This window comes from Flavobacterium degerlachei (assembly GCF_900106645.1).
Taxonomy (GTDB): domain Bacteria; phylum Bacteroidota; class Bacteroidia; order Flavobacteriales; family Flavobacteriaceae; genus Flavobacterium; species Flavobacterium degerlachei.
On record NZ_FNMV01000006.1, the window covers coordinates 1 to 230,686 of the forward strand.

The 230,686-nt window shown below is 34.4% G+C and carries 192 protein-coding genes, 2 tRNA genes and 2 riboswitches; of the genes, 82 read left to right on the forward strand and 112 right to left on the reverse strand.

All coding sequences use genetic code 11. From position 1 onward, the window contains the following. Window positions 1-554 precede the first annotated feature (554 nt). Entirely contained in the window at window positions 555-1,790 is a 1,236-nt protein-coding gene (locus BLV91_RS07170) for an ABC transporter permease (protein ID WP_091431263.1), read from the reverse strand. An 87-nt stretch (window positions 1,791-1,877) separates the two neighbouring features. Here BLV91_RS07170 and BLV91_RS07175 point away from each other — a divergent pair, with 87 nt between their 5' ends. After that, window positions 1,878-3,137: an exo-beta-N-acetylmuramidase NamZ family protein gene (locus BLV91_RS07175; protein WP_245709627.1), complete on the forward strand. Its 1,260-nt coding sequence runs from the start codon at window positions 1,878-1,880 to the stop codon at window positions 3,135-3,137. Between the two features lie 39 nt (window positions 3,138-3,176). On the opposite strand, the gene BLV91_RS07180 is transcribed toward BLV91_RS07175, so the two are convergent. Then, window positions 3,177-3,671 (reverse strand): YkgJ family cysteine cluster protein, encoded by a 495-nt coding sequence (locus tag BLV91_RS07180; protein WP_091431265.1) that lies wholly within the window; start codon window positions 3,669-3,671, stop codon window positions 3,177-3,179. A gap of 73 nt (window positions 3,672-3,744) precedes the next feature. Here BLV91_RS07180 and BLV91_RS07185 point away from each other — a divergent pair, with 73 nt between their 5' ends. Together BLV91_RS07185 and BLV91_RS07190 are read left to right on the forward strand one after the other, a co-directional pair. After that, entirely contained in the window at window positions 3,745-4,452 is a 708-nt protein-coding gene (locus BLV91_RS07185; RefSeq protein ID WP_091431268.1) for a class I SAM-dependent methyltransferase, read from the forward strand. Between the two features lie 39 nt (window positions 4,453-4,491). Beyond that, a complete protein-coding gene (locus BLV91_RS07190) occupies window positions 4,492-5,034 on the forward strand; it encodes a YfiT family bacillithiol transferase (RefSeq protein WP_091431271.1) in 543 nt (180 codons plus the stop codon). A 79-nt stretch (window positions 5,035-5,113) separates the two neighbouring features. Here the strand turns inward: BLV91_RS07190 and BLV91_RS07195 are convergent, their stop codons facing one another. The 7 genes from BLV91_RS07195 to BLV91_RS07230 form a co-directional block, all read right to left on the reverse strand. Next, a complete protein-coding gene (locus BLV91_RS07195; RefSeq protein WP_091431273.1) occupies window positions 5,114-5,746 on the reverse strand; it encodes a 7-carboxy-7-deazaguanine synthase QueE in 633 nt (210 codons plus the stop codon). Between the two features lie 245 nt (window positions 5,747-5,991). After that, complete coding sequence (locus BLV91_RS07200) at window positions 5,992-7,662, reverse strand: tetratricopeptide repeat protein (protein ID WP_091431659.1); 1,671 nt, start codon at window positions 7,660-7,662, stop codon at window positions 5,992-5,994. Window positions 7,663-7,701: 39 nt separating this feature from the next. Then, complete coding sequence (locus BLV91_RS07205; RefSeq protein ID WP_091431275.1) at window positions 7,702-8,631, reverse strand: PstS family phosphate ABC transporter substrate-binding protein; 930 nt, start codon at window positions 8,629-8,631, stop codon at window positions 7,702-7,704. Between the two features lie 233 nt (window positions 8,632-8,864). Then, window positions 8,865-9,662 carry an energy transducer TonB gene (locus BLV91_RS07215; RefSeq protein ID WP_091431280.1) on the reverse strand — a complete coding sequence of 266 codons (798 nt, stop codon included), beginning with the start codon at window positions 9,660-9,662 and terminating at the stop codon, window positions 8,865-8,867. Between the two features lie 40 nt (window positions 9,663-9,702). After that, window positions 9,703-10,251 carry an ExbD/TolR family protein gene (locus BLV91_RS07220; protein ID WP_091431282.1) on the reverse strand — a complete coding sequence of 183 codons (549 nt, stop codon included), beginning with the start codon at window positions 10,249-10,251 and terminating at the stop codon, window positions 9,703-9,705. Window positions 10,252-10,269: 18 nt separating this feature from the next. Beyond that, on the reverse strand, window positions 10,270-10,881 hold the full coding sequence (locus BLV91_RS07225) for an ExbD/TolR family protein (RefSeq protein WP_091431284.1): 612 nt from the start codon (window positions 10,879-10,881) through the stop codon (window positions 10,270-10,272). Between the two features lie 36 nt (window positions 10,882-10,917). Then, the gene (locus BLV91_RS07230) at window positions 10,918-11,736 is read right to left on the reverse strand and encodes a MotA/TolQ/ExbB proton channel family protein (RefSeq protein ID WP_091431286.1); all 819 of its coding nucleotides are present in this window, start codon (window positions 11,734-11,736) and stop codon (window positions 10,918-10,920) included. A 387-nt stretch (window positions 11,737-12,123) separates the two neighbouring features. On the opposite strand from BLV91_RS07230, the gene BLV91_RS07235 reads away from it, so the two are divergent. Both BLV91_RS07235 and BLV91_RS07240 read left to right on the forward strand, forming a co-directional pair. After that, the gene (locus BLV91_RS07235; protein ID WP_091431288.1) at window positions 12,124-13,656 is read left to right on the forward strand and encodes a helicase HerA-like domain-containing protein; all 1,533 of its coding nucleotides are present in this window, start codon (window positions 12,124-12,126) and stop codon (window positions 13,654-13,656) included. A gap of 98 nt (window positions 13,657-13,754) precedes the next feature. Beyond that, window positions 13,755-14,117, forward strand: coding sequence for a cupin domain-containing protein (locus BLV91_RS07240; RefSeq protein WP_091431290.1), 363 nt, complete (start codon window positions 13,755-13,757; stop codon window positions 14,115-14,117). 100 nt (window positions 14,118-14,217) lie between these two features. Here the strand turns inward: BLV91_RS07240 and BLV91_RS07245 are convergent, their stop codons facing one another. Both BLV91_RS07245 and BLV91_RS07250 read right to left on the reverse strand, forming a co-directional pair. Then, window positions 14,218-15,555, reverse strand: a complete 1,338-nt coding sequence (locus tag BLV91_RS07245; protein ID WP_091431292.1) for an FAD-dependent oxidoreductase — start codon at window positions 15,553-15,555, stop codon at window positions 14,218-14,220. 60 nt (window positions 15,556-15,615) lie between these two features. Then, window positions 15,616-18,006 (reverse strand): penicillin acylase family protein, encoded by a 2,391-nt coding sequence (locus tag BLV91_RS07250; RefSeq protein WP_091431293.1) that lies wholly within the window; start codon window positions 18,004-18,006, stop codon window positions 15,616-15,618. 157 nt (window positions 18,007-18,163) lie between these two features. On the opposite strand from BLV91_RS07250, the gene BLV91_RS07255 reads away from it, so the two are divergent. Then, window positions 18,164-18,802: a flavin reductase family protein gene (locus BLV91_RS07255; RefSeq protein WP_091431295.1), complete on the forward strand. Its 639-nt coding sequence runs from the start codon at window positions 18,164-18,166 to the stop codon at window positions 18,800-18,802. A gap of 96 nt (window positions 18,803-18,898) precedes the next feature. Here the strand turns inward: BLV91_RS07255 and BLV91_RS07260 are convergent, their stop codons facing one another. Both BLV91_RS07260 and kynU read right to left on the reverse strand, forming a co-directional pair. Continuing rightward, entirely contained in the window at window positions 18,899-19,312 is a 414-nt protein-coding gene (locus BLV91_RS07260) for a YMGG-like glycine zipper-containing protein (RefSeq protein WP_091431297.1), read from the reverse strand. Window positions 19,313-19,431: 119 nt separating this feature from the next. Further along, window positions 19,432-20,706, reverse strand: a complete 1,275-nt coding sequence (kynU, locus tag BLV91_RS07265) for a kynureninase (protein ID WP_091431298.1) — start codon at window positions 20,704-20,706, stop codon at window positions 19,432-19,434. Between the two features lie 169 nt (window positions 20,707-20,875). On the opposite strand from kynU, the gene BLV91_RS07270 reads away from it, so the two are divergent. Beyond that, window positions 20,876-21,610, forward strand: coding sequence for an SIMPL domain-containing protein (locus BLV91_RS07270; RefSeq protein WP_091431300.1), 735 nt, complete (start codon window positions 20,876-20,878; stop codon window positions 21,608-21,610). A gap of 217 nt (window positions 21,611-21,827) precedes the next feature. Here the strand turns inward: BLV91_RS07270 and queA are convergent, their stop codons facing one another. From queA to BLV91_RS07350, 16 genes are all read right to left on the reverse strand, one after another. Next, complete coding sequence (gene queA, locus BLV91_RS07275; RefSeq protein WP_091431302.1) at window positions 21,828-22,877, reverse strand: tRNA preQ1(34) S-adenosylmethionine ribosyltransferase-isomerase QueA; 1,050 nt, start codon at window positions 22,875-22,877, stop codon at window positions 21,828-21,830. Window positions 22,878-23,064: 187 nt separating this feature from the next. Then, window positions 23,065-24,291, reverse strand: coding sequence for a 3-phosphoshikimate 1-carboxyvinyltransferase (gene aroA, locus BLV91_RS07280; protein WP_091431303.1), 1,227 nt, complete (start codon window positions 24,289-24,291; stop codon window positions 23,065-23,067). A gap of 81 nt (window positions 24,292-24,372) precedes the next feature. Further along, a complete protein-coding gene (locus BLV91_RS07285) occupies window positions 24,373-24,699 on the reverse strand; it encodes a nucleotide pyrophosphohydrolase (protein ID WP_091431305.1) in 327 nt (108 codons plus the stop codon). 208 nt (window positions 24,700-24,907) lie between these two features. Then, on the reverse strand, window positions 24,908-26,422 hold the full coding sequence (locus BLV91_RS07290; protein WP_091431306.1) for an ATP-binding protein: 1,515 nt from the start codon (window positions 26,420-26,422) through the stop codon (window positions 24,908-24,910). 82 nt (window positions 26,423-26,504) lie between these two features. Next, entirely contained in the window at window positions 26,505-26,894 is a 390-nt protein-coding gene (locus tag BLV91_RS07295; RefSeq protein ID WP_091431308.1) for a DUF7793 family protein, read from the reverse strand. Between the two features lie 3 nt (window positions 26,895-26,897). Beyond that, window positions 26,898-29,312, reverse strand: a complete 2,415-nt coding sequence (locus BLV91_RS07300) for an aminotransferase class I/II-fold pyridoxal phosphate-dependent enzyme (RefSeq protein ID WP_091431310.1) — start codon at window positions 29,310-29,312, stop codon at window positions 26,898-26,900. Window positions 29,313-29,567: 255 nt separating this feature from the next. Continuing rightward, window positions 29,568-31,592 carry a transglutaminase family protein gene (locus tag BLV91_RS07305; RefSeq protein ID WP_091431311.1) on the reverse strand — a complete coding sequence of 675 codons (2,025 nt, stop codon included), beginning with the start codon at window positions 31,590-31,592 and terminating at the stop codon, window positions 29,568-29,570. Between the two features lie 4 nt (window positions 31,593-31,596). Further along, window positions 31,597-33,507: a DUF3857 domain-containing protein gene (locus BLV91_RS07310; RefSeq protein WP_091431313.1), complete on the reverse strand. Its 1,911-nt coding sequence runs from the start codon at window positions 33,505-33,507 to the stop codon at window positions 31,597-31,599. Window positions 33,508-33,654: 147 nt separating this feature from the next. Beyond that, complete coding sequence (dtd, locus tag BLV91_RS07315; RefSeq protein ID WP_091431314.1) at window positions 33,655-34,107, reverse strand: D-aminoacyl-tRNA deacylase; 453 nt, start codon at window positions 34,105-34,107, stop codon at window positions 33,655-33,657. A 36-nt stretch (window positions 34,108-34,143) separates the two neighbouring features. Next, the gene (gene rsgA / locus BLV91_RS07320) at window positions 34,144-35,121 is read right to left on the reverse strand and encodes a ribosome small subunit-dependent GTPase A (protein ID WP_091431316.1); all 978 of its coding nucleotides are present in this window, start codon (window positions 35,119-35,121) and stop codon (window positions 34,144-34,146) included. Window positions 35,122-35,285: 164 nt separating this feature from the next. Then, entirely contained in the window at window positions 35,286-35,930 is a 645-nt protein-coding gene (locus tag BLV91_RS07325) for a hypothetical protein (protein ID WP_091431318.1), read from the reverse strand. 105 nt (window positions 35,931-36,035) lie between these two features. Next, window positions 36,036-37,118: a bifunctional 3-deoxy-7-phosphoheptulonate synthase/chorismate mutase type II gene (locus BLV91_RS07330; protein ID WP_091431321.1), complete on the reverse strand. Its 1,083-nt coding sequence runs from the start codon at window positions 37,116-37,118 to the stop codon at window positions 36,036-36,038. A 74-nt stretch (window positions 37,119-37,192) separates the two neighbouring features. Then, complete coding sequence (locus BLV91_RS07335) at window positions 37,193-38,050, reverse strand: prephenate dehydrogenase (protein ID WP_091431323.1); 858 nt, start codon at window positions 38,048-38,050, stop codon at window positions 37,193-37,195. After that, complete coding sequence (locus BLV91_RS07340) at window positions 38,051-39,199, reverse strand: pyridoxal phosphate-dependent aminotransferase (protein WP_091431325.1); 1,149 nt, start codon at window positions 39,197-39,199, stop codon at window positions 38,051-38,053. Beyond that, complete coding sequence (locus BLV91_RS07345; RefSeq protein WP_091431327.1) at window positions 39,196-40,023, reverse strand: prephenate dehydratase; 828 nt, start codon at window positions 40,021-40,023, stop codon at window positions 39,196-39,198. Before BLV91_RS07345 ends, BLV91_RS07340 begins: the two co-directional genes overlap by 4 nt. A 387-nt stretch (window positions 40,024-40,410) precedes the next feature. Further along, complete coding sequence (locus BLV91_RS07350; protein WP_091431329.1) at window positions 40,411-41,652, reverse strand: dicarboxylate/amino acid:cation symporter; 1,242 nt, start codon at window positions 41,650-41,652, stop codon at window positions 40,411-40,413. A gap of 162 nt (window positions 41,653-41,814) precedes the next feature. Between BLV91_RS07350 and gldA the strand changes: the two genes are divergently transcribed. Further along, entirely contained in the window at window positions 41,815-42,711 is an 897-nt protein-coding gene (gene gldA, locus BLV91_RS07355) for a gliding motility-associated ABC transporter ATP-binding subunit GldA (protein WP_091431331.1), read from the forward strand. Between the two features lie 55 nt (window positions 42,712-42,766). Here the strand turns inward: gldA and BLV91_RS07360 are convergent, their stop codons facing one another. The 12 genes from BLV91_RS07360 to BLV91_RS07415 all read right to left on the reverse strand — a co-directional run bounded on the left by BLV91_RS07360 (window position 42,767) and on the right by BLV91_RS07415 (window position 57,519). Next, complete coding sequence (locus BLV91_RS07360) at window positions 42,767-43,402, reverse strand: hypothetical protein (protein WP_091431333.1); 636 nt, start codon at window positions 43,400-43,402, stop codon at window positions 42,767-42,769. A 301-nt stretch (window positions 43,403-43,703) separates the two neighbouring features. Continuing rightward, window positions 43,704-44,660 carry a methylenetetrahydrofolate reductase [NAD(P)H] gene (gene metF, locus BLV91_RS07365; RefSeq protein WP_091431335.1) on the reverse strand — a complete coding sequence of 319 codons (957 nt, stop codon included), beginning with the start codon at window positions 44,658-44,660 and terminating at the stop codon, window positions 43,704-43,706. Between the two features lie 96 nt (window positions 44,661-44,756). After that, window positions 44,757-47,438, reverse strand: coding sequence for a methionine synthase (metH, locus tag BLV91_RS07370; RefSeq protein WP_091431336.1), 2,682 nt, complete (start codon window positions 47,436-47,438; stop codon window positions 44,757-44,759). A gap of 83 nt (window positions 47,439-47,521) precedes the next feature. Next, a complete protein-coding gene (locus BLV91_RS07375; protein WP_091431338.1) occupies window positions 47,522-48,523 on the reverse strand; it encodes a homocysteine S-methyltransferase family protein in 1,002 nt (333 codons plus the stop codon). A 245-nt stretch (window positions 48,524-48,768) separates the two neighbouring features. Beyond that, a riboswitch (SAM riboswitch) is annotated at window positions 48,769-48,889 on the reverse strand. Window positions 48,890-48,982: 93 nt separating this feature from the next. After that, window positions 48,983-50,035: an NAD(P)/FAD-dependent oxidoreductase gene (locus BLV91_RS07380; RefSeq protein WP_091431340.1), complete on the reverse strand. Its 1,053-nt coding sequence runs from the start codon at window positions 50,033-50,035 to the stop codon at window positions 48,983-48,985. A 147-nt stretch (window positions 50,036-50,182) separates the two neighbouring features. Further along, the gene (locus BLV91_RS07385) at window positions 50,183-50,773 is read right to left on the reverse strand and encodes a precorrin-2 dehydrogenase/sirohydrochlorin ferrochelatase family protein (protein WP_091431341.1); all 591 of its coding nucleotides are present in this window, start codon (window positions 50,771-50,773) and stop codon (window positions 50,183-50,185) included. Beyond that, on the reverse strand, window positions 50,760-51,554 hold the full coding sequence (gene cobA / locus BLV91_RS07390) for a uroporphyrinogen-III C-methyltransferase (protein ID WP_091431343.1): 795 nt from the start codon (window positions 51,552-51,554) through the stop codon (window positions 50,760-50,762). Before cobA ends, BLV91_RS07385 begins: the two co-directional genes overlap by 14 nt. After that, a complete protein-coding gene (locus tag BLV91_RS07395; protein WP_091431344.1) occupies window positions 51,544-53,637 on the reverse strand; it encodes a HEPN domain-containing protein in 2,094 nt (697 codons plus the stop codon). Before BLV91_RS07395 ends, cobA begins: the two co-directional genes overlap by 11 nt. Window positions 53,638-53,706: 69 nt before the next feature. After that, window positions 53,707-54,951, reverse strand: a complete 1,245-nt coding sequence (locus tag BLV91_RS07400; protein ID WP_091431346.1) for a sulfate adenylyltransferase subunit 1 — start codon at window positions 54,949-54,951, stop codon at window positions 53,707-53,709. Between the two features lie 119 nt (window positions 54,952-55,070). Continuing rightward, window positions 55,071-55,904 carry a DUF2490 domain-containing protein gene (locus BLV91_RS07405; RefSeq protein ID WP_245709628.1) on the reverse strand — a complete coding sequence of 278 codons (834 nt, stop codon included), beginning with the start codon at window positions 55,902-55,904 and terminating at the stop codon, window positions 55,071-55,073. Then, window positions 55,804-56,703: a sulfate adenylyltransferase subunit CysD gene (cysD, locus tag BLV91_RS07410; protein WP_091431349.1), complete on the reverse strand. Its 900-nt coding sequence runs from the start codon at window positions 56,701-56,703 to the stop codon at window positions 55,804-55,806. The genes BLV91_RS07405 and cysD overlap by 101 nt, the downstream gene beginning before the upstream one ends. A gap of 114 nt (window positions 56,704-56,817) precedes the next feature. Beyond that, window positions 56,818-57,519, reverse strand: a complete 702-nt coding sequence (locus BLV91_RS07415; protein ID WP_091431351.1) for a phosphoadenylyl-sulfate reductase — start codon at window positions 57,517-57,519, stop codon at window positions 56,818-56,820. A 327-nt stretch (window positions 57,520-57,846) separates the two neighbouring features. On the opposite strand from BLV91_RS07415, the gene BLV91_RS07420 reads away from it, so the two are divergent. Next, a complete protein-coding gene (locus tag BLV91_RS07420) occupies window positions 57,847-58,635 on the forward strand; it encodes a sulfite exporter TauE/SafE family protein (protein ID WP_091431353.1) in 789 nt (262 codons plus the stop codon). 78 nt (window positions 58,636-58,713) lie between these two features. Here the strand turns inward: BLV91_RS07420 and BLV91_RS07425 are convergent, their stop codons facing one another. The 6 genes from BLV91_RS07425 to BLV91_RS07450 form a co-directional block, all read right to left on the reverse strand. Continuing rightward, the gene (locus BLV91_RS07425; RefSeq protein ID WP_091431355.1) at window positions 58,714-59,124 is read right to left on the reverse strand and encodes an RrF2 family transcriptional regulator; all 411 of its coding nucleotides are present in this window, start codon (window positions 59,122-59,124) and stop codon (window positions 58,714-58,716) included. Between the two features lie 170 nt (window positions 59,125-59,294). Next, complete coding sequence (locus BLV91_RS07430) at window positions 59,295-60,467, reverse strand: trans-sulfuration enzyme family protein (RefSeq protein ID WP_091431357.1); 1,173 nt, start codon at window positions 60,465-60,467, stop codon at window positions 59,295-59,297. 105 nt (window positions 60,468-60,572) lie between these two features. Beyond that, window positions 60,573-61,007 carry an OsmC family protein gene (locus BLV91_RS07435; RefSeq protein ID WP_091431359.1) on the reverse strand — a complete coding sequence of 145 codons (435 nt, stop codon included), beginning with the start codon at window positions 61,005-61,007 and terminating at the stop codon, window positions 60,573-60,575. Between the two features lie 192 nt (window positions 61,008-61,199). Then, window positions 61,200-64,586, reverse strand: coding sequence for a bifunctional aspartate kinase/homoserine dehydrogenase I (gene thrA / locus BLV91_RS07440; RefSeq protein ID WP_091431361.1), 3,387 nt, complete (start codon window positions 64,584-64,586; stop codon window positions 61,200-61,202). Between the two features lie 80 nt (window positions 64,587-64,666). Further along, a riboswitch (SAM riboswitch) is annotated at window positions 64,667-64,775 on the reverse strand. 254 nt (window positions 64,776-65,029) lie between these two features. After that, window positions 65,030-65,227 carry a hypothetical protein gene (locus BLV91_RS07445; protein ID WP_091431363.1) on the reverse strand — a complete coding sequence of 66 codons (198 nt, stop codon included), beginning with the start codon at window positions 65,225-65,227 and terminating at the stop codon, window positions 65,030-65,032. Window positions 65,228-65,444: 217 nt separating this feature from the next. Beyond that, the gene (locus BLV91_RS07450) at window positions 65,445-65,747 is read right to left on the reverse strand and encodes a hypothetical protein (protein WP_091431365.1); all 303 of its coding nucleotides are present in this window, start codon (window positions 65,745-65,747) and stop codon (window positions 65,445-65,447) included. Between the two features lie 664 nt (window positions 65,748-66,411). On the opposite strand from BLV91_RS07450, the gene metK reads away from it, so the two are divergent. After that, on the forward strand, window positions 66,412-67,662 hold the full coding sequence (gene metK, locus BLV91_RS07455; protein WP_091431367.1) for a methionine adenosyltransferase: 1,251 nt from the start codon (window positions 66,412-66,414) through the stop codon (window positions 67,660-67,662). Window positions 67,663-67,803: 141 nt separating this feature from the next. Here metK and BLV91_RS07460 read toward each other — a convergent pair whose 3' ends face one another. Together BLV91_RS07460 and BLV91_RS07465 are read right to left on the reverse strand one after the other, a co-directional pair. Further along, entirely contained in the window at window positions 67,804-70,491 is a 2,688-nt protein-coding gene (locus tag BLV91_RS07460) for a TonB-dependent receptor (protein ID WP_091431370.1), read from the reverse strand. A gap of 51 nt (window positions 70,492-70,542) precedes the next feature. Next, window positions 70,543-71,433 (reverse strand): GLPGLI family protein, encoded by an 891-nt coding sequence (locus tag BLV91_RS07465; protein WP_091431372.1) that lies wholly within the window; start codon window positions 71,431-71,433, stop codon window positions 70,543-70,545. Window positions 71,434-71,765: 332 nt separating this feature from the next. Between BLV91_RS07465 and BLV91_RS07470 the strand changes: the two genes are divergently transcribed. Beyond that, the gene (locus tag BLV91_RS07470) at window positions 71,766-72,563 is read left to right on the forward strand and encodes a hypothetical protein (protein ID WP_091431375.1); all 798 of its coding nucleotides are present in this window, start codon (window positions 71,766-71,768) and stop codon (window positions 72,561-72,563) included. Continuing rightward, complete coding sequence (locus BLV91_RS07475; RefSeq protein ID WP_091431377.1) at window positions 72,563-73,177, forward strand: deoxynucleoside kinase; 615 nt, start codon at window positions 72,563-72,565, stop codon at window positions 73,175-73,177. The genes BLV91_RS07470 and BLV91_RS07475 overlap by 1 nt, the downstream gene beginning before the upstream one ends. Window positions 73,178-73,278: 101 nt before the next feature. Here the strand turns inward: BLV91_RS07475 and BLV91_RS07480 are convergent, their stop codons facing one another. From BLV91_RS07480 to BLV91_RS07500, 5 genes are all read right to left on the reverse strand, one after another. Beyond that, entirely contained in the window at window positions 73,279-75,762 is a 2,484-nt protein-coding gene (locus BLV91_RS07480; protein WP_091431379.1) for a sodium-translocating pyrophosphatase, read from the reverse strand. Between the two features lie 122 nt (window positions 75,763-75,884). Next, a complete protein-coding gene (locus tag BLV91_RS07485; RefSeq protein WP_091431381.1) occupies window positions 75,885-76,415 on the reverse strand; it encodes an inorganic diphosphatase in 531 nt (176 codons plus the stop codon). Window positions 76,416-76,524: 109 nt separating this feature from the next. Continuing rightward, entirely contained in the window at window positions 76,525-77,127 is a 603-nt protein-coding gene (locus tag BLV91_RS07490; protein ID WP_091431384.1) for a DNA-3-methyladenine glycosylase family protein, read from the reverse strand. A gap of 88 nt (window positions 77,128-77,215) precedes the next feature. Next, window positions 77,216-79,702 (reverse strand): DUF5686 and carboxypeptidase-like regulatory domain-containing protein, encoded by a 2,487-nt coding sequence (locus BLV91_RS07495; RefSeq protein WP_091431386.1) that lies wholly within the window; start codon window positions 79,700-79,702, stop codon window positions 77,216-77,218. Window positions 79,703-79,769: 67 nt separating this feature from the next. Then, window positions 79,770-80,747: a pyruvate dehydrogenase complex E1 component subunit beta gene (locus tag BLV91_RS07500; RefSeq protein WP_091431388.1), complete on the reverse strand. Its 978-nt coding sequence runs from the start codon at window positions 80,745-80,747 to the stop codon at window positions 79,770-79,772. Between the two features lie 266 nt (window positions 80,748-81,013). Between BLV91_RS07500 and BLV91_RS07505 the strand changes: the two genes are divergently transcribed. The 4 genes from BLV91_RS07505 to BLV91_RS07520 all read left to right on the forward strand — a co-directional run bounded on the left by BLV91_RS07505 (window position 81,014) and on the right by BLV91_RS07520 (window position 84,514). After that, window positions 81,014-81,760, forward strand: a complete 747-nt coding sequence (locus tag BLV91_RS07505; protein WP_091431391.1) for an electron transfer flavoprotein subunit beta/FixA family protein — start codon at window positions 81,014-81,016, stop codon at window positions 81,758-81,760. A gap of 84 nt (window positions 81,761-81,844) precedes the next feature. Further along, window positions 81,845-82,813: an electron transfer flavoprotein subunit alpha/FixB family protein gene (locus BLV91_RS07510; protein ID WP_091431393.1), complete on the forward strand. Its 969-nt coding sequence runs from the start codon at window positions 81,845-81,847 to the stop codon at window positions 82,811-82,813. Between the two features lie 164 nt (window positions 82,814-82,977). Continuing rightward, on the forward strand, window positions 82,978-83,607 hold the full coding sequence (locus BLV91_RS07515) for a bifunctional nuclease family protein (RefSeq protein ID WP_091431395.1): 630 nt from the start codon (window positions 82,978-82,980) through the stop codon (window positions 83,605-83,607). A gap of 82 nt (window positions 83,608-83,689) precedes the next feature. Next, window positions 83,690-84,514 (forward strand): thymidylate synthase, encoded by an 825-nt coding sequence (locus BLV91_RS07520; RefSeq protein ID WP_091431397.1) that lies wholly within the window; start codon window positions 83,690-83,692, stop codon window positions 84,512-84,514. Between the two features lie 19 nt (window positions 84,515-84,533). Here the strand turns inward: BLV91_RS07520 and BLV91_RS07525 are convergent, their stop codons facing one another. Further along, complete coding sequence (locus BLV91_RS07525; protein WP_091431399.1) at window positions 84,534-84,830, reverse strand: isoamylase early set domain-containing protein; 297 nt, start codon at window positions 84,828-84,830, stop codon at window positions 84,534-84,536. Window positions 84,831-85,067: 237 nt separating this feature from the next. Here BLV91_RS07525 and BLV91_RS07530 point away from each other — a divergent pair, with 237 nt between their 5' ends. Both BLV91_RS07530 and BLV91_RS07535 read left to right on the forward strand, forming a co-directional pair. Further along, window positions 85,068-85,415, forward strand: a complete 348-nt coding sequence (locus BLV91_RS07530) for a 2TM domain-containing protein (protein WP_091431401.1) — start codon at window positions 85,068-85,070, stop codon at window positions 85,413-85,415. Then, on the forward strand, window positions 85,412-85,894 hold the full coding sequence (locus tag BLV91_RS07535; protein ID WP_091431403.1) for a dihydrofolate reductase: 483 nt from the start codon (window positions 85,412-85,414) through the stop codon (window positions 85,892-85,894). The genes BLV91_RS07530 and BLV91_RS07535 overlap by 4 nt, the downstream gene beginning before the upstream one ends. A gap of 55 nt (window positions 85,895-85,949) precedes the next feature. On the opposite strand, the gene BLV91_RS07540 is transcribed toward BLV91_RS07535, so the two are convergent. After that, window positions 85,950-86,249 carry a hypothetical protein gene (locus BLV91_RS07540; protein ID WP_091431661.1) on the reverse strand — a complete coding sequence of 100 codons (300 nt, stop codon included), beginning with the start codon at window positions 86,247-86,249 and terminating at the stop codon, window positions 85,950-85,952. A gap of 242 nt (window positions 86,250-86,491) precedes the next feature. On the opposite strand from BLV91_RS07540, the gene ubiE reads away from it, so the two are divergent. Both ubiE and porT read left to right on the forward strand, forming a co-directional pair. Continuing rightward, complete coding sequence (gene ubiE / locus BLV91_RS07545) at window positions 86,492-87,223, forward strand: bifunctional demethylmenaquinone methyltransferase/2-methoxy-6-polyprenyl-1,4-benzoquinol methylase UbiE (RefSeq protein ID WP_091431405.1); 732 nt, start codon at window positions 86,492-86,494, stop codon at window positions 87,221-87,223. Window positions 87,224-87,243: 20 nt separating this feature from the next. Beyond that, entirely contained in the window at window positions 87,244-87,963 is a 720-nt protein-coding gene (gene porT / locus BLV91_RS07550; protein WP_175513971.1) for a type IX secretion/gliding motility protein PorT/SprT, read from the forward strand. A gap of 37 nt (window positions 87,964-88,000) precedes the next feature. Here porT and BLV91_RS07555 read toward each other — a convergent pair whose 3' ends face one another. Beyond that, window positions 88,001-88,726 (reverse strand): TrmH family RNA methyltransferase, encoded by a 726-nt coding sequence (locus BLV91_RS07555; RefSeq protein WP_091431410.1) that lies wholly within the window; start codon window positions 88,724-88,726, stop codon window positions 88,001-88,003. A gap of 37 nt (window positions 88,727-88,763) precedes the next feature. Here BLV91_RS07555 and tamL point away from each other — a divergent pair, with 37 nt between their 5' ends. The 3 genes from tamL to accD all read left to right on the forward strand — a co-directional run bounded on the left by tamL (window position 88,764) and on the right by accD (window position 93,396). Beyond that, window positions 88,764-91,328, forward strand: coding sequence for a translocation and assembly module lipoprotein TamL (tamL, locus tag BLV91_RS07560; RefSeq protein WP_091431412.1), 2,565 nt, complete (start codon window positions 88,764-88,766; stop codon window positions 91,326-91,328). Window positions 91,329-91,394: 66 nt separating this feature from the next. Continuing rightward, window positions 91,395-92,462 carry a class II fructose-bisphosphate aldolase gene (gene fbaA / locus BLV91_RS07565; protein ID WP_091431415.1) on the forward strand — a complete coding sequence of 356 codons (1,068 nt, stop codon included), beginning with the start codon at window positions 91,395-91,397 and terminating at the stop codon, window positions 92,460-92,462. A gap of 79 nt (window positions 92,463-92,541) precedes the next feature. Further along, the gene (gene accD, locus BLV91_RS07570) at window positions 92,542-93,396 is read left to right on the forward strand and encodes an acetyl-CoA carboxylase, carboxyltransferase subunit beta (protein ID WP_091431418.1); all 855 of its coding nucleotides are present in this window, start codon (window positions 92,542-92,544) and stop codon (window positions 93,394-93,396) included. Window positions 93,397-93,460: 64 nt separating this feature from the next. Here the strand turns inward: accD and BLV91_RS07575 are convergent, their stop codons facing one another. Further along, window positions 93,461-94,510 carry an NAD(P)-dependent alcohol dehydrogenase gene (locus tag BLV91_RS07575; RefSeq protein ID WP_091431422.1) on the reverse strand — a complete coding sequence of 350 codons (1,050 nt, stop codon included), beginning with the start codon at window positions 94,508-94,510 and terminating at the stop codon, window positions 93,461-93,463. 118 nt (window positions 94,511-94,628) lie between these two features. After that, window positions 94,629-95,879 carry an ABC transporter permease gene (locus BLV91_RS07580; RefSeq protein ID WP_091431424.1) on the reverse strand — a complete coding sequence of 417 codons (1,251 nt, stop codon included), beginning with the start codon at window positions 95,877-95,879 and terminating at the stop codon, window positions 94,629-94,631. A 165-nt stretch (window positions 95,880-96,044) separates the two neighbouring features. Between BLV91_RS07580 and purH the strand changes: the two genes are divergently transcribed. From purH to rodA, 6 genes are read left to right on the forward strand one after another with little or no spacing between them, the layout of a single operon-like run. Then, window positions 96,045-97,571: a bifunctional phosphoribosylaminoimidazolecarboxamide formyltransferase/IMP cyclohydrolase gene (gene purH, locus BLV91_RS07585; protein WP_091431662.1), complete on the forward strand. Its 1,527-nt coding sequence runs from the start codon at window positions 96,045-96,047 to the stop codon at window positions 97,569-97,571. Window positions 97,572-97,623: 52 nt separating this feature from the next. Then, window positions 97,624-98,652 carry a rod shape-determining protein gene (locus tag BLV91_RS07590; RefSeq protein ID WP_007137247.1) on the forward strand — a complete coding sequence of 343 codons (1,029 nt, stop codon included), beginning with the start codon at window positions 97,624-97,626 and terminating at the stop codon, window positions 98,650-98,652. A gap of 58 nt (window positions 98,653-98,710) precedes the next feature. Next, window positions 98,711-99,535 (forward strand): rod shape-determining protein MreC, encoded by an 825-nt coding sequence (gene mreC / locus BLV91_RS07595; RefSeq protein ID WP_091431427.1) that lies wholly within the window; start codon window positions 98,711-98,713, stop codon window positions 99,533-99,535. Continuing rightward, a complete protein-coding gene (locus BLV91_RS07600) occupies window positions 99,528-100,034 on the forward strand; it encodes a rod shape-determining protein MreD (protein ID WP_091431430.1) in 507 nt (168 codons plus the stop codon). The genes mreC and BLV91_RS07600 overlap by 8 nt, the downstream gene beginning before the upstream one ends. Then, on the forward strand, window positions 100,031-101,962 hold the full coding sequence (mrdA, locus tag BLV91_RS07605) for a penicillin-binding protein 2 (protein ID WP_091431432.1): 1,932 nt from the start codon (window positions 100,031-100,033) through the stop codon (window positions 101,960-101,962). Before BLV91_RS07600 ends, mrdA begins: the two co-directional genes overlap by 4 nt. Before the next feature lie 17 nt (window positions 101,963-101,979). Further along, window positions 101,980-103,215 carry a rod shape-determining protein RodA gene (gene rodA / locus BLV91_RS07610; RefSeq protein WP_091431433.1) on the forward strand — a complete coding sequence of 412 codons (1,236 nt, stop codon included), beginning with the start codon at window positions 101,980-101,982 and terminating at the stop codon, window positions 103,213-103,215. A gap of 23 nt (window positions 103,216-103,238) precedes the next feature. Here rodA and BLV91_RS07615 read toward each other — a convergent pair whose 3' ends face one another. From BLV91_RS07615 to BLV91_RS07625, 3 genes are read right to left on the reverse strand one after another with little or no spacing between them, the layout of a single operon-like run. Next, a complete protein-coding gene (locus tag BLV91_RS07615) occupies window positions 103,239-104,087 on the reverse strand; it encodes a DNA/RNA non-specific endonuclease (RefSeq protein ID WP_091431435.1) in 849 nt (282 codons plus the stop codon). 30 nt (window positions 104,088-104,117) lie between these two features. Further along, a complete protein-coding gene (locus BLV91_RS07620) occupies window positions 104,118-105,224 on the reverse strand; it encodes an ABC transporter permease (protein ID WP_091431436.1) in 1,107 nt (368 codons plus the stop codon). A 16-nt stretch (window positions 105,225-105,240) separates the two neighbouring features. Continuing rightward, the gene (locus tag BLV91_RS07625) at window positions 105,241-107,493 is read right to left on the reverse strand and encodes a carboxy terminal-processing peptidase (protein ID WP_091431438.1); all 2,253 of its coding nucleotides are present in this window, start codon (window positions 107,491-107,493) and stop codon (window positions 105,241-105,243) included. Window positions 107,494-107,697: 204 nt separating this feature from the next. Between BLV91_RS07625 and surE the strand changes: the two genes are divergently transcribed. The 5 genes from surE to BLV91_RS07650 all read left to right on the forward strand — a co-directional run bounded on the left by surE (window position 107,698) and on the right by BLV91_RS07650 (window position 112,575). Beyond that, window positions 107,698-108,477 carry a 5'/3'-nucleotidase SurE gene (gene surE / locus BLV91_RS07630; protein ID WP_091431440.1) on the forward strand — a complete coding sequence of 260 codons (780 nt, stop codon included), beginning with the start codon at window positions 107,698-107,700 and terminating at the stop codon, window positions 108,475-108,477. Further along, complete coding sequence (locus BLV91_RS07635; protein ID WP_091431442.1) at window positions 108,470-108,742, forward strand: hypothetical protein; 273 nt, start codon at window positions 108,470-108,472, stop codon at window positions 108,740-108,742. Before surE ends, BLV91_RS07635 begins: the two co-directional genes overlap by 8 nt. A gap of 84 nt (window positions 108,743-108,826) precedes the next feature. Next, a complete protein-coding gene (gene lpxB, locus BLV91_RS07640) occupies window positions 108,827-109,939 on the forward strand; it encodes a lipid-A-disaccharide synthase (RefSeq protein ID WP_091431444.1) in 1,113 nt (370 codons plus the stop codon). A 37-nt stretch (window positions 109,940-109,976) separates the two neighbouring features. Continuing rightward, window positions 109,977-110,495 (forward strand): C40 family peptidase, encoded by a 519-nt coding sequence (locus BLV91_RS07645; RefSeq protein ID WP_091431446.1) that lies wholly within the window; start codon window positions 109,977-109,979, stop codon window positions 110,493-110,495. Between the two features lie 43 nt (window positions 110,496-110,538). Then, entirely contained in the window at window positions 110,539-112,575 is a 2,037-nt protein-coding gene (locus tag BLV91_RS07650) for a ComEC/Rec2 family competence protein (protein WP_091431448.1), read from the forward strand. Between the two features lie 6 nt (window positions 112,576-112,581). Here BLV91_RS07650 and BLV91_RS07655 read toward each other — a convergent pair whose 3' ends face one another. The 5 genes from BLV91_RS07655 to BLV91_RS07675 are packed head-to-tail and all read right to left on the reverse strand — an operon-like array spanning window position 112,582 to window position 119,895. Further along, window positions 112,582-113,043, reverse strand: coding sequence for a thioredoxin family protein (locus BLV91_RS07655; protein ID WP_091431449.1), 462 nt, complete (start codon window positions 113,041-113,043; stop codon window positions 112,582-112,584). Window positions 113,044-113,088: 45 nt separating this feature from the next. Next, window positions 113,089-114,636 (reverse strand): peptide MFS transporter, encoded by a 1,548-nt coding sequence (locus BLV91_RS07660; RefSeq protein ID WP_091431451.1) that lies wholly within the window; start codon window positions 114,634-114,636, stop codon window positions 113,089-113,091. Window positions 114,637-114,663: 27 nt separating this feature from the next. After that, complete coding sequence (locus tag BLV91_RS07665) at window positions 114,664-116,178, reverse strand: peptide MFS transporter (protein WP_091431453.1); 1,515 nt, start codon at window positions 116,176-116,178, stop codon at window positions 114,664-114,666. 26 nt (window positions 116,179-116,204) lie between these two features. After that, window positions 116,205-117,719 (reverse strand): peptide MFS transporter, encoded by a 1,515-nt coding sequence (locus BLV91_RS07670; RefSeq protein WP_091431455.1) that lies wholly within the window; start codon window positions 117,717-117,719, stop codon window positions 116,205-116,207. A gap of 7 nt (window positions 117,720-117,726) precedes the next feature. Further along, window positions 117,727-119,895, reverse strand: a complete 2,169-nt coding sequence (locus BLV91_RS07675; protein WP_091431457.1) for a S9 family peptidase — start codon at window positions 119,893-119,895, stop codon at window positions 117,727-117,729. 180 nt (window positions 119,896-120,075) lie between these two features. Between BLV91_RS07675 and BLV91_RS07680 the strand changes: the two genes are divergently transcribed. Together BLV91_RS07680 and BLV91_RS07685 are read left to right on the forward strand one after the other, a co-directional pair. Beyond that, complete coding sequence (locus BLV91_RS07680; protein WP_091431460.1) at window positions 120,076-121,392, forward strand: hydroxymethylglutaryl-CoA reductase, degradative; 1,317 nt, start codon at window positions 120,076-120,078, stop codon at window positions 121,390-121,392. 142 nt (window positions 121,393-121,534) lie between these two features. After that, window positions 121,535-122,467, forward strand: coding sequence for a GYDIA family GHMP kinase (locus BLV91_RS07685; protein WP_091431463.1), 933 nt, complete (start codon window positions 121,535-121,537; stop codon window positions 122,465-122,467). A 78-nt stretch (window positions 122,468-122,545) separates the two neighbouring features. On the opposite strand, the gene BLV91_RS07690 is transcribed toward BLV91_RS07685, so the two are convergent. From BLV91_RS07690 to BLV91_RS07715, 6 genes are all read right to left on the reverse strand, one after another. Continuing rightward, window positions 122,546-124,645 (reverse strand): peptidylprolyl isomerase, encoded by a 2,100-nt coding sequence (locus BLV91_RS07690; RefSeq protein WP_091431466.1) that lies wholly within the window; start codon window positions 124,643-124,645, stop codon window positions 122,546-122,548. A gap of 107 nt (window positions 124,646-124,752) precedes the next feature. Beyond that, complete coding sequence (locus tag BLV91_RS07695) at window positions 124,753-126,012, reverse strand: hemolysin family protein (RefSeq protein ID WP_091431468.1); 1,260 nt, start codon at window positions 126,010-126,012, stop codon at window positions 124,753-124,755. A 3-nt stretch (window positions 126,013-126,015) separates the two neighbouring features. After that, window positions 126,016-126,210 (reverse strand): hypothetical protein, encoded by a 195-nt coding sequence (locus BLV91_RS07700; protein WP_091431471.1) that lies wholly within the window; start codon window positions 126,208-126,210, stop codon window positions 126,016-126,018. An 18-nt stretch (window positions 126,211-126,228) separates the two neighbouring features. After that, complete coding sequence (gene lptC / locus BLV91_RS07705; RefSeq protein ID WP_091431473.1) at window positions 126,229-126,783, reverse strand: LPS export ABC transporter periplasmic protein LptC; 555 nt, start codon at window positions 126,781-126,783, stop codon at window positions 126,229-126,231. 39 nt (window positions 126,784-126,822) lie between these two features. Then, window positions 126,823-128,073 carry a BamG family beta-barrel-assembly machinery protein gene (locus BLV91_RS07710; RefSeq protein WP_091431476.1) on the reverse strand — a complete coding sequence of 417 codons (1,251 nt, stop codon included), beginning with the start codon at window positions 128,071-128,073 and terminating at the stop codon, window positions 126,823-126,825. Continuing rightward, the gene (locus BLV91_RS07715; protein ID WP_091431478.1) at window positions 128,066-128,800 is read right to left on the reverse strand and encodes a type III pantothenate kinase; all 735 of its coding nucleotides are present in this window, start codon (window positions 128,798-128,800) and stop codon (window positions 128,066-128,068) included. The genes BLV91_RS07710 and BLV91_RS07715 overlap by 8 nt, the downstream gene beginning before the upstream one ends. A gap of 99 nt (window positions 128,801-128,899) precedes the next feature. Here BLV91_RS07715 and BLV91_RS07720 point away from each other — a divergent pair. Further along, window positions 128,900-128,972, forward strand: a tRNA-Phe gene (locus tag BLV91_RS07720). Between the two features lie 83 nt (window positions 128,973-129,055). On the opposite strand, the gene BLV91_RS07725 is transcribed toward BLV91_RS07720, so the two are convergent. From BLV91_RS07725 to BLV91_RS07775, 12 genes are all read right to left on the reverse strand, one after another. Further along, the gene (locus tag BLV91_RS07725; RefSeq protein WP_091431480.1) at window positions 129,056-129,715 is read right to left on the reverse strand and encodes a CoA transferase subunit B; all 660 of its coding nucleotides are present in this window, start codon (window positions 129,713-129,715) and stop codon (window positions 129,056-129,058) included. A gap of 3 nt (window positions 129,716-129,718) precedes the next feature. Further along, the gene (locus BLV91_RS07730) at window positions 129,719-130,420 is read right to left on the reverse strand and encodes a CoA transferase subunit A (protein WP_091431483.1); all 702 of its coding nucleotides are present in this window, start codon (window positions 130,418-130,420) and stop codon (window positions 129,719-129,721) included. Window positions 130,421-130,523: 103 nt separating this feature from the next. Further along, complete coding sequence (locus BLV91_RS07735; RefSeq protein WP_091431486.1) at window positions 130,524-131,294, reverse strand: 3-hydroxybutyrate dehydrogenase; 771 nt, start codon at window positions 131,292-131,294, stop codon at window positions 130,524-130,526. Next, window positions 131,287-132,069 (reverse strand): alpha/beta fold hydrolase, encoded by a 783-nt coding sequence (locus tag BLV91_RS07740; RefSeq protein ID WP_091431488.1) that lies wholly within the window; start codon window positions 132,067-132,069, stop codon window positions 131,287-131,289. The genes BLV91_RS07735 and BLV91_RS07740 overlap by 8 nt, the downstream gene beginning before the upstream one ends. Before the next feature lie 23 nt (window positions 132,070-132,092). Then, a complete protein-coding gene (locus tag BLV91_RS17120) occupies window positions 132,093-132,482 on the reverse strand; it encodes a hypothetical protein (RefSeq protein WP_394331836.1) in 390 nt (129 codons plus the stop codon). A 114-nt stretch (window positions 132,483-132,596) separates the two neighbouring features. Further along, complete coding sequence (locus BLV91_RS07745) at window positions 132,597-134,561, reverse strand: TonB-dependent receptor (RefSeq protein ID WP_217636960.1); 1,965 nt, start codon at window positions 134,559-134,561, stop codon at window positions 132,597-132,599. Window positions 134,562-134,696: 135 nt separating this feature from the next. Next, window positions 134,697-136,124 (reverse strand): hypothetical protein, encoded by a 1,428-nt coding sequence (locus BLV91_RS07750; RefSeq protein ID WP_091431490.1) that lies wholly within the window; start codon window positions 136,122-136,124, stop codon window positions 134,697-134,699. An 18-nt stretch (window positions 136,125-136,142) separates the two neighbouring features. After that, window positions 136,143-137,006 carry an alpha/beta fold hydrolase gene (locus BLV91_RS07755; protein ID WP_175513972.1) on the reverse strand — a complete coding sequence of 288 codons (864 nt, stop codon included), beginning with the start codon at window positions 137,004-137,006 and terminating at the stop codon, window positions 136,143-136,145. Window positions 137,007-137,071: 65 nt separating this feature from the next. Then, on the reverse strand, window positions 137,072-138,577 hold the full coding sequence (locus BLV91_RS07760) for a class I adenylate-forming enzyme family protein (protein ID WP_091431495.1): 1,506 nt from the start codon (window positions 138,575-138,577) through the stop codon (window positions 137,072-137,074). Next, the gene (locus BLV91_RS07765; protein WP_091431498.1) at window positions 138,574-140,061 is read right to left on the reverse strand and encodes a sodium:solute symporter family transporter; all 1,488 of its coding nucleotides are present in this window, start codon (window positions 140,059-140,061) and stop codon (window positions 138,574-138,576) included. The genes BLV91_RS07760 and BLV91_RS07765 overlap by 4 nt, the downstream gene beginning before the upstream one ends. Window positions 140,062-140,278: 217 nt before the next feature. Continuing rightward, window positions 140,279-140,887, reverse strand: coding sequence for a 3'-5' exonuclease (locus BLV91_RS07770; RefSeq protein WP_091431500.1), 609 nt, complete (start codon window positions 140,885-140,887; stop codon window positions 140,279-140,281). After that, complete coding sequence (locus BLV91_RS07775; protein WP_091431664.1) at window positions 140,888-142,807, reverse strand: DUF294 nucleotidyltransferase-like domain-containing protein; 1,920 nt, start codon at window positions 142,805-142,807, stop codon at window positions 140,888-140,890. 222 nt (window positions 142,808-143,029) lie between these two features. Here BLV91_RS07775 and BLV91_RS07780 point away from each other — a divergent pair, with 222 nt between their 5' ends. The 9 genes from BLV91_RS07780 (at window position 143,030) to acs (ending at window position 154,063) form a co-directional block, all read left to right on the forward strand. After that, window positions 143,030-143,449, forward strand: coding sequence for an IS1/IS1595 family N-terminal zinc-binding domain-containing protein (locus tag BLV91_RS07780; RefSeq protein ID WP_091431503.1), 420 nt, complete (start codon window positions 143,030-143,032; stop codon window positions 143,447-143,449). 106 nt (window positions 143,450-143,555) lie between these two features. Then, entirely contained in the window at window positions 143,556-144,794 is a 1,239-nt protein-coding gene (locus tag BLV91_RS07785; protein WP_091431505.1) for a hypothetical protein, read from the forward strand. A 28-nt stretch (window positions 144,795-144,822) separates the two neighbouring features. After that, window positions 144,823-145,083, forward strand: coding sequence for a DUF4212 domain-containing protein (locus tag BLV91_RS07790; RefSeq protein WP_091431507.1), 261 nt, complete (start codon window positions 144,823-144,825; stop codon window positions 145,081-145,083). 28 nt (window positions 145,084-145,111) lie between these two features. Next, a complete protein-coding gene (locus BLV91_RS07795) occupies window positions 145,112-146,863 on the forward strand; it encodes a sodium:solute symporter family protein (protein WP_091431510.1) in 1,752 nt (583 codons plus the stop codon). 86 nt (window positions 146,864-146,949) lie between these two features. After that, window positions 146,950-147,144, forward strand: coding sequence for a hypothetical protein (locus BLV91_RS07800; RefSeq protein WP_091431511.1), 195 nt, complete (start codon window positions 146,950-146,952; stop codon window positions 147,142-147,144). Beyond that, window positions 147,137-149,845, forward strand: coding sequence for a sensor histidine kinase (locus tag BLV91_RS07805; protein ID WP_091431513.1), 2,709 nt, complete (start codon window positions 147,137-147,139; stop codon window positions 149,843-149,845). The genes BLV91_RS07800 and BLV91_RS07805 overlap by 8 nt, the downstream gene beginning before the upstream one ends. Window positions 149,846-149,847: 2 nt before the next feature. Then, a complete protein-coding gene (locus tag BLV91_RS07810; RefSeq protein ID WP_091431515.1) occupies window positions 149,848-150,210 on the forward strand; it encodes a response regulator transcription factor in 363 nt (120 codons plus the stop codon). An 18-nt stretch (window positions 150,211-150,228) separates the two neighbouring features. After that, the gene (locus BLV91_RS07815; protein ID WP_091431517.1) at window positions 150,229-152,136 is read left to right on the forward strand and encodes an acetate--CoA ligase; all 1,908 of its coding nucleotides are present in this window, start codon (window positions 150,229-150,231) and stop codon (window positions 152,134-152,136) included. A gap of 19 nt (window positions 152,137-152,155) precedes the next feature. Then, window positions 152,156-154,063 (forward strand): acetate--CoA ligase, encoded by a 1,908-nt coding sequence (gene acs / locus BLV91_RS07820; RefSeq protein ID WP_091431519.1) that lies wholly within the window; start codon window positions 152,156-152,158, stop codon window positions 154,061-154,063. Window positions 154,064-154,175: 112 nt separating this feature from the next. Here the strand turns inward: acs and BLV91_RS07825 are convergent, their stop codons facing one another. The 4 genes from BLV91_RS07825 to BLV91_RS07840 form a co-directional block, all read right to left on the reverse strand. Next, complete coding sequence (locus BLV91_RS07825) at window positions 154,176-157,064, reverse strand: alpha-amylase family glycosyl hydrolase (protein ID WP_091431522.1); 2,889 nt, start codon at window positions 157,062-157,064, stop codon at window positions 154,176-154,178. Between the two features lie 73 nt (window positions 157,065-157,137). After that, window positions 157,138-158,229 (reverse strand): SusE domain-containing protein, encoded by a 1,092-nt coding sequence (locus BLV91_RS07830; protein WP_091431524.1) that lies wholly within the window; start codon window positions 158,227-158,229, stop codon window positions 157,138-157,140. 21 nt (window positions 158,230-158,250) lie between these two features. Continuing rightward, window positions 158,251-159,843 (reverse strand): RagB/SusD family nutrient uptake outer membrane protein, encoded by a 1,593-nt coding sequence (locus BLV91_RS07835; RefSeq protein ID WP_091431526.1) that lies wholly within the window; start codon window positions 159,841-159,843, stop codon window positions 158,251-158,253. A 17-nt stretch (window positions 159,844-159,860) separates the two neighbouring features. Beyond that, window positions 159,861-162,800 (reverse strand): SusC/RagA family TonB-linked outer membrane protein, encoded by a 2,940-nt coding sequence (locus BLV91_RS07840; protein WP_091431529.1) that lies wholly within the window; start codon window positions 162,798-162,800, stop codon window positions 159,861-159,863. 226 nt (window positions 162,801-163,026) lie between these two features. Between BLV91_RS07840 and BLV91_RS07845 the strand changes: the two genes are divergently transcribed. The 9 genes from BLV91_RS07845 (at window position 163,027) to BLV91_RS07885 (ending at window position 175,509) form a co-directional block, all read left to right on the forward strand. Beyond that, entirely contained in the window at window positions 163,027-164,052 is a 1,026-nt protein-coding gene (locus tag BLV91_RS07845; RefSeq protein WP_091431530.1) for a LacI family DNA-binding transcriptional regulator, read from the forward strand. Window positions 164,053-164,325: 273 nt separating this feature from the next. Then, the gene (locus BLV91_RS07850) at window positions 164,326-165,855 is read left to right on the forward strand and encodes an MFS transporter (protein ID WP_091431532.1); all 1,530 of its coding nucleotides are present in this window, start codon (window positions 164,326-164,328) and stop codon (window positions 165,853-165,855) included. Next, the gene (gene pgmB / locus BLV91_RS07855; protein ID WP_091431534.1) at window positions 165,848-166,504 is read left to right on the forward strand and encodes a beta-phosphoglucomutase; all 657 of its coding nucleotides are present in this window, start codon (window positions 165,848-165,850) and stop codon (window positions 166,502-166,504) included. The genes BLV91_RS07850 and pgmB overlap by 8 nt, the downstream gene beginning before the upstream one ends. 104 nt (window positions 166,505-166,608) lie before the next feature. Then, window positions 166,609-168,918, forward strand: coding sequence for a glycoside hydrolase family 65 protein (locus tag BLV91_RS07860; RefSeq protein ID WP_091431536.1), 2,310 nt, complete (start codon window positions 166,609-166,611; stop codon window positions 168,916-168,918). Between the two features lie 143 nt (window positions 168,919-169,061). Then, window positions 169,062-170,942: a glycoside hydrolase family 13 protein gene (locus BLV91_RS07865; protein ID WP_175513973.1), complete on the forward strand. Its 1,881-nt coding sequence runs from the start codon at window positions 169,062-169,064 to the stop codon at window positions 170,940-170,942. Between the two features lie 59 nt (window positions 170,943-171,001). Next, window positions 171,002-172,663, forward strand: a complete 1,662-nt coding sequence (locus BLV91_RS07870) for an alpha-amylase family glycosyl hydrolase (RefSeq protein ID WP_091431541.1) — start codon at window positions 171,002-171,004, stop codon at window positions 172,661-172,663. 83 nt (window positions 172,664-172,746) lie between these two features. Next, window positions 172,747-173,424 carry a glycerophosphodiester phosphodiesterase gene (locus BLV91_RS07875; RefSeq protein ID WP_091431543.1) on the forward strand — a complete coding sequence of 226 codons (678 nt, stop codon included), beginning with the start codon at window positions 172,747-172,749 and terminating at the stop codon, window positions 173,422-173,424. Between the two features lie 28 nt (window positions 173,425-173,452). Further along, window positions 173,453-174,661, forward strand: coding sequence for a BaiN/RdsA family NAD(P)/FAD-dependent oxidoreductase (locus BLV91_RS07880; protein ID WP_091431545.1), 1,209 nt, complete (start codon window positions 173,453-173,455; stop codon window positions 174,659-174,661). A gap of 104 nt (window positions 174,662-174,765) precedes the next feature. After that, complete coding sequence (locus BLV91_RS07885) at window positions 174,766-175,509, forward strand: carboxypeptidase-like regulatory domain-containing protein (RefSeq protein ID WP_091431547.1); 744 nt, start codon at window positions 174,766-174,768, stop codon at window positions 175,507-175,509. Window positions 175,510-175,549: 40 nt separating this feature from the next. On the opposite strand, the gene BLV91_RS07890 is transcribed toward BLV91_RS07885, so the two are convergent. Next, entirely contained in the window at window positions 175,550-176,026 is a 477-nt protein-coding gene (locus BLV91_RS07890; RefSeq protein WP_091431549.1) for a TspO/MBR family protein, read from the reverse strand. A 113-nt stretch (window positions 176,027-176,139) separates the two neighbouring features. On the opposite strand from BLV91_RS07890, the gene BLV91_RS07895 reads away from it, so the two are divergent. The 10 genes from BLV91_RS07895 (at window position 176,140) to chrA (ending at window position 188,007) form a co-directional block, all read left to right on the forward strand. Then, window positions 176,140-177,228 carry a diphosphomevalonate decarboxylase gene (locus tag BLV91_RS07895; RefSeq protein ID WP_091431551.1) on the forward strand — a complete coding sequence of 363 codons (1,089 nt, stop codon included), beginning with the start codon at window positions 176,140-176,142 and terminating at the stop codon, window positions 177,226-177,228. A gap of 21 nt (window positions 177,229-177,249) precedes the next feature. Further along, the gene (locus BLV91_RS07900) at window positions 177,250-177,600 is read left to right on the forward strand and encodes a four helix bundle protein (RefSeq protein ID WP_091431553.1); all 351 of its coding nucleotides are present in this window, start codon (window positions 177,250-177,252) and stop codon (window positions 177,598-177,600) included. A gap of 34 nt (window positions 177,601-177,634) precedes the next feature. Beyond that, entirely contained in the window at window positions 177,635-178,573 is a 939-nt protein-coding gene (locus BLV91_RS07905; protein ID WP_091431555.1) for a mevalonate kinase family protein, read from the forward strand. A 69-nt stretch (window positions 178,574-178,642) separates the two neighbouring features. Then, window positions 178,643-179,602, forward strand: coding sequence for a geranylgeranylglycerol-phosphate geranylgeranyltransferase (locus tag BLV91_RS07910; protein ID WP_091431557.1), 960 nt, complete (start codon window positions 178,643-178,645; stop codon window positions 179,600-179,602). Window positions 179,603-179,847: 245 nt separating this feature from the next. Continuing rightward, window positions 179,848-180,756 carry a pseudouridine synthase gene (locus BLV91_RS07915; protein ID WP_091431559.1) on the forward strand — a complete coding sequence of 303 codons (909 nt, stop codon included), beginning with the start codon at window positions 179,848-179,850 and terminating at the stop codon, window positions 180,754-180,756. 79 nt (window positions 180,757-180,835) lie between these two features. Further along, window positions 180,836-181,198: a nuclear transport factor 2 family protein gene (locus tag BLV91_RS07920; protein ID WP_091431561.1), complete on the forward strand. Its 363-nt coding sequence runs from the start codon at window positions 180,836-180,838 to the stop codon at window positions 181,196-181,198. 50 nt (window positions 181,199-181,248) lie between these two features. Continuing rightward, the gene (locus BLV91_RS07925) at window positions 181,249-183,006 is read left to right on the forward strand and encodes a DUF885 domain-containing protein (RefSeq protein ID WP_091431564.1); all 1,758 of its coding nucleotides are present in this window, start codon (window positions 181,249-181,251) and stop codon (window positions 183,004-183,006) included. Between the two features lie 282 nt (window positions 183,007-183,288). Then, window positions 183,289-185,547, forward strand: coding sequence for a glycoside hydrolase family 3 N-terminal domain-containing protein (locus BLV91_RS07930; RefSeq protein WP_091431566.1), 2,259 nt, complete (start codon window positions 183,289-183,291; stop codon window positions 185,545-185,547). A 374-nt stretch (window positions 185,548-185,921) separates the two neighbouring features. Beyond that, on the forward strand, window positions 185,922-186,785 hold the full coding sequence (locus tag BLV91_RS07935) for a c-type cytochrome (protein ID WP_091431568.1): 864 nt from the start codon (window positions 185,922-185,924) through the stop codon (window positions 186,783-186,785). A gap of 97 nt (window positions 186,786-186,882) precedes the next feature. Further along, entirely contained in the window at window positions 186,883-188,007 is a 1,125-nt protein-coding gene (chrA, locus tag BLV91_RS07940) for a chromate efflux transporter (RefSeq protein ID WP_091431571.1), read from the forward strand. Between the two features lie 98 nt (window positions 188,008-188,105). On the opposite strand, the gene BLV91_RS07945 is transcribed toward chrA, so the two are convergent. After that, window positions 188,106-188,190 (reverse strand) — tRNA-Leu (locus BLV91_RS07945). Window positions 188,191-188,302: 112 nt separating this feature from the next. Between BLV91_RS07945 and BLV91_RS07950 the strand changes: the two genes are divergently transcribed. The 4 genes from BLV91_RS07950 (at window position 188,303) to BLV91_RS07965 (ending at window position 192,221) form a co-directional block, all read left to right on the forward strand. Further along, window positions 188,303-189,691, forward strand: a complete 1,389-nt coding sequence (locus BLV91_RS07950) for a dipeptidase (RefSeq protein ID WP_091431574.1) — start codon at window positions 188,303-188,305, stop codon at window positions 189,689-189,691. A 251-nt stretch (window positions 189,692-189,942) separates the two neighbouring features. Beyond that, on the forward strand, window positions 189,943-190,368 hold the full coding sequence (locus BLV91_RS07955) for a toxin-antitoxin system YwqK family antitoxin (protein ID WP_091431577.1): 426 nt from the start codon (window positions 189,943-189,945) through the stop codon (window positions 190,366-190,368). Between the two features lie 18 nt (window positions 190,369-190,386). Further along, window positions 190,387-190,761, forward strand: coding sequence for a BlaI/MecI/CopY family transcriptional regulator (locus BLV91_RS07960; RefSeq protein WP_091431579.1), 375 nt, complete (start codon window positions 190,387-190,389; stop codon window positions 190,759-190,761). Beyond that, window positions 190,758-192,221, forward strand: coding sequence for a M56 family metallopeptidase (locus tag BLV91_RS07965; protein WP_091431581.1), 1,464 nt, complete (start codon window positions 190,758-190,760; stop codon window positions 192,219-192,221). Before BLV91_RS07960 ends, BLV91_RS07965 begins: the two co-directional genes overlap by 4 nt. Window positions 192,222-192,303: 82 nt before the next feature. Here BLV91_RS07965 and BLV91_RS07970 read toward each other — a convergent pair whose 3' ends face one another. Next, window positions 192,304-193,662 carry a saccharopine dehydrogenase family protein gene (locus BLV91_RS07970; RefSeq protein ID WP_091431666.1) on the reverse strand — a complete coding sequence of 453 codons (1,359 nt, stop codon included), beginning with the start codon at window positions 193,660-193,662 and terminating at the stop codon, window positions 192,304-192,306. Window positions 193,663-193,873: 211 nt separating this feature from the next. Here BLV91_RS07970 and BLV91_RS07975 point away from each other — a divergent pair, with 211 nt between their 5' ends. The 3 genes from BLV91_RS07975 to BLV91_RS07985 all read left to right on the forward strand — a co-directional run bounded on the left by BLV91_RS07975 (window position 193,874) and on the right by BLV91_RS07985 (window position 197,231). After that, the gene (locus BLV91_RS07975; RefSeq protein WP_091431583.1) at window positions 193,874-194,266 is read left to right on the forward strand and encodes a DUF423 domain-containing protein; all 393 of its coding nucleotides are present in this window, start codon (window positions 193,874-193,876) and stop codon (window positions 194,264-194,266) included. Window positions 194,267-194,340: 74 nt separating this feature from the next. Further along, a complete protein-coding gene (pckA, locus tag BLV91_RS07980; RefSeq protein WP_091431586.1) occupies window positions 194,341-195,942 on the forward strand; it encodes a phosphoenolpyruvate carboxykinase (ATP) in 1,602 nt (533 codons plus the stop codon). A gap of 188 nt (window positions 195,943-196,130) precedes the next feature. Then, window positions 196,131-197,231, forward strand: a complete 1,101-nt coding sequence (locus BLV91_RS07985) for a DUF4407 domain-containing protein (RefSeq protein ID WP_091431668.1) — start codon at window positions 196,131-196,133, stop codon at window positions 197,229-197,231. A gap of 63 nt (window positions 197,232-197,294) precedes the next feature. Here BLV91_RS07985 and BLV91_RS07990 read toward each other — a convergent pair whose 3' ends face one another. Further along, window positions 197,295-198,005, reverse strand: a complete 711-nt coding sequence (locus tag BLV91_RS07990) for a PH domain-containing protein (RefSeq protein WP_091431589.1) — start codon at window positions 198,003-198,005, stop codon at window positions 197,295-197,297. A 211-nt stretch (window positions 198,006-198,216) separates the two neighbouring features. Then, window positions 198,217-199,398 (reverse strand): glycosyltransferase, encoded by a 1,182-nt coding sequence (locus BLV91_RS07995; RefSeq protein WP_091431592.1) that lies wholly within the window; start codon window positions 199,396-199,398, stop codon window positions 198,217-198,219. A 147-nt stretch (window positions 199,399-199,545) separates the two neighbouring features. Between BLV91_RS07995 and BLV91_RS08000 the strand changes: the two genes are divergently transcribed. From BLV91_RS08000 to BLV91_RS08010, 3 genes are read left to right on the forward strand one after another with little or no spacing between them, the layout of a single operon-like run. Continuing rightward, window positions 199,546-202,638: a hypothetical protein gene (locus BLV91_RS08000; RefSeq protein WP_091431594.1), complete on the forward strand. Its 3,093-nt coding sequence runs from the start codon at window positions 199,546-199,548 to the stop codon at window positions 202,636-202,638. Beyond that, on the forward strand, window positions 202,635-203,870 hold the full coding sequence (locus BLV91_RS08005; protein ID WP_091431597.1) for a hypothetical protein: 1,236 nt from the start codon (window positions 202,635-202,637) through the stop codon (window positions 203,868-203,870). Before BLV91_RS08000 ends, BLV91_RS08005 begins: the two co-directional genes overlap by 4 nt. Then, complete coding sequence (locus tag BLV91_RS08010) at window positions 203,857-205,410, forward strand: glycoside hydrolase family 2 TIM barrel-domain containing protein (RefSeq protein WP_091431599.1); 1,554 nt, start codon at window positions 203,857-203,859, stop codon at window positions 205,408-205,410. The genes BLV91_RS08005 and BLV91_RS08010 overlap by 14 nt, the downstream gene beginning before the upstream one ends. A 2-nt stretch (window positions 205,411-205,412) precedes the next feature. On the opposite strand, the gene BLV91_RS08015 is transcribed toward BLV91_RS08010, so the two are convergent. Genes BLV91_RS08015 through BLV91_RS08025 form a run of 3 tightly spaced genes read right to left on the reverse strand, consistent with a single transcriptional unit; the run spans window position 205,413 to window position 208,221 of the window. Beyond that, window positions 205,413-206,591, reverse strand: coding sequence for a glycosyltransferase (locus BLV91_RS08015; protein WP_091431601.1), 1,179 nt, complete (start codon window positions 206,589-206,591; stop codon window positions 205,413-205,415). Window positions 206,592-206,647: 56 nt separating this feature from the next. Then, window positions 206,648-207,898 carry an MATE family efflux transporter gene (locus BLV91_RS08020; RefSeq protein WP_091431603.1) on the reverse strand — a complete coding sequence of 417 codons (1,251 nt, stop codon included), beginning with the start codon at window positions 207,896-207,898 and terminating at the stop codon, window positions 206,648-206,650. A 32-nt stretch (window positions 207,899-207,930) separates the two neighbouring features. After that, the gene (locus BLV91_RS08025) at window positions 207,931-208,221 is read right to left on the reverse strand and encodes an STAS domain-containing protein (protein ID WP_091431605.1); all 291 of its coding nucleotides are present in this window, start codon (window positions 208,219-208,221) and stop codon (window positions 207,931-207,933) included. A gap of 150 nt (window positions 208,222-208,371) precedes the next feature. Between BLV91_RS08025 and BLV91_RS08030 the strand changes: the two genes are divergently transcribed. Beyond that, complete coding sequence (locus BLV91_RS08030) at window positions 208,372-210,432, forward strand: tetratricopeptide repeat protein (protein WP_091431607.1); 2,061 nt, start codon at window positions 208,372-208,374, stop codon at window positions 210,430-210,432. Between the two features lie 169 nt (window positions 210,433-210,601). Here the strand turns inward: BLV91_RS08030 and BLV91_RS08035 are convergent, their stop codons facing one another. The 13 genes from BLV91_RS08035 to ruvC form a co-directional block, all read right to left on the reverse strand. After that, the gene (locus BLV91_RS08035; RefSeq protein WP_091431610.1) at window positions 210,602-210,958 is read right to left on the reverse strand and encodes a hypothetical protein; all 357 of its coding nucleotides are present in this window, start codon (window positions 210,956-210,958) and stop codon (window positions 210,602-210,604) included. 204 nt (window positions 210,959-211,162) lie between these two features. Beyond that, entirely contained in the window at window positions 211,163-211,870 is a 708-nt protein-coding gene (locus tag BLV91_RS08040) for a LytR/AlgR family response regulator transcription factor (RefSeq protein WP_091431612.1), read from the reverse strand. A 13-nt stretch (window positions 211,871-211,883) separates the two neighbouring features. Then, complete coding sequence (locus tag BLV91_RS08045) at window positions 211,884-212,201, reverse strand: histidine kinase (RefSeq protein ID WP_091431614.1); 318 nt, start codon at window positions 212,199-212,201, stop codon at window positions 211,884-211,886. Next, window positions 212,188-213,225: a sensor histidine kinase gene (locus BLV91_RS08050; protein ID WP_091431616.1), complete on the reverse strand. Its 1,038-nt coding sequence runs from the start codon at window positions 213,223-213,225 to the stop codon at window positions 212,188-212,190. Before BLV91_RS08050 ends, BLV91_RS08045 begins: the two co-directional genes overlap by 14 nt. Beyond that, window positions 213,225-214,358 (reverse strand): FIST signal transduction protein, encoded by a 1,134-nt coding sequence (locus BLV91_RS08055; protein WP_091431618.1) that lies wholly within the window; start codon window positions 214,356-214,358, stop codon window positions 213,225-213,227. Before BLV91_RS08055 ends, BLV91_RS08050 begins: the two co-directional genes overlap by 1 nt. A 3-nt stretch (window positions 214,359-214,361) precedes the next feature. After that, entirely contained in the window at window positions 214,362-216,659 is a 2,298-nt protein-coding gene (locus BLV91_RS08060; RefSeq protein ID WP_091431620.1) for a PAS domain S-box protein, read from the reverse strand. 9 nt (window positions 216,660-216,668) lie between these two features. Beyond that, on the reverse strand, window positions 216,669-217,211 hold the full coding sequence (locus tag BLV91_RS08065; protein WP_091431622.1) for a heme NO-binding domain-containing protein: 543 nt from the start codon (window positions 217,209-217,211) through the stop codon (window positions 216,669-216,671). Window positions 217,212-217,214: 3 nt separating this feature from the next. Next, window positions 217,215-217,628 carry a response regulator gene (locus tag BLV91_RS08070; protein WP_091431624.1) on the reverse strand — a complete coding sequence of 138 codons (414 nt, stop codon included), beginning with the start codon at window positions 217,626-217,628 and terminating at the stop codon, window positions 217,215-217,217. 120 nt (window positions 217,629-217,748) lie between these two features. After that, window positions 217,749-218,114: an MmcQ/YjbR family DNA-binding protein gene (locus BLV91_RS08075; protein ID WP_091431625.1), complete on the reverse strand. Its 366-nt coding sequence runs from the start codon at window positions 218,112-218,114 to the stop codon at window positions 217,749-217,751. 44 nt (window positions 218,115-218,158) lie between these two features. Next, window positions 218,159-218,923, reverse strand: coding sequence for a cyclase family protein (locus BLV91_RS08080; RefSeq protein ID WP_091431627.1), 765 nt, complete (start codon window positions 218,921-218,923; stop codon window positions 218,159-218,161). Between the two features lie 56 nt (window positions 218,924-218,979). Then, window positions 218,980-219,357, reverse strand: a complete 378-nt coding sequence (locus BLV91_RS08085; RefSeq protein WP_091431629.1) for a GxxExxY protein — start codon at window positions 219,355-219,357, stop codon at window positions 218,980-218,982. 56 nt (window positions 219,358-219,413) lie between these two features. Then, complete coding sequence (gene hemW / locus BLV91_RS08090; protein ID WP_091431631.1) at window positions 219,414-220,577, reverse strand: radical SAM family heme chaperone HemW; 1,164 nt, start codon at window positions 220,575-220,577, stop codon at window positions 219,414-219,416. A 64-nt stretch (window positions 220,578-220,641) separates the two neighbouring features. Next, the gene (gene ruvC, locus BLV91_RS08095; protein ID WP_074724169.1) at window positions 220,642-221,196 is read right to left on the reverse strand and encodes a crossover junction endodeoxyribonuclease RuvC; all 555 of its coding nucleotides are present in this window, start codon (window positions 221,194-221,196) and stop codon (window positions 220,642-220,644) included. A 272-nt stretch (window positions 221,197-221,468) separates the two neighbouring features. Here ruvC and BLV91_RS08100 point away from each other — a divergent pair, with 272 nt between their 5' ends. Next, on the forward strand, window positions 221,469-222,434 hold the full coding sequence (locus tag BLV91_RS08100; RefSeq protein ID WP_091431634.1) for a lysylphosphatidylglycerol synthase transmembrane domain-containing protein: 966 nt from the start codon (window positions 221,469-221,471) through the stop codon (window positions 222,432-222,434). A gap of 15 nt (window positions 222,435-222,449) precedes the next feature. Beyond that, the gene (locus BLV91_RS08105) at window positions 222,450-223,553 is read left to right on the forward strand and encodes a glycosyltransferase family 2 protein (protein WP_175513974.1); all 1,104 of its coding nucleotides are present in this window, start codon (window positions 222,450-222,452) and stop codon (window positions 223,551-223,553) included. Here BLV91_RS08105 and BLV91_RS08110 read toward each other — a convergent pair. Then, on the reverse strand, window positions 223,546-224,259 hold the full coding sequence (locus tag BLV91_RS08110) for a DUF4184 family protein (protein ID WP_091431638.1): 714 nt from the start codon (window positions 224,257-224,259) through the stop codon (window positions 223,546-223,548). The two genes, BLV91_RS08105 and BLV91_RS08110, sit on opposite strands and share 8 nt — an antisense overlap. 3 nt (window positions 224,260-224,262) lie before the next feature. Then, window positions 224,263-224,739, reverse strand: a complete 477-nt coding sequence (locus BLV91_RS08115; RefSeq protein ID WP_091431640.1) for a hypothetical protein — start codon at window positions 224,737-224,739, stop codon at window positions 224,263-224,265. Between the two features lie 172 nt (window positions 224,740-224,911). Here BLV91_RS08115 and BLV91_RS08120 point away from each other — a divergent pair, with 172 nt between their 5' ends. The 4 genes from BLV91_RS08120 to BLV91_RS08135 all read left to right on the forward strand — a co-directional run bounded on the left by BLV91_RS08120 (window position 224,912) and on the right by BLV91_RS08135 (window position 230,678). Then, window positions 224,912-225,412, forward strand: coding sequence for a DUF456 domain-containing protein (locus tag BLV91_RS08120; protein WP_091431671.1), 501 nt, complete (start codon window positions 224,912-224,914; stop codon window positions 225,410-225,412). A 165-nt stretch (window positions 225,413-225,577) separates the two neighbouring features. After that, the gene (locus BLV91_RS08125) at window positions 225,578-226,156 is read left to right on the forward strand and encodes an RNA polymerase sigma-70 factor (RefSeq protein WP_175513975.1); all 579 of its coding nucleotides are present in this window, start codon (window positions 225,578-225,580) and stop codon (window positions 226,154-226,156) included. A gap of 76 nt (window positions 226,157-226,232) precedes the next feature. Then, window positions 226,233-227,207 carry a FecR family protein gene (locus BLV91_RS08130; RefSeq protein WP_091431644.1) on the forward strand — a complete coding sequence of 325 codons (975 nt, stop codon included), beginning with the start codon at window positions 226,233-226,235 and terminating at the stop codon, window positions 227,205-227,207. Between the two features lie 96 nt (window positions 227,208-227,303). Next, on the forward strand, window positions 227,304-230,678 hold the full coding sequence (locus BLV91_RS08135; RefSeq protein WP_217636961.1) for a TonB-dependent receptor: 3,375 nt from the start codon (window positions 227,304-227,306) through the stop codon (window positions 230,676-230,678). The last annotated feature ends 8 nt before the right edge of the window (window positions 230,679-230,686 follow it).

Genomic DNA, 230,686 nt, shown 5'->3' on the forward strand with positions numbered 1-230,686 from the left:
TAAAGAACTTATTCGTTGTTGCGGGTGCAAAAGTACCACCTTTATTGACTAATTCAAGCTTTTTATTCGCCTTTTTTTGATGTTTTCTTAACTTTCGCTTTAAGCTACTGAAAACCCGTGATTTGAAAGGTGTTTTTTTCCTCCCCTACCAATAGCTATCAGGACTATCCTATAAAAACAAAGACTTTGTGGAAGTAGCTTGACTATAAACCCTGTATTAAATCAATAATTTCCTCACTCCAATCCCGAAGCGCCGGGAACGAATTCCCTAAAAACTCCCAGTTATTCAAGAATTCCCGAAGCCTTTATAGCAAATAACAAAGCTTCCTGCCTTTGAAAGACAGGAAGCTTTATGAATATTGCTGTAATTTTAAATTTACTACCATATAACAAGGACGCTTTCTTGTCAATTAAAAACAAAAACAACTTTTTGAAAGCGACTCCCTAGCCCTGATAGCAACGAAAATCCTTATATGCCGGCGTTCGGCATATAAGATTGTAGTGAATAGCAGGAAATAGCTCCTAATTTAAAAGACAGAACGGCAATTTAATCTTTAATCAAAACGAATGGCTTTGACGGGTGAGATTTTAGTTATTATATAGGAAGGGATTAACAACACTAGGAAACACACGCTAATCGTTAGAAGGTTCAGTAATCCTATATATCCCCAATTAAGATATACTGGCGCCTCATTTACATAGTAATTTTCAGGATTGAGCTGTATTATTCCAAAATGCTGCTGAATTAATAAGATAGATATCCCAATAAGGTTTCCCCAGAATAATCCGCGAAGAATCAGATAGGACGCATTGTACAGAAATATTTTACGAATACTCCAGTTGTTTGCGCCTAGCGCCTTTAATATCCCAATCATTTGGGTACGTTCAAGAATGAGTACCAGCAATGCCACCACCATGTTAATGGTTGCTACCAATATCATCACAATCAAAATGACTATAATATTGAAATCAAATAATTGAAGCCACTCAAATATATAACTGTATTTTTCTATTATGGTTTTAGTGTCAAGCGTTGAACCCGTTTGTTGATAAACCTGATCTCCCACTGGCTTTATATCGTCAAAATCATCAACGAAAACTTCGAAAGCCCCAACCTGATCGGGTTTCCATTTATTAATTCGTTGCATATGCCGGATATCTCCAATAATATACGTGGCATCAAATTCTTGAAAACCTGAATTAAAAATCCCCATGATTTTAAACCTTCGAATATTAGGCAACTTATTCTGCCCCTCTTTCATAAAGAAGGTGTTAAATGCATCTCCTACTTTCAGCTTTAATCTATTGGCGAGGAATTGAGAAATCAATACATCTTCATTTACTTTAGCTGAAAAATCAGGTAATTTCCCAGAAACAAGATAGTCCTCTATGTTTTTCCACTGATAATCAGCACCAACACCCTTGAAAACAATTCCCTCAAAAGCGGTCTCTGTTCTTATAATTCCAGCTTTGCTTGCAATGGCCTGAATATGACTTACTCCGTCAACCGATTTAAACTTGGGATAAAAATCCTGATTTTTCGAAATTGGGACTAAAGTAACTTCTGATTGGTTATTGTCATAATTGGAAATAATGATATGGCCATTAAATGCTGATATTTTTTCCCGTATCTTTTGTTGCAGCCCAATTCCTGTTGCTACCGAAACAATCATCATGATCATTCCTATGGCAATGGCTGAAATTGCAATTTTTATAATTGGTGCAGATATGCTACTTTTATAATCTTTAGCAGTTATTAGTCGTTTGGCTATGAAGTATTCTAAATTCAATTTTATTGAGTTTCTTATTTGGCTTCAAAAATACAGCTAAAACGCGAATTACACTAATTGACACTAATTTATTCTACACCAATAAATATGATTCTATTTATAAAAAAAATCTCGTTTAAAATCATTCCGTTGACTCTTTTATTAGCTTGTTCTAGCATAACAGACAGAAACAACGTATCAAAGAAGAACTGGGCTCAAGATACTATTGCAACTGCAGTTTACTCAAAAGAGGAATTAATAAAAAGCGAAAAAAACAACGCATTAACCACTAAAACTGGTGCAGATAATTTTGAAGCCTACTTACCTTTATTACAAGATAAAAAAATTGGAATTGTAACGAACCAATCGGGGCTCTTATCAAACGGCATTCATATTGTCGATTTTCTTGTAGAAAAAAATATCGCAGTTCAAAAAATATTTGCACCAGAACATGGTTTTCGAGGGACTGCTGACGCAGGCGAGCATGTAGTTGATGGGAAAGACAGCACAACAGGACTTCATATCATATCACTATATGGCGACAACAAAAAACCGAAGCAAGCACAATTAGCCGGAATCGACATTATGGTATTTGATCTGCAAGATGTAGGCGCCCGATTTTACACCTATATTTCCTCTTTGCATTATGTAATGGAAGCTTGCGCCGAAAATAACATCCCACTAATTATTCTTGACAGGCCTAATCCTAATGGAAACATTATGGACGGCCCCATTTTAGAAAAGGAATATTCGAGTTTTGTAGGCATGCACCCAATTCCTATTTTACACGGTATGACTATAGGCGAATATGGACAAATGATTAATGGAGAAAAATGGTTGAAAAATAATATTCAATGTAAGTTAACAATTATCCCTTGCACTAATTACAACCGAGAAATGACTTATAGCCTCCCTGTGAAACCATCACCGAATCTCCCGAATGATCAATCCATTAATCTATATGCAAGTTTATGCTTTTTTGAAGGAACCAATGTAAGTGTAGGCAGAGGAACGGAGAAACAATTTCAAATTTACGGATCTCCTTACTTACCAAAAAGCAACTTTAGTTTCACACCAAAACCAAACGTAGGAGCACAAAACCCAGTTTATAATGGGGTCGAATGTTTTGGTGAAGACTTGTCGGCTATTGCCAAAGTAAACCAATTGGAATTAAAATGGCTGATTAACGCTTTTAAAACCACCAACGACAAATCAAAATTCTTTAACGCGTTTTTCACAAAACTAGCAGGAACTAAAAAACTTCAAGCCCAACTGGAAAATGGACTCCCTGAAGAAGAAATAAGAAAAAGCTGGGAAAAAGGATTAACCTCGTTTAAAGAAATGAGAACAAGATACTTGATATACTGATTTGACTTCAACAGCCAAGAAGAAAGAAACAGCAACGTTCTACAACGGCAATTTCTTCTTCATTTCTTCAACTATATTATAAGCTGCAGGGCAGATTGCAAGATTTTTTAAAGTTAAATCTGTAATTTGATTAAACTTCTTTCTGTCTGTGTGAGGAAATTCTCTACATGCTTTTGGTCGCACATCATAAATCATACATTCATTCTCATCATCTAGAAAAGTACAAGGAACACTTTGCAGCACATAATCCTTATCTTCATCAATGCGCAAGTTTTGTTCGATAAACTGCTGTGGTTTTTGTTTCAAGTATTTTGATACGCGCTCGATGTCTGCTAATGTAAACAATGGTCCCGTTGTTTTACAACAATTAGCACATTTTAAACAGTCCGTCTTCTTAAATTCAGCGTCATGTAAATCCTGCATCACATAATCTAAATTCTTAGGCGTTTTCTTTTTAAGCTTATCGAAATACTTTTTGTTTTCTATATGCTTATCTTTGGCTTCTTTAGGAAGGTTGTTTAAAATGTGTTTCAAGTTTAAAATTTAAAGTTGGAACCACAAAAGTAACAAACTTGTAACCTGAAACCTGAAACTTTAAACAAAAAAGATGAAAGACCTTTTTGGCAAAGCCATCCTTGATTTTCAAACGAATAATTCTCCTGAAGACTTAATTACCGAAACTACAATTTCCGAAGAAGACGAAATGAGTGTAGCTTATCTATTCCGTTCCTATAGCGAAATGCCAAAAATGGAACAAAAAGCACTTCAACTTGCCAAAGGCAGAGTACTGGACGTAGGTTGTGGCGCAGGAAGCCACAGTTTGACTTTACAAAATGAAAGAAATTTAGAAGTAACGGCAATCGACATTTCTGCAAATGCAATTGCAGCTTGTACATTACGCGGAATAAATGACGCAAGAGTACAAGACGTTATGACCCTGGAAAACGAAAAATACGATACCATCTTATTATTGATGAATGGTGCAGGTATGTGTGGAAAACTAAAAAACATTCCAAAATTCCTTTTAAAACTAAAATCGCTACTGAATCCTGGGGGACAAATTTTAATGGATAGTTCTGACATCATCTATATGTTTGACGACGACGAAGATGGCGGAAAGTGGATTCCATCTGACAATGCCTATTATGGCGAAGTTGTTTTCAACATTGCTTACAAAGGCGAAAAAGAAAAACCTTTTGACTGGATGTATATTGATTACAACACCCTTCAGAACGCGGCGTTCGCCAATGACTTAAAATCAGAATTGATTTTAGAAGGCGAGCATTATGATTATTTGGCAAAGCTTTCGATTTAGAAGCAACCACAAAGACTTAAAAAAGTAAAGCAGCGATAAATGGAAAATCTAAATTTAGAAAAATTAAGCTATCCGATTGGAAAATTTACAGCTCCTAGAATTTATTCCAAAAATTACCTGTTAGAAAAAATAGCAGAAATAGCAGCTTTTCCAGAAATATTAAAAAAGGAAGTCGCACATTTAACAGCGTTACAACTTGACACATACTACCGTGAAGGTGGCTGGACGGTACGTCAACTAATTCATCATTGCGCAGAAAGCCATATGAATTGCTATATAAGAATAAAATGGACTTTAACAGAAAACAAACCAGTCATAAAACAATATGATGAAAATTTGTGGTCTGACCTAAACGATAGTCTAACAATGCCCATTGAACCCACTTTATCATTACTTGAGGGATTACACTTTAGACTGGCTTACATTATGAATAGTCTATCCGAAAAAGATTTAGAAAAAAGCTTCATTCATCCTGAAAACGGAAATGAATTTGCGCTTAAAGAAATAATTGGAACGTATGCTTGGCATGGAAACCATCATTTAGCACACATCACCGAATTAAAAAAAAGAAACAACTGGTAAAAAAAAATGCTTGATTGTATAATACTAAAAAAGCCAAACAACGACTATTGTTTGGCTTTTTTACGTATTAATATTCCGATTACGGTATATTTAGATATTTATGTGTTTGTAGTGATACTCTCCATTTTGGATTATTCATTACATAGTCCACTATTAGCGGCGTCATTTCTTCTTTCTTGCTCCATTCTGGCTGAAGAAATAGAATTGCGTCGTCGTTCACCAACTCAGCTTGCTCTTCTGCAAAAATAAAATCATGCTTATTAAAAATGATGACTTTCAGTTCATGCGCTTTGTCATAAACCGTTTTGGTAGGTAATTTATTTTTCTTTGGCGAAAGACAAATCCAATCCCATGTTCCGGTAAGATCATAGGCTCCAGAAGTTTCAATATGAACCTTACGCTGATTATCCTTAAGCATTTGTGTTAGCAGAGTCATATCCCACATTAATGGTTCTCCTCCTGTCACCACGACAGTTTCAGCATACTTACTTGCATTTGCTACAATTAAATCGACACTTGTAGGAGGATGCAAACTAGCATTCCAACTTTCTTTAACATCGCACCAATGACAACCTACATCACAGCCACCTATCCTTACAAAATAAGCCGCAGTTCCCGTATGAAACCCTTCACCTTGAATTGTATAAAACTCCTCCATTAAGGGAAGCATCGCCCCTTTATTCACTTCTAACTGTACTTCTTTTGATAGCATTATTGTAATTTAAAGCTGCAAATATAACCAATTTGAAAGTGAGTAATTAAATTATATGGAAATGCTTTCTAAAAAATACCTACAAAACTATCTGAATCCTACTTACTACTCTTCATATAGAAACAAAAAAAGAAGAGATAAAATCGACAAATCAACTAGAAACCAACTTGTAATTTTTTATAAGTAAACAAAAAAAAAACCGATAGCGTTAAAGCTATCGGTTTTAATCTATTAAATAAATTATATTATTTAAGCGTGTTCAAAGACTGTTTTGCGTATCCGTTTTCAGAATCTATTGCAAGTGTTTTATTAAAGAACTCAATAGCTTTTGCTTTATCTGTGTTAGCATAACCAGCAGCCATAGTGTTATAAGCTTCAATTAATTTAGTTTTCACTGCAGCTTTAGCCAATTCTTCTGCCCCTTTTTTAGTTACAATGTCAATATATTGTTGGTAATATTTAATCATCAACTCATCATTTCCAAGTAAACTATTAGTTCTTGCACGGTAAACATATACATCCTGAGTCGCTGGTGAAGCTTCAATTACATTTCCAAAAGCAATATCTGCTTTATTCAAAGCAATTGTATCTCTTACAGCACCGCTTTTTGTGTTATCAAAATACAAAGAGTTACCTAAATAGAAATTGTCAAGCAAATAGTTTTTAGATTCTTTGTAAGAAGTTGCAATTTCAAAGATAGCTGCTGCTTCTTTATACATTTTTTTCTCATAAAGATCTTTTCCAGCTTCGCTTAAGTCATTAGCGACAGCATTTTCCATGTCATATGCTTTCTTAACAAGAGCAATTCCTTTATTAAACAATACTGGTTCAGCAACTGTTGCGTCAGCACCCATTGTTGATTTTTTAATATTTGATAAACCAAGATATAAATAATCAAGAGACATCACATTATTAGATGCATTTGAAGTATAGTCTTGTAATGCTTTAATAGCAACATCCACATTATCATTAAAGTATGCAGAGTAACCTAAATAACGTAAAATCCTTGGATTTACATTGTCGATTTCCTTCATTTTATTAGCTTCAATTTCTAAAGCTTTATAATCATGAGCAACAATCAAGAAGTCAGCATGACGCATACGAGAAGCCAAAGAATAATCTGTTAGGCTCATGTATTTTTCATAATATGACAATGCTTGTTTCATGTATTCATCATTTTTAGATGGTACATTAACTGCCCAGTAGTAATAAGTTTCTGCAAGCTCACGGTAAAGTGGTCCGTAGTTAGGATTAGTTGCGATTACATCATTGAATGCTTTTACAGCTTCAGTATATGCTTTAGCTCCTTTAAGCAAAACCCCTAATTGCATTTTTGCTCTAATTAAAGAATTGTCCGCTTGAAATGCATTACGGTATGCTGAATATGCTTCATTTTGGTTTTTATCACCATAATAAGCATCTCCTAAAGCAAGCAACACAATAGGTTCTTGGTTGTATTTTTCATTAACTCTTTTTAAAGTACTGATAGCAGCTTTGTAATCTGGTTTTTCAGCATTCATATATGCTTTAGCAACATATACAAACTCTTCAAAATCTCTTCTACCCATTTCTTTAATAGCAACTTCAAATTTAGTTTTGGCAGCAGCTGAATTATTAGCGTTAAGATCTAATTGACCTAACCCAATATAATTAAAGTGCGCCTCATCCTTAGCCTTTACACCATTATCATAACTGATTTTTGCAGAATCCGCCACCTTTTGAGTAAGATAAACATTTCCTAAAAGGAAATAAGCAAGTCCTTTATCTGGATCTGATTTAATTATTGATTTTAACGTTGTTTTTGCATTTTGGAATTTTTCAGCGTCAATCTCTTTTTTTGCTTGATCGATATCTTGCGCATGACTTAACGTTACGGTAGCCAAAAAGGCAACACTTAAAATTTTAAATTTGTTCATTTTTAACATTTTTTTATTTATTCATATTCATATTAATTATCATTTTTTTTCTTCAATATTAATTGAATTTCTGATAATCATATTCCTTCCTGGCGTCCTAACTGGAAGTAAACCAGATTTTAAAATTATTCTTTGTCCTATATCCCCGGCAACAAATGAAGCGAACCCCATTCCTAATCCAGAGTATCCCTGACAGTTTATTATATACAAATCACGTGCCAAAGGATACTTTCCTTCTGCAATGTTATTTTGAGTAGGCGCAAAATACCCAATATTATTAAGACCTTTAACATTCAAAACGTTAATGTTTTTCATAAAATTTTTCATATTGGGCTTTGGTTGAGATAACCAATTGACTCCCAGCACACCAATCATTCCGTCATTTTCCGATACATATTTAATTACGTCTTCATTTGTTTTAAATGAAAAAACATCTTTTTCAGGCATTTCTTTGAGTCCTGCTAAATCATTAATATAACGTACTGTACTTGAATTAGGATTGTCAAAAACCAATCCTTTTACATTAGATTGTTCTTTACCTTGTAGAAACCTGATTACGTCCTCTAAATCAATTAAAGTATCTTTTCTGCTTTTGTTTGAAATAAACGCAATCGCATCCGTTCCTATCTTAGTGGTTTTAGGAAGAATCTTTTTTGACTGAAAAACTTTCGTCTCTTCATCACTCAGTGGTCTACTCAAAACAGCAATAGAACTGGTATCATTAAGCATAGCGTTGATCAATTCCCGTTCAGACTTTGCCACTAACGTAATTTTAGCATCGTACTTACTTTCAAAAATCTCTATCTGATCATCAATAATTGGTTTCAATGTTTCATCAACGAGAATCGTTGTTTTACCCTTAAGAATTGTCTCATTAGCCTTCTTAGGAGAATCACCTTCTTTGCAAGCTATAACCATTGCAAACACTAAAGCGACAGCTAAATACGGATATTTCACGAAGTTTTTCATAATTTACTCTTTGTTATCTTTAATAAAACGCGCTAACCTAATAAAAGCGTATATAATTAGTATCATTCCAAAACCAATCCTATATTCACGTTTCATGTCTAAAGGAAAGTTATCCATAAAGATAATAAATAATCCCAAAACAAAATAGACAACAAAAAACAAAACTCCTATAACGAGAAGAAATCGCTCTTTAAGCGATTTCTTCTGAATATTTCTATTTATATTTTCCAACATTAATCTGCAGTTTGAATAGTGATCGGAAGAGAATAAAGTACCCTTACCGGTTTTCCATTTTGAACTCCTGGATTCCATCTAGGACATCTTTCCAAAACTCTTATTGCTTCTTTTCCTGTTCCATAACCAATATCTCTAAGTACTTTGATATCTGTTAATGAACCATCTTTTTCAACAACAAAAGTAACGTAAACTTTACCTTTCAAACCTTCTTCTTCTGGTGCACGATAGTTTTTACCTACATAAGTGTAAAACTTATCCATTCCTCCTGGAAATTCAGGTTTCACTTCGATACCTGCCGTGTTGTAAATTTGATTGTCTTCTTCAACTATCTTAGTTGGTCCTGGCCCTACTGGCGCTACAGTTAATACTGCATCAGGATCTCCTTTGATTGTTTCAGCACCAATCTTTTTTTCCTTCATTTCGACAATCTTCGGTGGCTCTTCAGTCACTTCTTCTGCCTTAGCAACCACTGGCTTCACAAACTTAACCTGATCCACTTTTGGTGGTGGTGGTGGTGGTGGTGGCACATTTAATTTAGGCTCTTCTTTTTTCTTCGGTGGAAGTTTAATAGCAGTGATTTTAATATCCCTGTCTATATCTTCTTCGGCACCTTTAGGAAGTAAGTCTATGATAAGAGGAGCTGCCAGAGCAACACTAAAAAATATCGCTCCAAGAATAAGCGCTTTTATAGTAGTTTTTCTGTTTGACTTTCTTAATTCATAAGCTCCGTAAACTTTATTACGCCCTTCGAATACGATATCAAGCCATTGATTTTTTAATATGTCTAATTTCATTTTTCTTAATTATTAGGTTATTGGGGCATAAGAATAAAACTTACTTTCCTTCTAACAATTTTTGTTCCTCTGGTGTAAATTCAGGTACGATAGCATAGGTTTCAACTCCTGTAATTGCCATTTCATCAAGAATGTCAACTAAGTTTTTATACTTCGATTTCTTACTAGGTTTAATAATAACAATCATCCCTTTGTCTTTACTCCCTGTATATTCCACAACTGATACTTTTCGAGACAATAATTCTTTACGAATTCCGTCTTTACCAAAAGCCATGTCTTTTGGACCACCAATCGGCGTTGCTAACAACCCCATATAATAAACTAATTTATTATTTTCTCCTAACAAGACCGTCATTGTACGATTTTCATCTACTTTAATATCTTTGTTTTTAGAAGGATCATCATCTTTATCTGGCAACCCCAAACTCATCGATTGAGGTTTAGACAACGTCGTGGTAAGCATAAAGAATGTTATCAATAAGAAGGCCAAATCCACCATAGCAGTTAAATCTACTTTTGCGTTTGATTTTTTACTTCTTACTTTGCCACCTTTTCCGCCTCCGTCGTCGCCGGTATTTAATTCAGCCATTATAGTGTCTTTTTTTTATTAAAAATCTTTTCCTCTCAAACCAGTAACTAAACTAAAGCTATTGATTTTTTGCTCTTGTAAAATATCCATCACTTTTCTAATGGCTGGATACTCTTCTTTTCCGTCACCTTTAATAGCAACTTGCAATTCTTTATCGTTAACCTCTATATTAGCAATACGCGCATTATAGATCCATTCTTTTAACTGATTATCAAGCGAATCAATAGGAATACCAGGCTGCCCCGCTTTACTCCTATCAGCTGCTTTCATCTCAATTATTTGTTGAAGATTAAGAATCGGCACACCAAAATCATCCATCATTGAAAATGTCTGTTTATCAGCATCAGAAAAAGTCACACCGTATTTCTCTCCCATCAACTCTAAGGTTCTAGTACGAACTTCTCTTCCTTTCAAATCAAAGAATACTTTCCCTTGACCTACTGTTAAAGTAGCCAAATCAGATTCAGGCAATTTAGTCTGAACTTGTGAAGCAGGAAGATCTACAACTAGTGCTTCAGGTATTTTGGCTGTTGAAGTCATTACAAAGAAGGTAAGCAAAAGGAATGCGACATCGCACATAGCAGTCATGTCTGTAGACCCCGGATTTTTTTTTATTTTTATTTTAGCCATTCTTTATGTTTTTTATTTGATATAAATATCAAAATATTATTGCTTCAAACTTCCTCTGAATCTTCTGTAAGTATTCACAATTGAAACAGCAGCTTCGTCAATAGAATAAGTTAAGTCATCAATTTTTGAAGTAAAGAAATTGTAAGAAATAATCGCTACAGCTGAAGTTCCAATACCTGTTGCAGTATTAATAAGTGCTTCAGAAATACCATTTGCCAAAGCCGCTTGATCAGGAGTTCCTGCCGCTGCCAATGCACCAAATGCTTTAATCATACCCGATACAGTTCCTAACAATCCAACAAGAGTACCCAAAGAAACCAAAGACGAAATAATCGTCATATTCTTTTGTAACATAGGCATTTCAAGTGAAGTAGCTTCTTCTATTTCTTTGTGAATAGTCTCTGCTGCCTCTTCACTATTAAATCCTTCTTTCTTAACTGCTTGGTATTTCACTAGTGCAGATTTAATTGCATTTGCAACAGAACCTTGTTGTTTATCACAAGACACAATAGCTTCTTCGATTTGACCTTCTTTGATACTTGCTTGTATCTTAGTCATAAAAGTATCTAATTTAGTTTTTCCAGCTGCTTTAGATATAACGAAAAATCTTTCAATAGAAAAAACAAGAACCATTAATAACATTCCTAACAATACTGGTACAACTACACCTCCATGATATACTTGTCCTAAAAGATTCAAAGGATGTCCTGTTTCAATATTTCCACCTTCAAAATTCGAAGGGTTACCCATGATGAATTTCCAGATTAATACACCAACACCAATACATGCAACAATAATAAGCCCTGAAACCATTCCTCCTCCGTTTGAAGTGCTTTCTTTTTTAACGTTTGCCATTTTTTTTAATTTTAATAGTTTTAAATAATTTATTTTTAGTTATAATAAACTTGTAGTCCCGCAAATTTATATGAATAGTTCAAATAAAAAAACTTTTTTTAATTTTATTCAGAATTAATTTTATTCGGAATAAAATCAGATTTTACAATTATTTGTTTTTTCATCAGCATCGTTAAACAAATTTACTGTTTTTTAAAAAATAAACCATGTTTTTATGAATTAAAAAGATATTAATTCAAAATTTAGTCTGTTATAGTTAAAATTATTTTTTTTACTTATTAGCAACAAAATAGGAATAAACATGAGTTAAACACGAAAATACTTCCATTTAAATCAAAAATAATTTTAATTATAATATATTGCATCTCATTTTAATTGATTTACACCATGGGCAAGAAAGAAGATTTTATAGAACTAATCACTGAAGGATATACTTCAAAAGGAGAGAGTATAACCCTAGGCGGCGCAATCCTTGACGGTGAAGCCTTGGGAGATGCCCATGTAAAAATTCCATTAAAGACTTTAAATAGACATGGATTAATTGCAGGTGCAACAGGTACTGGAAAAACAAAAACTATCCAAGTTCTATCTGAGCAATTATCTCCTTTTGGAATTCCAGTATTAATGATGGACATCAAAGGTGATTTTAGCGGTATTGCAAAAGAAGGTGAAGAAAAGTCTTTTATAACAGATCGCCATGCCAAAATCAACCTTCCTTATCATACAGCAAAATTCCCAGTTGAACTATTAACCCTATCTGAACAGAATGGAGTACGGCTTCGTGCCACCGTTTCTGAATTTGGCCCGGTGTTATTTTCTCGGATTTTAGACCTTAATGACACACAAAGTGGTGTAGTATCAGTGATTTTTAAATACTGTGATGACAATAAGATGCCTTTATTAGACCTAAAGGATATCAAAAAGGTAATCAACTATATTACTGAGGAAGGCAAAGAGGAAATTACAAAAAGCTACGGAAGGATATCCACTTCGACTACAGGAATCATTCTAAGAAAAATTATTGAACTAGAACAGCAAGGAGCAGAACTGTTTTTTGGCGAAATGTCATTTGATATTGATGACTTAATGCGAATTGACGAGAACGGAAAAGGCTATATAAATATCCTTCGATTGACCGATATTCAAGATAAACCTAAGTTATTCTCTACTTTCATGCTAAGTATGCTAGCTGAAATCTACCAACAAATGCCCGAAAAAGGAGATTCAGACCAGCCAGAATTAGTCATATTTATTGACGAAGCACATTTAATCTTTAATGAAGCGAGTAAAGCCTTATTAGAACAAATTGAAACCATTGTAAAACTAATACGATCTAAAGGAGTTGGTATTTATTTTGTAACACAAAACCCAATGGACGTTCCAAGTGGCGTATTGGCGCAATTGGGATTAAAAATCCAACACGCATTGCGGGCTTTTACAGCAAAAGACAGAAAATCTATCAACCAAACTGCTGACAATTATCCTACTTCTGACTATTACAATACTAGTGAAGTCTTGACTAGCTTGGGAATTGGTGAGGCATTAGTTACCGCACTTAACGAAAAAGGAATCCCCACTCCTCTTGTAGCCACCATGATGCGTGCTCCAATGAGCCGAATGGATATTTTGACCGAAAGTGAAATACAAGAAATCAACAGCAAATCGAAGTTAGTAAAAAAATACAGTGAACTTATCGATCGTGAAAGCGCATACGAAATGCTCAATAAAAAAATCACAATTATCGAAGAGGAAGCTGCTCAAGAAGAAAAAGAGAAACAAGAAGAAAAAACAACTAAAACCATAACAACCCAATCAAAAAAAGACAATAGCGCAATGGGTAAATCAGTTATAAAAGTTTTAACTAGCGCCACTTTTATTAGAGGAGTCTTTGGGATTTTGTCGAAAATATTAAAAAAATAAAATTTAATGATAGAGATGGAGTTTCAAGTTTACTTTGAAATTACCCAAATAAGAACTCCAAGATTCATCTATTTTGCAAACAACATATATAACAAAAAATGAAAAAATATTTCATCCAAAATGCTCCTTTTATTGTCCCAACGACGGATGGCAAATTAATTGAAGAGCACCATGGATTGGCTTCGACCAAGAACCCAGACATTTCCATTGCTCACATGATCGCGCCTCCAAAATGGAGCGAACCCTATCAAACCCCTGAGTTTGACGAATACACTTATATTATAAAAGGAAAAAAGCAATTTATTATTGATGACGAGATTGTCATACTTGAAACTGGGCAATCTATTAAAATAGAGAAAAACACTCGGGTTCAATATTCAAACCCTTTTGATGAAGAATGCGAGTATATCGCGATTTGCCAGCCTGCATTTGATTTCACAAAAGTGCATCGCGAGGAATAATGTAGCCCCGATAGCAGTGAAAATCCTTTATTATCCTCTACCGTTTAGGTAGAGGATAAAAAAGATTGCAACGAATAGCGGGAATAGCTCCTAAAAAAAACTATTTCAGCAATTCGAGTATTTTATTTTCGATTAGTGCGCTGTCCCAGACATTCTCAATATTCTCTGTTTTTAAAACTTTCTCCATAATAGCATTTTGAAGATCACCGATACCCAAGGCTTCAGTATAAGGGCGGTCGCTAAAAGTCACTCTGCTATATAAAGGAATCCATTTATCAGGATGTTTATCTGAGAACCATTTCTCTATTTTCTTTTGCAAAAGGAATTTATCATCAGCCGTTTTAGAACTCATTTCCATAAAATTGCGGTACGAAAGTTCCGCTATAGCATCAGCATTTGGTTTGCGTGATTTTTGATATTCTGAAAAAATCAACTCCCAATTATCGCCATACTCTTCAATCATCTCATAAAGAACAGAAATATCCTCAAAACCAGCATTCATTCCTTGGCCGTAAAAAGGCACAATGGCATGACAGGCATCTCCAATCAAAGCTACCTTATCTTGATAAGTCCAAGGATAACATTTCATAGTCACCAAAGTACTTGTTGGGTTATTGAAAAAATCTTCGGCTAATTTTGGGATTACATCAATAGAATCCGGAAAGTTTTTTTCAAAAAAAGCTTCTACTTCCTTGCGGTCTTTTAATAAATCAAATGAGTTTTCGCCTTCAAAAGGCATAAATAAGGTACAAGTAAAACTACCATCCAGATTAGGCAGCGCAATCAACATATAGTCACCGCGAGGCCAAATATGAAAGGAATTCTTATCTAATTTATGTGTTCCGTCTGGGTTTGCAGGAATATTTAATTCTTTGTACCCCATATTCAAAAACTCTTGGGAGTAATTAAACATACTTTGACGTTGCATGCGGTGGCGAATTCTGGAAAATGCCCCATCAGCACCAAAGACAATATCATATTTTTTTTCTTCCCAAACTCCTCTTTCGGTTTCCCCGATATGTAAAGTGGCTTCTTTTAAGGTTACATCCCAGATTTTCTGGTCAAAGAAAAACTCTGCTCCAGCTTCTTCGGCAAGATCTATCATTTTTCGATTCAAGATTCCTCTCGAAATAGAGTAAATGGCTTCACCTTCTTGGCCGTAATTCTGAAAATTAAGTTTGTCTACCAAATGAATGGCACGTTTCTCCATGGGAATTGCAATTTCACGAACTGCATCTCCTACACCTACGCCGTCTAAAGCTTTCCAACCGCGGTTTGACATGGCTAAATTTATAGAACGTCCTGAGAATTGAATTTGTCTAATATCAGGACTTCTGTCATAAATATGAACTGTATGACCTGCTTTGCGTAAGTAAATAGCTAATAAAGATCCGACTAAGCCGGAACCCACTACAGCTATTCTTTTTGGAGTTTGCATTATTTTTTATAAAGAGTTAAGCAAAATTACTGATTTATTATTTCAAGGGCTTTAAAAAACTCAATTTTTACTTGGCATAAAAACCAATTTCGTTGAAGTTTTAACAATTTCATCCTTATTCATTTTCATTTTTCTAAACTTACCTTCATTATACATTGTCGCCTGATCATTATAATGAGCACTTAATGGATTACCCGATTGACCCGTAGGCAGAATACTCCAACTGTTTTCTATATCTGAAAAATCGACAATTCTTCTTGTTGACGGACCTCCTTTAACTACGTATTTCGCTTCATTTGTATAGTCAAACATTTGATTGTTGATTACTTCATTTGAGCCCGAAACTTCAAATGGACCAACGTTAAATATTTTTCGCAATGCAGCCACTTTCCCCAACGGATGCTCATATTCTACAACATGTACTTTGTTCCAAGTCCAGTCTGAAACTGAATTCCCCAATTGTTCTTCTAAAGTCACTACAGCTTCCTTAAATGATTGGGAAAGAATTTCCTTTCTGGTTTCTTTTTTGTTTTTAGTTCCAATATCATCCCACCAAAGTGAATTATCGTTAGTAATTTGTCCTGCAATCATTTGCTTCATGACATGAGTTGTCAAAAACTGTTTGAAACCCTCCTTCCCAAGTTCGTCTTCAAAAGTATTTTTCAGGTACAAATAAATCCATTTATTATAAATCGTAGGTGCTATATCATTTAAATTACTGCTGCCTTTCCAAGCTTTTAAAGCAGCAACAGCCTGCGCTTCATTTTTTGAAAGTGCTGCTACATTCAGATTCGAAATTAAATTTTTAACTACATCCAATGCCACTACTGAGGTATTATCTGTTATCATTTTACTGACCGATTCTTTATCCCAATTTGATTTGGGATCCAGTAACTGGGTTATTCTTGTCGCCCTGTCTTTCGGAAGATAATATCCGGGATATAAAAATTCATCAATTGCTTCCGGTTGGTTGTTTGCCGAATATACATAATTCCAATCAGGATTAACCGCTGAAGGATTCTTGGAGAAATCTAAAAATTCAGTAATATCATCATTCCCCGAAGCACCTTCCAAAATAAAATGCGTATCAACCCCTTTATTATGTTTGTAAAGTTTCCCAGTCGCCCACCATGCTACATTTCCTTTTGCATCTCCATACATCACATTCAGTCCTGGCGCTGCGATTAAGGCAACTCCCTTTTGAAAATCAGCTTTGCTTTTAGCATGTGAAAGCGTATAAACTGCATCGAGAATATGAATGGGTTGTTGTGTGTAAATCCAAGACATCGCTACAGGTTTCTTTGCATTTAAACCGTCTATCAAATCATTCATAATAGGACCATGGCGACTCACTTTGACATTCATCACCAGATTAGTGCTGTCTTTTACTTTGATAATCTTTTTTCTGATTTCATATTTACTGAAACCATCAGGAGTTTTATACTGATTACTATCAGTAGAGCTATTTTTTTCTTGATAAAAGTCGATATCATCATTTTCGAACATAGTCAATCCATAAGCATACTCTCTATTATGTCCCAAAAGAGGATATGGAGTTCCAGCTAAATAACAGCCGTACAACTCGAATTCTGGAGTTACAATATGTGCTTCATACCAAGTCCCAGGCTGTGAAAACCCGATATGGGGATCATTAGCAAAAATTACTTTACCGCTTTTGGTTTTCTTTCCACCAAGTACCCAACTATTACTTCCTATGAAAGGAGGAATTGGAGACTGATCTAATAACGCAGAGATTGATTTTGAAATGGCAAGATATTCCTCAGGCTTCTCTTCAGCACTTTTGATCTGGACCGTATTAAAAGCATTATCCAAACCAAAATCTTTTAAATAATCCATTCCATATTTATTTCGAATGTCTGTCAGCAAAGGGTCTGTTTTTTGAGCCATCGCAAAACTGAAAGACATATATCCATAAATATTATACACATCTTTAATAGTGAATTTTTCTTTTTTAACTCCTACCAGTTGAAACTCAATTGGACTAGGTCCTTCCTCCATGAATTGATTGATTCCATCAAGGTATGCCATTGTCAATTGATAACTAGGACTATTTTTATCTAATTCGACAATCGCCTTATCTGAAGCTTCTTCTATTCCCAAACCTGCAAAAAACTGGTCATTCTTCAAAGCCACTTTCCCAAAAAGCTCTGATAAACGTCCTGGTGCAATTCGTCTCATCAATTCCATTTGCCATAAACGGTCTTGCGCATGCACATAACCCAAGGCTACCATGGCATCCTTAGGATTAGAAGCGTAAATATGGGGTACTCCATATTCATCAAAATACACTGTTGTTTCTTTCTGAATACTTTTAAGTCCTATTTCACCATCATATTTCGGTTTTAAATAGAAACCATAAACAATTATAGTTATTGCTAACACTACCAATATTGATACTAAAATCAGTAGTCCTTTTCTAAATTTATTCATATTGAAGTTTTATTACGCAAACAAATATAAATGATTTGAAATTCATTTTGAACGAATTTTATTCCAAGACTATCAATCAACACACAAAAACAAATTTATTTTGTTTAATTAATTATTAAAAACAATAAACAAAAAGTATATTTGTAAAAAAAGCAAAATGAAACAGCTCTCTAAACTCGATTTTTTAAAGATGGAAAAAGTGGAACGATTGAATTTAATTAATTCTTGCACTGGATATAAATCGGCTAATTTAATTGCAACCAAATCCATTCATGGAAAATCAAATATTGCCATTTTTAGCAGTGTTACACATTTAGGTAGCGATCCCGCATTGATTAGTTTCATCGTCCGCCCCACTACAGTGCCTAGAGACACGTACCAAAACATCAAAGACACGAACTACTTTACTATAAATCATATAACAGCATCTATGATCTTCGACGCACATCATACATCAGCAAATTATGAAAATGGCGTTTCTGAATTTGACAAAACAAACCTTGAAGAAGAGTACAAGGATGATATAAAAGTTCCTTTTGCAAAAGGAAGCCCTATTCAATTGTACTGCAAATATTTAAATGAATACTATATTAAAGAAAATGATACTATTCATGTAATAGCATCAATTGAAAACTTGTATTTCGAAGAAAACTTGAGGCACGATGATGGCTGGTTACAAATAGACAAGGGCAATGTAGTTGCTATGAATGGTCTAGACGGATATTGCTTACCTAAACTAATCGATCGTTTCCAATATGCAAGAAAAGATACTCCCACCGAGTCATTCTTAAAATAGACTATTAAAAAGTGACACAGAACTGCATGAAAAAAGAGTGTTTAAATCTAATTAAGATTTAAACACCCTTTTCCTATTAACAAACCATTTGTTTTATTATTTTTTACTTCCGTCGATAATAGCACCGGTACCAGCACCAACTCCAGCCCCTGCAAGACCACCAATTATTGCACCCTCACCCTTTTTCTTACTAATTACCGCTCCTGTAACAGCTCCAACTCCTGCACCAATTACAGCACCTTTTGCAGCTCCACTCCAACCTTTTTTCTCAGTCACAGTCGTAGTAGTTGTAGTACTACTACTACTTGCCGGCTGATTAACTACAATAACTTCTTTTTGTGTTGCAGCTTTACTCATTTCAATTTGCATTGAATCAACTACTTTTTGTTTTTCAATTTCGATTCTCATTGAGTCGATACTTACCTGCTTGGCATCTTCAACACTCATTTCTCCTTGATTTCTACAAGAACCTAACGCTAAAGCTAATATTGCAAAGTATACTATTTTCATAATGTGAGTTTTAAAATTTATAACTCAACAAAGGAACAGCTAATGCTTGTAAAATAGCTTACACAATTCCTAGAAATTGTTATATAATTCTAAGAAATGAAATAGCAATGATATAAGTATTAACGCAATATCCCCGATTTCAATATCTGTCCAAAGTCAAAGATATCTTCAAAAGAACAATATAAAGGTACTGGAGCCAGACGAATCACATTTGGCTCACGCCAATCAGTAATTACACCATTTTCCATTAGGTAGTCAAACAAACTGCGGCCTTCCCCATGAAGGAGAACCGATAACTGACAGCCTCTTTCAGAAGAGTCTGCCGGCGTTATAATTTCAAAAGTACTATCTACCTCTTTATCTATCTCGTGAAGAATAAATTCTAAGTAAGCAGTTATCTTATCTCTTTTCTCGATCAAGGTATCCATTCCTATTTCATCAAACATTTCTACAGATGCTAAATAAGGTGCTAAAGACAGTACTGGTAAATTACTAATTTGCCAACCGTCAGCTCCCTGAACTGGGTCAAAAGTAGGCTCCATTTTGAAACGGCGTTCTTTATTGTGTCCCCACCAGCCCGCGAATCTTGGTAAATCTGGATTATTGTGGTGTTTCTCGTGTACAAAACAACCAGAAGCATTTCCAGGTCCTGAATTCATGTATTTATAACTACACCAAGCAGCAAAATCTGCATTCCAATCGTGTAGTTCTAATTTAATATTTCCTGCAGCATGCGCTAAATCCCAACCAACTATTGCACCAGCATCATGTCCAGCTGCAGTTATCGTTTTCATATCAAAAACCTGACCCGTGTAGTAATTAACGCCACCTATTAAAACCAAAGCTAGTTCATCACCAACTTCCTTAATTTTAGCTAAAACATCTTCCAGTCTAATATTGTGTTCTCCCTCTCTCCTTTTAATCTCTACAATTGCATCTTCGGTTTTGTAACCATGAAAATGCACTTGAGACTGAAACATATATTGATCCGAAGGAAAGGCTTTCTCTTCACAAATGATCTTGTATCTTGATTTTGTAGGTCTGTAAAATGAAACCATCAGCAAATGAAGATTTACCGTTAGGGTATTCATTACCGTAACTTCAGATGGTAATGCTCCCACAATTTTACTTAAAGGTTTAGCAAAACGTTCGTGGTAATCCCACCATGGCTTTTCGGCATAAAAATGTCCTTCTACAGCAAGATTAGCCCAATCCTCCATAACTTCATCAACATAGGCCTTTGTTCTTTTGGGTTGCAAGCCCAATGAATTTCCAGTGAAATAAATCACTTTTTCGCCATTTACTTTGGGAAAAATAAATTCATCTCTATATTTATTCAGTTTGTCTTGTGAGTCAAGTTGCTGGGCAAATTCTTTAGTATTTTCGAAAGTCATGGATATAATTTAGTTTTGTAAAAATAACTAATATTTATTGCTGCACAAAGTGCTACTCCTTTATTTTCTAACTTAAATAAAGTCGAATATCAAATGGAACATTCCTTACAGCCATATACCTTAAGACCTTATTTTTAACTATATTTGATTGTATTTAAATTTAAATCAAATGCTTAAAAATAGCCTAAACGTTATTATTCTTTCAGTAGCCGTGGTCATCTCTGCTTTTTTGTTTTCCAATGCTTTTCAAAACAGAAATAAAAGTGATGACACCATAAGTGTTACCGGCTTAGGAAAAACAGACTTCGTATCAGATCTAATTGTTTGGAAAGGTTCTTTTTCTAAAAAAAGCAGCACCTTAAAAGAGGCCTACGCATCACTAGACGCTGATCGCGACAAAATAAAAAATTATTTATTGAGCAAAGGAATTCCTGCTGCTGACATTATATTCTCGGCTATTAGCTTCAATAAAGACTTCGAGACTAGTTATAATGCTAACGGAACCGTTAGACAAACTATTTTTACTGGTTTTACTTTAAACCAAAATGTTAGTATTCAATCGAAGGATGTAAATAAAATTGAAGATATATCCAGACAATCCAGTGAATTAATTAATACCGGAGTAGAGTTTTACTCGAATGCTCCTGAATACTACTACACTAAACTTGCCGAATTAAAAATAAAAATGATTGCCGAAGCCACAAAAGATGCCAGTACAAGAGCCAAAAGCATTGCCGAAAATGCCGATGCCGCTTTGGGCAATCTTAAAAAGTCTGACATGGGGGTTTTTCAAATTATAGCCCAAAACTCATCTGAAGATTATTCTTATGGCGGTTCCTTCAACACCAATTCTAAAAACAAAACGGCAACTATTACAATAAAATTAGTGTATCAGGTTGACTAGGTTTTAGTACATTTTATTATATGCCAAGAGATGCATGAGGGACTGCCTCGCCAGTTCGATATCGATCGTGTGAAGTGAAAATCCTTTTTTATAATGTAGTGCTAGCAGAATTATAAAAAAGATTGCAACAAATAGCCCGCTTCGCTACAGCGAACACGCCCAAAAAAAAAATCTCGCCATTGCTGACGAGATTTAGTGAATTAACCTTTATTTCTTATTAGATGATTAGCATTGCATCACCGTAAGAATAGAATTTGTATTCTTCTTTGATTGCTTCTTCATACGCTCTTTTCATTAAATCATGTCCACAAAAAGCAGAAACCATCATTAATAAAGTAGATTTTGGTGTATGAAAGTTAGTGATCATACAAGTAGGAATTGTAAACTCATGAGGAGGGAAAACGAATTTGTTTGTCCAACCATCAAAAGGGTTTAATGTTCCGTGTGAAGAAACTGAACTTTCAACAGCACGCATTGAAGTAGTACCTACTGTACAAATACGTTTTTTCTTTGCTTTTGCATCATTTACAATATCACAAGCTTCTTCAGTAATTTTTAATTCCTCCGAATCCATTTTGTGTTTTGACAAATCCTCAACCTCAACTGGGTTGAAAGTTCCCAAACCTACGTGAAGTGTAACCTCAGCAAATTTGATTCCTTTGATTTCTAATTTTTTTAATAAATGTTTAGAGAAGTGCAATCCTGCAGTAGGCGCCGCAACAGCTCCTTCTTCTTTAGCATAAATTGTTTGGTAACGATCCGCATCTTCTGGAGTTACGTCTCTGCTTATGTATTTAGGGATTGGAGTTTCTCCAAGTTCCGTTAATTTTTTTCTGAATTCTTCATAAGAACCGTCGTAAAGGAAACGCAATGTTCTTCCACGAGAAGTAGTGTTATCAATAACCTCAGCTACTAATGAATCATCATCACCGAAATACAATTTATTTCCGATTCTGATTTTACGTGCTGGATCTACTAAAACATCCCATAGACGTTGTTCTGCGTTTAATTCTCTAAGTAAAAAAACTTCGATTCTAGCACCTGTTTTTTCCTTGTTTCCGTATAAACGAGCTGGGAAAACTTTAGTGTTATTTAAAATCAAAACATCACCATCATCAAAATAATCAATAACATCTTTGAACGTCTTGTGTTCGATCGTTTGTTTTTTACGATCAATAACCATTAAACGAGCTTCATCTCTATGTTCAGAAGGAAATTCTGCAAGAAGCTCTTTTGGTAAATCAAATTGAAATTGTGATAGTTTCATCTTTATTTTTTTGTTTAAAAGTTTAAAGTTTAAGGCTTAATAATTTAGCCCTAGCATTAAACTTATTTAAGGCTGCAAATATACGACTGTGAGATAGGCGTTGTCAAGTGTTTTGCTGTTTATTTTAAGTAAGAGCATTAGAAGTCCTTACATATTAGTCCTGAAAGGGCATAAACATTGACAATCTCTAATTAATTTCGGAAGCTGAAAAACCTAGTTTTTTCATATCTTCCCAGAAATCAGGGTATGATTTAGAAACTACTTCGGTATTTTCGATTATAATAGGCACTTTTAAAGCTAAGGGAGCAAATGCCATTGCCATTCTGTGATCGTTGTAAGTGGCAATTTTCACACTATGATTAATTTCTGTAGTCGGTACAAGAGTTAAGCTGTCATTAGTAACTGATATATTAGCTCCTAATTTTGTCAACTCAATGCGTAATGCCTCCAGTCTATCCGTTTCTTTTATTTTTAAGGTATGAAGTCCCGTTAAGTGACAGCCAATTCCTAAACCTAGACAAGTAACCACAATAGTTTGGGCAATATCTGGAGTATTGTTTAGTTCAAAATTTACAGTTTCAAATTTAAAGTTAGTATCTTTTATTAGAGTTAACGAATTATTTTCGAAACGAGAATCAACTCCCATCTGTTTGTAGATTTCAACTAAAGCAGAATCTCCTTGCAGGCTATTTTCTTTGTAACTACTTAAAGTAATCGAAGCTGTATCAGCAAGTGCAACCAAACTAAAAAAGTAAGAAGCAGAACTCCAGTCTGATTCAACCACCATTTCTTTAGCCTGAACTTCCTGTTTTGGATAAACTTTAATTACATTTCCCTCAAAACTGGTTTTAATCTCTAAATCATTAAGCAAGGCCAAAGTCATTTTGATATAAGGAACAGATGTAATTTCGCCAACCAAAGTTATTTCGATACCGTTTTCTAATTTTGGTGCAATCAGCATTAAAGCAGAAATATATTGACTACTTACATTTGCGGGGATACTTACCTTAGAAGCGGTAATTTTTTGGCCTTTGATTCGAATAGGTGGATATCCTACTTCTTTTTCATAGGTGATCTTCGCTCCTAATTGTTCCAATGCCTCTACCAAAACTTTTATTGGTCGCTCTGTCATACGTTGCGAACCTGTCAACACTACTTCGCGACCTTCATTTACCGCAAAGAAAGCAGTTAGAAAGCGCATAGCCGTTCCCGCATGATGAATATCTACTATTTCTTCATTCCCTTTCAAGGCTTTTTGCATCACTTCACTATCGTCAGAGTTAGATGTATTCGCTAATGTGATATTAGGAAACAAAGCTTTTAACAATAAAAGTCTATTGGTTTCGCTTTTCGATCCAGTAACGGCAATATCGGCTTGTAAGTTTGAATGGGGAGTTTGTAACAGTAAATTCATTTTTGCTGGGGTTGTTTGCTAATTAAAGCCAAATTTATTTTAAAAAAAGCACACGCCCAAGCATTGCCTCTACTTATAACATTATTTTAGTTTATCGTTGTTTTTGTGACGGTCTTTGTCACGAACGGATTTGAGATCCATTTTTTTATCAAAAGCGGCTTGCAAATCGATTCCTGTTTGATTTGCCAGACACATCACTACAAAAACCACATCAGCTAATTCTTCGCCAAGGTCTTTGTTTTTGTCGCTTTCTTTCTCAGATTGTTCTCCATAACGACGGGCAATAATACGAGCTACCTCTCCTACTTCTTCAGTAAGTTGAGCCATATTAGTCAGTTCATTAAAGTAACGAACACCGTGTTCTTTGATCCAGTTGTCTACGTCTAGTTGCGAATTTTTCAGATCCATTATATATTTTTTAGGGAATTTCTTTTCTCTTGTTTTTCTAATCTTCAGAAATATTTGCCATAGTAATCCCTAAGGCTTTTATAATTTTGATGAAAAAGCATCAATGCCTATTCTATCGCCAAAACTCCTTCTTTTATCTCCTAAAGCAATATTAATACAAATTGAAAAAATCTACAGTATGATTTTATTAATATTTAAACAAAATCCATTAAATACCATTTTTCTTATCGACTAGTTCTATTATGACATTATACAACTCCTCCGTCTCGAAAGGCTTAGACAAGTACCTATTTATTCCAACAGAAGAACTTGATGCAATAATAGATCCTGTAACAACTGCAGTTAGTGCTATAATTGGTATGTTTTTTTTAGTCTCATCATTAAGATTACGAATAATTGAAGTAGCTTCATATCCATCCATTATAGGCATCATTATATCCATTAAAACAACATCAAAATCATGCTGTATAACTGCGTCAACAGCTAAACGACCATTACTTACAGTAACACATTCAAAATTAAATTTTGACAGAATCTTTTCTACCAAAATTTGATTAATACGATTATCCTCCGCTAATAGCACTTTTATCTTCTTACCTCCAGCAACAGAAGTCACTGGTTTATGCCTACTTATCGATGATTCAGAAATAATTGCATCAGGATTACCTTTAGAAAAAGGTAAGTTTACTATAAATTTAGTACCCACGTCAAGTTTACTTTTAACTTGAATTCTGCCATTCATAATATCGATAATTCTCTTGGTGATCGTCAATCCTAATCCAGTTCCTCCATATTTTCTCGCAGTATCATTACTTACTTGAATAAATGGATCAAAAATAGTTTCAATCTTATCCGACGGTATTCCTATTCCAGAATCTTTTACAGAAACTTGAATACAATTAAACCCGATTTCTTCCCTTTCAAACTTAATTTTTACTCTGATTTTGCCTTTTGCTGGAGTAAACTTAACGGCATTACTTATTAAATTAAATAATATTTGAGAAACACGAATAGAATCCCCATTAAGTATTACAGGAACTTTTTTGTCGATTGAAATTTTAAAATCGATTCCTTTTTCCTGAGTCTTGGTAGAAAAAGTATCATAAATCAACTGGGTAAGTTTAGATAAATTGAATGGTTTTTCATAAAGTGAAATTTGTCCCGATTCAATTTTTGCTAAATCCAAAATATCGTTGATAATCACAAGCAGGATATCTCCTGATATCTTTATGTATTCTAATTGTTTTTTACTTTCAGCATCTAAGGAAGAATTTTTTATCATTAAATCCGTAAATCCTAGAATACCATTCAATGGCGTACGAATCTCGTGACTCATACTTGACAAGAATTCATCTCTTGCCATGGCTAACTGCTCAGAACGTTCTTTTTCTTCGACTAATCTTTCATTAATGGTTTCTAATAAATTCCTAGAAACCATAACAGCTTTTAACTCTTCAATATAAGTGTTAAAGCCCATACAAAAAACATCTAATTCATCCTGCGCATCTGAAATGGGCAAATAATTAAAAAAATCACCTGCATAACAATTTGAAATTTGCTCAATGATGATATTCGTCCTTTTCTTTTTACACTCAATTTTTTCAGCCAAAAAAAGCAACTCTTTATGGACATCGTCTAAACTATCTCCATTTGTAACTTGTTCTTGGAACTCATCTTCATTAATTGAACGAACCAAAGCTAATATTTCTTTTAGTTTAGTCATTTAACTTCTTCCTTTTTTAATATTTCATTAATTTAACCAATCAATAGCATTCAATAGAAACTATTATAAAATCCAACCAATACTATGCTTGGTCATTTTTTTCTTTTATTTCTACTAGCCATTCAACAGCTTTTTCTTTATTAGTGAATGCCTGAAACGGAACTTTAGATTTTTTTAATTTAAGAAATGTATTAAACAAAAATTTTTGAATATGTGAATCAATAATTGCGGCACATCCATATAAAAAATCTTGACCATATATATCTACATAATCTCTGCATTCTTTTGGAAAAGCTTTCACTTTTTTAACATCATAAACCCAATACTGATTGGTATTATTTGAAATAGTATGTCTCGCTTCTATTATTTTTTGTATCATATCCAAATCTATATTCACCTCGCATTTGAATTCACTATACAAAATTCCATCAACAACCCAAAACCGGATAAATTCATTCTCTAACTCTGTCATATACTATCCCTTTTTCACGTTTGACATTGACTCAATTAATTCCGTATTAAAAGTATCATCTAATTTAATAAAAGCATATAAAGGAACGGTATTGGCTCCATATTTCTGTTTTTCATAATCAGCAGAATATCCTAAAAACACTTTTTCTTTATTTAAATAATTTGCTCTTTTTACCAATTGAAAAATTGCTTGCTTATAAAGATTCATTGATTCAACATACTCATAATTTAACCCCATAATTAATGGAGAATAATGCTTATCACCACGGAATGACCATACACAGCAGATTGCCTCGTCCCCTCCTTTTAATTTAATATCCATAAATTCCCAATCTTCATATTTAGACAGGGTTTTAGTTATCTTGGTCGGATATTTAAAGTAGTTAACTGCATGATTATCTCTTTTTACATTTTGAAATAAATCATAATAATGTTCTGCTTCTTTATCGTTTATTGTGCTTTTAAAAGTAACATCGAATTGATCTTCATATTTGAACACATACCTTTGAATATTTCTTTTATTGTTTTTTGACGGGATCTGTTCAAGAAATTCTTCGTTTGTATTCCAGTTTTGAATCGGAATTATATTCACATTTGGCATGCTTATTTTAGCAAAACCTTCATTTTCAAAATATTCAATGTATTTAAAATCAGACTGGAAATCTCTTAAAATAACAACTGTTGAATCAGTGGCTTTTTTTAATTTTTCGACCTCAATAAAAAACTCACTCAAAGCTTCATTCACTAAAGGATGTTTTTCATTTATAAATAAATGATTCCCTTCGGTAAATAATGAACCCATAGCCAATGTTTTTGAACATAAGTAATACGGATCCTGCTCTCTTTGTTTTTCAATTTGCATAGAAATGTTTTCCAATGCTAAAAGATCATCTTTATAAAGTCCAGAGGTAAAAAATGTAGCTACTATTACTTCGTTATTTTCATCTTTAATGATTAAATAATGAAATCCCCAATTCTCCTCTACTTTTTCATTATTCGAAAAAATTTCTTCGATACATCGTAGACCATTATGAGAATAACTCCCATTGTCTTTAAATAGATTGTCCCATAGTTGAACATCTATTTCATCGATACTAGTGTAGGAATATACAAAAACTTTTGCTAAATCAACCCGTTTTATTGTGCTTTCTCCTTTAAAAGGAATCTTAAATGTCTTATAGATCTTCTCTAAATCCTCATTTTCCTCATCAACTGCCAAATGAAAATTTTTACCAATTGAACTTACTAATTGGTCAATATGCTCTTTTGTATTATGTCTTGTAAGCGTGAAACGCAATCCTGATTTATCATTAGGAACGACTGGATATGTTGCAGTGTTTACATACAAACCGTCAGCCATAACACGTTGAATTAAATTATGCGTTATCTTGACAGATCCACCACCTATAAAATAAATCGGCGTTTCGTTTGACGAAGTGTTGGTTAAATTCAAGTCTTCTAATTTCGTATTTAAATACTCCATCAAGTCTTTTAACTCCTCTTGATATACTTGGCCTTTTTCTGAAAGTAAAATCTCTGCAGATCCGATTGCTGCTCCGACATTTGCCGGAGATAAAGGATGTGTATAAGATAGAATCCCTCCATATATATCCACTTTTCGATACATTTCGGTGTCATTAAAAATAGCAATACCACCTATACTTCCAAAACCTTTGGCCAAAGTACTAATCAAAACTACCCTTTCACTATGCTTAAAATATTCAAAAACACTACCACAGCCATTTGTTCCAGTCCATCCCACACCATGAGCATCATCAAAATACAAATGAAATTTTGGGTATTTTTCTAATAAATACAGAAGCTCTTTTTTATGAGGTAAATCACCATACATCGAATAAACTCCGTCAGCCATATACCAGATCTTATCATATTGGTTATAGCCTCTTTTAATAAAGTCTTCCAACATTTCCATACTATTATGGCGAATCATCTTCACCATGGTACCTTGCAATTTTGCAAATTGACAAGGATATTGCACGCTATAATGAACTTGTTGATCCAGAATAATTAAATCACTAGGTTGTATAATAGTACCCAACACCGATTGATGCGTAACTGAGGTTGAAGGATATATTACTACTGGATGATTATCAAATATTTTACTGATTAGACTCTCTAACTCTTCTAAGTAAGGCGCCTTAACAAAAGCTCTTGAAATGGAGAAATGGGAACCATATCTATCCAATAACTCATGGCTTTTAGCCAAAATATGGGGATGTTTTTCTAATCCCAAATAACCACAAGTACCAAAATTGATTAATTCCTGATTGTTTATTTTTAAAAACTCTCCATCAAATACTTCTTCTTCAGAAGCGAGATGCATTATTTTCTTGTTTTTACCTGAAGTGACTACATGATCAATCACATCATATGCACTAGTATGTTTTATTTTTGCCAAAATTTTAGGATATTTAATTAGTAGATTGGGGGAATCTTCACTTTAATTATGGCAAAAGTAATCAATAATTAACAATTTAAAAAACTGGTATTTTTTTTAAAAATGCATGACGCTGAGGGAACTAACACTAAAAAACATCTTCTATAAGAGTTTTCTTAGAAAGAGTAAATTACTAAATGGTTCTTTTAAGCAACGAACGTCTTGGCTATATGTAGGAATTAACCATATGTTACGTGTAGCTTTTTAGGATTTATCTTATATTTTGTTCAAAACAATTTTCTCGTTTTGTTTGTCAAGCATCATTTGAAAAAACTCTTTCAATGCTTGGTAATAATCTGCCAAGACGATTGCTTTACTAATCTCAGTTGTCATACTAATTTGCAATTGATTCCCAGTATTAGCTATATCATATTTAAAAGTACCAATACCATCAACAGCTGCAATACTCAATTCATCAGGAATAGTTTCTACAGCATAACCCTTAGGAATTTCTATACTGATATTGTATCTCTTTTGATTCGGGTATCCAAAATCAATAGGATATTCTCTTATCTCTTGTTTAAAAGGGTTTCCCTTAGCTCCGAGAAATAACCCTGGAGAAATATAGATTTTATCATTTACTCTCTCGAAATCTTTAGTGCTTTTGAACTTGTATGATTCAACAATTGGTTTTAACACTTCTAAATCATTTTCACGTTCGTAATCCTCAACTTCAATATCATTGTTTTGGTGTTCTAATTCCTCTAAATAAGTATCCTTAGTGGTACCACCATTATTCTGTCTAAACAATAAAGCTTCGTGATTTGTAAGTTGTCTTTTTAATTTTCCCAGAATTGTACCATTGTCATTTACAACAGCATTCATGATTATCATTTCTCTCGAAAGAGTTGCTGGCGTTAGATTTACCTCTACTGAAGTTCCATCCTTTCTAATCAATCGTCCGAACCAGTTTAAATCCCTCAAAGGAAGCACATTGGGAACGGATAATATTTCAGTAGCATCTAGTAGTTGCAACCCACTGGATCTTTCAACACCTACAATAACATAATTAAAAGCCGTTATATTAGGAAACAGTGCAATCCCATTTGATCGTGTACTCACTAAAACTGGATTTGCAGCTAAACCCGCATAGCGAAGCATTGCAGTTAGCATTAAATTAATTTCGGCTACATTACCTATTTTATTTTTGTAAGCTGTTTTAACACCATCATTACAAGAATATCCATAATAATTGTTCCATTTGATATTTGTCTTAACATACATAAAGATTGCAGCCACTTTTTCTTCTTCTGAATTCAAACCTGCGATTACGACATCGATATCATCTTCAAAGTAAGCTGTTTTTGCTAATTCCAAACCAAAATCGTCATAATCGTAAATTGTCTTCACAACAGCATTCCAATCAGTCGACAAATATTTCAGTGGCTGATTTGGATACTTAATCATGGAAACTTCTTGAACTAAACCAGCCGTGTAATTTTCTATATTATTCACATAAGCTTCTTCAATCATTCCAGGCAAATTTTCTGCAATATAAGTTGTTCTGGTTTCTTCATAAGAAAGCTTACTTTGGGTATAATTACTGGTCTGTCCCCTCATTAATCCTGCACCGTCCTCTCTTTCCATAGTAGAAAACAGAACTGATTTTGCCTTTTTCTCAACTGTCACTTTAGGGAAAACAAAACCCTTGAAATTGGTGTTTAAGGTGTAATATTCTGGAATAAAAGAACGGTACTCTGAATAATTAACTGGGATACTAGCTTGAAAAGTCCAGTCTTTCGGACTCCCTACATAAGGCGTCTTTATAGTGTATTCAAATTCAATTACAGAACCTTCTTTGACATTGGGCATAGATATTTTTTTTTGTCCCCAATACCTATTTACCTCATCATCAAATTCTCCATCTTTGCTGAGTTTTGTTTTTTCAATTTTCCCCTCGACTAAATTATAAGTTATCGCATCTGAAAACGTTACGTTTTCTTTTGAACCATTCCCTAAATAATACTTGACCTTTTGGTTTGCCCAATCATAACCTTCTTTCTTGTAAATCTTGATACGAGTTTGAACCTCGGTAGTCATTACAAATCCATTACTTTTTGAATAGTCATAACTAGTTTTTCCTTTTTTAAACAATATTGCAGCAACAGCAGCAGTGTCTTTAGGATGCGATTTTTCTTGAAGCTCTGCAACGGAAACTTTACCGAGTTCAAATTCTTGTGCCTTTAAACTAGAAAAACATGTTGTTACAAATAAAAGGATCGCAAATTGGTTAAATTTCATTAGGTTAGATTTTGGTTAATATGATTTTGGCATTGTCATTTCTAGAAACTTGTTCTATAAAAAGGCGGTATTCATCGTACTCTGTGTTTGAATACATTCCTTTTTTTATAAATAAACTGCGTTTATAAACTAAGTTACTACCGTCTTTCTTTATAAACTCACTTTTGTACTCTCCAAACTTACTCTTTAATTCAAAATTAGTGGGCAAAAATTCAATAGCAAACTCTTGAGGTAGCGCTATCGAAATTTCATCTAGGTCAGAAAAACCTCTTTGAATTTCAAATGGATTCTTGCGGTTTCTAATTCTTTTCACAGACCTAGTGTATTGATTGTAGGCATTAACAGCAAACATCATTTTATCAGCAGAAACACTCCCATAATTTACTGCACTTATTTCAGCGGTTTCAGTCAATTTAATATTTTCCTTGTCATTTGACAAAACGGTACTGTTGATTTTCAAATTATTAATATTACCCCAGTACTGTTTATAATACGCCTCCTTTTCTGTCGGCTGCAGAATTTCAACTGCTGCTTTCTGATTGTATTGTGACCCTTGGGAAACGATAGTTATATGTCCCTTAAAATCGCCGTTTTGTGACAATGAATAGCTACCTAAACTGATTTGAGTATTGTTCTTATCTTCATAAATTTTGGTTCTAACAATTTCGCCTCCATCTGGCTTCACAACTAAAACGTCCCTATCATCGGTGAAGATACCTTGATATCCAAAAGGATCACTTTGACTCGTACATTCCAGCCAAACATATTCCTTCCCATCTGGAATCGCCAAAATCATGTGGTTCCCTTGCATCGAAACAAATTCAGATTCAATATCTTTCTTATAGCGATCACCATATAAAATGACATTATAAGACGGCACGTCAACCGCATCCAAAAGTGCTTTTGTATAATTGGTCAAAGCCTTACAATCCCCATATCCAAATCTGTCCACATCATTGGCAAGCATTGGTTTCCATCCGCCAATCCCTACCTGGATGCTGACATACCTTGATTTTTGCTGAACATAGTTGTAAATTAATTTCGCTTTCGCAATTAGGTCTCTTTCGTCTCCAACAAGGGTTCTCATTTGCGTCTTTGTCTCTTCGGATAAAGCAGTTGTGCCCGCCAAAATGGCATCTGAGTACCATTTCCCAAATTCCTTCCATGTTTTTGCTCTTCCATCTACATCTTCTAAATGAAAAACTTCCAAACCCATCATTACTTTCGGCAAAATGGTTCCAAAGGCAGGACTGCTATCTTCCTGTTTTTGAGCCAGAATATTAGTGGCAACATAAGATAGTTGGATGTCAGTATCTATCGTTTTTTGGATATTAAAACCTGAAAAATTAAATTCCATTTTCTTAAAACCAAGTTCAGTTGGATACTGGACATTTAGAACACTTTTTTCAACGCCTACAAAAAAATTACTAACAGGATACCAGTGCGGAATAAAAGCTGTTGTGGAAGTTTCAATTTCACTTTCATAAAGCACCGTAAATGGATATTGTATGGGAGTGTAATCTAAATAAACGTACCTACTATCTGAGAAAAGTGTACTACCTCCAATAGCAGACTGGTCTTTAAAATCCTTTCGTTTTATTTTTTTGATTTCTTTACCAAAGCTATCAAAAATCAATGCCTCAATATTTTTGACAGAAGTTTTTTTATTATAATTTTCTACGGCATCTATTGACGAAAGCCCCTTTTCATTAAGAACAGTAATCACCCTAATGGTTTTAATATTCATGTTTCGTTGAGAAGAAACAGTTATATCAATTTGATTTAAACGTACAATTGCATTCGCATTTTCTTTAAGGCTATCCGCGATAAGCGAAGTTTCATATTCATTTTTTTGGGCTTGGGCACTTAAAAATGCTAATACACAAAATAATATAAGTAGGTTTTTGATTTTCATAGGGGTACTTGAAAATGTGAATAAATTACCAAATAGGGAGATTAAACAGAGTACTCATACCAATAATGGTATAATTCTGTGTTATTTTGGTTTTTTTAATTATTCGTGGTTCTCAAAAATAGAATAAATCTTACAATAAACAAGTAATTATTCTCTATTTTTACTATCTATAATTATCGTGACTGGTCCATCGTTTAAAAGACTCACTTTCATGTCAGCCCCAAAAATACCAGTTTGTATTTTCTTCCCAAATTCTTTTTCTAAGTTCTGAACAAATTTCTCATACAATGGAATGGCAACATCCGGCTTTGCTGCTTTGATATAAGAGGGCCGGTTGCCTTTTTTAGTAGCGGCATGAAGTGTAAATTGACTAACCACAATGATATCGCCATCTATGTCTTTTACTGATAGATTCATCACCTGATTCTCATCTTCAAAAATACGAATTTTAGTAATTTTTCCAACCAGCCAATCAATGTCTTCTTGATTATCTGAATCTTCTATACCAATTAAGATTAGTAGTCCTTTTTGGATATCGGCTACAATTTTACTATCAATGGTTACGGACGCGGAGGAAACTCTTTGGAGGACAACTTTCAAATTAATGGTGAATTATAAATTATGAATAGAAGGTATTTATTTTCTGTTTTCGTCACTGATTGCTCGATCCTCATTATGAATGTCAGTACGATAATTTTCATCATCCCCTTCCAACAGTTTAAGATAACTGTTGTAACGTGACCAGGCTATTTCATCTCTTTCCAATGCTTCCTTCACAGCACACTTTGGTTCGTCTTTATGCAAACAGTTATTGAATTTACAATGTTCTTTCAACTTAAAGAACTCCGGAAAATAACCACTAATCTCCTCTTTCTCCATATCAACAATTCCAAAACCTTTAATACCTGGCGTATCAATAATTTTAGCATCAAAAGACAAATCATACATTTCGGCAAAAGTAGTGGTGTGCTGTCCTTGCTTACTTGCCTCAGAAATTGTTTTTGTTTTTAAATGTAAAGAAGGTTCCATAGCATTAACTAATGTTGATTTTCCAACTCCTGAATGCCCAGAAAACATACTCACTTTACCAATCATCATTTCCTTCAATTCCTCAATTCCTTTCATCTCTGTCGAGGAAACACGCAGGCATTTGTATCCTATTTCTTGGTAAACATGTTGCATGTACAATTGTTCATCCAATGTAGCTTCATCAAAAGTGTCGATTTTATTAAAAACCAATATTGTTTCTATACCATACGCTTCGGCAGTCACCAGAAAGCGATCTATAAAATTGAAAGTTGTTGGTGGATTATTAATAGTCACCAATAAGAAAACCCGATCAATATTAGATGCGATAATGTGCATCTGGTGTGACAAGTTTACTGATTTCCGAACAATATAGTTCTTTCTGTCGTGAATATGGTGAATGGTTCCCGTCACTGTATCCGAAGATTCTTCGAGTTCGTAATCCACTATATCACCTACAGCAATAGGATTGGTACTCTTGATTCCTTTGATTCGGAATTTTCCTTTCATACGGCATTCAATAAAATCTCCTTGTTCAGATTTTACAGTGTACCAACTTCCTGTAGATTTATATACGAGTCCTGTCATGTTGCAAAGGTAAAATATTGTTTCAAGTTTAAAGTTTAAAGTTTGAAGTTTTTATTAATGTCCAAAACAAAAAATTCCCCCAACTTTCTTTAGAAGCTGTGGGAATTAATTATATTAATTTTAATTGATAAAAAACACTCTTTTTTATTTTCAATTATGAAACCTTAAATTTGGTATGGAAAATTCCTACCTACTTTCCTCATCATTCTTTCCATCATTGCACTTGGTGAACTCATCACATCTTCATTCATCTGTTTGTAAAATCTCCATAATAATTCTCCATCTTTACCATTATTAATCTGCATCGTTAATTCACCTGTAGCAACCTTACCTGTGCCAAAACCAATCAAAAGTGATTTCACGATAGCACCACCTTCACTACCCGTTTTCTCATAAGCGTAACTACATTTAATAACAGCATCAACACCTAAAATTTTTGCTAATTCATCTGAGGTTAATTCATCTAGCTTTTCAATAATATCATTTTTTTTCAGTAACGCATTAGTTCTATCGATATCTTGAACTGTAACTGAATAATCTGATGACTTCCTTAACAGGTATGTATATAATCCAGACTGCATATTTGCCCCTAAGTTTTTCTCATCCTCTTTATTAGTTGCCTCATTATAGTTCTTAGGTAATCTTTTAAATGAAATGGTAGCTTTAAAAGGCAAAATAGCTACTATTTTGTGAGTTGTAATTTCTTCTTTTAAATTTTGAGATTCAAAAACCTGTTTGGCACTATCAAACTGGGAAAATGCAAATACTGAAGTAAATAGGCAAATAAAAAGTAAAATTTTTTGTTTCATACTATGAAAGTTAGGGTTAAATAATTAACTCAATATTACAAAAAAACCTACAAATAAATTGTAGGTTTTGATAAATAAAAAATAATAAAATTTGTTCTGTTCCAATTATCCGTTAATCACTTTCTCTTGGTGACCAATACTTTCTTGGTGAATTGCCTTGAACATTTTTAGTACAAACTCTTCAGTAAGTCCTTTTTGCTCTCCGTCTAAAATCATTTTTCCTAAAATTTCATTCCAACGTGTATTTTGAAGTACAGCAACGTTAGATTCTTTTTTAACTTGACCTATTTCGTCAGCCACTTTCATTCTCTTTCCTAATAAATCTAGCAACGTACCATCAAGAACATCAATATTCGCTCTTAATTTGCTCATTTTTTTAGTGTACTCATCAGAAACATCATCTACTTTTCTAACTTTTAAATCTACGAAAATTTGTTTCAATGCTGTAGGCGTAACTTGTTGTGCTGCATCACTCCAAGCATTATCTGGATCAACATGCGTTTCGATAATCATACCGTCGTAATTCAAGTCTAACGCTTGTTGCGTAACTTCAAGAATCATCTCACGGTCTCCAGTAATATGTGATGGATCAATAATTAAAGGTAAATCAGGGAATCTATTTTGCAATTCGATAGCAATCTGCCATTCTGGAATGTTTCTGTATTTTGTTTTTTCGTAAGTAGAAAAACCTCTATGAATTACTCCTAACTTTTCGATTCCTGCATTGTATAAACGCTCTACTCCACCTAACCATAAAGATAAATCTGGATTAACTGGGTTTTTTACTAATACGATTTTTTTAGTTCCTTGTAAAGCATCTGCTAATTCTTGCATTGCAAACGGGTTTACCGTTGTTCTTGCACCAACCCATAAGACATCGATATCATATTCTAAAGCTAATTTTACGTGAGCTGCATTAGCAACTTCCGTTCCCATTAACAATCCTGTTTCTTCTTTAGCTTTTTTCAACCATTTCAATCCTATTTCTCCAACACCTTCAAATCCTCCTGGACGTGTTCTAGGCTTCCAAATTCCCGCTCTAAAAACACTTACGTCAGAATCTTTCAATTCATGAGCTATTTTCAATACTTGTTCTTCAGTTTCAGCACTACAAGGTCCAGCGATTACAAATGGGTGAGTTAAATTGAAATCGTTCAACCATGTTCTCATTTCTTTCTTGTTTTCCATCTTTTCTAATTATTTATTTTATTATTTTTATGTGTTGTTCTTCTTATTAACTTCTAAGTTGGTTTGAATAGTTCCTATTTCGTAACATTCATTCCGTTCAATATTTCTTTTATTTTATTTACACTTTGCATTTCTTCAAAAATGGCATTGTAATCCTCTTTTATTAACAAATCTTTAAATTGGGTAAGGTTTGAAATATACTCTTCTAATGTTTCTATTACCTGAACCTTGTTTTGTTTAAAAATAGGTGTCCACATTGCCGGTGAGCTTTTAGCTAAACGAACAGTGCTTTCAAATCCACTTCCCGCCATGTCAAAGATATCTTGTTCGTCTTTTTCTTTGTTTATCACCGTTTTTCCAAGCATAAATGAACTAATATGAGACAAATGCGACACATAAGCAATATGCTTGTCATGCGATTTAGGCTCCATATATCGAATTCTCATTCCTATAGCTTTAAAAAGATCCAATGCTTTTTCCTGCAACTTGAAAGCGGTACGCTCGACTTCACAAATAATATTTGTTTTCCCTTGAAACAAACCTTTAATTGCTGCTGATGGTCCAGAAAACTCAGTTCCAGCTATTGGGTGTGTTGCGATAAAATTCCTTCTTTTAGGATGACTCGATACAGCTTCACAAATGGGCGCTTTTGTAGAACCTACTTCAAAAACAATGGTGTTTTCTCCAATTAAATCCAGTACTTCAGGCAAAACAGTTATCGCTACATCAACGGGAACAGAAACAATCACAAAATCCGCATCTGACACATTTTCTAAAGTTGCAGCTTCATCAATCACACCAAGTGCTAATGCTTGTTGCAAATGATTTTCATTATTGTCAACTCCATAAATAATAGCTTCTGGGTATATTGTTTTAATATCTAACCCCATCGACCCACCAATCAGTCCTATTCCTACTATATAAATTTTCATTTAATTAAATCTATCAATTGCTTCTTGTACTTTTTCTTCTTTTACACATAATGCAAATCGAATATATCCTTCACCATTACTTCCAAAAATTGTTCCCGGTGCGATAAACAGATGTTTTTCATGTAAAATCTTGTCTATAAACTTTTCAGCAGAAGTTATCCCTTCTGGCAATTTTGCCCAAACAAACAATCCAACACCTTCTTTATATACTTTACAATTTAATTTCTCAGCTAATTGTTCGGTTAAAACGCGGCGTTTCTTGTAAATCTCATTCATTGCATCAAACCAAGACTTATCACTCTTCAAAGCAGCTATTGCTCCTTTTTGGATTCCAAAAAACATTCCGCTGTCCATATTGCTTTTTACTTTCAGAATAGCGTCAATGGCTTCAGCATTTCCTAAAACCATTCCTACTCTCCAGCCTGCCATATTAAAGGTTTTACTTAAAGAGTTCAACTCTAGAGCGACATCTTTAGCTCCTTCAACCTGCAGCAAACTCATTGGATTATCATTCAAAACAAAACTATATGGATTGTCATTGATTAATAATATTTGGTGTTTTTTGGCGAAAGCCACTAATTTCTCAAATAAAGCAATACTTCCTCGAGCTCCTGTAGGCATGTGTGGATAACCAATCCACATTATTTTTACCTTAGTTAAATCTAATTTTTCTAAGCTTTCAAAATCAGGTTCCCAATTATTTTCTTCCTTCAAATCATAATAAACTGGAACCGCTCCTACCAAATTAGTTACCGAAGTATAGGTAGGATATCCTGGATTTGGAATCAAAACCTGATCTCCTTCGTTCAAGAAAGCAAGTGAAATATGCATAATCCCTTCCTTAGAACCCATCAAAGGCAAAATTTCAGTATTGGGATTCAGTGCTACATTATAATTGTTTTCATAAAAATCTGCCATACTCTTTCTCAATTCTGGCAATCCTTGATAACTTTGATAACCATGAGCATTTTCATCAAGCATGGCTAATTGCACCGCTTCAACAACGTCTTTTGAAGGACTCAAATCCGGACTTCCAATTCCCATATTAATGATAGGTTTCCCTTCAGACTGCAATTGTCTAACTTCTCTCAATTTTGAAGAGAAGTAGTATTCTTCAACAGTATCTAACCTTTTTGCGGTTGTAATCATGGTTTTGTATTTTTATATTCGCCTAAAACTTTGAAGTATTCAGCCATAATTTGTAATAGTGATTTAGCCTTTGCATAATCCTCATATTTTTCAAAAGTAACATCCACAAAAAAGGAGTACTTCCAAGGTGTTTCAATTTTTGGCAACGATTGTATTTTTGTTAAATTCATTTTACAATCACTCATCACGTTAAGTACTGCTGCTAAACTTCCTCTTTTATGATCCAATTCAAATTTTAAAGAAGCTCTATTGACCTCTTCTATTGGCACAAATGAATTCTCTTTATTTATGATAACAAAACGAGTCATGTTATTTTTTATAGTTTGAATTGCTGGTGCCAGAATTCCCAAATCATACATTACCGAAGCCGCATTACTACCAATTGCTGCTATACCCTTTAATTGTTTATCCTGAATTCTACGAGCAGTTTCAGCAGTATCCTTGTCTTCAACTAACTTGATACTTGGATACTTTTTTAAAAATTCCATACATTGAAGTAATGCCATTGGGTGAGAATGTACTTCAACTATATCTTCTAATTTTTGCCCTTTTAGCGCCATCAAATTTTGAGTAATATTCAAATAATGTTCCCCAATGATGTGCAAATTATTTTTGTCTATTAAAGCATAATTAGGAATAATAGGTCCAGCGATTGAATTTTCGATAGCCATAACTGCCTGATCTGCTTTACCTGAAAGTAGACTATCAACGAGTTCTTCAAAAGACAGACATTCATCAACCACAACTTCTTGTTCGTAATATTCTTGTGCCACCTGATGGTGAAATGAACCCTTTATACCTTGTATTGCAATTTTCGCATTCATATGACCACTTTTAAGCAAAAAAAAATCCCGATTTTCATCGGGATTGTATATTTATAATTATCAATTTAATTTTTTAATTAAATAACCATACGACAATCCCTACCCTCTTTCCAGAAGAAATAATAAGTATTGCTAAAATAAAATCGGTTATTCAACATTATGATTTGTGTTTTGTAATAAGTTCTATGCGAATGTATAAATAATTTTCAGCTATCCAAATAAAAAAAAGAATAATATCAAACAAAAAAAGAATCCTCGATAAAACGGAGATTAAATTACATAATAACTAAAAAAATGCCACATAAAATAATATATAAGCAACTGCACCTAAACGGCTTCCGTAACAAAAACAGCTGCTTTTGTTTGAAAAATATTTACGCACTTAGATTACGCAGTTAAAGTTGTCGACAGCCATTTTTTCCCTTCTGATATTCGGGTAATCAACATCGCAGAAACTACATCTCCATTTGCATTCAATAACGTCGCCATCGGATCTACTAAGGTTCCTACAATCATGGCGGCAGGTAACGCTTGTTCCATGGGAAAACCATAGATTGTAATTGCCAGAATTTCTCCTATATACCCTCCGTTTGGTATACCACCCTCGACTACTGAAACTATAACAGTAATACCTATTGCGACAACCAATGTGCTAGGATCAGTAAAATCCTTGCCAAACATAGCGAAAATGACCGCTATTTTTATAATAGAAGACATACTAGATCCATCTTTATGCAAAGGTGCTCCTAGAGGTATGGCCACATTTCTAATATATCCTGGCACTTTCATTTTTTCGGATGCTTCAAGGTTAGCAGGAATTGTCGCAATACTACTACATGTACCTAATGCCGTTAATGCTGGCGTAATGTTGTTACCCCAGAAAATTTTCAATCCTTCTTTCCCACCCGCGAAAAATGCATACAAACTAAAGAATACCACAAAATAGAATGCACACACTGCATAGTAAAGACCTAAAGGCTTTGCATAAGCTCCAAATAATTGCGGACCAAATATCCCAACTTGATACGCAAAATACGCACCTAATCCTACTGGCGCCGTTTTCATAATTATATGTAGCAATTGCTTCATTACTTCATTTCCTGAGTTCAAGAATATTCTGAAACCTTCTCCTTTTTCCCCTGATCTCAAACTAGCAAATCCAATCAAAAAAGAAAATATAATTAATGCCAACATGCTTTTTCGCGAAAGTAATTCGTAAAAATCATTAGCCGTGAGCAATTGGGTAATTTGTGAACCGCCACTGGCACTTTGTATACTCTCCAATGGTATTCTTGATATGATAATGTCTTGATGAATCGGAAAAAGCATAACTCCTATTATCATCAATATAGCAGATATAAGTACCGTACTTAAGAATACACCTATAACAACCACAAACAACTTCCCTAATTTTTCCGACTTCTCTAAGCTGGCAATCGAGGAGGCAATTGTAAAAAATATCAACGGAATAATCGCTGTGAAAAGCAAATTCAAGAATATATCCCCGAGCGGTTTTATAACCTCAACACCTTTCCCAAAGACCAACCCTAAAATACTTCCTGCAGTTATTCCACATAGCAACCAAATAATTCCGCTATACGTCTTAAACAAACTCTTACTTTCCTCCATTTTTAGTTTCGCTTTTTATAAATTTTTATAAATATATCACTCTATTTATTAAATACCAATCATTACAATAACAAAAGAGCTGATAACAACCATTGCTTGATATTGTTTAATAAAAACAATAAATCACCATTTTCTTTTTACTTTTGCAACAAATAAATTTACATGTCAATAGAAGTAAACAACATTTCCAAAAGTTATGGTGCCCAAAAAGCACTTGACAACATTTCGTTTTCAGTAAACAAAGGAGAAATCGTTGGTTTTCTTGGTCCAAATGGCGCCGGTAAATCGACATTAATGAAAATATTGACCACCTATATTAATGCTGATGAAGGTTCGGCACTGGTTAATGGACATGATGTAACTGCACAACAAAAAGCAGTACAACTTTCAATTGGTTATTTACCAGAGCACAATCCGCTGTATTTGGATTTGTATGTGAGAGAATATTTAGCTTTTAATGCTGATGTATATAAAGTAGCACAATCCCGTATCGAAGAAGTGATTCAATTGACAGGTTTAACCACCGAAAGTCATAAAAAAATTGGACAATTATCCAAAGGATATCGTCAGCGCGTAGGTCTTGCCAACGCTTTATTACACAATCCCGATGTTTTGATTTTGGATGAACCCACTACAGGTTTAGACCCGAACCAATTGATTGAAATTCGTAATGTCATCAAAAATGTAGGTAAGGACAAAACCGTTTTCCTTTCGACGCATATTATGCAAGAAGTGGAAGCGATTTGTGACCGCGTGATTATTATCAATAATGGTAAAATCGTAGCCGATAAAAAGCTAGACAACTTAATTTCTGAAAATAAGGAACAAGTTATTGAGGTGGAATTCGACTATAAAATAGAAGAACAAGCAATTGCCAAAATTGAAAACCTTACTTCCTATAAAAATACCCACGATATGATTTGGGAATTGACCTTTACAACCGACAAAGACATGCGTCCCGCAGTTTTTGATTTTGCTGCTGCAAATGGCTTGAAGACCTTGCAACTCAATCAGAAAAACAAAAATCTGGAGGCAATTTTTAGGGAAATTACAAAGTAAGTTGACAGTAGTCAGTATTATAGTGATCAGTCTCCGTTTATGGTTAAAAAAGAAATTACGGTTTCGGTAAAGCTGCACCTACAGCTATGTCACAATGATGCCCTTCTTTTCCGTGCGCCGGATTCATCCCTGCAACAGTTTCAGTATTAGCAGCAGCAGTTGACAACAAAGTCGGTACTGCTGGTTGAACAGTATATTCTGGTGAAGCTGCAGTCGAACTCTCGCTTGAAGTAGTGATAGTTGATGCTGGCTTTGAATTTAACGGAGCTCCTACCGCTATATCACATCGATGATTCGTTTCTCCATGTGGTGGATTCATTCCCTTCGCGGTAACTGTTTTAGCAGTGACAGTTTGCGGACTACTCACTGTTTGTGTAGACTGGAGAGAAGCTGGCTGTACAGAAGTTCCTCCACTTCCAGCAGTATTTAAAGGCGCTCCAACAGCGATATCACATCGATGATTTAGCTCTCCATGCGGAGGGTTGATTCCAGCTGGAGTAGACATAGCCATCCCCGAACTACCATTTTGCATTCCAGAAGATTCTGTCGCTTGGTCTTGCACCGCTGAAGTTGTTTGTTGCCAAAAAGGAATTTCATTTCTAGGATTAGCTTTTACTGCAGCGGTCTCATCGTTTTTACAGGAAGTAACTGTTATGGCGGTCGCTAAAAGCGTATAGTATAAGTATTTCATATCTAAATCGTTATAATCGTAAATTCAAATATAAGAATTAAAAACCAAGTTCTCTATAGTTTATTGTGTTATCGAAATCCTCCTTCGCGCAACCGACAAGTTTGTGGAAAGTGTAAAAACAAAATTTATGAAAAGTCGAAATTAAAAAACCTTTAATTACTCCTTATATGCCTAGCCCTTATTAGTTAACTGTACTTCTATTTTCATTTGAATTTAGGGAGCTACGTTTGGAGTGAAAACCCGTTTATTCTCCCATTTATTTGAAACAAGAAAAGATAGTAACTAATAACTGTATTATCCCCTAAAAAACCTTCGATGCTATTTGCCTGATATTCTCTGATTTGCCCATTGAATAGTAATGCAATACAGGAACTCCGGCAGCTTTCAACTCTAATGATTGCTGAATTGCCCATTCGATACCAACTTGTTTCACATCTGCATTTGTTTTGCATTTGTCTACGGCATCAATTAAATCTTCTGGCAAATCGATTCGGAAAATTTGAGGCAAAATTTGTAAGTGTCTTTGTACCGCAAGTGGTTTAATTCCTGGAATAATAGGAACTGTAATTCCCATTTCTCTTGCTTTGGCAACAAATTCAAAATATTTTGAATTGTCAAAAAACATTTGTGTTACCACATAATCAGCACCTGCATCCACTTTTTCTTTCAGTCTTTTTAAATCAGAGATCAATGACGGAGATTCCAAATGTTTCTCTGGATATCCAGCCACACCAATACAAAAATCGGCTTTGTTATCTACATGCATAACATCATGCAAATATTTCCCTTCATTCAATAGATTAATCTGTTGTACTAAATCAACTGCAAAATTATTACCTCCAACTTTCGCAACAAAAGACTGTTCGTCTTTCATAGCATCACCGCGCAATGCCATGACATTATTAATTCCTAAATAATGACAATCAACTAGTAAATACTCCGTTTCCTCTTTTGTAAACCCACCACAAAGCACATGAGGCACGGTGTCAACGTTATATTTATGTTTAATCGACGCACAAATACCCAAAGTTCCCGGACGCATTCTAGTCAACTTTTTATCCAATAAACCGTTTCCCTTATCCACATAAATAAACTCCTCACGAGAAGTTGTCACATCGATAAATGGTGGTTTAAAATCCATCAATGGATCTATATTATCGTATAATTCCTGAATACTTTTCCCTTTTTGAGGCGGAATGATTTCGAAAGAGAATAATGTTTCTCCTTTTGCGTCTTCTATATGTTGTGTTACTTTCATTTTCTTTAGTTTGAAGTTTAAGGTTTAAGGTTTAAAGTCCTCTCGAACAACTTTAAACTTTAAACTTTAAACAAAATTTCAACTTTAAACTATTTTCTAATCCGCTATATTTGGGTTCAACCATTTTGTTGCCATATCGGTAGAAATACTTCTGCGTTTTGCGTAATCAATAACCTGGTCTTCTTTAATTTTTCCAAGTCCGAAATACTTACTTTCTGGATTTCCAAAATAATATCCAGAAACAGATGATGCTGGCCACATTGCCATACTCTCGGTCAAGGTTACTCCTATTTCTTGTTCTACATTCAGCAATTTCCAAATTGTTGGTTTTTCTAAATGGTCGGGACAAGCCGGATAACCTGGCGCAGGACGAATTCCTTTATAAACTTCTTCAATCATTGCCTCGGTAGTTAAATTTTCATCAGAAGCATAACCCCAAATTTCTCTACGGATTTTTTCGTGCAAATATTCTGCGAAAGCTTCTGCAAAACGATCCGCCAATGCTTTGACCATAATCGAATTGTAATCGTCTAAATCCTTTTCGAATTCAGCCGCCCATTCATCAACACCAAAACCTGTAGTCACACAAAAAGCACCCATGTAATCTATTTTTCCACTGTCTTTTGGAGCAATGAAATCAGATAAGGCAATATTTGGCGCTCCTTTTGTTTTTTGAGATTGTTGGCGCAAAGTCAAGAATGTCTGTAATGGTTTTCCGTTTTCATCCGTTAATTCAATATCATCATCATTGACTTGATTTGCAGGGAAAATTCCGTAGATTCCTTTGGCAGTCAGTTTCTTTTCTCTCAAAATAACTTCCAACATTTCATTAGCGTCCGCAAAAACCGAAGTCGCTTGCTCACCAACCACTTCATCTGTCAAAATCGCTGGGTATTTACCAAACAATTCCCATGTTCTAAAAAATGGCGTCCAGTCAATGTAAGGAACCAACACGTCCAATTCTACTTCGATCACTTGCTCGCCTAGTACATTTGGTTTCACAGGAGTAAAATTATCCCAATCCAATTGTAATTTATTTTTACGTGCTTGCTCAATGGTCAAGAAATTTTTGTCACGCGAACGGTTTAAAAACGTCTCTCTAAACGCATCATACTCTGCTCTAATATCACTTGCATATATTTTTTTATCCTTGTTTAACAAACTTCCAGCAACCGTTACTGCTCTCGAAGCATCATTAACATGAATTACAGTTTCTCTATATTGAGGCGCAATTTTCACGGCAGTATGTGCTCTGGAAGTTGTTGCTCCACCAATCATAACTGGAATTTTCAGGCCTTTCTTATCTAATTCCTTAGCTAGATACACCATTTCATCAAGTGAAGGAGTAATCAAACCACTTAAACCAATAATATCTACATTATGTTCTATAGCAGCTGCAATAATTTTTTCGGGAGGTACCATAACTCCTAAATCTACAATTTCATAGTTATTACATGCCAACACTACGGAAACAATATTTTTACCTATATCATGTACATCTCCTTTTACCGTTGCCATCAAGATTTTACCATTCCCCTGTTTGTCACCAGCCTGTTTTGATGCTTCAATAAATGGCAATAGATACGCCACGGCTTTTTTCATTACACGTGCTGATTTAACAACCTGGGGCAAAAACATTTTTCCTGAACCAAATAAATCTCCAACTACATTCATTCCAGTCATCAGGTTAATTTCGATAACTTCGATAGGTTTTGCAGCTGCGAGTCTGGCTTCTTCAATATCTAAAAGAATAAATTCATCAACTCCTTTTACTAATGAATGTGTTAATCGTTCCTGAATAGTTCCCGAACGCCATTCTTGGATCGCTTTTTCATTACTTTTTACATCTCCTTTTACATTTTCGGCAAAATCCAATAGTCTTTCAGTAGCATCGTCTCTTCTATTCAGAATTACATCTTCAACGCGTTCCAGTAAATCTTTTGGAATTTCGTCATAAATAGAAAGCATTTCTGGATTTACGATTCCCATCGTCATACCGTTTTGAATTGCATGATACAAGAAAACGGAATGCATCGCTTCCCGAACGGTATCATTTCCTCTGAATGAGAACGAAACATTACTCACGCCACCACTTATGTGTGCATGAGGTAAATTTTCGCGAACCCATTTGGTTCCTCTAAAGAAATCCAAAGCATTCAGGCGGTGTTCTTCCATTCCTGTTGCAACCGGAAATATATTTAAATCGAAAATAATATCCTGTGGAGGAAAACCAACTTTGTTTACCAAAATATCATACGAACGCTGGCATATTTCTACTCGACGATCGTAATTATCAGCTTGTCCTACCTCATCAAAAGCCATGACAATTGCTGCAGCACCGTAACGCTTGATCAATTTAGCATGATGAATAAATTGCTCTTCTCCTTCTTTTAATGAAATCGAGTTTACCACACTTTTTCCTTGCACAACCTTAAGTCCTGCCTCGATAATGTCCCATTTTGAACTATCAATCATGATAGGCACACGCGAAATATCTGGTTCAGCAGCAATTAAATTCAGGAATTTTGTCATAGCATATTCACCATCAAGCATTCCTTCATCCATATTAATATCGATGATTTGTGCGCCACCTTCTACTTGCTCTTTGGCAATGCTGAGTGCTTCTTCGTATTTTTCTTCCTTAATTAATCGAAGGAATTTTCTAGAACCTGTAACATTGGTACGTTCCCCAATATTCACAAATACGCTATCTGGCGTAATGATTAATGGTTCTAATCCCGATAATACAAGGTTTTTTCTAGTTTCTGCTTGTGCCATTTTTTATTTTTTTGTGCCTTTAACTCAATAATCATATTGAATTCATAGCTATAATTCAGACGCGATAAATCAACGTCTCTTCATTACATTGTTGCTGTTGATACTCTTGGTTTATAATACTTGGCGATATCAGCAATCAATTTGATATGTTCTGGTGTTGTACCACAACAACCACCTATTATGTTTACTAAATTATCGTCTAGATAGGTCTTGATTTGTGCTTGCATTTCTGCTGGTGTTTCGTCATATTCTCCAAATGCGTTTGGCAATCCTGCGTTGGGATGCGCCGACACATTGAATGAAGTGTTTTGCGACAAAGTCTGCAAATACGGTTTTAACAAATCAGCTCCAAGAGCACAATTAAATCCTACACTCAACAACGGAATATGCGAAACCGAAACCAAGAACGCTTCTACTGTTTGCCCAGAAAGTGTTCTTCCCGAAGCATCAGTAATTGTTCCTGAAACCATGATTGGAATATCAATGTTGCGTTCGTCTTTTACTTCTTCGATTGCAAAAAGTGCTGCTTTGGCATTTAGTGTATCGAAAATAGTTTCTACCAACAATAAATCACTTCCGCCATCAATTAATGCTTCTACTTGTTGCTTGTATGCGATACGCAAATCATCAAAAGTTACCGCTCTATAACCAGGATCATTTACATCTGGCGACATACTTGCTGTTCTGTTTGTTGGTCCTATTGAACCGGCTACAAAACGAGGTTTCTCCGGATTTTTAGCTGTCCATTCATCGGCTACTTCACGGGCTATTTTTGCCGACTCGTAATTCAATTCATACACATATTCTTCTAGGAAATAATCGGCCATACCGATGGTCGTTCCTGAGAAGGTATTGGTTTCAACAATATCAGCTCCTGCTTCAAAATAAGCAGCATGCACGGCTTTTATAGCCTGTGGTTGTGTGAGTGATAATAAATCGTTGTTTCCTTTTAGAGAATGTGGGAAATCTTTGAAACGCTCTCCGCGAAAATCTTCTTCGGAGAAATTGTAACGTTGCAACATAGTTCCCATGGCTCCATCGAGGATGAGTATGTTTTTTTTGATGGCTTCGTGAATGCTTGACATAACTTTTTATTTCTTGTAAACCACAATGTGAATTGGGATCTATACTTTTGATTAATAATTACAAAAGTTCACTATATAAATTCTTTAGCCCTGATGGAAGCGGCATCCTTTTACTCTGGGGTTCAGAATAAAAGATATAGCGTACAGCAGGAAGGATGATGGCAAAAAAGCACCAATCATTCGCTCTAAAAAAATATCGATATGTTGTCAAGAAAAGGTTTGAGAAATACTGTGGAAGTATTCTTGTGTTATCTATCTTAGATGTTGAAACAAGTTCAGCATAAAGTAGAATGTAGCACCTTCTTTATAAGATAAAGGGTTGCTAAGGTTTCATCGGGTCTTTCCCTCCGCCTTTCGTGATAACTGTCAATAAATATAGGAACACTGCAAAGAAAAGATATAGCGTTAACACTTGCAAGTATTAACGCTATATTTTTTTATTGGTTTTTATTCGAATTGTTACACAATGGCTTTAACCACTGCTTTTGGGGCTTCTTTACGAGTTCCGTCAAATCCGTCAACTCCAGAAACTGTTGTATATTTTAGTACATAACGTTTCCCTGGATTGATAATTTGGTAGGCTGCCTGACACATTAATGTCGCCTCGTGAAAACCACAAAGGATTAATTTCAGTTTACCTGGGTAGGTATTGACATCTCCAATGGCAAAAATACCTGGAATGTTCGTTTGGTAATCTAAAGCATTATTTACTTTGATTGCATTTTTTTCTATTTCTAATCCCCAGTTCCCGATAGGACCTAATTTTGGCGTAAGACCAAAAAGCGGAATAAAGTAATCTGTAGGAATGGTTCTTTGCGCTCCATTTTCATCGATTACAATCGACTCGATGTGCTCTGCTCCGTTTAATCCTACTACCTCAGCCGGAGTAATCATACGTATTTTTCCTGAATCTTTTAGTTCCTGTACTTTTTCAACAGAATCTAATGCGCCACGGAATTCGTTACGACGGTGAATCAATGTCACCTCTGATGCTACATCTGTCAAGAAAATACTCCAGTCAAGCGCTGAATCTCCTCCACCTGCAATCACAACTCTTTTATCTCTAAACTCTTCTGGATCTTTGATAAAGTACTTAATTCCTTTATTTTCATAGAAAGCGATTCCGTCGATAAGTGGTTTTCTAGGTTCAAAACTTCCTAAACCACCTGCAATAGCAACTACTTTAGCATGAAACTCAGTCCCTTCATTTGAAGTTACAATAAAACTTCCGTCTTCTTGTTTTACGATTGTTTCAGCGCGTTCTCCTAATGTAAATCCTGGCTCAAATTGTTTGATTTGTTCCATTAAATTATCTACTAAATCACCTGCTAATACTTCAGGGAATCCTGGAATATCATAAATAGGTTTTTTAGGATATAATTCTGATAACTGCCCACCTGCTTGTGGTAAAGCATCTAATATATGGCATTTTAATTTTAATAATCCTGCTTCAAAAACGGCAAATAAACCAGTTGGTCCGGCTCCTATTATAAGGATATCTGTTTCAATCATGTTGTTATTAATTAGCCCCCTAACCCCCGAAGGGGGATTAAAGGAAAGTTTTATTTAATCATAATTCACAAAGGAACGAATGATTCTCTCAAAAATAAATGATAAATATCATTCAAACTCTTTGCTCTATTCTCTTTATTCTCTTCTCTATATTCTATTTTCTTTATTCTTCAACGAAGCTGTGATCTCATTCATCTTTTGGACTTTCTCCTCGAAATCTCCTTTTAAGGTTTTGCGATATTCGTTAAGATTTTCGACCATTTTATTAATATCCTCAGGAATCACTTCTTCAAAAAACTCCCGCAATCTTTTGGCCGTTGTCGGTGATTTTCCGTTGGTCGAAATCGCAATCTTTACATTCCCTTTGGTCACAATTCCCCCCAAATAATAATCGCATAATTCCGGCGTGTCTGCAATATTACAAATAAGGTATCGTTTTCTGCACAATTCAAAAATTCTTTTATTCACTTCAAGATCATCGGTACAGGCAATAATCATATGCCTTTTCTTGAGCATCTTTTTCTTGAATTTCTTCATGGTCAGTTTTACCGAATCATGCTTATTGACTAAGTCAACCAATTCAGGTAAAAACCGTGGAGCAACAACCTCAACATTCGCATTTGGACTTGACTTTAACAAGAATGACAATTTCTCCAAGCCTACATTTCCTCCACCCACAATGAGCACGCTAAGGTTATGCAGTTTTAAAAATACCGGGTACAATTCATTCCTTTCCATACACGAGTACCTTATTGTGACTTGATCTTAATTCTTTATAAAAACCTTTGCTTTTCTTGCAATCGCCTACCACGTCTCCTATTACTATGATGGCTGGAGAGCTTAATTTACTCTCTTCCACTACCGCTTGAATGGTATTTATTGTTCCTATTCCGACTTTCTCCTCAGGAGTTGTTCCGTTTTGAATAATCGCCACGGCTGTTTCTCCTTTAGATTCATTTTGAAAAATAGCTACAATTTCTTGCAGTTTACTCATACCCATCAAAATGACAACAGTTGCCGTTGATTGAGCAGCTAGAGCTACATCTGCTGACAATTTTCTGGCAGATGTCGTTCCAGTAATTACCCAAAAACTCTCCGAAACGCCTCTTTTTGTCAAGGAAATTCCTTGAGAAGCGGGAACTGCAATAGATGATGAAATTCCAGGAACTACAAATGTAGGAATTCCAAAGCTTTCCACATACTCTATTTCTTCACTTCCTCTACCAAAAATAAAAGGATCACCACCTTTAAGACGAACGACACGACCATAAGTCAAGGCATTATCTACAATTAGTTGGTTGATTTGCTCTTGTGTATAAGCGTGACATCCTTTTCTTTTCCCAACAAATATTTTTAATGCTTTTTTAGGAGCAAAAGACAACAGTTCTTCATTAGCCAAAGCATCATACAAAACGACATTCGCTTCAGCCAATGCTTTTGCCCCTTTGATAGTAAGCAAATCCGGATCTCCGGGACCTGCTCCTACTAGAGTTACTTGAGGTTCTACTTTATTTTTCATCTTTTAGGTCTTTAAGTCTGAATGCTTCGATGGTATCAAAAAAGGAAATTGCTTCTTGAATGTACTTTACAGCAAATTCTTCAGATGGTTCATTCTTATTGATTTGAAATACTAAATCCTTTAATGTGGATTGTAATTCAATTTTATGTGTTTCGATAAAAACAGTATCAAACAAGTCTATTATTCCTGCTTGATGGTTTGTTTTCTGGTTTTCTGATAACAACAAAGCTTTAGCACCATTTACAAAACCTGCATAGGCAAGATAAATAGCATCTGCCCAGTTTTTATCTTCGAATGCTTCTTGTGCAAATGTCAATTTATCTTTGGCCTCCAATAATAAAGTGGCCACTAAATCAATTACAACGCCCGCACATTCTCCTACTCCAACCGCTTTTACATAATTATCAGCATTTCCCCAATCAATAAAATCAGCATCGACAAGATTTGTTGTGTCTGCCAATGGTTTTAGGAATTCGTAGAAATACTTTTCGCCTTGAGCGTCGTAATAATCTAAAAATGATTTACCATTTGCATTAGCTTCAAAATCATTTAAGATATAACGTAATGCATCTGGTCCTCTACGACTTGGAATCTTGATTACTTTATCAGAAAAACGTCCTTTTCCGTCTCCTAGAATTCCACCACCGAGCAATACTTGTAAAGCCGGAGCTACCAGTTTACCTGCGTTGATAGACATTCCTTGAAAACCAATTGATGACATGTTGTGTTGCCCACAAGCATTCATACAACCACTAATTTTTATAGTGATTTCTCTGTTCTCCTTATATTGAGGAAATTCTAATTTTAATACTCTTTCTAATTCTTCCGCAATTCCAGTACTACTTGCGATTCCAAGATTACAAGTATCCGTTCCGGGACATGCGGTGATATCGTTAATCGTATCGTAACCTAAAGTCACGAAGTTTAATTTGGCTAATTCTTGGTAGAAGAAAGCTAAGTTTTCCTCTTTTATATTTCTCAGCACAATGTTTTGCTTTAATGAAAAACGCAATTCATTGGCTCCGTAATTTTTAATTAATTCGGCTAAAGCTCTCGCTTTATCGGTATAAAAATCTCCTAAAAGCACTTTGATTCCAATCGCAACATAGCCCGCTTGTTTTTGAGCAATTACATTCGATTGTTTCCAAGCTTCAAAAGCAGCTGTATCTTCGATAATTACCCTTGGCACTTCTAATAAAGTTTCGGGAATGGCAACATCAAAAGCAGTCGTGTCAATTTCGTAAGACTGGTAAGACAACGCTTTTTTCTCCTCGTCAACCAATCTTAAAAATTCATCGCGACCGATATCTTTGATTAAGAATTTCATACGTGCTTTTAATCGTTTGGCTCTTTCTCCAAAACGGTCAAATATTCTTAAAACCCCTTCTGTTGTTGGGATAATTTGATTAACTGGAATAAATTCTGACAACAACTCGGCGTGATGTGGCTGAGAACCTAATCCTCCACCTAGCATTACTTTAAATCCGCGCTCGCCATTTACAATCTTTGGAATAAATCCTAAATCATGCAAATAACTCAAGGCAGTATCTTTATCAGAAGAAGAAAATGACATTTTGAATTTACGTCCCATTTCTTGACAAATAGGGTTTCTCAAGAAAAACTGAAACATAGCATGTGCGTAAGGCGACACATCAAAAGGTTCGTCTACATCAACTCCTGCCAATTCACTTGCGGTAATGTTTCTTACAGTATTCCCACAAGCTTCACGCAATGTTATATCGTCTTTGGCAAGGTTTGCCCAAAGTTCCGGCGTTCTATCCAAGCTCACATAGTGGATTTGGATATCCTGACGCGTTGTAATGTGCAAACGTCCTGTCGAATACTCATCTGAAACTTTAGTAATACGCACTAATTGTTCGCTAGTCACCTTACCAAAAGGTAATTTAATACGAATCATTTGCACGCCTTCTTGACGCTGACCGTAAACTCCACGCGCTAAACGCAGACTACGAAAACGTTCGTCATCAATTTTACCGTCTTTGAATAAGGCAATTTTTCTTTCTAAATCGATTATCTCTTTTTGAACAATCGGATTTTCTATTTCGGTTCTAAAACTTTCCATCTGTGTTGGCTTATTAGCTACGTGCTGTAATTCTTAAATTTGGATTTTATTAATGACTAAAGCCAAAAACTATCGGATAAATCCAACTCCTGCTGTTGTATTGGTTGCTGCATCGATTAAGATAAAAGCACCATTAGATTTATTATCGTTGTAAGCATCAAAATATATTGCTTTGCTTAACTTGATATTTACTTCTCCTATTTCGTTAATTGCTAATTGAGATACTTCAGTAGTTCCTGAAAAATCAGTTGCAATTACGTTTTTCACGCTGTCAATTTTAGCTAAAACTCGGTTCGTGTTGTGCTGTACAAAATATTTTGCACCTGGAACTAGTTTTTTACTGTCCATCCAACAAACTGTTGTATTGATATCTTTTTCTACTTTAGGCAATTCAGATGATTTTACAATCATATCTCCTCTAGTCACATTGATATCATTTTCTAATTCGATTGTAACTGAAGAACCTACTGAAGCCTCGTCAAATTGTTTATCGAAAAAGTGGATATTAGTTACTTTCGACTCTGTCAAAGAAGGTAATACTGTTACAGCATCTCCAACTTTAATATTGTTCCCGTATAATTTTCCAGCATACCCTCTGAAATCGTGGTACTCTTCTGTTTTCGGACGGATAACGGTTTGAACTGGGAAACGGGCTTTTCCTTTTTCATAAACATCTGCAGGCTCTAAAGCTTCAAGGTGTTCTAGAATAGTTTGACCTTCGTACCAAGGCATTCCGCCTAAAGACTCTACTACGTTATCACCAGTCAAAGCACTCAACGGAATGTAACTTACGTTTTGTTCTTTAAAAGTGCTTTTTGCATTTAGCGCTTCAAAGTCGGCTTTAATTTTATTGTAAACTTCTTCAGAATAATCGACCAAGTCCATTTTATTAACAGCAACAATTACCTCTTTTACTCTTAATAAATTATTGATAAAAAAGTGACGGTAGGTTTGCTCGATCACTCCTTTACGTGCATCAATTAAAATGATTGATACTTGTGAAGTTGAAGCTCCTGTAACCATGTTACGAGTGTATTCTACGTGACCTGGAGTATCAGCAATAATGTAACTTTTCTTAGCTGTAGAAAAATAAATATGTGCAACGTCAATCGTGATTCCTTGTTCTCTCTCTGCAACTAATCCGTCAGTAGCCAAAGAAAAATCTAAATAATCATATCCTTTTTGCTTGCTGCTTTTTTCTATTGCTTCCAGTTTGTCTGTAGTCAAAGATTGTGTATCGTATAATAATCTTCCGATTAATGTACTTTTCCCGTCATCTACACTTCCTGCTGTTGCTATTTTTAAAACTTCCATTTATTTTTTTTTTAATGTTTAAAAGTTTAAGGTTTCAAGTTCCGTTGAATACCTCTATGTAAACCTTTAAATCTGACTGTTTTATTTTTTTATCTTCTTTACAGAATATCTACTCTGTATTATATCTTAACCTTATGAATGAAACTGAATCGTATGATATCTCTATTAAAATAATCTACTCCATTTGCTCTTTCTTGAAAACTGTTCAAGTAACCTAACTCTAATGCAACTGCTGGACTAACTCCTACTTGTACTGCTGCGTAAACTCGGTTTTGATCAAATGTATTTTTGATAATTTTGTTTCCGCCATTGATCATTATTTCATCCGATAGAATTCCTTTTAGATATTGTTTTTCTTTCTTCCAAAAAGTATAATCTCCTTGTATTCGGTATCTAAATCGTAAGTAGAACGTGGTTCCGTCTTCGAGCATTATTTTACTCGCATTATGAACAAATCGCTCTTCTAATAAATACCGATGAGTTAGATTCACTTTACCTAGACTCTGCTTTACCATTGCATCTTGCTGCAATCGATATTCGGGAATATGAAATCCAGTTTTAACCTCAGGATCTTGTGTCGCCACTGAGAAATAAGCAAAACCTGCTCCTAACTCCACCTTATCTGTTATCTTATCTCTCAATTGAACCCGACTTACAAAGGTGTTTTGCGTTACTGGATTTATAAAAATCCGATTATCAATCTCAGTATGAACAGACCATTTATTATTTAATTCCAGCTGATTGTAATATCGCGTCCAGAGTAAACTTTGTTTGTCAACGTTTTTCTCAGTTTGTGCACTTATTCCAATACTAAAAAGAAATATGCCCAAAAGGATTTTCAAGAACTTCATTCTAAAAGTATCCTTGTTGTTTTCTTTTCTCCATTGCTGCCTCTGAACGTTTATCGTCAATTCTAGCACCTCTTTCAGAAATTGTAGAAGCTCTAATTTCACCAACTACTTCTGAAATTGTTGCTGCATGAGAATCAACTGCTGCCGTACAACTCATGTCACCTACCGTTCTAAAACGGACAATTCTTTCTTCAATTTCTTCGTTTTCTTCTTGGTATACGTATGGAGAGTGTGACCATATCATTCCGTCTCTCAAGAAAACTTTACGTTTGTGTGAAAAGTAAATTGATGGAATCTCGATTTGTTCTTGTTCGATATAACTCCAAACATCTAATTCTGTCCAGTTTGAAATAGGAAAAACACGGACGTTTTGACCGTTTTCGATTTTACCATTCAATAAATCAAACAATTCTGGACGTTGGTTTTTCTCATCCCATTGACCAAAATCATCACGAACAGAAAAAATACGTTCTTTAGCTCTTGCTTTTTCTTCATCTCTACGTGCTCCACCAATACAAGCATCAAACTTGAATTCGTCAATTGCATCAAGTAAAGTTGTTGTTTGCAAACTGTTTCTACTAGAATATTTCCCAGTTTCTTCGACTACTTTACCTTCGTCGATTGCATCTTGCACATTACGAACGATTAATTCCAATCCTAATTCTTTAACCAATCGGTCTCTGAATTCAATTGTTTCAGGAAAATTATGACCTGTGTCAACGTGCAATAATGGAAAAGGAATTTTTGCAGGAAAGAATGCTTTTTGTGCTAATCTTACCAATGTAATTGAATCTTTTCCCCCAGAAAAAAGCAATACAGGCTTATCAAATTGAGAAATAACTTCTCTGAAAATGTATATCGCTTCGCTTTCTAATGCGTTTGTTTTTAATATTGAACTCATATTTTTAGTTTAAAAGTTTAAAGTTTAAAGTTTAAGGTTGTTGCGACCTAAACTAAACCCTCTCTACTATTTATAATTTCTATTCTCTTTATTCTTTTTTCTATTCTCTTGAATTTACCCTTGATGCAAACCACATTCTTTGTGACTTGATTCCCACCACCATCTTCCAGCTCTTATGTCTTCTCCTTCGGCTATTGCTCTGGTACAAGGAGCGCAACCGATGCTTACAAATCCTTTTTTATGTAATGCATTTTGCGGTACATTATTTTTTTCTAAATAATCTTCCACTTCTTTCAAAGTCCACTTTAGTAAAGGGTTGAATTTAATTATTTCGAACTTCGAATCATATTCAAAAAGATCTAAATCATTTCTATTTTCTGATTGCTCGGCTCTTAATCCTGTAATCCAAACTGAATTTCCTTTTAAAGCTTTTGTCAATGGCGCTACTTTTCTAATAAAACAACACTCTTTTCTATTTTCAACCGACTCGTAGAAGCTATTTGGTCCTTTTGCATTCAATAGATTTTGAACATCAGCGGCTTCAGGAAAATAAACTTCAATGTGTTTTTTGTACTTCTTTAATGTTTTATGAAAAACATCGTAGGTTTCTTGAAACAAACGCCCTGTATCTAAGGTGAAGATGTTAATTGCTGCATCACTTTTTGCAATTAAAGCTGTTATCACTTGGTCTTCTTGTCCAAAAGATGTTGAAAACACTACTTTATCTTTATATTCATTGGCCAAAAAAGCAAAAGTCTCTTCAATTGAGAAGTCTTTAGTTTTTTCTATTAATGTATGTACTGTAGTTGTGCTCATTTTTCTATTTTATTTTACAAAATCTATTACCCTATCGGTTTAGTAGATTACTTCGCAAAAGTACTACTTATTTCCAAACTACAAAACAAAAAATACTATTTTATTAAAAACACCATTGTCCCTTAGTACTTCATAAAAAGGACTTTACACAAACAATAATTGAAAATTGCAGAATTATTTAAAAATAATACGTCAAAATATATAATTCACATAAATAGTCCAAAAGCAAGTGTAAATTCCTAAAACACATCAAAAAAATCCACTAGTCTACCTATCCTATAGGATAATAATAAAATAGTTGTTATTTTTGCCCAAAATATTTATAATATGGATTTTCAATTAGGATTAGTAGTTGCAGGTTTAACCGTAGGTTTCATAGTTGGCTTAACTGGTGTAGGTGGCGGTTCTTTAATGACGCCTATCTTATTATGGTTTGGTATTCCCCCTACTACAGCAGTAGGTACCGATCTATTATACGCTGCTTTTACTAAAATGGGAGGAGTTTACGTGCATCACAAAAAAAAAAATATCAATTGGACAATTACCGGTTGGCTATCCTTAGGAAGTGTTCCTGCAGCACTAATAACTTTATGGATTTTACATAGTATAAAAACAGACATTACTGCTTTAAACGCCGTAATTAAATACAGTTTGGGTTGGGCACTACTCTTTACCTCGATAGCAGTTTTGTTCAAAAAGAAACTATTAATTATTTCTCAGAAACATTCTGGCGACAAATTTCATAGCGAGAGTAAAACGCAAAATGTACTGACCGTTGCAATAGGTGTGCTACTAGGTGCAACTGTAACCTTAACATCAATAGGTGCAGGAGCATTAGGAACTGTGACTTTATTTTTCTTATACCCGCTTCTGGCAACGCCAAGATTAGTTGGTACCGAAATTGCTCATGCTGTTCCTTTAACACTTGTAGCAGGTTTAGGACACGCCACTATGGGAAATTTAGATTTAGGTTTACTGGGGCAACTATTAATAGGATCGCTTCCTGGGATTTTCATAGGGAGTATGCTAAGCGGAAAAGTACCTGATCTATTCCTTCGAAATGCCATTGCGATGATGTTGTTTTTTGTAGGCTACAAACTCGTTTTCATAGCTTAAACTTCTAGTTATTAATTCAAAAAAACACCCTTTCATTGCTTATCCAATGAAAGGGTGTTTTTTTTATCTGCGAATTGCTTAAAAAGCGATATCAGCAAGTGTATTGTTTTCTAATATTATCAGTGTATTGTCACGTACTTCAGTCATTAATTTACGAACGGCACAGGCCACCTCATCTTTACAATCATCGCATTTTTCATAAAAGTTATGACTTGCACAAGGCAACAATGCAATTGGACCTTCTAGGATTCGATATACTTTGGCCATATTAATCTCTTTCGGATCTTTAATCAAATAATAACCACCGCCCTTTCCTTTTTTGGCACCCAAAAAACCAGAATGACGCAAAAGCAACAAAATACTTTCTAAGAATTTTACCGAAATATTTTCGCTCTTTGCAATATCAGCAATAGCGACAGGAGTTTGATCTTCTTGGCGAGCCAAAAATGTCAATGCTTTTATTCCGTATTTTGTTTTCTTTGAAAGCATGGTTTGATAATTTTAGATTGAAGAGCGTAGATTAACTGCTTTTGATGGATTAAATCATTTACTACGCATTAACAAAAATATGCTATTTAAAATCTAATACGCATAAAAAAACGATTTTTGATTTACAGAAAACCTGAAATCAAAAATCGTTATACTAAATTCATAAATCATTAAGCCAAAGCCTGCTTTAAATCAGCAATAACATCAGCTACGGTTTCTAATCCTACGGAAACACGTACTAAACCATCTGTAATACTTACTGCTAATCTCTCATCAACAGATAATTTACTATGTGTTGTTGACGCTGGATGCGTAACAATCGTTCTTGTATCTCCTAAATTTGGCGATAGTGAACATAGTTTTATTCTATCCAAAAATGCTCTACCAGCTTCAAGTCCACCTTTTATTTCAAAAGCCACAATGCTACCACCCAATTTCATTTGTTTTTGTGCAATTTCATATTGTGGATGCGATTTCAAGAATGGATATTTTACCTTATTTACATTAGGATGTTGTTCTAAAAACTCAGCAACCTTCAATGCATTTTCACAATGTCTATCTAAACGAATGGCTAAAGTCTCTAAACTTTTAGACAATACCCAAGCATTAAAAGGAGACAAAGAAGGACCCGTTAATCGGCTGAATAAATATATTTTCTGAATCAATTCAGGATCACCAACCGTTATTCCTCCCAAAACTCGTCCTTGACCGTCCATTAACTTCGTCGCAGAATGTACTACCAAATGTGCGCCCCATTTTATTGGTTGTTGCAAATAAGGTGTTGCAAAACAGTTGTCAATTACTAGAATTAAATTGTGTTTTTTGGCAATATTCCCTAACAACTCCAAATCGATAATATCGACCGCTGGATTCGTGGGAGATTCAGCAAAAAGAATTTTGGTGTTTGGCGTAATAAAACTTTCAATTGTTTCAGGCTTATTAATATCAAAATACGAAGTTTCGATATTCCACTTTGGAAAATAATTGATAAACAACGAATGCGTCGCTCCAAAAACACTACTAGAAGAAACAATATGATCACCCGATTTCAATAAAGCAGCCAAGGTTGAATATACGGCAGCCATTCCTGAGGCAAAGGCAAAACCAGCAGTTGCACCTTCCATCTTGCACACCTTTTCTACAAACTCGTTGGTGTTTGGGTTGCTGTAGCGGCTATAAATATTTCTGTTTTTTTCTTCGGCAAATGAGGCGCGCATGTCTTCGGCGTCCTCAAACACAAAACTAGAAGTTAAGTATAATGGAACCGAATGTTCTAAGTATTGCGTGCGTTCTAATTGGGTACGGATGGCTTCGGTTTCAAAACCAAATTCTTCTTCGTTCATTTTATGTTGTTTTAAAAAAAGTGGTTCGCAGAGATTCACAAAGAATACTCAGAGATACACAAAATATTTTTTTGTAATTATTATTAAATTTTGAAATTGGTTAGATTAGATTTTTTCTAATTCAACACCATTCAAAACTACTTTATAATGTATTGTAGCTGTAGGTTCTAAGGTTTTAGAAACCGAGCAATATTTATCGAAAGAAAGTTGTGCGGCTCTTGCAGCTTTGTCTTCTTTTATGTTCCCTTCTAAATAAAACACTAGGTAGATATCTTTAAACGGTTTTGCTTCGCCTACCTGAACTCTTTCACCTTCTACCTCAGCTTTGAAAGAAGTAATTTCTTGACGTTGTTTTTTCAGGATTGAAATCATATCAATAGCGCTGCATCCCGCAACTCCCATTAATACTAATTCCATTGGACTTGCACCCATATCATTTCCGCCAGACTCTGGGCGACTGTCTAAATTTACAATATGTCCACGTTCGTTTTTCAATTCGAAATGGTAGTTGTCATTTACTCTGTTTAATGTAATTTTCATTTTTATCCCCTCCCCAACCCTCCCTAAAAGGGAGGGAGCCAAGACCGAAGGTATGTCCCTTTTTTAATTATTATTCTTTATTTGAACGCGGATAAAACGGATTTTCTATCGCAAAAATGCGGATTTTAAACGCGGATTTTATTGTTTTTTACTTTACTGATTACTCAAAACTGAACACTGCTAACTTAAAAGCTACCCTTTATCCGATAATCTCAAGATATCTCCAAAAACTCCTCTTGCAGTAACTGCTGAACCGGCTCCTGCTCCTTGAATTACAATTGGACGATCTCCGTAAGATTCTGTGTAAATTTCGAAGAAAGAATCGGAACCTTTCAGTCCTCCCAAAGCAGTATCCGAAGGTACGGAAACTAATTTTACTTCCAAAATCCCTTTGTCATGTTGTAAATCTCCTGACAATTCGCCAATGTATCTCAAAACGTGATTTGGTTTTTGCTCGCTTTTTATTTTATCATAAATTGGGTCAAACTCTTTCAACTTCGTCAAGAAATCAGCAGCATCTCCTTCACGTAAGTGTTCTGGAATTAAATTTTGAATATCAATTTCTTCAAATTCGTTTTGCAAGTCTAATTCTCTAGCCAGAATCAATAATTTTCTCCCAATATCATTTCCACATAAATCCTCTCTTGGATCTGGTTCTGTGAATCCGCTGTCAATTGCTTCTTTTAATATTTCGCTAAAAGGAACATCCTTAGCTGAGAAATTATTGAACAAATAACTCAAGGATCCTGAGAAAACACCTTTAATTTTAGTGATGTTTTCGCCTGAAAGATGCAATAATTTTATTGTGTCAATCAATGGTAACCCAGCACCAACATTAGTTTCGTATAAATAATTCTTCTGATTATCAGCTAGTGATTTACGTAGCTTTTTATAAAAACCATAACTCAGAGTATTAGCTACTTTATTTGAAGAAATTAAATCAAAACTACTTTCAACTAACGGAATATAATTCTCTACAAAGTCAGCGCTCGCTGTGTTATCAATTGCAATTAAGTTTTCTAGATGATTCGCTTCTGCAAAAGCAATAATATCGCTTAATGTATATGATGAACCGTTAGTTTGAATTTCATTCTTCCAATTAGCCGAAACTCCGTTTTTATTCAACAGCACATTTCTAGAATTGGCAATAGCAAAAACATTCAACTTAACATCTTTTCTTTTTTCAATTGCTTCCGCAGATTCTAAAATTTGATTGATTAAGGTTCCTCCTACTAATCCATGTCCAAAAATGGCAATATTGATTTTCTTGGCTACGCCAAAAATCTCTCCGTGAATTACATTTAAGGCTTTGTTTAGTTCTGATTTCTTAACTACTAAACTCACATTCTTACCCGTAACGGTATTATTGAACAAAATAGGAACAATTTTGTTTTTTATCAAAGCCGTATAAGGCTTGTGAAACGTACTTAAATCCTGACCAATAATCGAAATTACTGATACGTTGTCGACAACTGTAATCTTGTTGACATCCTTAGAATAGAAATCATTTTCAAATTCTTTTTCTAATTCGATCATAGCTTTTGTTGCTTTATCAGCAGCAACCACAAGTCCAATTCCTCTTTCTGAAGAACCTTGAGAAATGATACTCACACTAATATCATTATCTCCCATTACTCTAAAAATACGGGCATCAACACCCGTTTTTCCTAATAGTCCTCTTCCTTCTAAGTTTACCAAAGACACATTCTCTAAAACAGAAAGTGTTTTAATTCCCACCGCATTTGAGTTTGAAGTGATTAACGTTCCGTTATTTTCGTGATTGAAAGTATTTAAAATACGAAGAGGAATATTTTTCTCTAATAATGGAATAATCGTTTTTGCATGCAAAATATTAGCACCAAAATTAGCCATCTCATTTGCCTCGTTATACGATAACGATTCAATCTTTTTGGCATCTAAAACCAGTTCTGGATTAGCAGTATAAATTCCATCAACATGAGTAAAGTTTTGTAATTCTTCAGCATTGATATAATTAGCTACTAAGGATGCTGTATAATTACTTCCGTTTCTACCCAAAGTAGTGGTTTCGTGTTTTGCATTCGAACCAATAAATCCAGTAATCACTAGAATTGAATCTTTATTCTCTTTAAAAATTTGTATGATATTTTTCTTAGAAACTGCATCTAATGGTTGTGCATCCCCAAAATTGGAGTCGGTTATAATCAGTTCTCTAGTGTCAGCTAATTTTGCAGGAATTCCTCTTTCATTCAACAAAAACACCAATAATTTAGCTGCAAGCACTTCGCCATGTGCTAAAATTTGGTCTTGAATCTTTGGACTATAATCGCCAATCAGGCTAACACCTTCAAAAAGCTTATCTAATTTATCAAATTCAGTTGAAAAATCAACCGCATCAAAACCATCTTTTTGATAGGTTTTAAAACTTTCTAGTAAAGGCTTATAATTTCCGTTTTTGGCTGCAATAGTCAAAATATCTTCCAGCTCGTCTGTTGCATTTCCTCTTGCCGAAACTACGATAGCTATTTTTTCTTGTTGCTTTATTTTATCCTCAATGATATCCAAAACTTTATTGATACCATCACCGTTAGCTAAAGATTTCCCTCCAAATTTTACTATTTTCATCTGTTTTTTATTTTTAAAAACAACTTCTAATAAATTGTCTAGTTGTTCATATTCCATCAAGAAAGCATCGTGCCCATGTTGTGAGTCAATCTCACTATAGAATACATTATTTTTAAATTTTTTAATCTCGTTGTACGTATCTCTATTCTCCTTTGCTGTAAAGAACAAATCCGAATTGATTCCTACGATGTATATGTTGGCGTCCACTCTAGAAATAACAGTCTCTAAAGACTCATGATTCCTAGTGATATCAATCGTTTTTAACAATTGGTTCATCATTTTATATGCTGAAAGCTGAAACCTTTTTTCTAGTTTTTCTCCATGGTAATTCAACCAACTTTCTACTTTGAACGTTTCTAGTTGTTCATTAAGATTTCTATTAAATTTTTCTTTAAAAGATTCAGGCGTTCGGTAGCACAACATAGCGTGAATACGCGCGTCTTCAATAGGTTTTTTAGAATTATTAAGGATTTGCTCTTGCAAATAACAATTAGCAATCAACCAGTCAGTAGCTTTCCAATCAGTAGCTATGGGGATAAAATTTTGAGCCAATTTAGGCTCCAAGGCCAAAATTTCCCATGCAATTCCACCACCCACAGAACCTCCGATGAGAGCGAATAAATTATCAATCTTTAAAACGCGAAGCCCTTCGATGAAAATTCTAGCGATATCTCTTGCTATAAAATCTCTGTAATTTTCGATAGTAGCTGAATTGAAACCATTACCTGGTACGTCAAAAGAGACAATGGTATATTTTTTTGTATCTATGGTTTTATCTACTCCCACGATATCATTCCACCAACCTGATTCACCAATTACTTGTGAGTTTCCGGTCAAGGCATGATTAATTAAGATAATGGGAGCGGTATGCAAAGGAGCACCAAAAACTTGAAAACTTAAGTTTAGGCTAGCATAAAAAGCACCATTATGTGTGGTGAAATTTTGTAGGGTAATATGTGTTGGTTTATTTTCCAATTTCAAATCTTTTATTGATTTTGATTTGTATTTGGAAATATTAGAAAGAAAAAACTAGGTAAATACTAGAGAAATTCTTGTTGTTATCTTTCCACTTTTGGGAGTGGTAGAATGCAGCACCTTCTTCGATTTCTCGAAGGGTTGCTAAGGCTTCATCGGGTCTAATCCCTCGTCCTTTCTTTATAACATTTCAATACGTTTGTGAACTTAATACGGCAAATTAACTACTATTTTTCTAAACAACCAAATATTAATACGATTTGATTTTTGTTTTTACGAAAAACACATTTCGAGTAAGCATAAAAAAATAATACCCCAAAACAATTTCGTTTTCAGGGTATTATTGTGAAACTTCAGATATTTTACTATTGTTATCTTCCATATAAAAATAATTAATTTTATTTCGTTTGCCAAATAATGTTTTTAAATAATATCCAAGTGAATTAGATAAAAAGAATCTCATTTTCTTGAGAATACATTTGAATCAATAACGGATTTGAGGCTTTTTTGGATTTAAAGCTAGGACTTAATTTTACTTCAAATCTTGGACTAACCAATTCATTGCTGACTTTGTTGTCGTTAGTACTTCTTTGCCTGAATAGAAGATTGGGGATGATTTGCATTTTTTTTGGTGTTTTCATGATAATTGTTTTTTTTAGTTGTTTGTTTTATAATGAATTACATCTCTAAATCTCAGTAAAAAAGAACTAAAAGCACCTACAATCAAATTTATTGCCAATAATTAAATTATCAAAAAAAATAAATATCAAATTTGTTTGGTCTTGTTCCTGAACTATGATTTTTTTAATCTATATCCGCACCTATAAGGACGTGAAATAGTTAGTCTCTGTTGCTCTACTAAAAGCAAGTCTTAACTATTTTCATGTTTATCTTAACCACTTTTTGAATTTGTTTTTTTGTTAAACAATTATTGCTATGGGCTTTAATTATTCGTTCTTTTAGAACTTCCCATCTAGCTCTCATATATGGATATTGAGATAGTGATACCTTATCCCCATTTTTAGAATTCTCATAATGTTTTTTATATTCCTTAAAATAATTCTTGTAATCAGTAAGACATTTATCCCATTTATTACTTTTTCCTTTGCTGTTTTTTTTACTGGTGTTTTCCAATACAAAAACGTTTTCGATTGCTTTCATAATTACATTATTTTTAGTTAAACAATTATTTTAACGATTCGGACACTACTACTTGTAAAAAAATTAATCTTAAAAAACTATTTTTTCATTGTTAATTTCTTTGTTCAACAAATTTAACGAAACATAGGTCTATGAATAAAAGATACTCGACTAACTAACACAATATCAGTTATAAAGCGTTTTTTAAGAGATTTATTTAAGAAAAAAGTCATAAATAACATTATTATTTAAAAAAATGGAATCCTACAATACCTGATTTGGCAAAAAACTTGTTTGATAAAAGTTTTAAATACAAATCAAGCTTAAAAGCAATAGCACTTCTTTATTAGAAATTACAATACAAGAATAAAGCATAAACTTTACGAGCATACAGAAAGCATTAAGAAGCTAAACTAATCCGTACTACCCTTTTTCCACAATTATAAGTACTAGCCAACATTGCTCAAAAAAAAAAAGACAAGATTAATTTGCAATTCAAAATCGTTTCATACCTTTGCACGCGAATACAAGAGGAAAAATTTGAACTGATTGCAACCTCTTCATAATGAACTAAATTCATTATGGATGCTGAATATTTTCAGTAGAAAAAATGCTAAAGCAGAAACTCTCCTTTAGTATTTCCAGCAATTATTTTTTCTCACCTAATTTTAAATTTATATTTATTATGGCATATTTATTTACGTCAGAATCTGTGAGTGAAGGACATCCGGACAAAATTGCAGATCAAATTTCAGATGCATTAATTGATAACTTTTTGGCTTTTGATGCCAATTCAAAGGTTGCTTGTGAAACTTTAGTAACTACAGGTCAAGTAATTCTGGCTGGTGAAGTAAAATCGAATACGTACTTAGATGTACAACATATCGCTCGTGAAGTAATCAGAAAAATAGGTTATACAAAAAGCGAATACATGTTTGAAGCCAATTCTTGTGGTATTCTTTCGGCAATTCATGAACAATCAGAAGACATTAACCAAGGTGTTGACCGTTCTAGCCCAGAAGAGCAAGGAGCCGGTGACCAAGGAATGATGTTTGGTTATGCAACTAATGAGACTGAAAATTACATGCCACTGGCACTTGATTTATCTCATAAATTATTGCAAGAACTAGCTATTCTTAGACGTGAGAATAATGAAATTACTTATTTACGTCCTGATGCAAAATCTCAGGTAACATTAGAATATAGTGATGATAACAAACCTACACGTATAGATGCAATTGTAATTTCGACACAACATGATGATTTTGATGAAGAGCCAGCTATGCTTGCTAAAATCAAAAAAGACATTGTTGAAATTTTGATTCCGAGAATCATTGCAAAAAACCCAGCTAGCGCTCATTTATTCAATGATAAAATCAAATATCACATTAACCCAACTGGGAAATTTGTAATTGGTGGACCTCACGGAGATACTGGATTAACAGGTAGAAAAATCATTGTGGATACTTACGGTGGAAAAGGTGCTCATGGTGGTGGTGCTTTCTCTGGTAAAGATCCAAGTAAAGTTGATAGAAGTGCTGCTTATGCTACACGTCATATCGCTAAAAACCTTGTTGCTGCAGGAGTTGCTGAGGAAATATTAGTTCAGGTTTCTTACGCTATTGGTGTAGCGAAACCAATGGGAATCTTTATTGATACTTACGGGACTTCAAAAGTAAACTTGACTAATGGTGAAATTGCTAAAAAAGTAGAAGCTATCTTTGATATGCGTCCTTACTTTATCGAACAACGTTTAAAATTGAGAAACCCTATCTATAGCGAAACTGCTGCTTACGGGCACATGGGACGTACTCCAGAAACGGTTACAAAAACTTTCTCTGCTCCAGGTGGAAACGAAAAAACAGTTACTGTAGAATTGTTTACATGGGAGAAATTAGATTTCGTTGAGCAAGTTAAAACTGCTTTTGGATTGTAATAATCAAACGAGAGTTTACCAACATAAAAAAAACCTGACTATTGATTTAGTCAGGTTTTTTTGGTTTTAGCCCCGATGGTAACGGCATCCTTTTACTGGCTTCTTTAGCCAGCAAAAGATAGAGTGTACAGCGGGAAATAGCTACAAATTATATTTCAAACTAAAAATAACATATCGAGGCTGAACCGTATACTGTGAAGTTCTTGTAGAAAACTGAGAGAAATTATCATCGTTTAATGTCTGCGTATTTAGGATATTAGTTGCCGCAATTTTATATTCCCACTTGCTGTCTTTCTTTTGATAAATCAAACTAGAGCTCAAAAAATCATATTCGTTTTCAACCGTTTTCGCTTTGTTATAATAATGATAAAATTCATATTCAGTCACAAAAGAGAAACTCTTCAAGAAGTAATAATCCAGCTTAGCAAAAGGTTTCTCAGTTGTAAAAGTCGTACCGTTATATTTATTGGCAACCATATTATATCCCAGCTCTATATTAGGCATATTCTTATAATTCGTGGATGCTTTCAAGGTGTAACTTTGAGTATAACTATCAGTAGTTGCTTGCAGGTTATTTTGAATATTATTGAACTTTGACCAATTCAAACTCACATTTGCAGAGGCTTTATAATTCTTTAAAAAAGAACGACCATAAGTTCCCATTCCAGAAAGTGTTTCATCAGCAAGATTAGAATTATAAGGTGTTGTGGACTGATTAATACCAATGAAATTAGCCCTTGATTTTACCGCATCTAATTTTTTAGTGTAAGTAGCATTAGCAAAAATATTTTCGAAGTGGAACATATTGTACTTGAAATAACGCAATGAATGTACTTGCGAAGTCGAATTCTCCAAGTCTCTATTCCCTCTAAACAAGCTATTATAATTTGAAAAAACGTACCCTTCGGCCAATTTATTTATATCTGTAAAATCATTCGACAGGGAGAAGTTATAAGTCAAAGATTCGGCTTTTTTAATTTGGTACAAAGCAAAAACATCTGGTAAAACTCTATAAAACGATTGATTAGATCCAGTTCCTAGCTGTCCGTTATTCATATCATAATAATGCAAACTAACTCCAGGAGTGAAAGTAAATTTTCCAGATAGCATCTTGTAATGCAGACCTAAGAACACATCGTTGAAATCATAGGTTACCTGATTATTGTTTTGCGCACTATTCAAATCATTTGTAGTTCCATTATCTAAAATCTGAAAGATATTAGAATTGAAATTTTGATGCGAATACGTATTTCCTAAGGTCACATTGATGTTACTTTTAGGGGTCAACATATAGTAATAATCTAACTTGGCGTCTAATTTATTTGTCTTGACAAAACGGTTCTGATTCAGATCATTTCTATCTTGTCCCGAAACATAATCTGTTAGATTAAAAGGTTGCGTTTGCAAATTAGCATTGTAAAATGGGTTTTCATCCTGATACAAATGTTGCATTTCGAATGCAAAAATGTTTTTATCATTCTTAGTATAATACAAACTCAAATTCTGATTTACAGAAGTAGGATCTTGGTTTTTATCGGTGAAAATAGATTCAGAAGTAGAGGTGCTATTAACAATCGATTCTCTAAATAAATTACTTATTTCATCTTGTTTTGTCAACTTGGCCAATACATCATAATCAACCTGCAGCTTTGAATTGGGCTTGTAGCTCGAGCTTAATTTAAATAAGCCCAAATTATTTTTTTGACGGGTGACTTCTTCACTTTTTTGCTGATCACCAGATTCTAATATGGTTGATTGAGACTTTGTTTCGAGTTCTGTATCAGAAGTTGAAAGGATTGCAAAACCACTCAGAGTCCAATCTTTAGTTACGTTATAAGAAAAGTTTCCTGCTCCAAATTTAGTTTCGATATCCTTTGCTCTATTGTTTCGCAATACCGAAATTCCCAAATCGTTAGAAGAAACATTAAAGTTGCTTCCACCCTTTTTCATCATGCTTCTAAACCCACCAGTAAACTTAAAATAATCCTGTGCAGTTAGCGGCAATTCCCCAATATTATTGAAGTTAGTTATCAGATTCACACTGTATTTTGGACTATAATAAAATAATTTAGGATTTACGATGTACCTGTCCCAGTCTTTATCAACTCCAATTCCAGCTGTTATATCTCCAAACCAAAAATTCTTCTTTCCTGATTTTAACTTGATATTCATCGCTACATTGTCTTGGTTATTCTCTACTCCTTTCAGAGCGCCAATTTCACTATAGTTTCGCAATACCTGCACTTTATCAATCGCATCAGCTGGAATATTTTTTACTCCAAGTTTTGTGTCTCCATCAAAAAAGTCCTTTCCGTCTACCATTAATTTAGTGACCTTTTTCCCCTCTACCTCAACTTCCCCATCAGCATTCACTTCTACTCCAGGCAATTTTTTAAGAATATCTTCCAACTTACGTTCTGTACCAGATTTGAAAGAGTCCGCATTATAAACTATAGTATCGCCTTTGATAGAAACTGGCATTTCACGCACAATTTCAACACCATTTAACTCAATTCCACCTTCTTGAAGGACTATTGATTTAATTATATTTTCTGAATTGGTAATAATTTCCAGCTCTTTATTCTGCATTCCTAGGTAACTCACTTTAATACTATAAGGAGTATTTGCTTTTAAGTTGAGTACAAATTTCCCTTTATCGTTTGTGATAGCATAGGAGTCCATTGCTTTTGTGTCCACATTTACAGCCATCACATTGGCCATTTCAAGAACAGTAGATTTAGAATCCGTAATTACTCCCTCTAATTTTATAGATTGGGAATAAGACAATGAACAAATTAATAGAAAAGCAGCAAGTACTATTTTTTTCATATAGATAGAATTGGATATAAACATTTTTTAAGACAACAACTTACCTCAGGATTAATGTCCCATTCTCATACGGCCTCCACCATTTCCACCACGTCCCTGATTCATTTCCTGCATTTCCTGCATCTTTTTCAAAACTGTTTCATCATATTCATTTTGAGAAATCACTTTTCCTTTTGAGGGCGCTTTAATATCTGCTTTAGCTTTGGGATTCAGTACCACTTTAGAGCACAATACAACAGTTTTACCGTCATTTATCTCTAATATCAAACCTGGTAATCCCCAGTATTTATCAGGACCTTGGTTTACCGGAATTTCTGGCGTGTACCAAGCAGTCACTATAGATTCTTTTGGCATCTCTAGCTCACTCAAAAAATTAGTTTTCTTTTCCTTGTCTTCTGCTTTCACTTCTTCCTTTTCTTCTCTTTTAGGTCTAAAGTTTCTAAAATCAGGCTTGCTTACAGGAAGAACTGCTGTTGCTTTAAAACAGTTATATCCACCAATTACTCGGGTTTCGCCTTCCATTTTCCATTGTAGATTTGGCAACGAATCTTTTACTAAAAATTCTTTTCCCATAAATTCCTTGTCAACCGTATATGCTTTCTCTTTTACATTTTTGTAATAAGTACCACCACCACCCATCATAGAGCTCATCATTCTCATTCCACCACCACCCTGTCCAGGTGACTCTAACTTTTCTTCCTCTTTATAAATAGATGCCGATTTATCGAAATTCAGGATAAATGTTTTTTCAAACATGGATTTCATTCTGTCCTCCATCATTTTCTTCATGTCTGGAGTCATGTCTTTATTTCCGTCCATTCTAGTTTTAAAATCGGCAGTACTAGTTTTAGACTCATACACAGCCATTCCTTGAAATTCTTGGGCATGAAGCCCCAAATACGAAACAGCTGCAAATACTAGGGCAAAAATGGTTTTATTCATAATAATTTTGGTTTAAATTTCAGAAAATCAGTTGGACAACTAAAACGTTTTAATGTTACAAGTCCTTTGATAAATAATTAAGTTTAGACATTAGAATTCACAAAAGGTTTAATCACAAACCTGCTTTCCATGAAAATAGTTTTCATTGGTTAACAAACTATTTTATGTTGTGACAATCAAAAATATACAAAAACACTTACAGCAATAATTAAAATATACTAGCTCCCTAAACGAATAGACAGATTGCGTTTATTTTATGACAAGTCTATAAGCTTAATTTGAAATTAAAATTTTTAAGTATATTAAACCTATTTTTGTAATTTAGTACGTTCATGAAAAAGCTCCATCTATATCTATTATTTTTAATATTCCCGTTTCATTGTATAATTTCTCAACAGCAAAAAGTTCAGGTAACTCCTGTTTCAATTCAAAAAATTGATGCTGATATTTTCGAAGGGTATGATGGTCTGGGAAATAGTTATTATATCAAAAACAATATCTTTTTTAAGAAAGACGAAAACAATATATGGCAATATAAAAACGTTACTTTAGGCAAAATCACAAAAGTCGACCTACAAAATCCTCTGAAAATTGTCTTGTTTTACGAAAACTTCAATTCGGTTGTCCTACTTGACAATCAATTGAATGAAGTACAGAAAATAAATTTTTCTAAAAATCCTATCCCACTTGTTGTCACAGCAACGGGAATATCTTCTCAAAATCAACTGTGGGTCTATGATAGTTTGAATCAACAAATTGGCCTTTTTGATTATTTAAAAAATAATTACAAAGCCGTATCAACCTCTTTCCCAGAAAGCATAAAAATGTATCAATCAGATTTCAATACTTTCTACTGGATTGACAACAACAACAATTGGTTCTCTTGCGATATTTTTGGAAAAATTACAACTAAGGGAAAGATTGCCGACTTTGATTTTATAGAAATCATTAATGATCAGCAATTTATCTACTCTAAAAATAACGTTTTGATTTTTGAAGATCTTAAAAAAAAGGGAAAGTATAAAATTGAAATTTCAGAAAAAACGTTTCAAAAATTCTATTACAAAGACCAAATTTTATCTATTTTTACATCGAAGGGAATTATAAATTATAAAATCACAACACCGTAATGCACATAGCAGTAGCAGGAAATATCGGATCAGGAAAAACAACTCTAACACGTTTATTAGCCAAACACTTTAAGTGGGAACCTCATTTTGAAGATGTAGTTGACAACCCTTATTTAGATGATTTTTATCATCAAATGGAACGTTGGTCCTTTAATTTACAGATTTATTTCTTGAACAGTCGTTTTCGCCAAGTGATGCAAATTCGCGAAAGCGGTAAGAAAATCATCCAAGACAGAACCATTTACGAAGATGCCCATATATTCGCTCCCAATCTTTATTCTATGGGACTGATGACAAATCGTGATTTTCAGAATTATTCAAGCCTTTTTGAATTGATGGAATCAACAGTTAAAGCACCTGATTTATTAATTTATTTAAGAAGCTCAATTCCCAATTTAGTTGGACAAATTCACAAACGTGGACGTGAGTATGAATCCACAATTTCTATTGATTATTTAAGTCGCTTGAACGAAAGATATGAAGCTTGGGTACACACTTACGATAGAGGAAAATTACTTATCATAGATGTAGACAACATCAATTTTGTTGATAAACCCGAAGATTTAGGGAATATCATTAACAGAATAGATGCAGAGATCAACGGATTGTTTTAATCCACACCCTAGAAACCAGAACTAGATTAAAATTATTTTATAAAACTAAAAATACCTCGCAATCGCGAGGCATTTTTCATATAAACTATTATCATTAAAAATTATTTCAGAGCATCAATTTTTGCCTGAACCTCAGCATCGGTTCCTTCAAAAATTTGCGTTTCTACTTTTCCATCTATGTTTGTTGTGACAGAAGCGGTAACAACACCGTTTTCTGAAGATTTTTCAATAGTTACCTCTTTAGAAACTTCATGCATCATCTTATCTCCATGCATTGTCTTATTTCCGTACATCATATGCTCGCAGGCAGCATTAGTACATCCCTTCGCTATACATTCTTCTTTAGACATGGAAGTACATGCTCCAGTTGTTGTACAACAAGTTGCTTGGTTTTGAGAAATAGTATGACTACCACTTCCTAAAATAGGTGCCATAACTAATCCTATCAAACAAGTCAATTTAATTAAAATATTCATAGATGGTCCAGAAGTATCTTTGAAAGGATCTCCAACAGTATCTCCAGTTACCGCTGCTTTGTGAGCTTCAGAACCTTTGTACGTCATTTCTCCATTAATTAAAACTCCAGCTTCAAATGATTTTTTAGCATTATCCCAAGCACCACCAGCATTGTTTTGAAAAACAGCCCATAGTACACCAGAAACCGTAACACCAGCCATATAACCACCAAGCATCTCTGCAATTAATTGATTATTATCTCCATATACTAATTTTCCTAGCAAAACAATTGCAATTGGAAAACCAATGGTCAAAACTCCTGGCAACATCATTTCGCGTAAAGCGGCCTTGGTAGAAATATCAACACATTTTGCATATTCAGGTTTTCCAGTTCCTTCCATAATCCCTGGAATTTCCTTAAACTGACGTCGCACCTCATACACCATGTCCATAGCAGCTTTTCCAACAGAATTCATCGCCAAAGCAGAGAATACTACCGGTATCATTCCACCCACAAAAAGCATCGCTAAAACTGGTGCTTTGAATATATTGATTCCGTCAATTCCTGTAAAAGTCACATAAGCAGCAAATAAAGCCAAGGATGTCAATGCAGCTGAAGCAATCGCAAAACCTTTTCCAGTTGCAGCTGTTGTGTTTCCTACAGCATCTAAAATATCAGTTCTTGTACGTACTTCTTTAGGCAATTCGCTCATTTCAGCAATTCCACCAGCGTTATCAGCAATAGGTCCGAAAGCATCAATTGCCAATTGCATTGCGGTTGTAGCCATCATAGCCGAAGCTGCTAAAGCCACACCATAAAACCCTGCAAGTGCATACGAGGTCCAAATAGCAGCCGCAAATAATAAAACGGTGGGAAAAGTAGAAATCATTCCTGTTGCTAAACCAGCAATTACATTTGTCCCTGCCCCAGTACTTGATTTTTGTACGATTGCCATAACTGGTTTTGTTCCCAAACCAGTATAGTATTCAGTAACTGATGAAATAACAGCGCCAACGACTAGTCCTACGATAGTCGCATAGAAAACCCTCATTGATGAAATATCCTGCATTCCTTCGCCAAAGAATTCCATTTTCATAGTTGCAGGCAACATATATTGAACTAAAAAGAAACAAGCAATTGCAGTTAAAACAATTGAAACCCAGTTTCCTATATTTAATGCTTTTTGTACTTGTTGTTCTTTTGCATTGGGATCTGTAATTTTAACCAATAAGGTTCCAATGATCGAAAATAAAATCCCAAAACCAGCAATTGCCATAGGTAATAAAATAGGTCCTATTCCGCCAAAAGCGTCTTGTATACTTCCGCCCATATCTTTAATTACATAGTTCCCGAGAACCATGGCCGCCAAAACGGTTGCAACATAAGAGCCAAATAAATCAGCACCCATTCCCGCAACGTCACCAACATTATCTCCAACATTATCAGCGATTGTAGCAGGATTACGCGGGTCATCTTCTGGAATTCCAGCTTCGACTTTACCCACTAAATCAGCTCCTACATCAGCCGCTTTTGTATAAATTCCACCACCAACTCTAGCAAACAAAGCAATCGATTCCGCTCCAAGAGAGAAACCCGTCAATGTTTCTAAAACGATAGTCATGTCTTCATTAGTAGTCCAAGCGCCATTCATGAAAAAATGATAGAAGAAAATAAAGAAAGAGGTCAAGCCTAAAACGGCCAAACCCGCAACACCAAGTCCCATTACAGTTCCACCACCAAAAGATACATTTAGTGCTTGTGGCAAACTCGTACGAGCGGCTTGTGTTGTTCTAACATTTGTTTTTGTAGCAATTCTCATTCCCATATTTCCAGCCAAAGCTGAAAAAAATGCACCAACGACAAAAGCAACAACAATAAATAAATGGGTTGAAGTACCCGGTATAAATGTAATTGCGGCCAAAACAAAACTAGCGGCAATTACGAAAAAAGTCAATAACCTATATTCTGCTTTAAGGAATGCAAGAGCTCCTTCATAGATATAATCTGAAATCTCTTTCATCTTCCCGTCCCCAGGATCTTGTTTCAATACCCAAGTTCTCTTAACCGACATAAATATAAGTCCTATAATCGCCATAATAATTGGCAGATAAATCATAATTGTATTCATAGATTTGGTTTTTTGGTTTATGGTTAATTAGTTAATATTTAAACAGTAACGAAACGAATTTAAACAAAAAAGCAATACTCTTGGTAGAATATTGCTTTTTTTATAAAATATGTAGAGAAAAATTACTTAATGCTAAATAATCCTTCTGGCTTGTTTTCTATCGCGTCAAAACGTTCAGTACATTTTTTTATGATGTCGTAAGCTTCGCTTACATCACCCCATCCACCTACATCAACTGTTTTGTTTTCAAGATCTTTATACACTTGGAAGAAATGCTCGATTTCTTTTAGTAAATGTGGATTCATGTCAGACAAGTCGTTTAATGAATTCCAAATTGGATCAGAAACTGGTACACAAATTACTTTTTCATCTGGTCCTTTATCATCTGCCATATGGAAAACACCGATAGGCTTCACTTCCATTACACATCCAGGAAAAGTTGGTTCGTTTACTAAAACTAATACATCTAATGGATCTCCATCAAGTGCTAATGTTTCAGGAATAAATCCGTAATCAGCAGGATACATCATTGAAGAGAATAACATTCTATCAAAACGCATTCTTTTTATTTCGAAATCGTATTCGTATTTATTTCTACTTCCTCTTGGGATTTCGATTAATACATCGAAGGTAGTTAATTTGTCTGCAGTCATTTATTTATGTCTTAAATTCTATTTTTCGATTGCAAAAGTAGTCTAAAAACCTATTTATTACAAGTATAATTCATCTTAAAACACAAGAAAACATAAGGTTTACTATTTATTAATACAAAACCTTCCTTCCTCTTTTCTCAAGATAATAATGCCATAACAGAAATGTGGCCATTGAACGATGAGGACTCCAGTGCAAAGAATGATTTTTCATATCTTCCTTACTGTCAATATGAAGCAACTCTTTCATCGTATTAACTACTGCAATATCACCTAAGGGCAACAAATCTGGCTCTTGAAGACAAAACATCAAATAAATATCAATCGTCCAGTTCCCTATGCCTTTTATTTTTATGAGCTCTTCACGAGCTTCGCTAGCCGATTTTGTTCTCAAAGACCCTAAGTCAATATCATTATTTAATACTGCCGATGACAATGCTTTGATATAGGATGTTTTTTGTCGGCTTACGCCAAGTCCTCTATATCCTTCCTCCGATAAAGCAAAAAGTGCTTTGGGCTGGAAGCTTACCTCTTTTGCTTTTAATTTCAAAAAAGTAGCTTTAGCTGAGTCTATCGATACTTGTTGTTCTAGGATCAACAATACCAGAGTCTCAAAACCTTCAGCTCTTTTAGGGATTTTTGGAATCCCGTATTTTTCAATGATCATTTTAAAAATGACATCCTGTTTAGAAAGGTAATCTATAGCTTTTTGCATAAACTAAGTTTTTTAGCCCAGATGGAAACGGCATCCTTTTATGCCGGGGTTCGGCATAAAAGATACAGTGAACAGCTGGATATAGCTCCTAGAAATAAAACCCAAATGATCCTTTGACAGAAAAACGCTGTGCATCAGGTGTATTCAAGTAATTCCCTCTCCATGTAAAATCGATGCGAAATACCTTGAAGATATTACCAATACCAGCACTGTATTCCCAATATCCCCTTTCAGGTGCATTGTAAACTAAGCCTGAAGCATTGATTGCTCTATTTTCATCTGATATAGTTCCGTAAACTCCTTTTACTCCAATAATTTCTCTCCAATTAAGCTTTCTCATAAAAGGAATCCTGGCAAAAAGTCTTCCGCTGAAATTATGATTCCACTCTAAAGTCGCATATTGGTCAGTCACAAACTCATAAAAATTAAGGTTGCTAAATGTATTTTCAATAGTAAAATAGGTTTGGTTTCCAGGAATAACACTCATTAAACCCAAAGGAATTGTTCCAAAAGTTTTCCCCACTTCCATAATTATGTTAGTGCGTCCTAATGGCCCAATAATGATAGGCTGCTTGTAATACATTTGTATTTTCTCATACTGGAAATCACTGTCCAAAAGCCCTTTAAAACCATGACTGTAGTTCAGGTAAAAACGACTGAACGGGCTGTCAACATTATCTCTTTCTACAGCGTATCCAATTGTTTTCCTGTTAGGCGTATATTCTACTTGGAAATTTACTTCTGATTGCTTCACATCACTTTTTGTCGTCGTATGTGCCGCGTCTGTATAATAATCCAAACTAAAAGTCTCAGAAGCAGACTCCAAAGTCCTATAAGAGAATCCAGATTGAAAAGTCAAATTCTTAATAGGTTCCATTTCGATACCAACATTAGTAAGATTGATATTGGTAAGTTTTCCATTACTACCAGACGAAAAAACGGATGATGAAGCAAAGCTTCTTCCTAAAACATCATTTGTCGAAGTCAGACTGGCTCCAATTTGTTCAATATCACGTCTGTTCCCCCCTGATAAAATAATTCGGTTTTTCTTGTCTACCATCCATTTACCAGAAATCCCGTATTTGAATTTTTCATCGTTAAATCCATAAGCAGTATATCCTTGCAAACGCCAAGTATCATTAGGTCCAAAATAAGTCCTTCCTCCAGCTCTTAGTCTTACTCCTTCTACTTCATTATAGCCAAATGATGAAAATATTGGACCATAATCAAAATTGCCTATCTGTATATAACCGCTACCTAGAATTTGGACTAAATTATATAATTGCTTAAATTTATTTACGGTTTGCAAAGTGTCCAGCATTTTGTAAACCCCTCTTTCGTCCTTGGTTAACCTTTCGAAACGGTTGTCCTCCCAATATTCTTCTGATTTATTGTAAACAGCATTATCAATATAACTGACCTCTTCTTTATAAAACGATGCTGGTTTCTCTTTATTAAATACGTGATTGTCATAAAGAGTTGTTCGCTTACCATAAACTCCTTTTGATTCTTCTTTTTTATTTAAAGCAAAATCGGACATCATATAGTCACGCGTTAACAAAAATATTGAGTCATTCTCGACATCAAATTCTTGCTCGATGTAAATATCTTTTACCCAGTTAATATTGGCACTTTTAGTAACTGCCATATTAATTTTCTTGATTGCATAAGTAGTATCATTAACCCAAAAGTCTCCTTTAAAAGTCAATTCGTTTTTTCTTCTTGGATAAAAAACAATATTATAACACCACTTATTACCTATATATGCACTGTCTTTTAATACATAATTATAGGTATCAATCCCTGTTTTAGACAATGGGCTGGTGAAACTTTTATCAAAAAAGACCAAGTGATTGTTGTAAATATCATAATCAGAATACAAATCTTTCACGAAAGACATGATTTGCTGATTGTTACTGAATCCTGAATTTTTATTTGCCGTCAATTTTTCCTTTACTTTACCCAACTTATTGTTTCCATAAACTTCAGATAATGACTCATTTATAAATATGGGCAAATACGTTTTTCCTGTAACTCGAGAAGTGTCTACGTGATCGAATATAAATTCCATCCCCTTAAACAATTTGTTTTTCATAAAAGCACTGTCAATGGTGTTCATGTCAAACTCAATTTTCTCGTACTTTTTCATTTCGTATTGGTCAAATTGACTCAAGCCGTTTTTACGTTTTCTTTCCCATATTTTCCTAAGTATTTCAAGAGCGGGGTTATCTTTCTTAGAAGTCTTTCCAGTAAAAATTACAACTTCCTTCAAGTTTTCGGCTTCATTTAACAGAATCCTAAAATTATAATTAATCGCTTTTTCCAACGTAATTTCCCTATCAGAAAATCCCACAGAAGTAACTACCACTGCAGTATATATCTTAGCAGATTCTAGATAAAAACGACCGTCTTCATTTGCAACAGTCCCTTCATTAGATCCTTTGAAGGCAATGTTTGCAAAAGGAACCGGCAAGTTTGTTTTGTCCACAATTATTCCGCTCACTTTAGTTTGAGCAAAGACAGCGCTAACTTGGACTAACAAACAAAGCAAACTGAATATTATAATCTTTTTCATAAGTTATTTTAAAAAAAAACTTCACCATACGAACGCATGATGAAGCCTTTACAATCTATTTATTGTATTATTTATACATTACTTTTTTAACCGCTTTGATTACATCATCAGCGTTTGGCAACCATTCTTTTAACAATACTGGAGAATAAGGCGCTGGTGTATCAGCAGTCGTAATTCTTTGTATTGGCGCATCAAGAAAGTCAAAAGCACGTTCTTGAACGATATAAGTAATTTCAGAAGCAACACTTGCAAAAGGCCAAGCTTCTTCAAGAACTACCAATCTATTTGTTTTTTTAACTGAAGTTAAGATTGTTTCGTAATCCATAGGACGTACGGTTCTTAAATCTATAATTTCACATGAAATTCCTTCTTTAGCTAATTCCTCTGCAGCAATATGAGCTTCTTTAATGATTTTTCCAAAAGAAACGATAGTTACATCTGTTCCTGGACGTTTGATATCAGCAACACCTATTGGAATTACATACTCACCATCTGGAACTTCTCCTTTATCACCATACATTTGCTCTGATTCCATGAAAATCACAGGATCGTTATCACGTATTGCAGCTTTTAAAAGTCCTTTAGCATCATAAACCGTAGAAGGAACAATTACTTTAAGACCTGGAGTGTTAGCAAACCAGTTTTCCAAAGCTTGAGAGTGAGTCGCCCCTAATTGTCCAGCTGAAGCAGTTGGTCCACGAAAAACGATAGGCACATTAAACTGTCCTCCTGTCATCTGACGCATTTTAGCTGCGTTGTTTATAATTTGATCAATCCCAACAAGACAGAAATTGAAAGTCATGTATTCCACAATTGGTCTGCAACCATTCATTGCTGAACCTACTGCAATCCCTGTAAATCCAAGCTCGGCAATAGGAGTATCGATCACTCGTTTCGCTCCAAATTCCGCAAGCATACCTTTTGATGCCTTGTAAGCGCCATTATATTCGGCAACCTCTTCACCCATTAAGTATATAGACTCATCATTACGCATTTCTTCGCTCATCGCTTCACAAATGGCCTCTCTAAATTGTATCGTTCTCATATTTGATATTGTAAGTGTAATTTTCGAAAAGCAAAAATAAATATTTTATATCATTTAAATGCATAAAATGCTCTAAAATAATTAGAAGCTATTTCCGGCTATTCGCTATATCTTCCTGTGGCTAAAGGAGCCACAAGAAGGATGCCGCTGCTATCCGGGCTACGAAATCGTAATAGCTATTAAAAATTATTATGCACGCATAGTATATTATTCGATTTATTATTTTAAATTTGTAAAAGAAATTAAGTAAAATAAAAAATATAACCATGAAAATATTAGTTTGCATCAGCCACGTTCCTGATACTACTTCGAAGATAAACTTCGTTAATGGCGACTCAGAATTTGATACTAACGGAGTACAATATGTAATCAATCCAAATGATGAATTTGGTTTGACACGTGCTATTTGGTTCCAAGAGCAACAAGGAGCAACTGTTACTGTAGCCAATGTTGGTGGACCAGAAACAGAACCTACTTTAAGAAAAGCATTAGCAATTGGCGCAAACGAAGCAATTCGTATCAACGCAAATCCAACCGATGGTTTTTTCGTAGCAACACAACTTGCTGAAGTAATTAAAAGCGGAGGTTATGATCTTGTTATCGCAGGAAAAGAATCATTAGACTATAACGGTGGAATGGTTCCGGGAATGATTGCAGGAATTCTAGGAAACAACTTCGTAAACTCTTGTACTGGTATCACGGTTGAAGGAACAGCAGTAAAAGCAGTTCGCGAAATTGATGGTGGAAAAGAAACAGTTTCAACTACTTTACCATTAATTATTGGTGGTCAAAAAGGTTTAGTTGAAGAAAAAGACTTGCGTATTCCAAATATGAGAGGAATTATGACTGCAAGATCTAAAGCATTAACGATTGTTGAGCCAGTTGCCGCTTCAGTAAATACTAAGGCAGTAAAATTTGAAAAGCCAGCAGCTAAATCAGCAGTGAAATTAATTTCTCCTGATAATTTAGATGAGTTAATCGACCTTTTACACAACGAAGCGAAAGTAATATAATTTTAAATTATGTATTTTAAATTGTGAATTGACATTCTCAAAAACATTTAAAATTAATAATTCAACATTCAAAATAAAAAAATTATGTCAATATTAATATATGCAGAATCTGCTGAAGGAAAATTCAAGAAAGTTGCTTTCGAATTGGCTTCATATGCAAAAAAAGTAGCTGAATCATTAGGAACCACTGTAACTGCAGTAACAGTTAATGCTGGAGATGTTTCTGAATTATCAAAATATGGAGTTGATAAAGTACTAAAAGTAAACAACGACAAATTAGCCAGTTTTATCGCTAAAGCATATGCTGACGTTATCAAACAAGCAGCACAAAAAGAAAGTGCAAAACTAGTTTTACTTTCTTCTACTACAGACAGCATTTACCTTTCTTCATTAGTAGCAGTAGCTCTAGAAGCAGGTTTTGCTTCAAATGTGGTAGGATTGCCTGTTAGCACTTCTCCTTTTCAAGTAAGAAGAAATGCTTTCTCAAACAAAGCTTTCAATATCACTGAAATCTCAACTGATGTAAAAGTACTTGGTCTTGCCAAAAACTCTTACGGACTTGTCGAAACTGCATCTACATTAACCGAAGAAGATTTTGATCCATCAATTGGAGAAAGTGATTTTGGAGTAAAAGTAGAATCAGTAGAAAAAGTATCTGGAAAAGTTTCTATCGCTGACGCTGACATCGTGGTTTCAGCAGGTCGTGGATTAAAAGGACCTGAAAACTGGGGTATGATTGAAGAATTAGCTACAGTTCTTGGAGCAGCGACAGCTTGTTCTAAACCAGTTTCCGACTTAGGATGGAGACCTCATGGAGAACACGTAGGGCAAACAGGAAAACCAGTTGCAACTAATTTATATATCGCTATCGGTATATCTGGAGCGATACAACATATTGCAGGAATTAGCTCATCAAAAGTAAAAGTAGTCATCAATACCGACCCTGAAGCTCCTTTTTTCAAAGTAGCCGATTACGGAATTGTAGGAGATGCCTTTGATGTTGTACCCAGACTGATCGAGAAATTTAAAGCATTCAAGGCACAACAGTCATAATGTAATATTCTTCAAGAAATATAGCTGCCTGAAAATAAGATAATCGTACCTTTGTTTTCAGGCAGTTTTTTTGTCTGTCATTTTTTTATTAAAATTGCACCCAAATTTAATAAAGAAAATTAAATCTTTAAATTAGGTACTCTGTACTTTTCATTTCAGTAAATATGAGCTTAGTTAAACTATCCATAAAAGGAATTTCATACAGTCAAACACAAAACGGGGCCTATGCACTGATTTTGAATGAAGTTGACGGCGAAAGAAAGTTACCCATTGTTATAGGTGCTTTTGAAGCGCAGTCAATCGCTATTGCCTTAGAAAAAGAAATTAAGCCACCACGCCCCTTGACGCATGATTTGTTTAAAAACTTTGCAGAGCGTTTTGATATTGTTGTAAAGCAAGTCATCATTCACAAACTAGTTGATGGCGTATTTTACTCCAGCATCATTTGCGAAAGAGACAAAATAGAAGAAATTATTGATGCGAGAACTTCAGACGCAATTGCACTAGCATTACGCTTCAACGCACCAATCTTTACTTATAAAAATATCTTAGACAAAGCTGGTATTTATCTCAAAGCAAACTCTCAAGAAGAAGACAAAGACGCACAAGAAATCGATGACATTCTGTCTAATCCAGAAACCTTTGGTAAAGAGGAAGAGGGAAGTCAATCCGGACGCATGTATATGAAACACAGCCTAGAAGAATTGAATGACTTACTTGGTCAGGCTGTAGCGCATGAAGACTACGAGAAAGCAGCGCAAATAAGAGACGAAATTTCAAAAAGAGAATCGTAATAAATTGTCTAATCTTTAATTTGGTTATTTTTGAATTTAAAACCAAATTAACCCTTTATCGAATTACCAAATAAACCTTTCAATGAAGCAATATTTAGATTTAGTGCAACACGTGATGGAAAACGGTTGTCAAAAAGGAGACCGAACTGGTACTGGTACAAAAAGTGTTTTTGGACACCAAATGCGTTTTGACCTAAGTGAAGGTTTCCCAATGGTTACCACAAAAAAACTACACCTTAAATCTATTGTTTACGAATTGCTTTGGTTCCTGAAAGGGGATACAAATATTAAATATCTTCAAGATAACGGAGTTAAAATCTGGGATTCTTGGGCTGATAAAAATGGAGATTTGGGACCAGTATACGGCCACCAATGGCGCAACTGGAACAGTGAAGAAATAGATCAAATTAAAGATCTGATTAAAGAACTAAAAACCAATCCCAATAGCCGCAGAATGATTGTTTCCGCTTGGAACCCATCAGTACTGCCGGACACTACAAAATCATTTGACGAAAACGTTGCTAACAACAAAGCAGCACTACCCCCTTGTCATGCATTCTTTCAATTTTATGTAGCCGACGGCAAACTATCCTGCCAGCTATACCAGCGAAGCGCCGACATCTTTTTAGGAGTGCCCTTTAATATTGCCTCATACGCACTGTTGACAATGATGATTGCTCAAGTGTGTGATTTAGAAGCTGGAGAATTTATCCACACTTTTGGCGATGCACATATTTACAACAATCATTTTGAACAACTAGAATTGCAATTATCCAGGGAACCAAAATCATTACCAAAAATGATATTGAACCCTGCAATAAAAGACATATTCGAATTTGATTTTAACGACTTCACCCTTGAAGGATATGAACCACATCCAGGAATAAAAGGCAGCGTTGCCGTTTAAAATAAAAAAGGTGTTTTAACTATACAGTCAAAACACCGTTTTCATTACCTGCAAATTCATTCCATAAGAAAGAATCTGATTCTGTTTCATTGACAAAAGCACCGTCAATTACATATTTAAATTCATAAGATGCGTCTTTATCTATATTAAAAACACCTTTAAAAGTTCCATTTTTCAACTTACTTAAAGCTCCTTCCTCAGGATTCCAATTGTTAAAATCACCAATAACCGAAGCTACATTTGCTTCCTTAGCCTCCACCGAAAAAGTAACTTTACAAACCGGTTTTGTTTTTATAAATTGTTTTTTTATCGACATAACTATTTCATTTTTAGATTTATGCAACAAAGAAAACAAATTTCAGCGAACTTTTCATGTACAGCACAAAGTTTTAGGACAATGAGCTAAACTATGTTAAATTTTAGCCAAATTATTAAATTAACAGATACTAAATTTTATTAAATAAAAAAGAAAACGTTTTCACAATAAATATTCCCAATCCTAAATAGTGACTTAACAAATTAAATTTTATCTTTATCAACTAAAATTTAACTTATGGAAAGAGAGCAACATGAACTCTACGAATATGCCCGTAAAAGAATAAAACAAAAGAAAGGGCTCTATTTTCATTTTGTCCTTTTGTTTTTAGTGAGTTTATTTATTTTTGTTTCTACAAAAATTTTTAATTTTAGTCCAGATGCAAACTGGTATATATGGTTAATTACAGTCTGGTTATTCCTTTTTATTTTGCACTTTATCAAAGTATACATTACGGATCGTTTCATGAATAAAAACTGGGAAAGGGAACAGATAGACCGTCTTGTCGCTTTACAGCAAAAAAAAATAGCTGAGTTAGAAACGCATATTATCGAAGACACTTCAAAACAAGAACAACAATTATGATAATAATGATTGCGGCTGCATCGGAAAACAATGCACTTGGAAAAAATAACGAATTAGTCTGGCATTTACCAAATGACTTCAAACGATTTAAAAACCTTACTTCAGGACATCATATCATTATGGGAAGAAAAACATTTGAAAGCTTCCCTAAACCGCTTCCTAACAGAACCCATATTGTCATAAGCAGACAAGAAGACTACAATCCAGAAGGCTGTCTTGTTGTAAGCAGCATGGAAAAAGCATTAGAAATTTGCCCTAAGGATGAAACATCCTTCATTATTGGCGGTGGAGAAATCTATAAATTGGGAATGCCTTTTTCAGACAAAATTGAACTCACAGTAGTTCATCACAATTTTGAGGCAGATGCTTTTTTTCCGGAGATAAACATAGAGGAATGGGAGATTACAAGTTCTGAATTTCAATCAAAGGATGAGAAACATCTTTTTGATTATACCTATCAAACATATTCTAGAAAATAAAAACACCCCAACAAGTTGGGGTGTTTTTTTTTACATCAATGATCGGGAAAATGACCTACTCTTGAAAGAGAATTTGATAACTTAATACAAAAATAACAAATGCTAAAAATACTCCAGAAATGAAGATGATAACATTTGATGTTTTTTGAGAGTACATCTCAAAAAAGCCTTTAATACCAAATACCACGAAGGTACTAAAGACATAGAAAATTAAAATTTCCAAAAACAAATTTAATCCTAAGAACGTATGTTGCGCTAAATATGCACTACTGCTTTTTAATACAGCACCATCAAAAAAACCAACAAGAACAAGCGATATGATTAGCGCAAGAAGCAACCACTTGATTTGGTTCATTAATTCCCTTTTGATCATTGAATTAAATCATTCTATTTAACATTGTAAAATTCGTCATAATTATCCTTAGCCACAATACCCACTTTTAGTGATATTTCAATTATTTTACAATTAACTTCTTCCATGCTATTTTTGTCTAAATTCAAAAATAAAACTCCTTTATAGAATAATTTTTCTTCCTTTTCCGTAATCTCTTTTATAGTTCAAACTAGATTGTATTATATTTGTGCAAATTAAAAAAAATGTCAAAAAACATAACACCCTACAAAAATTCAGCTCTAGGCAAAAAAGAACAAGTTGCAAAAATGTTCGATACCATATCTGGGAATTACGACAACTTAAATCGCGTCATTTCTTTTGGAATAGATATCAAGTGGCGTAAAAAGGTTTTGCAAATTGTAGCTGAATCGAATCCGAAAACAATTTTGGATATCGCGACAGGAACCGGTGATTTGGCTATTTTAATGGCACAAACAAATGCTGAAAAAATTGTTGGCTTGGACATATCTGCTGGTATGCTTGAAGTGGGAGTAAAAAAGATTGCCGATAAGAAACTTTCTAATACTATAGAAATGATTTTGGGTGATTCAGAAAACATGCCTTTTGAAGACAATTCATTTGACGCCATAACCGTCGCTTTTGGAGTTAGAAACTTTGAAACACTCGAAAAAGGATTAGCTGAAATACTAAGAGTTTTAAAACCAAACGGGGTATTTGTGATTTTAGAAACTTCTGTACCAGATAAAACACCGTACAAACAAGGTTATAATTTTTACAGCAAAAACATACTACCTATAATTGGAAAATTGTTTTCCAAAGACAATGTAGCCTACGGTTATCTCTCAGAATCAGCAGCGGCTTTCCCTTATGGAGAAGCTTTAAACAATATTTTGAAGAAAGTTGGGTTTATAGATGTGATAGCGATGCCTCAAACCTTTGGAGTAGCCACTATCTATTCAGCATCTAAAAAATAATCCATAGAGATATTTCCCATATGAAAAAAATAGTTGTCCTTATTTTACTCGTTTTGTCTTTTAAAGGCAACTCACAGTTTAAAAATAGCATGTTCGCTAAAGACCCTATAATAAATTTGGAGAATTTTCAAAAAGACAGAATATACTATGGCTATTATTTAGGATTCAACTCGTTTGATTTCAAGATAGATTACAGAACAGTAAGTCCTGACATCCAAGTTAAAAAAACAACGGGATTCAATGTGGGTATTGTGGCAGATCTAAAGCTTCAGGAATACATTAATTTGCGATTTGAACCTGGCCTATATTACACAAAAAGAGATTTAAACTATCCTGATTCTTATTTTGAAACGACAGCGACACCTTCAGATAAATTAAGAGAGGTAAATAGTACTTATATCCATTTCCCTTTACTATTGAAGTTTTCCTCAATGCGAACAGGTAATATACGCCCTTATTTATTGGGAGGTGTTTCCGCGACTTTGAATTTATCTAGTAATTCAAAATCAAAAGACGATAATGCCGAACAGAGATTTAGAGTAAAATCATGGACTACCAATTATGAGCTGGGTTTTGGTATTGATTTATTTTCGGAATATTTCATATTCTCTCCTTCAATAAGAGGTGTTTTTGGAATTTCTGATGAGTTAATTCGCGACAAAGACATAAATAGTCCTTGGACCGGAAATATCGAATCCTTAAAGTCAAGAGCGATCCTGATTAACTTTACGTTTCACTAAGTATTAGTAATCGCTTTCCCTTTTTTAGTATCCTTTCCTAGCCTCTTCTAAACTCACTAAGGATAATCGCTGTAGCTGTTGCCACATTTAAACTCTCCGTTTTTTGAACCTCGCCAAAACGAGGAATTGAAAGTCTGTTTTCAATCACTTTCTCAAGTTCTTCAGAAATACCGTTCGCCTCATTACCCATGATAATTATTCCTTCTTGCGGTAAGCTGGTTTTATAAATATTCAAGCCATCCATAAAAGTACCAAAAACGGGTAATTGAGTCTCTGAAATAAACTCTTTTAAATCAACATAGCTTACATTTACTCTTGCAATAGACCCCATTGTTGCCTGTACCACTTTAGGATTATAGATATCAACTGTTTCCTTTGAACACACTAATTGTTCAACGCCAAACCAATCACACAATCTCAAAATTGTCCCCAAGTTCCCTGGGTCACGTATGGAGTCTAAAGCAACAATTAAACCGGATTCCTTCACTTTTTTCTCAACAGGCATTTTAAATACAGCCAAACAAGTATTTGGTGTTGCCAAAGCACTTATTTTTTTTAAATCCGTTTCATGTACCAAAGTCTTTTTTGCAAATAAAACATCTTCAAAATCGTTTTGAGTAGTGTATAAATGGTCAAGTTCAAAATTAGATTCTAATAATTCTTGAATCACTTTTACACCTTCGGCAAAAAACAATTGATGGGCAATTCGATACTTTTTTTGTTGTAAACTCGATATAAGTTTTATTTGGTTTTTACTAACCATAAAAATATGTACTTTTGGATTAAATATTTTAGAACACTTGAGAAAAATTTCGACAAAAATAGCAGCATTTATCCTAATAGCAACACTAATTTTAGCTTGTAACGCTGAAAAAAGGGTTCCTGATGGAAAACAACTCCTGATAAAAAATCAAATAACAGTAAATGGCAAAGCTACCAAGGAAGAAAATGTCTTTAATCAACTGTATCAAAAACCAAACAGTACCTTGCTATTAGGCTATCGTTTGCGTTTGAATTTATACAATTTAGCAAATCTAAACCCTGACTCCACTTACCAAGCCAAATTTACTAATAATCCGGGGAAATACGAAAGAAAATCCAAGTGGCTATCAGCAAAACAAGTCGATCGTCTTGGAAAATCATTTTGGTACCATGGAATCCATGATTTTTTAAAAAAAACAGGTGAACCACCAGTAATTATTGAAAAACAAAAAACTGATAAATCATTATTACGTTTAAAATATTACTATTTCAATAATGGTTTCTTTAATGTAACAGCAAACAATGAAATTGACACTATAAGTATCAAAAGAGCAAAAGTAAAATACGAAATCAAAACTGGAAACGGCTATTTACTTGACACTATAAAAACAAGCATCAGCACCCCCGTTTTAGACTCATTATACGAGACAATTAGAGACAATAGCATCATTAAGTCTGGAAAGCAGTACCGAACCGTTGATTTTGAAGATGAAAAAAATAGAATTGCCTCCCATTTTAGAAATAATGGCGTTTATTTTTTCCAACCCACTTACGTGAATTATGACATCGATACGATTAATAAAAAAAACAAAGCTGATGTCAATCTTATTATCAATGACTATTCCTATCAGGAAAAAGACTCTACCAGAACTGAGCCTTTTAAAATATATCGAATAAGTGATGTAAACATTTATACGGACTACTCTCCCAACAATAATACTTTAAAAATAACAGATAGCACCAGCACTAAAAATTTCAACTTCTACAGTCAAAATAAATTAAAATATAAGCCTCACGCAATTACTAACGCTATTTTCATTACAAAAGGCTCGCTTTTTGCCGACAACAAAACAGTCTTAACGACGCGGTATTTAAACAATCTTAAGATTTTTAACTACCCTAGCATCCAATATGAGATTGATTCCAGAGACACAACATACAGCTCTTTAATCGCTAAAATTTATTTAACACCACGTAAAAAATTCAGTTTTGGAATCTCACTAGACGTTACACATTCCAACATTCAGGACATCGGAATCGCACTAAGCATCTCCGAAACCATCCGAAATGTTTTTAAAGGTGCTGAAACGCTGGAAATTTCAGCGCGTGGAAATATTGGATCATCAAAAGATTTGGCGAACCCAAACAATCAGTTCTTTAATGTTTCTGAATATGGACTTGATTTAAAGTTAAATTTCCCACGAATTTTCATGCCTTTCTCCACCGAAAAAATCATACAAAAAAGTATGCTTCCATCAACACTGATGGCTGTAGGTTTTGCAAGACAACAAAATATTGGATTAGACAAAGAAAACTTCACCGGTTCATTTTCTTATAACTGGACTCCTAAAAAAAACAATACAGCCCGCTTCGACCTCTTCAACGTGCAATTTGTTAGAAACTTAAATCCTGACAATTATTTCAATGTTTATGGATCTTCCTATGACGCCTTGAATGCTATTGGAAAAATATACAATACGGAATCAACCTATTTTGACAACGACACTGACAAAAATTTAATCATTGAAAGCGGAACTTCTGGCTTCATAAACGATGTTTTAGATTTACAAACAGATTTGACTTCATCTGACAGCTATTATGCAGATGTAAAAAGCATCGAAGAAAGAAGAGTGAGACTTACAGAGAATGATTTTATTCTTGCAACCAACTTTACTTTTACAAAAACAACTAAAACTGATTTACAGGACAATACTTTTTATCTATTTAAAACAAAAATTGAATCTGCAGGCTCACTCTTATCGCTAATTTCAAATACCACGAATCAGACTGTCAATGTCAATGGAAAATATGAACTCTTTAATTTAGAGTATTCAGAATATATAAAAACGGAATTTGATTATATCAAACATTGGGATTTGACGAAGGAAAAGGTCTTTGCCGTAAGAAGCTTTTTTGGAATCGCCATCCCTTTTGGAAATTCTGATAACGTTCCCTTTTCGAGAAGTTATTTCTCAGGTGGATCAAATGACAATAGAGCATGGCAACCATATAGTTTAGGTCCCGGAAGTAGCGGAGCGACAAATGACTTTAATGAAGCCAACATGAAAATTGCATTGAGCACTGAATTTAGATTTAAAATTTTAGGCGATTTAAAAGGAGCCCTTTTTGCTGATGCGGGTAATATCTGGAATATTTATGATAATGTCGTTGATGAGAAGTCAACATTCACTGGTTTCAAAAGCCTAAAAGACATCGCCTTGGGTACTGGTTTTGGATTACGATACGATTTAAGTTTTTTTGTACTACGCTTTGATTTTGGATTTAAAACTTACAATCCCGCTAATGAAACGGGGGAGAAATGGTTTCGCGAGTACAACTTTGGACACTCAGTTTTAAATTTTGGGATAAATTACCCCTTCTAATGCTAATTAATTCTTATTTTTGCTGTCTTAAACTAAAAACAAAAAAACCAACTAAAAAAAATTAAAATGGCACACAATATCAAACCGGGCGTAGCTACAGGAGATCAAGTTCAGGAAATTTTCAATTATGCGAAAGAAAAAGGATTTGCTCTACCAGCGGTAAACGTTACGGGATCAAACACAATAAATGGCGTTCTTGAGACAGCTGCTAAACTTAACGCACCCGTTATTATCCAATTTTCTAATGGAGGAGCACAGTTTAATGCAGGAAAAGGACTTTCAAATGTAGACGAAAAAGCGGCAATCGCTGGTGGAATTGCAGGAGCAAAACACATTCATACTTTGGCAGAAGCTTACGGAGCAACAGTAATTTTACATACTGACCATTGTGCAAAAAAATTATTACCTTGGATCGACGGACTTTTAGATGCTTCAGAAGAAAATTTTGCAGCAACTGGAAAACCATTGTTTAGTTCTCACATGATTGACTTATCAGAAGAGCCAATTGAAGAAAACATCGAGATTTGCAAAGGATACTTAGCAAGAATGAGCAAAATGGGAATGACACTAGAAATCGAGCTTGGAATTACAGGTGGTGAAGAAGATGGTGTTGACAACTCTGATGTTGATAGTTCAAAATTGTATACTCAACCTGACGAAGTAGCATTTGCTTACGAAGAGCTTTCAAAAGTAAGCCCTCGTTTTACAATAGCAGCAGCTTTTGGAAACGTACACGGTGTTTACAAGCCAGGGAACGTAAAACTAACTCCAAAAATCTTAAAGAACTCTCAAGATTTCGTACAAAAGAAATTCAACACTGGTCCTAATCCAGTTGATTTTGTATTTCATGGTGGTTCAGGATCTACTTTAGAAGAGATCAGAGAAGGTATTAGCTACGGAGTAATAAAAATGAACATTGATACTGACTTGCAATTTGCATTTACTGAAGGTATTCGTGATTACATGGTAAAAAATATTGATTATTTAAAAACACAAATTGGTAATCCTGATGGATCTGATGTTCCAAACAAGAAATATTATGACCCAAGAAAATGGTTACGCGAAAGCGAATTGACTTTCAACGCTAGACTTGAGCAAGCATTTGCTGACTTGAACAATGTGAATACACTATAAATTAAGAATTATGGGTTATAAATTATGAGTTTATCTTGTAATTTATAACTCATAACTTTTTAACTGATAACTCGAAAATATGGCTTGGTTTAAAAGAAAAGAAAAAGGAATTACGACGGCTACGGAAGACAAAATGGATGTTCCAAAAGGTCTTTGGTACAAATCACCTACCGGTAAAATTATTGACGCTGATGAATTGGAACGCAACTTATTCGTAAGTCCAGAAGACGGTTTTCACGTTAGAATTGGTAGTGCTACCTATTTTGAAATTTTATTCGACAACAATGAATTTGTTGAATTAGATAAAAACTTGACTTCAAAAGACCCTTTGCACTTTGTTGACACAAAGAAATATGCAGATCGACTTAAAGATGTAATGGAGAAAACCAAACTTAAAGACGCCGTGCGTACTGCAGTTGGAAAATCAAAAGGTAAAGAAGTAGTGATTTGCTGTATGGATTTTGCCTTTATTGGTGGATCTATGGGAGCTGTTGTAGGTGAGAAAATTTCGAGAGGAATTAATCATTCGATCAAAAACAACATTCCCTTTGTAATGATTTCAAAATCTGGTGGAGCGAGAATGATGGAAGCAGCTTATTCATTAATGCAATTAGCTAAAACGTCAGTAAAACTTGCCCAGCTTGCTGAGGCACAAATTCCTTACATTTCATTATGTACTGACCCAACAACAGGAGGTACAACTGCTTCTTATGCAATGTTAGGAGACATCAATATCTCTGAGCCAGGTGCATTAATTGGGTTTGCAGGACCACGAGTAGTAAGAGATACAACAGGTAAAGATTTACCAGAAGGATTCCAGACCGCCGAGTTTCTATTGGAACACGGATTCTTAGACTTTATAACGCCAAGAAAAGAATTGAAAGACAAGATCAACTTGTACATCGATTTGATTCAAAACAACGATGTTAGATAAATAAAAAATCCCGATGTAAATCGGGATTTTTTTTGCTTTAATAGCAATGCTATTTAATAACTTATTACTGCTTCAAAGAAGCCATATCAATTACAAAACGATATTTGACATCACTTTTATTCATACGCTCGTAAGCTTCATTAATATAATCCATATTGATTACTTCAACATCAGATGTGATATTATGTTCTGCACAATAATCTAACATTTCCTGAGTCTCAGCAATTCCACCAATCAAACTTCCCATGATACTTCTCCGTTTCATAACTAAAGTTGCTGCTGGAATAACTGCTGGAGTAGATGGAATCCCAACAACAATCATTGTACCGTTAGTGTTCAATAAATTTAAGTAAGCATTATAATCATGATCTGCTGAAACGGTATTCAAAATCACATCAAATTCATTCGCTAATGACTTCATAACTTCAGGATCAGAAGTTAAAGCAAAACGGTGCGCTCCTAATTTTTTAGCATCAGCTTCCTTAGATGGAGAGTGGCTTAACATCGTTACTTCGGCACCAAAAGAAGCTGCAAATTTAACAGCCATATGACCCAGACCACCTAAACCTAGCACTCCTACTTTGTGTCCTTTTCCTACTTTTAAATAACGTAATGGAGAATAAGTTGTAATTCCCGCACATAACAAAGGAGCCACTCCTGACAGCTCTAATTTATCCGAAATATGTAATGTGTAATCTTCATCTACGGTAATACTCGTTGAATACCCTCCATAAGTAGGTGTTTTAGTACCTCTTTCATAACTGTTATAAGTTCCAGTCATTCCTTCATCACAAAGTTGCTCATCACCTGCTTTACAGCTATGACAAGTTCTACAAGAGTCAACGAAACAACCTACTCCAGCTAATTCTCCTACTTTAAATTTAGTAACTCCGCTACCTACTGCTGTAATTTTTCCAACAATTTCATGTCCAGGTACTAATGGGTAAATAGCTGGTCCCCAATCACCTTTTGCCGTATGTATATCTGAATGACACACACCACTGTAAAGTATTTCTATTTGCACTTGTTGAGCTCCAATTTCCTTTCTTTCAAAAGAAAACGGTTTTAATGGAGTTTCTGCATCGTATGCTGCATAAGCTTTAATTGCTGTCATATTTTTAGTTTTTATTAAAAAACAAAATTACAAAAACGACAGCATTTCTGTGTTAAGAATAGTATAAATGAATTACAACAAATTCGAAAATTCACAACAATATAGGTACTTCAGATACCTACATTCCTGTCCTGATAGCTTCAACCGGGTCCAGTTTTGATGCAGAAATAGCAGGAAGAATACCTGATATTAATCCAATTATTGCAGCCAATAATGTTCCCAAGAGAACATTTCCCATACCTAAAACAAATTCAAAGTCTAATACATTAGTCAACACCAATGCTATAACCCAAACTAAAAGCAAGCCTATCATTCCGCCAATTACAGATAATATAATCGCTTCGAATAAAAACTGAAATAATATGAATCGATTTTTAGCACCAAGTGATTTTTGAATTCCTATTAAATTAGTACGCTCTTTCACTGAGACAAACATGATATTAGCAATTCCAAAACCACCTACCAATAATGAAAATAGACTTATCACCCATCCTCCAAATTTCATGTTTAATATGATCCCATCAATTAAATCAGTAAAACCAGAGAATACATTTATAAAAAAATTATCAGAATCTCCCGCTTTCAACCCACGATAAGCCCTTAGTTTTTGAGAAATCTCTGCTTTATACGCTCCCATATCAACTCCTTTAACGGGCTTAAAAATAATAACATTGGTTAAAGAAGTGTTACTGTCTCCGTATAATTGGCGGATAAAATTAACTGGGATAAAGGCTGAAGTATCATCGCTATCTCCAAATAATGCAGCACCTTGTTTTTTCAAAACACCAATAACGGTAAAACGCTGACCGTAAACCCTTACATTTTTACCGATAGGCTCGAAATCGTCAAATAATGATTTCGCAATTTCGTTACCCAAAACAATAACCTTAGCTCCAGAATTTCCTTCTGATTCATTGTAGAATCTTCCTTTCTCAAATTCGAAAGCGCCAATATCACTAAATTCATGAGAACTTGGCACCATATTAACGTCACTTACAGTTCTCGAATCGTATTTTATTGATTCTCTAGCAACGAAAGCTTGATACGCTAATTCATCCGTATCAGTCATAGCTCCTTTCAAATAGGTATATTCGTCATACTTCACATTAGGAAACTGTTCTCTTTTCCACTGTGGAACATCTGTTGGCCCAAATGAAAATTTCAAAACATAAATAGTATTTTTATCCAAACCACTCAAATCTTTACTTATCTTTCTATCCAAAGAATCCACGGCAGCTAAAACAGCAATAATCGAAAAAATCCCAATGGTTACGCCTAATAGAGAAAGTAAAGTCCTTAAAATATTACTGCGCAATGCATTCAATGCAAAGGCAAAACTTTCTTTTAATAAACGAAGATATACTAACATAAAATTGTTTTAGTGTTATGGTAAAATTCTGTAAATATTATTCAAAATCCTAATAAAAACTGGAACTATAGGTTGGTATAACTATTTAAGAAAATGTTACAACTCTACATTGAAATTTATAATCAAAAAAAAACTATTTTTGCATTTTATAATTATAACTACATAATGAACACAACTAAAACGATTCAATCTGCATTAATTTCTGTATTTTCAAAAGAAGGTCTTGAACCAATTGTAAAAAAACTACATTCTCAAAATGTAATTTTATATTCTACAGGTGGAACAGAAGATTTCATAAAAAACTTAGGGATACCCGTTGTCCCAGTTGAAGATGTCACTTCTTACCCTTCAATTCTTGGTGGAAGAGTAAAAACATTACACCCAAAAGTTTTTGGAGGTATATTAAACCGTCAAGATAATGAAAGTGATGTGCAACAAATGGAGGAATTTAACATCCCCCAAATTGATCTAGTTATTGTTGATTTATACCCTTTCGAGAAAACGGTTGCCTCAGGAGCAAGTGAAGCTGATATCATTGAAAAAATAGATATTGGTGGAATTTCACTAATTCGTGCTACAGCAAAAAACTTCAAAGACACCGTAATTGTAGCTTCAGTTGATGAATACGGTATGTTATTAGATTTAATCACAGAACAAAATGGAGCGACTACTCTTGCTGACAGAAAACTATTAGCAACTAAAGCTTTTCATGTTTCATCACATTATGACACTTCTATCTTTAATTATTTCAACACGGATGAAACTATTTTCAAAGCAAGTGTTGCTGATGGACAAATATTGAGATACGGAGAAAACCCACATCAAAAAGGATTTTTCTTCGGTGATTTTGAAGCTATGTTCAAAAAATTACACGGAAAAGAATTATCATACAACAACTTACTTGACGTAGATGCCGCTGTAAATTTGATTAACGAATTTAAAGTTGACGGACCTACATTTGCTATCTTAAAGCATAATAACGCTTGTGGTCTTGCTACAAGAAACTCTATAAGTGAAGCTTACGTTGCTGCTTTAGCTTGCGACCCAACATCAGCATTTGGTGGTGTGCTTATTGCAAACACAAAAATTGATGTTGCTACAGCAATTGAAATAAACAAATTATTTTGTGAAGTAGTTATTGCACCTGAATACGATGCAGAGGCAGTTACCATCTTACAAGAAAAGAAAAACAGAATTATTTTAGTTCAAAATGAAGTAGAATTACCTCAAAAACAAGTTAGGTCTTGTTTAAACGGACTTCTTATTCAAGAAAGAAATAATATTACAGACAATAAATCAGATTTAAAGACCGTTACTATAACGACTCCGACAGAACAAGAAATCGAAGATTTAATCTTTGCTTCAAAAATTTGTAAAAACACAAAATCAAATACGATTGTGTTTGCAAAAAACGGAACGCTTATTTCATCCGGAACAGGACAAACATCAAGAGTTGATGCATTAATGCAAGCTATTGAAAAAGCAAAAACTTTTGGATTTGATTTAAATGGAGCTGTGATGGCGAGCGATGCTTTTTTCCCTTTTCCAGATTGTGTTGAAATTGCAAAAAACGCTGGTATAACAGCCGTAATTCAACCTGGAGGATCAATAAAAGATGAATTGAGCATTAATTACTGCAATGAAAATAAACTTGCTATGGTATTTACAGGCACACGTCATTTTAAGCATTAATTTGTTTAACTTTGCGCGTTGCTATTTTATAACTTTTAACCCTAAATAATTTATGGGATTTTTTGATTTCATGACCGAGGATATCGCGATAGACCTTGGTACCGCTAATACTTTAATCATACACAATGACAAAGTAGTAATTGATAGTCCATCGATAGTTGCCCGCGATAGAATATCGGGTAAAATTATCGCTGTTGGTAAAGAAGCCAACTTGATGCAGGGAAAAACACATGAGAACATTAAGACAATTAGGCCCTTGAAAGATGGTGTAATTGCTGATTTTGACGCGTCAGAAAAAATGATCAATATGTTTATCAAAAGCATACCTGCATTAAAAAAGAGAATGTTTACGCCAGCCCTTAGAATGGTGGTTTGCATCCCTTCTGGAATTACTGAGGTTGAAATGAGAGCGGTAAAAGAATCATGTGAAAGAGTAAATGGTAAAGAAGTTTATCTAATTCATGAGCCTATGGCAGCAGCTATTGGTATTGGTATCGATATTATGCAGCCTAAAGGAAACATGATTGTTGATATAGGTGGAGGAACAACTGAAATTGCGGTAATTGCATTAGGTGGAATTGTATGTGACAAGTCTGTAAAAATTGCCGGTGACGTTTTCACAAATGACATAGTATATTATATGCGTACTCAACACAACCTTTTTGTTGGAGAAAGTACTGCAGAAAAAATAAAAATCCAAATTGGAGCAGCTATTGAAGACCTGGAGACTCCTCCAGAGGACATGTCTGTACAAGGAAGAGATTTACTTACAGGAAAACCAAAACAAGTTGAGGTTTCTTACAGAGAAATAGCAAAAGCATTAGACAAATCAATTCAACGAATTGAAGATGCAGTTATGGAAACTTTATCTCAAACCCCTCCTGAATTAGCAGCTGACATCTACAACACTGGAATTTATCTTGCAGGTGGTGGATCTATGTTAAGAGGACTAGACAAAAGAATCTCTCAAAAAACGGACTTACCTGTATATATAGCAGAAGATCCATTAAGAGCAGTAGTTCGTGGAACAGGAATGGCGCTAAAAAACCTTGCTAAATTTAAAAGTATCTTAATAAAATAAGATCTTTAGAATATTGCATACAAAGGTGTATCCTGAAACAAAATAATCAAATAAGAGAATGCAGCAAATATTTAATTTTATATTCAAAAACAGTAGTAGACTACTGTTTTTGCTGTTATTATGCATTTCGTTTTTACTTACGATACAAGCACATTCTTACCATAAAAGCAAAATAATTAGTTCCGCTAATTTTTTAAGTGGTGGTGTTTACGAAAAAATCAACAATGTCAGCGAATATTTGAATTTGCGATCTCAAAACGATGCCTTGGCACTTGAAAATGCTAGGCTAAAAAGTATGCTTTTTAAGACCAAAGATTCTGCGGCAATAAAAAACTTTATGAATTTAAAGGTAGAATTACCTGAGGACGTAGTAGTGTCTAAAGTAATTCATAACTCATACAATGTTCATGAGAACTTTTTAACATTAAATTCAGGTTCTTTACAAGGCATAAAACCCGATATGGGAGTTGTCAACAACTTAGGACTTGTGGGAATAATAGATAAGACATCTCCAAAATATTCGACAGTTATCAGCATTCTTAATGTAAGATCTCAAATCAACGCAAAAATTAAAAAATCAAACCATTTTGGTTCTTTAGTTTGGAATGGAAAAAGCACTGGCTTCGTTCAATTAATTGACGTTCCTAGATTAGCATCTGTAAGAAAAGGAGACACTATAGTGACAGGAGGACAATCCGTTATCTTTCCCGAGAACATCAACATTGGTACAATTGAAAAAATTTACATAGACAATAAAACCAATTATTATACTTTAGATATAAAGCTTTTTAACGACATGACTAATTTGGGTCACGTCTATATCATAAAAAGCAAAGACCGCGACGAACTTAATAATCTAGAAAAAGGAAAGAAGGATGAATAGCACTTTGTTACTCAATATTTCTCGGTTTATTTTGTTATTGGCCGTTCAAATAGTTATATTCAACAATATGAATTTTTTGGGATACATAATCCCATTACCATACATTCTATTTATAATACTATATCCTGTTAATGGAAATAGGTCTGGTCTATTATTAGCCAGTTTTCTGTTAGGTCTAACCATGGATTTATTTTCTAATTCTGGAGGAATTCATGCCACAGCTTGTTTAGTTTTGGCCTATGTACGACCTACAATATTTAAATTTTCTTTTGGTGTTAGTTATGAATACCAAACCATAAAATTAAATGATGTTTTAACACCTGAACGTTTTTCATTTATACTGATGTCAGTTGTTATTCATCATATCACACTGTTCATCTTGGAAGCCTTCCAGGTCAGTTTCTTCTGGGACATCCTACTACGAACAGTTCTAAGTACAGTATTCACAATAATTAGTTGTATAATCATAATATACCTTATTAAGCCCAATAAAAGATGAGAAAACTCCTGCTGCCTTCTATCATTATTGTTGCAGCATTATTGCTAGTGATACGGATTTTTTATTTGCAGGTTATAAATGATACCTTCAAATTAAAATCAGATAATAACGCGATCAAAATAAAATATGACTACCCTGAAAGAGGTTATATTTATGACAGAAACGGAAAGTTATTAGTAGCAAACCAGGCATCTTACGATATCATGGTAATTCCAAGAGAATTAAAAAATATCGATACATTAGAATTTTGCCAATTATTAAACATCACAAAAGAGGACTTTATAAAAACTATAGCCAAAGCTAAGATTTATAGTCCCCGTTTGCCATCCGTTTTTTTACCCCAATTAAACAAAAGTGAATTTGCTGCTTTTCAAGAAAAAATAAGGAAATTTGAAGGTTTCTATGTCCAAAAACGTTCGTTACGTGATTATGAAGTAGATTTTGGAGCTAATGTATTTGGTGGTATAACCCAAGTTAATGAAAAATTAATCGCTAAAAACCCTTATTACAATAGTGGTGATTTAATTGGGAGTCAAGGGGTCGAGGAAAGTTACGAAGAAGTGTTGCGTGGAATAAAAGGTGTTAAATACATTCAAAAAGACAAATACAATAGAGAAATAGGCTCGTACAAAAACGGTAAATACGACACTATAGCCGTACAAGGAGAAGACATCACCCTAACGCTGGATGCTGAGCTTCAAAAATATGGGCAACAGTTAATGATCAATAAAAGAGGTGGAATCGTAGCTATTGAGCCTAAAACAGGAGAAATATTAGCTCTTGTGACAGCTCCATCTTACGATCCTGGAATTCTAGTTGGAAGACAGCGTTCTAAAAACTATACATTATTGTACTACGATTCCATTGCAAAACCACTTTACGATCGAGGGTTACTAGCAGAATACCCTCCTGGCTCGCCTTTTAAAATACTAACAGGACTTATTGGGCTTCAAGAAGAAGTTGTCGATGAGCAAACCTCGTTTATGTGTCATCATGGTTTTAGTTATGCAAGAGGAAGATTCATGAAGTGTCATGGTTTCGGCCCGCATCAATTAAACAATGGTATTTACAATTCATGTAATACTTATTTTGCAAATGTTTACATGCGAACTATTAACAAATATGCAAAACCTGCCTATGCTGTTGATGTATGGAGCAATCATGTAAAAAGCTTCGGATTGGGTGATTTTATGGGATATGACTTGCCTACTGGAAAAAGAGGTAATATTCCAGATTCAAAAACATACAAACGTATTTACCCAAATGGAGGCTGGAGAAGCACAACTATAATTTCAAACTCTATAGGACAAGGTGAAGTTTTAATGACACCTATACAACTAGCCAATATGATGGCAACTGTTGCTAATGAAGGATATTATTACACTCCTCACATGATCAAAAAAATAAAAGGAGCAAGCATTGACAAAAAATTCACTAAAAAGCATGTAACAACTATAGATAAAAAATATTTCAAACCCATGATAAAGGGCTTGTTTGACGTTTATAATTTTGGAACAGCAAGCACGCTTCGTGTTGAAGGAATAGATATTTGTGGTAAAACTGGAACGGCTGAAAATTTCGCTAAAATTGGAGGGAAAAGAGTCCAGCTTAAGGATCACTCCATTTTTGTTGCTTTTGCACCAAAGGACAACCCAAAAATTGCTATTGCTATTCTTGTTGAAAACGGAGGTTTTGGAGCAACGATTGCAGGACCAATTGCCAGCTTGATGATCGAAAAATATTTGAGAAAAAAAATTACGCGAACTGATTTAGAAACCAGAGTTTTAAACATCAGTTTAAAAGATCGTTATGCAATCTTGGGCGGTATGAAGGAAGCAAGTGCTATTGAAACTACTCCCAAAGATCCTAACCTTAAAAAGACAACACAAAAAATAGACATAGCAGTAGATTCTACTACGCAAAATTAATAAGAGATTCATTTCAAATGAAAAACCAAAGCATAAAGAAAAACCTTGATTGGACCTGTATCATCATCTATAGCGCATTAGTAATAATGGGCTGGCTGAATATATACTCCTCCTCATTGTCTTCTGTAGAGGATACTTATCAAAAACAGTTGATTTTTATATTATTGACCATTCCTTTAATTTTTATCATTCTGGGAATAGATGGGAAATTTTATGAAAAATATGCCAGTATCATTTTTGGAATTTCGCTATTATCATTGCTAGGATTATTTGTATTTGGAAAAACCATCGCAGGTCAAAGATGTTGGTATGCGATAGGAAGTTTTACAATCCAACCCTCTGAATTTGCAAAAGCAGCTACATCACTAGCTTTAGCTAAGTATTTAAGTGATTCACAGATCAACTTAAAAGAAGTTAATCGCCAAATACAGGTGCTTGCAATTGTATTTTTACCAGTTCTTCTTATTCTACCACAACCAGATCCTGGGAGTGCTTTAATATACAGTGTTTTCTTTATCGTGCTGTATAGAGAAGGTTTACCAGCATGGTATATCTGGACTGGATTTATCACCATTTTACTATTTATGCTAACCCTATTATTAGAACCACAATATGTGATATTGATAGCTTTACTAGTAATAACTATCGTCCATTTCAAATCAAGGTTATCAGACAGGAATATTGTTTTAAGCACTATTCTATTTGCCGTAATGTCAGGATTTGTTTTGTCTGTAAATTATGTTTTTCAAAATGTTTTCAAACAACACCATCGTGATCGATTTAATATCTTATTAGGTAAAACAGTCGATTTAAAAGGAATTGGATACAACACTAACCAATCTGAGATTGCTATTGGCTCTGGAGGATGGATAGGAAAGGGATTTCTTGAAGGAACTCAAACAAAAGGAGGATTTGTACCAGAACAGCACACGGATTACATCTTTACCACTGTAGGAGAAGAATGGGGATTTGCTGGTTCTTTAGTTGTAATCGCTTTATTTGTTGGTTTATTTCTTAGGGTAATTTATTTGGCAGAAAGACAAAAAACAAAATTCAGTAGGGTTTATGGATACTGCGTTGCCGGTATTTTATTTACACACTTCTTTGTGAATATCGCCATGGTTATTGGAATTTTCCCAACAATTGGTGTTCCATTACCATTCTTTTCTTACGGAGGATCTGGATTATGGGGATTTACTATTTTACTTTTTATCTTCCTAAAAATGGACGCCAATAAAGTAAACGAGTGGTAGCAAAATATTATTAGATGTCAAAATTAGTTAAAAAGCCATGCTATATAATCATTTCTCTTTTCTAAACTATTTTCAATTTTGTCTTCTAATTTAGGGAAAAAGTCAATTCCTGTCATTTTCTCTACGCTGTCAACAGAGACAACAAAATCATATAAAGGCTTATCACTGCTCTTGTTTGGAACTAAAAAAGCAATCATTTTATATTCACCGTTTGAATTGTCTAATACTATTTTAAAAAAGTACTTAGGTACAATAACCGCCTCATCACCTATTGTTCCCATTTTATCACTTAAAACACCACCAGTGACAATATATAATCCATCATACATAGCCGCCCAATAACGTACTTTTTGCTCTAGTCTATTCCAAACTCCAGCATTAAAATCATGGTTTTGTGGCGAAATATTTGATGTCAAAAAAGTATCATTATAAGCACTAATATCAAACCCCATATCACCCGCTGGACATAGATGGCCTTTGTCATAACCTGATTTTCTGTAATTTCTCCAATCAGCTGAACCTGTTTTAACTTTAATATCTTCATTAAAATAGGGCCTTTGAAAATTATTCCTTTTCAAATAACTTTTCTTCAACTCGTAAGCAACCCATTCCGCCTGCTCTGCCTTTTCACTATATGATAATGAATAGTACTCATGCTTAATAATTTGACCCGTAGTAGAGGTCGGCGAGAAATCAAATGTTATAGCTTTATCTTTTGAAACATTTTCAAAACCCATATTAGAAGTCTCAACCTTCATACTATCCTTAATCCCTGAAAACGTATTAGAACTATCAGATTCTTTTTTACATGAAGAAAATAGTGTCAGACTAACCACCAAAAGTGAAGTGATAAACAACTGATTATTTTTCATTTTCAAAATATTAAAGTTAATAAATCTGAATTATTCTTTTACATCAAGTGCGTCGCGCAATGCATTCCCCATCATCATAAAAGCTAATGTTAACAGCATTATTGCAACACCCGGAACCATTGCCAAATAGGGTTTCCCAAGAATAATATAACTGTAGTGATCTTTTATAATACTTCCCCAACTAGGTATTGGAGGTTGGGCACCTAAACCCAAAAAACTCAATCCACTCTCTACTAATATGGCTGACGCAAAATTTGCCGCCGATATAACAATTACCGGTGCCATAATATTAGGCAGAATATGATTGAATATAATTCTAAAATCACCAAAACCAAGTGCTCTTGCAGCAGTTACATATTGCATCTCCTTAACACTGATAACCTGACCCCTAACCACACGTGCCACTTCGACCCACATAGTTAAACCAACAGCTACGAAAACTTGCCAAAACCCTTTGCCAAGAGCCAAAGTAATCGCTATAACCAAAAGAAGCGTAGGAATAGACCAAATAATATTGACAAGCCACATAATCAATGCATCGACTTTCCCTCCAAAATAGCCACCAATTGCGCCAAAAAAGATTCCTACAATTAAGGATATCAAAACTGCCACTATCCCAATGGAAATAGAAACTCTAGACCCAATCAACATTCTACTTAGCAAGTCCCTTCCGTACTTATCTGTTCCAAGGTAAAATGTTCGTTTCTTAATCAAATCCTGCTCAACCGACGCAATGGATTCTTTTCCCGAAAAGGCTCCCAAATCAAGCTGTTTCACGATTTTCAATGAGGGTTCATCGGAATATTCTACATACTCGATGGTATTACCCATGATTTTGTAACTTTCAATTGCAACCTCGGTAACTGTATTAGGGAAGCCAAGAAAATAATTTGAAAAAGACTTTTCAGGTCTACCATCTAATGGAATGGATAACATTTCTACACTAAAACCAGGTGGTTTTGAATGAATCGATAAATGCATCTGATTTGCATTCACTGAATTATCCGGCGCTAAAATATAAGCGAAGATGGAAATAAAGAGCAAAATTAGGATAAACCCAAAACTAAAAACGCCCCAAAAATTCTTTTTGAATTTATGGAGCGCAATAGCTGTTAAAGATTGTGTGGTATTATTCATGTATAGTAGGCTACACTTATGATTTAGCTAGTTTTTCTTTTTTTATTTTAGCTGGAAGGTCTTTTTTATAACCGACTGTAGCTTGCAAATCATCCAAAACATTTAATGCTTCTTCAACATAAACATCTTTAGACAAACTTTCATGCCATCTGTCTCGCTTTTCTTTTAAAACACTATCCTTAGTAGTTTCCACTACCTCGTAAGGCAATGAAGCAAACTGCAAAGCATTTTTATATTTTGAAATAGGTCTATATTTTTTTGCCGCTTCTTCAATTGAATTTTGAGCAGTTTTAAACTTTTCCATGTTCAAACTATAGGTATTCTCTTCACTGCGACTATCAATCCATTTTGCATTCTCCTCAATCAATTTAAATTGTGGGTTTTGCTCGATACGTTTTTTACTGTTCACAATTGCTTTACTAAAATTAGTTGTTTTATCCCAAACAGTATAAGCAGCTGGTTCAATTTTATCCCATGGCATTGCATTATCAATATCACGTTCTCCCATTTTTAAATAGGCATATCTATCTGGCATTACAATATCACTACTAACTCCTTCTAATTGAGTAGAACCACCATTGATTCTGTAAAATTTTTGAGTTGTAGTTTTTAAAGCACCTAAGTCACCTACGTCACTACTACGTACAAATTGATTCAAATCAATTACATTTTGTACACTTCCCTTACCATAGGTTTGTTTACTACCTATGATAATTCCTCTTTTATAATCCTGAATCGCAGCAGCCAATATTTCTGATGCCGAAGCTGAGAAACTATTCACCATAATTACTAATGGACCATCCCATTCAATCTTTTTGTCCCTATCAAACAGCACTTCTTTTTTTCTACCTGCTGATTTTATTTGCACAATTGGACCTTGTTCTATAAATAATCCAGCAATGTCTACAACAGTTGAAAGAGAACCACCCCCATCATCACGAACATCTAAGACAATTCCATTCACACCTGCTTTTTTCAATCTTTCAACTTCTAAAGCGATGTCTTTACCTGCATCTCTTCCATCTCTGTTTTCAAAATCAATATAAAACTTAGGTAAATAAATCACCCCATATTTTAATCCGTTTTTGTTTACAACACTAGATTTAGCGTAAGTTTCTTCAATTTCAACAATATCTCTTATTATAGATATAATTTTAATTGTACCATCCACTTTTTTTACGGTAAGACGAACTTCAGAACCTTTAGGCCCTTTAATTTTTTTTACAACATCATCAAGACGCATCCCAACAACATCCACAGCCTGCCCATTTCCTTGTGCTACTTTCATCACCAAATCCCCTGCTTCAAGCTGTTTTCCTCTCCAAGCTGGTCCTCCAGAAATAAGTTCTGAAATTTCAGTGAAATCATTTTTCTTTTGAAGACGAGCTCCAATCCCTTCTAATTTCCCGCTCATGCTAACATCAAAACGTTCTTTTTCTTCAGGTGCAAAATAATTTGTATGCGGATCAAAACGAGTAGTGATAGAGTTTATATAAACTGAAAACCAGTCATCTCTATCTAAATCATTCATAAAACCAAAATACTCATCTAATGATTTTTTAGCGTTATCACGTGTTTCCTTTTCTAACTCTGCAAAACTTTTAGCTTTATCATTATCAGCCTGATCTTTTACTTTATCAATTTTAGATTCGCTTAAATTTTCAGCTTCGCTGTCAGAAGACAAGCTATCCTCTTCAACTTTACCTTTATTTTCTTGGATTTTCAAACGTTCTGTCAGTGAAGACAAAGTAGACAGTTTAATTTGCTTTCTCCATCTTTCAGTAAGTTCAGCAAGGTTTTTGGAATAAGGTGCTTTTTCATAATCAGTATTAAAGCTCTCATCTACTGTATAGTCAAATGGAGTTGCTAAAATTCCCTTATATATCTTTTTACTTTCCTCCATTCTTTTCATCAAACGGTCGTATGTCAGACTAAAAAATGTCAAATCTTTATTCAATAATTGATCGTCTAATTCAGTTTCAAACTTTGAAAATTCATCAATATCTGATTGTAAGAAAAATCGTTTTGAAGGATCTAGAGCTTGAATATAATCCTTGTATATACCTTTCGAAAATGTATCGTCTATAGTAGCTGGATCATAATGCCCTTTTTCAATAACAAAAGTCAATAACTCTAACAGCAACTTGTCTTTATCAGGATTAGAATCTACTCCCGATTTCATTTTAAATGCAAATAATGTTACCGATAAAGCAACAATTGCAAGAAGTATTTTATAATTTCTTTTCATAAAGTTAATAATTGTATTCATCCAAATTTTTAAACTAATGTACGGTAAAAATTATGCCAACGTTTGCGGGCTCCACATAAATTTTTGTTAAAGATATAAAATTGTTTTTTTTGTTTTGGCTTTAATCTATCAAGTTAATATAATTTGTTTTCTTTGTTACAAATATGCTTCGTTGCGTAATTTATATTTTCCTTTACAACATAAATCCGACTAAAAAATACAATAATGAGCAAAGTTAAACCTTTAATCTTAATTACTAATGACGATGGCGTTTCGGCTCCTGGCCTACGAACTTTAATTGCCGTAATGGCCGAAATTGGTGAGATAATAGTAGTTGCACCTGACAAGCCACAAAGTGGAATGGGACATGCCATAACCACAAACAGTACTTTATATTTAAACAAAATATCAAAGGACAACGATGTAATTACAGAATACAGTTGCAGCGGAACTCCTGTCGATTGCGTAAAATTAGCTGTAAACGAAATCCTAAAAAGAAAACCAGACTTGTGCGTTTCAGGAATTAATCACGGATCTAATTCTTCTATAAATGTTATTTATTCAGGAACAATGAGTGCAGCTGTTGAAGCAGGCATTGAGGGAATTCCCGCTATAGGTTTTTCACTTTTGGACTTTGACTGGAACGCTGATTTTGAAACCATGAAGCCTTTTATTCGAAAAATCACCTTGGAAGTATTAGAAAACAAATTACCGCAAGGAGTCGTTTTAAATGTGAATTTTCCAAAACTAAAAAAAGAAGAAATAAAAGGTATAAAAATTTGTCGTCAGGCAAAAGCCCTTTGGATAGAAAAATTTGACAAGCGACAAACACCACAAGGAAGAGACTATTACTGGCTTGCAGGTGAGTTCGTAAACCAAGACAAAGGAGAAGACACGGACGAATGGGCCCTTGAAAATGGTTATGTATCCGTGGTACCTGTTCAATTTGATTTGACTGCGTATCATGCTACATCATTACTTAACACTTGGAAATGGAATGAATAAAACGGATATACTAATCGGATTTGCAATTGGTCTTCTAGCTTCCTTACTAGGCAGCTACCTATTCATCCGATTATTTACTGATTTTGATTTCATGACTGGCGTACAAACAATGAGATTTCAAGGTTCATTAGGGAAATTAATTGCCCTAGGCAGTATTCTTGACCTTATAATTTTTGCTGTCTTATTGAAATTAAACAAAGAAATGATGGCACGAGGCATGATTTTGGCAGTCATTTTGATAGCGTTATTTACTTTGATTATTTAAAAAAAGACCAATAGTTTGATTCCTCCGCATTCAATAACTAATTTTGTTTACAGAAATCAAATTACCAACTCACATCCTTAAAAAATGAAATACTACATTATAGCCGGAGAGGCATCGGGCGATCTGCATGGTTCTAACTTGATGAAAGCCTTATTTAAGGAAGATAAAAATGCAGATATCCGGTTTTGGGGTGGTGATTTGATGCAAGAAACGGGCGGTGTAATGGTCAAACATTATCGAGAATTAGCTTTTATGGGCTTTGTCGAAGTGCTATTTAATTTAAAAACCATATTAGCCAACATCAAGATTTGTAAAAAAGACATCCTAGAGTTTAAACCCGACGTAATTATTTTTATTGATTATCCTGGATTTAATATGCGCATCGCTAACTGGGCAAAAGAGCTTGGCATTCGAACGCATTATTATATTTCACCACAAATATGGGCATGGAAAGAAAACAGAATTGTCGCAATCAAAAGAGATGTAGACAAAATGTATGTTATTTTGCCTTTCGAGAAAGAATTCTATGAAAACAAACATAATTTTCCAGTAGAATTTGTAGGCCATCCTTTAATAGACGCTATTCATAACCAACCAATAGTTGACCCGATTGTTTTTAAGAACGAAAATCAATTGAATGACAAACCCATTATCGCATTACTTCCAGGTAGCCGAAAACAGGAAATCACAAAGATGCTTTCTGTAATGTTAAGTGTTGTAGATGATTTTCCTGAATATCAATTTGTGATTGCAGGCGCTCCTAGCCAGGAGTATTCCTTCTATGAAAAATTCATTTCTAATAGCAACATCAAATTTATATCTAACAAAACATATGACTTATTAAAAATTGCGACTGCTGCACTAGTTACTTCTGGAACAGCTACACTTGAGACTGCTCTTTTTAAAGTTCCTGAAGTGGTTTGTTATAAAGGCAGCTGGGCTTCATACCAAATTGCAAAACGTATTATCACATTAAAATACATTTCGCTTGTCAATTTAATCATGGACGAGGAAGTGGTAACCGAATTAATACAAGAGGATTGCAATACAAAAAACATCCGAAAGGAATTACAAAAAATACTAGAGCCTAACTACCGTAAAAATCTTTTACAAAAATACGATTTGCTTGAAGCAAAACTTGGTGGTATAGGTGCCAGTGAAAAAACTGCTGAATTAATAGTCGCTGATTTAAAATAATATTAGAATAAAATCTAATAAAACTCATCCCTCTCTTTTGAAACAACTGTTGTACATATCATTGTTAATTGTCTTATTTACTTCATGTAAATCATCCTCACCAATAGTAACCACTAAAGAGAAGATCTCAAAAAGCAACACCAATTCTAGCAACCGAAGAACAAACAAGCTTATTGACGAGATTGTAGACTCAGCATCAAAAAACATTGGAGTGAAATACAAATATGCAGGCACAACTAAATCTGGTTATGATTGTTCAGGCTTAGTATATTCAACCTTTAGCGAGTTTGATATTGCACTTCCTAGGACTTCAGCCGAACAGGCAAAAACCGGAACAGATCTAGGAAAAAATACTGAGGAAGCTAAAAAAGGTGATTTAATATTCTTCAAGACAAATAATAGGTCTAAAATAAATCATGTTGGAATAGTAATTGAAGCCAATGATCATGAGATAAAATTCATACACAGCTCCACTTCAAAAGGGGTTATTATTTCCTCTACCAAACAGTCTTACTATAAAAATACCTTTGCACAGCTAAGTCGAATTTTAGAATAAAAAAAATAAATTTTGGTTTGCTAAAAATCTGTACTTTAGGACTATGAAAGTACTGCAGTTCCCATTAGCGCGAATTACAATTGGTTTTACAATTGGAATATTGGCTGCTTTCTATTTAAAGCCAGAACTAACCATAGTATTTGGATTGTTGGTTATAAGCGTACTAGTTTTAGTGATTAGTTATTTTGTGCAAAAAAACACATTTACAAATGCTATTTATTTTGGAATAGTCACTTATATCGTGTCTTTTTTTCTAGGTGCAACTTCACAAATTACCCATACAGACTATTACCAAAAAAGCAATTACATTCATGAACGCAGTTTTTTTGAGAAACCCCATCTCTTATCTGTTGTTATCAGAGAAAAAATAAAAAGCACGACTTCTAATGACCGTTATATTGCTTTAATTAATCAAGTCGATAACAAGAACAGCAGTGGAAGAATACTTTTGAATGTTCGAAAAGACAGTATGAGTCTACCATTCGAAACTGGCACTTTCCTTCATGTCAAAGGAACTGCCTATAAAAACAAACCTCCAAATAATCCAAATCAATTTGATTATAGCGCCTATTTAGAAAAGAAACAAATCTATGCACAACTATATACAGACAAAGAGTCGATAAGCATAGGTTCTTGGTTTAAAAAAGACATTTGGTATTATAGTTCTAAACTAAGAACTACTATCATTCACAATCTACAAAAAAGTAATTTCAATAAAACAGAATTGAATGTAGCTTTAGCCTTAATTATGGGGCAGAAACAAGACATTTCTCCCGAAATCCTCCAAGACTACCAATATGCTGGAGCAATTCATATTTTGTCAGTTTCTGGGCTTCATATTGGCTTTATTTTACTCTTTATTACTTTTTTGCTTAAACCAATTCCGAATACTAGGAAGGGTTCATTTCTAAAATTAACCTTGATACTGGCATCGCTATTCTCATTTGCTCTTATCGCTGGCATGGCGCCATCAGTTGTTCGTTCTGTCACTATGTTTTCGTTTGTCGCTATAGGCTACCATCTTAGGAGAAGCGTCAACATTTATCACACAATATTAGTTTCTATTTTTCTAATCTTGCTATTCCAACCTTCCTTTCTATTTGATGTGGGTTTTCAGCTGAGTTATATAGCTCTGTTTTTTATTATTTGGTTCCAACCGCTTCTTGCCTCGATTTGGTCCCCAAAAACAAAACCCCTTCGATATATGTGGGGAATTCTAACCGTTTCATTCGCTGCGCAAATAGGAACTTTACCCTTGAGCATTTACTATTTTCATCAGTTCCCCGGCCTATTCTTTATTACCAATTTAGTGATTATTCCATTACTGAGTTTTCTAATGATTCTGGGGGTATTGGTAATGGTTTTGGCGGCCTTTAACTTTGTTCCACTCCTTCTTTCAAAACCACTGGAGTGGGGAATTTTCATTCTTAACAAAATCATCAATACGATTGCCTCATACGAACAATTTATAATTCGGGATATTCCTTTTAACATCTATTTAATGGTCAGTTGTTATTTAACAATCCTGACTGCTATTATTTGGTTTAAAAAACCAAGCTACAACAAACTCATTATCGTTTTAATTGCTATTCTGACTCTTCAGCTTAACTATATAAAGACCCTATGGGGAAGCAAAAACCAAAGTGAATGGGTGATTTTCAATTTAAAAAAAAATACTATGATAACAGAGCGCAATGGAGAAAACGTCATCCTATTTGCAAAGGACAGCATACTAAAAACTGCCAATAATAACAGCGTCCTAAAATCGTACTTGGTTGCGAATTTCAGCACGTTAAAAAAGAAGGAAAAGATTAAAAACACCGCTTTCTTCATGAACAACAAAATTCTAATCCTAGACAGTCTAGCGACCTATCCAAAAGACATCAAACCGGATATCATTCTGATTACTCAGTCGCCAAGAATAAATATCGACCGTATGCTACATCTCTTACAACCAAAAATGGTCGTGGCAGATGCATCAAACTACAAAACGTTGCAAAAAGATTGGAAAGCGAGTTGTCAAAAACAAAAAATCCCTTTTCACGCTGTTGGTGAAAAGGGATTTTTCAAACTAAATTGAAAAGTTTTATTTTTTCTTAAGAATTTCATTTGCAACAGCAAGCCAGGCTACGGGACCACCAGCTACATAACCGGTATTTCCCAATCCTTCAAAATTTACTTTGCCTTCTTTATCAGACCCATTTGCAAAGTGAATTGTTGGGAATCCCTGAATACCAAAAGCTTGTTGCAATTCGCCATTTTGTTTTTTTATTTCAGCTGTTTGCGGTGTTCTTCTTGGGTAATCTAATTCAACAAGAATAACGTTTTCAGCAGCCCATTTTGCAAATTCCGGCGTCAATAGAACTTCTTTTTGTAAACGAATACACCATCCACACCAATCACTTCCTGTAAAAAACATCATTAAAGGTTTGTTCTCTTTATTCCCTATAGAAATAGCTTCTTTAACATCAGTATGCCATTTCAAATCTTGTGACTGAACCGCCTGCATCCCAAAAAACAAAACGCAGAGTAAAATTATTTTTTTCATATTTATCTCTTTTATCCTATAACTAACAAATATAATGCCTTAAAACTATTTTACACCATGCATTAACTTTTTCATAAGAGGAGACAATAGTATCATGATTAAACCAGCTCCAATAGGAACAATTGTAAAAATCAAAAAGAACGTTGAAAGACTATACTGATGCGTAATTGTTTCAATCATTCCTCCCATTGATCCTGCAATTTTATTTCCCGTACCAATAAATAGGTAATACACTCCAAACATAATTCCGATCCATTTAGCAGGAACCAGTTTACTTACATAAGACAATCCTACTGGCGAAATACATAACTCTCCTAAAGTATGGAATAAATAGGCTGCAATCAACCAGAACATACTTACTCTAACAACTGATTCTGCGCTAGTATCGATACCCATACTTCCGTAAGCTAAAAATCCAAAACCTAAACCTAGCAAAGCAAGTCCTAATCCAAATTTCATTGGACCAGAAAGATTGTATCTGCTTTCCCACCATTTAGAAAACACTGGCGCAAAAACAACAATGAACAATGAATTTAATATCCCGAACCAAGTTGCAGGAACTTCAGTACCTGTTGCAGAAAACTCTCTACCTACTTTCCAAAGTACGATAGCCCAAATAATGATAAAACTTAATGATAAGATTATATTTCCTTTAGAATATCTTTTGAATGTTTTAGAAAACAATTTAATCAACACATAAGTGATAATTAACAACGGTACGATTGTCAATAAAGTATCGGCAATTTTGAATAATGAAGCACTGCTCCCAAATAACTCTCTTTGGGTAAATTTCTCAGCAAAAATAGTCATTGACCCTCCAGCTTGTTCAAAGGCTGCCCAGAAGAAAACAGTAAATACAGAAAAAATCAATACTGCAATAATACGGTCACGTACAATATTAGCAGGCACTTTTTCTTGCGCCGCTTTGTCCAAAGATTCTTGTTTAGAAGCTGCAGTTGGTTTTAAACCAATTTCTCCAAAAATACCTTGTGTAAAATAAAATTGTAACATCCCGAAGAACATGAAAATTCCGGCTAGACCAAATCCCCAACTCCAAGATATTTTTTCACCAATGTAACCACATAGCATAATTCCTAAGAACGCTCCAGCATTCACTCCCATATAGTATAATGAGTAAGCACCATCTTTTTTCTCAGGATGACTTTCGTAAGCATTAGATATAATAGAAGTCATATTAGGCTTGAATAAACCGTTACCTATAATCAAACAACCAATACCTATGTATAACATTAGTGGCGTTTCAAATGCCATCGAAGCGTGACCCAAAGTCATTGCCAAAGCACCCAGAATTACTGCCCATCGATAACCTAAATATTTATCAGCCAAAAAACCACCTATTACAGGAGTAAAATAAACTGACATGGTATAAGTACCATATAATCCCAAAGCATCTTCTACACTCCAAGCCCAACCGCCTTTGGCAATAGAAGAAGTTAAAAACAATACTAATAGGGCTCGCATTCCATAATAAGAGAAACGCTCCCACATTTCCGTGAAAAACAAAACGAACAATCCTGCTGGATGTCCCAGAACAGTATCTTTAAAAAATTGGTCTGAAGTACTTTGACTCATCTGTTTAAATTATTAGTTTAATAAATATTATTTTTCGTTATCCTCAGCACCGTGAGTTAAACGTTTTAGTGGTTTAAGCAACATTAAGAACAGAGCTCCAATGATAATTGTAAAAACTAAAATGCCCAAAAATACAGCATATTCTCCTAATTCACTTGCTGATTCTCCAATAATTCCCGCTACTTTATTCCCTAAACCTGTTGCAGCAAAATAAACACCCATCATTAACGAAGCGTATTTTACTGGAGATAATTTAGTTATAAAAGACAAGGCTACCGGCGAAATACATAATTCTCCAATGGTGTGAAACAAATAAGCCATAACCAACCATAACATACTTGAAGACCCTACTTTTTCAAATTCCATTGTAGCAAAAACCATAAACAAGAATCCAAATCCCATAATGACAATACCTATTGCCATCTTGAAAATAGATGAAGCTTCTTTACCTTTCAGTTTACGTTTAGCCCAATAAGAGGCAACAATTGCAGCGAAAATGATAATAAATCCAGCATTTAAACTTTGAAACATTACTGTAGGAACTTGCATACCTAACAACATTCTATCCGTTTTTGAGTCGGCATATAAGTTCATTAATCCTCCAGCTTGCTCATAAGCACCCCAGAAAATAATTACCATAATAAAAGACAATAGTAAAACTAAGAAACGGTCTTTATCTTGTTGTGAATCTAACTCTTTATAGATCATCATCATCAAAGCAGCGATTACAGTCAAGAATATAAACAACAATCCAAATCCCCAACCTAAACTATACCATCCAAAAACGGAAACAGCAGCAAGAGCAATTGTAATAAACAATTGTGTTTGTGACTTTAACAAATTCTGGAAAAGTACACCGTATGAACTTTCGTCAACTACAGCAGTTTCTTGCACTTCAAGATTACCCACTTGCGTTAAGTATTTTTGACCCCAAATATAAACCACAAGACCCAATACCATTGCAATTCCAGCTAAACCAAAACCAGCATGCCATCCCCATTGTGCTACAACAAATCCAATAACCATAGTTGCTAAAAGCGATCCTGTGTTAATTCCGATATAGAAAATACTAAATCCTTTATCTCTACGAATATCACCTTGTGGATACAAGCCACCTACCATGGTAGAAATATTTGGTTTCAATAATCCAACTCCTAAAATAACCAAACCAAGACCTGTATAAAAAGCCCAAGTATCTGTAAAAACCAATACTCCATGTCCAATACAAAGAATTACGGCTCCTAATAAAACGGCTTTCTTTTGCCCCAACAACTTATCAGCAATCATACCTCCAGGAATCGACATGACATATACTAACATCGTGTACCAGCCATATAAAGCCAACGCTTCTTGACTTGTCCATCCTAAACCAGGTCCTCTCGAGTCACCCATTGTTTCAGTTGTCATGTATAATACCAATAAGGCACGCATTCCATAGTATGAAAAGCGTTCCCACATTTCAGTAAAAAACAAGATGAATAATCCAATAGGATGACCAAATAAGGTCGCTTTAAAATGATCTTCAGTTGTAGTGTTTGACATAATTTATTTTTAGATTACTAATTATTTTATTTAACCTCCTGCATTAATTTTTTCACCAATGGCGAAATTGCAATTAAAACGACTCCAGCAATTAATGCATAAATTGCTAAGTCTTTATATCCGTCGGCATAAACCGTTAATTTTTCAAGATTAGTTGCGTTTTCTGAAGCTTCGGCAATATTCGCACCTAATATTCCTGCGAAGTACTGACCATACGCACTAGCTAAAAACCACATCCCCATCATTACAGCCTGGGTTTTATTTGGCGAAAGCTTAGTCATTACAGACATTCCTATAGGAGATAAGCAAAGCTCGCCAAAAGTAATTATAAACCATCCAAATGTAAACAAATCTAAAGAAGTTTTTCCAGTGGCATCTGCAAAGAATTTAGTGTAATAAAACACATAGAAACCTCCAGCTAGAAATATAAATCCCAATCCAAATTTTACGACAGTGTTAGGTTCAATTTTTCTTTTGTGCATCCAAAGCCATACCAAACCTACCAAAGCTGCAAAAACAATAACAAAAAAGGAGTTAGCAGAGTTATTTACTCCATTAGGATCTAAAGGAATTCCTAAAACAGTATTGTTTAGGTTGTGCGCAGCAAACAAACTTAATGACCCACCGCTTTGTTCAAAAAATGCCCAGAAAAAAATTGAAAATATGATAAAAACTAAAGCAGCTAATAATTTTTTATTTTCTGAAATAGAGAAATTTCTCATTTCGTAAAACAAATACAATAGTGAAGCAGGGCCAATAATAAACATAAAGATATCTGTATACTCCGTATTTGAAACCATAGTCATAATCACCGGAATGATTACTAACGAACCTATGTAAGTAACAATTTCCAAGGTTTTTCTTTTGGATTTCCCCAAATTAGCCAAAGGTGAAAGCCCAATATCACCTAAACTTTTCTGTGTTTGTGTAAAAGTCAATAAACTGATCAACATCACAAAAGCTGCAAAACCGAACGCCACATTCCAACGCAGATGTTCTGGGACAATAGACGTTAACATCGAGCCATTTGCGACAGCGATACATAAATACCCACCAATTAAAGCGCCTAAATTTACTCCTGCATAAAACAAAGAAAAACCTGCATCTCTTCTAGCATCATTGTCTTTATACAACTTTCCTACCATGGTAGAAATATTAGGTTTAAAGAAACCAGTTCCTATGATGGTAAAACTAATTCCAAAAAAGAAAAATTGTTTGGGATCGAAAGCTAAAATCATGCTTCCAACAATCATCAAAATACCACCCCAAAAAAGGGACTTTCGATAACCTAGAATTTTATCAGCAAATAAACCTCCTATAAAAGTAAATGCGTAAACAAAAGCTTGAGTTGCTCCGTACTGTAAATTAGCAACTCTGTCATTCATAGCAAGCTCACTCACCATAAAAATCACTAACATTCCCCGCATTCCATAGAAACAGAAACGCTCCCACATTTCACTAAAAAACAAGTACCACAATTGTTTTGGGTACTTGCCTTCAAAATTCTGAATTTCCTCTAAAGTAGGACTTGTAGTATTCATTTACAGTCTAAAGGTTTTCTTTAATAAAATTAGTCATTTTATTGTACAACTGTATTCTAGTCATACCACCGTAAATTCCGTGATTTTTATCTGGGTAAATTTGTGAATCAAATTGTTTGTTAGCTTGAATAAGTGCTTCCATCATTTGCATCGAATTTTGAACATGCACATTATCATCACCACTTCCGTGAATTAAAAGGAATTTCCCTTTTAATCCATTAACATAATTAATTGGTGAATTATCATCATATCCACTTGCATTTTCCTGTGGAGTCTGCATGTATCTTTCTGTATAAATGCTGTCATAAAACCTCCAGTTTGTAACAGGCGCAACAGCAATGGCCATTTTAAAAGTATCATTGCCTTTAAAAAGACAGTTTGACGACATAAAACCACCGTAAGACCATCCGAATATACCTATTCTAGAACTATCTACAAATAAATAACCCCCAATTACCTTTGCAGCATCAATTTGATCTTCTACTTCGTATTTTCCTAACTGTAATTGAGTTACTTTTTTAAAATCAGCACCTTTAAAACCAGTTCCTCTACCATCAACACAAGCGATTATATATCCTTGCTGAGATAGCATCATAAACCAATAATCATTTGAAGAATTCCACTGATTAGCCACCTGTTGAGATCCAGGACCAGAATACTGATACATAAAAACTGGATATTTCTTTGAAGCGTCAAAATCTTTTGGCTTAATCATCCAAGCATTTAACTCATTCCCCTTTTCCGTTTTTAACACAAAAAACTCTTTGGATGGCAAATCAAAGTCTTTTACTTTTTCAGCCAATGCTTTATTATCCTCTATAACTTGCAATTGTTTTCCTGACTTGGCTTCATTTAAAGTATAAGTAGTAGGTTGTGTTGCGCTTGAGAAGGTATTAATGTAATATTGAAAGTTAGGGCTAAATGTTGCATCATTAGTTCCAACTTTATTAGACAATGCTTTTTTGCTTTTGCCATTCAGAGCAATACTATAAACGGCTCTGTTAATAGAACCATTCTCTGTAGACTGATAAAAAATAGTACTTGCCTTTTCATCAAAACCATAATAAGAGGTTACTTCCCAGTTCCCTTTTGTTACTTGGTTTTTCAATTTTCCGTTTTTATCGTATAAATAAATGTGATTAAAACCGTCTTTTTCACTAGTCCAGATAAAACTATTATCCTTTAAGAAGGTTAGGTTATCAGTAACATCTACGTAAGCTTTATCTTTTTCATTCACCACTACTTTTGATGTTGCTGTAGTACCATCAATAAACAATAAGTCTAAATTATCTTGGTGGCGATTCAACACCTGAGCTGACAACACATTAGCATCATTAGTCCATTGCATGCGTGCAATATAAAAATCGCTGTAATTACCTAAATCAACTTTTTTAGTTGCTGTAGCTGCAACATCATAAATATGTAATGAAACAAGAGAATTTTTCTCTCCTGCTTTTGGATATTTAAAGGTCTCAATCGTAGGATACAAAGACTTTCCAAATTTTGACATAGAAAATTCAGGAACTTGACTTTCGTCAAAACGAATATAAGCTAGTTTTTTACTGTCGGCACTCCAATCAAAAGCCTTCACAAATGCAAATTCCTCTTCATAAACCCAGTCCGTAATTCCGTTTATGACTGCATTTTTCTTACCGTCAGTTGTGATCTGAGTTGATTTCTTTGTTTGCAAATCATACACATAAAGATTATTCTCTTTTGCGTAAGCTATCTTTTTACCATCTGGCGAAAACGTAGGTTCTTGTACTTGAAAGTCAAATAACTTCGTTAGTTCTTTGTTGGTTGTATTGTATAAGTAGTAATCAGCTGTGAAAGAGTGTCTGAAAATTTGATTTGAATTAAAAGCTAACAGAATCATTTTTTCAGTAGCATCAAACGTATAACTTGATACATTAGGTAAATCCTTAGAAAACTTACTTGTATCGAATAAAGTACTTATTTTCTTTAGAGTAGCAAAATCAAACAAGTCAATTTGCTGCTCTCCGTCTTTATCTTCATTCAATACTGTATATTGATTGGTGTTTTTTAAAGAATGTAATTCATCCATTCCTTGGGCACGAAAAGCACCCATATAAATTTTTTCAACTGAGATTTTTTGCTGTCCAAAAATGCTGAAACACAAAAATAAAAATAAGACCGAAAATTGTTTAGATTTCATACTATTGATTTATATGTAAAAAAGAGACCAATTTTAGTGAAAAATTTACAATTATATCACATTTGATGTGTTAAATATTGAAAACTATATTTTAAAAAGTCTTTTAATGACGATAATTTAATGGCTACAAAACCGCTAAAAATGTATCTTTGCACCTAATTTTACTATAATCTATTGAAAATGAATAACCCTGTCACCGGCTTTTCAAAATTATCCAAAGAAGAAAAAATAAACTGGATTGCAAAGGAATATTTTTCTACGCCTTCGGAAGCAATCATTTTACTGAAAAACTATTGGAATTCAGATGAAAAAATACAAAAGCTACACGATGAATTCATTGAAAACACTATAACTAATTTCTACATTCCACTTGGAGTGGCTCCAAATTTCCTGATTAACGGAAAATACAGCACGATTCCTATGGCTATTGAAGAAAGCTCAGTTGTTGCTGCTGCCTCTAAATCATCTAAATTCTGGTCTACTCGAGGCGGATTTAAGGCAACTGTCTTGAATACTGAAAAAATCGGCCAAGTCCACTTTATATTCAAAGGTGACATTTCGAAACTCGAATTGTTCTTTGTTCAAACTAAAGCGAAGTTTTTTGCTGAGACTGAAAGCATCACTAAAAACATGCAAAAGCGTGGCGGTGGGATTATTGATATTGTCTTGAAAGATAAAACAAACCTACTCCCTAATTATTTTCAGCTTCATGCCACTTTTGAAACAAAAGACAGCATGGGAGCAAATTTTATCAACTCTTGTTTAGAGCAATTTGCTAAAACATTAAAAGAAGAAGCGCTAGCTTACGACCTCTTTTCTGAAACTGAGAAGAATATTCAGGTAATCATGAGTATTCTTTCTAATTATGTCCCTAATTGTATTGTACGTGCCGAGGTTTCTTGTCCTATCGAGGAATTAGCCGAAAAGCATATTGAAAACCCACAGGATTTTGCCGAGCGATTTGTTCAAGCCGTTCAAATTGCAGAAGTGGAACCTTTTAGAGCAGTTACACATAATAAAGGAATCATGAATGGAGTTGACGCAGTTGTCTTGGCTACAGGAAATGATTTCCGCGCAGTTGAAGCAGGAATTCACGCCTATGCAGCTAAATCAGGTCAATATTCTAGTTTGTCTCATGCAAAAATTGAAAATGGCATATTTACATTTTGGTTAGAAATCCCATTGGCTTTAGGAACCGTAGGCGGCCTTACCTCATTGCATCCCTTGGTAAAACTATCATTAGAGATGTTAGAAAACCCATCTGCCAAAGAACTAATGCAAGTTGTTGCCGTTGCCGGATTAGCTCAAAACTTCGCCGCTTTGCGCTCTCTGACTACAACAGGAATACAGGACGGACACATGAAAATGCATTTGAATAACATTCTGAACCAATTTGATGCTAGCGATGACGAACGCATTTTGATTCGAAAACATTTTAAACACAACGCTGTTTCACACAGTGCCGTTGTCGAAATGATTGGGAATCTTCGAAAATAAAAATAGAAGCCATTCCCATACACAACAATGCGAGTCGAACTGTCGAAGCAACCTACTCCATCTTTGTCTGATTAAAAAAACAAGGAAATGGACACCACTGCTATCGGAGCTAAAAAACCATACTGAAATAAATTCAGCATCAATGAAAAAAACATTTTACAGCAACGGAAAACTTTTAATTACAGCAGAGTATCTGGTTTTAGACGGGGCCAAAGCATTGGCACTACCTACAAAATTTGGACAAAATCTAATTGTTGAAGAAGGCAGCAACCATAAAATAGCGTGGAAAAGTTATGACTCAGACGGAAGCATTTGGTTTGAAGATAACATCACTTTTTCTGAAATTGCCAATCCAACAAATTCAGAAACAGAAACAGAGACAGAAGCAGTAAAAGCTACTTTAGTCACCATCTTGCATGAAGCATACTTATTGAATCCTGACCTAATAAGTGATTCTAATGGTTACCAAGTAACAACCCAGCTTACATTCCCTAAAAAATGGGGACTAGGAACTTCTTCTACCTTAATAAACAATATTGCGCAATGGTTACAAATTGATGCCTTTAAGCTGCTTAAAACAAGTTTTGGAGGTAGTGGCTACGATATTGCCTGCGCACAAAATGATAGCCCAATCTTGTATCATCTTGAAAAAGGCGAACAGATTGTCGAAAAAGCCACCTTCAATCCTGCCTTCGCAAATAGCATCTATTTTGTCTATTTAAATAAAAAACAAAGCAGTAAATCCTCGATAGCTCAGTACCGTAAAAATAAAGCGTACGAATTAGACAAAAATATTATTACCATCAATAACATAACAGAGCATATTCAAAATGCTGACACTATCACATCTTTTGCGAAAGCTATCTCAAACCACGAAGCAGAAATGAGTCGCATTTTAGAAACAAAAACGGTCAAAGAAACTTTGTTCAATGATTTTGATGGAGCAATAAAAAGCTTAGGAGCTTGGGGAGGCGATTTCATACTAGTGACTGCTGAAACTAACCCAACAGACTATTTTAAATCAAAAGGGTACAACACTATTTTAACCTACGAAGAAATGATATTGCGCAACTAACATCTAAAATATAAGCATAAAAAAACTCGATACTAAGTATCGAGTTTTTTTATGAAATAATAATAACTATATATTTTACTAGTAATTGAACTCTTTTCTATTGTCTTCAATTTCAGCATTGTCTTTTAAGGCAGGTAAAACTCTGTTTACATCACCAGCAGATTGAGCTTTTAATTGTGCAACATACGGAGCGTGATCTTTCAAAGCTGGAGCTTTTACAGTACTAATGTTCTTTACAACATATACTCCTGTGTTACCTACAATAGGTGCAGATAATTTATTTGCAGCTAAAGCAAATGCATTTCCAACTACTTGCGGCTCTTGACCAACACCTCCAGCTAACACTGGATTTTGCATTGTAACATCAGCAACTTGTTGTACTGTAGATCCAACTGCTTTTGCAATTGCTTCTAAAGATGTTCCTGACATTTTAGCTTTGATCAATTCTGCTTTTTTCTTATTTTTAAGAATAGGCTCAACATAAGCTCTAGTCTGAGATATTGGAGCTAATCCTGACTTATCTACACTTTTAACAGTTGCAATAACGTGTCCTAAGTTAGCTACTTCAAATCTCTTAACCGTACCTACTTTAGTATCACCTTCAAAAGCCCATCTAACAATAGATCTTTGATTCCCTAAAGGACCAAAATTCTCATCCATTACTTTAACAGTCGCAGGAGCTTCAACTTTAAGTCCCATTTCTTTTGCCACTTTACTAAAACCTTTATCAGCAGCTTCCATTTCAAATTTAGTCGCTTGTGTAAACATTTTATCAGAAGTTGCTTCAGACGCTTCAATTTTCAAACCGATAGTCGCTAAACGAATTCCATCTTGTTTGTCAGTAATTTTGATAATGTGAAATCCAAAAGGAGTTTCAACTAAACCTACTTTTCCAATTCCATTATTGAAAACAAAATCATTAAATGGTTTCACCATTTGGTTTGGACCAAAATATCCTAAATCACCACCTTGTTGTGCTGAAGAATCATCAGAATTTGAAAAAGCCAACATCATGAAACTTTCTGGGTTTGCCTGAACTTGTGCTAACATAGCTTCTGCTTTCGCTTTTGCCTCTTCCTTAGTTCTTCTCTCTTTTTGATTAGGAACTTGCGCTCCTTCATAACTGATTAAGATATGACTTGCTTTTGCATTAACTCCTGATTTCTTACCCAAAGATTTTGAAAGCGCGTAATAGTTTCCAAAAACATATGGTCCATAAACTTCACCTGGAGCAAGATTAAACAATATGTCTGCATCAACAGCTGGTAAATCTTTCTTAGCGATATAAGTAGAATCATAAGGAACATCAGAATTTGAGTTCACAAATTCAATTGTGTTTTTAGCTGATTTAAATCCTGCCAAAGTATCGTTTTTTCCAGTAGCTTGATTATAAACAACACTTCCAGATAACAACGCGTTTATTCTTGATTTAACTTCTGCTTCATCTTCTGCTGAAGCTTTATCTTCAATCAAAACATATTCTACTTCACGAGTTTCATCTGCTTTGAATTTCTTTTCATTTTTCTTCATATAATCCATTATCTCAGCATCAGTAACTTTAACGTCACTGTCCTTGATAGTAGAATACAATCCTGCAACATAAGCAAAATTCACTTTGTTTGCTTCCATTTCATATCTCAACTTTCCTTCACTCTCTGTAGTAAAAAGACTTGATTTAATCAACGTATTATAGATTTGAAACTTTGCGTTTAGCTCAGCATCTTTTTCTCTTTCAACCAAATACTGACTTTGCGCAGGGTTTGATTTGAAATATTCTTTGAATTTAGCAGCATCAAATACTCCTGCAGCATTTAAAAACATTGGGTTTTTACCAATATTCTCATCTGCTTTTAAAACTTCCATTAAATGTTTTTCGCCAACTCTTAAACCTAATTTTTCAAATTCAGACGTCAACAAAGCAACAGATACTTCTTGATCCCATACTCTATTTGCCGCTGCTGTAGAAGTGATCCCTTGACCGCTTTTTTCAACATTGCTCACTTTGATTCTAAAATCTTCAAATGAAATATCTTTTCCATTGATACTACCTACATCTTTTGATGTACTGTTGAAACCTCCACTGTTAAATAAATCACCAATGATAAAAGCAAATAAGGCGAATGCAATAACTGCAATCATTAATGCGGAACGTTGTCTAATATTTGATAAAACTGCCATTTTTATTGTTGTTAATTTGATATTCAGTTTGCGAAAATACAATTATATGATTAATAATTATACTACAAGCGTTTTATTTTACAAAAAAAATATTTTTCTAAAATAAATCACTCTTTTATGGCCATTTTAACCAATTCTATTTTTTTATTGGTGGCTTCTTCTATTACAAAATGGAAACTCCCTATTGTAATCACCTCCCCTTTTAGTGGTATATCATTAGTAAAGTCAACGATAAAACCTCCCAAAGTCCCATAAGAATCACTTTCAGGAATATTAAGCTTATAGGTTTGGTTCAAATATTCCACATCAAACCGAGCTGAGAAAAGATAAGTATCATCCCCTAACTCTTTCTCTATTAACTCTTCATCAGAATCATGTTCATCCTCTATTTCTCCAAACAGCTCTTCCACTATATCTTCAATCGTGACAATCCCTGAAGTTCCTCCGTATTCATCTAAGACTACTGCTACGCTTTTGCGTTTTTTAGTCAATAGATTCATCACATCTTTAATATAAATCGTTTCAGGAACAAATTCGACAGAAATCACAATGGCCTTGATATTTTTGGGCTTTTTAAACAAATCATAAGAATGCACATAACCTACAATCTCATCCAGTGAATTCTCATAGACCACTATCTTAGAATAACCTGTCTCAATAAACAATTCCTTTAGTTCTGCTATTGAATCAAACAAGTCAATAGCCACGATTTCAGTTCTAGGACTCATAACATCTCTGGCTTTCACACCAGAAAACTCTAAAGCATTTTGAAACATTTGAATTTCCGAATCCACATCGTCGTCATCGTCAACGGTACTCATTTGCTCGACAATATAATTCCCTAATTCTATCTTACTAAAATAGAGTTGCACTTGATCACCATCAGACCCAAAAAACTTTTTTAAAATAAAATCTGATACCCAGATAAAGAATGAAGAAATCAGATAAAATAAAATATAAAACGCGTAGGCAGGTATTGCAAAAAACTTAATTAAAGTATTGGCATATATTTGGAAAAACACCTTTGGTAGAAACTCCGCAGTTATCAAAACAACTAGCGTTGACAGTACTGTCTGAATAAGAAGATTCAGCAAGTCTGAAAAATGATACTGAAACGAATCAATCCAGTTCATCAATAACTCACCCATTAAAAATCCGTAAACAACCAAGGCGATATTGTTTCCAATAAGCATAGCTGCAATAAATTTCGAAGGTTTTTCGGTAAGTTTTGTAAGAATTTTAGAAAGAAAATTATCTTGTTTTTTTTCAATTTCAAGATAAATTTTATTGGAAGAGATAAATGCTATTTCCATTCCGGAAAAAAAAGCACTCAATATTAAACATAGTATTATAATACTAATTCCCATATATTAGGATTTGCTATTTCGATCTTCCATCTTTTTCGCGAATTTCCGTCTAAAGAAAAACATGAAAATTGCCAACCCGCCAATCATGAAGCTCAACCATGGCGTTGCTTCGGGATCATTCCACTTTACCATTCCTTCATAAATGAAGTATATAGCAAAAATAAGATAAATGTAAGGTGTGAATTTTAAATAACCCATAATGTAATTTTTTGATATTTATTCAGCAGAATCGAATTCGCCCATTATTCTTTGTGAATTGACAATTTTAAAATCTTTACTAAAATCAATCCCTTGTCCGTTTGAGGTTCCTTTGAGATCTGTAAATTTAAACTTTTTTTCAGTAAAAAACCACTCATTTTTCTGATCGTAGTATAATTGCTCGGTTTCCAAAGCCTGCCCATTCTGCGACACAATCTTCACCTTTCCTTGTAAATCAATGATTCCAGTGAGTTTATACGATACGGCATAATTTGATGTCACTCGTGTTGTTTTGGCTTTATTGTCATACAAAGTTACATCAATACCTTTCGGAAATTCCGTAAAAGGAAAGTCTATACTGGAATAATCTAACATTTTTGGACTTAGCAATATAACTTTAATCAGACCAGAGTCTGTATATTTTAAATTCACATTGTCCGCATCACCACTGGGTACAAACTCAGTGACGTTTATTTTCTGAACCTCTTTAAAATTGCTTTCACAACCAAAAAACATAGTCACAGCAAAAACTGTGACTATGTTAACTATTCTATATTTTCTTAATAAGATCATACGTCAAGAATGACAAAGTGATATGTTATTATTTTAATCTTACTCAAATTTTCTTTGTTGAAACCATTTATCATTAAATGAAAACCCAACACTAATCTTCGCATAATTCTCCTGAACTAAACCTGCGTTTGTCGTCCCTCTTTTACCTACTTCCAAACCTAGATTCACATTAGAAAAAGTTCCAGAAATTGGCAAACCTAAACCTAAAGTTAATCCCATATCGTTTATCGATTCTGAATTAACAACCAAGCCCGTTTTTTCATATCTCAAACCTCCTCTATACACTATTCTTTTAGTATAACTTGAAAAAGAGTTGTAATTTGGAATATAATAACCTCCTAAACTTAAACTTCCATATTTCCCATAACCTACATTACCGGCCTCATTATAAGTGTTTGCCTGAGCTGCAGTTTCTTGATAAGAAATTTTACCTCCTACAAGCCATTTTTTTGATTCTCCAATACCTGCACTCAAAGATAGTTTTCCTGGAAACAATAAATCAACAGTACTTGTTTGCTCTCCTAAAACATCAACTACAGCCAAATCAAATCCTGAATTGTAGACAACCGTAGATATGTTTCTGGTATTTTCAGACTTCAAAGTGTTTTCAATTGTATAATTCAAACCACTATAAAGCGTTAGCTTTTTACTAATGTTAGTTTGATACATTGCACCAACATTAAAATTAACACCAGACAAATTTGAAGTATTCATTTCACGAGTCCCCACAGGAACGTCAGTGATAAACTCTAAACTATTGGTTTCTATCTTTCCAAAGTTATATTGCACATCAGCACCAACGCTAAATTTTGGAGTTATTTTATATCCAACACCTAAAAATGCTTTATTCAAACCTCCAGAACCACTATAACGCTTGTTATTTAAATCAACATCTTCCGTAATAGATTCAATTTTATACCCTACAGAAGAGTAAGGAATTAATCCAAAACCAACACCCCATTTCCCTAAAGGTAATCCTACTGCAAGGTAGTCTAAAGTTGTTCTTTTTGCGCTTTCAGTCTTAGTATCTGATTTTAATTTTACCGTATTTAAAGTACCCCCAATGGTAAAGGTAGTAAGTTTCAAATGTGCAAAACTCGCAGGATTTTCTAAATTAATATGAACACTGTCTTGCTCTACCGCTACTCCAGCCATAGAACGACTTTCAACCGTTCCCTTAAATCTTACATCTCCAATTCCGTAATAAGAATACGGGGATGCAGTTCCTTCCTGGGCAAAGGAAACTAACGACAAAAGCAAACATGCGCTTACTATAATTTTTTTAATCATTGTTGATTTTATATTGAAATGTTTGGTTTAAACTTTCTATCAGAAAATTTGAATTGGCAAATATGGTATTTTTTAATCGTTTAGCCAAAAATTCTGTGTCTCCACCCGTTAAAATTATTATAAAATTTGATGAAAGTCCCCTATATTCATCGATAAAACCATCAATCTCATAGACCAATGCATTTACTACACCAGAATGAATTGATTGCGAAGTTGAGGCCCCAACAAAATGTTTTGGACTTTCCAGCTCCAACAAAGGTAACTTAGAAGTATATTTATGTAGTGATTCATAACGCAATCGCAATCCAGGAGATATAGCACCGCCGCGATAAGTATCGTCCTGATCAATAAAATCATAGGTTACACAAGTTCCGGCATCAATCACCAATCGGTTCTGATTAGGAAACTGTAATGTAGCGCCGGCAGCAAGAACCATACGGTCAATTCCCAGTGTTTGTGGGGTTTCATATTCATTAAAAAAAGGGAATGGATCATTATGAGTCACAAAATGAACGATTAGCTCGTCATTAAAACCCAAAAAAGATTCTTTTTCAACATTTCCCACAGAGGCAACAACCAAATGAGTAGTATTTTTATATTTTTTTAAAATATTTTCAATATTTTTTTTAAGCTCATTTTTAGTAAAAACAAAATTTTCCAGAAGCATATTCCCCTCAAAAACAGCGGCTTTTATTCTAGTATTCCCTACATCAACTGTTAAAATCATGATTCTAATTTTGTTTTCGCGAAGATACGAATTGATTTTTTAAAAAAAATGTATTGCACAAACAAAAAAACATTCTATATTTGCACCCGCAACAAGCACGGTACCTTAGCTCAGATGGTAGAGCAATGGACTGAAAATCCATGTGTCCCTGGTTCGATCCCTGGAGGTACCACAAAACCCAAACAGAAATGTTTGGGTTTTTTGTTTTATAAATTTTCGTATGTACTATGCTATGGATCAAACCTAAGGAGATCCTTAATCAATTGCCATCTCTGGAATTTCACAATCAACGATTAATGTGGCAGCTGTAGCTTTTATAATTTCTTCAACAGAAACTCCAGGCGCTCTTTCTACTAACCTAAAACCATTAGGCGTAACTTCTAAAACAGCTAACTCAGTAACTACCTTTTTTACACAACCAACACCAGTTAATGGCAGCGTACATTTTTTTAGAATTTTAGATTCTCCTGCTTTATTAACGTGCATCATTGCCACGATGATATTTTCGGCCGATGCTACTAAATCCATCGCACCCCCCATGCCTTTTACCATCTTTCCGGGAATTTTCCAGTTGGCAATATCCCCATTTTCAGACACTTCCATGGCACCCAAAATCGTTAAATCTACTTTTTGAGCCCGAATCATTCCAAAACTAAATGCCGAATCAAAAAAACTTGCTCCCGGCAAGGTCGTAATCGTTTGTTTTCCGGCATTGATGATATCTGCATCTTCTTCGCCTTCATAAGGAAAGGGTCCCATTCCTAAAACTCCGTTTTCACTTTGAAATTCTACTGAAATATCGTTTGGAACAAAATTGGCCACCAATGTAGGAATACCAATTCCTAGGTTCACAAAATACCCTTCTTTCACCTCTTTGGCAATTCTTTTTGCTATCTGATTTTTATCTAAAGCCATGATTTAATTTCTTTTGCGTGTTGTACGTTGTTCAATTCTCTTTTCAAATTTCTCTCCTTTAAAAATGCGCTGCACCATAATTCCAGGTATGTGAATTTGGTTTGGATCTAATGCTCCTGCAGGCAGTAACTCTTCTACCTCAGCAATTGTGATCGTAGCTGCTCCAGCCATACATCCGTTAAAATTTCTCGCCGTTCCTTTAAAAATCAAATTCCCAGCCTCATCTCCTTTCCAAGCTTTTACAATTGCAAAATCGGCTTTGTATGCTAATTCCATAAGGTGCATTTTTCCGTTAAACTCGCGTACTTCTTTCCCTTGGGCTACTTCCGTTCCGTAACCTGCGGGAGTAAAAAAAGCAGGTATTCCGGCCTGAGCTGCTCGACACTTTTCGGCCAAGGTTCCTTGCGGAGTAAGTTCTACCTCTAATTCACCCGAAAGCATCTGACGTTCAAATTCTGCATTTTCGCCTACATAAGAGGAAATCATTTTTTTAATTTGTTTCTTTTGCAGCAATAGCCCTAGTCCAAAATTATCGACTCCAGCATTATTCGAAATACAGCTTAGATCGACTATTTCTTTTTTTACCAATTCAGCTATGCTGTTTTCCGGAATTCCACAAAGACCAAAACCACCTAACATAAGCGTCATTCCATTCTCGATTCCTTCGAGAGCTTCTTCAACCGTATTTACTTTTTTATTTATCATAATTCATCTTCTTTATTAACAATTAGAATTAAAAAAATCTGTCAAAATTACTTCTGACAGATTTAATCCAAACGAAACTAATTTAAAAAACCAAACCAAAATATTATTGAGCGCTCCAACCTCCATCTAAAGTAAAAGTCGACCCTGTTATTGTCGTTGCGTGTTCTGCAGCCAAAAGAAGTGCCATTTCAGCAATAGTATCAATAGGAATAAATTCTTTTACAGCCTGCTTTTTTAGCATAATCTTCTCTATCACCTCATCTTCTGAGAGCTTATGTGCTTTGGCCTGATCCTTAATTTGGTTTTCGACCAAAGGTGTTTTTACATAACCAGGGCAAATTGCGTTACATGTTATATTATATGGCGCTCCTTCTAATGCTATTACTTTTGTCATACCCACAACACCATGTTTTGCGGTCACATAAGCCGACTTGAACTCTGAAGCCCTAATTCCATGCACAGAAGAGATATTGATTATGCGACCAAATTTTTGTTCTTTCATGTGTTTCCATGCAGCTTTACCAGCATAAAACACAGCATTCATATTAATCGCTATTATCTTTTCATACATTTCATTTGGGAAGTCCTCGATTGGAGACACATACTGAATCCCTGCATTATTTATCAGAACATCAATCGATCCCAATTGTAACACCGTGTCTTCAACAAGTTGCCCAATTGCAGCCGAATCCAATAAGTTAGCATTTGAATACCCCGTTTTGACCTTATATTTTTTACCTATTTCAGATGCAATTTCAGCACCATTTGCTTCGAGTCCATGAAACATGATGTCGTAGCCGTTTTTTGCAAAAATTGTAGCTATCCCCAATCCGATTCCGCTGGTACTTCCTGTAATAAGAACTGATTTACTCATTTTCTAAAAAGTTTAAAATGATCTTGTTAAAAACTTCGTGTTGATCCATTACCACTCCATGTCTTGAATTAGAAACAATAGCTAAACTTGCATTTTGCATTCTGGAAGCATACTCTTCTTTATAAGAAACAGGCATATAGTCCATATCAGACCCAACAACTAATGTTTTATGCGGAATAGTTTCTAGCTTATCTCCTAGTCCCCATTCCATTAATGTCACAAATGTTTTATAATATACTTCTGAATTATTTTTACCGCAACGTTCTTCAAATTCCAGTCGTAGCTTTTGTTGATGTGGCTCAGGAAACATGTTTTTTGAAATTTCTTTGGCGAGTTCTTGAAGCCCCTTTGTTTTCAAAAACGCTGTCCTGCTTTTTAAAAGCTCTGTGCCCATTTTCCCCATATTGTCAAAATCAGGTCCACTGTTGACAATTATTAATTTATCAACTATTTCCGGATGTGATACAGCCATTTGAAAAGAAACAGCTCCTCCCATTGAAAAGCCAACAAAAGAAGCTTTTTCAATCTCTAATTTTTGCAGTAGCTGAAAGATATCTTCTGTTAAGAATTCAACTCCAAAATCATCGTTGTTAATCCCTGATTTCCCATGACCTCTAAAATCAGGAATAATTAATCTAAATTTTTCAGATAAGACTGGGATTTGAAAATCCCAATCTTTAATTGTTGAACCCAAACCATGAAGTAATACTAGGGTTTCCCCAAGACCAATATCTTCATAGTTGATTTCTAATGAGTTAACCATTATTTTTGGCATTCCAATTATTTTTAGTTAACTACTTATTTTTTAGCAAAAAAGTCTATCGTATACTTCATCTCCACATTAAACAAGGTGCTGATTACTGGCGAAGCTACAAACTCTCTCACTTCAGCGTTGAAAAGATTCGTAAAACTAGCCCCAAACGACAAGCGATCTGTTGCATAATAACCCACGTTTGCATCAACCGTAAAACCACCTAATTGTCCGTAGTTCCAAGTTCTTCCGTTTCTTGCATTTTCTACTACATCATTAGTTCCATCACCATTTAAATCCTGCGTTTTAGCAGCAATATTGATCCCTGAGAAGAAGTCATACTTTTGAACATATCGACCATAAACAGCACCATAGAATTTACCTTTGTTGTAGTGTAGCCCCACGCTGAATTTGTGCGTTGGCGTATTGATTGGCAAATCAGTTTCAAGTACTTTTCCATCTTGATTACCATCATTACCAAGATCACTCGTATCCAGATCTCTTCCAAAATAAGAATAGTTGATTGTAGTTCTAAAAGCATCATCAAAATATTAATTTAATCCAAGGTCAAAACCATAAGTATCTACCGCTCCAAAATTAGAATAAGTAAGTATATAAGCTCCATTAGAACCAGGAACTACCTCTCCAATTGGTTTATCTCCAACATGAGTTACCGTTCTTCCGTTTGTAGCGATATTAACTAACGGACTAATGAACTTATCAGATTGGTTATAGTACCCATTTACATCAATAAAAAGTTGTTTCGACAGCTTTCCTTTGTATCCTACTTCATACGAATTGATTGTTTCTACCTCTAACTTTGCTATTTTGGTACCATCTGATAAGGTAAAACCTTCACCATTCCCTAATACCAAACCACCAAATAAATTTCCTTTCAAATTCAGAATAGAAGGCACTGCCATTCCTTTCCCATAGGTTAGACGAAAAGTACCCGTCTCAAACGACTTTGTAATTGCAGCTTTAGGAAGAAAGTTTGAACCATAAAAATCATGGTTATCTACACGCATGGCAGCTAAGAATGCCCATCCTGATTCAGGTGCTTTGTATTCAAATTGCGAATACACTCCAGTTTGAGCTATCTTAATTACTCCATCTTGGTCTAATAAATAGGTCCCTTTAGAGTCAGCCATATCGTACTGATACTGAGCCCCAGCAGTTAAGTAGAAATTACTCCAGTTGTTATTATACTGCCCTTCAGCATTGTATCTTTTTGACGCATCTTTAAACAAAGACCCTCTTTGCAAAGGCACACCTCCTGAACCTATCGGAAACCATTGCTCAGCATAGGACCTTCTTAAAGCCTCTTCCTCTGAAAAACCATTGTTAATAAAAGAAACATAATTTTGTGTTCTTTGGTTAATGGCATAGGTTTGATCCGTTTTGCTCCAGCTGTAATAAGTGTTCAAAAAGAGACGTGGTGAAACATATTTCAATTGCGCTACATCAATAGACCAATCTTTAATTTGATTTCTACCCGCACTCGTTACTCCTAAGTTGTTATTATTACTGTGTCCATAATAAGTACTTAATTCTGAATTAGGAGTTAGTTTATAAAACAATCCAGCTCCATATTTTTGAGTATCAAACTTGCGATCTAATTCTAACTCTTTATATGCTTTTGTTCCTACATAAACAGAATCCGTATAATTGAATTCAGTTCCTTGTGATCTTTCAAAATGGAATTTATAAGCAAATTTATCAGAAACCGCCTGTGCATGGCGCACTCTTGCCGTTACTACATCTTGGCTTCCCGCACCAATTGCAAAAGTAGTCCCCTGGTATTTGAACGGGCTTTTAGTAATAGTATTCACTAAACCATTGTGCGCATTGGGGCCATACAAAGTTCCGTTTGGTCCTAATAAAATTTCGACTCTTTCTACATCATCTTTCGTCACTGTTTCCATAGATCCTAAAGGCAGTCCTGTTGCTACTAAAGAAGACAAACGGTCGTCCGTTATCTGAAGGTTTTTAGAGTTGAATGCAGAATTAAATCCCCTGATATTGATTCCGGTTCCTAAAACTCCCGTACGAACAAAGTCTACTCCTTTTTGTCTAGATGCTAATTCTCCAAGGTTAAAGCTTGAAAACTGCTCAATTTCTTTAGTTTTTATAACATTTACTGTGGCCGGAACCTCGGTTAGTTTTTGTGGTTTTTTCCCGGCTGAAACGACAACTTCGTCTAATTGACCGAAAGATTCTTCCATTCTTAGATCCAATTGTGTAGCCTTATCGCCTTGAACCGATACTGATTGAGAATACCCTTCAAAACCAACAAATGACAAAGCTATTTTATAGTTACCTGCAGGAACTTTGTCGAAAACAAACTTTCCATTTGCATCCGATACGGTTGTTTTTTTAAGACTTACTATCTGAATCGTCGTTCCGATAAGCGGCATGCCATTCATATCGGTAATTGTTCCATTAATTGAACCATTATCCTGAGCATAGATGAGCTGTGCAAACAGGAAAAGAAAAAGGTAAAGATGTTTTTTCATTGGATTAAGTATTTGATTAGTAGGTGCAATCTAAAACGAAATCAAAGACAGCTTTCCCGCTTTTTACGATTTTTTGGTGTGACTTTAATAATAGATAGCCCAAAATACACACACACTACATTAAAGACCCTTGATTTACTTGGATATTTTTAGGTGTGACTTTAATTTTGAAAAAGCTTCAGGAAGATTTTTTGACAATCGATTGATCACTTGAATCATTAGATTCCTCTGGCTTTCGGAAATAATAATACCGTCCAATGGTTCTTTAATCTCCTCAAGCAATCGAGTAGAATTAATTTTCCCTTCCATATATTTGGATAAAGAAACGCTCCATGTAATCGTGGGCACATAATTGTCCCTTTTTCTACGATCATTTTCAAGTTCCTGGAGTTTGTATTTTTGAAAAAGCTGCAAAACTTCATCGTATTTTTCTTTAGAAATTAACACATTAAAATAAGACGTAAAGAAAAGATGCCAGCGGTGTTTTAGAATTGCTTCTTCATTTTTTCTAAGAAAAAGACGTGCAATATTTTCAGCTTGTAAAAGTTGGTTGAACTCAGTCAACAATCTAATGTGATAGGAAGTGTAACTGATTTTTTGATGGTAATTGTGTGTCAACTCTGAAAGCGATTTGAAATTCTCCAAAAGCTCTAATGCTTTTTGGGGCTTATTGTTTTTTATCAAAATAGCAACCAAGTTATTCACATACATCAAGGTATCATCATTATCCTGACGAATAGAAAGAAATCCAAAATACTCTGCTTTTATCAGTTCATTTTCTTTGCTGTGCAGCAAAACTCTATTGGCATAATAATTTGACAACAATCTGCGCGAATACATTTCTCCCCGACTGAAAAAGACATCAATTTGATCAAAAAGCAGTTTCAATTTCTGATTGTCGTTGTAATTGGTAAACATAAAAGCCAATAAAACAAAAGCCTGATACCTATTCCTACCATCAATTGTTGTGGTACTAAAAACTTTATACAACCATTTTTCCCAATACTTAGTTTCGCTATTCTTGAGCGTATATTGGTTAGTAATTTCAGTGGTTGCCTGATAGAGTTTGTCCTGAATTGTTTTTGCTTTTGAAAAATGGGGCGAAAATAGCTCCAGAAAATCTGCGATAATTTGATGATCATTGTACCTCATCCGGATCAAAACATAAGCTCTGTATTCTCGGGCTAAGTCATAAAGGTTCTGGAAGTTGTAGTCGAGTTGTTTGTAGTTTTGAATGTATTGAAGAAAATGGTCCTCTTCTAATGACGAAATTGTGTCAGTTAGAATTTTCTTTTTATAAAGCATAATCCATTCGGTAGTCAGGTCGACATCGATGAAAGTGAGCTTCTTTTCCATCCAGTTTTTAATATAATTGTACTTTCTCTTATCGATATTTTCGTCGAAAGAAATAAAAACGCTCTGCGAAAGTGCGTTTTTGACAACTTGATTAAAAATTTGCTGTTTTTCCTCATCCTGAAAATTATGAATCAAAGCGAGGTATTGCGCTTCATGCGGCAGGATTTTTTTGCTGAGCTCAGTAAATTTTTTTAGCTTAATCTTCATTAAATAACCTTATGACTTTTACTCTAACCAAGTTGTAATTATACGATTTACTTCGGTAGGTTTTTCAAACTGAACAAAATGCCCACTTTCTGAAACAAAGTGTAAGGTACTGTTTTTGATCTTTTCCTGTGCGATACCGCCTACTAAATTTGTTGTCAGATTTGGATTTAAGTACCTATTCGGAATCAGATTATCGTTTTCTCCAAAAACCACTAATGTTTCCACTGCGATCAAATTCAATTCCGCATGAGTTGACTCGTCTAACATCCCTGCAATACTTTTTACAATTGCATCGCAATACTCCGGAAAATCAGTGGCTTGCTTAATCTTTTTTCGATCAGAAATCATCGTTTGCGCCTCTTCAGGCAACTTAAAAAAATTGAGTTGATAATTACGGTCAATCTGCTTGTCTGTGGTTTTAGACACCATATCAGCAGTTACAGCGTTTTTCATCAAAAGAGACTGTTGTGCATTGAATTCTTCTATTCCTGCCGGAGCAATCAGAATAAGTTTTTTCAGTTTTTCAGGATGATTTAAGGCTAATTTAATCGCGGCTTGTCCACCCATAGAATGCCCTGCAACAATAACATTTTTCAATTTTAGTTTGTCTATTAATTTTACCACAATATCAGCATAATAAATGGGCGTATAAGCCGGTGCAACTTTAGATGATTTCCCAAAACCCGGTAAGTCTAATGCTACGCAGGTATATTTCTCTTTCAAGTTTTCAATATTGCGAGACCAGGCATCAGCATTACTACTCAAGCCGTGAATAAAAACTATCGTCTGTTTCCCTTTACCTTCCTTGATGTAGGCAATTTCCAAATTATCAATCTTGGTACAATGAGTGGCAAACTTATATTCTGAGGTGGTATTTTTCATGGTTTCAGCTTTTTGAGAAAAAGAAACAGTACTGATGATAAGACTTAAAAATAAATACATTTTGATCATGACTTCGGAATTAATGAGTTAAAATATTCATATAGTTTTTTACGGGAGACTTTACCTAAACTCGTCAGCGGAATTTTATCTAAGATAAAAATGTATTTCGGATGTTTGTAATCCGCTAAATTAGCTTTGAGAAAATCATGAACCTTTTCACTCGTAATTAACGCATCATTACAAGTAACAAAAGCGATGCTACACGATCCCCATTTTTGATCTTTTATAGGTAAAACCAATGCATCTTTGATACCTGTTAGTTTTTCGATACAAAACTCAATCTCTTGCGGATAGATATTTTCTCCGCCGGAAATATACATATCATCTTTTCTGCCTTTTAGATACAAATATCCTTCAGAATCGCTGCACACTAAATCTCCCGTATGTAACCAGCCGTCTTTAATTTTATCCCTTGTAGCTACTGAGTTGTTCCAATAACCGGGAGTTATAATATCACCCTGAATACACAACTCGCCAATTTCATTTTCTTTGAGCCTTTTTCCATTTTCATCTATGATTTTAATCGAAAGATAAAAGTTAGGTTTACCAATAGAATTGGGTTTTAACAGCACCATTTCATGATGGAGAGAAGTGATGCTAGGCCCAGCTTCCGTTAAGCCGTAACCAGGTCTAATGTCAATATTTTTTTCTGTTTTCCAATGTGAAACCAATTCAAAACTAACCATTTCTCCTCCCGAAATGATATATCGCAAATCGGCTAATTTTACTTTTTGAAATATAGCAGTTTTCTGCATCATCGTCAACATTGTTGGCAAAGCCATAAACAAAGTTGTTTTATTTTCTTCCAAAAGATATAAAACTCGTTCGGCATCAAATTTTTCCACCATCCCAATGTGCGCCCCTTTGTGCAACAAAGGAGTAATAAAAATATTCCAACCTGAAGTATGATACGGCGGTAGCGAATTAATAGTAGAGTCCTTGAAAGTAATACCCAACTGCATTGAGGTATTCAAACTGTTCCAAAACAACATTTTATTGGTATACAAAACGCCTTTTGGCATTCCGGTTGTTCCTGAAGTATAAAAAAGAAATAGCGGGCTTCTCTCTTTTATTTCTTTTTTAATTACGATAGCGGGCTGCTCTTCTCTTTTAAAAATAGTTGTCAATTCCGAAACATCGTAAAAAGGAATATTTAATGCCTCAAAATTAATTTTGGCTTCCTGAGCTTTGCTGTAAATTAACAAAGACGGACTACAGTCAGCTATCAAACCCTTGATTTCAGCCTGTGAAAGCCTATAATTCAAAGGGGTCAGTATTGCGCCTAACCTTTGGCATGCCGAAAAAAGCACCAGATAAAAAGGTCCGTGTTCCGCTAAAACGGCAACCCTATCCCCTTCCTGAATATTTATACTAATCAGATGATTTACCACATGATTAGCATAGTTATGAATAGCCGCATAAGTGTAACTCTCCTGATCATCATATGATGTCACAGCTATCTTATCAGGCGTATAATCAGCCCATTTCGCAATCCAGTCTAAGGTATTCATATTTTGACGGTTTTATCACTAAAGGTATAAAGAATCAATCCGGTACATAAGGAAATCAAAATTGCAATCGCTGCTGAAACTCCAGGATTATTTACAGTCTCTTGCATATAAGGTGTGATTCGTAAATAATAAATTCCAAAATGTGACACCAGTGCCACAACACTAGCGGTAAACACCACTTTTGTAGGAACTTGTTTGAAAAACGTACCAAACAAAACTGGAACAAAAGCTGCAGCAAAATAAGCATAAACCCCATTTTGAGCAAAAATAGCGACACTTAATGCGGGATGTTGAATTTGTTTCCAGCTTAAAATAAAACTAACAACGGCTAACAATACAATTACCACTTTATTGATTAAAAATGATTTTTCCTTCGATTTTGGAGCTACTGTTCCAATTATATCTGTTGTAATAGTAATAGATAACGACTGAATCAAACTCTCTAAAGTAGATAAGCCAGCAGAAATAAGCCCAACAACTACCAATACTCCTGCAGCTACAGAGAATTTAGTAACCACATAAGTAGGAATTATTTCATCCATTTTTAAAGGCTTGCCATCAACAGTTAAATCAGGAAAAGTTAGTCGCGCGTATAGTCCCACAAACACAACCAAAAAATAAATCGACATAAAAAATATACTACTAAGCAAATACAAATTTACTTTAGAAGGATTTTTCAGCATCAGTGACTTAGTAATAATATGGGGCTGACAAACAATAGCTACTCCAATTACGATTTGTGCAAAAATAATTTCAAAATAATCCCTAAACAGAAAACTGCTTTCATTTGTTGTCTGAGTAAGTTTGGGATCAATCGTTTTTAGTTGATCCATAAAACCCGAAATGCCATTTTCAAAAAATTCTCTTCCTGAGTAAATCATCATTATCGCCACTATGAGCATAATTATCGCTTGGATAGTATTGGTATAAACCATAGAATTAGCTCCTCCAAACATCATATATCCAAAAACAAAAATCGTAATTCCCATTAAGACATAAAAAGGATCCGCTTGTAGTGATTTAGAAATTACCTGCGTTAATCCAACATTAATTAGAACAATAAAAGTGATCAATAACAACGCAATTAGCCCGAAGAAAAACTTGTACGAATTACTATTATAACGGTTCCCCATCCATTGCGCCATAGTGGTTGCTTTTACCTTACTACCGTATTTAGCAAATCCTTTTGTAAAAACGATGAGGGAAATAATTGCCGCTATTGGCATTACAATTCCGAATGATATGAAACCGGAAATCCCGTACAGTGCAATAAATCCAGGGTTAATTACGAAAGTAGCAGCACTTGTCATCGAAGCAGCTAACGACAATCCAACGACCCATGAAGGGAAGCCCATATTACCCACTGCATAGTCAGAAATACTTTTTACTTTTAAAGCGCCCCTCACCACAAAAAACAAAATAACTAGTGCATATAAGACTAATATTATACTGATATACAGCGTCCAATTTTGGGAGTCCTTCATATTTGTGAAATTTATCTATAACAAAAAAAACAATTAATAATTACAGTTCTTTACAAGTAGACCAATATCCAAGTGTGACTATTACAACAAACAGGCCGATTTTATCCTAAAAAAACAATAAAAACAGATCTAAAAGGATAGTGTGACTTACTATTACATTCCTAATCATCATCCTGTTTTAATCACTAAAACTTTATTTATCAATCCCCTACCGCTTCTATTTATTTTTAAGCCGCAAAAAAACCAATGCCGTAATAAAGGCATCCCCCGCGGCAGTGTGCCGGTCGCTTTTTTGGATTTTAAAAACCCTACACAATTCATCCAGACCCGAGTGCTGGCCTTCCGGCAGGCCTTTAAATTTTTGGTACATCAAATCAGTATCCATGCTGCGGTTTTTGAGTTTCCCCAAACCCATGCGCTGTAAAGCCGCATTGACCATATTGACATCAAAACGCACATGATGCCCAACCAAGGTCGAATCCTTAATGAAACCAAGAAATTGGATTACCGCTTCAGTCTCGGTTAGTTTTTTCTCTTTCCCTTCCTTTAAAATACCATGAATGGGCACTGACTCCCTTTTGAAAATACTTTGTTCCACAAAAAGCTCCAAATAATCATTCACAACAATAGAATTTCCAAAAATTCCAATCGCGCCAATGGACAAGATCACATCGCTTCGCACGTCCAAACCAGTGGTTTCAGTGTCAAAAACCACAAATCGTTTTTGATTGTTTTTGTCTGATTTAGACTCAAAGCAAGCCAAATAATTTTGCCAAAACTCGGGGTAGTTTTTCTTATCTTTTTTAAACCAATTAAATAGCGTCATTTAAGTAAAATAAGTGAGTTGGAAACGGGTTTTAAGAATCTCTTGAACATCATGAATGGGGTGAAAAGCATTTTTCAGCTTTACCTTGTCTAATTTAGTCAATTTATTCAGGTCCAAATATCTTCCTCCTGAACCACTTGCAAAACCTTCTTCGGTTCTGAACTTCAGCAAAACAGAAAATGCGTCGGAACAAGCTTCATAAATTGCTGCATTTTGCGGTTCTAAAGCCGCTAATTCTCTAAACCTCGAAAGTGTATTATTTACGTCCGTAATTTCTCGGTCCAAAGACAATAATCTGGCCGCGTCAATCAAAGGCATTAATCCCCGACTTTTAACGTCAAAAGTGTTTTTGTGTTCCCCGTCCTTTTCCACCAAAAACTGTCGGAAAAAACCCAGTGGAGGCGGGTTTTTTAGGGAATCACTCCCTAAATAAGCAAAGAAAATTTGGTTGTCCTTTATGTTTTTAAAAATGTTTGCCGTGATTGCATCAACCAACACTTTATCGCCATAAACAAAGTCGTAATCAAAAAAAATGGAACACATCAGAATCCCTTTTTCAGCCGGACTATGTATCCAGGTGTTATATTGTGCATTCCACTCTTTTAGCGACTTACACCATAACGGATTACTCGCCATCATCCCTGCCGGACAAAATTCATACCCAACAACATTTAGCACATGAGTAACATTATCAGCTAGTAGAAGAAAATATTTCTGTACTATATCATACCTTTCTTCCGCTACATCTTCAAAAACTAAAGCATTATCTTGATCCGTTAACAACAACTGCTCTTTACGTCCCTGACTCCCAATATTCAGCCAGGCAAATGGAACAGGAGGATGCTCCCCGATTTTAATAATTGACAATTCGATGGCTCTAGTTGTAATTGCCCTATTTATTTCCCCAACTATCTGGCAGATATGTGCTATTGGAATATCTTCACTTAAGGCATTCTTGATTAATTTAGTTAGATTATCCCTAACCGTTTTAAGTTCCAGTGCACTTTCGGCACGTTTGATTTGTTTTACCAATACCCCTGGATTATTTGCCTGAGCCACCACAACATCATGCTCAGAGATAATACCCATTATTTCTGATTCGCTGCTACCATCTGTAGTCACGCATAAATGGCCAATATGATGCTGAAGCATTATCAACTGGGTTTCAGCCACTGATCCGTTTGCACGAACTGTAATTACAGGCGTCGACATAATCTGCTCGGCGTTTGACTCTATGGTAAACAAACCGGTAGCTATTTTAGAACGCAAATCTTTATCGGTAATAATCCCAATGGGAAGCTGGTTTTCCTGAATAATGACACTCCCTATTTTTCGTCGGGTCATCGTTTCTGCTATTGATTTCACTGAATCCGTTCTACTAGCCGTAACAGGATTTGGAGTATATGAAATGGGTTTGAAGTACTGAATTGTGTCATCCCGTTCATTATAGCTTACACTTTCAGAAATTAGTTTCCCCTTGTTTTCCTTATCGTAAGGGTTACGCGTATTAGAAGCAAAACTTTCCAACAAAAAACTCGAAACCTCAGCATTTTCAAAAACATAAGGTTTAAAGATAGCTATCGGAATAGCATAGAGCAAACTCTCCTCGCTGGCCTCGGCAGTCATTAAATACGCATCTTTGGCAAAAAAAGGACGTAAACCTACAATATCACCCTCATCACATTCATCGATAAGAACCTTCTCTGTATCATAAACAACCGATAGGGCAACGGCTCCATCTTTAACAATATAAAAAAAAGGATGAGGCTGATCATTAATATTAAAAAGCACTTGTTTTTTCTCTAAATGAAGCACCTGAGACTCTTTAGAAATAACAATTAAATCAGCTAAACTAAGACTGCAAAAGGGAGGGTGATTTTTAAGGAAATCGGCAATCCGTTCGGCTATTGAATTTTTCATAAACAGTATATTAATATCTAAAAATACAAAAAAAATGCTTGTTATTAAGAGTTGGTCATTATATAGCCATTCTAGTCCAAAAGAATAAAAATGGCGATTTTTTGCCATAGTTGCATTAAATTCTCAATAAAAATAAGGCTTCCGCAATTATTTAATCTTTTATTCACAATATTACTTTAAATATAAATGCTAATTTACTATATTTATGCAAAATTTATATACATGGAAATTTTAGCCTGTCCGAAATGCCAAGGAAATCACATCATAAAAAGCGGTGTAATCAATAGTAAACAAAGGTATCTATGTAAAAAATGTAACTACTTTTTTACTGTTAATAAAATTGGAAAAAAAATAGATGATTACTATGTTACCAAGGCGCTGCAATTGTATCTTGAAGGGCTAAGTTATCGAGAAATCGAACGTATAATAGGAGTCTCACATGTTACCATTAGCAATTGGGTAAAATCTTTCAACATTAAGAAGCCTTCCCATGGTAACTACCACCCCACTTATAAGATTTTTAATCATTTAGAACTTATAGAATACATCAAAAACAAAGATTTATTATCTGGTGCAGGTATGATAATAACCGAGCTAGGTGACAAGTTCATGCTGATTAAGTGGGAACGATTTAAGGACTAACTATACTACTTTACACTAACATATATCACAATTTTTTTTCTTAACAAAAAATTAGACTTTGGCTCTATTAAAACTAACCGTTTTACCAACCAAAATTTAATTTATCATGAAAAAAATTTCTTTGATTGCAGTCCTACTGCTATTCACTCTAAAAGGCTTTTCTCAAGGATCACCTGATTACGGTGCCGGAATGAAATTCAATTTGAATGAAGACGGCTCAAAGTACCTTAGAGTACTATCCTGGGCACAAATATGGGGGCAATATAATTCTGACCGTCCTTTAGACGGAAATGGTAATGAACAAGCTGATTTAGATTTCAGCGTCAGAAGAGCACGTGTATTGATGTACGCGCAAATTAACAAAGACTTTTTAATTGTAACTCATTTTGGACTTAACAGTTTAAACGTAGATACGATGAGTCCAACAGGAAAAGGGGACGGTTCCCAACTATTCATGCATGATGCTTATGTGCAATACAGTCTTGGAAAGGACAATGCAGTTGGAGGAGGATTACATTACTGGAATGGAATCTCTCGTTTAAATAATCAAAGCACATTAAACCTAATGACCTTAGACAACCAAAGACAAGCATGGGCAACTCTAGGTTTATCTGATCAATTTGCAAGACATATTGGAGCATTCGCAAAAGGTACTTTTGGTAAATTTCAATATCGCGTTGCTGTAAACGGGGCATCTACAAATAATTTACAAGCTTCTACAACACCTGTAAACAACGGTCCAGCAACTTATACTGGTGCTAAATTACTAGGCTCAAAAGAAGCAGGAAGAACCTACGCTGGTTATTTTGAATATGGCTTTTTAGATTCTGAAAGCAACTTCTTGCCCTATAAAGTAGGTACTTATTTAGGAACAAAAAAGGTATTCAACATTGGAGCTGGTTTCTTTTCACACCCTAATGGCTCCGTTATAGCTGATGCCGCTGGAAATTTAAGCGGAGAAAACGTTACTATTTTTGGGCTTGATGCTTTTTACGACGTTCCTGTAGGAACACAAGGTGCTGCACTTACAGCCTATGCCTTATATCAAAACACTGATTACGGAAAAGACTATAGACTAGGAACAACTTATGAAACAGGATCAATGGTTCATGCACACCTTGGCTATGTACTTCCTGGAAAATCAAAAACCCATTTTCAGCCGTATATATCTTACGACGAAAGACAAATAGATGCTATAAACGATAATGCTTCTCAATTCGGTATTGGTGCAAATGCATTTTTCAGCGGACATAATTCTAAACTAACATTAGAGTACCAAACTTTAAAATATGCCACCAACAAATCGGTGAACACGATTACTTTACAAGCAATGATTTATCTATAACTAACTAACCCTTTATTACTATACTATTATGAGCGATAAACAAGACAAAGCGACCGCGTATTGGAAGGAAAACCTACGATACCTACTGATTTTATTAAGCATTTGGTTTGCAGTTTCCTATGGAGCTGGAATCTTATTCAAAACTGCTTTAGACTCCATTAAATTAGGTGGCTTCCCACTTGGTTTTTGGTTTGCACAACAAGGTTCAATTTATGTATTTGTCATACTGATATTTGTTTATGTTCATTTGATGAACAAATTAGACAAAAAGTACGGCTTCGACGAATAATATAAAAACTCTAAAAAAATAAAATATCATGGATTTACAAACTTGGACCTATATAATTGTTGGGATAACATTTGCCCTCTACATTGGAATTGCAATCTGGTCTCGTGCCGGATCAACTAAAGAATTTTATGTTGCAGGAGGAGAAATTTCTCCATTAGCAAACGGAATGGCAACAGCTGCTGACTGGATGAGTGCTGCGTCTTTCATTTCTATGGCCGGTATCATTTCCTTTGACGGATACGATGGAGCTGTTTATTTGATGGGTTGGACTGGTGGATATGTGCTACTAGCCCTTTTACTAGCTCCCTATCTTAGGAAATTTGGGAAATTTACCGTTCCAGATTTCATTGGGGAACGTTATTATTCAAATACTGCAAGAACAGTTGCAATTGTTTGTGCATTAGTAGTTTCTTTCACTTACGTGGCGGGACAAATGCGTGGAGTAGGATTAGTATTCTCTAAATTTTTAGAAGTTGACATCAATACTGGTGTTATCATCGGGATGGTAATCGTTTTGTTTTATGCTACTTTAGGTGGGATGAAAGGGATTACGTATACCCAAGTAGCACAGTATTGTGTACTTATATTTGCTTTTATGGTTCCAGCTATTTTCATCTCTATTCAAATGACTGGAAACCCAGTTCCGCAATTAGGGATGGGTGGAAAAGTTCTAGGAACTGACACATACTTATTAGATAAACTTAACGGACTTTCGACTGATCTTGGATTTTCTGTATACACAGATGGTACGAAATCAATGATCGATGTATTTGCAATTACACTTGCTCTTATGGTAGGTACTGCAGGATTACCACACGTAATTGTTCGTTTCTTTACGGTTAAAAGAGTAAAAGATGCAAGAAAATCAGCTGGATACGCATTGGTTTTGATTGCTATTTTATACACTACAGCTCCAGCAATTTCTGTTTTTGCAAAAACTAATTTGATTGAAACAGTAAACGGAAAAGACTATTCTTCTATGCCGGCTTGGTTTACAAAATGGGAGACTACTGGTCTATTAGCATTTGAAGACAAAAACGGAGATGGTAAAATTCAGTACTACAATGACAACTCTAAAGACTCTGCGTTTTTAGCAGCTGAAGCAGCAAAAGGAAACAAAGGAAGTGAGTTAACTATTGATAAAGATATCATGGTATTGGCTAATCCTGAAATTGCCAACTTACCCAATTGGGTTATTGCATTAGTGGCTGCCGGAGCATTAGCTGCTGCATTATCTACTGCTGCTGGTCTATTACTAGTAATTTCAGCTTCTGTATCTCATGATATCATTAAGAAAATGGTTAACCCAAATATTTCTGAAAAAGGAGAACTTTGGGCTGCTCGTGGAGCTGCTGCAGTTGCAGTAATCATTGCAGGATATTTTGGAATCAATCCTCCTGGCTTCGTCGCCGCAGTTGTTGCCCTTGCATTTGGATTAGCCGCTGCCTCACTATTCCCAGCGATCATTCTTGGTATTTTTGATAAAAAAATGAACAAAGAAGGTGCTGTTGCCGGTATGGTTGTAGGATTGTTATTAATGCTTTTCTATATGCTAAAATTCAAATTCGGACTTTTTGATGGTGGAAAAGATGCAGTTGCTGGCTTGAAAGAAAGCTGGTGGTTTGGAATTTCTCCTGAAGGTTTTGGTACGATTGCAATGATTGTAAACTTTGCTGTTGCTTTTACAGTAAAAAGCTTTACTCCAGCGCCACCACAAGATGTTCAAGATATCGTTGAACACATCAGAATCCCTTCTGGTGCAGGTGAAGCAACTCATTAGAACAGGATCAAATTCAAATACAGCAAATTGTTTTTTTAATATACAATCTCTACAATTATTTGTAGAGATTGTTTATTTTTCATTCCATGAAAAAGAGACACGAACAAAAATTAGTTATACTTTCGTTACTAATGCTATTAGCATTGAACATTCCGCTTCTGCTGTTGTTTGACAGTTCAAAGCCCGTTTTTGGGTTCCCAATTGTGTATATCTATATTTTTTCGGCTTGGTTATTTTCAATTGCCATTTCATACCTAATCATAAAGAAATATTATGAGTAGCGCTGGACTTTTACTGATTTTAGGCCTCTATGTATCTATCCTTTTTTACATAGCGCATTGGGCTGAAAAAAAACGCCATTCTAAATGGACGAATAACCCTTACATTTATTCTTTATCATTAGCTGTATATTGCACCGCTTGGACCTACTATGGAAGTATTGGTGTGGCTGCAGATTCTGGTTTAAGTTACCTAACGATCTATTTAGGACCAATAATAATTATCCCAACTTGGATGATTATCCTCAAAAGAATTATCCGAATTTCGAGAGTAAATAAAATCTCCAGCATTGCAGATTTCATTTCTTTACGATACGGAAACAGTCGTTTTTTAGGAGCATTGGTTACCTTAATTTGTGTTTTTGGTATCTTACCTTATATTTCTTTACAACTAAAATCAATCTCAGACACCTTCTATATTGTTACCAAAACCCAATATAGCTCTAACATCTTTACAGACACCACTACTTATGTTTGCATTGCGCTGGCATTATTTGCATCCTATTATGGGACAAAATATGTAGACGCTTCAGAAAAAAGACGAGGTATCGTTACCGCCGTAGCAATGGAATCTGTTTTAAAATTGGTTTTCTTTTTGATAATCGGGGTTTATGTAACCTATTTTGTTTTTGATGGTTTTGATGACATCTACACTAAAGCGGCAGTCCTACAGGATTTTGACAAAAAAAATACAATTGGTGATTTAACAAATGGAATTAACTGGCTCTTTCTTTGTGTTTTATCGTCATTTGCCATTTTTCTTTTGCCCAGACAATTTCACACCGCCATTGTTGAAAACAGTAAGGAAACGCATATACGTACAGCCATCTGGCTTTTCCCTTTGTATTTGTTACTATTTAATCTTTTTGTTTTCCCAATCGCCTGGGGAGGTAACATCCTTTTTGAAGGACAAGGGTTAAATTCAGATACCTATTCCTTGTTGATTCCGCAACACTTCAACAATAACATACTTACGGTTATTGTATTTCTTGGTGGATTTTCAGCAGCAATATCAATGATTATCGTTTCTTCAATTGCGCTAGCAACCATGCTTAGCAACAACCTTTTAATCCCGTATGGATTTATAGGTACGCTGCAAAGCAAATCATCTGAGAAAAACCGCAAACGAATTGTAAACAGTAGAAAAATTGGTATTTTCTCCCTTATTATTTTAGCCTATGCGATCTATCGTATTTTTATTTTAGATTATTCTTTAGTTTCCATTGGCCTAGTTTCTTTTGTGCTAATTGCACAATTAGCTCCAGCATTTTTTGGCGCTTTATTCTGGAAAAGAGGTTCTAAAAATGGAGCCGTGACAGGTATAATTCTTGGGTTTTGCATCAGTCTTTATACCCTATTAATCCCGTACGCCATTGGTGTTACCAAATCAACGAGCACTTTTATTCAAAATGGACCTTGGGGAATCGAAATATTAAAACCTTTTCATCTTTTTGGCTTGGACTATTTAGAGCCTATACCCCATGCTTTTTTCTGGAGTTTGTTCGTCAACACCATTAGCTTTCTTGCCGTTTCAGTAAGTTTCAAAGGAAATTACAGAGAACGTAATTATGCCGAAATGTTTGTTGAAATAGACAAGTACATCACCAATCACGAAAATGCATTTGTTTGGAAAGGAACCGCATACATATCTGATATTCAAAAAGTATTGCAACGCTTCCTTGGTGAGGAAAGAACCAAGCGAGCCTTGGGTATTTTTAATTTAAAGTACAACATTGACAAAAACATCACTACTGCTGATGCTCGATTTATAAAATTTGCCGAAAACCTTTTGACGGGTCATATTGGTACGGCTTCCGCCAAAATATTAATATCGAGTGTAGCCAAGGAAGATAAAATAAGCTTGCCTGAAGTACTACGTATTCTAGAAGAGTCAAAAGAGAATATCATTATTAACAAAAAGTTGACAGATACGTCGAATGAACTGAAAAAAATTTCAGAACAGTTAAAAAATGCCAATCAGGAATTAATCAATAAAGACATTCAAAAAGATGAATTTCTGGATACGGTTACCCATGAATTAAGAACACCAATTACCGCTATTCGCGCAGCATCGGAAATTTTGCATGATGATGACGATGATATTCCAAAAGAAGTTAGAAAACAGTTTCTAAAAAGCATCATTTCAGAATCAGATCGCTTGAATCGTTTGATTGACAAAATTCTAGATTTAGAGAAATTCGAAACCGGAAAACAGAAACTATATCTTTCAAAAAACAACATCTCTAAAACTATATCAAACACTTTAGATTCCTTAAGACAGTTAATCATCAACAAAAAAATCACTGTTGAATTTACTCAAGCGAATACCGAAATAAAAGTATTTTATGATGAAGAAAGAATCATTCAGGTAATCCATAATTTATTGTCAAACGCTATTAAATTCTGTTCAAAAACGGATGGAAAAATAAGCATTTCGATTACTGATAGGAAAGAGGTTATAGAAGTACGTATTCAAAATAATGGAGTAGGAATTAAAGCCGAGGATTTTGAACCCATTTTTGATAAATTTTATCAATCGCGTGATCAAAATGTAAAAAAACCAATTGGTAGCGGACTCGGACTTGCCATTTGCAAACAAATCATAGATCATCATAAAGGAAAAATATGGGTGGAAAGCACTCCACAGAAAGGAGCAACTTTTATTTTTACATTACCCAATTACAATACAACTGAAAACGAATAGAGATGAAGAAGATATTAATTGTAGATGACGAACCTAATATTGTTATGTCACTTGAATACACATTCAAAAAGAACAATTTTGAAGTATTCATAGCTCGCGATGGACAAGAGGCACTAGACATTCTGAACAACCAACTTCCGGATATAATTATCCTTGATGTGATGATGCCTATGGTTGATGGTTTTGCCACATTGGAACAAATAAAAAAAGACGAACGATTGCAACACTGCAAAGTCATCTTTCTTTCTGCTAAAAACAAAGAGAAAGACATTGAAAAAGGACTTTCATTAGGCGCAAATTTATATGTAGTCAAGCCCTTCTCCTTAAAAAAATTAGTAGAACAAGTACAAAACCTGATTCAATAATTTAGAATTTTCAAAATCATGAATTACAAAGATTTTTACACCAAAAGCATTAATCAACCTGAAAAATTTTGGGCTGAACAAGCAGACACAATTGAGTGGTACAACAAGCCGGAAATAATTTTATCGAAAGATGAAAATGGATACCCGCTTTGGTATAAAGACGGGGAATTGAACATTTGTTATTTAGCACTGGACAAACACATACAGGATGGCTATGGTGATCAAGTAGCCTTAATTTATGATTCACCAGTTACCCAAACTGTAAAAAAATACACTTTTTCAGAAGTTAAGTCGGAGGTGGCAAAACTTGCTGGAGGCATGCAATCTTTGGGCTTAAAAAAAGGAGACACAGCCGTAATCTATATGCCTATGATTCCGCAAGCTGCATTTGCAATGCTGGCTTGTGCTCGAATTGGAGTGACCCATTCAGTTGTTTTTGGTGGCTTTGCTCCTCATGAATTGGCAATTAGAATTGACGACTGCAAACCCCGCTTAATTATAACCGCCTCATCTGGAATTGAAGTCGATCGTTTAATTACCTATAAACCACTAGTGGATGAAGCGATTGAACTAGCATCACACCGACCTAAAAAAGTGATTGTTTTCAACAGAAAATTAGGAGCCCGAGTGCCTTTTAAAAAGTATGATGTCGATTATGATGCTTTAGTATATGGTTCTGAGGAAGTTCCTTGTGTTCCAGTGAATACCACGCATCCTTTGTATATTCTTTATACTTCAGGAACAACGGGGAAACCAAAAGGAGTAGTTCGCGATACTGGTGGTTGTGCCGTTGCTTTAAAATTTTCTATGCAACATATTTATAATGTAAAAGAGGATGAAGTTTTCTGGGCCGCCTCAGATGTGGGTTGGGTTGTTGGACATAGCTTTATTGTTTATGGTCCTTTAATCAATAGAAATACGACTATCATTTTTGAAGGAAAACCGATAAAAACACCTGATGCAAGCACTTTTTGGAGAGTTATTGATGAGCACAAAGTTAATGCGTTGTTCACTGCTCCTACTGCTATTCGAGCCATAAAAAAGGAAGATCCTAATGGCGATTTTATCAAAAAATACGACTTGAGTTCTTTGAAAACACAGTTTCTAGCTGGAGAACGTTGCGATATTGCTACCCTAGAATGGTATGCAGAACATATTCCTGTTCCAGCGGTCGACCATTGGTGGCAAACAGAATCTGGCTGGCCCATGATTGCAAACATGATGGGCGTTGAAAAGCTACCCATAAAACCAGGTTCCGTAGGGAAAGCAGTTTGTGGCTATGACATCAAAATATTTGACGAGGAAGGAGCAGAAGTTGGTCCCGACGTACAAGGATATGTAGTTATCAAATTACCATTGCCTCCTGGAACATTACTTGATTTATGGAACGACAACCCTAGATTTAAAGCTGGATATCTAGAACAATTTCCTGGATATTACTTCTCCGGTGACGGTGGTTACAAAGATGCCGAGGACTATATTTTTATAACAGGTAGAGTAGATGATGTTATAAACGTAGCAGGACACCGACTTTCAACGTCAGAAATGGAAGAAATTGTATCTTCGCATAAATCGGTTGCTGAGTGCGCCGTAATTGGAATAAATGATGCGTTAAAAGGACAAACCCCATTGGCTTTGGTAGTAACCAAATTAAACGATTCTATTGAACATTATCAATTGGAACAGGAAATCATACAATTAGTGCGTCAACAAATTGGCGCGGTTGCTTCATTGCGAAATGTAGTCATCGTGGAGCGCTTGCCCAAAACACGTTCAGGAAAAACTCTCAGAAAATTAATGCGCAGCATCGCTGATGGTGATAATTATCAAATTCCATCAACTATCGATGATGAAGCAATTGTTGAAGAGATCGCTGCCGTTTTGGAAAAATATGAAATTGGAACTTATAATAAAAAACAACACTAACTATATTAAATCATAAACCATGAGTCGTTATAAAATAAATAATTTAGAAGAATATTTTAAAGAATACAAAAAATCAGTTCGTGAGCCCAAAAAGTTCTGGGACAAAATTGCATCCGAAAACTTTACTTGGTACCAGGAGTGGGATAAAGTAGTCGACTTTAATATGGCTGAAGCCGAAATTAAATGGTTCGTAGATGCAAAAGTGAATATTACTAAAAACTGTATTGACAGACATCTTGCAAAAAAAGGTGATAAAACGGCTATCATATTTGAGCCAAATGACCCAAGCGAAGAAGCATTACATATCTCTTACACTGAATTGCATCAACGCGTTTGCAAAATGGCAAATGTTTTAATTGAGCAAGGCATTCAAAAAGGAGATCGCGTTTGTATTTATTTACCTATGATTCCTGAGCTTGCTATTGCAACTTTGGCTTGTGCCAGAATTGGAGCTATACATTCAGTAGTTTTTGCAGGGTTTTCAGCCTCAGCAGTAACGACAAGAATAAATGATAGTGATTGCAAAATGGTAATCACCTCAGATGGTGGCTATCGCGGTAATAAAACTATTGACTTAAAAGGGATAATTGATGAAGCCTTAGTAAGCACTCCTTGTGTCGAAAAAGTATTAGTGGTAAAAAGAACTAATACTGAAATAAACATGAAAGACGGACGTGACCACTGGTTGCAACCACTTTTAGATGATGCTTCAGATAACAATGCCGCTGAAATAATGGATGCCGAAGACCCATTGTTTATCCTTTATACCTCAGGCTCAACTGGAAAACCTAAAGGAATGGTGCATACTACTGCAGGATATATGGTTTACACCGCCTACACATTCAAAAATGTATTTAGCTATGAAGAAAACGATATCTTTTGGTGTACTGCTGATATTGGGTGGATAACAGGACACTCTTACATCCTATACGGACCATTATTAAACGGAGCAACGACAGTTATTTTTGAAGGAGTTCCTTCTTATCCTGATTTTAGTCGTTTTTGGGAGATTATCGAAAAACACAATGTAAGTCAATTTTACACGGCTCCTACTGCCATTCGAGCCTTAGCGAAAGAAAGCTTAGACTACGTACAAAAATTTCAATTAAATTCACTTAAGGTGATTGGCTCTGTGGGAGAACCTATCAATGAAGAAGCTTGGCACTGGTATAATGATCATGTGGGTGATAAAAGATGTCCCGTAGTAGACACCTGGTGGCAAACAGAAACTGGTGGTATTATGATCTCGCCAATTCCTTTTGTAACTCCTACAAAACCAACTTATGCCACTTTACCATTACCAGGAATTCAACCGGTATTGATGGATGAAAAACGAAATGAAATTGAGGACAATCAAGTAGTTGGATCCCTATGTATTAAATTTCCTTGGCCGGGAATTGCAAGAACTATTTGGGGAGATCACAAAAGATATAAAGAAACATACTTTACTGCCTTTCCAGGCAAATATTTCACTGGTGATGGTGCTTTACGTGATGAGGTAGGTTATTACAGAATTACAGGTCGTGTAGATGATGTAGTAATCGTTTCTGGTCATAATCTTGGAACTGCTCCTATCGAAGATGCCATTAATGAACATCCAGCAGTCGCAGAATCAGCAATTGTAGGTTTCCCTCATGATATAAAAGGAAATGCATTATACGGTTATGTTATATTAAAGGAAACTGGTGAATCTCGTGATAGAGATAATTTAATGAAAGAAATAAACCAGCAAGTTTCCAACCAAATTGGGCCCATTGCCAAATTAGATAAAATTCAGTTTGTTTCCGGTTTACCAAAAACACGTTCTGGAAAAATAATGCGTAGAATACTTCGCAAAATAGCCGAGGGTGACTATTCAAATTTTGGTGACACCTCAACATTATTGAATCCCGAAATTGTAGAAGAAATTAAAAACGGTAGAATTTAATTTTAGTTTTTATTTGTAGTTAAAAGCTGCTTCATTCGTGAAGCAGCTTTTTTTTAAACGAAAAAGTTGTCCTTACCAGGGACAACTTTTTACAAACTAACTAACAAACTAACTACCTTTTGACAAACTTCATCACTTGAAGTTCCTCGTTATCATTATAGGCTTTTACTACGTAAACACCATTACTTAAATCACTCACATTAAATTGATACGATGCAGCCTGACTCCCATTAAAACTTTTCATTAATTGTCCAGTCACAGAATAAATTTGGACTTTAGAAGCCGCCATATTCAAAGTAAAATAATTAGTTGCAGGATTTGGATATAGATAAATTCCGATTTCTTTTTCAAAATTGGCTATTGCCAAATTAGCAACCTTATTACCATATATTCTAAATTCTCCAGCAGGAATACTAATTGCCGCATTAACATCAGTAACATTAATCGATGTGTTGTCCATTAAATTGTACCAAGTTCCTGTATTAGGAAAACCAGTAGGGACATCTTTAGTTGCCAAGTCAAAATTAGCTAACACTAAAACATCTTTCAGTTGGCTTGACGCCAATGAACTATTAGTGATTTTTATCGTAGGCGTTAGTGATGAACTACTGATAGTTGCTGTTCCTGAAAAAACAGGTTCTTTAATTTTCATCGTTATCATTTTAGCCCAATCCGTATAAATTTTATTTCGATTGTTATCTCCAAGCCAATTGCTTGACCATTGTGGTTGCGGTTTAGTATCTAATTTACAATCTCCAGTAATAGCATCATCAGAAGTATTTACAGAACCATTGTTACATGTAAAAATGGAAAGATCCCATCCCAGCTCACCAAAATGATAAATCATCTTTGGTCCTGGAACCAACAATGTCACAGCTCCTAAAGCGGACATTCTGGAAAGTGCAGTAGCTGGAGTTTTTACATTATATCCATTTAGATTAGCCCCAAATTGTACATTTTTATACATCAAGCGCTCCTCATCATGGCTCTCTGCATAACCCATTAATCTATTCTTTGTAAATCCATGAGCAGTACTACTCATTCTAGAAATGTTATTCTCTGAATTATAACCCATGGTCAACTGATTGTATTGTTCAGTCATTTTACCCCACATCATTATCCCTTTACTAACTGCGTCATCAATTCTATAATTAGCCCATTGTTGTTCCTCTGCATCTGAACCTAAATGCTCAAAAATGGTATAATGTGTTGCATCCAAACTCCAAGAATAGTCTGCGTACGTTTTCAATACCGCTACTCTATCCGCTTGTAATTGATTTGTACAATTATCTTGGCCACCGGCAACACTTGCAGGACAGTTTTGTGTAAAACCTTTGGTTAAATCCCAACGGAATCCGTCAATTTTATATTCTTCAATCCATTGCTTAATTACTCTTTTTACATAGTTTTGAGTTCTTGCTTGCTGATGATTGAAATCACTCCCTACATTATAACTGTGCATGGCTTCTGTATTAAAATAAGGATTTTCAGCTGATGGCGAACCCCAACCGTCACCGTCAGGATCATTCATCCACATACGCACCATAGGGTTTCTTCCGAACGCGTGATTTAAAGCAACATCAAGAATTACGGCAATCCCGTTCTGATGACAAACATCTACCAGTTCCTTGAATTTGCTTGACGTCCCGTAAAACTTATCCAAAGCCATATGAAAAGAAGTATTGTAACCCCAACTTTCATTACCTTCAAATTCCATTACTGGTAATAATTCAATAGCGTTTATCTTTAGATTTTTGAAGTAATCCATTCTATTAATTACACTTTGATAAGTTCTGGCAGCATCAAAATCGCGAACCAAAAGTTCATAAACTACCAGTTTCTCTTTTTCTGGTTTTACAAAATTAGTAGTTGCAGTACTCCACGGATATGGAGTCTGTCCTGTTTGCAAAACTGTAACATCTCTTTGTTGACCTACTGGATAAACAGGCAGATTAGGATAACTTGAAGCTGGAATATAAGGATCGTCATCTGACGACAAAATCAAAGTCGAATATGGATCTGCGGTTTTTACCAACGAAGGAGAGCCTGCAATAGGAGTAGCATCAACCACCCAATATTGATAGGTATAATTTGTACCAGATGTTAATCCAGTTAGTTCTAACCAAAATTTACCTGAGCTAGGATCCTTTTTCATGGCATAGTTAGAATTTGGCTCCCAACCATTAAAACTTCCAGCTACGTATACAAAATCTTTTAGCGGAGCATCTAAAACTAAAGTAGCTTTAGTGGCATCTGCAGCATTATAGTTAATACCGTCCAATAATCCTGAAGGCATTACTGCCGAGATTGTCCCCGGATTAAGAATCACACTGAATTTTTTGCTAACTGTTGTTGCTCCTTGCGTAACTACCAATTCATAGTTTTGATTAGCGGTAATATTTGTATGGTTATAATTGTAACTTGAAGTACTTGCATTTGTATTAATACTTACACCATTAGCCTTTAAATTATAGCTGGCATTACCATTGGTATTATTTGCGGCGATATTAAAACTTCCTCCTGAAGCTATAATCGTCGAACTGTTAACTGCCGGAGAAGTTAAATTCACTTGAAAACTACCAACCTCAGCTAAGATATCTTGTGATTTTTTGTCTCCAGTACCATCTTTAGCTTTAATTAAAAAGCCTATTTTTCCGATTCCTGTAATATTATAATACGCAGTAGGCGTGATTGTTTTTGTATAAATATCAGATCCTGGATTATATGAAAATTTACTCGCTTCGTCAGAAGAAGTCCACGACCCATTCAACGGTGTTCCCTTTTGGTTAGTATCATCAATATCAAAAGCCCATGCCCATAGGTACAAAGCATTTCCAGTTACCCCCCAAGTGCTTTCATTTATACTATTTCCATTAATGGTAATAGTGATGGCTGTCGACTCTTCGAAGGTAGTTGGACTAATGCTATAACTAACAGTTTGTTGTTGGGCGAATGCCCCAATTGATAAGAAAAACAGTATTAAGAGTAGAGTTTTTTTCATAACATTTATTTATTAAATGTGGATTTTATTAAAAAAGGGCTATCCATAAGATAGCCCTTTCAAGTTTAATATATTATTCTTGATTTGGTATCATTAAATAACTACCATCTAAATCATTAAAATAAATTACATATTTAGACTTCGCAACAGGGATATTATCACCAGTTCCTCCTCCTGAGAAAGCTGTTTTACCTCCCCAACTATCAGTCCAAAGATCATTTGCTCTGAATTTTGCTTCACCGTCACCTAATGCAGTAACTCCTAAAGTCCAACTATGAGCGTCAAAACTAGATTTTACCATAGCAGTTGAAGCATCCCAACCTCCAGGAGTACTACTTCCTATAATACCAACAGTAGTGAAGGTTTTAGTTGTTGTACCCGTATAAGGCACTAATGTGTAAGTCAATGCAGTACTATCAAAAGTAAAACTGTAATATCCAGCAGTAGCGATTGTAAATTCACCTGCATTACCGTTAAGTTCAATTGCTGTTGCACTTGCTCTACCTAACTGAAATTCCCAGCTTCCTTTTTTAGATATTAACTTGAAGTTACCTGCGCCAAAGTATCCTGTAAAAGAGTATTTGTTAGCAGCTGTAGTAATTCTAAACATTGGTTGGTGATTCGTATCTGCATTATTATCCCATCCACCTTGAACTGCTGCACCAATTAGGTACCAATCTGTAAATGGATAAGCAATTAAACCAGTATAAGAATTAACTAAAATAGTTAATGGCTTTGCAGAAGTCATTATTTCACCACCTGCTAAGCTTGAGACCACTTTTACATCAAAAGAGCTCGCTACACCTGCAACACCACCTAATTCAACAACAGCTTGATTTAATGTTTTCACACTTACCTCAACTTGTGTCGTACCAGCAGTTCCACCTAATTCGATTGCTTTTGTAAAGTCTCCGCCTTTAACATCAATCATCAGTTTATATCCAATCTGAACATCTCCACCGTATGTAGCAGCTGACCATACAAAACGTTCCGCAACATTATCAGCATTATCTTCTACTAAAGTGTATAATTTATCATTTTGTGGTGCCACTAATTCTGGAGTTTCTATTCCTTGAATTACTGGTCTATCTTGAACGTCTTCAACGCTACAAGACAAAGCAACTACTGCAAATAAAGCAATTATTGATTTTGTTATATTTTTCATTTTTGTTTAGTTTTAATATTATTAATATCCAGGGTTTTGTTGTAATTTACTATTTGATGATAAGGCATTTGCAGGAATAGGGAATAAATCTCTAAATGATTGTGTTGGCGCTCCTCCAGAAACTCCACCTTTAAAAGGCCATAAATAAGCTCCACCAGTGAATTTTCCAAAACGAACTAAATCCGTTCTTCTGTGTCCTTCCCAATGTAATTCTCTTGCTCTCTCGTCTAATATAAAATTCAAGGTTAGATCTCCTGAGCTTACAGCAGCTCCAATTGCTCTTGTACGCAAAGCATTCACATATCCTAAAGCAGTTGCGGCATTTCCACCAGCACCTCTAACGAAACATTCTGCATACATTAAATACGCATCTGCCAAACGGAAAATAGGAAAATCTGAATCTGAGAAATCCCCAGTCTTATCAGAACCTTGTACTCCATTTACAGTCACATTTCTAAACTTTTGAATTGCGTACCCATCAGTAAAAGTCCCTATATCTTTAATTTCTTTAGTTTGTCCTTCTGTATAAAACTGTCCACGTCTATCAGTTGTATTCTCAGTAAACTTGTCTACAAATGCTGCAGTAGTTCTGATTCCAGCCCAACCACCATTGATTCCAAATTCAGCAGCTTTCATGCTTCCACCTACTGGCGCATGCGTCAAGAAAGTAGTTCCACCATAAGTTTGTGTGCGAAGACCATCAAAAGCAATAGCAAAAATAAATTCATTTTGCGAACCATTTTTATCATTATCCGCAAGAAACAACTGATTGTAATTGTTGTGCAATGAATAAGATGAACCAACAATTTTTGTAATTAATGGAACGGCAGCCGCGTAATTATCAGTACCGATATACACTTTTGCATTCATATACAATTTAGCTTGTAACATCCAGGCAGCAGCCTGATCTACACGATACGCCTCATTTGTTTTTGGCGCTTTCATTAACGGAGTAATAGCAGTTAACTCTTCATCAACAAATTTGTACAATTCTGCTCTGGTTGCATACTCTGGGTAATAGAAAGTACTTGGAGAATCTTCAGTAACCAATGAACCACCTCCAAATGTATCAATCAAATGCCAGTACGTCATTGCTCTCAAGAAACGAGCTTCAGCTCTATAAACAGCAATTTCTGCTTTTAATGCAGCATCTATTCCTCTAGCAGCCAATTTCTCATCAGTAGTTTGTTTTAAAAACTCATTACAGTTCACAATTTGAAAAGAGAAACGTGCAAAAGTTGCATTAATAAAACTATCTGAAGAAGTCCATGTTTGAGAATGGAAATCTTTAATAGATCCATCATTCCATCCAATAACTGCTTCGTCAGTTGTCAATTCTTGCATCATCCAGTACCCTCTCACATATTGACTTGTTCCCTCATCAATACCTGAAATATCTGCTTTCCCTGCAGGACCTTGCTGACCTGATGTAGCAAAACCAGCATATAGTTTCGCTAAATTTTGTTTATACGATTCCGGCGAGCTAAAAAACTCCTCACCTGCAACTGAATCTCCGTTATCTGGAGATTGGACTAAATCATTTGTACATGATGGAAAAGTAAGCACCAGCATGAACAAAGAAATACCCAATAATCGTTTATATATATTTTTCATTTTTCTTATTATTTGTATTAGAAATTAACGTTCAAACCTAACGTGAAAGTAATTGGTCGAGGGTATAAATTTTTATCAATACCACCTGAGATCTCTGGGTCTAAGCCATCATAATTAGTTATTACCAAAATATTTTGAGCAGCCAATGTTAATTTAACTAACGACGTAGCGTTTTCTTTTTGATTAAAAGTATAACCCACACTTACATTGTCTAACCTAATAAATGAAGCATCTTGTACGTAATAATCAGAGTGCAATTGAAAGTTATCTGATTTAGCAAAACCAGTTTCTAAAAGATTAGCAACACCATTGCTTAAATCAGTATTTCTAGTTAAAACATTATTAGCAACTCCTTTATTAGAATCGATATTGTTGTAATTGTAATTACCCCATGATCCTCTCCAGTTCATTCCCATATCCCAGTTTTTATAAGATACACTTGTGTTGAATGCATAAAACACATCGGCGGCTGGTTTATGAAAACGGTATTTATCATCACTATTAATGATACCATCTTTATTTCTATCAATAAAAACGCCGTCAAGTGGTTTCCCATCAGCTCCATAAGCTTGCTCATAAACAAAGAATGAACTTGGTGCATAACCTACTTGATGATTTTGAATAGTGTTTCCAGTACCCCCATCAATATCACCTGTATCAATTCCTGGTGTGTTTTCTTGAGTAGTTGTTAACTTAGTAATTTTAGAATTTTGAAAAGTAACGTTTCCACCAACAGTCCATTGGAAATTATCATTTCTCACTGGAATTACTTCTGCAGCTAACTCAAGACCTTTGTTATCAATTGTTCCAACATTGTAGTTGTCTTGATTAGAAAAACCAAAGAAAGACGGGTTGTAAGTATACAATAACAAATCTTTGGTAATTCTTTGATACGCATCAACACTACCAGTAAATCTATTGTTAAACAATCCAAAATCGACACCTACATTTGCAGTTGTTGTTTGTTCCCATTTCAAATTACTATTATAAGGTTCCGGTCTATAAGTTGTATAAAATGTATCCCCTAATTGATATTGAGCAGAATTATTAGACGCTAAATACAAAGGAATAGAAGGATAAAAGCTACCTATATTTTGTTGTCCGGTAATACCCCATCCACCTCTAAGTTTCAAAGCAGAAATACTAGCTACATCTTTTAAGAAGTTTTCTTCGTTTAATTTCCAACCCAAAGCAACTGCCGGGAAGTTTGACCATCTGAAATCTTCAGTAAATCTTGATGTCCCATCTCTTCTATAAGATAAGGTTAACAAATATTTATCTGCAATTGTAATGTTAGTTCTTGCAAAGAATGACTGCAAGTTAAGACGTGTTGGTGTAGATAACTCCACATTAGTGACACCTCTTTCAACATTGTAAGAAGATTTAGTTTTTGATTCTTTAAAATCTTGATAAGTATAGCCTCCTGTTACATCAAACTGTGTATCAATTGCATCTACTTTTTTATTGTAGTTTAAATACAAATCCATCAACTTATTATCACGAGACTCAATGTTTTCATACGTATTACCATATCCTGAACCCGTAAATCCATAACGATAATCTGCTGCTGTATCTCCATATCCTCTACCACTCATTTGATCATAACCAAAGTTAGCTACGGCTTTCAATTCTGGTAAAAAATGCAACTTATAGTCAAACTGAATGTTTCCAATACTTCTGTAAAAACTACCATAGTTATTTTGTTGCTCGATTTGAGAAACTGGATTAACTCCTGCCAATGGATTTATTTCAGTAGGAGAAGTTAGCCATTGAAAATAAGTTCCATCAGCATTTCTAACTGGTTGCGAAGGGTCAAAGCTAACCGCTCCACCAATAGCACCACCATTGCTATAATTACTTTTTATTACCGATGTATTATTATTGATTTCAATTTTCAAATGTTTATCAAAGAAATTTCCTGTTACATTAGCTCCAAGAGTAGTTCTTTGCATGTTATCTCTTCTCAAGATACCATTCAAATTAGCATATCCAACAGAAGCTCTGTACACTACATTATCAACACCACCGCTTAATGCGATATTGTGATCAGTACCTATAGCAGTTCTATAAATTTCATCTTGCCAATCTGTATCAGCAGTACCAACAAGTGCCTTTTGAGCATCATTTCCATTAGCAGCAACAAAATCTTTAAATTGTGTGCTTGATAATGCATCTACTTTTTTAGTAATTTCAGATACTTGAAGATTTCCATTATAAGTTACTTGCAATTCACCTGATTTCCCTTTTTTGGTAGTAATAATAATTACCCCGTTAGAAGCACGTGATCCGTAAATAGCTGTCGCTGAAGCGTCTTTTAATACCGAAATCGATTCAATATTATTTTGATTAATAGTTGATAATGGATTTTTACCACCTTCAACACCACCACTAGCAACTGGCACACCGTCAATAACATACAAAGGGTCATTACTTGCTGACAATGAAGATCCACTTCTAATTCTAATCACTGGATCAACTCCTGGTGAACCACCACCATTAATAATTTGCAATCCAGCCACTTTACCTTGGATCATCTGATCTGCAGAAGTTACTGGCCCTTTATTAAAATCTTTAGTACTCAATACTGTTACCGAACCTGTTAAATCTTTTTTCTTAACTGTACCGTAACCTACTTGAATCACTACCTCTTTAAGTTGATTTGCATCTTCTCCTAAAGAAACAGTTATTGATTTCTGTCCGTTGTAGTTAACAATCGAATTTGTGTATCCTATATAAGAAAAAACGACATTATTCCCTTTCTTTACATTTGAAATCTGGAATTTTCCGTCAAAATCTGTCGAAACACCATTTGTTGTTCCCTGTATATTTACATTTACTCCTGGAATTGGCTGCCCTGAAACTTTATCAAGAACAGTCCCATTAAGTGTATTCTGAGCCAGAATACTTAAAGGCAGTAGCAGTAATAAAAATAACAACTTTTTATAAATTGTTTTCATACTTTTTGTTTAAATTAATTTGATTTTAGTGAATTTTACTCTTACTTCGAATGCTAAATTTATGTAAATATTAACACCTTCGACAAAGACATTTTTTAATAGAGTTACGAAAACGTAATAGTGTTGAAAACTTTCTATTTTATGTAAATTTTTAAGGCATAAATTGCCATAAGTAAAAACAAATTATATCTTTATTACGAAAATAATTATTATCAATATCACAATTATGAAAAGGAAAGTAACGCTCAAACAAATTGCAAAAGAACTTGATGTTTCCATTTCAACTGTATCAAAATCTCTCCGAAATAGTTCAGAAATTGGAGAGGAAACTAGACTAAAAGTTCAGGCATTTGCCAAATTTTATAATTACAAACCCAACAATATTGCCCTTAGTTTAAAAAATAGAAAAACAAAAACAATAGGGATCATTATCCCTGAAATTGTGCATCATTTTTTCTCCACAGTAATTAACGGTATAGAGCAGGTTGCTAATGAACACGGATACAGTGTTATCATATGCTTATCAGACGACTCCTTTGATAAAGAGGTTCTTAATATGGAGATGCTAGCTAATGGTAGCATTGACGGATTCATCATGTCACTATCAAAAGAAACACAGTTCAAGGGAGACTTCCATCATATTACAGAAGTAATAGACCAAGGAATGCCTGTCGTTATGTTTGATAGGGTAACCAATGAAATCCTATGCGACAAAGTGATTATTGATGACAAACAAGCCGCCTATGAAGCGGTTCAAAGCCTAATAGATAAAGGACGAAAGAAAATTGCCCTTGTCACCACAGTTGATTATGTGAGTGTAGGTAAGCTCCGCACGGACGGCTATATCAAGGCATTATTAGATAATGACATCCCTTTTAACGAAAATCTCATCATTAAAATTGAAGATGTTGACACCTGCGAAATAATAATTGGGAAATTATTAGAAGACAAAGCCATCGATGCCGTTTTTGCAGTAAACGAACTTTTTGCAGTAACCATAATTAAAACTGCTAACAAAATAGGGCTTAACGTCCCTAAAGACTTGGCAGTAATCGCTTTTACGGATGGAATCATTTCAAAATACTCCACTCCTACTATTACCACCGTAAGTCAAAGCGGTATAAAAATGGGGAATAGAGCAGCAAAGATGCTAATTGATCGATTAGAAGCAGAAAACGAAGAACAGGAAGATGAAAATTATACAACAGAAGTAATTGAGACTCATTTGATAGAAAGGGAGTCTACCTATTAAGGTTTGAATAAAGAAGCAAGAGTAAAAAAGGGAGAATAGGTTTTTATCAGATCACATTTTACAGTTCAAACCGCTGACTTCTAACTTTTTTTCCTACTTAATTCATTACTACAACCTTGTAGTGAAAAATGTTTCCCAGTTTTTGTTTGCAAAAATAAAAACTGTGAAATAAATTTTTATATTTACCCTATCAAAGCTTTTACTTTTACTTCGAAAAACAAGTAGGTTTTGATAAGCATCGCGCTTATCGTATTAATTATTTAAATTACGATAATGGAAAAGCGTAAATTAAGTTTCTGGCAAATTTGGAACATGAGTTTCGGATTTCTGGGAATTCAAATGGGTTTTGCCTTGCAAAATTCTAATGTCAGCAGAATATTTCAAACTTTAGGCGCTAACATTGACGACATCCCTATTTTATGGGTTGCTGCTCCTATGACTGGTTTAATTATCCAACCAATTATTGGCTATTTTTCTGATAGAACCTGGACAAAATTAGGACGAAGAAAACCTTATTTTTTAGCAGGAGCAATTTTAGCTTCAGCTGCCTTATTTATAATGCCTAATTCACCTGCCCTATGGATTGCAGCAGGAATGTTATGGATTATGGATGCTTCCATTAATGTTTCTATGGAACCGTTTCGTGCTTTTGTTGGAGATAATCTTCCAGAAAAGCAACGTACCATGGGATTTGCCATGCAAAGTTTTTTCATTGGTATTGGTGCTTACTTTGCGTCAAAATTACCTTTGATTTTTACTCATTTAGGCGTTGAAAACACAGCTCCACTTGGTATTATTCCTGACTCAGTTAAATACTCCTTCTATTTTGGTGGAATTGTATTTATCATTACTGTGCTTTGGACTGTAATTACATCTAAAGAATATTCTCCAGAAGAATTAGCCGCTTTTGAAAAACACAAGGAAACTACTTTTATAAAAGAAGAACATTCGGCAGATTGGTTTGCTTCTAATGGGAAATCTCATTTAATGAAGGGAATCCTATTTCTAATTGTAAGTGCACTTTTTTCGTTTGTCATCTACAATTTTGATCTAAAGAAAGATTTATACGTCTTATCACTTGGACTAATTGGTTTAGGTGGATTAGCAATGCTGGTTTCCGGGTTAATGCAGAAGGCAAACAATACCGAAAATGGTTTCGTAACTATTATGAACGATTTTCAGTTTATGCCTAAAATCATGAAACAATTGGCTTGGGTTCAATTCTTTTCTTGGTTTGCACTTTTCTCTATGTGGATTTATACCACCCTAGCCGTGACACAACACATTTATGGCACAACAGATACAACATCTGAAGCCTACAATACTGGTGCCAATCAAGTAGGTGAAATGTTTGCCAATTATAATCTAATTGCTGCAATCGCTTCTTTTTTACTTCCATTATTAGCAAAATATACGAGCCGAAAATTCACACACTTTGTCGCGCTAGTCTGTGGAGGACTCGGACTTATATCTGTTTATTTCATTACTGAACCCACGGCATTCACAATGGAATGGCTTCCAATGATTGGTGTTGGAATCGCTTGGGCAAGTATTTTATCAATACCCTACGCCATGTTATCTGGCTCACTGCCATCTAACAAAATGGGCTATTACATGGGAGTTTTCAACTTCTTTATCGTAATCCCTCAATTAGTTGCTGCATCCATTTTAGGATTTTTAGTTTCTAAATTTTTTGACAACGAACCCATCTATGCACTTTTGATTGGTGGAGCATCCATGATTCTAGCCGGAATTATCGCTCTTACCATTAATGACGAAACAAAAATTACAGTAAATGAATAAGAAAGCATTCATCTTTGACCTTGACGGAGTAATAGTAGATACTGCCCGATACCATTATTTAGCTTGGCAGAAAATAGCCCAGGAATTAAATATAGATTTCACACTCGAACACAACGAACTTTTAAAAGGAGTAAGCCGCGTGCGCTCTCTTGATATCATTTTAGAATTAGGAAAAGTAGAAGCTTCGCAAGAAGACAAAAACAAATGGCTAATTCAAAAAAATGAAGAATACCTATCCTATTTAGTGGATATGGACCAAAGCGAAATTTTACCAGGAGTCATGCCTGTGTTAAAATATTTGAAAGAGAAAAATCAAGCTATTGCATTAGGTTCAGCAAGTAAAAATGCAAGACCTATTTTGGAGAAAACGGGCATCATGCAATACTTTGACGTTATCGTTGATGGAAATGATGTTACCAATGCAAAACCAGATCCTGAAGTTTTCCTGATTGCAGCTAAATTATTAGGAGCAAAACCAGAAGACGCTATCGTTTTTGAAGATTCGGTTGCAGGAGTTCAAGCAGCTAATATTGGAAAAATGACAAGCATCGGAATTGGAGAAGAAAAAACATTACACGAAGCAAAATATATTTATCCGGATTTTACCCATATAGATATGCGTTTCATTGAAGGACTAATTAATAAATAAACAGATAGAATAAAAAGAAACAAGAGGTTATAGAAACAGTCGTCCATTTCAACAACTGTAAACTTCTAAACCTGATGCTTTTTAAACTTTAAACAAAAGAAAGAATGAACCAAGATTATATAAAACCAGACAATTGGTCCATCATTGAAGAGGGATTTGATGCAGAAAGTGTAAAGTCATCTGAAAGTCTTTTTAGCATCGGAAACGGCGCTATGGGACAACGTGCAAACTTCGAAGAAAGTTACACCGGAAAAACTTTTCAAGGAAGTTATATCGCAGGAATCTACTACCCAGACAAGACTAAAGTGGGCTGGTGGAAAAATGGATACCCTGAATATTTTGCAAAAGTTTTAAATGCACCAAACTGGATTGGAATCGACATTGAAATAAATGGCGAGAATTTAGACATGAATGCTTGTACTGAAGTCACAGACTTCCGTCGTGAATTGAACATGAAAGAGGGTTGGTACAACCGTTCTTTTAATGCAAAAATGAAAAACGGAACAGAAATCGCTGTTAATGTAACTCGTTTCTTGTCTATAACTTTGGATGAAGTTGGGATCATTAATTATGAAATCACACCTTTAAACAAGGATGCTAAAATAGTATACAAACCTTATATTGATGCTGGAGTTACGAATGAGGATGCTAACTGGGATGAAAAATTCTGGGAACCTCTTGAAGTAAAACATACCGGTAATGAAGCTTTCGTTACAGCGCAAACTTTTAAGACTCATTTTAAGGTCACTACTTTTATGCAAAATAGCGTATTAGAAAATGGCCGCAATTTAAATCTTTCCCCAGCGAATTTTGACACTACAACTGATAAAATTCAAAGTAGTTATGATGTAATTGTAGGTCAAGGAAAAAAATCATCTATTCAAAAAATAGGAGGATATACCGTTTCCTTAAATCATACTAACACACTAACAGCTGCTGAAAAGGTTATCCAATCAGCATTAGCAAAAGGATACGATCAATTATTACAAGATCAGATTGATGCTTGGGCAAAAATCTGGGAAATGTCAGACATTACGATTGATGGTGACGTAAAAGCACAGCAAGGAATCCGTTTCAATATTTTTCAGTTAAACCAAACTTATTTAGGTAAGGACAGTCGTTTAAATATTGGGCCAAAAGGATTTACAGGCGAGAAATATGGTGGTTCTACTTATTGGGACACTGAAGCATATTGCATTCCGTTTTACATGGCTACCAAAGATCAGGAAGTAGCACGAAATCTATTGACGTACCGATACAATCATTTGGAAAAAGCCATCGAGAATGCTGAGAAAAATCTTGGTTTCAAAGACGGAGCAGCATTATACCCAATGGTTACCATGAATGGTGAGGAATGTCATAATGAATGGGAAATTACCCATGAAGAAATTCACAGAAATGGTGCTATTGCTTTTGCCATATTCAATTACTACCGCTTCACTGGCGACTACTCTTACATTCCTGAGAAAGGATTGGAAGTCTTAATTGGAATTGCACGTTTTTGGCATCAAAGAGCCAACTTCTCGAAAGACAAAAATCAATATGTTATTCTGGGAGTTACAGGACCTAACGAATACGAAAATAACATCAATAATAATTTCTATACGAACTACATTGCAAAATGGTGTATTGATTATACCTATGAGCAAATTCAGAAAGTGTCTTTGGAATTCCCATCAGATCACAAACGAATTATTGAAAAAGTAAAACTGGCAGAAACGGAACTTCAAGAATGGAAAAAAGTTGCTGACAACATGTATTTTCCAAAATCGGAAGAACTAGGTGTTTATTTACAGCAAGACGGATTCTTGGACAAGGATTTAGTTCCAGTAAAAGATTTAGATCCGGCACAACGACCAATTAACCAAAAATGGTCTTGGGATAGAGTTTTACGTTCTCCTTATATAAAACAGGCCGATGTGCTACAGTGCTTCTATTTCTTTGAAGAGCATTTCACTAAAGAAGAATTGAAACGCAATTTTGAATTCTACGAATCATTTACCGTTCATGAAAGTTCACTTTCTCCTTGCGTACACTCTATACAAGCAGCGGCACTTGACAAAATGGATATGGCCTATACTTTTTACTTGAGAACATCCCGTTTAGATCTGGATGACTACAATAAAGAAGTTGAAGAAGGTTGTCATATTACCTCTATGGCAGGAACATGGATGAGTATCGTTGAAGGATTTGGTGGAATGCGTGTAAAAAATAATAAATTACACTTCTCTCCAAAAATTCCAAAGGAATGGAAAGCGTATTCGTTTAAAATCAATTTTAGAGGTCAGATTCTAAAAGTAGATATCAATCATTATGAAACAGCTTTTTCAGTTGATGGAACCGAGGACTTGACAATTGTAGTAAACAATAATGCAGTTGTCGTATCTCCATACAATACAGTTACCGTAAAATAAATTAATTGTAAAGAACTTGTAGCCAATTCTTTCTTTTATAAGGCCGTTAAAGCCAACAAACAATCCCAATTTTTAATTGGGATTGTTTACTTAAACAAAAACGGAATTAAAAAATATTAATGTTAACCAAAATGTGCTTAATAATGAATAAATTTGACTCAGTGCCATTACGAAAGATTCCCTTTCTAAAAAGAATAACTTTATTACTTTTTTTTATGTCCCTTACCATAAACGCTCAAATTGACAGAATTGAACCTCCCTTTTGGTTTGCAGGAATGCATAATCCAGAACTCCAAATTATGTTTTATGGTAAAGACATCTCACAATATCAAGTTACAGCAGCAAATTCAATTGCCATAACTGATATAAAAAAAACTGAAAATCCAAACTACCTTTTTGTTACCATAAACACAAAGAATCTTCCCGCAGCTAGTATTGATTTCTTATTTAAAAAAAATAACAAAGTTGCTTTTACGCAAAAATATATCTTAAAACAAAGACGAGAAAAGTCAGCACAACGCAAAGGTTTTGACGCATCTGATATGATGTATCTCATTATGCCTGACCGTTTTGCTAATGGCAACCCAAAAAACGACAGCAGCAACGACACACAAGAAAAGGCTGACAGAAGTGTAGCTGGAGGAAGACACGGTGGCGACATTCAAGGAATTATCAATAACATAGATTACATATCAGCTTTAGGCGCAACTACAGTTTGGAGTACACCTCTTTGTGAAGACAATGACAAAGCATTTTCGTATCATACCTATGCGCAATCTGACGTTTACAAAATTGATCCCCGTTACGGAACTAATGAAGATTACAAAAGACTAGCCTCAGAACTTCATAAAAAAGACATGAAGTTAGTTATGGATTACGTGACTAATCACTGGGGAATTGAACACTGGATGATGAAGGACTTACCTACGCAGGACTGGATTCACCAATTTGAAAATTTCACACAAACCAATCATAAAAGATCAACGATTAGCGATACAAATGCATCAAAAATCGACACTGATATTTGCCTAGACGGATGGTTCGTGTCTTCTATGCCTGATTTAAACCAAAAAAATCCGCTAGTTTTGAATTACTTAAAACAAAACGCTATTTGGTGGATTGAATACGCTGACTTAGACGGCTTTAGAGTTGACACTTACAACTACGCAGATCCAGAAGGTGTTACCGCTTGGACAAAGTCTATTACGGATGAGTATCCAAATTTTAATATTGTAGGTGAAATCTGGATGCACAATCAAGCACAAATGGCCTATTGGCAAAAAGATAGTAAAATAGGTGCCATTCAAAATTTCAATTCCCAACTTCCTAGTGTAATGGATTTTACTTTACACGATGCTATTGGAACCATTTTTAATGAAGATGATGGCAGTTGGGACAAGGGAATGGTTAAAGTATATGACAATTTTTCTAATGATTTTTTATACCCAAATCCAAACAATATTTTGGTTTTTGCCGAAAACCATGACACAGCTCGCATCAATCACGTGTACAATAATGACTTCAAAAAATATCAGATGACGATGGCTTTAATTGCTACAGTTAGAGGTATTCCACAGTTGTATTATGGAAGCGAAATTGGAATGAGTGGAGACAAAGACAAAGGTGATGCTGATATTCGCCAAGATTTCCCAGGTGGCTGGAAAGGCGATGAGAACAATGCATTTATAAAAGAAGGAAGAACTCCCGGGCAAAATGAATATTTTAATTTCACTTCTAAATTATTCAATTGGAGAAAAACAAATGAAGCAGTGCATTTTGGAAAAATGACACATTACATACCTGAAAACAATGTGTATGTTTATTTTAGATATACTGACAAGAAAACCGTAATGGTAGTTATCAATAATAGTAAAGAGGAGCAAACTTTTAAAACAGTACGTTTTCAAGAAAACATACAAGCCTCTAAAAATGGAAAAGACGTGCTAACTGGAAATCCGTATGATTTATCAAGCGAAATTTCTGTGGAAGGAAAATCTGTTTTGATCTTAGAACTAGACAAATAATTCATTATTTAAAATTTCGGACAGACAAACTTGCCCTTTCTTAACAATCCAAATTAATCATGAAAAAACAGCCAATCCTATTATTACTTTCAGTAATGGCATTTTGTATAAGTTGCTCGAGCACAAAAAATAGTTCAGAAAACAAATCAACAACTAAAACCCCTTTCGTTTGGGAAGCAGCAAGTGTCTATTTCCTTATGACAGATCGCTTCAATAACGGAGACACATCAAACGACTTAAACTTTGACAGAAATAAAACTGCCGGAAAGCTTCGTGGTTTTGAAGGTGGAGATATCAAAGGAATTTCTCAAAAAATTGATGAAGGCTATTTTGATAAACTGGGAATAAATGCTATTTGGTTCACTCCTATCGTAGAACAAATACATGACGCAGTTGACGAAGGAACTGGTTTAAGCTACGGTTTTCATGGCTATTGGGCAAGAGATTGGACAGCATTAGACCCTAATTTCGGAACGAAAGAAGATTTAGCCGCATTGGTTAAAAAAGCACATGCTCATGGTATTCGAATCATTCTTGACGGTGTTATTAATCATACTGGACCCGTTACGAATGAAGATACGATCTGGCCTTCGGACTGGGTAAGAACGGGACCACAATGTGATTATAAAACTTTTGAAACAACCACTACTTGTACTTTGGTTAAAAACCTACCAGATATTAAAACAGAGAGTACGCAAGAAGTGTCGCTTCCTCCTTTTTTAATCGAAAAATGGAAAAAAGAAGGTCGTTACGAAAAAGAAGTCGCTTCGTTAGATGCTTTTTTTACAAGAACTGGCTATCCTAGAACTCCAAAAAACTACATCATCAAATGGTTGACGGACTACATTACGGAATACGGAATTGATGGCTACAGAGCTGATACGGTAAAACACACCGAAGAAAGCGTATGGGCTGATTTTAAAACACAATGCGATTATGCATTTGCCACTTGGAAAAAGAAAAACCCTAGTCAAGTATTAGATAACAGCCCTTTTTACAGCATAGCCGAAGTTTATAATTACAACATCAGTGCGGGAAAATATTTTGATTTTGGCGATAAAAAAGTGAACTATTACGATAATGGATTTAACAACATGATTAATTTCGAATTCAAATGGGATGCGAAAAAAGACTATGAATTCATCTTCTCAAAATATTCAACTATTTTAAATGGAGAATTAAAGGGACATAGTGTTTTGAACTATCTGTCTTCTCATGATGACGGTGGTCCATTTGACGCAGCTAGAACCAAAAACAAAGAAACAGCAACAAAACTACTACTTTCCCCAGGACTTGCACAAGTATTTTACGGAGACGAATCAGCACGTTCTTTAATTATTGAAGGCACTGAAGGTGATGCCACTTTACGATCATTTATGAATTGGGAGGACATTCGATCGAATTCTGAAACACAAAAAGCGATTTTACATTGGCAAAAACTAGGACAATTCAGAAAAAATCATCCTTCGATTGGAGCAGGTATTCACCAAGAAATTACTGCACAACCATATACTTTTTCAAGGACTTTTTCGAAAGGAGAATACGAAGATCAAGTAGTTGTAGGACTGGATCTGCCCTTAGGCAAAAAAGAACTTTCTGTAGGAACAATATTTACTGATGGCACAAAATTAAAAGATGCCTATTCCGGAAAAGAAACTACTGTAATAAACGGAAAAATAAGTATCGACACGGAATTTGATATCGTTTTATTAGAAAAATAAAATAGCAAACAAAGTACAAAAAGCACAAATCGAATTCGGTTTGTGCTTTTTTATTTATGTTACCTTTGTAAAAAATCAATCGAATGTTAAAAATAGGTCATCGTGGCGCTAGAGGTCATGAACCGGAGAATACTATAATAGGTTTCCAAAAAGCAATTGACCTTCATGTTGATCGAATTGAACTCGACGTTCATTTGAGCTCAGATAATGAGTTAATGGTTATTCATGACGAAACTATTGACAGGACTACAGATGGAAAAGGTTTTGTAAACCAGTTTTCTTTACCTCAATTAAAGCGTTTCCGAATTGAAAAAATACATACCATTCCCACTCTATCAGAAGTGTTAAACCTGATTGACCAAAAATGTGATATCAATATTGAACTGAAAAGTTTTGAAACTGCCGATAAAGTGGTCGATTTAATTGAAAAATACGTTTCAGAAAAAAAATGGAATTACGATCAATTTTTAGTTTCCAGCTTTGATTGGAATGCCTTACAGCAAGTCACTTTTTCAAATTCAAAAATACCTATTGGAGTATTGACAGAAACAAATTTGGATTTGGCTTTCGCTTTCGCCAAATTTATTAAGGCCAAGTCCATTCATCCCTATTTTCATTTGGTCACTAAAGAGAACACGGCTAAAATGCAAGAAAAAGGATTTCAGGTTTTTCCGTGGACAGTGAATGAAATAGAAGACATAAAGAGAATAAAAACGTATAACGTAGACGGGATTATCTCAGATTTCCCAGATCGATTATAAATTTTGCGAATAGCAAAACAAGAAAAATATGAATCAAGATTTTGATATAATAATAGTAGGTGGTGGCGCAGCAGGATTTTTTACAGCCATAAATATCGTAGAGAAAAACCCTAAACTAAAAGTAGCCATATTAGAACGTGGTGCGGATGTACTGCAGAAAGTCCGCATTTCTGGCGGCGGTAGATGTAATGTTACGCATGCTTGTTTTGAACCTAACGAATTGGTTAAATATTACCCTCGTGGCGAGAAAGAATTACGTGGACCTTTTCATCAATTTTGCTCTGGAGACACCATAGAATGGTTTGAAAAACACGGAGTGGAATTAAAAATTGAAGATGATGGAAGAATGTTTCCTGTTTCAAATTCATCACAGTCCATAATTGATTGTTTTCTTGAGGCAACACAGAAATTAGGAATTAAAGTCCTGACGGGACAAAGTGTACAATCCATTTTTAAAAAAGAGAATAACTGGAAAATAGAAACACAAAACGAGAACTACATTGCTGAAAAATTAATTTTGGCAACGGGTAGCAACCCTAAAATATGGGAAATGCTGCAAACCTACGGTCACGCAATTGTGAGTCCAGTCCCTTCCCTATTTACTTTCAATATCAAGGATCCGAGAATCAAGGAATTACCAGGCGTGGCAGCACAGGTAACGGTAAAAGTAAAAGATACAAAACTGGAATCTACAGGTCCGTTATTAATTACCCACTGGGGAATGAGTGGTCCTGCCGTTTTAAAACTTTCTGCTTGGGGAGCCCGAATACTGCATGACAAAAATTATCAGTTTACCATTTTCGTGAATTGGCTTAACGATGTTGACGCTAGTGATGCTGAGAAAAAACTAAAAGAGCTAAAGCAGGAACACGCCAAAAAAGCGGTTTCCAAGAAATCACCTTTTGATTTCCCGAACCGTTTATGGGAAAGTTTGGTACTTGCCGCAGGAATCGAAATCGAAACGAAATGGGCTGATTTATCAAAAGCACAACTTCAAAACCTATCCAATCAACTGACAAATGGTACTTTTCAAGTCAATGGTAAAAGCACTTTTAAAGAGGAATTTGTAACTGCGGGCGGAATTGACTTAAAGGAAATCAACTTCAAAACCATGGAAAGCAAACTGCACGAAAACCTATATTTTGCCGGAGAAATTGTAAATATTGACGCCATTACTGGTGGATTTAACTTTCAGAATGCTTGGACAAGTGGGTTTATTTTGGCGAACGCGATTTAGTAGGCAATTCCTTTGAGTTTAATTAACAAGAATTTACATCTTTACTAAGTTTTCCTTAAGACGAATCTAATAATTTTACTATCAAGTTATTAGATTCGACATATATGAAAGTAAAACTACTTCTATTCTTACTCCTTTCCATTTCACAATATAGCTTCAGCCAAACCATAAAAGGCAAAGTTAAATTTAATAATTACGTCGTACCTAATGTAGAGGTAATCAATGCTGATTCAAAAACACTTACAGTTACAAATTCTGATGGTGATTTTTCAATTGCTGTCAAAGCAAATGACACCCTTGTATTTGTATCTAAAGAGCATCAGCTAAAAAAAATAACAATTACGCCCGAAACTATTAACACGAAGGAGCTAGTCATTGAATTAATATTAAAAGCAGAAGAACTAAATGAGGTTGTAATAACTAAAATGCCTTCTATAAAAATAAGCAAAGATGAAAAATGGGAACAAGATAAGCTCGATCAATACGCCCTTGAAAAAGCGGCAACTGCAATCCCGGTCAGCGGAGTTTATATGGGAGGAATTGAAAATGGTATGAATCTAATGCGAGTAGGTGGTATGATAGTAGACTTATTCCGAAAAGAAAAAGAACCTACTAAAAAACCAGTTCCGCAAATAGAGTTTAAAGCATTGGCAAAAAACACATTCGACCAGAAATTTTACATTGAAAAATTAAAGTTGAAGCCAGAACAAGTACCATTATTCCTTGAGTTTTGTGATGCAGATCCCCAGTCACAAACAATCGCGCAAAGCAACAATGATTTGGCTTTGATGGAATTTCTATTCGCAAAAAATACCGAATTTAAAAAGCTATCCCCTTTAGAAAAGTAATTTTCCTTTTATCCAACCGAAAAACTGCCCCCTGAACACTCTATTTATTCAACCACCAAATACTTGCATTCAGAACCATCGCAAAACTTACCCATAGCAAATAAGGGATAAATAAATAGCCCGCGATTTTATTGATTTTTCCAAATTGAACATAGGTTTCATAAATCATAAGCCATAGAATTACAATTTCCAATAAAGCCAACATAGGGTTATTTAAACCGAAGAACAAATAAGACCATAAAGCATTCAAAGCTAATTGCACTGCAAAAAATACCAAGGCTTTTTTGACAGTCTCCGTATTTGATTCTATTCGGTCCCAAACCAATCCTGCCGCAATTCCCATCATGATATAAAGCATACTCCATACTGGCGCAAAAATCCAATTTGGAGGGTTGAAAATTGGTTTTACCAATGCAGGATACCAGTCTAAAATGGCCGAACGAGTCGAGTTTCCAGAAAAATAACCAATCGCAAGACAGGTAACAACAACAGTAAGTATTTTGGTGATTTTATTCATTTTGGCGTTTTTCAATTTTTTTCAAAATTAAACAAAAACTTTATACCGATTCAACAAATAAACAAATCCCTGTATAAAGCAAAAAAAGTATCTTTGCCAAAATTTTATAACACATGTTTTCAGCAAACGATTTTATTCCAACTACATATTCTCATTCTATTGAAGGCGGTAATTTCAAATGGAGCGCGCCTAGTAATATTGCACTCGTGAAATATTGGGGAAAAAAGGACAACCAGATTCCGGCTAATCCTTCCGTTAGTTTTACACTGAACAATTGTAAAACAATAACTAAATTGGCTTTCGCCAAAAAGGAAAAGCAGGATGTTTTTTCATTTGATTTACTTTTTGAAGGAAAGCCTAAAGAAGATTTCAAACCGAAAATACAGAAATTCTTGGAACGTATCGAAATCTATTTGCCTTTTCTAAAAGATTATCATTTTACAATAGATACTGAAAATACTTTTCCCCACAGTTCGGGAATTGCTTCTTCGGCATCTGGAATGGCTGCTATAGCGATGAACTTCATGAGTTTAGAAAAAGCCTTAAACCCATCAATGACTGAAGAGCACTTTTATCAGAAAGCCTCTTTTCTGGCTCGATTGGGTTCAGGAAGTGCTTGCAGAAGTGTAAAAGGAAGTGTTGTTGTTTGGGGAAACCAAGACAACATCAAGGGAAGTTCAGATTTATTTGGCGTAGAATTCCCAAATGCGATACACGAAAGTTTCAATAATTTTCAAGACACTATCTTACTAGTTGATAAAGGCGAGAAACAGGTTTCAAGTACCGTTGGTCACGATTTGATGCACAATCATCCGTATGCTGAAAGACGTTTTGTACAAGCACACGAAAATTTAGACAAACTGATTGCCATTTTTGAAAGTGGTGATTTAGAGGAATTCATAAAAGTAGTCGAAAGTGAAGCTTTGACTTTGCATGCGATGATGATGACCTCGATGCCTTATTTCATTTTAATGAAACCAAACACTTTACAAATAATAAATGCGATTTGGAAATTCAGAAATGAGACTAAAATCCCTGTTTGTTTTACACTCGACGCAGGAGCTAATGTTCATGTTTTATATCCCGAAAACGTTAGCGCTGCAGTTTTACAATTTATTAAGGACGAATTAGTTGGCTTTTGCCAAAATGGGCAGTACATTTGTGACGAAATTGGAAATGGAGCTTCGTCAATTGATAATTGATAATGAACAATTGATAACTCTATGGAGAAGAAAAATATCATTAAAGAAAAATCTTTTGTATTCGCAGTAGAAATCGTTTATCTTTATAAAATTCTCGTAGAGAAAAAAGAGTTCGTATTATCTAAACAATTGCTTCGATCTGGAACATCAATAGGAGCAAATATTAGAGAAGCAGAGCATGCTCAAAGTAAAGCTGACTTTATTCATAAGTTGTCTATCTCTTTGAAAGAAGCTAATGAAACAGAATATTGGTTAGATTTATTATATGAAACAAAATTCTTGTCAGAAATTGAGTTTCAAAGCATAAAAGCCAAAGTAATAGAAATTTTAAAATTGTTAACAAGTATAATCAATACTTCGAAAAACAAATAATTATCAATTATCCATTGTTAATTCTCAATTAAGTATGAAAGGACCTTTATTTTATTCAAAAATATTACTCTTTGGAGAATACGGAATTATTCGTGACTCTAAGGGTTTATCGATTCCTTATAATTTTTATAATGGTGCGTTAAAAAGAGACGAAGATCCTTCTGCAGAAGCAATTGCATCAAATGCAAGTTTGAAGCGTTTTGCAACATACCTTGAAACATTACAGTCTGAGCAAGCTGACTTGGTCACTTTTGATATCGAAGCATTAAAAAGCGATATTGAAACGGGGATGTATTTTGATTCTAGTATTCCACAAGGTTATGGTGTGGGAAGTAGCGGCGCTTTAGTAGCTGCTATTTATGACAAATATGCTCAACACAAAATCACGGTTCTTGAGAACCTGACACGCGAAAAATTATTACAATTAAAAAATATATTCTCTCAAATGGAGAGCTTTTTTCATGGAAAAAGTTCTGGTCTTGACCCTTTAAATAGCTATTTAAGCATTCCTATTTTAATTAATTCCAAAGACAATATTGAAGCAACTGGGATTCCAAATCAAATTTTGGATGGTAAAGGCGCTGTCTTTTTGTTAGATTCTGGAATTGTAGGAGAAACAGCACCAATGGTTACCATTTTTATGGAAAACCTAAAAGACAAGGGTTTCCGTAGTATGCTGAAAAATCAGTTTGTAAAATATACTGACGCCTGTGTTGAGAATTTCCTTGGTGGTGACATGAAGTCTTTGTTCATGAATACTAAAAAATTATCAAAGGTAGTTTTGAATAATTTCAAGCCAATGATTCCAGAGCAATTTCACGCTATTTGGCAAAAAGGAATTGACACTAACGATTATTATTTAAAATTATGTGGCTCTGGCGGCGGTGGCTATATCCTAGGTTTTACCGAAGATTTAGAACGCGCAAAAGCTTCCTTGAAAGATTATAAATTAGAAGTTGTTTACCAATTCTAATTGAACATAAAAAATAAATTTAAAGCTTAAAATTCGTTGTGATTTTAAGCTTTATTATTTTAAAAAAGTATGGCATTAAGCAGAAAGTCTAGGCTTTTATTGATGAAGATAGTTAGTTTGTTCTCCGTAGTAAGAGGATATAATATCCCTATCATCATACTAGCACAATACCTTTCAGCCATTTTTATTCTGGCACCAGAGAAAAGAGCCATAGCTATTATATTAGATTTTAATTTGTTCCTCCTTGTATTTGCTTCAGCAATTACCATTGCATCTGGTTATATCATTAATAACTTTTATGACAGCCAGAAAGATTTAATCAATCGACCTAACAAATCAATGTTAGACCGATTAGTTAGTCAATCCACTAAGCTAAAGGTGTATTTTACTTTAAACTTTATAGCCGTACTATTGGCATTTTTTGCTTCCTGGCAGGCTTTTATATTCTTTTCAGGTTATATATTTTTAATATGGTTTTACTCCCATAAAATTAAAAAATACGCTGTCGTAGGTAATTTAACTGCAACGTTGATGGCGGTAATTCCGTTTTTCGCCATTTTATTACACTATTACTACAACCTTAGTTTTGAAGAAATTGAAAATTACAAAGGTCATTTTGCTGTGATTTTTTCACATGCTTGTTTTTTGTTTTTACTATTGCTTATTCGGGAAATGATTAAGGACTTAGAAAACTTAAAAGGAGATTTAGCGAATAATTATCAAACCATACCCATTCGTTTTGGAGAGCGAGTTTCTAAAAAAATCATCACGACCTTAACGATATTAACGATATTTCCTGTTTATCTTTTGATTGACATCTATGATGTAGGTTATATGGACATCTATTTTTATGCTTGCATGATTATCTTGATTTTCTTTTTGCTTTATTTATGGAAAGCCGAAAAGAAAGAACAGTATCTATTGCTTCATAATATTTTAAAATTCCTTATTGTAGCTGGTGTTTTTTGCATTGTACTTATCAATCCATCCGTATTATGGAATGGAAAAAAACTTCTGCTTCTTATTTAAACGAAATATTCGAGAAGCACTAAATCATCTCACTTACTTAGCCCCGATTACAACGACATCCTTTTACTTTTTGCTGCAAAAAGTAAAAGATAGAGTGGAAAGCGGGACATCGAAGATTCAGCGTAGCTAAAAAGCTCCAAAAAAACAAAACAACAACCTATTAGATAGCTAGTTATCGTTTTATAATTAGCAAATATCAATTAGCAACTATATAAATACTATCTTTGCACAAATTATAGAATATTATGAATAATAAGGAAGGCAATAATAAAAAAAGCGGTGCTAGACCAACAAGTTCTAGACCTAGCTCGAATAAGCCAAAACCTGCGATGCAAAAAAGGGCACAAGGGCCTAAAAAAGCAAAAATAAATACTAAGGTTGCAGAAGTTGTTACTGATAAAGTGGAGAAAAAACCGAATCAGGCACCAAAAAGACCAAAAGTAAAAGATGAAATTCGTCTTAATAAATATATCGCCAATTCTGGTGCTTGCTCAAGACGTGACGCAGATATTTACATTACATCAGGTAACGTAAAAGTAAATGGAATTCCAGTTGTTGAAATGGGATACATGGTAAAACCAGGGGATGTGGTAAATTTTGACGGAGCAGTTTTGACTCCGGAGAAAAAAGTTTACATCTTATTGAACAAGCCTAAAAACTTTACAACGGCACTTGATGAAGGTCAAGAATACCGTAATGTAATGGAGTTAGTTCGTGGATCAACCAATGCAAAAATTGGAGCTATTGGTAGAATGGACAAAAACACTACAGGTCTGTTATTGTTTACAAACGATACTGATATGATCCGTAAGTTTACATTACCAAGTCAAAAATCATCTAAAATCTATCAAGTTTCATTAGACAAAAACTTGAAATTTGAAGATTTAGAAAAAATAAACAAAGGTCTTACTCTTGATGGGCATAGAGTTTTTGTTGAAGATGTAAGTTACATTGAAGGAGAAGCTAAAAGTGAAATTGGTTTGAAATTAAGATCTTCAAACGTAAAAGTAGTTCGTTCTATTTTTGAGCACTTTAGTTATGATGTTTTGAGAATTGACAGAGTTGCTTTTGCAGGTTTGACTAAAAAGAATTTACCTCGAGGAAACTGGAGAATGCTTACAGACCAAGAGATTATCAATTTGAAGAACGTTTAAAATTCATTGAAATCATAAAATTAAAATCCCTTTTGCGTAAGCGAAATGGGATTTTTTTAATTAAAACCCCAAAAATAACATGACTCCTGAAAAACTGCAATCGATCGCTTTCAAATGGTTTGAGACTTTCAACAATAAAGAGCTAGAGAAGCTTTTATCCTTATATGACGACGATGCAGCGCATTTTAGCCCAAAATTAAAAATACACAAACCAGAAACAAATGGCTTTGTAACTGGCAAACAGGCGTTACGCGAATGGTGGCAAGATGCTTTTGATCGATTACCGAGTTTAAACTACAAAGTAACCTCGCTTACCGCAAATGGAGATCGAGTTTTTATGGAATACATAAGAACGGTAGACAATGAAGAGGAAATGCTTGTTGCTGAAGTTTTAGACATTAGAGAAGACAAAATCGTTGCTTCCCGCGTATATCATGGATAAGATTCTAGAATAAAACTATATTAGCTTTACTAACAACCAAACTAAACCTTATGAAAAAAACTCCTGTTGTTTTAATTGCCATTCTTGTTTCTATACTGGTAGTAAACTGTAAGTCAAAAGAACAAGATTTCACTAGTATAACAAAAAGTTATTTTGACGATAAAAATGCGCTGGATCCGTTGAGTGCAACACAAAATGGTCAAAACGAATACAACGACCAATTGCAGTTTGAAATGACTGATAGTTTTAGAAAAGCGCAACTTGATTTTTTTAAAAAATATGAAACGACCTTATCTTCAATAGATGAAAGTCAACTTTCTGAAGAAGAGAAAAACAGTTACGAAATCATAAAATGGGAAGTTGAAGTTGGAAAAGAATTATTAAAACAGCCAACTAATCTAATGCCTATCCATCAATTTTGGGGAACTCATTTGACAATGGGTCAATATGCAGGCGGAACAAGTGGACAGCCGTTTAAAACTGAAAAAGATTACACCAATTTCCTGAAAAGAATGGATACCTATAGTGTTTGGATTGATTCGGCTATGGTTTATATGAAAAAAGGAATTGAAAACGGAGCTGTATTACCAAAATCATTAACGGAGAAAGTGATTCCACAATTTGCTGAAATGGCAACTCCCAATATAGAAGACAATTTATTTTATTCATCTATAAAATTAATGCCTGCTACTTTTTCTGATCAAGTAAAGAAAGATATTACTGCAAAATATACTGCGACAATCAATGATAAATTGATTCCGCAATATAAAAAAATGTCTGATTTCCTTAAAAACGAATACTTGCCTGCTTCAAGAAAAACAAGCGGAATAGGGAATTTAGCTTTCGGAAAAGAATTGTATGCCGCTTACGTAAAACAATGGACTACTACAGAAATGACTCCATCAGAAATTCATGACTTAGGTTTAAAAGAAGTAGCACGCATCAATTCTGAAATGGAAAAGGTAAAAACGCAAGTTGGTTTTAAAGGAACTCTTATGGAGTTTTTTGATTATGTAAGAAACAAACCGGAATTAAAGCCTTTCAAAAAACCGGAGGATGTTATTGCTAATTTTGAAAGAATCCATAGTATCATCAAACCAAACGTAGACAAATTATTTTCTTTACAACCCAAAACAAAATTTGAGATCAGAAGAACTGAAGCATTCAGAGAAAAAACAGCTAGTGCAGAATACAGTCAAGGAACAGCAGATGGCTCCCGTCCTGGTGTTTTTTATGTTCCCATTCCAGACGTAAAAGAATACAATATGTATGGCGACGAAGATTTGTTTTTACATGAAGCTATTCCAGGACATCATTTCCAAATTTCACTACAACAAGAAAACACTTCATTGCCCGACTTTAGAAAATACAATTGGTTTGGAGCTTATGGTGAAGGTTGGGCTTTGTACACAGAGAGCTTAGGGAAGGAATTAGGCTTATATAAAGATCCGTATCAGTACTTTGGTATGTTAGGAAACGAAATGCATCGCGCAGTAAGACTAGTCGTTGATACTGGATTACATAGTAAAGGATGGACAAGAGAGCAAGCTATCAAATATTCCCTAGAAAATGAAGCCGAGAGTGAAGCAAGTATCACTACCGAAATTGAGCGCTATATGGCTATTCCTGGACAAGCATTGTCATACAAAATAGGACAATTGAAAATCATGGAGTTGCGTAAAAGAGCACAAGACAAAATGGGTGATAAATTTGACATCAAAAAATTCCATGAAATAGTACTAGAGTCTGGTGTGATGCCATTGGCTTTATTAGAGAAAAAAATTGATGTTTGGATTGCAGAAAAATAGTTCGAATTTATATTCTAACACAATAATAAGGAGTCTCATTGTATAATCAATGAGACTTTTTTTATACTTAAGAAATTCAAAACAAGACCATTTGCAAGATGTAGATTCGAATAAAAACCGTTTGCGAAATATAAAAACGAAAACGTTAAAGTTCATTAAAACAACAACTAATATGCAGTAAAATAATCATTAGCTTAAAAAAACAACTACTTTTAAAAATACTAATTAAGAAAGTAATCCTTTTTTTTAGAAGTTATAAACTACCCAAAACCAACCAAAAAAATGAAAAAAATAATTTTACAGCTATTTGTACTTTCACTATTTTCAAGCGCTGCTTTTAGTCAAAGTTCGAAAGCAGAAATTGACAAAAAAGTTTCTGAGTTACTTTCAAAAATGACTACCGAAGAAAAAATAGGTCAGATGACTCAGATCACTGTGACTAATTTTGAAGCAAAGGGAAAACCCGGTGTCTTTGACATGGTAAAATTAAAAGAAGCAATCCAGAATTATCATATTGGCTCTATTTTAAATGTTCCAAATCCTGGGGCGCCAACTATTCAAAGATGGAAAGAAGTAATCACAACAATTAATAACGAATCAAATAAAACGAGATTAAAAATCCCTGTTTTATATGGTATTGACGCCATTCACGGTTCTAGTTATACTTTAGGCGCAACCTTATTCCCACAACAAATAGGGATGGCAGCAACCTTTAATACGGATTTAGTAAAAAAGGGAGCCGAAATATCAGCTTACGAAACCCGAGCTTCTTCTATTCCATGGGTTTTTTCCCCAGATTTAGATTTACCTAGAAACCCAGCCTGGTCTAGAACTTGGGAGTCTTTTGGAGAAGATGCATACTTATCAGCCCAAATGGGTGTTGCTATGGTTGAAGGTTTTGAAGGAAATGATGTTGGCTCTAAATATCATGTAGCTTCTTGCATGAAACATTTTATAGGTTACGGAAGCACCACAACTGGTAAAGACAGAACACCTAGTATTATTCCGGAACGCATCCTTAGACAATATGATTTGACTATTTATCAAGCTGCGATTAAAGCCGGTTCAAAAAGCATCATGGTAAGTTCTGGTGAAATAAACGGTACTCCGGTTCATGCCAGTAAGCATTTAATCACTGACATCTTAAAAAACGAATTGGGATTCGACGGAGTTGTAGTTACGGATTGGAAAGACATTATATACCTATACACGAGACATAAAGTTGCCGAAAACAATAGAGATGCTGTAAAAATATCTGTAATGGCAGGAATTGACATGAGTATGGTTCCTGAGGATTACACCTTTTATAATGACTTATTGGATTTAGTCAACAAAGGAGAAGTACCGATGTCTCGAATTGACGATGCTGTTTCAAGAATCTTAAAAATGAAATTTGAAGTTAATTTATTTCAAAACAACATCGCAGATTTGAAAGATTACCCAAAATTTGGATCTCAAGAATTTATTGATGTTGCTTATAATTCAGCAGCAGAATCTATTACTTTATTAAAGAACAAAAATGAAATTTTACCTTTAAATAAAAGTGAAAAAATCTTAGTTACTGGTCCTACTGCAAATAGTATGAAATCACTAAATGGAGGATGGACGTATACTTGGCAAGGTGAAAATGCTGATGTTTTGGCTGCCGACAAGTTCACCATTCTGGAAGCACTGCAAAACAAGATAGGCAAAGCAAATGTCCTTTATACAAAAGGAGCCGATTTAGCGGTTGAAGATGATCTTGAAATTCAAAAAGCGGTTGAACTTGCTAAGGATGCATCAAAAATAATCTTATGCCTAGGCGAAAAAAATTATACGGAAACTCCTGGAGACATCAGTAATTTATTCATTAGCAAATCACAAATAAAGCTGGCCTTGGCTTTATCAAAACTGAACAAACCTATTGTTCTAGTTTTAAATGAAGGACGTCCTAGACTAATAAGTGACTTTGAAGATAAAATGAATGCAGTAATTCAATGCTACTTACCAGGAAATGAAGGTGCCAGAGCTTTAGCAGATATTCTTTATGGTGATGTAAACCCGAGTGGAAGATTACCTTACAACTACCCTAGATTCCCAAATTCATTAGAAAAATACAATCGAAAATACACAGAAAGCCTAGGTGATGAAGAACAAAACGACGACGCTCAATACGAGAAAAGCTATTCTCCACAATTTGAATTTGGATCTGGCTTGTCTTATACAACATTTGCTTATTCTAATCTAAACATTGACAAATCAGAAATAAACAATACCGATAACATAACGGTAACTGTTGAAGTGAAAAACATTGGTGAAACTGCTGGAAAAGAGGCCGTTTTACTTTATTTGTCTGACAAAGTTGCCAGTATCACACCTGAGGTTAAAGCATTGAAACGTTTTGCAAAGATATCCTTGGCGCCAAATGAGTCCAAAACGATTACTTTTGTTTTGAACCAAAAAGACTTACGATTTGTAGGTAATGATTTGAAATGGATTGCAGAAAACGGAACTTTTAAAGTTCAAATTGCCACTCTTACTAAAGAGTTTGTGTTGAAATAGAAAATCAATTACAGTATATTAAAAAGGGATTGCAAATTAAAATTTGCAATCCCTTTTTCTGTTTTTTCAACAAACTTACTCTAATCAATACACCAACGTTTGAATAGTATGCGGAGGAATTACAACTGCTGCCAACAAATAGGTAAAATACCGATTTGTTACAATTATTTATTCATCTATTACCATATTAGCATGCAGTCCTGCAAAACAACAATTAACCACATCGTTTAGCATAATCTTTTCACCTAAAAAAAAGCTCCAGACTGTTGCCGCTAAAAATCTAGAAAAATATGCTAATTTTATAGTATCGATTTCATTACAATAATTACTTTACAATAGCTTTTTAACTACTTTTCGTCATCAAACATTAAACAATGCAAAAATTCAAATATAGATTAATGGTTATTTTGTCGGTAGTAGCTTTGGGCTGTCAAGAAAAAAAGAAACAGACAGAAGTTTCAACAACTGAGACTTCGATAAATGTTTCGACCAATACTTCTGATTCTTTGACTATCGATTTAGTCGAATTACAAAAAGCTGGAAAATTAAAAAAAACCATAATTGTCACCGTGGACGAAGATCCCGTTTATCATGGCAAAAAGCGTTACAATGCTATTCCGTTTCCCGAATTGCTTGACGATTATTCTAAAATTAAAAATTTACAGGCAGATAAATACCAAATTATTTTCGAATGTGAAGATGGCTATAAACCAATGATGCCATTGCAAAAATTCTTATCCGCTAAATCTTTTTTGGCCATCGGTGATGTTGACGCGCCAAAAGGAGAATCGTGGTCAAAAATCATCAAAGATGGTCATGAAATGAAAGCGGCTCCCTTTTATTTAATCTATCAGGGAGTATCCTCAAAAGACACCGATTATAAATGGCCATATAATTTAATAAAAGTCCACTTGGTATCTACCATTGAAAATATCTCACTTCTAAATCCGAGAGACGATGCAACCGCAACAATCGGTTTTGAATTATTTAATAAAAATTGCATAAGTTGTCATGCCATCAATAAAATTGGAGGAAGCATGGGACCCGAACTGAATTATCCAAAAAGTGTGACTGAATATTGGAACCAAAACCAATTAAAAAAATTCATACAGAATCCGGCGTCTTTCAGAAACGGAGTAAAAATGCCCACATTAGCCAACTTGACAGAGAAAGAGATTGAAACCATTGTCTATTATCTAAGCTATATGTCCAATCACAAGCTGCAAAAACCAGAATAGATCTTAAAAACAAAATTTCATAAAATCTTAATTAAAAAACGAAGAGAAAGTTTAATTAATAATTATTTTAGCCGAAAAAGACAAAACGACAACCTTAATGAGCGACAAAAACTCTTTAAAAGAAATTGCCAAACTATTTTTGAAATTGGGTATAATAGGCTTTGGAGGCCCAGCAGCTCATATCGCAATGATGAGACAGGAAGTGGTAATCAAAAAGAAGTGGCTATCAGAACAACATTTTTTAGATCTCATTGGAGCCACAAGTTTAATACCTGGTCCTAACAGTACAGAGATGGCTATTCATATTGGCCATGAAAAAGGCGGCTGGAGAGGTTTAATTGTTGCGGGAGTTTGCTTTATCATGCCCGCAGTTCTTATTACGGGAGTTTTTGCTTATTTCTATAAAATATACGGTCAGCAACCTGAAGCACAAGTTTTTTTGTACGGAATCAAACCTGCAATTATCGCTATCATTCTCGCTGCGATTTATCCATTGGCCAAGAAATCCATAAAAACAACACAGTTAGCAATCATATCCTTGGTAGCATTAGCCCTTTCGATATTAAAATTCAATGAAATATACATTCTGTTTGGTGCAGGTTTAATAGCCTTGCTATATTCCAAGTTAAAAAGCGGTCAACCTTTCAGCCTTATCCCACTGACATTAGTCCAAGTCACAAAAACGACTTTAGTAACGGCAACCAATTGGAATCTGTTTCTAATATTTTTAAAAATAGGCGCCATTCTTTACGGAAGCGGCTATGTTCTCTTTGCTTTTTTGGATACTGAATTAGTCTCAACTGGACTTATGTCTAGAGCTACCTTAGCAGATGCCATCGCAATTGGTCAGTTTACTCCCGGCCCTGTTTTTTCGTCGGTGACTTTTATTGGTTACCAATTAAATGGTCTACAAGGAGCAATAGTAGCAACGATTGCCATTTTCATACCATCATTCCTGTTTGTTGCCTTGTTAAATCCGCTAGTAAAAAAGATGCGTAATTCGCCGTCTATTTCTGTTTTCCTAGATGCTGTGAATGTAGCTTCGGTAGCGATTATTGTTGCTATTTGTTGGCAAATGGGTCGCGATTCAATATTCGATTGGAGAACTGCATTAATTGCTATAACCAGCATTGTAGTAACTTTTGGTTATCCTAAAGTAAATAGCGCATTTATTGTCATATATGGAGCGGCAGCTGGATACTTTTTGTCTTTTTTGGGATAAACAAAAAGATATTTCGTTATTTGAGATCTTGATATATAAAGTCTCATCAACCAAAAAATATTTAACAAAAAAAAAGCTTCTCGATTGAGAAGCTTTTTTGGTGCGGATAATAGGACTCGAACCTACACGCCTTGCGGCACCAGATCCTAAGTCTGGCATGTCTACCAATTTCACCATATCCGCGTGCAATTGTGGGTGCAAATATAATCATAACTTCGAACATTCAAAGCAATTTTTGAAATTTTTTTTTATTCTATTTTTCGTACTTTTGAAACTATAAAAAATAATCAAATAAATGGAAAATATTAAGTCATACGTTCAACAAAATAAAGATCGTTTCATCAACGAATTAATCGAATTATTGAAAATGCCTTCCGTTAGCGCTGATGCAGCCTACTCTCAGGATGTTATCGATACTTCTGAGGCAGTAAAAGTAAGCTTAGAAAAAGCAGGTTGTGATTTTGTAGAAATTTGTGAAACAGCAGGTTACCCAATCGTTTATGGTGAAAAAATAATCGACAAAAACTTGCCAACGATCTTAGTTTATGGTCATTATGATGTTCAACCGGCAGATCCAATCGAATTATGGACCTCTCCTCCATTCGAACCTGTTATAAAAACAACCGAAATTCATCCTGAAGGAGCCATTTTTGCTCGTGGTGCCTGTGATGATAAAGGACAAATGTACATGCACGTAAAGGCATTTGAATACATGGTTCAAAACAATAATTTGCCTTGCAACGTAAAATTTATGATTGAAGGTGAAGAAGAAGTAGGAAGTGTCAACCTAAAAACCTTTGTTGAAAACAACCATGACAAGCTAAAAAATGATGTGATTTTAATTTCTGACACTGGAATGATATCAAATCAACAACCATCTATTACTACAGGTCTTCGTGGTTTAAGCTATGTTGAAGTTGAAGTTACTGGGCCAAACCGTGATTTGCATTCTGGTTTATATGGAGGCGCTGTGGCAAATCCTATTAACATTTTGGCTAAAATGATTGCATCTCTTCATGATGAAAACAATCACATTACCATTCCAGGATTCTATGACAATGTAGAAGAATTATCTCTTGAAGAAAGAGCTGAAATGGCCAAAGCGCCTTTTAGTTTAGAAAAATATAAAAAAGCACTAAACCTGAATGATGTTTATGGTGAAAAAGGATATGTAACTAACGAAAGAAACTCCATCCGTCCTACGCTAGACGTCAATGGAATCTGGGGAGGTTACACTGGCGAAGGAGCTAAAACCGTTATTGCAAGTCAGGCTTTCGCCAAAATATCGATGCGATTGGTTCCTAATCAAGATTGGGAAGTGATCACAGATTTATTTGCAAAACACTTCGAAAGTATCGCTCCAGCTGGCGTTACCGTAAAAGTAAAACCGCATCATGGCGGACAAGGTTATGTGACTCCTATTGACAGCATTGGTTACAAAGCGGCAAATATGGCTTACACAGAAACTTTTGGTGTTCCTGCCATTCCAGTACGTTCTGGAGGTAGTATTCCTATCGTTGCTTTATTCGAAAAAGAACTAAAAAGCAAAACAATCCTAATGGGATTTGGTCTTGACAGCGATGCCATTCACTCGCCAAATGAGCACTTCGGAATCTTTAATTTCCTTAAAGGAATCGAAACTATTCCGTTGTTCTACAAATATTTTGTCGAGCTAAGTAAATAAAATAGCTCATAAACACACTTCAAAATCCGTTCAGCAATGAGCGGATTTTTTTTTGGGCGTTACCCGCTAAAAACAGCGGGTCAGGCTTTACGTTACAATCTTTTTATTTTAAGAAAAATAAAATAAAAAGGATTTCCTCTACAATCCTTAACGCAAACCACTTCATCATAAATAGTTACAAAAAAATTTGTTTTATAAATATTTAGTTCTACATTTGTAGAGCTAGGTTTAATTTTGTAGAACAAAAGTGTATGAAAAAACTAACTATCATTATATGCTGTCTCATTTTGAGTTTGATTTCCTGCAAACCCAAACAAACCAACCAAAAAATAAATAAAAAGAGGGAAGGTCTTTGGGTAGAACAATATACATTGGACAGTGCGCATTATAAATCAGTCGGGAAATACAAAAATAACGACCCAGTAAAAAAGTGGCGCTATTACCTAGATGGCAAAATAATCAAAAAAGAAAGACGAAAAGGAAATACATGTTGCGCCAAATTTTACCATCAAAATGGAAAAATGCAATCCCGAGGATTAACCGTTTTAGACACCAGCACAAAATACGCCCATTGGTACTATAGCGGAAACTGGAAATTCTACGACTACAAAGGAAAACTGCTAATCAAACGAAACTATCAAAATGGCAAGCTTGTTTCTGAAACAATCCTGAAATAAAACTATAAAAAAATAAAAATGCAACAACTTACAAATGCCGAAGAACAATTGATGGAACACCTTTGGAAACTAGAAAAAGCTTTTATGAAAGATTTACTTGAAGCTTTTCCAGAACCGAAACCAAAAACTACTACTGTAGCCACCTTACTAAAAAGAATGATAGATAAAGATTTTGTGAGATATAACGAGTTTGGAAATTCAAGAGAATACTATCCCTTGGTAAAAAAAACCGACTATTTCTCTAAACATGTAAATGGCCTAATCACTAATTTCTTCAACAATTCGGCCTCACAATTTGCTTCCTTCTTTACCACCGCAACGAATTTATCATCCTCGGAATTAGAAGATCTAAAAAAAATAATAGACAGTGAACTTCAAAAAAAGAAAAAATGATAGACTTCATAATCAAATCGACACTTTCCTTGTTCGTGTTATTAACCGTATATCACATCCTATTGGAAAAAGAAAAAATCCATCAATTCAATAGATTCTATCTTTTGTTTAGCCTTGTTTTTTCGCTCAGTATTCCATTTATAACCATTGAAGTGATACAGGAGTCAATAAATCCTCTGATAGGAAAAACTGCAATTCAACCTGGAGAAGCAACCATGACTATTATAGAAGATTCGATGAATTACTGGATTATAAGCCTTTGGACTTTATATGCCATAGTAACTTCGGTACTTCTAATCCGTTTCCTGAAAAACATTCTAAAATTAACATCAAGAATAAAATCCAACCCTGTTGTTGATTACAAAGACGCAAAACTAGTTTTATTAAAAGAAAAAATACTTCCACATACTTTTCTGGACGCTATATTCATCAACGAAACGGATTACCATAATCGAAAAATTGAAGCAGAGCTATATACACATGAACTAATTCATGTAACCCAAAAACATACACTAGATATTTTGCTGATAGAAATTCTTAAAATGGCGTTTTGGTTTAACCCCATTTTTATTTTTTATAAAAAAGCAATACAACTCAACCACGAATTTCTAGCAGATGAAAAAGTGGTAAAATCCTACAACAATGTTCCGTTTTACCAGAATCTATTATTATCAGTGGCAAACGCGAACTCAAACTATTACTTGGCCAGTAATTTGAATTATTCAATAACTAAAAAAAGATTAATTATGATGACAAAAACCACATCAGCATCTAAAGCTATGCTGAAAAAGCTAGTCCTAATGCCACTATTTTCCGCCCTAATTTTCTTTACGTGTGTAAAAACAGTAGCCCAAGAAAAGAAAGTAGAAGCCACAATCAATTTGGAAACTCAAGTTACCGGCATGGAGAAATATTTCGAAAACACTATTTTTAAAATTTCAAATGCTACAGGAGATTTTATTTCCGAAAAGAAATTCAATCAGCTGACAACTGAAGAAAAGAAAATCATTCCACCACCTCCACCACCTGTCATAGCGCCGACAAGCAATCAGGAAAAGAGTAAGCAACTCGAAGACCTGAAAAATGCAAAAGGTCCAAAATATATTGAGTTAATAGTCGATAATAGCAATACAGACTCAGTTTACAATGTTGCAGATACAGAAACAAAGCCTACATTTCCAGGCGGAATGGATGCGTTTTATAAATTTGTTGGAGAAAATTACAAAATCGCGCCAGAAGCTTCAAAAATAAAACTAAAAGGCAAAGTTTATGTCACATTTATAGTTGAAAAAGACGGCTCTCTTTCAGAATTTAGAATGCTTCGCGATATGAATTACGGAACTGGCCAGGAAGCAATTCGGGTTTTAAAACTATCCCCTAATTGGATTCCGGCCACGGTAAACAACGAAGCAGTTAGAGTAATGTATAGCCTTCCAATCACCATTGAAACAGCTAAATAAAAGCTTATAAAAACAATAAATCCGCTTCTATTAGAGGCGGATTCATCTTACTACAAAATCTAAAAAAGGGCTAACTAAATTTTCAATCAGGTTTATACCCTAAATAGGGCATCGTTTGTTCTTTAAAAACAACTCCATATTCCTCTAATTCTTTCAAAATAGGTAAATACACTTCTTTTCGTATCGGTAATTGAACTCCAGGAGTAGTAATTTTTCCGTTCAGTATTTGCAAAGTCGCCATGGCAACTGGCAACCCAACCGTCTTAGCCATCGCTGTATACGTTTGGTCTTCGCCAATACAAACCATTTTCGAGTCCACTTGTTTCTTTACACCATCTAATTCATATCCGAATTTATGGTACATAACAATCATATCTTTATCATCTGGTTGTAAAGTCCAGCTATCACTTAAAATCTTTTCTAGTATCTGCGCGGGAGTGCCGTCTTTCAAACCTACCAGCTTGTTGTCATTAAACAAATTCAGTTCTAACAGTTTATCCCACATGATATCATCCTGATCAATTTTTAAAATCAATCGTGTTTTAATTTCAACAGAATCCGTTGGGTGATAAGGTAAAAATGAATTCACAAACTGTCTATAGCTCATGTTTTCAGAGTCTTCCATAACATAACTGTCATCAGTCATTCCTAATTGGACAAACATATTCCAGGCTTTTGAAAAACCTACCCGACGAATAGTTCCTCTATACAAGGTTAGCACATCATCCAATCCATAAACACTCCTATATTTCAATGAATCTCTGTTTGAATAGGCCTCAAATCGACCATATCCCTCCACTTGTAGAAATTCAGTTCTTCTAAATAATTTACAATAGGGTATATATTTATAAGTTCCCTCTTGAATAAATTTGGCCGTACCACCTTGTCCGGCAAGTACAACATTACGAGGAGCCCAAGTAAATTTATAATTCCACAGATTAGTATCTGACTCAGGAGCGACTAGTCCGCCGCAAAAAGATTCAAACAAAAGCATTTTTCCGCCTTTATCTCTAATTTCATCGATGACTTTCATAGCACTCATATGATCAATCCCAGGATCTAAGCCAATCTCATTCATAAAAACCAGATTATTTTCCTTAACTGCTGCATCTAATTCCTGCATCTCTTTACTAACATACGAAGCGGTAACCAAGCTTTTCTTGTAAACGACACAATCCCTCGCCACTTCAATATGCAAATTTGCCGGCAACATCGAAATAACAATATCAGCCTTTTGAATCGCCTCTGTTCTTTGAGTATCATTAAAAATATCTAAAGCAATTGGAGTTGCATTAGGGTGATTATTTGTTTTCTTCTGCGCTAAGGCCATGGATAAATCACCTATGATTAGGTGCAAATTCTCTTTTTCCGATTTATCCAGAAGATATTGTATCAACGAAGATGCTGATCTTCCGGCACCAATAATTAAAATGATCCTCATAATTGTTAAAATATAACACAAACATACAAAATTGTTGTATTTATAACAACCGCTAGTTGTGAAAATTACGAATATGTTTTTCAACATAAAAGGCATCAAAAAAAAATCAGCACCATTATTCCCAAAATAAAAAGACAAAACTAACTGCAAAAATTCTTTCGCTTTGCTGAGATAAGGAATACTTTTGTATTGATAAAATCACTTTAAAAAAATGGACAAAAAATTAATTTCAGCTGGAGCACTTTTTGGGATGGTAGCAATCATTTTAGGTGCATTTGGGGCACATGCCCTAAAAAGTTTACTAGCCACAGAACAATTAGTTACTTTTGAAACAGGAGTACGCTACCAAATGTACCATGCTTTGTTTTTAATCTTTATTGGCATGCTAACCAGCCTATCTGAAAAAACAAAAAAAACCATCTATTCTTTAGTGCTTTCTGGTGTTTGTTTATTCTCAGGATCCATCTATTTATTAGCAACGAATAGTCTCACTTCGTTTGACTTCAAGGTGATCGGTTTTGTCACTCCCATCGGCGGACTACTGTTAATACTGGCTTGGGGGCTGTTGTTTTTAAATTTCGTCAAGAAAAAAGAACAAAATTAAGATAATCAAATCGTATCTAAAATATTAGTTCTACTTTTGCATTCAATAAATTTAACTACACAATACATAATTTCATGAATAATAACACACCGTTTACGAAATCGATTTCGTTGAAAGACATGGGAATCGAAAACGCAAAGATTCATTATCAATTATCAGCTAACGAATTACATGACATGACGATCGCGTTAGGTCAAGGAATTGAGACATCGACTGGAGCATTAGCGATCAACACCGGAGACTTTACCGGTAGATCTCCTTTAGATCGATTTATCGTAAAAGACAAGATCACTGAAAACGAAGTCTGGTGGGGGAAAGTAAATATCCCTTTTCAATCGGACGCATTTGATGCTTTATACAAAAAAGTTTCAGCTTACTTAAGCAACAAAGAAATCTACGTAAGAGATTCGTATGTATGTTCAGATCCTAATTACCGTTTAAATGTTAGAGTAGTTACAGAAACACCTTGGGCAAACTTATTTTGCTACAATATGTTTTTGAGACCTGAGGAAGATGAACTAGAAAGCTTTACACCAGAATGGACTGTATTGTGTGTTCCTAGCTTTATGGCAGACCCTGCAGTTGACGGGACTCGTCAAAGTAACTTTGCAATCTTAGATTTTACTCGAAAAATTGCAATGATCGGTGGAACAGGATACACAGGAGAGATGAAAAAAGGAATTTTTTCAGCACTAAACTTTATTCTTCCTGTGGATAAAAACACACTTCCTATGCACTGTAGTGCTAATGTGGGAGATAATGATGACACAGCAATCTTCTTTGGTTTATCAGGGACAGGTAAAACAACACTTTCTGCAGACCCAAAAAGAAAACTAATTGGTGATGACGAGCACGGTTGGACAAATGAAAATACTGTTTTCAACTTTGAAGGAGGCTGTTATGCTAAAGTAATTAATCTTTCGGAAGAAAACGAACCAGATATTTTCCGTGCTATCAAAAAAGGAGCCATCCTAGAGAATGTGATTTTTAAGGACGGAACAAATGAAGTCGATTTCCAAGACGTTTCAATAACACCAAATACTAGAGTAAGTTACCCTATATTTCATATTGATAATATCCAACCAGGTTCTATTGGAAAAAATCCTAAAAACATATTTTTCTTAACAGCCGATTCTTTTGGAATTTTACCTCCTATTTCTAGATTAACTCCTGGACAGGCAGCTTACCACTTTATATCTGGTTATACTGCTAAAGTTGCAGGAACTGAAGCTGGTGTTACTGAGCCACAACCTAATTTCTCGGCTTGTTTTGGAGCGCCATTCATGCCTCTACACCCAACAAGGTACGCGGAAATGTTGAGCAAAAAAACAAAGGATGCTGACGTAAAAGTTTGGTTAATCAACACTGGTTGGACTGGTGGTGCTTACGGAACTGGAAACAGAATGAAACTGAAATACACACGCGAAATGATTACCGCTGCATTAAACGGAGAATTAGACGCTGTAGACTATAGAAATCACGTAGTTTTTGGTATAGCAATACCACAAACATGTCCTAATGTTCCTACCGAAATATTAAATCCTAGAAATACTTGGGAGGATAAAGATCTATATGATATCAAAGCAGTTGAGCTTGCAGAAAAATTCAAAGCCAACTTTGCCAAATTTGAAGAATTTGCAAATGCCGAAATTATGGCAGGAGCACCCCAAGCATAAGTTAATTGTTAATTCAAAATTAAAAGAGTCGTTCCGTAGGAACGGCTCTTTTTGCATTATAACAAACCCCTAACCAAAAACATATCAACCAAGTACAACATTAATGAGTTTTTGGCGTTAAATTTGCAATCATCAATCAGTCAAAAAATAAATTGGCTGAACATTCAAATCAATCAAAAAAATCAATCATGTTAAAACATTTTTTTATTGTTTGCTCCGGGGCAGACAAAAACATCTTAGAAGGATGTTCGGAGGGAGAACAAACCAAATATGTGGGAATTGGCGCGACCGTTTTCTTTACCGCAGTCATGGCATTTATTGCCAGCGCTTACGCCCTGTTTACGGTTTTTGACAGCATCTATCCCGCTTTACTCTTTGGATTAGTGTGGAGTTTACTTATTTTTAACTTAGACCGTTTTATTGTATCTACTATTCGAAAAAGAGACAAATTCGGAAGTGAATTTCTACAAGCAACTCCCCGAATTATTTTAGCCATCATCATTGCCATTGTTATTTCGAAGCCACTTGAAATTAAAATTTTCGAAAAAGAAATCAATACTGTTTTATTGAAAGAGAAAAACGCCATGGCCTTGGAAAACAAAAAAGAAGTAGCTAATTATTTCAAATCGGATTTAGATAAAAACAAGTCGGAAATAGCGAGTTTAAAATCGGCCATTACAAATAAAGAGCAAGAAGTAAATACCTATTACGAAACGTATATCGCTGAAGCGGAAGGAACTGCTGGCACAAAAAAACTAGGAAAAGGCCCTGTTTTCAAGGAGAAAATAGCAAAGCACAACTTAGCAAAACAAGAACTAGACAGTTTACAGAAAAACAATCTGGCAAAAATTGCTGAAAAAGAACAGCAATCAAATTTACTCCAAGCAGACTTAGATAAAAAAGTAATAGAAACACAGCCTATAATTGATGGGTTTGACGGTTTGATGGCAAGAATCAATGCGTTGAACAAGTTGCCTTCAATTCCTTCATTTTTTATCATGCTGCTATTTTTGGCTATTGAAACCTCCCCTATTATCGCTAAATTATTATCGCCAAAAGGAGAATACGATTTTAAACTGGAAGACCTAGAAACGGCATTAAAAGCAACCCTAACCCAAGACAAGTACCAAAGGGAATTACTGGTTAAAACAAGTGCCACCATGCATGATAAAGTGTATGAAGACATTGCACAAGACGCCAATCTTTATGAATTACAGCGCAAAAAAGCAACCGAATTACTGGAATTACAGGCCCATAATTTCGTTGAAAAGCAAAAGCGAACTTTATAATACTAAAAAAGCTCAAATGATAAGAACTATCATTTGAGCTTTTTACTTTGTTTATAAACTGTATTACATAAAGCTTAAAATCTCTTTTTTATAGTTGTCGTATTCTCCTTGAAGAATTAAACCATTGTCTAGTAATTTTTTATAATTCTGTAATTTTTCAAACAACTCATCTTGAGACAAAGCTGCTAATCCATTTTCTTTGTCGGTTCCAGAAGGACTCTCAAAAACGGCATTTTGATAAGGTAAAGGTGGTGGAGTTGCAGGCATTAATTCACTAAAACTAGTCACTTCTTCCGTTTCCATCTCTTCAATTTCTTCAACAGATTCAACGTTTTCAAATTGAATTTCTTCAGCCACAACATTATTAAACATGGCTCCTGTTTTCAATATATCTATCTGCTCTTTTGCAAAAGTATACATTTTTCTTGCCTGTGTTTTTGGAATATAATCAATAGAAACCTGCATGTCAGTTTTTGTCGAGAATGAAAACACAGACCCAAGTATGTTTTCCTTTACAAAAGCACCTTCAATAATATCCCAGGTATAATCAGTAAAATCCATAGAAAGGCCTAGATTTTTTGGCTGACAAATAATGACTCTTTTATTGGTCATGACAATGCTATCTGGAAAAACGGTAAGCGCAGGTTTTTTCTGCACTCCGATATAGCCTATTTCTTCATTTTTCATCAATAAATCATTCAGCTTTGAAGTGATTTTTTCAATGGCTTTAGGATCTTGTTCCTCGTTTAAGAATTTCTTTATTTGGTCTTTCATTGTAAGCTGAATTTATTTCAGATTTGTCTACTATGCTGAGTCATTTCAACACATTAAATAATCCTTCGCAAAAGTAATACCTAATTTTATTATTCTGCAATTTCATTTTGCATTTTCTTAGTTAAACTTTTGTGAACCAAAAATATTAACCACAAAAAAAGAGGCCGTACTGATAAAGTAAGACCTCCTTGAAATAGTTATAATTTGCTTTTTATCTATAATGAATTGCAATTTGACCTATTTGAAATACAATTTTTAGGGAATCTTTAAATGAAAGTTTAGAGCCATCCGCGTGAATCCATCTTTTAAGTGGTTGTTCACAAACTAACTTTTTAGTTTCTTCATCACCGTATATTTTTTTCATTCGCATAAAAATCTCCACGTCAAACAACCATTTGGTCAAAAACTTTTCTTGAAAAGTATTTTCGATAACATCTTTACTCATGATTTTAGCCCCACATTGCGTATCGTTAAAATCCATTCCGATTGTTTTACGAATAATCAAGTTAATGATTTTACTAATAATTGCACGAGCAGATTCTTTAGTAATATCTGCCCCCATACGGGCCATTCGAGAACCACTAACAATTTTAAAATTAGAATTAGAAATCGTATTTACTAAATCATGAAAATCCTCAAAGTCTGTTGATAAATCAGCATCAAGAAAACCAATGTAATTAAATTGTTCTTGTTTTGCAAGATGCAACATTCCTAAACGAACTGCTTCGGCCTTTCCTCCGTTTTTTTCACAGTCATATATACTAATATGATCCTCATTACCTTCTCGCAATTTCTCTAGAACTTGTAATGTATTATCCTTACTACCGTCATTTACAAAACACAAATGATATCCTAAATTTGAATTCACAAAAGACCTGAACTCATCACTCAACAACCTTAACTCCTCATCATAACAAGGAATTACAACACCAATACAGTTGTTTTGAATAATTTGATTTTTTTTAGTATTGGTCGAAATTTTCTCTCCAGCTCCAATTAAGCGCTTCACACGAGCTCCAATTTCACTTAAACTCAACGGCTTTTTCATGTAATCATCAACCCCTAAATCAAAACCTTGTACAATGGTATCTTCATCTGTATTCCCAGATAAAATCATAACTGGCGTAGTATGACCTTTAGTGATTTTTATATATTTTGCAATTTCTAAACCATTATAAGCAACTTGAGATTCATCAAAGTTGGCACTTAGATCATCACTGTCAGAAAAAGGCATGTTAATATCCGCAATAACTAAATCTGGCTCATTTAGATCATATTTTTTAATACCATCCGAAATAGTATTTGAACTTATCACCTCATAACCTAAATCAAGTAGGCACTTTTCTAATGACAATACAACTAATTCTTGATCATCAATAATTAAAATTTTCATAATACTATTATTTAAGGTAGTTTGGTTCAAGTAAATATATCAAAATAGCATCTAAATAACAAATTATATATTTCCCTTATAAATGGTTATCGACCAACTAATAAAAAGTTTTATTATTACATTTACAAAAACATCAATTTTAAAGCATTGGCGAAAGAAAAATCAAATAAATATTTAATCGTTGCTCTGCTTATTGGAGTGATTTTTCATTCCAGCGCAATCTTTTTTACGCTAGAAAGCACTTATGATGCTTTAATACACATGTTTTTTGCCCAACATTATGCAACAAGTTGGTTTGAACCTTGGAACTATAGCTGGTATACTGGCTTTACGGTGATGGGTTACCCACCATTAGTGCATCAATCAATTGGCTTATTATCCTTAATTGGAGGTTTGAAATTTGGCTTATTTACAGTCGCCATCATTGGGATTGTTTTATTTATTACTGGTGTCTATCGCTACACCTTAATGATTACTGGTAACAGGACTGTAGCAGGTTACGCCTCAATTGTGGCTGTATTTTCCTCTTCATTTGTAGAAACCCTTCATATTTTCGGTCAATTACCCAGTATTATAGGCGTTTCTATATTAATGCACTGCATGCCTGAAATCTACCTTTGGATAAAAACAGGAAGACTAAAGTATTTTTTTAGATCGATATCGCTATTAGCCGTTACCATTACTTCTCATCATGTTACCCCTATTTTTGGGATGATTTTCTTTATTTTTCCATTGATTGGAATGGTAATTATGGATGTATCAAGAGAACAGGTAGACTCCTATAAAGAGATAAAATTCAAACTATTCCTTCAAACTTTTTTCAAATTATTTAAAAGAATTGTAGCTTTTGGAGCCGCTTCTCTATTCCTCATCATCTTTTGTATTTTCCCATATTGGGTAAATTCAAAAGCAAACCCAATAACACAGGTTCCAATTCCGCACGGAAGTAGGGATAATTTTATCGAAGTTACCTCATCAGGCCTTATGTTTTTTGTAATCCCATGGGGGATTTTATTTTTTATTTTACCATATATTTTATACCGTTATTACAGTAAAAGATACATTTGTTTCGGGCTGTCAATCTCATTATTAATCGTATTAGGGACTGGTGGAACAACTCCTATTCCTTTAAAAGTTCTAGGCGAAACCGCTTTCAACATTTTAACCCTTGACCGTTTTACACTTTGGGCGTCCATTATGAGTTTACCCATGTTTGGAGAATTTGTTTATCGATTAATTGAAGGCGATTTAAAAACTGATATCCAAAATAGATTTGGAAATGTATACCACCGTATTTTAGGTGCGTTATTCGCAGGTTCTTTTTTATTCATGGCGGGCTTCACGATTACATTGGGTTATTTTAGACCTTTTCAGCCCGAGAAAATAAATACCTTACCACTTGTCAACTTCTTAAATCAAGATCAACACGATCAATGGCGTTATTTGCCTTTAGGATTTGGTGATCAAATGGCTACCCTTTCTTCACAAACTAAAGCAAAAACAGTAGACGGGAATTACCACTCTGCTCGCAGATTACCTGAATTGACCACACGAGCCATTGAACGACTTGAAAATTCAAAATTTAGAGGAATGGAAGGTATTGGTTCTTTGCAGCAATTTTTGACCGTCCCTGAAAAATACAACCTAAAGTATGTTTTTTCGAATGATAAGTTTTACGACCCCATACTTTATTTCTGCGGTTGGCATAGACTTTCATTGCTTGAAAATGGCATCATGGTTTGGGAAAAATTAAACATAGCTCCCTTGCCCAAAGTACTTCCAAAAGATGAAGTACCGCTATATTTAAAATTGATGTGGGGTATTATCCCTTTGCTTACCGTGCTAATTGCCTTTGTAATCAACATTCAAAGTATTTTCTATAAAGCCTTAAAAATCAAAGACGAGGCAAAGCCAGACTTTTTTAAATTTGCTGTAGCGTATAAAAAATTCCCATTTAAAATAATCACTATTTTACATCTTTGGGTTATTTTATTATTAGGAGTTATTGGCTACAGCATGTATGATTTTTACTTATACAATGCCACACAAATAAGTCCGACAAATGTAGTGAAATCGTATTACGACGCATTAGATTTTAAATATTACGAAAAAGCACATTCCTTTATTGACCCTAATAAAAAGCTATCTATTTCGCAGTTTATGTTAGAAACATCAGTTGCTGACGGGATTTTAAACTCCTATGCAAAACTGGATGCAATTGACATCCAAGTTATTAAAAGTACCGAAAACAGAGCTAATATTGTTGCAAAAACCAAATGGATAACTCCATTAGAAATTATCAATAAAGATTATTACCACGAGGTTTTGAAACGCGATGGAAAATGGTACATTTTACCACAAAAACTACCATTAGACATTCCTCCTGATCAATTTTTATTGGATAATACAACCGAGTATTTCAAACAAGGAAGACGAAAAATAACAACACAACAAACCTATCATGAAGATGTATTAAAACAACCGGAACTTGAAATACTATCAGCTAAACTTATTCAATATAATAATGAGTATATCATTATCGGTGAATTACAAAACATTGACAATTTCCCTGCAGATGTGGTTTTAAAATCCAGTTTATACAATCAGCATGACAAAGTATTGGCCACTTTTAATGCTAAAGATGTAATTAAACACAAGATAATGCCAAAAGAAACAACTAGTTTCAGGGTCAATTTTGAAGAAATTTCATGGCTTAAAAAAGACGTCGCACAACCTACAACCTTTAATCCGAAAGAATTCACACCAAAGGACATTAGTGAAACTCCAGCAAATTTTGATATCCAATCAGCAGCAAATGTAGCAATTACTGACTTCTATATTCAAGTTGCACTATCTGATTTATTGATTGAAAACAACCATCTCAAAGGAACATTGTTCAATTATGGCATACAAGAAGTCACAGTACCTGAATTGATAATTTCGTATTACACTGATACAAAAGAACTCTTATATGTAGATAATTATTTTTTACGTGAAGGAGTTCGTGTACAGCGCAAACAATATTTTGACTATAAATTACTTGATTTATCTAACTGCCATATACTATTATCCTCTTTAGACAATTGTTACGTAAATGGCTTACCCAATGGCGATCTTGCACGAACAATTGTTCCCAATAGAAATAAGCAAGTTGAAAAAGAGCTGTTACAAAAGGTGAATGGAAAAGGATTTAGCTACATTAAGATAGAAATGAATAATTATATTGGTAATCCAAAATGATAAAAAAAGCAATACATATTGTCCTTCCATTTGCGCTATTCTTTTTATTTGTTTTTGCTGTTTCAAAAACAAATAATCCTGCAGCATCATTTCAATTGCTTACTACTGAAGAAAATTTTGTAGCAGGAAAGCCAATTACATTAGCTTTTTCAACACCTTCAAAAATAGCCACAGCAGACTTATTTATTATTCATTCTTATGGAAAAACACTCCTAAAATCAAAAAACAACAATGGCCAGCTTTTATTTAAAATTCCAGCTATTTATAGTCAAAAAACAGGATTCACAAGCTGGTATTTATTGCAAAACAAGAAAACAATAGTAACAGGAAGCTTCAAGATAACTCCAAACAACAACACTCCTACACTACTGGAAAATTATTTAGGCCCAACAACTTTGCTTACAGGATTGAATCATTTCACTATGATGGTCGCCATTCCCACTGATAGCTACGACAACCCAAAAGAAGACAATACTACTGTCTTAATAAAAGATCAATTTCTTAATGACATTAGAATTACCGCCGAAAAAACCAAATCATTTATTGCCTGGAAAAACATTTACTCAAGAACAACTGTAGGTAAAATGCTGGTTTCGACCGAATGCGAAAATACGGACTCAAAGGAATTTGAAACAGACATCAGACCCTCTATTGGTAAAGATTTCAGCATAAGCTTTAGCCGCAATCATAAATTTGCCGATGGCAATCAGATTACAAAATTAGAAACCTCTATAATTAGAGATCAGTTTGGTAACTTAGTGGGCGATGGAACACTCGTAACTTTCCAAATCACTACTAAAAACAACATACTACTTAAAACCTTCGCCGCCACTATCAATGGTATCGCTATTGCCCAACTCCTTCATCCAGATCATGAAGACACCTATAGAGTAAAAGGATATGTTACTGGAATTGCCGAAAGCAAACCTATTGAAATCAGTTATAATGCACTTATTAATACTTTTCCATATCAATTTTCTGAAAAGAATAGAGAAATTACAGTTGGTCCTCTTAAGAGTTTTATGAAGCAAATTATTCCCGACGGTATTAAAGTCGAGTTAAAAATATTTCATCATAATAACTTAATTGAAACAAAAATTGCAGAAAGTTCAAAAGGGATTACTACTTTCTACCTGTTACCTCCTTTTTACAAAGAAAAAGAATATCAATTTGAAATTACAACTTTAGGCGTAACTCAGAAAACTGAAATAAAAAAATATGAAAATAATTAACAACCGAAATATCTACAAAACCGCTCTCATACTTTCTTTTATTCTGATAAGTATTTTTGCGCTTTTAGGTTTGGCAAAAACATTAGATTATTTAAATACTGGTGCCGAGAGGACATCTATGCTACATTTGGAAACTGAGAGCGAAGATATTTATTTACCAAAAGTAAACTGGACAAAATTAGATAATCCAGCACGTGAAATGGAAAAAAACACGCTAGGTAAAATAGAACGTGACTACCTATTTTCATGGTATGTGAAAAATAATGCTTTAGAAAATAACACTTCAAAAGGCATCGATTATTATTATACCCAAAACACACGCGAAAATTTATATCGCACCATCAATTATAACAAATCGCATGAAATCACAATTGAAAACACGACTATAAAGCATTTTCCAGAATTAGAATTTTATAGCGAAGACGGACAGCTAGTTGTTTTTACAGATAAAAACGTAGTTGAGTTTCAAAAATTATATCAAAACAAACAATTAATAACCAGCATTCAGGATACTGCCACCTACAAAGTCATGATGTTGCTCGAAGACGGTTTTTGGCGAGTGCGCCATTTGCTTAAAATGAAATCCGAAGCATTTGCTCCAGATACCATCAAAGCGAACCCGATATATACAGTAAAAAACAATCAAATCCTTCAAAACAAAATACCATATACAATAAAAGGAATTAATTATTACCCTAAAAATTCCGCCTGGGATACTTTTGGTGAGCGCTTCAATAAAGACACCATTGCAGTGGATTTTGATATAATGAAAAAAGCAAACCTTAATACAGTAAGGGTTTTTATTCAATATGGTGATTTTGGAAAAGCTAAAATCATCCCTGAAAAACTGGAAAAACTAAAAGTGCTATTGGATTTGGCTGAAGCCAAAAAACTAGCAGTAATCGTTACACTATTTGACTTTTATAGTGATTACACAATAGATAGTTGGACTTTAACACATCGACATGCAGAACAAATTGTTAGCACATTTAAAGATCATAAAGCCATCTTAGCTTGGGATTTAAAAAACGAACCCAATTTAGATTTTGAAAATAGAGATAAGGATAATGTTTTGAGTTGGCTAGATCATATCACCACAGTCGTAAAGGAAAACGACCCCAATCATTTGATAACAATCGGATGGTCCAACTCCGTTGAAGCTACTAACCTTGCTGACAAAATGGATTTTATATCGTATCACTTCTATAATGATATGCAGCATTTAGAATACGAAACAAATAAGTTGCTAAAAACAACAAAAAAACCAGTTGTGATTGAAGAATTTGGCGTGCCTTCTTATGGCGGAATGTGGAATTTATGGGAAGGAAGCATTAAAAAACAAGCTGCTTATCATCAAAAAATGCAAACCTATTTCAAGAAAAACAACTATTCTTTTATGTCATGGACCTTATATGATTTTCCACATGTTCCAGATCAGGTTGCAGGAAAATGGCCTTGGCAGAAAATGAGACAGAAAAAATTCGGGTTTATTGATGATAAAGGAAACAACAAACCCGCATTTAAGTATATCTCAAATTAAGATTATTTTTTTGATTGGATAATTTTCTTGAAAGTATCCATATACATATCGGTAATCTTATCCATAGACAGAGCACTTGCTGCTTTAAAGTTTTGCATTGCAATTGCTTTTCGATTGTCATCATTATTGATGATTTTCTCAATTGCCTGAGCTAAAGATTCAGCACTTTCCGGATCAAAAAACTCCCCTTTGTAACCTTCTTCCTCAACTAATAAAGCTAAATCCCCTAAATCTGGCATTACTACCGCTTTACCATAACTTCCTGCTTGATGTAATACTCCAGAGCTCCCCGTTGTAGATGTATAAGGAAAAGCAACTACTGTACTGTCTCCAAATATAACTGGAACGTCTTTTTCTTCTACATAACCTGTAAATCGGATTCCTTCTACATCTTTATATTTTTCCTGCACTCCCGCAAGATAGCCTGGAGTATTAGGACTATCCGTTCCAGCAATAACAACTTCAATTTTTTCAGCACTGCGCTGTCTTATTAAAATCGCTGCTTCGATTAGAATCTCCACTTTTTTATAGGTACCAAATTTACCGAAAGCCATAATTTGTTTTGGTCCAGGAGCTAGCTCAAATGATGGCTCGTCAATACTATCAAACGTACCGTGAGGAATTACTTTTACATTTTTTACCTTGTACTTCTTTTCTAAAACTTCTACATATTTATTAATGGTAACTGCTACAACATCTGATCTTAAAATGAATCGAGTTAATGTGGTTCCAACAAAATTATAAAACTTTTGAGCTAATTTATTATCAGTAAAACCAGCGCTTTCTAAATCGACCTGCTCTAAAATGTTATGCAATAATGAAACAGTAGGAACACTATTATTACGCAAAACCATTGGAATCATTAGTCCTAAAGCTGCAGGTACTTTTTTGTCTCCAAATTTCATAAATTGAAGATTTATCAATACTGCATCTGGTTTCTCCATACGTATCGCTGCACTTATTGAAACAATATTAGAATAACTATTAAATTCCCAACATTCATTTACTTTTACTTTATGACTATTTTCAAAGTCTAAGTCTTTTGGACCAGCAGTTTTATCAGACAATAAAATCACTTCTGAAACTTCAATTTTTTGTGCAAAGTTCTTTACTAAATGATATCCATATTCATTCAAAGTTACCTTACTTGGAGGAAAGGCGGTGATTACGGCAATTTTCATATTTTTATAGATTTGGTTTGGCAGTTTAAAGGTAACAAGAATTTCATAGTCCTCCTTTATTTTTTATTTTTATAAAAGAAATAACACAATTGAAAAAACAATAAAATAACCATAGCTATAATTTGCATATGAACGACTTGCTCCAATGAATTATGATAAGCTATAATTAACCCAATTTGCGTGGAACCTAAAACGGCCGAAACAACTACTGGTAAATATTGATTAAGTGATAAATAATAATAGGCAAATATATTAGCAACAGCAAATAGAGAGGTTGCCAAAGCGTATTTCCACAATAAAAAGGAAATAGAAACATACTCTTTCCCAAACATAATACCTACAACAAACTCAGGAAAAAGTGCCGTAAATAATACAATAAAGGTAGAGAGTAAAACAATGTAGCCTACATATTTAAGTAAAATAGGCAGTGTATCTTGATTGTCTTTTTTCATTTGGATTACTTTGGGTAACAATAGCATTACAAACATCCAGGCAACAAAATAAACAACACGACCTATAAGTGCCAATGAAGCATACAATCCGGCCTGCTCATTGTCAAAAAAGTGTTTAACTAATATTATGTCGCTATTATTGATTATGATTTGTGTAAGCTCATAAAAAGCAGTCAATGCAAAAAAAGTGGTTATCGAACGGGTATCAATTACAGGTGTTTCAGCTGTTTTTAGTCCTTTAAAAATCAACTTTTGAAAAGGAAAAACACCAAAAACAAAAGACAGCACTATTCCAGAGGCAACAATTATAGAACTTGGCACATCAGGCAATAAATAAATAGCCGCAATTGTAAGTACTAATCGGCTGGCCATTTCGGTTTGATAGGTAGTAGCTAATTTATTTAATACATTTTGGCCTTGATATAACCCTCTATTAACACTCATTAAAAAATACAATGGAATTCCGAAACCAAAAATGAAGAACATCCAAGCGGTTTTAGTGTGAAAAAGGGTTTGTAATTCCTGATAAAAAAGCACAATGCATATTCCAAAGAGCAACCCTAATACGGCAGCGTATTTAGTTATCAGCTTAATAAAACTTAGCAGATAACTTTCTTCTAACAGCACTGCATATTTTGCAGTAACAATTTGGAAAGTCATGCCTATAAAGGAAAGGATGAGTAATAAAGTAATTAATATGGCCGCATCTGAAAATTCAGAAGGCCCCAATATACGACCTAGCAATAAGTTATAAAGATAATTCCCCCCATTGACTAACAAAATAGTGACCATAAATAGTTGCTCAGGTCCCAGATTAGCAGGAAGAAAAGGTATTTTATACGAACCTATTTGCATGTTTTTATTTTTGTTAAAAATTACAAAAAATATTAAAGCAAAATATTATTTAAATTTAAGGAGGCAAACTGTTCGCTGACTTTTTTATTTTCCATACCAATGATATAAAACATCTTGTCGCGTCCCCAAGCTTTATTATATAATGACGTTATGCATTTTATAGCTTCACTATCAATCTCCAGAACCTTATTTAAAGAAAGCACAATACCTTTAGAATGCTCCATTAAATTCTCAATGTGGCTATTTAATGCATTACTATTTTGCGAATTTAACATCCCGTAAATTTCATAAACTCCTGCATTATATGTAATTTGAATTGCCATCTTATTTATAATTATTTGTTTATACTGACGCAAATATCTTTCCAATTCACACGAACGTATTTAATTCTTCGACGAATGGCAAGTTGCTGTAGGTGAAATATCACAGTAATATACTTAACTTGCATCTATATAAATCAAGAATCAAATCGAATGAAATTTTTACAACAAACCCTCTTTCTTCTCTTCCTTATTATGAGTACTATTGCAAATGCCCAAGATATGAGCAAAGGATTCACTAATCTGGAAAAAGGCGAATTTGATAAAGCGGAAGTATTCTTCGAAAACATATTAAAAGACTATCCCAATAACAAAACTGCGCGTTTATGTTATGCCAGAGCTATAGGTCTTAATAATCAAGCTGACAAAGCATTGCAAAACTTTGTTGTTTTGAAAAAAGAATATCCCGGAGATTTAGAAATAGAGCTTAATTATGCCGAAGCACTACTCTGGAACAAAAAATTTGACGAAGCCAAAATTTTTTATACAACCCTTGTTGCGCAAAACCCAACTAGCTTTGTAGCACATCTGGGATTTGCAAATACCTTATCAAATTTAAAAGAATTCAAAGACGCTTTATTGAATGTTAATAAAGCACTAGAATTATCTCCCGCAAATCCTGGTGCCTTAGTTTCAAGAAAATACATTAAGCTGGGCTATGCTAGTCAAAAGGTAAATGAAAAAAAATTTACTGATGCAGAAACTTTTTACGACGAAATTTTAGTTGACTTTCCTAATGATAAAGAAACATTAATGAATAAAGCCAACTTATACCTAATCACAAAAGACATTGCTAAAGGCAAAGAAGTTTATAATTTATTGGCCAAAGAAAATCCGATTTTGGCATTAAATGGCCTTTCTCTAATTGAACACATTGACGGAAAGGATAAAAAAGCACTATCCCTATCTCAGGAGGCAATCCAAAAAATCAACAATACTACAGAGGAGACTTTAAAAAACCAAACGCAAGAGCGATATGTACAAGCATTGATTTGGAACAAGAAATACAAAGCAGCAGAAACTAAAATTGAGGAATTAACTGCTCAACATCCTAATGAAAACTGGGTACTTTCATTAGCTGCTACACTAGCCATTTACAAAAGTAATTTCCCTGAAAGTATTAAAAATTATCAAAACATATTAGAAAACGACTCAAAATCATTTGATGGAAATCTAGGAATTGCAAATGCATACTACGCATCAGGAGAAGTTTCAAAAGCATATAAAGCAGCAAATACTACTTTAGAGATTTTTAATAATCAAGGAGATGCAGTTAATTTTATAAAAAAATTAAAAGAAGAATTCACTCCATTTGTTGAAGAAAAACTTTCTTATGCTTTTGATAATGGTAAGAACACTGCCAAAGCTACTCTTACTTCAATTGTTTTTCCGGTATCTACTAAATTAGCTTTTAATGCAAGTTACCTATACAGAGAAACAGAAAATACAGTTTCTAAGGCAAGCGCAAAAACAAATGATTTCTTAGCAGGAGTGAATTATAAATTCCATCCAAAAATTAGTTACACGTTTAATGCTGGAGTTACATCGGCAAATTCTAGCACTAGCAAGTATAACCAAGCATTAATACATACGTTCTTCAAAATAAAACCGTTCAAATTGCAAGATTTAGAAATAGGGTATAAAAGAGAAATTCAAAATTTTAACTCTGATTTGATTGACAAAGAAATCGCTGCTAACAATTACTACCTAAATTATAACTTGAGTACCAATTTTAATTTTGGATGGTTTACCCAATATTTTTACACTACACAAACGGATGACAATACCCGAAACCTATTGTTTACCTCATTCTATTACAACTTTATGTCTAATCCTGTTTTAAAAGGAGGATTAAACTATCAGTACATTGCCTTCAAAAATCAAGTCCCAAACGATTATTTTAGTCCAAGTAAGTTTAATGCTGTTGAAGTTTTTATCGAATTACTGAAAGATGAGAAAATCGCCAAAGTAAATAGCTGGTTTTATAACGCAAATCTTGCTACTGGGTATCAATTTATAGAAAACAATGACAAACAATGGACTTACAGAGTACAAGCCAAATTAGGTTATAAATTCTCTGATCGTTTATTGGCAAATATTTATGGGATTAAAAGTAATATTGCATCCGTATCCGTGGCAGGATTTACGTATACTGAAATGGGGTTAAGACTAAAATGGAACTTGTTTGACAAGCCTATTTTTAAATTAAATTAGAGTCTTACCGAAATAAAAACTGCTTTATTCATGAAGTAAAATACCCCCAGAAAGCACTATTTTTTTTTGGGGGTATTTTATTTTATTCTGTAATAACATATAATTTAAAATTCAAGTAAAATTATTTAGGTAAATAACGCATTAAAAAGAAACCATTCTATAAGCACCTTTAAACTACAAGTTGTAAGTTAGCATCTTCAAAACCAATAATTTTCCTTACCTCATCAGTGTTAGGTAACATAAAACATTCTTTATTGTCTGTGTTTACTTTTACTAGAAAGGACCTTATTTTTGATAGCGGCACAATTACAGTTTTATCCTTTATTACTTTTTTTAATAAATTAGATTTACTCATGGGGCCAGCCCAATCTAAATTATAACAATAAGCTAAAGCCTCTTTTCTAACAAAAGTAATATACTCTTCATTTATCAAAGACCATTTTAAAGAAATCAAATAATATCCATCACGATCATCAAAAGAATTTGACAATTCAAATAATTTTGCATTTTGTAATTGTATTTCCACTTTTAGTAATTTAGTTACAGAAGCGAAATTATCAAAACATAGTTCAAATGCACAATATACCCGACGAACTACCTTTTTTGCAATTAAAAGTAACTTTTAAATTACAAAAACAGCGTGCAAAATCCTCTCTATCCAAGTTGATTAATCTTATTTAAATTTAAACGAAAAAAAAGTTGATTTTGGAATTTACTAGCGGCGCATCTACTACAGAAGATTTAATCTCTTCATTAATTCAGGTCTATTAGCGCGACTTACTGGAATAACGTCTTTGGCAATTAAGACACTATTATCTTCAATGTCTATAATTTTCTTGGTATTGATAATAAAGGAGCGATGCACTTTCAAAAATAAATCTTTAGGTAATTTATCTTCGATTTTTTTTAGTGTCGAGTGAACAATATAGTTTTTGCCCTCCGTTTTAATATGTATATAATCTCCTTTGGCTTCAACAATATTAACAGAAGCCATTTCTATCTTGATTAATCTGCGATCGATATTAACATAAAACTCCTTTACATTATCCTCAGCAACAACTGCTTTTTCTAGGGAACTGGAGTTAAATTGATAGGCGTTTGCTTTTTGAATTGCTTTTTGAAAACGGTCTTCGGTAATTGGTTTTACAAGATAATCTACAATACATTCGTATTCGAATGCTTCTATAGCAAAGTTTTTATCTGATGTAACTAAAATTATCTTTGGAGGGTTTTTAATGGTTTGAATAAAATCAAAACCTGTAAAATCAGGCATATGGATATCCAAAAATATTAAATCAACATCATTTTGATTTAAATACTTAATTGCCTGTAAAGCATTTGAGAATTGATTTGCAATATTAATATCCGAGTAATTTGTAATGAATTGAGCAATAATTGCTCTTGCCATTTCTTCATCATCAATTATAATGCAATTCATAAGCTAAAAAGTATTATAAATGACTCACGAAATCCTGCATGCATTTTAAAATATTTTCAAAATCGGCATTCAAATTTGTTGAGTTATTTTTTAAGTTATTTTCATATTCTTCAGCAATATAATAACTTTTTTCTAAACCTAGTATAGATATTTTGTGTTTTAATTTATGGACAGATTGGGCCGTTAATAAATAATTGGCATTTATATATTCTTGGCTATATACTGCAATTTCATCTGGAAGTTCTTTTTTAAGAATACCGATTATTTTATTCTTAAAATCTAGGTTATCTCCTGAGAGCTCGTTGATGTAATTTAAATTAGGTTGTTCCATTTTCTCTAGCTATTGTGAAATAAAAAATTGTTCCTTTATTCTCTTGGCTTTCTAGCCAAATTTTCCCTTTGTAAAATTCAATGATTTTTTTAACTATTGAAAGCCCTATTCCTGAGGAGGAGTCATTGTTTTCTAATTTTGAAAATATATCAAATATTTTATTTTGATAGATTTCCGGAATACCAATCCCATTGTCCTTTATATAAAAACTAAACTCATTTTCATCCTCAGTGCTACCTATTTCAATCTCAATATTTTCCTTGTCGTTGTATTTTATAGCATTTTGAATTAGATTTTGGAATAATTGTTTAAACCGAAAATCATTCCCGAAAATTTTAGGTAGTTCATTTTTAATTTCAATATCAACATTACTTTGAACTGAGTTAGTCCTCAAAATTTCATCTACTAAAATATTCAAGTCAATAATTCTATCATCGTCATTTTGCTTTTCAATTGCTGAATAATCCAGAATACCTTTAATTAACAGGTCCATTTTTTCAACATTAGAAAGAATTAAGTTTAATGACTTTGTATTTACGTCATTCATCATTACTTGGTTATCTTCAATAAACCAGTTAATTAAGGTGTCAATACTTCTCAATGGCGCTTTCAAATCATGAGAAACCATGTGTGCATACTCATTTAATTCTTTATTTTGTTTTTCAAGACTCAATAATAACTCTTCTCTTTGCTTATTAATTTTTACAATTTCAATTGATTGTTCTTTAATATAATCGGAGGAATTAAAGGAATTTGATTTTGATGCAATTGATTCGTCAAGACTCATAGAATTAAGAATGAATTCAAGGTTTTTATTTATCTCTTTTAAACTTTCGGCTTCATCTCTTAATTTTTGATTGGCTTCAAAAAGTTCATCAGAACTAATTTTCATTGCTCTTTGCAATAATCCAATCTGATCTTCAAAATTAACATAGGACTCATTAATCGCTTCAAGAAACAGATCTAAATCATTTAGTCCCCCTTTAAGTTTTTTATCTATTTGCCTTTTTAGTAATGGGTTCATTATTCACTTATTAAGGTTAATGTCATGGTTTGATTGTGCAATTCACAAGAAGTACTTCCATTAAAGGGAGCCATTTCTCCATAAGAGTAAAATCCCGTCATAGGCACCTTCTCTCCAATACATTCTCTAACTTCCTCAATTTCTTCTTCTACCCTTTGATTCATTACTAATTTCCGACCAATACAACTTACTAGAATTGCGACTTCTGGTGCATTTTTTCTGTTTTTCATGGCATATTCTGCAGCGATTTGAGCTCCTTCTGCAATACCATCAACGGATGCCATCATTAACTGAACTTTTGAATTCATTGGAACATCACCCGCTAAAGTCATCGAATGATTTTCATCATTAATCTTTAATATAGTTCGCACAACAGGTTCTTCTTTGCCTTCTGGCGTCACATTCAAAGGATATAACAAAGAGGCTTGTGGCAATTCTTGCGCTTTATCGCCCAAGTACTTTTTATACAAATCAAGTGCAGGTTGCCCATCAATTTCATAAAGAATATTAGCTTCTGATTTTGTTATTACTCGTTCCGGACCAAAAGGAATCCAACCACCAAAGCTGGCAAAAGAAACTTCTAGAGTTTCACCATAAAATCCAATTAAAATAACTTCTCCTTCTTTTGGGTTCTCTTTATAAGAGGCTAATGTTTTTTCAAATCGAGCATCGTCCCCACAAATTCCACCAGTAATTGAAACTGCCGAATCAATTTCATTCTCTAATCCGTTTATTAAGGAACTTCCGTTTACAAAACTCCCCTCTGACAAAACAAATAAATGTTTCAAATTTTCTTTTGGGATTTTATTATAAAGTGCCTCCCCCAGTTTTTTAGCATTTTTATCATAGTCAAGCACATTTTCTCTTTCTACGACAAAAGAACTTTTTTCTAATTCAATTGCAGTTACAGAGATAGAGTTGTCATTTACATTACAACATAAAATTTCCCCAGCTGTTGACCCAAAAACAATATGTTCATATGGAAATTCTTGGCGAATATTTTTTATGACTTCTTCATTTTCAAGTAAGATTCGATTCCCAAAAACCAATACCAAAGGATTTTTCAATTCTGTTTTTTCTTGAAAATACTTCCAGTTTTGATTTCCAATTTTAGAGGCCTGAATAATTTTCATACTTTATTTATTAAGTTTTATAAAAAAGGTAGTTCCCACTCCTTCTTCACTTTCAATCCATATTTTACCCTTATAGGTTTCAATAACTTTCTTAACTATTGATAAACCCAAACCTGTTGAATGCTCGCTTGTGGTATAGGATTGAAAAGTATTAAATATTTTCTCGTGGTTTTTCTCTGCAATTCCAACTCCATTATCTTTTACAGCAAAAACATAATAAGTATCAAACTCTTCTGAAGAAATTTCAACTAAACCAACTTCTCTTTCTATATAATTTACAGCATTCCCAATTATGTTTTGAAACAGCTGTTGAATTCTATAGCGATCTGCATTAATTATTGGCAACGTATTTTTTATAGTAACTGTAATGTGTTTTGGAATATGAATAATCTCAATTATACTCTGAATGATTAATTGAGTATTAACCTTTTCTACAGCTATATTCTCTTTGTCAATTTTAGAATACGTTAAGATCCCTTCTATTAAACGATCCATTTTCTCTACTTTATTTTCCATCATTGAAAAATATTTCAAAGTTTGATCACTAAAGGCTTTGTCATTATCCTCTTTAATCCAAGAAATTAAAGAATGTATACTACGTAAGGGTGATTTTAAATCATGAGAAACTATTTGCGCATAATCTTCGAGTTCTTTATTTGTTTTCGCTAAGCTCGCTACTAATTCTTCTCTTTGATTTTCTAATAATTTCTTGTTGGAAATATTTTCTTCAATAGCAAAATACCGAACTATTTCTCCTTTTTTATTATATAAAGCTTGCCCTTGAATTTTTACCCAATACTTATCCCCTGATTTGGAATAATTTACAATTTCACAAGCAAAAGGCTGACCTTTCCTAATTTGAGCACTTAAATATGCAACAGTTTCAGGATTTGTTTCTTGCCCTTGCAATAAATGCCCCGGTTTATTTCCGACCGATTCCATTATAGAATATCCAGACATTTTTTCAAAACTTGAATTTACCCATTCAATCTTTCCTTCAATATCTGAAATTATTACCGCATTTATATTCTTTTCAGCAATTAAGGATAGTAAGTATAAACTTTCTTCTTGAGCTTTCTGTTCTGTTATATCTAAATGAATACCTATAGAACCAGTCACTATACCATTTATATCATAATTTGGAGCGCCGCTAATTAACCAATGACGTAGTTCTCCTTTTTTATTCTTTACTTGGATTTCATACGAATCTGTAATTCCTTTAACTCTGAGTTCGTTTTTTTCTTTTATGATTGTCTTACTTTCTTCTGTGAGAAGTAAACTAGATGCATTTTTACCAATTAACTCCTCTAAGCTATATCCGCTAAAATTACAAAAACTATTATTTGCTAAAACAATCCTTTCGTCTTCATCAACTTCAATCAAACCAAGGTTCATATTGGCAATAATATTGCTATATTTTTCTTTCTCGATTCGTAGTATTTCCTCGTGCTTCTTATCTTCAGTTACATCTTCAATCATGGCAAAGTATTGTATGACCTTCCCATCTGAGTCTAAAATAGGCTGCCCTTTTGTTCTAACCCAAAAGTTTTTATTGTCTTTTCGACGATGAAGGTGCTCTACATTAAAAGGCTCTCCATTTAAAAACGGAACAGTCATTTTAAGTAATTCTTCCTCAGTTGTTTCGTCACATTTACCAAGTAGAATAGGAGTTTTACCTATTACCTCTTCTTTAGAATAACCAGTAAGTTGTAAATAGGCATCATTACACCAAAATATTTCACCGCTAGGTTTTGTAAAAACGACACCATTTTCATTAGCACTAGCCACAAGTGAAAGTCTATTCAATTCCTCTTGATCCCTGTCTAATGCTTTCTTTTGATTATTAATCTTAATTAATAATTCTTTTAATTCCTGAGTAGTGATTTCTTGTGTCTTTAACACATGGAGTAAATCTAATAAGGGGTCGTGGAAAGCAAAATCGTGTAGTGTTAATTTTTTTTCTCGCACTTGGTCCATTGAGACAAACCAGGGGGAACCAACAAATAAAATAGATCCATTATGTTCCTGAAATTGGCCTCTTAAATCAATATCTTCAGAGGCTGTTCCTATAAGAACCAATTGATTAAAAATAGAAATTATATTTTCAAAAGTGTCACTTTCAATATGGGGCCTTTTAACCCTAAAAGATGCCGCAAAATCATCATTGAGCTTAATTAGAGGTAAAGCCTTAGCTAAACTTTTACCAAACCCCTTTATTTTTAAATCATAATCTATTAAAATGTAAAAAGGGAAAAGCTTATTGAAGCTATCTTCATCAAAATTAAACTCTGAATTTTTCATCCTTATTATTTACCAGATTATATTAAAAATTTCATGTGAGCTACCTTCGTCTCGAGTTTGGATTAAATTAATAGTCACAGGGGTATTATACATTATTCCTAATCCTTGAATCAAACCTCTAACAAAATCCTGAAGTCCTTCCCTTTTTGACAAATAATGTAGATTGATACTATTTTCAGTGATATCACTCACTTTAAACTCAGGAGGAGTTAATTTAGGGTAAATTAGCATTACGCGATTATGAAAGAGTGGTAAGTTTATTAAAAATTCTCTCAAATCATTTCCGCCAGCTTCCATTAAACCACCATATTTTTCTTTAGTTGTTTTCAAGACCCACCATTCACCAAATGCTATCAATACGGCACTTAATGTCATTCCCATTTCTTCAGAAACAGCGATTGCCAACTTAAAAGTAATATCGTCATCATACGCTTCACTACTTATAAAAAAATCAATATCTATTCCGCTTCTAAGTCTAATAGCTTCCCATTTTTCCTCGCCAAAATTAGCCGTAACTAACTCTTCTATTGCTTTATTTACAATTCCGTACATTTATTATTGGGATATTAATTCGTTACAGCTCCAATATTCTATTAGTTTTTTTATACGATCTACATAATCATCGTACTTAAGTGGCTTTACCAAATACCCCGCAATACCTATTCTGTAGCATTCCATAACATCAACACGATTATTAGATGTTGTTAAAATTACTGATGGAATATATTTTAAATAATCATCTTCTTTTAATATCCCTAAAAACTCAATTCCATTGATTTTTGGCATATTTAAATCCAATATTATGATATCAGGTATGATTTCTTTAACTTTTAATATAGTTAACGCTTCTTCACCATTATTTGCTTCAATAATTTTGTGTTTTAACTCCATCGAGCTTAAAACCCTATTGAATTTCATAACTTCAATTGCATCATCTTCAATTAATAATATATTCAGTGATCTAGCCATTTGTTTTTATTTATAATTCGCGGACTACTAAAAGTACTATGATTACAACATCAAAAGATTAAATTTCGATAATATTGATATTGCTATCGTCGAATAGCGTAAAAGTGTCGACGAATGGTTTTATTTTTTTAAGATCTCTTCCTGTATTTTCTTAGTTAAACTTTTGTGAACCAACTCATAGGAATGGTCAATCAATTCTTTTACGAGAGAATCTGGAATATCTTTATTTATGGCAACTGTATTCCAATGGATTTTGCTCATATGCCAACCTGGTTTTATGTCATCATATTGCGAACGCAATTCCTGTGCGCGTTCTGGATCACATTTTAAATTAACTGCAGGCTCACCTTTTTCCCATTGACTTAAGGAAGATAAAGCAAACATTTTTCCGCCCACTTTAAATACCAAAGTATCTTCATCAAAAGGAAAATGCTCCGTCACTCCTTTTTTAGTCAAACAATATTCATAAAAGCTTTCTAAATTCATATTTTAAAATAATTATAAATTATAAATATTGAATTATAAATTAATTATTTAACCTCTAAAATAGAGTACAAAACTGGCTTACTTGGACTAGCATCATTCTCAAAAGAGACAATTTGTAAATTCAACAGATAACTTCCATCTTTTACTTCATCTGCAACAAAAATCATTTCAGTAATTGTACAATCTAATCTGGCATCTGCATTTAAATTTTTCACATCGGTCACATTCCAAAAGGCTTTGTGAGCCAAGAGTTTTCCTTCATCTTTTTCTTTATCAACACTTGGCAGGTCAATCAGCAAATGCTGTATTCCACTTTCGCGAAGAAATAACGCAGCCTCTTCCGCTAGGAAAGGTGGATCAGTGTGGGAATATTTCCTCGAAACTTTGTCGGCATCATTAGGCAATGTTCTAATTACAATTGCTTCAGGTTTTTTGCCATTTAAAGCATTCTCTATCGCGGCCTTTGTAATTACAAAGTCGCCTTCCTGATCGTCCAATTCCACCGAAACTAATTCGGCAACAAAGAAAAATTGTTTCAAGGCTTGGTTCACACTATAAAAATCATGGGTAATATGGCCCAAGCATTCTGTATGCGTCCCGTGACCGTGCGGGTTGAATTGAATATTATTGAAATTAGTAGAAGACATTCCTGACGAAACTTTCCCTATCCATTCATCAAACTTAACGGGCTCAATTACTGGTTTATCAATATACCAAGCTATTGGGTTTTCATTTGTATTAGATAATGGAATAGAAATGTCAATAGGTTTTGACAAATCGACTTGAAAATTATTTATTGTTGCTATCATAGTTTTATTTTACCGCAAAGAGCGCAAAGGCTTGCGCAAAGTTCGCTAGGGTTTAATTAAAGATTATTTGCAATTCGTTTCATGCCATCTTTTATCAAAACGACATTAAAATTAATCAACAAACCTAGTTTGCAATTAGTCAATTTGAGATACGTTAATAATTGAGCAAAATGAATATCATTTAAAGTATCTACCGATTTTATTTCCAAAATCAATTTTCCCTCAATAATAATATCAAGTCTATAACCAATATCTAATTGAACATCCTCGTAAACCAAAGGCAATGCTTTTTGTTTCACTACGTTTAAACCCGTTTTCTTGAGCTCATAGTATAAGCATTCTTCATAAGCACTTTCTAGTAACCCAGGGCCAAGTGCTTTATGAACCTTGAGAGCGCAGTCAAAAACAATTTTTGATAATTCATTTTCAGTCATAAAAAAAAACTTTGCGAACCTTGCGTAAACCTTTGCGAACCTTGCGGTTAATTCATTTACTCCAAATTTAAGTAAAATAAATCCGATGCAATTCCATCTGTCAAAAACTTTCCTTTTTTGGTAGGTTTTAAAATAGCATTTTCTATCGAAAGTAAATCGTCATTCAAGTATTTCTGAGCTTGTTTCATTAAATAATCCAAATAGGTTTTACCAAATTCTGATTCAATTCTATCTAAAGAAACTCCCCAAATAGTGCGCAATCCTGTCATAATATATTCATTATAACGATCCGATACCGAAAGGATTTCAATCTCATTTGGCAGTTTATCCGCATCTATAGATTTTATATATAACGGATTGTTAGCAATATTCCAAGAGCGAGAAACCCCGTCATAACTGTGTGCCGAAGGTCCAATTCCGATATATTTCTTTCCTAGCCAATAAGCCGAATTATTCTTGGAAAAATAGTTTTCCTTACCAAAATTAGACAGCTCGTAATGAATAAAACCATTCGCCTCAAGCATATCCACCAGAATCATAAAATGTTCTTGCGCTACTTCGTCATTTGGCTCTGCTATTTTTCCGGTATCAATTAATTTCTTCAAAGCTGTTTTAGGCTCTACCGTCAAAGCATAACTAGAAATATGCGGAATCCCGAAAGACAACGCTTTCTCGATATTCTGCTTCCATTTTTCGTTGCTCATTTGCTGCGCCTGTTCGCCATTCTGGCTCGAGTCAGGAACTCCATAAATCAAATCAATCGAAATATTATCAAAATAACGGGTCGCTTCTTGCAAACACTTCTGGGCTTCCTCTGAATTATGCGCGCGATTCATCATTCGTAAATCATCTTCAAAAAAAGACTGTATTCCGATGCTCAGTCTGTTGATTTTACTTTTCGACAATTCCAGAATTCTTTCACTCGATAAATCATCAGGATTGGCTTCGAGTGTAATTTCGGGATTTTCTGAAACGCTATAATTTTCATAAACTGCCGCAATCAAAAAATCTATTTCTTCAGAAGTCAATACGCTGGGCGTTCCTCCTCCAAAATAAATCGTTTCTACGATCTCATTTTCAGATTCACTTTTGCGCATTTTAATTTCTTTGACCAAAGCCAAAACCATCTCGTCTTTCTTTTTCATTGAAGTCGAAAAATGAAAATCGCAGTAATGGCAAGCTTGCTTGCAGAATGGTATGTGTATGTAGATTCCTGACATATTAAGTGGTCAGTGATCAGTGGTCAGTGGTCAGTTCTGAAAACTGAATACTGAATACTAGTCACTATTTTTTAACTCGTTCTTCATTTTGTTTTACAAAAGCATCCCAGCCAGTATAGCTTTTCGTTCCAACTACTTTTCCTGAATTGAAAAAGTGACAAACCGCAGCTGCAAGTCCATCGGTGCTATCCAGATTTTTAGGTAGTTCTTTTAGTCCCAATAATTGCTGTAGCATTTTAGCAACCTGTTCCTTGCTGGCATTTCCGTTTCCAGTAATAGCCATTTTTATTTTCTTAGGTTCATATTCGGTGATGGGAATATCTCTCGAAAGTCCTGCAGCCATCGCAACTCCTTGCGCACGACCCAACTTCAACATCGATTGTACGTTTTTCCCAAAGAAAGGCGCTTCAATCGCAATTTCATCCGGATGATGCGTATCTATCAATTCAATGGTACGTTCAAAAATTCGTTTTAGTTTCATATAATGGTCGTCCATTTTATTCAACTGCAACTCGTTCAACTGAATAAATTCCATTTTTTTATTGATAACACGTATCAAACCAAAACCCATTATGGTAGTTCCTGGGTCAATTCCTAATATGATGCGTTCGTTTGCCATTATTATTTTGATGCGATTTTTTTGTTACACAGAGTCCCGCAAAGAAAGCTCAGAGATACATAAAGAAATCTAAACCTTAGAGAAACTTTGAAGTCTCTTTGTGAATCTTTGCGAAATATACTTATCACACAAAGATACTATAAGGAAACACAGAGAAACACGAAAATCTATTTACCAATCGACCAAACAATAAACTTTGCGCTGCTTACTAATTTCTCTGTGAATCTTTGTGAAATAGCATTTTCACAATACTTTTCCCTTTCTTTGCACTCATGATTTCGATTCCTCACAAAACTAAACAATTCCTCGTACTTCTAATCAAAGTTTTGATTGTCGCTGGCGCATTTTATTTTATTTACAATCAGCTGGCAAATAATGACAAGCTAGATTGGGTTCAGTTTACGGCCAAATTTAAAAAAAACCAGTCGGTTTTAGGAATAAGTTTTATTTTACTGCTGAGTGTTTTGAATCGCTATTTTGAAATTTTAAAATGGCAGAATTTAGCTTCCTACATCAAACCTATTTCTGTATCTGAAGCCACAAAACAAGTTTTGGCCGCACTTACCGCAGGGATTTTTACTCCAAACGGTGTAGGCGAATATGCCGGAAAAGCATTGTATTATGAAAAGAACGAAACCAAACAGGTTGTTTTCCTAAACCTGATTTGCAACGGAATCCAAATGGTACTAACAGTAATCATTGGAATATTTGGCTTGCTGTATTTTAATGCTAAATACGATGTCATCACCACCAAAACGGTCGTTATCCTTTTTGGAGTACTAATCTTGACTTTCGTTATCTTGTTTTCGTTAAAGAAAATTGCAATCAAAGGATATTCAATCGAAAAATTGATTCACAAAATTAATGAAGTCCCTAAACGTATTCATCAAAAAAACATCCTTTTAGGAATTTGTCGTTATATCGTTTTTTCGCATCAATATTATTTTTTATTTCTCGCTTTTGATGTCGATTTGCCTTACTTAACACTGATGTCAGCCGTGACTAGTGTTTACTTTTTGGCATCATCATTGCCCACTTTTCAGTTTTTGGACTTTGCTGTAAAAGGTAGTGTCGCTATATTTTTCTTTGGCATTTTGGGCGTAAACGAATGGATTGTCATTTTTGTATCAACACTAATGTGGTTTTTAAATGTTGTGCTACCCGTAGTTATAGGAAGTTATTATGTGCTGATTTTTAAATCCTCTACCCAGCCCTCTCCAAAAGAGAGGGAGGCATAAACTAATAAAATAATTATGATTACAATTATTTTATTTTTAACTCTATTCATTTACGTCATAGCTATTGCAGGTTTAATCTATGGGTTTACAAAAATCACAACTTTTGACACAATCGATTTGGAACCTAAAACCAAATTTACAATTATCGTCCCTTTCAGAAACGAAGCCGAAAACCTAGCTGTTTTATTGGATAGTTTCTCGAAACTAAATTACCCTACAGACTTATTTGAAGTGATTCTGGTTGATGATGAATCCGAAACAAAATTTAAAGTTCAAAGTTTAAAGTTTAAAGTTTCGGTCCTAAATAATATTCGGGTTTCAAACTCACCAAAAAAAGATGCGATTGTATCCGCTATGAACGTTGTAAATACGGATTGGATTATCACCACAGACGCAGATTGCGTGGTCAATGCCAATTGGTTATTGACATTGGATAATTACATCCAGAGTCATGAAGTTACGATGATTGCTGGAGCGGTATCCTATGATTGCAGTAATTCGTTCCTACATCAATTCCAGCAACTGGACTTGGCGAGCCTGCAAGGGGCAACCATCGGTAGTTTTGGAATAGAAAAAGGATTTATATGCAATGGCGCCAACTTGGCCTATACCAAAACCATTTTTCAACAGCTGAACGGCTTTAACGGCAACGATAAAATTGCCAGCGGTGATGATGTCTTTTTATTGCAGAAAGCTATTGCAAAATTCCCTGAGCAAGTCCACTATTTAAAATCTAAAAACAACATCGTTACTACCAAACCACTGAATGACTGGAAATCATTGTTTTATCAAAGGGTGCGTTGGGCTTCCAAAACGACTTCTTATCAAAGTAGTTTTGGGAAATTTTTGGGCGTTGTTGTTTTAATGGGAAACTTATGCTGGATATTGGCTGTCGGGTTCTGGATATTTGGGCTGATACCAATTGAATTTGTAATCATTTTATCCCTGCTCAAATTTGCAGTCGATGCTGTTTTGATATTTAAAACCAATACTTTTCTTGGACAAAAAAGCCACCACCTCATTTTAGGAAGCCTACTCTATCCTTTTTTCAGCGTTTGCGTAGCTTTCTATTCTTTGTTTGGTAAATACGAATGGAAAGGACGGCAGTTTTCTAAATAGTTTTATTAGACCTAAAAAAGAACCCCACCAATGTCAAAGAGAAAATCATTGGCGAAATAACACTAACTATCGCGTTGCCTATCTTATTAAGTTCCGTTCCAAAATAGAACCGCAAAGCGATCGCAAAAACCGCAAAGAGAAAAGTCAAATACCAATAATTAAAATTAATTAATCTCAGCTCTTTACTGTCAGCATGAAGAGTATAGATATACCATGAAATGTATATTAATCCAACTATCGAACTTAAATGTTGTGCTATTTTATAAACTGGAATTGAAAGAAATTCGACATTAAAAAAGGAAATTCGCTGCACTAAATAGCCGTCCCAATGTGTCATGGAGTCCCATAAAATATGAGAAACAGCCCCTAAAAAAAAGGAAACTAAAACTAGGATCAAATTATTTTTGAAGTAATCAATCCAATTTGATTTTTTTAAAACCCACAATCTTTTTTGAAAAAAAAGTGGCGCATTTTCTATCAAAGGCTTTTTTATAATTTCATGAAAAGCGAACATCACTATAAAGCCTAATGGAAAATCAATTAGAAATATTCCCATAAAGGTATGGCTAATTTCACTCTGCATTCTCATTCGAAAAAAATACTCAAAGTCAGGAGACATCGAACCCACTATCAAAGCGGTAGCTGACAATTTCTTGTTTTTTAAAAATGGTAATAGAATCGCGGGATGTGAAAAAGTAAATGGCATTATTTACTCAACTTTAAGGATTACAGGAAGTATAAATTGTGTTTTTACCGGAATTCCTCTTTTAATTGCAGGATTCACCTTTGGAAAATTAACCAACCTTGCGGTCAAAATACTGTCAATTTTAATAGTATCATAAGCGACTGAATCCTTTGGAAATTGAGGTTCAAATTTCATCTTCGCATTTGGATAAACGGTAACTTTCACTTCGATAGTATCTAATTCGGGATAGAGTACCGAAAGTGTATCACTGCTCAATTTATCTTGTATTAGTTCAGTTAAATACTGAAAAAAGCAGTGCTGACGCGCTGTTTTGTCTTCCACTTTATCGCAATCCACAAAAGATGGGTATTCGTCAACTTCCTTCCAATTGATTGCTTTCAACTCCTTTTGTAACAATTCCTTTTGTGAAGGGACTTGCTTTTCGAAGTATTGGCAGGAATTAAAAAGTAAGAATACTAAAAAAAAGTAATATTGCTTCAATGTCTGTTTTTTGAATTGGACGTATAGTGTATAAAAATACAATTATTATTTTTGACATTCTTTCGAAAGTTCCTAATATTAGTAGCTTTCAAAAAAAAGCTGCCTTTTTTCACTATTCACCTTGATGAATAATGGTACTTTTATATTTTTCAAAATTACTGAAAATAAATTTATGGACGCATTACTTTTAATCATTGGTTTCATTTGTATGCTTATAGGTATTCTAGGCTGTTTTTTACCTGTTTTACCAGGCCTAGGAATAAGTTGGCTAGGAATAGTTTTGCTTTATTTTACAACAGCAGTTCCTGCAAATTATTGGATTTTAGGGATTACATTATTAATCACAGTTGTAATTTCTGTTCTTGATTATACAATACCTGCACGTGGAACAAAGCATTTTGGAGGAACTAAATACGGAATCTGGGGAACCAACATTGGTTTAATCATTGGTATTCTTTCCCCTATTCCTTTTGGCTTTTTAATAGGTCCTTTTCTAGGTGCTTTTTTAGGAGAACTCTTTTTTGGTTCTAAAAATCATGGTCGGGCATTAAAAGCAGCTTCCGGATCTTTTATAGGATTTTTAGCCTCTACGTTTATACAATTTTTAGTTTGCCTACTTTTTTTGGGATTATTTATTAGCCTAGTATGGCAATACAAGGAAGCTTTGTTTTAACTGAAGTACATTAGCTTTTACAATTATCGCCCTTTATTTTAATCAAATTTGGCCATCTTAACTATTTTAAAATCAAAATTTAAAATCGATAAAAAATTTTGGTCTTTAACTTTTTTTTGTGATATTCGCAAAGAATACCATTAAATCCTCATAAAAAATAGCTCGTTGAATAAAGACACTATAAATACCTCTTTTTTTATTCATCAATTGAAGGAAGGCGAAAACGCCGCCTTTGAAACGCTGTACCAATTGTATTTCCAAAAATTATTTCATTTTGCCAATAGTTATATTGAAGATGAAGAGGAGGCTAAAGAAATAGTTCAAAACATATATTTCAAACTTTGGAAGAAAAGAGCGAAACTAGAACTCGACTTAAACTTGCATTCCTATTTATTCAAAATGGTTAAAAATGCTTGTTTAGATTACTTCAAGCATCAAAAAGTTCGTGCTAATTACAAAGATTTTTGTGACTCTGAAAGAAAAAGCATCAATCACATCGCTTTATTAGATGAGGAAAGCACACTGTATATTGAAAATGAACTACTTGAAAAAATCAATAAATCAGTTGATAAGCTTCCAGAGGCTTGCAAACGAATCTTTATAAAAAGTAGATTTCAAGGATTAAAACACAAAGAGATTGCCGAAGAACTTAATATTTCAACCAAAACAGTTGAAAACCAACTTACAAAAGCCCTTAAATTCTTACGAATGGAACTTAAGGAATACACTGCACTTTTTCTATAAAAACTTTTTTTCAAAAAAAATTAAGATTGACGTAGGGGTATTTTATTATTAAATCGTTTTAATATAAAATGCCCACATGAAAGAATCTGATTTAATACAATTTATAACTAAAAAAGGGAATTCTGAATTTGACCAAGAAGTAATTTCTTGGATCAATGCTTCATCAGAAAACCAAGCTTTTTTTAGCAAAATAAAAGCGGAACACCTTCTCGCTACTATAGATGACAATCTTGAAAATATAAATCCAGAAAAACAATTTGATGCTTTTTTAAATAAAAAGTCAAAAAACAACCGTCGTTTATTCTTAAGAATAGCATCGGTAATTATGATTCCATTGTTACTAACTACTTATTTCTTTTACTCCGATAGTTTAGACAATTCAAACCCTACACAATTTACGTCCTATGCAGCTTCTGCAAAAGAACAAAAACAAATCACACTTGCTGACGGAACTATCGTTTGGCTTAACGCCGAAAGTAAAATCGTTGTCAGCGATAAATACAACAATACTGAAAGAAGAATTAGCCTTTATGGCGAAGCTTTTTTTGATGTTGTAAAAAACAAAAACAAACCTTTTATAGTAGAAACAGCTTCTGGAATTAAAGTAAAAGTGCTGGGAACAACCTTTAATGTCAAATCGTATTCTTCTGAAAAGAACGTAGAGACAACACTTGTTACTGGAAAAGTGGAGCTGTATGATCAAAAAGAGATTACTCCTCTATTGACATTAAGGCCAAAACAGAAAGCTACTTTTTCTAAAAAGGAGAAACAACTTTCAGTAGCTGAAGTTAGCACTGAAAACATCACATCATGGAAATCAGGTAAATTGATTTTTGACAAAACTCCTCTAGCTGAGTTTGCCTTGAATATCGAACGCTGGTATGGGGTGAAAGTAATTATTGCTTCAAATAGTTTTAAAGACTACGCTTTTTCAGGGGAAATTGACAGAAATAATACCATTGAGGACATTATAAAAATATTGAAAGTTTCATCAAATCTAAATTGCAGTTTCAATAATACCACCAATACGCTTTTGATTAATTCAAAATAAAAAAAAGAGAGTGCGTCAACACTCCCTTTATTTATAAAGGCTTTATAGCTGATTACCGTTTCTAAACAAGTACTAACAAAAAACCAAGTTAAAATTATGAAAAAAAACCGAATTAAAAAGAATTCTACAAGAAGAAGACCCTCTTCTATAGATAAATTTATTAGAATAATGAAAATATATTCGATACTACTTGCACTTACTATTGTCAAAATCTCCGCAAGTAGTTTGCCTACTTATGGCCAGAAAATAGCTATTGAATATAAAAAAGTGGCTCTAAAAGAAGTCATTTCTAAGATTGAAGATCAGTCCGAGTATACTTTTTTCTACAATAATAACTTAGTAGATGAAAATACGGTTATCAGTGTCAACGCATCATCTGATAAAATTAATCACATACTTGATAAGGCCTTAAAAGGTACAGGAATATCTTATGAGATTCTGAACAATAAAGTCATTCTTTATAAAGGTTCTACTTCACCATTACTAAAAACCGAAGTAAAAACTGAAGAAACATTCTCTGAAAACAATTCTTTTCAGCAAGAAAAAATTGAAATAAAAGGGACTGTTGTTGATGAAGCTGGTATTCCTCTTGTGGGTATCAATGTGAGCATCAAAAACACGACAGTAGGAACACTTACTGATCTTGATGGACATTTTACTTTGAAAGCTAACTATGATGATATCGTAGAAATTAGCTATATGGGTCTAAAAACAGAAACTAGAAAAGTAACTAAGCAAGCCACTAATTTTAAGGTAACTATGGTTCCTGATATTAGCGCATTAAATGAAGTAATCGTTGTCGCGTATGACAAGCAAAGCAAAAGTTCATTTACTGGAGCTGCCGTAAATGTTGATGTTTCTAAAGTGAAAGAAACTCCCGCTGCTTCTTTCCAAGAAAGCTTACAGGGAAATGTAGCTGGGGTACAAATGTCTTCTACTAGTGGTCAACCGGGTTATGCACAAAGTATTCGCATTAGAGGTGTGGGTTCTATAAATGCTAATTCTGATCCTTTGTATGTTGTTGATGGAATTCCTGTAGTTTCAGGAAACATATCTACTATTGCAACCAGCTCTAATACAATTGCCGGAATCAATCCAAAAGATATTGAAACAATTACTGTTTTAAAAGATGCTTCGGCAACTTCTATTTATGGTTCTAGAGGAGCAAATGGAGTCGTTCTTATTACTACCAAAAGAGGAAAATCCGGAAAAACTAAATTTGATTTTAGCAGTCAGTACGGAATCAGTGATATGATTATTCCAGATAGAAATAAATTATTAACTACTCCTGAGAGTTTAGAATTACTAATCGAAAGTCGCATAAACATTGGCGAAAGCCCAGAAGTTGCTCAAAAATACATTTATGACAACGTTGACGAAAATGTAAATACAGACTGGCAAGATGTAATAGGTAGAACTGGAGAATACAGACAATATGGTTTTAGCGCAAGCGGTGGTAGCGACAAAACTACTTTCTATTCTTCTCTAGGAATTTATGAACAACAAGCTGTAATTATAGGTGTTGACTACAAAAAATTTAATGCTAAGGTTAATGTAAACCATAAGGCAACTGATAAATTATCTATGAATTTTGGAGTTGCAGCAAGCAATCAAATTCTAAATACAATCGATGAAGCAGGTAATGCGAACAACCCTGTTAGAGCAATGGCTAGAGAGGTGCCTTGGCAACCTGTTTATAATGCTGACGGATCATACAACACTAGCATTCTCTTGACTTACAATCCAGTAGGAATCGTAGAGGAAAACATTAGAAAATCTAAATTATACGGAATCTTAGGGAATCTAGGATTGAACTATGACTTCAACAAGAATTTAACTTTTGAAACAAAAGGTAATGTTGATTTCAATTTAGCTGACGAATTTCAGTATGACAATCCTTATTTTGGAGAAGGTAGAAACGATGGTGGACGCGGTAGAGTTTCGGACAATATTGTACTAAACTGGAATGTAACCAACTTATTAAAATACAGCCTTGACTTGAATGATTCAAATAACCTTAAATTTTTATTTGGTCAAGAGGCGCAAAAAATCACTAGTAGTTCTGTTTTTGCTTATGCAAGTAATTATGGTGCGCCAGGATTAACTTCTCTTGATAATGCTTCGGTATATCGAGATGCATCAAGTTCTAAAACCTCTTCATCACTTGCTTCTTTATTTTTTAATGTAAACTATGCTTTAAATAATAAATATTTCTTGAATGTAACTGGAAGAAGAGACGGTTCTTCAAGATTTGGTTCTGATGTACGATATGCTAATTTTGGTTCTGTAGGAGCAGGTTGGAATATTGAGAAAGAATCATTTATGGAAAATGTAACTTTCGTAAATAAATTAAAACTAAGATCTAGTTACGGTATTAATGGTAACCAAGAAATTGGTGATTTTGCTTCAAGAGGATTGTATAGCACAGGAGATGACTACAATAGTAGCCCTGGATATTCTTATAGTCAACAATCAAATCCATCGTTAACATGGGAAAAAAACAAGCCTTTTAATATTGGTTTGGATTTTGGATTATTCAATAGATTATCTGGAACTTTTGAATATTATACTAGAACAACAACAGACTTATTATTCCAAGTACCAATTTCAGCTACCAACGGAATCACGAGTTATTTAGACAATGTAGGTGAAATGAAAAACAGCGGAATCGAATTTGCTTTATCTGCTGCTATATTTGATAATCCTGATGGTTTTTCATGGAAATCAGATTTCAATATTACCACAAACTCTAATGAAATAATAAAATTACAGAACGACGAACCTATTATTGAAGACAATTATATCAGAGAAGTAGGGAACGATTTCTATAGGTTTTACATGCCAGGATACGCAGGTGTTGATTCTCAAAACGGAAATGCACTTTGGTATACTGACGGAACAAAAACAGCAACGACTAGCGATTACAGTAAAGCAGACCCTTACAAACAAGGAAGTGCTTTGCCTAAATTCTATTCTGGTTTCACCAATACTTTCAGTTACAAAAATGTAAGTCTTTCGTTTATGCTTTTCATGAATGATGGAAATAAAGTATATGATACTTGGGGTAGATATGTAGCAAGTGATGGTAGTGCTAAATTAAATGATAGAGGAAACCTAACGCGTAAAATCTATGAAAACAGATGGCAACAACCAGGTGATATTACAAATGTTCCAAAAGTAGTTTGGGGTAATACACAATCAGGATTGGCTAATCAACACTCTACTCGTTTCTTATATGACGGAACTTATATTAGACTTAGAGACATCACTTTAGCATACCATTTGCCAAGTACTTTAACTGACAAGTTAAAAATTAGCAATGCAAGGTTTTATGTAAAAGGGACTAATGTATTGACTTGGGTAAAAGACAAAGGACTAGAAATGGATCCAGAAGTTGGAATCAACGGATCCGCTAACTTAAGAATCCCAATTTCGAAACAATTTTTAATGGGAGTTGATTTTTCATTCTAAAAACAAAA

Excerpts from the sequence above, each read along its gene's own strand:
- BLV91_RS07260 (WP_091431297.1), bottom strand. The coding sequence starts at position 19,312 with ATGAAAATAGTATACTTTGCAATATTAGCTTTAGCGTTAGGTTCTTGT.
- mreC (WP_091431427.1), top strand. The coding sequence starts at position 98,711 with ATGCAGCAAATATTTAATTTTATATTCAAAAACAGTAGTAGACTACTG.
- BLV91_RS07485 (WP_091431381.1), bottom strand. The coding sequence starts at position 76,415 with ATGACTGCAGACAAATTAACTACCTTCGATGTATTAATCGAAATCCCA.
- BLV91_RS07230 (WP_091431286.1), bottom strand. The coding sequence starts at position 11,736 with ATGGCAAACGTTAAAAAAGAAAGCACTTCAAACGGAGGAGGAATGGTT.
- gldA (WP_091431331.1), top strand. The coding sequence starts at position 41,815 with ATGTCAATAGAAGTAAACAACATTTCCAAAAGTTATGGTGCCCAAAAA.
- metH (WP_091431336.1), bottom strand. The coding sequence starts at position 47,438 with ATGGCACAAGCAGAAACTAGAAAAAACCTTGTATTATCGGGATTAGAA.
- BLV91_RS07290 (WP_091431306.1), bottom strand. The coding sequence starts at position 26,422 with ATGACTAAACTAAAAGAAATATTAGCTTTGGTTCGTTCAATTAATGAA.
- BLV91_RS07725 (WP_091431480.1), bottom strand. The coding sequence starts at position 129,715 with ATGGCTTTAGATAAAAATCAGATAGCAAAAAGAATTGCCAAAGAGGTG.
- BLV91_RS08010 (WP_091431599.1), top strand. The coding sequence starts at position 203,857 with ATGAAAATAATTAACAACCGAAATATCTACAAAACCGCTCTCATACTT.
- BLV91_RS07715 (WP_091431478.1), bottom strand. The coding sequence starts at position 128,800 with ATGATTTTAACAGTTGATGTAGGGAATACTAGAATAAAAGCCGCTGTT.
- BLV91_RS07860 (WP_091431536.1), top strand. The coding sequence starts at position 166,609 with ATGAACCAAGATTATATAAAACCAGACAATTGGTCCATCATTGAAGAG.
- accD (WP_091431418.1), top strand. The coding sequence starts at position 92,542 with ATGGCTTGGTTTAAAAGAAAAGAAAAAGGAATTACGACGGCTACGGAA.
- BLV91_RS08040 (WP_091431612.1), bottom strand. The coding sequence starts at position 211,870 with ATGAATTGCATTATAATTGATGATGAAGAAATGGCAAGAGCAATTATT.
- BLV91_RS07870 (WP_091431541.1), top strand. The coding sequence starts at position 171,002 with ATGAAAAAACAGCCAATCCTATTATTACTTTCAGTAATGGCATTTTGT.
- BLV91_RS08015 (WP_091431601.1), bottom strand. The coding sequence starts at position 206,591 with ATGAAAATTGCCGTAATCACCGCCTTTCCTCCAAGTAAGGTAACTTTG.
- BLV91_RS07525 (WP_091431399.1), bottom strand. The coding sequence starts at position 84,830 with ATGTCGATAAAAAAACAATTTATAAAAACAAAACCGGTTTGTAAAGTT.
- BLV91_RS07960 (WP_091431579.1), top strand. The coding sequence starts at position 190,387 with ATGCAACAACTTACAAATGCCGAAGAACAATTGATGGAACACCTTTGG.
- BLV91_RS07665 (WP_091431453.1), bottom strand. The coding sequence starts at position 116,178 with ATGTCAAACACTACAACTGAAGATCATTTTAAAGCGACCTTATTTGGT.
- BLV91_RS07745 (WP_217636960.1), bottom strand. The coding sequence starts at position 134,561 with ATGAAAAAACATCTTTACCTTTTTCTTTTCCTGTTTGCACAGCTCATC.
- BLV91_RS07805 (WP_091431513.1), top strand. The coding sequence starts at position 147,137 with ATGAGTAGCGCTGGACTTTTACTGATTTTAGGCCTCTATGTATCTATC.
- BLV91_RS07775 (WP_091431664.1), bottom strand. The coding sequence starts at position 142,807 with ATGAAAAATTCAATAGCCGAACGGATTGCCGATTTCCTTAAAAATCAC.
- aroA (WP_091431303.1), bottom strand. The coding sequence starts at position 24,291 with ATGAATTTACTGTTACAAACTCCCCATTCAAACTTACAAGCCGATATT.
- BLV91_RS07730 (WP_091431483.1), bottom strand. The coding sequence starts at position 130,420 with ATGATAAATAAAAAAGTAAATACGGTTGAAGAAGCTCTCGAAGGAATC.
- BLV91_RS07395 (WP_091431344.1), bottom strand. The coding sequence starts at position 53,637 with ATGGAAAGTTTTAGAACCGAAATAGAAAATCCGATTGTTCAAAAAGAG.
- BLV91_RS07815 (WP_091431517.1), top strand. The coding sequence starts at position 150,229 with ATGAATTACAAAGATTTTTACACCAAAAGCATTAATCAACCTGAAAAA.
- BLV91_RS07425 (WP_091431355.1), bottom strand. The coding sequence starts at position 59,124 with ATGCTTTCAAAGAAAACAAAATACGGAATAAAAGCATTGACATTTTTG.
- BLV91_RS07845 (WP_091431530.1), top strand. The coding sequence starts at position 163,027 with ATGAAAAGGAAAGTAACGCTCAAACAAATTGCAAAAGAACTTGATGTT.
- metF (WP_091431335.1), bottom strand. The coding sequence starts at position 44,660 with ATGAAAGTAACACAACATATAGAAGACGCAAAAGGAGAAACATTATTC.
- BLV91_RS07780 (WP_091431503.1), top strand. The coding sequence starts at position 143,030 with ATGGAAATTTTAGCCTGTCCGAAATGCCAAGGAAATCACATCATAAAA.
- BLV91_RS07385 (WP_091431341.1), bottom strand. The coding sequence starts at position 50,773 with ATGGAAAGGAATGAATTGTACCCGGTATTTTTAAAACTGCATAACCTT.
- BLV91_RS07200 (WP_091431659.1), bottom strand. The coding sequence starts at position 7,662 with ATGAACAAATTTAAAATTTTAAGTGTTGCCTTTTTGGCTACCGTAACG.
- rodA (WP_091431433.1), top strand. The coding sequence starts at position 101,980 with ATGAAAAACCAAAGCATAAAGAAAAACCTTGATTGGACCTGTATCATC.
- BLV91_RS07785 (WP_091431505.1), top strand. The coding sequence starts at position 143,556 with ATGAAAAAAATTTCTTTGATTGCAGTCCTACTGCTATTCACTCTAAAA.
- BLV91_RS08120 (WP_091431671.1), top strand. The coding sequence starts at position 224,912 with ATGGACGCATTACTTTTAATCATTGGTTTCATTTGTATGCTTATAGGT.
- BLV91_RS08055 (WP_091431618.1), bottom strand. The coding sequence starts at position 214,358 with ATGAAAATTATTCAGGCCTCTAAAATTGGAAATCAAAACTGGAAGTAT.
- BLV91_RS07740 (WP_091431488.1), bottom strand. The coding sequence starts at position 132,069 with ATGCCAAAAATAATGGTTAACTCATTAGAAATCAACTATGAAGATATT.
- BLV91_RS08085 (WP_091431629.1), bottom strand. The coding sequence starts at position 219,357 with ATGACTGAAAATGAATTATCAAAAATTGTTTTTGACTGCGCTCTCAAG.
- BLV91_RS07840 (WP_091431529.1), bottom strand. The coding sequence starts at position 162,800 with ATGAAAACAATTTATAAAAAGTTGTTATTTTTATTACTGCTACTGCCT.
- BLV91_RS08130 (WP_091431644.1), top strand. The coding sequence starts at position 226,233 with ATGAAAGAATCTGATTTAATACAATTTATAACTAAAAAAGGGAATTCT.
- BLV91_RS07850 (WP_091431532.1), top strand. The coding sequence starts at position 164,326 with ATGGAAAAGCGTAAATTAAGTTTCTGGCAAATTTGGAACATGAGTTTC.
- BLV91_RS07190 (WP_091431271.1), top strand. The coding sequence starts at position 4,492 with ATGGAAAATCTAAATTTAGAAAAATTAAGCTATCCGATTGGAAAATTT.
- BLV91_RS07615 (WP_091431435.1), bottom strand. The coding sequence starts at position 104,087 with ATGAAAAATAATCAGTTGTTTATCACTTCACTTTTGGTGGTTAGTCTG.
- BLV91_RS07340 (WP_091431325.1), bottom strand. The coding sequence starts at position 39,199 with ATGATTACAACCGCAAAAAGGTTAGATACTGTTGAAGAATACTACTTC.
- BLV91_RS07810 (WP_091431515.1), top strand. The coding sequence starts at position 149,848 with ATGAAGAAGATATTAATTGTAGATGACGAACCTAATATTGTTATGTCA.
- metK (WP_091431367.1), top strand. The coding sequence starts at position 66,412 with ATGGCATATTTATTTACGTCAGAATCTGTGAGTGAAGGACATCCGGAC.
- BLV91_RS07415 (WP_091431351.1), bottom strand. The coding sequence starts at position 57,519 with ATGAGCACAACTACAGTACATACATTAATAGAAAAAACTAAAGACTTC.
- BLV91_RS07185 (WP_091431268.1), top strand. The coding sequence starts at position 3,745 with ATGAAAGACCTTTTTGGCAAAGCCATCCTTGATTTTCAAACGAATAAT.
- BLV91_RS07510 (WP_091431393.1), top strand. The coding sequence starts at position 81,845 with ATGTCAATATTAATATATGCAGAATCTGCTGAAGGAAAATTCAAGAAA.
- BLV91_RS07435 (WP_091431359.1), bottom strand. The coding sequence starts at position 61,007 with ATGAAAATTACATTAAACAGAGTAAATGACAACTACCATTTCGAATTG.
- cobA (WP_091431343.1), bottom strand. The coding sequence starts at position 51,554 with ATGAAAAATAAAGTAGAACCTCAAGTAACTCTAGTAGGAGCAGGTCCC.
- BLV91_RS07255 (WP_091431295.1), top strand. The coding sequence starts at position 18,164 with ATGAAACAGCTCTCTAAACTCGATTTTTTAAAGATGGAAAAAGTGGAA.
- BLV91_RS07830 (WP_091431524.1), bottom strand. The coding sequence starts at position 158,229 with ATGAAAAATATAACAAAATCAATAATTGCTTTATTTGCAGTAGTTGCT.
- BLV91_RS07420 (WP_091431353.1), top strand. The coding sequence starts at position 57,847 with ATGGATTTTCAATTAGGATTAGTAGTTGCAGGTTTAACCGTAGGTTTC.
- BLV91_RS08050 (WP_091431616.1), bottom strand. The coding sequence starts at position 213,225 with ATGAACCCATTACTAAAAAGGCAAATAGATAAAAAACTTAAAGGGGGA.
- BLV91_RS07930 (WP_091431566.1), top strand. The coding sequence starts at position 183,289 with ATGAAAAAAATAATTTTACAGCTATTTGTACTTTCACTATTTTCAAGC.
- BLV91_RS08070 (WP_091431624.1), bottom strand. The coding sequence starts at position 217,628 with ATGGCTAGATCACTGAATATATTATTAATTGAAGATGATGCAATTGAA.
- BLV91_RS07305 (WP_091431311.1), bottom strand. The coding sequence starts at position 31,592 with ATGAAATTTAACCAATTTGCGATCCTTTTATTTGTAACAACATGTTTT.
- BLV91_RS07480 (WP_091431379.1), bottom strand. The coding sequence starts at position 75,762 with ATGAATACAATTATGATTTATCTGCCAATTATTATGGCGATTATAGGA.
- BLV91_RS07690 (WP_091431466.1), bottom strand. The coding sequence starts at position 124,645 with ATGGCAGTTTTATCAAATATTAGACAACGTTCCGCATTAATGATTGCA.
- BLV91_RS08045 (WP_091431614.1), bottom strand. The coding sequence starts at position 212,201 with ATGGAACAACCTAATTTAAATTACATCAACGAGCTCTCAGGAGATAAC.
- BLV91_RS08080 (WP_091431627.1), bottom strand. The coding sequence starts at position 218,923 with ATGATAGCAACAATAAATAATTTTCAAGTCGATTTGTCAAAACCTATT.
- BLV91_RS07445 (WP_091431363.1), bottom strand. The coding sequence starts at position 65,227 with ATGAAAACACCAAAAAAAATGCAAATCATCCCCAATCTTCTATTCAGG.
- BLV91_RS07935 (WP_091431568.1), top strand. The coding sequence starts at position 185,922 with ATGCAAAAATTCAAATATAGATTAATGGTTATTTTGTCGGTAGTAGCT.
- BLV91_RS07750 (WP_091431490.1), bottom strand. The coding sequence starts at position 136,124 with ATGAAGATTAAGCTAAAAAAATTTACTGAGCTCAGCAAAAAAATCCTG.
- BLV91_RS07825 (WP_091431522.1), bottom strand. The coding sequence starts at position 157,064 with ATGAAAAAAACTCTACTCTTAATACTGTTTTTCTTATCAATTGGGGCA.
- BLV91_RS07890 (WP_091431549.1), bottom strand. The coding sequence starts at position 176,026 with ATGAATAAAATCACCAAAATACTTACTGTTGTTGTTACCTGTCTTGCG.
- BLV91_RS07885 (WP_091431547.1), top strand. The coding sequence starts at position 174,766 with ATGAAAGTAAAACTACTTCTATTCTTACTCCTTTCCATTTCACAATAT.
- BLV91_RS07400 (WP_091431346.1), bottom strand. The coding sequence starts at position 54,951 with ATGGAAGTTTTAAAAATAGCAACAGCAGGAAGTGTAGATGACGGGAAA.
- BLV91_RS07360 (WP_091431333.1), bottom strand. The coding sequence starts at position 43,402 with ATGAAATACTTATACTATACGCTTTTAGCGACCGCCATAACAGTTACT.
- kynU (WP_091431298.1), bottom strand. The coding sequence starts at position 20,706 with ATGACTTTCGAAAATACTAAAGAATTTGCCCAGCAACTTGACTCACAA.
- BLV91_RS07490 (WP_091431384.1), bottom strand. The coding sequence starts at position 77,127 with ATGCAAAAAGCTATAGATTACCTTTCTAAACAGGATGTCATTTTTAAA.
- BLV91_RS07965 (WP_091431581.1), top strand. The coding sequence starts at position 190,758 with ATGATAGACTTCATAATCAAATCGACACTTTCCTTGTTCGTGTTATTA.
- BLV91_RS07625 (WP_091431438.1), bottom strand. The coding sequence starts at position 107,493 with ATGAATACAATTATTAACTTTATGAAAAGAAATTATAAAATACTTCTT.
- BLV91_RS07635 (WP_091431442.1), top strand. The coding sequence starts at position 108,470 with ATGAATAAAACGGATATACTAATCGGATTTGCAATTGGTCTTCTAGCT.
- BLV91_RS08065 (WP_091431622.1), bottom strand. The coding sequence starts at position 217,211 with ATGTACGGAATTGTAAATAAAGCAATAGAAGAGTTAGTTACGGCTAAT.
- BLV91_RS08025 (WP_091431605.1), bottom strand. The coding sequence starts at position 208,221 with ATGGCAATTCAAATTACATATAATGCAGGAGTTTATGAAATTTACGGG.
- BLV91_RS07695 (WP_091431468.1), bottom strand. The coding sequence starts at position 126,012 with ATGGGAATTAGTATTATAATACTATGTTTAATATTGAGTGCTTTTTTT.
- porT (WP_175513971.1), top strand. The coding sequence starts at position 87,244 with ATGAAAAAAATAGTTGTCCTTATTTTACTCGTTTTGTCTTTTAAAGGC.
- BLV91_RS07555 (WP_091431410.1), bottom strand. The coding sequence starts at position 88,726 with ATGGTTAGTAAAAACCAAATAAAACTTATATCGAGTTTACAACAAAAA.
- BLV91_RS07910 (WP_091431557.1), top strand. The coding sequence starts at position 178,643 with ATGGCATTAAGCAGAAAGTCTAGGCTTTTATTGATGAAGATAGTTAGT.
- BLV91_RS07240 (WP_091431290.1), top strand. The coding sequence starts at position 13,755 with ATGAAAAAATATTTCATCCAAAATGCTCCTTTTATTGTCCCAACGACG.
- BLV91_RS07465 (WP_091431372.1), bottom strand. The coding sequence starts at position 71,433 with ATGAATAAAACCATTTTTGCCCTAGTATTTGCAGCTGTTTCGTATTTG.
- BLV91_RS08020 (WP_091431603.1), bottom strand. The coding sequence starts at position 207,898 with ATGCAAATAGGTTCGTATAAAATACCTTTTCTTCCTGCTAATCTGGGA.
- BLV91_RS08005 (WP_091431597.1), top strand. The coding sequence starts at position 202,635 with ATGATAAAAAAAGCAATACATATTGTCCTTCCATTTGCGCTATTCTTT.
- BLV91_RS07920 (WP_091431561.1), top strand. The coding sequence starts at position 180,836 with ATGACTCCTGAAAAACTGCAATCGATCGCTTTCAAATGGTTTGAGACT.
- BLV91_RS07475 (WP_091431377.1), top strand. The coding sequence starts at position 72,563 with ATGCACATAGCAGTAGCAGGAAATATCGGATCAGGAAAAACAACTCTA.
- BLV91_RS08030 (WP_091431607.1), top strand. The coding sequence starts at position 208,372 with ATGAAATTTTTACAACAAACCCTCTTTCTTCTCTTCCTTATTATGAGT.
- BLV91_RS07620 (WP_091431436.1), bottom strand. The coding sequence starts at position 105,224 with ATGAATAATACCACACAATCTTTAACAGCTATTGCGCTCCATAAATTC.
- BLV91_RS07795 (WP_091431510.1), top strand. The coding sequence starts at position 145,112 with ATGGATTTACAAACTTGGACCTATATAATTGTTGGGATAACATTTGCC.
- BLV91_RS07225 (WP_091431284.1), bottom strand. The coding sequence starts at position 10,881 with ATGGCTAAAATAAAAATAAAAAAAAATCCGGGGTCTACAGACATGACT.
- BLV91_RS07900 (WP_091431553.1), top strand. The coding sequence starts at position 177,250 with ATGGAGAAGAAAAATATCATTAAAGAAAAATCTTTTGTATTCGCAGTA.
- BLV91_RS07220 (WP_091431282.1), bottom strand. The coding sequence starts at position 10,251 with ATGGCTGAATTAAATACCGGCGACGACGGAGGCGGAAAAGGTGGCAAA.
- BLV91_RS07380 (WP_091431340.1), bottom strand. The coding sequence starts at position 50,035 with ATGATTGAAACAGATATCCTTATAATAGGAGCCGGACCAACTGGTTTA.
- BLV91_RS07650 (WP_091431448.1), top strand. The coding sequence starts at position 110,539 with ATGAAAGTACTGCAGTTCCCATTAGCGCGAATTACAATTGGTTTTACA.
- BLV91_RS07310 (WP_091431313.1), bottom strand. The coding sequence starts at position 33,507 with ATGAAAATCAAAAACCTACTTATATTATTTTGTGTATTAGCATTTTTA.
- BLV91_RS07330 (WP_091431321.1), bottom strand. The coding sequence starts at position 37,118 with ATGGAAAACAAGAAAGAAATGAGAACATGGTTGAACGATTTCAATTTA.
- surE (WP_091431440.1), top strand. The coding sequence starts at position 107,698 with ATGAGCAAAGTTAAACCTTTAATCTTAATTACTAATGACGATGGCGTT.
- BLV91_RS07505 (WP_091431391.1), top strand. The coding sequence starts at position 81,014 with ATGAAAATATTAGTTTGCATCAGCCACGTTCCTGATACTACTTCGAAG.
- BLV91_RS07515 (WP_091431395.1), top strand. The coding sequence starts at position 82,978 with ATGAGCTTAGTTAAACTATCCATAAAAGGAATTTCATACAGTCAAACA.
- BLV91_RS07215 (WP_091431280.1), bottom strand. The coding sequence starts at position 9,662 with ATGAAATTAGACATATTAAAAAATCAATGGCTTGATATCGTATTCGAA.
- BLV91_RS07970 (WP_091431666.1), bottom strand. The coding sequence starts at position 193,662 with ATGAGGATCATTTTAATTATTGGTGCCGGAAGATCAGCATCTTCGTTG.
- BLV91_RS07995 (WP_091431592.1), bottom strand. The coding sequence starts at position 199,398 with ATGAAAATTTTAATTATTGATGATCAAGAATTAGTTGTATTGTCATTA.
- ruvC (WP_074724169.1), bottom strand. The coding sequence starts at position 221,196 with ATGGCAAACGAACGCATCATATTAGGAATTGACCCAGGAACTACCATA.
- BLV91_RS07195 (WP_091431273.1), bottom strand. The coding sequence starts at position 5,746 with ATGCTATCAAAAGAAGTACAGTTAGAAGTGAATAAAGGGGCGATGCTT.
- BLV91_RS07375 (WP_091431338.1), bottom strand. The coding sequence starts at position 48,523 with ATGTCAAGCATTCACGAAGCCATCAAAAAAAACATACTCATCCTCGAT.
- BLV91_RS07205 (WP_091431275.1), bottom strand. The coding sequence starts at position 8,631 with ATGAAAAACTTCGTGAAATATCCGTATTTAGCTGTCGCTTTAGTGTTT.
- BLV91_RS07675 (WP_091431457.1), bottom strand. The coding sequence starts at position 119,895 with ATGAAATCTAAACAATTTTCGGTCTTATTTTTATTTTTGTGTTTCAGC.
- BLV91_RS07580 (WP_091431424.1), bottom strand. The coding sequence starts at position 95,879 with ATGTTAGTATATCTTCGTTTATTAAAAGAAAGTTTTGCCTTTGCATTG.
- BLV91_RS07765 (WP_091431498.1), bottom strand. The coding sequence starts at position 140,061 with ATGAAGGACTCCCAAAATTGGACGCTGTATATCAGTATAATATTAGTC.
- BLV91_RS07770 (WP_091431500.1), bottom strand. The coding sequence starts at position 140,887 with ATGACGCTATTTAATTGGTTTAAAAAAGATAAGAAAAACTACCCCGAG.
- BLV91_RS07250 (WP_091431293.1), bottom strand. The coding sequence starts at position 18,006 with ATGAATAAATTTAGAAAAGGACTACTGATTTTAGTATCAATATTGGTA.
- BLV91_RS07670 (WP_091431455.1), bottom strand. The coding sequence starts at position 117,719 with ATGAATACTACAAGTCCTACTTTAGAGGAAATTCAGAATTTTGAAGGC.
- ubiE (WP_091431405.1), top strand. The coding sequence starts at position 86,492 with ATGTCAAAAAACATAACACCCTACAAAAATTCAGCTCTAGGCAAAAAA.
- BLV91_RS07915 (WP_091431559.1), top strand. The coding sequence starts at position 179,848 with ATGAATAATAAGGAAGGCAATAATAAAAAAAGCGGTGCTAGACCAACA.
- BLV91_RS07760 (WP_091431495.1), bottom strand. The coding sequence starts at position 138,577 with ATGAATACCTTAGACTGGATTGCGAAATGGGCTGATTATACGCCTGAT.
- BLV91_RS07235 (WP_091431288.1), top strand. The coding sequence starts at position 12,124 with ATGGGCAAGAAAGAAGATTTTATAGAACTAATCACTGAAGGATATACT.
- BLV91_RS07800 (WP_091431511.1), top strand. The coding sequence starts at position 146,950 with ATGAAAAAGAGACACGAACAAAAATTAGTTATACTTTCGTTACTAATG.
- cysD (WP_091431349.1), bottom strand. The coding sequence starts at position 56,703 with ATGAGTTCAATATTAAAAACAAACGCATTAGAAAGCGAAGCGATATAC.
- BLV91_RS07430 (WP_091431357.1), bottom strand. The coding sequence starts at position 60,467 with ATGAACGAAGAAGAATTTGGTTTTGAAACCGAAGCCATCCGTACCCAA.
- BLV91_RS07495 (WP_091431386.1), bottom strand. The coding sequence starts at position 79,702 with ATGAAAAAGATTATAATATTCAGTTTGCTTTGTTTGTTAGTCCAAGTT.
- BLV91_RS07790 (WP_091431507.1), top strand. The coding sequence starts at position 144,823 with ATGAGCGATAAACAAGACAAAGCGACCGCGTATTGGAAGGAAAACCTA.
- BLV91_RS07175 (WP_245709627.1), top strand. The coding sequence starts at position 1,878 with ATGATTCTATTTATAAAAAAAATCTCGTTTAAAATCATTCCGTTGACT.
- BLV91_RS07345 (WP_091431327.1), bottom strand. The coding sequence starts at position 40,023 with ATGAATGCGAAAATTGCAATACAAGGTATAAAGGGTTCATTTCACCAT.
- BLV91_RS07575 (WP_091431422.1), bottom strand. The coding sequence starts at position 94,510 with ATGACAGCAATTAAAGCTTATGCAGCATACGATGCAGAAACTCCATTA.
- BLV91_RS07950 (WP_091431574.1), top strand. The coding sequence starts at position 188,303 with ATGGAAAATATTAAGTCATACGTTCAACAAAATAAAGATCGTTTCATC.
- BLV91_RS07590 (WP_007137247.1), top strand. The coding sequence starts at position 97,624 with ATGGGATTTTTTGATTTCATGACCGAGGATATCGCGATAGACCTTGGT.
- lptC (WP_091431473.1), bottom strand. The coding sequence starts at position 126,783 with ATGATCTTATTAAGAAAATATAGAATAGTTAACATAGTCACAGTTTTT.
- BLV91_RS07955 (WP_091431577.1), top strand. The coding sequence starts at position 189,943 with ATGAAAAAACTAACTATCATTATATGCTGTCTCATTTTGAGTTTGATT.
- BLV91_RS08105 (WP_175513974.1), top strand. The coding sequence starts at position 222,450 with ATGATTACAATTATTTTATTTTTAACTCTATTCATTTACGTCATAGCT.
- BLV91_RS07985 (WP_091431668.1), top strand. The coding sequence starts at position 196,131 with ATGTTAAAACATTTTTTTATTGTTTGCTCCGGGGCAGACAAAAACATC.
- purH (WP_091431662.1), top strand. The coding sequence starts at position 96,045 with ATGAACACAACTAAAACGATTCAATCTGCATTAATTTCTGTATTTTCA.
- BLV91_RS07540 (WP_091431661.1), bottom strand. The coding sequence starts at position 86,249 with ATGAACCAAATCAAGTGGTTGCTTCTTGCGCTAATCATATCGCTTGTT.
- BLV91_RS07350 (WP_091431329.1), bottom strand. The coding sequence starts at position 41,652 with ATGGAGGAAAGTAAGAGTTTGTTTAAGACGTATAGCGGAATTATTTGG.
- queA (WP_091431302.1), bottom strand. The coding sequence starts at position 22,877 with ATGAAACTATCACAATTTCAATTTGATTTACCAAAAGAGCTTCTTGCA.
- hemW (WP_091431631.1), bottom strand. The coding sequence starts at position 220,577 with ATGTCAGGAATCTACATACACATACCATTCTGCAAGCAAGCTTGCCAT.
- BLV91_RS07295 (WP_091431308.1), bottom strand. The coding sequence starts at position 26,894 with ATGACAGAGTTAGAGAATGAATTTATCCGGTTTTGGGTTGTTGATGGA.
- BLV91_RS07680 (WP_091431460.1), top strand. The coding sequence starts at position 120,076 with ATGAATAACCCTGTCACCGGCTTTTCAAAATTATCCAAAGAAGAAAAA.
- BLV91_RS07925 (WP_091431564.1), top strand. The coding sequence starts at position 181,249 with ATGAAAAAAACTCCTGTTGTTTTAATTGCCATTCTTGTTTCTATACTG.
- BLV91_RS07460 (WP_091431370.1), bottom strand. The coding sequence starts at position 70,491 with ATGAAAAAAATAGTACTTGCTGCTTTTCTATTAATTTGTTCATTGTCT.
- BLV91_RS07880 (WP_091431545.1), top strand. The coding sequence starts at position 173,453 with ATGAATCAAGATTTTGATATAATAATAGTAGGTGGTGGCGCAGCAGGA.
- BLV91_RS07660 (WP_091431451.1), bottom strand. The coding sequence starts at position 114,636 with ATGAGTCAAAGTACTTCAGACCAATTTTTTAAAGATACTGTTCTGGGA.
- mrdA (WP_091431432.1), top strand. The coding sequence starts at position 100,031 with ATGAGAAAACTCCTGCTGCCTTCTATCATTATTGTTGCAGCATTATTG.
- BLV91_RS07755 (WP_175513972.1), bottom strand. The coding sequence starts at position 137,006 with ATGAAAAATACCACCTCAGAATATAAGTTTGCCACTCATTGTACCAAG.
- pgmB (WP_091431534.1), top strand. The coding sequence starts at position 165,848 with ATGAATAAGAAAGCATTCATCTTTGACCTTGACGGAGTAATAGTAGAT.
- BLV91_RS07990 (WP_091431589.1), bottom strand. The coding sequence starts at position 198,005 with ATGAAAGACCAAATAAAGAAATTCTTAAACGAGGAACAAGATCCTAAA.
- BLV91_RS07685 (WP_091431463.1), top strand. The coding sequence starts at position 121,535 with ATGAAAAAAACATTTTACAGCAACGGAAAACTTTTAATTACAGCAGAG.
- BLV91_RS07270 (WP_091431300.1), top strand. The coding sequence starts at position 20,876 with ATGCTTAAAAATAGCCTAAACGTTATTATTCTTTCAGTAGCCGTGGTC.
- BLV91_RS08060 (WP_091431620.1), bottom strand. The coding sequence starts at position 216,659 with ATGAAAAATTCAGAGTTTAATTTTGATGAAGATAGCTTCAATAAGCTT.
- BLV91_RS08135 (WP_217636961.1), top strand. The coding sequence starts at position 227,304 with ATGAAAAAAAACCGAATTAAAAAGAATTCTACAAGAAGAAGACCCTCT.
- BLV91_RS07600 (WP_091431430.1), top strand. The coding sequence starts at position 99,528 with ATGAATAGCACTTTGTTACTCAATATTTCTCGGTTTATTTTGTTATTG.
- BLV91_RS08075 (WP_091431625.1), bottom strand. The coding sequence starts at position 218,114 with ATGAATTTAGAAAGCTTTTATGAATATTGTTTGACTAAAAAAGGAGTG.
- BLV91_RS07500 (WP_091431388.1), bottom strand. The coding sequence starts at position 80,747 with ATGAGAACGATACAATTTAGAGAGGCCATTTGTGAAGCGATGAGCGAA.
- BLV91_RS07710 (WP_091431476.1), bottom strand. The coding sequence starts at position 128,073 with ATGATTAAAAAAATTATAGTAAGCGCATGTTTGCTTTTGTCGTTAGTT.
- BLV91_RS07975 (WP_091431583.1), top strand. The coding sequence starts at position 193,874 with ATGGACAAAAAATTAATTTCAGCTGGAGCACTTTTTGGGATGGTAGCA.
- BLV91_RS07895 (WP_091431551.1), top strand. The coding sequence starts at position 176,140 with ATGTTTTCAGCAAACGATTTTATTCCAACTACATATTCTCATTCTATT.
- BLV91_RS07325 (WP_091431318.1), bottom strand. The coding sequence starts at position 35,930 with ATGAAACAAAAAATTTTACTTTTTATTTGCCTATTTACTTCAGTATTT.
- BLV91_RS07285 (WP_091431305.1), bottom strand. The coding sequence starts at position 24,699 with ATGGATCTGAAAAATTCGCAACTAGACGTAGACAACTGGATCAAAGAA.
- BLV91_RS07875 (WP_091431543.1), top strand. The coding sequence starts at position 172,747 with ATGTTAAAAATAGGTCATCGTGGCGCTAGAGGTCATGAACCGGAGAAT.
- pckA (WP_091431586.1), top strand. The coding sequence starts at position 194,341 with ATGAATAATAACACACCGTTTACGAAATCGATTTCGTTGAAAGACATG.
- BLV91_RS07835 (WP_091431526.1), bottom strand. The coding sequence starts at position 159,843 with ATGAAAAATATATATAAACGATTATTGGGTATTTCTTTGTTCATGCTG.
- BLV91_RS07865 (WP_175513973.1), top strand. The coding sequence starts at position 169,062 with ATGAATAAATTTGACTCAGTGCCATTACGAAAGATTCCCTTTCTAAAA.
- BLV91_RS08100 (WP_091431634.1), top strand. The coding sequence starts at position 221,469 with ATGATTTCGATTCCTCACAAAACTAAACAATTCCTCGTACTTCTAATC.
- BLV91_RS07335 (WP_091431323.1), bottom strand. The coding sequence starts at position 38,050 with ATGAAAATTTATATAGTAGGAATAGGACTGATTGGTGGGTCGATGGGG.
- BLV91_RS07535 (WP_091431403.1), top strand. The coding sequence starts at position 85,412 with ATGATAATAATGATTGCGGCTGCATCGGAAAACAATGCACTTGGAAAA.
- BLV91_RS07905 (WP_091431555.1), top strand. The coding sequence starts at position 177,635 with ATGAAAGGACCTTTATTTTATTCAAAAATATTACTCTTTGGAGAATAC.
- BLV91_RS07520 (WP_091431397.1), top strand. The coding sequence starts at position 83,690 with ATGAAGCAATATTTAGATTTAGTGCAACACGTGATGGAAAACGGTTGT.
- BLV91_RS07245 (WP_091431292.1), bottom strand. The coding sequence starts at position 15,555 with ATGCAAACTCCAAAAAGAATAGCTGTAGTGGGTTCCGGCTTAGTCGGA.
- BLV91_RS07655 (WP_091431449.1), bottom strand. The coding sequence starts at position 113,043 with ATGAAAAAAATAATTTTACTCTGCGTTTTGTTTTTTGGGATGCAGGCG.
- fbaA (WP_091431415.1), top strand. The coding sequence starts at position 91,395 with ATGGCACACAATATCAAACCGGGCGTAGCTACAGGAGATCAAGTTCAG.
- BLV91_RS07450 (WP_091431365.1), bottom strand. The coding sequence starts at position 65,747 with ATGAAAGCAATCGAAAACGTTTTTGTATTGGAAAACACCAGTAAAAAA.
- BLV91_RS07470 (WP_091431375.1), top strand. The coding sequence starts at position 71,766 with ATGAAAAAGCTCCATCTATATCTATTATTTTTAATATTCCCGTTTCAT.
- BLV91_RS07530 (WP_091431401.1), top strand. The coding sequence starts at position 85,068 with ATGGAAAGAGAGCAACATGAACTCTACGAATATGCCCGTAAAAGAATA.
- lpxB (WP_091431444.1), top strand. The coding sequence starts at position 108,827 with ATGAAATACTACATTATAGCCGGAGAGGCATCGGGCGATCTGCATGGT.
- BLV91_RS07700 (WP_091431471.1), bottom strand. The coding sequence starts at position 126,210 with ATGGGTTATTTAAAATTCACACCTTACATTTATCTTATTTTTGCTATA.
- acs (WP_091431519.1), top strand. The coding sequence starts at position 152,156 with ATGAGTCGTTATAAAATAAATAATTTAGAAGAATATTTTAAAGAATAC.
- chrA (WP_091431571.1), top strand. The coding sequence starts at position 186,883 with ATGAGCGACAAAAACTCTTTAAAAGAAATTGCCAAACTATTTTTGAAA.
- BLV91_RS08110 (WP_091431638.1), bottom strand. The coding sequence starts at position 224,259 with ATGCCATTTACTTTTTCACATCCCGCGATTCTATTACCATTTTTAAAA.
- rsgA (WP_091431316.1), bottom strand. The coding sequence starts at position 35,121 with ATGACAGGACTCGTATATAAATCTACAGGAAGTTGGTACACTGTAAAA.
- BLV91_RS07735 (WP_091431486.1), bottom strand. The coding sequence starts at position 131,294 with ATGAGTAAATCAGTTCTTATTACAGGAAGTACCAGCGGAATCGGATTG.